209 protein-coding genes, 4 pseudogenes and 1 riboswitch are annotated in these 208,140 nt (G+C 29.1%); of the genes and pseudogenes, 90 read left to right on the forward strand and 123 right to left on the reverse strand.

Translation table 11 applies throughout. The features are described 5' to 3' along the window. Positions 1–148 precede the first annotated feature (148 nt). The 8 genes from L8X28_RS00005 (at position 149) to L8X28_RS08340 (ending at position 9,405) form a co-directional block, all read left to right on the forward strand. Positions 149–3,889: a hypothetical protein gene (locus tag L8X28_RS00005; protein ID WP_263665153.1), complete on the forward strand. Its 3,741-nt coding sequence runs from the start codon at positions 149–151 to the stop codon at positions 3,887–3,889. 56 nt (positions 3,890–3,945) lie between these two features. After that, on the forward strand, positions 3,946–4,239 hold the full coding sequence (locus tag L8X28_RS00010; RefSeq protein ID WP_263665154.1) for a hypothetical protein: 294 nt from the start codon (positions 3,946–3,948) through the stop codon (positions 4,237–4,239). Between the two features lie 28 nt (positions 4,240–4,267). Next, complete coding sequence (locus L8X28_RS00015) at positions 4,268–4,423, forward strand: hypothetical protein (RefSeq protein WP_263665155.1); 156 nt, start codon at positions 4,268–4,270, stop codon at positions 4,421–4,423. A gap of 109 nt (positions 4,424–4,532) precedes the next feature. Next, positions 4,533–4,874: a hypothetical protein gene (locus L8X28_RS00020; RefSeq protein ID WP_263665156.1), complete on the forward strand. Its 342-nt coding sequence runs from the start codon at positions 4,533–4,535 to the stop codon at positions 4,872–4,874. Next, a complete protein-coding gene (locus L8X28_RS00025) occupies positions 4,846–5,112 on the forward strand; it encodes a hypothetical protein (RefSeq protein WP_263665157.1) in 267 nt (88 codons plus the stop codon). The genes L8X28_RS00020 and L8X28_RS00025 overlap by 29 nt, the downstream gene beginning before the upstream one ends. Before the next feature lie 35 nt (positions 5,113–5,147). Beyond that, positions 5,148–5,372: a hypothetical protein gene (locus L8X28_RS00030; protein ID WP_263665158.1), complete on the forward strand. Its 225-nt coding sequence runs from the start codon at positions 5,148–5,150 to the stop codon at positions 5,370–5,372. An 87-nt stretch (positions 5,373–5,459) separates the two neighbouring features. Then, positions 5,460–6,485 carry a putative toxin gene (locus L8X28_RS00035; RefSeq protein WP_263665159.1) on the forward strand — a complete coding sequence of 342 codons (1,026 nt, stop codon included), beginning with the start codon at positions 5,460–5,462 and terminating at the stop codon, positions 6,483–6,485. Positions 6,486–6,495: 10 nt separating this feature from the next. Continuing rightward, positions 6,496–9,405, forward strand: a complete 2,910-nt coding sequence (locus tag L8X28_RS08340; RefSeq protein ID WP_318529618.1) for a BspA family leucine-rich repeat surface protein — start codon at positions 6,496–6,498, stop codon at positions 9,403–9,405. Between the two features lie 234 nt (positions 9,406–9,639). Here the strand turns inward: L8X28_RS08340 and dnaE are convergent, their stop codons facing one another. Next, positions 9,640–13,233: a DNA polymerase III subunit alpha gene (gene dnaE, locus L8X28_RS00050; protein ID WP_263665160.1), complete on the reverse strand. Its 3,594-nt coding sequence runs from the start codon at positions 13,231–13,233 to the stop codon at positions 9,640–9,642. A 103-nt stretch (positions 13,234–13,336) separates the two neighbouring features. Between dnaE and L8X28_RS00055 the strand changes: the two genes are divergently transcribed. Then, a complete protein-coding gene (locus L8X28_RS00055; RefSeq protein ID WP_257906301.1) occupies positions 13,337–13,576 on the forward strand; it encodes a SelT/SelW/SelH family (seleno)protein in 240 nt (79 codons plus the stop codon). A gap of 23 nt (positions 13,577–13,599) precedes the next feature. On the opposite strand, the gene L8X28_RS00060 is transcribed toward L8X28_RS00055, so the two are convergent. Genes L8X28_RS00060 through L8X28_RS00075 form a run of 4 tightly spaced genes read right to left on the reverse strand, consistent with a single transcriptional unit; the run spans position 13,600 to position 16,907 of the window. Then, on the reverse strand, positions 13,600–14,166 hold the full coding sequence (locus L8X28_RS00060; RefSeq protein WP_263665161.1) for a DJ-1 family glyoxalase III: 567 nt from the start codon (positions 14,164–14,166) through the stop codon (positions 13,600–13,602). An 11-nt stretch (positions 14,167–14,177) separates the two neighbouring features. Continuing rightward, a complete protein-coding gene (locus L8X28_RS00065) occupies positions 14,178–15,050 on the reverse strand; it encodes an N-carbamoylputrescine amidohydrolase (protein ID WP_263661777.1) in 873 nt (290 codons plus the stop codon). Then, positions 15,019–15,933, reverse strand: coding sequence for a cation diffusion facilitator family transporter (locus L8X28_RS00070; protein ID WP_263665163.1), 915 nt, complete (start codon positions 15,931–15,933; stop codon positions 15,019–15,021). Before L8X28_RS00070 ends, L8X28_RS00065 begins: the two co-directional genes overlap by 32 nt. Beyond that, on the reverse strand, positions 15,930–16,907 hold the full coding sequence (locus tag L8X28_RS00075) for an agmatine deiminase family protein (RefSeq protein ID WP_263665165.1): 978 nt from the start codon (positions 16,905–16,907) through the stop codon (positions 15,930–15,932). Before L8X28_RS00075 ends, L8X28_RS00070 begins: the two co-directional genes overlap by 4 nt. Positions 16,908–17,098: 191 nt before the next feature. On the opposite strand from L8X28_RS00075, the gene L8X28_RS00080 reads away from it, so the two are divergent. Beyond that, positions 17,099–18,094, forward strand: a complete 996-nt coding sequence (locus L8X28_RS00080; protein ID WP_263665166.1) for a c-type cytochrome — start codon at positions 17,099–17,101, stop codon at positions 18,092–18,094. A 23-nt stretch (positions 18,095–18,117) separates the two neighbouring features. On the opposite strand, the gene L8X28_RS00085 is transcribed toward L8X28_RS00080, so the two are convergent. Together L8X28_RS00085 and L8X28_RS00090 are read right to left on the reverse strand one after the other, a co-directional pair. After that, entirely contained in the window at positions 18,118–18,399 is a 282-nt protein-coding gene (locus L8X28_RS00085; protein ID WP_263664443.1) for a hypothetical protein, read from the reverse strand. Then, positions 18,399–18,998: an MBL fold metallo-hydrolase gene (locus tag L8X28_RS00090; protein ID WP_263665168.1), complete on the reverse strand. Its 600-nt coding sequence runs from the start codon at positions 18,996–18,998 to the stop codon at positions 18,399–18,401. Before L8X28_RS00090 ends, L8X28_RS00085 begins: the two co-directional genes overlap by 1 nt. Positions 18,999–19,059: 61 nt before the next feature. Here L8X28_RS00090 and L8X28_RS00095 point away from each other — a divergent pair, with 61 nt between their 5' ends. Genes L8X28_RS00095 through L8X28_RS00115 form a run of 5 tightly spaced genes read left to right on the forward strand, consistent with a single transcriptional unit; the run spans position 19,060 to position 23,592 of the window. Beyond that, positions 19,060–19,800: an NAD+ synthase gene (locus L8X28_RS00095; protein ID WP_263665169.1), complete on the forward strand. Its 741-nt coding sequence runs from the start codon at positions 19,060–19,062 to the stop codon at positions 19,798–19,800. Next, entirely contained in the window at positions 19,787–20,725 is a 939-nt protein-coding gene (locus L8X28_RS00100) for a tetraacyldisaccharide 4'-kinase (protein WP_263665170.1), read from the forward strand. The genes L8X28_RS00095 and L8X28_RS00100 overlap by 14 nt, the downstream gene beginning before the upstream one ends. Continuing rightward, positions 20,700–22,109, forward strand: a complete 1,410-nt coding sequence (gene thrC, locus L8X28_RS00105; protein WP_263665171.1) for a threonine synthase — start codon at positions 20,700–20,702, stop codon at positions 22,107–22,109. Before L8X28_RS00100 ends, thrC begins: the two co-directional genes overlap by 26 nt. Then, entirely contained in the window at positions 22,106–22,831 is a 726-nt protein-coding gene (kdsB, locus tag L8X28_RS00110; RefSeq protein WP_220567098.1) for a 3-deoxy-manno-octulosonate cytidylyltransferase, read from the forward strand. The genes thrC and kdsB overlap by 4 nt, the downstream gene beginning before the upstream one ends. Next, positions 22,828–23,592, forward strand: a complete 765-nt coding sequence (locus tag L8X28_RS00115; protein ID WP_263665174.1) for a transporter substrate-binding domain-containing protein — start codon at positions 22,828–22,830, stop codon at positions 23,590–23,592. The genes kdsB and L8X28_RS00115 overlap by 4 nt, the downstream gene beginning before the upstream one ends. On the opposite strand, the gene L8X28_RS00120 is transcribed toward L8X28_RS00115, so the two are convergent. After that, positions 23,589–24,371, reverse strand: a complete 783-nt coding sequence (locus L8X28_RS00120) for an amino acid ABC transporter permease (protein ID WP_263660060.1) — start codon at positions 24,369–24,371, stop codon at positions 23,589–23,591. The genes L8X28_RS00115 and L8X28_RS00120 overlap by 4 nt on opposite strands. Positions 24,372–24,380: 9 nt before the next feature. Further along, a complete protein-coding gene (gene ppk2, locus L8X28_RS00125) occupies positions 24,381–25,223 on the reverse strand; it encodes a polyphosphate kinase 2 (protein ID WP_220567128.1) in 843 nt (280 codons plus the stop codon). A gap of 77 nt (positions 25,224–25,300) precedes the next feature. Here ppk2 and dsbD point away from each other — a divergent pair, with 77 nt between their 5' ends. Next, on the forward strand, positions 25,301–26,992 hold the full coding sequence (gene dsbD, locus L8X28_RS00130; protein ID WP_263665176.1) for a protein-disulfide reductase DsbD: 1,692 nt from the start codon (positions 25,301–25,303) through the stop codon (positions 26,990–26,992). A gap of 22 nt (positions 26,993–27,014) precedes the next feature. Here dsbD and L8X28_RS00135 read toward each other — a convergent pair whose 3' ends face one another. Then, complete coding sequence (locus tag L8X28_RS00135) at positions 27,015–28,190, reverse strand: NAD(P)/FAD-dependent oxidoreductase (RefSeq protein ID WP_263665178.1); 1,176 nt, start codon at positions 28,188–28,190, stop codon at positions 27,015–27,017. Positions 28,191–28,292: 102 nt separating this feature from the next. On the opposite strand from L8X28_RS00135, the gene L8X28_RS00140 reads away from it, so the two are divergent. Beyond that, entirely contained in the window at positions 28,293–29,657 is a 1,365-nt protein-coding gene (locus L8X28_RS00140) for a sodium-dependent transporter (RefSeq protein WP_263665179.1), read from the forward strand. On the opposite strand, the gene L8X28_RS00145 is transcribed toward L8X28_RS00140, so the two are convergent. The 5 genes from L8X28_RS00145 to L8X28_RS00165 form a co-directional block, all read right to left on the reverse strand. Then, positions 29,628–30,512 (reverse strand): 1-aminocyclopropane-1-carboxylate deaminase/D-cysteine desulfhydrase, encoded by an 885-nt coding sequence (locus L8X28_RS00145; RefSeq protein ID WP_263665180.1) that lies wholly within the window; start codon positions 30,510–30,512, stop codon positions 29,628–29,630. The two genes, L8X28_RS00140 and L8X28_RS00145, sit on opposite strands and share 30 nt — an antisense overlap. Continuing rightward, positions 30,499–31,449 carry an OmpA family protein gene (locus L8X28_RS00150; protein WP_263665181.1) on the reverse strand — a complete coding sequence of 317 codons (951 nt, stop codon included), beginning with the start codon at positions 31,447–31,449 and terminating at the stop codon, positions 30,499–30,501. Before L8X28_RS00150 ends, L8X28_RS00145 begins: the two co-directional genes overlap by 14 nt. Continuing rightward, positions 31,436–32,767 (reverse strand): MotA/TolQ/ExbB proton channel family protein, encoded by a 1,332-nt coding sequence (locus L8X28_RS00155; protein ID WP_039626332.1) that lies wholly within the window; start codon positions 32,765–32,767, stop codon positions 31,436–31,438. The genes L8X28_RS00150 and L8X28_RS00155 overlap by 14 nt, the downstream gene beginning before the upstream one ends. Positions 32,768–32,842: 75 nt before the next feature. Continuing rightward, on the reverse strand, positions 32,843–33,907 hold the full coding sequence (fbaA, locus tag L8X28_RS00160) for a class II fructose-bisphosphate aldolase (protein WP_220567107.1): 1,065 nt from the start codon (positions 33,905–33,907) through the stop codon (positions 32,843–32,845). Beyond that, entirely contained in the window at positions 33,907–34,722 is an 816-nt protein-coding gene (locus L8X28_RS00165; protein ID WP_133318823.1) for a peptidylprolyl isomerase, read from the reverse strand. Before L8X28_RS00165 ends, fbaA begins: the two co-directional genes overlap by 1 nt. A gap of 78 nt (positions 34,723–34,800) precedes the next feature. Here L8X28_RS00165 and nth point away from each other — a divergent pair, with 78 nt between their 5' ends. Then, positions 34,801–35,424 carry an endonuclease III gene (gene nth, locus L8X28_RS00170; protein WP_133318822.1) on the forward strand — a complete coding sequence of 208 codons (624 nt, stop codon included), beginning with the start codon at positions 34,801–34,803 and terminating at the stop codon, positions 35,422–35,424. A 28-nt stretch (positions 35,425–35,452) separates the two neighbouring features. Here nth and gltS read toward each other — a convergent pair whose 3' ends face one another. From gltS to L8X28_RS00190, 4 genes are all read right to left on the reverse strand, one after another. Then, entirely contained in the window at positions 35,453–36,661 is a 1,209-nt protein-coding gene (gltS, locus tag L8X28_RS00175; RefSeq protein WP_133318821.1) for a sodium/glutamate symporter, read from the reverse strand. 114 nt (positions 36,662–36,775) lie between these two features. Beyond that, entirely contained in the window at positions 36,776–38,116 is a 1,341-nt protein-coding gene (locus L8X28_RS00180) for a TolC family protein (protein ID WP_263665182.1), read from the reverse strand. A 1-nt stretch (position 38,117) separates the two neighbouring features. Beyond that, a complete protein-coding gene (locus tag L8X28_RS00185) occupies positions 38,118–40,049 on the reverse strand; it encodes an ABC transporter permease (protein WP_263665183.1) in 1,932 nt (643 codons plus the stop codon). Next, positions 40,046–41,179: an efflux RND transporter periplasmic adaptor subunit gene (locus tag L8X28_RS00190; RefSeq protein ID WP_263665184.1), complete on the reverse strand. Its 1,134-nt coding sequence runs from the start codon at positions 41,177–41,179 to the stop codon at positions 40,046–40,048. The genes L8X28_RS00185 and L8X28_RS00190 overlap by 4 nt, the downstream gene beginning before the upstream one ends. A 133-nt stretch (positions 41,180–41,312) precedes the next feature. On the opposite strand from L8X28_RS00190, the gene L8X28_RS00195 reads away from it, so the two are divergent. Next, positions 41,313–41,921 carry an NAD(P)H-dependent oxidoreductase gene (locus L8X28_RS00195; RefSeq protein WP_263665185.1) on the forward strand — a complete coding sequence of 203 codons (609 nt, stop codon included), beginning with the start codon at positions 41,313–41,315 and terminating at the stop codon, positions 41,919–41,921. A 69-nt stretch (positions 41,922–41,990) separates the two neighbouring features. Beyond that, positions 41,991–45,503, forward strand: coding sequence for an acyl-[ACP]--phospholipid O-acyltransferase (locus L8X28_RS00200; protein ID WP_263665186.1), 3,513 nt, complete (start codon positions 41,991–41,993; stop codon positions 45,501–45,503). Between the two features lie 30 nt (positions 45,504–45,533). Here the strand turns inward: L8X28_RS00200 and L8X28_RS00205 are convergent, their stop codons facing one another. Next, a complete protein-coding gene (locus tag L8X28_RS00205) occupies positions 45,534–47,543 on the reverse strand; it encodes a CocE/NonD family hydrolase (RefSeq protein ID WP_263665187.1) in 2,010 nt (669 codons plus the stop codon). Beyond that, on the reverse strand, positions 47,540–48,790 hold the full coding sequence (locus tag L8X28_RS00210; RefSeq protein ID WP_220567114.1) for an MFS transporter: 1,251 nt from the start codon (positions 48,788–48,790) through the stop codon (positions 47,540–47,542). Before L8X28_RS00210 ends, L8X28_RS00205 begins: the two co-directional genes overlap by 4 nt. A 251-nt stretch (positions 48,791–49,041) precedes the next feature. Here L8X28_RS00210 and L8X28_RS00215 point away from each other — a divergent pair, with 251 nt between their 5' ends. The 7 genes from L8X28_RS00215 to mnmH are packed head-to-tail and all read left to right on the forward strand — an operon-like array spanning position 49,042 to position 54,295. Beyond that, entirely contained in the window at positions 49,042–49,986 is a 945-nt protein-coding gene (locus L8X28_RS00215) for an NAD(P)-binding domain-containing protein (RefSeq protein ID WP_263661794.1), read from the forward strand. Then, positions 49,980–50,672: a tRNA1(Val) (adenine(37)-N6)-methyltransferase gene (locus tag L8X28_RS00220; protein WP_263665188.1), complete on the forward strand. Its 693-nt coding sequence runs from the start codon at positions 49,980–49,982 to the stop codon at positions 50,670–50,672. Before L8X28_RS00215 ends, L8X28_RS00220 begins: the two co-directional genes overlap by 7 nt. After that, positions 50,662–51,033 (forward strand): YkgJ family cysteine cluster protein, encoded by a 372-nt coding sequence (locus L8X28_RS00225; protein ID WP_263665189.1) that lies wholly within the window; start codon positions 50,662–50,664, stop codon positions 51,031–51,033. The genes L8X28_RS00220 and L8X28_RS00225 overlap by 11 nt, the downstream gene beginning before the upstream one ends. Next, the gene (locus L8X28_RS00230; RefSeq protein ID WP_220567118.1) at positions 51,009–52,244 is read left to right on the forward strand and encodes a tetratricopeptide repeat protein; all 1,236 of its coding nucleotides are present in this window, start codon (positions 51,009–51,011) and stop codon (positions 52,242–52,244) included. Before L8X28_RS00225 ends, L8X28_RS00230 begins: the two co-directional genes overlap by 25 nt. Beyond that, positions 52,229–52,831, forward strand: a complete 603-nt coding sequence (locus L8X28_RS00235; RefSeq protein WP_133318809.1) for an indole-3-glycerol-phosphate synthase TrpC — start codon at positions 52,229–52,231, stop codon at positions 52,829–52,831. Before L8X28_RS00230 ends, L8X28_RS00235 begins: the two co-directional genes overlap by 16 nt. Further along, on the forward strand, positions 52,831–53,319 hold the full coding sequence (locus L8X28_RS00240; RefSeq protein WP_263661799.1) for an HIT family protein: 489 nt from the start codon (positions 52,831–52,833) through the stop codon (positions 53,317–53,319). The genes L8X28_RS00235 and L8X28_RS00240 overlap by 1 nt, the downstream gene beginning before the upstream one ends. Continuing rightward, positions 53,312–54,295, forward strand: coding sequence for a tRNA 2-selenouridine(34) synthase MnmH (gene mnmH, locus L8X28_RS00245; protein ID WP_263659103.1), 984 nt, complete (start codon positions 53,312–53,314; stop codon positions 54,293–54,295). The genes L8X28_RS00240 and mnmH overlap by 8 nt, the downstream gene beginning before the upstream one ends. Here the strand turns inward: mnmH and L8X28_RS00250 are convergent. Genes L8X28_RS00250 through L8X28_RS00260 form a run of 3 tightly spaced genes read right to left on the reverse strand, consistent with a single transcriptional unit; the run spans position 54,290 to position 57,718 of the window. Further along, positions 54,290–55,810: an inorganic phosphate transporter gene (locus tag L8X28_RS00250; RefSeq protein WP_263665190.1), complete on the reverse strand. Its 1,521-nt coding sequence runs from the start codon at positions 55,808–55,810 to the stop codon at positions 54,290–54,292. The two genes, mnmH and L8X28_RS00250, sit on opposite strands and share 6 nt — an antisense overlap. A gap of 43 nt (positions 55,811–55,853) precedes the next feature. Next, positions 55,854–56,954, reverse strand: a complete 1,101-nt coding sequence (pdxA, locus tag L8X28_RS00255) for a 4-hydroxythreonine-4-phosphate dehydrogenase (RefSeq protein ID WP_263665191.1) — start codon at positions 56,952–56,954, stop codon at positions 55,854–55,856. Next, complete coding sequence (locus L8X28_RS00260; RefSeq protein WP_263665192.1) at positions 56,951–57,718, reverse strand: pyridoxine 5'-phosphate synthase; 768 nt, start codon at positions 57,716–57,718, stop codon at positions 56,951–56,953. The genes pdxA and L8X28_RS00260 overlap by 4 nt, the downstream gene beginning before the upstream one ends. Positions 57,719–57,773: 55 nt before the next feature. Here L8X28_RS00260 and L8X28_RS00265 point away from each other — a divergent pair, with 55 nt between their 5' ends. From L8X28_RS00265 to L8X28_RS00275, 3 genes are read left to right on the forward strand one after another with little or no spacing between them, the layout of a single operon-like run. After that, complete coding sequence (locus tag L8X28_RS00265; protein ID WP_263665193.1) at positions 57,774–58,733, forward strand: Ppx/GppA family phosphatase; 960 nt, start codon at positions 57,774–57,776, stop codon at positions 58,731–58,733. 10 nt (positions 58,734–58,743) lie between these two features. Further along, positions 58,744–59,187 carry a GatB/YqeY domain-containing protein gene (locus L8X28_RS00270; RefSeq protein WP_263665194.1) on the forward strand — a complete coding sequence of 148 codons (444 nt, stop codon included), beginning with the start codon at positions 58,744–58,746 and terminating at the stop codon, positions 59,185–59,187. Continuing rightward, a complete protein-coding gene (locus tag L8X28_RS00275; RefSeq protein ID WP_258107532.1) occupies positions 59,184–59,837 on the forward strand; it encodes a DNA/RNA non-specific endonuclease in 654 nt (217 codons plus the stop codon). Before L8X28_RS00270 ends, L8X28_RS00275 begins: the two co-directional genes overlap by 4 nt. A gap of 31 nt (positions 59,838–59,868) precedes the next feature. Here the strand turns inward: L8X28_RS00275 and dnaK are convergent, their stop codons facing one another. The 3 genes from dnaK to L8X28_RS00290 are packed head-to-tail and all read right to left on the reverse strand — an operon-like array spanning position 59,869 to position 63,042. Then, a complete protein-coding gene (gene dnaK / locus L8X28_RS00280) occupies positions 59,869–61,731 on the reverse strand; it encodes a molecular chaperone DnaK (RefSeq protein WP_263659097.1) in 1,863 nt (620 codons plus the stop codon). Positions 61,732–61,753: 22 nt separating this feature from the next. Beyond that, positions 61,754–62,263: a nucleotide exchange factor GrpE gene (gene grpE, locus L8X28_RS00285; RefSeq protein WP_114640401.1), complete on the reverse strand. Its 510-nt coding sequence runs from the start codon at positions 62,261–62,263 to the stop codon at positions 61,754–61,756. Continuing rightward, positions 62,260–63,042, reverse strand: a complete 783-nt coding sequence (locus L8X28_RS00290; protein WP_133318800.1) for an HrcA family transcriptional regulator — start codon at positions 63,040–63,042, stop codon at positions 62,260–62,262. The genes grpE and L8X28_RS00290 overlap by 4 nt, the downstream gene beginning before the upstream one ends. 240 nt (positions 63,043–63,282) lie before the next feature. On the opposite strand from L8X28_RS00290, the gene L8X28_RS00295 reads away from it, so the two are divergent. Next, complete coding sequence (locus L8X28_RS00295; protein WP_256374638.1) at positions 63,283–63,414, forward strand: hypothetical protein; 132 nt, start codon at positions 63,283–63,285, stop codon at positions 63,412–63,414. Here L8X28_RS00295 and L8X28_RS00300 read toward each other — a convergent pair. The 5 genes from L8X28_RS00300 to L8X28_RS00320 are packed head-to-tail and all read right to left on the reverse strand — an operon-like array spanning position 63,403 to position 67,867. Beyond that, a complete protein-coding gene (locus L8X28_RS00300) occupies positions 63,403–64,032 on the reverse strand; it encodes a hypothetical protein (RefSeq protein WP_263665195.1) in 630 nt (209 codons plus the stop codon). The genes L8X28_RS00295 and L8X28_RS00300 overlap by 12 nt on opposite strands. After that, positions 64,029–64,265, reverse strand: a complete 237-nt coding sequence (locus L8X28_RS00305) for a hypothetical protein (protein ID WP_257942438.1) — start codon at positions 64,263–64,265, stop codon at positions 64,029–64,031. The genes L8X28_RS00300 and L8X28_RS00305 overlap by 4 nt, the downstream gene beginning before the upstream one ends. Next, on the reverse strand, positions 64,249–65,301 hold the full coding sequence (locus L8X28_RS00310) for a DHH family phosphoesterase (protein ID WP_263665196.1): 1,053 nt from the start codon (positions 65,299–65,301) through the stop codon (positions 64,249–64,251). Before L8X28_RS00310 ends, L8X28_RS00305 begins: the two co-directional genes overlap by 17 nt. Positions 65,302–65,310: 9 nt before the next feature. Then, positions 65,311–67,470: a flagellar biosynthesis protein FlhA gene (flhA, locus tag L8X28_RS00315; protein ID WP_133318796.1), complete on the reverse strand. Its 2,160-nt coding sequence runs from the start codon at positions 67,468–67,470 to the stop codon at positions 65,311–65,313. After that, complete coding sequence (locus L8X28_RS00320; protein WP_220567238.1) at positions 67,463–67,867, reverse strand: Rrf2 family transcriptional regulator; 405 nt, start codon at positions 67,865–67,867, stop codon at positions 67,463–67,465. Before L8X28_RS00320 ends, flhA begins: the two co-directional genes overlap by 8 nt. Before the next feature lie 184 nt (positions 67,868–68,051). On the opposite strand from L8X28_RS00320, the gene rpsO reads away from it, so the two are divergent. Then, entirely contained in the window at positions 68,052–68,324 is a 273-nt protein-coding gene (gene rpsO, locus L8X28_RS00325) for a 30S ribosomal protein S15 (RefSeq protein ID WP_012661650.1), read from the forward strand. 187 nt (positions 68,325–68,511) lie between these two features. Here the strand turns inward: rpsO and L8X28_RS00330 are convergent, their stop codons facing one another. The 5 genes from L8X28_RS00330 to ilvC are packed head-to-tail and all read right to left on the reverse strand — an operon-like array spanning position 68,512 to position 72,617. Continuing rightward, entirely contained in the window at positions 68,512–69,405 is an 894-nt protein-coding gene (locus tag L8X28_RS00330) for an RsmB/NOP family class I SAM-dependent RNA methyltransferase (RefSeq protein ID WP_263665197.1), read from the reverse strand. Continuing rightward, positions 69,392–69,778: a Holliday junction resolvase RuvX gene (gene ruvX / locus L8X28_RS00335; protein ID WP_220567240.1), complete on the reverse strand. Its 387-nt coding sequence runs from the start codon at positions 69,776–69,778 to the stop codon at positions 69,392–69,394. Before ruvX ends, L8X28_RS00330 begins: the two co-directional genes overlap by 14 nt. Then, on the reverse strand, positions 69,775–70,542 hold the full coding sequence (locus tag L8X28_RS00340; RefSeq protein WP_263665198.1) for a DNA-protecting protein DprA: 768 nt from the start codon (positions 70,540–70,542) through the stop codon (positions 69,775–69,777). Before L8X28_RS00340 ends, ruvX begins: the two co-directional genes overlap by 4 nt. After that, entirely contained in the window at positions 70,529–71,593 is a 1,065-nt protein-coding gene (locus L8X28_RS00345) for a divergent polysaccharide deacetylase family protein (RefSeq protein ID WP_263660086.1), read from the reverse strand. The genes L8X28_RS00340 and L8X28_RS00345 overlap by 14 nt, the downstream gene beginning before the upstream one ends. 1 nt (position 71,594) lies before the next feature. After that, a complete protein-coding gene (gene ilvC, locus L8X28_RS00350; RefSeq protein WP_263665199.1) occupies positions 71,595–72,617 on the reverse strand; it encodes a ketol-acid reductoisomerase in 1,023 nt (340 codons plus the stop codon). A 107-nt stretch (positions 72,618–72,724) separates the two neighbouring features. Here ilvC and L8X28_RS00355 point away from each other — a divergent pair, with 107 nt between their 5' ends. From L8X28_RS00355 to L8X28_RS00380, 6 genes are all read left to right on the forward strand, one after another. Further along, a complete protein-coding gene (locus L8X28_RS00355) occupies positions 72,725–74,665 on the forward strand; it encodes a VacB/RNase II family 3'-5' exoribonuclease (protein ID WP_263665200.1) in 1,941 nt (646 codons plus the stop codon). Further along, on the forward strand, positions 74,658–75,623 hold the full coding sequence (gene holA, locus L8X28_RS00360) for a DNA polymerase III subunit delta (RefSeq protein ID WP_263665202.1): 966 nt from the start codon (positions 74,658–74,660) through the stop codon (positions 75,621–75,623). Before L8X28_RS00355 ends, holA begins: the two co-directional genes overlap by 8 nt. 89 nt (positions 75,624–75,712) lie before the next feature. After that, positions 75,713–76,087: a 30S ribosomal protein S6 gene (gene rpsF / locus L8X28_RS00365; protein ID WP_133318789.1), complete on the forward strand. Its 375-nt coding sequence runs from the start codon at positions 75,713–75,715 to the stop codon at positions 76,085–76,087. Between the two features lie 3 nt (positions 76,088–76,090). Continuing rightward, positions 76,091–76,621 (forward strand): single-stranded DNA-binding protein, encoded by a 531-nt coding sequence (locus L8X28_RS00370; protein ID WP_133318788.1) that lies wholly within the window; start codon positions 76,091–76,093, stop codon positions 76,619–76,621. A gap of 10 nt (positions 76,622–76,631) precedes the next feature. After that, positions 76,632–76,892 (forward strand): 30S ribosomal protein S18, encoded by a 261-nt coding sequence (gene rpsR / locus L8X28_RS00375; protein WP_039618521.1) that lies wholly within the window; start codon positions 76,632–76,634, stop codon positions 76,890–76,892. Positions 76,893–76,944: 52 nt separating this feature from the next. Beyond that, positions 76,945–77,580, forward strand: coding sequence for a MarC family protein (locus L8X28_RS00380; RefSeq protein WP_263660959.1), 636 nt, complete (start codon positions 76,945–76,947; stop codon positions 77,578–77,580). Here the strand turns inward: L8X28_RS00380 and L8X28_RS00385 are convergent. The 4 genes from L8X28_RS00385 to fliW form a co-directional block, all read right to left on the reverse strand. Beyond that, the gene (locus L8X28_RS00385) at positions 77,573–77,887 is read right to left on the reverse strand and encodes a hypothetical protein (RefSeq protein WP_263665203.1); all 315 of its coding nucleotides are present in this window, start codon (positions 77,885–77,887) and stop codon (positions 77,573–77,575) included. The two genes, L8X28_RS00380 and L8X28_RS00385, sit on opposite strands and share 8 nt — an antisense overlap. A gap of 98 nt (positions 77,888–77,985) precedes the next feature. Further along, positions 77,986–78,714 carry a prepilin-type N-terminal cleavage/methylation domain-containing protein gene (locus L8X28_RS00390; RefSeq protein ID WP_263665204.1) on the reverse strand — a complete coding sequence of 243 codons (729 nt, stop codon included), beginning with the start codon at positions 78,712–78,714 and terminating at the stop codon, positions 77,986–77,988. Between the two features lie 280 nt (positions 78,715–78,994). Beyond that, complete coding sequence (locus L8X28_RS00395) at positions 78,995–79,723, reverse strand: pyrroline-5-carboxylate reductase (protein WP_263665205.1); 729 nt, start codon at positions 79,721–79,723, stop codon at positions 78,995–78,997. Further along, positions 79,723–80,118, reverse strand: coding sequence for a flagellar assembly protein FliW (gene fliW, locus L8X28_RS00400; RefSeq protein ID WP_012661666.1), 396 nt, complete (start codon positions 80,116–80,118; stop codon positions 79,723–79,725). Before fliW ends, L8X28_RS00395 begins: the two co-directional genes overlap by 1 nt. A gap of 175 nt (positions 80,119–80,293) precedes the next feature. Here fliW and bamD point away from each other — a divergent pair, with 175 nt between their 5' ends. Then, positions 80,294–80,950, forward strand: a complete 657-nt coding sequence (gene bamD / locus L8X28_RS00405) for an outer membrane protein assembly factor BamD (RefSeq protein WP_133318782.1) — start codon at positions 80,294–80,296, stop codon at positions 80,948–80,950. Beyond that, positions 80,950–83,328: an endopeptidase La gene (lon, locus tag L8X28_RS00410; RefSeq protein WP_263659079.1), complete on the forward strand. Its 2,379-nt coding sequence runs from the start codon at positions 80,950–80,952 to the stop codon at positions 83,326–83,328. Before bamD ends, lon begins: the two co-directional genes overlap by 1 nt. A gap of 10 nt (positions 83,329–83,338) precedes the next feature. Here the strand turns inward: lon and L8X28_RS08345 are convergent, their stop codons facing one another. The 11 genes from L8X28_RS08345 to L8X28_RS00465 all read right to left on the reverse strand — a co-directional run bounded on the left by L8X28_RS08345 (position 83,339) and on the right by L8X28_RS00465 (position 94,561). Further along, positions 83,339–84,712 carry a methyl-accepting chemotaxis protein gene (locus L8X28_RS08345; RefSeq protein WP_318529619.1) on the reverse strand — a complete coding sequence of 458 codons (1,374 nt, stop codon included), beginning with the start codon at positions 84,710–84,712 and terminating at the stop codon, positions 83,339–83,341. Between the two features lie 14 nt (positions 84,713–84,726). Further along, positions 84,727–85,218, reverse strand: a complete 492-nt coding sequence (locus L8X28_RS00420) for a PAS domain-containing protein (protein WP_263659078.1) — start codon at positions 85,216–85,218, stop codon at positions 84,727–84,729. 85 nt (positions 85,219–85,303) lie between these two features. Further along, positions 85,304–85,795 carry a PAS domain-containing protein gene (locus tag L8X28_RS00425; protein ID WP_263665206.1) on the reverse strand — a complete coding sequence of 164 codons (492 nt, stop codon included), beginning with the start codon at positions 85,793–85,795 and terminating at the stop codon, positions 85,304–85,306. A gap of 43 nt (positions 85,796–85,838) precedes the next feature. Further along, a complete protein-coding gene (gene ilvA / locus L8X28_RS00430) occupies positions 85,839–87,050 on the reverse strand; it encodes a threonine ammonia-lyase (protein ID WP_263665207.1) in 1,212 nt (403 codons plus the stop codon). Continuing rightward, on the reverse strand, positions 87,047–87,415 hold the full coding sequence (locus tag L8X28_RS00435) for a CoA-binding protein (protein WP_263665278.1): 369 nt from the start codon (positions 87,413–87,415) through the stop codon (positions 87,047–87,049). Before L8X28_RS00435 ends, ilvA begins: the two co-directional genes overlap by 4 nt. Before the next feature lie 74 nt (positions 87,416–87,489). Continuing rightward, positions 87,490–88,662 (reverse strand): MFS transporter, encoded by a 1,173-nt coding sequence (locus L8X28_RS00440; protein WP_263665208.1) that lies wholly within the window; start codon positions 88,660–88,662, stop codon positions 87,490–87,492. A gap of 13 nt (positions 88,663–88,675) precedes the next feature. Further along, positions 88,676–89,014, reverse strand: coding sequence for a MarR family winged helix-turn-helix transcriptional regulator (locus L8X28_RS00445; protein WP_263660970.1), 339 nt, complete (start codon positions 89,012–89,014; stop codon positions 88,676–88,678). A 789-nt stretch (positions 89,015–89,803) separates the two neighbouring features. Continuing rightward, a complete protein-coding gene (trmA, locus tag L8X28_RS00450; protein ID WP_263665209.1) occupies positions 89,804–90,841 on the reverse strand; it encodes a tRNA (uridine(54)-C5)-methyltransferase TrmA in 1,038 nt (345 codons plus the stop codon). Beyond that, positions 90,842–92,554 carry a Na+/H+ antiporter NhaC family protein gene (locus L8X28_RS00455; protein ID WP_263665210.1) on the reverse strand — a complete coding sequence of 571 codons (1,713 nt, stop codon included), beginning with the start codon at positions 92,552–92,554 and terminating at the stop codon, positions 90,842–90,844. It abuts the gene before it with no gap. 16 nt (positions 92,555–92,570) lie between these two features. Next, positions 92,571–93,317 (reverse strand): SDR family NAD(P)-dependent oxidoreductase, encoded by a 747-nt coding sequence (locus L8X28_RS00460; protein WP_133318770.1) that lies wholly within the window; start codon positions 93,315–93,317, stop codon positions 92,571–92,573. Further along, entirely contained in the window at positions 93,314–94,561 is a 1,248-nt protein-coding gene (locus tag L8X28_RS00465) for an ankyrin repeat domain-containing protein (protein WP_133318769.1), read from the reverse strand. The genes L8X28_RS00460 and L8X28_RS00465 overlap by 4 nt, the downstream gene beginning before the upstream one ends. Positions 94,562–94,669: 108 nt before the next feature. Here L8X28_RS00465 and L8X28_RS00470 point away from each other — a divergent pair, with 108 nt between their 5' ends. Both L8X28_RS00470 and L8X28_RS00475 read left to right on the forward strand, forming a co-directional pair. Continuing rightward, positions 94,670–95,122, forward strand: coding sequence for a methylated-DNA--[protein]-cysteine S-methyltransferase (locus tag L8X28_RS00470; RefSeq protein WP_133318768.1), 453 nt, complete (start codon positions 94,670–94,672; stop codon positions 95,120–95,122). A 1-nt stretch (position 95,123) separates the two neighbouring features. Then, positions 95,124–96,002 carry an EamA family transporter gene (locus L8X28_RS00475; protein WP_263660096.1) on the forward strand — a complete coding sequence of 293 codons (879 nt, stop codon included), beginning with the start codon at positions 95,124–95,126 and terminating at the stop codon, positions 96,000–96,002. Here the strand turns inward: L8X28_RS00475 and truA are convergent. Genes truA through glmU form a run of 7 tightly spaced genes read right to left on the reverse strand, consistent with a single transcriptional unit; the run spans position 95,956 to position 102,197 of the window. Beyond that, positions 95,956–96,690 carry a tRNA pseudouridine(38-40) synthase TruA gene (gene truA, locus L8X28_RS00480; protein WP_133318766.1) on the reverse strand — a complete coding sequence of 245 codons (735 nt, stop codon included), beginning with the start codon at positions 96,688–96,690 and terminating at the stop codon, positions 95,956–95,958. The genes L8X28_RS00475 and truA overlap by 47 nt on opposite strands. Next, a complete protein-coding gene (locus tag L8X28_RS00485) occupies positions 96,690–97,715 on the reverse strand; it encodes an LptF/LptG family permease (protein ID WP_263665211.1) in 1,026 nt (341 codons plus the stop codon). The genes truA and L8X28_RS00485 overlap by 1 nt, the downstream gene beginning before the upstream one ends. Next, positions 97,712–98,461, reverse strand: a complete 750-nt coding sequence (locus L8X28_RS00490; RefSeq protein ID WP_263665212.1) for a prepilin peptidase — start codon at positions 98,459–98,461, stop codon at positions 97,712–97,714. Before L8X28_RS00490 ends, L8X28_RS00485 begins: the two co-directional genes overlap by 4 nt. Next, complete coding sequence (uppS, locus tag L8X28_RS00495; RefSeq protein ID WP_263660975.1) at positions 98,458–99,126, reverse strand: polyprenyl diphosphate synthase; 669 nt, start codon at positions 99,124–99,126, stop codon at positions 98,458–98,460. The genes L8X28_RS00490 and uppS overlap by 4 nt, the downstream gene beginning before the upstream one ends. 1 nt (position 99,127) lies before the next feature. Then, positions 99,128–99,748 carry a hypothetical protein gene (locus L8X28_RS00500; protein WP_263660976.1) on the reverse strand — a complete coding sequence of 207 codons (621 nt, stop codon included), beginning with the start codon at positions 99,746–99,748 and terminating at the stop codon, positions 99,128–99,130. Next, the gene (gene coaBC, locus L8X28_RS00505) at positions 99,745–100,908 is read right to left on the reverse strand and encodes a bifunctional phosphopantothenoylcysteine decarboxylase/phosphopantothenate--cysteine ligase CoaBC (protein ID WP_263665214.1); all 1,164 of its coding nucleotides are present in this window, start codon (positions 100,906–100,908) and stop codon (positions 99,745–99,747) included. Before coaBC ends, L8X28_RS00500 begins: the two co-directional genes overlap by 4 nt. Next, entirely contained in the window at positions 100,905–102,197 is a 1,293-nt protein-coding gene (glmU, locus tag L8X28_RS00510) for a bifunctional UDP-N-acetylglucosamine diphosphorylase/glucosamine-1-phosphate N-acetyltransferase GlmU (protein ID WP_263665216.1), read from the reverse strand. Before glmU ends, coaBC begins: the two co-directional genes overlap by 4 nt. Positions 102,198–102,359: 162 nt before the next feature. Here glmU and L8X28_RS00515 point away from each other — a divergent pair, with 162 nt between their 5' ends. The 5 genes and pseudogenes from L8X28_RS00515 to L8X28_RS00535 all read left to right on the forward strand — a co-directional run bounded on the left by L8X28_RS00515 (position 102,360) and on the right by L8X28_RS00535 (position 110,303). Further along, on the forward strand, positions 102,360–104,714 hold the full coding sequence (locus L8X28_RS00515) for an autotransporter outer membrane beta-barrel domain-containing protein (RefSeq protein ID WP_263665217.1): 2,355 nt from the start codon (positions 102,360–102,362) through the stop codon (positions 104,712–104,714). 145 nt (positions 104,715–104,859) lie between these two features. Then, positions 104,860–105,594: a flagellar type III secretion system pore protein FliP gene (gene fliP / locus L8X28_RS00520; RefSeq protein WP_133318758.1), complete on the forward strand. Its 735-nt coding sequence runs from the start codon at positions 104,860–104,862 to the stop codon at positions 105,592–105,594. A 65-nt stretch (positions 105,595–105,659) separates the two neighbouring features. Next, positions 105,660–107,408, forward strand: a complete 1,749-nt coding sequence (locus tag L8X28_RS00525; RefSeq protein WP_263665218.1) for a bifunctional anthranilate synthase component I family protein/class IV aminotransferase — start codon at positions 105,660–105,662, stop codon at positions 107,406–107,408. Next, on the forward strand, positions 107,405–107,971 hold the full coding sequence (locus tag L8X28_RS00530) for an anthranilate synthase component II (protein ID WP_263665219.1): 567 nt from the start codon (positions 107,405–107,407) through the stop codon (positions 107,969–107,971). The genes L8X28_RS00525 and L8X28_RS00530 overlap by 4 nt, the downstream gene beginning before the upstream one ends. A gap of 93 nt (positions 107,972–108,064) precedes the next feature. Beyond that, positions 108,065–110,303: pseudogene (locus tag L8X28_RS00535) on the forward strand (autotransporter outer membrane beta-barrel domain-containing protein). A gap of 52 nt (positions 110,304–110,355) precedes the next feature. On the opposite strand, the gene L8X28_RS00545 reads toward L8X28_RS00535, so the two are convergent. From L8X28_RS00545 to L8X28_RS00630, 18 genes are all read right to left on the reverse strand, one after another. Beyond that, positions 110,356–110,685 (reverse strand): Spx/MgsR family RNA polymerase-binding regulatory protein, encoded by a 330-nt coding sequence (locus tag L8X28_RS00545; RefSeq protein WP_263665222.1) that lies wholly within the window; start codon positions 110,683–110,685, stop codon positions 110,356–110,358. Then, the gene (locus tag L8X28_RS00550; RefSeq protein ID WP_173776788.1) at positions 110,679–112,019 is read right to left on the reverse strand and encodes a class II 3-deoxy-7-phosphoheptulonate synthase; all 1,341 of its coding nucleotides are present in this window, start codon (positions 112,017–112,019) and stop codon (positions 110,679–110,681) included. The genes L8X28_RS00545 and L8X28_RS00550 overlap by 7 nt, the downstream gene beginning before the upstream one ends. A gap of 53 nt (positions 112,020–112,072) precedes the next feature. After that, positions 112,073–112,426 carry a cupin domain-containing protein gene (locus tag L8X28_RS00555; RefSeq protein WP_243705616.1) on the reverse strand — a complete coding sequence of 118 codons (354 nt, stop codon included), beginning with the start codon at positions 112,424–112,426 and terminating at the stop codon, positions 112,073–112,075. 1 nt (position 112,427) lies between these two features. Next, a complete protein-coding gene (gene rplS, locus L8X28_RS00560) occupies positions 112,428–112,784 on the reverse strand; it encodes a 50S ribosomal protein L19 (RefSeq protein ID WP_012661698.1) in 357 nt (118 codons plus the stop codon). 11 nt (positions 112,785–112,795) lie between these two features. Then, positions 112,796–113,500, reverse strand: coding sequence for a tRNA (guanosine(37)-N1)-methyltransferase TrmD (gene trmD / locus L8X28_RS00565; RefSeq protein WP_133318752.1), 705 nt, complete (start codon positions 113,498–113,500; stop codon positions 112,796–112,798). Then, a complete protein-coding gene (gene rimM, locus L8X28_RS00570; RefSeq protein ID WP_133318751.1) occupies positions 113,497–114,021 on the reverse strand; it encodes a ribosome maturation factor RimM in 525 nt (174 codons plus the stop codon). Before rimM ends, trmD begins: the two co-directional genes overlap by 4 nt. Next, positions 114,011–114,256, reverse strand: coding sequence for a KH domain-containing protein (locus L8X28_RS00575; RefSeq protein WP_043019956.1), 246 nt, complete (start codon positions 114,254–114,256; stop codon positions 114,011–114,013). The genes rimM and L8X28_RS00575 overlap by 11 nt, the downstream gene beginning before the upstream one ends. Before the next feature lie 2 nt (positions 114,257–114,258). Next, positions 114,259–114,486: a 30S ribosomal protein S16 gene (rpsP, locus tag L8X28_RS00580; protein WP_012661702.1), complete on the reverse strand. Its 228-nt coding sequence runs from the start codon at positions 114,484–114,486 to the stop codon at positions 114,259–114,261. A 71-nt stretch (positions 114,487–114,557) separates the two neighbouring features. Next, on the reverse strand, positions 114,558–115,895 hold the full coding sequence (ffh, locus tag L8X28_RS00585) for a signal recognition particle protein (RefSeq protein WP_220566836.1): 1,338 nt from the start codon (positions 115,893–115,895) through the stop codon (positions 114,558–114,560). A gap of 64 nt (positions 115,896–115,959) precedes the next feature. Continuing rightward, on the reverse strand, positions 115,960–116,715 hold the full coding sequence (locus tag L8X28_RS00590; RefSeq protein ID WP_263665225.1) for a pseudouridine synthase family protein: 756 nt from the start codon (positions 116,713–116,715) through the stop codon (positions 115,960–115,962). Beyond that, on the reverse strand, positions 116,696–117,880 hold the full coding sequence (gene waaA / locus L8X28_RS00595; protein ID WP_263665226.1) for a lipid IV(A) 3-deoxy-D-manno-octulosonic acid transferase: 1,185 nt from the start codon (positions 117,878–117,880) through the stop codon (positions 116,696–116,698). Before waaA ends, L8X28_RS00590 begins: the two co-directional genes overlap by 20 nt. Continuing rightward, entirely contained in the window at positions 117,877–118,596 is a 720-nt protein-coding gene (locus L8X28_RS00600) for a zinc ribbon domain-containing protein (RefSeq protein ID WP_133318747.1), read from the reverse strand. Before L8X28_RS00600 ends, waaA begins: the two co-directional genes overlap by 4 nt. An 11-nt stretch (positions 118,597–118,607) precedes the next feature. Continuing rightward, the gene (locus tag L8X28_RS00605; protein ID WP_133318746.1) at positions 118,608–119,333 is read right to left on the reverse strand and encodes a Nif3-like dinuclear metal center hexameric protein; all 726 of its coding nucleotides are present in this window, start codon (positions 119,331–119,333) and stop codon (positions 118,608–118,610) included. Next, entirely contained in the window at positions 119,323–120,183 is an 861-nt protein-coding gene (glyQ, locus tag L8X28_RS00610; RefSeq protein ID WP_263659059.1) for a glycine--tRNA ligase subunit alpha, read from the reverse strand. The genes L8X28_RS00605 and glyQ overlap by 11 nt, the downstream gene beginning before the upstream one ends. Continuing rightward, positions 120,180–120,686, reverse strand: coding sequence for a DUF3972 domain-containing protein (locus L8X28_RS00615; RefSeq protein WP_220566839.1), 507 nt, complete (start codon positions 120,684–120,686; stop codon positions 120,180–120,182). Before L8X28_RS00615 ends, glyQ begins: the two co-directional genes overlap by 4 nt. Before the next feature lie 9 nt (positions 120,687–120,695). After that, positions 120,696–121,190 carry a 5-(carboxyamino)imidazole ribonucleotide mutase gene (gene purE / locus L8X28_RS00620; RefSeq protein ID WP_133318743.1) on the reverse strand — a complete coding sequence of 165 codons (495 nt, stop codon included), beginning with the start codon at positions 121,188–121,190 and terminating at the stop codon, positions 120,696–120,698. Then, entirely contained in the window at positions 121,187–122,443 is a 1,257-nt protein-coding gene (locus tag L8X28_RS00625; RefSeq protein WP_263665227.1) for a peptidase U32 family protein, read from the reverse strand. The genes purE and L8X28_RS00625 overlap by 4 nt, the downstream gene beginning before the upstream one ends. After that, positions 122,440–123,147, reverse strand: coding sequence for a chemotaxis protein (locus tag L8X28_RS00630; protein ID WP_133318741.1), 708 nt, complete (start codon positions 123,145–123,147; stop codon positions 122,440–122,442). Before L8X28_RS00630 ends, L8X28_RS00625 begins: the two co-directional genes overlap by 4 nt. Positions 123,148–123,361: 214 nt before the next feature. On the opposite strand from L8X28_RS00630, the gene glnA reads away from it, so the two are divergent. Beyond that, positions 123,362–124,792 (forward strand): type I glutamate--ammonia ligase, encoded by a 1,431-nt coding sequence (glnA, locus tag L8X28_RS00635; RefSeq protein ID WP_133318740.1) that lies wholly within the window; start codon positions 123,362–123,364, stop codon positions 124,790–124,792. Positions 124,793–124,816: 24 nt separating this feature from the next. Here the strand turns inward: glnA and purU are convergent, their stop codons facing one another. The 14 genes from purU to L8X28_RS00705 all read right to left on the reverse strand — a co-directional run bounded on the left by purU (position 124,817) and on the right by L8X28_RS00705 (position 136,675). Continuing rightward, positions 124,817–125,644: a formyltetrahydrofolate deformylase gene (purU, locus tag L8X28_RS00640; RefSeq protein WP_133318739.1), complete on the reverse strand. Its 828-nt coding sequence runs from the start codon at positions 125,642–125,644 to the stop codon at positions 124,817–124,819. Between the two features lie 2 nt (positions 125,645–125,646). After that, positions 125,647–126,750, reverse strand: a complete 1,104-nt coding sequence (locus tag L8X28_RS00645) for a CCA tRNA nucleotidyltransferase (RefSeq protein WP_263665230.1) — start codon at positions 126,748–126,750, stop codon at positions 125,647–125,649. Then, positions 126,719–127,156 carry an effector protein CiaD gene (ciaD, locus tag L8X28_RS00650; protein ID WP_263665231.1) on the reverse strand — a complete coding sequence of 146 codons (438 nt, stop codon included), beginning with the start codon at positions 127,154–127,156 and terminating at the stop codon, positions 126,719–126,721. Before ciaD ends, L8X28_RS00645 begins: the two co-directional genes overlap by 32 nt. After that, complete coding sequence (locus L8X28_RS00655; RefSeq protein ID WP_087691144.1) at positions 127,153–127,401, reverse strand: hypothetical protein; 249 nt, start codon at positions 127,399–127,401, stop codon at positions 127,153–127,155. Before L8X28_RS00655 ends, ciaD begins: the two co-directional genes overlap by 4 nt. A 61-nt stretch (positions 127,402–127,462) precedes the next feature. Further along, positions 127,463–128,635: an MFS transporter gene (locus L8X28_RS00660; RefSeq protein ID WP_263665233.1), complete on the reverse strand. Its 1,173-nt coding sequence runs from the start codon at positions 128,633–128,635 to the stop codon at positions 127,463–127,465. A 2-nt stretch (positions 128,636–128,637) separates the two neighbouring features. Beyond that, entirely contained in the window at positions 128,638–128,805 is a 168-nt protein-coding gene (locus tag L8X28_RS00665) for a hypothetical protein (RefSeq protein WP_087699327.1), read from the reverse strand. A gap of 2 nt (positions 128,806–128,807) precedes the next feature. Continuing rightward, positions 128,808–129,143, reverse strand: a complete 336-nt coding sequence (locus tag L8X28_RS00670) for a chaperone NapD (protein WP_133318735.1) — start codon at positions 129,141–129,143, stop codon at positions 128,808–128,810. Further along, entirely contained in the window at positions 129,130–130,056 is a 927-nt protein-coding gene (locus L8X28_RS00675) for a WD40 repeat domain-containing protein (RefSeq protein WP_263665235.1), read from the reverse strand. Before L8X28_RS00675 ends, L8X28_RS00670 begins: the two co-directional genes overlap by 14 nt. 4 nt (positions 130,057–130,060) lie before the next feature. Continuing rightward, complete coding sequence (locus tag L8X28_RS00680) at positions 130,061–130,579, reverse strand: nitrate reductase cytochrome c-type subunit (protein WP_133318733.1); 519 nt, start codon at positions 130,577–130,579, stop codon at positions 130,061–130,063. Continuing rightward, positions 130,569–131,360, reverse strand: coding sequence for a quinol dehydrogenase ferredoxin subunit NapH (gene napH, locus L8X28_RS00685; protein WP_263665236.1), 792 nt, complete (start codon positions 131,358–131,360; stop codon positions 130,569–130,571). The genes L8X28_RS00680 and napH overlap by 11 nt, the downstream gene beginning before the upstream one ends. Further along, positions 131,357–132,106 carry a ferredoxin-type protein NapG gene (gene napG, locus L8X28_RS00690; RefSeq protein ID WP_133318731.1) on the reverse strand — a complete coding sequence of 250 codons (750 nt, stop codon included), beginning with the start codon at positions 132,104–132,106 and terminating at the stop codon, positions 131,357–131,359. The genes napH and napG overlap by 4 nt, the downstream gene beginning before the upstream one ends. Positions 132,107–132,108: 2 nt before the next feature. Continuing rightward, positions 132,109–134,883, reverse strand: coding sequence for a periplasmic nitrate reductase subunit alpha (gene napA, locus L8X28_RS00695; protein ID WP_263665237.1), 2,775 nt, complete (start codon positions 134,881–134,883; stop codon positions 132,109–132,111). Positions 134,884–135,051: 168 nt separating this feature from the next. After that, a complete protein-coding gene (flgG, locus tag L8X28_RS00700) occupies positions 135,052–135,846 on the reverse strand; it encodes a flagellar basal-body rod protein FlgG (RefSeq protein ID WP_133318729.1) in 795 nt (264 codons plus the stop codon). A gap of 16 nt (positions 135,847–135,862) precedes the next feature. Continuing rightward, complete coding sequence (locus tag L8X28_RS00705; RefSeq protein WP_263665238.1) at positions 135,863–136,675, reverse strand: flagellar hook-basal body protein; 813 nt, start codon at positions 136,673–136,675, stop codon at positions 135,863–135,865. Between the two features lie 134 nt (positions 136,676–136,809). Between L8X28_RS00705 and rpoD the strand changes: the two genes are divergently transcribed. Further along, positions 136,810–138,687, forward strand: coding sequence for an RNA polymerase sigma factor RpoD (gene rpoD, locus L8X28_RS00710; RefSeq protein WP_133318727.1), 1,878 nt, complete (start codon positions 136,810–136,812; stop codon positions 138,685–138,687). Positions 138,688–138,708: 21 nt separating this feature from the next. Here rpoD and L8X28_RS00715 read toward each other — a convergent pair whose 3' ends face one another. Next, the gene (locus L8X28_RS00715) at positions 138,709–140,802 is read right to left on the reverse strand and encodes an RNA degradosome polyphosphate kinase (RefSeq protein ID WP_263665239.1); all 2,094 of its coding nucleotides are present in this window, start codon (positions 140,800–140,802) and stop codon (positions 138,709–138,711) included. A 227-nt stretch (positions 140,803–141,029) separates the two neighbouring features. On the opposite strand from L8X28_RS00715, the gene nrfH reads away from it, so the two are divergent. Both nrfH and L8X28_RS00725 read left to right on the forward strand, forming a co-directional pair. Beyond that, the gene (gene nrfH / locus L8X28_RS00720) at positions 141,030–141,524 is read left to right on the forward strand and encodes a cytochrome c nitrite reductase small subunit (RefSeq protein WP_039618639.1); all 495 of its coding nucleotides are present in this window, start codon (positions 141,030–141,032) and stop codon (positions 141,522–141,524) included. A 16-nt stretch (positions 141,525–141,540) separates the two neighbouring features. After that, a complete protein-coding gene (locus tag L8X28_RS00725; RefSeq protein WP_263660119.1) occupies positions 141,541–143,358 on the forward strand; it encodes an ammonia-forming cytochrome c nitrite reductase subunit c552 in 1,818 nt (605 codons plus the stop codon). 27 nt (positions 143,359–143,385) lie between these two features. On the opposite strand, the gene thiC is transcribed toward L8X28_RS00725, so the two are convergent. The 3 genes from thiC to rpe all read right to left on the reverse strand — a co-directional run bounded on the left by thiC (position 143,386) and on the right by rpe (position 146,273). Then, a complete protein-coding gene (gene thiC, locus L8X28_RS00730) occupies positions 143,386–144,684 on the reverse strand; it encodes a phosphomethylpyrimidine synthase ThiC (protein WP_263665240.1) in 1,299 nt (432 codons plus the stop codon). Between the two features lie 43 nt (positions 144,685–144,727). After that, positions 144,728–144,832, reverse strand: a riboswitch (TPP riboswitch). 32 nt (positions 144,833–144,864) lie between these two features. Beyond that, complete coding sequence (locus L8X28_RS00735; protein WP_133318723.1) at positions 144,865–145,629, reverse strand: 3'-5' exonuclease; 765 nt, start codon at positions 145,627–145,629, stop codon at positions 144,865–144,867. Continuing rightward, positions 145,626–146,273 carry a ribulose-phosphate 3-epimerase gene (gene rpe, locus L8X28_RS00740; protein WP_220566854.1) on the reverse strand — a complete coding sequence of 216 codons (648 nt, stop codon included), beginning with the start codon at positions 146,271–146,273 and terminating at the stop codon, positions 145,626–145,628. The genes L8X28_RS00735 and rpe overlap by 4 nt, the downstream gene beginning before the upstream one ends. A gap of 142 nt (positions 146,274–146,415) precedes the next feature. Between rpe and rpmB the strand changes: the two genes are divergently transcribed. From rpmB to L8X28_RS08385, 5 genes and pseudogenes are all read left to right on the forward strand, one after another. Further along, entirely contained in the window at positions 146,416–146,610 is a 195-nt protein-coding gene (rpmB, locus tag L8X28_RS00745; protein ID WP_012661734.1) for a 50S ribosomal protein L28, read from the forward strand. A gap of 25 nt (positions 146,611–146,635) precedes the next feature. Next, entirely contained in the window at positions 146,636–147,763 is a 1,128-nt protein-coding gene (locus L8X28_RS00750) for a potassium channel family protein (protein ID WP_220566855.1), read from the forward strand. Positions 147,764–147,815: 52 nt separating this feature from the next. Continuing rightward, positions 147,816–148,031 (forward strand): YdcH family protein, encoded by a 216-nt coding sequence (locus L8X28_RS00755; protein WP_133318720.1) that lies wholly within the window; start codon positions 147,816–147,818, stop codon positions 148,029–148,031. Positions 148,032–148,462: 431 nt separating this feature from the next. After that, a pseudogene (locus L8X28_RS08380) lies at positions 148,463–148,747 on the forward strand (methyl-accepting chemotaxis protein); the annotation flags it as partial. A gap of 99 nt (positions 148,748–148,846) precedes the next feature. After that, positions 148,847–149,194, forward strand: coding sequence for a CZB domain-containing protein (locus L8X28_RS08385; protein ID WP_404842196.1), 348 nt, complete (start codon positions 148,847–148,849; stop codon positions 149,192–149,194). A 12-nt stretch (positions 149,195–149,206) separates the two neighbouring features. Here L8X28_RS08385 and L8X28_RS00765 read toward each other — a convergent pair whose 3' ends face one another. The 3 genes from L8X28_RS00765 to groES all read right to left on the reverse strand — a co-directional run bounded on the left by L8X28_RS00765 (position 149,207) and on the right by groES (position 151,807). Continuing rightward, positions 149,207–149,776: an NUDIX domain-containing protein gene (locus L8X28_RS00765; RefSeq protein WP_220566857.1), complete on the reverse strand. Its 570-nt coding sequence runs from the start codon at positions 149,774–149,776 to the stop codon at positions 149,207–149,209. A 119-nt stretch (positions 149,777–149,895) separates the two neighbouring features. Next, a complete protein-coding gene (groL, locus tag L8X28_RS00770; RefSeq protein ID WP_070256698.1) occupies positions 149,896–151,533 on the reverse strand; it encodes a chaperonin GroEL in 1,638 nt (545 codons plus the stop codon). Between the two features lie 13 nt (positions 151,534–151,546). After that, the gene (gene groES / locus L8X28_RS00775; protein WP_039626536.1) at positions 151,547–151,807 is read right to left on the reverse strand and encodes a co-chaperone GroES; all 261 of its coding nucleotides are present in this window, start codon (positions 151,805–151,807) and stop codon (positions 151,547–151,549) included. Between the two features lie 162 nt (positions 151,808–151,969). On the opposite strand from groES, the gene L8X28_RS00780 reads away from it, so the two are divergent. Continuing rightward, the gene (locus tag L8X28_RS00780) at positions 151,970–154,513 is read left to right on the forward strand and encodes a hypothetical protein (RefSeq protein ID WP_263665242.1); all 2,544 of its coding nucleotides are present in this window, start codon (positions 151,970–151,972) and stop codon (positions 154,511–154,513) included. Positions 154,514–154,544: 31 nt separating this feature from the next. Here L8X28_RS00780 and hpf read toward each other — a convergent pair whose 3' ends face one another. From hpf to yajC, 13 genes are all read right to left on the reverse strand, one after another. Further along, positions 154,545–155,063, reverse strand: a complete 519-nt coding sequence (hpf, locus tag L8X28_RS00785; protein WP_263665243.1) for a ribosome hibernation-promoting factor, HPF/YfiA family — start codon at positions 155,061–155,063, stop codon at positions 154,545–154,547. A 78-nt stretch (positions 155,064–155,141) separates the two neighbouring features. Continuing rightward, positions 155,142–155,822 (reverse strand): endonuclease III domain-containing protein, encoded by a 681-nt coding sequence (locus tag L8X28_RS00790; RefSeq protein ID WP_263665244.1) that lies wholly within the window; start codon positions 155,820–155,822, stop codon positions 155,142–155,144. Next, positions 155,819–158,758, reverse strand: a complete 2,940-nt coding sequence (locus tag L8X28_RS00795; RefSeq protein ID WP_263665245.1) for a DEAD/DEAH box helicase — start codon at positions 158,756–158,758, stop codon at positions 155,819–155,821. Before L8X28_RS00795 ends, L8X28_RS00790 begins: the two co-directional genes overlap by 4 nt. Continuing rightward, entirely contained in the window at positions 158,748–159,152 is a 405-nt protein-coding gene (locus L8X28_RS00800; RefSeq protein ID WP_263660127.1) for a bactofilin family protein, read from the reverse strand. The genes L8X28_RS00795 and L8X28_RS00800 overlap by 11 nt, the downstream gene beginning before the upstream one ends. Next, positions 159,080–159,991, reverse strand: a complete 912-nt coding sequence (locus tag L8X28_RS00805; protein ID WP_243705623.1) for a M23 family metallopeptidase — start codon at positions 159,989–159,991, stop codon at positions 159,080–159,082. Before L8X28_RS00805 ends, L8X28_RS00800 begins: the two co-directional genes overlap by 73 nt. Continuing rightward, the gene (locus tag L8X28_RS00810; RefSeq protein WP_263665246.1) at positions 159,978–161,147 is read right to left on the reverse strand and encodes a Mur ligase family protein; all 1,170 of its coding nucleotides are present in this window, start codon (positions 161,145–161,147) and stop codon (positions 159,978–159,980) included. The genes L8X28_RS00805 and L8X28_RS00810 overlap by 14 nt, the downstream gene beginning before the upstream one ends. 1 nt (position 161,148) lies before the next feature. Continuing rightward, complete coding sequence (locus L8X28_RS00815; RefSeq protein WP_263665247.1) at positions 161,149–162,516, reverse strand: hypothetical protein; 1,368 nt, start codon at positions 162,514–162,516, stop codon at positions 161,149–161,151. Next, positions 162,517–163,014, reverse strand: coding sequence for an LPS assembly lipoprotein LptE (gene lptE / locus L8X28_RS00820; RefSeq protein WP_263665249.1), 498 nt, complete (start codon positions 163,012–163,014; stop codon positions 162,517–162,519). Next, positions 163,011–165,440, reverse strand: coding sequence for a leucine--tRNA ligase (gene leuS / locus L8X28_RS00825; RefSeq protein WP_263665250.1), 2,430 nt, complete (start codon positions 165,438–165,440; stop codon positions 163,011–163,013). The genes lptE and leuS overlap by 4 nt, the downstream gene beginning before the upstream one ends. Positions 165,441–165,448: 8 nt before the next feature. Further along, positions 165,449–165,790, reverse strand: coding sequence for a DUF6394 family protein (locus tag L8X28_RS00830; protein ID WP_263665251.1), 342 nt, complete (start codon positions 165,788–165,790; stop codon positions 165,449–165,451). A 2-nt stretch (positions 165,791–165,792) separates the two neighbouring features. Next, complete coding sequence (gene secF, locus L8X28_RS00835; RefSeq protein ID WP_220566868.1) at positions 165,793–166,764, reverse strand: protein translocase subunit SecF; 972 nt, start codon at positions 166,762–166,764, stop codon at positions 165,793–165,795. Continuing rightward, positions 166,764–168,344, reverse strand: a complete 1,581-nt coding sequence (gene secD / locus L8X28_RS00840; RefSeq protein ID WP_263665252.1) for a protein translocase subunit SecD — start codon at positions 168,342–168,344, stop codon at positions 166,764–166,766. Before secD ends, secF begins: the two co-directional genes overlap by 1 nt. Next, complete coding sequence (gene yajC, locus L8X28_RS00845) at positions 168,337–168,612, reverse strand: preprotein translocase subunit YajC (RefSeq protein WP_039618686.1); 276 nt, start codon at positions 168,610–168,612, stop codon at positions 168,337–168,339. Before yajC ends, secD begins: the two co-directional genes overlap by 8 nt. On the opposite strand from yajC, the gene L8X28_RS00850 reads away from it, so the two are divergent. Further along, positions 168,582–169,904, forward strand: coding sequence for an apolipoprotein N-acyltransferase (locus tag L8X28_RS00850; protein ID WP_263665253.1), 1,323 nt, complete (start codon positions 168,582–168,584; stop codon positions 169,902–169,904). The two genes, yajC and L8X28_RS00850, sit on opposite strands and share 31 nt — an antisense overlap. Positions 169,905–169,914: 10 nt before the next feature. Here L8X28_RS00850 and metK read toward each other — a convergent pair whose 3' ends face one another. Beyond that, a complete protein-coding gene (metK, locus tag L8X28_RS00855; protein WP_263665254.1) occupies positions 169,915–171,108 on the reverse strand; it encodes a methionine adenosyltransferase in 1,194 nt (397 codons plus the stop codon). 147 nt (positions 171,109–171,255) lie between these two features. On the opposite strand from metK, the gene sstT reads away from it, so the two are divergent. The 21 genes and pseudogenes from sstT to L8X28_RS00960 all read left to right on the forward strand — a co-directional run bounded on the left by sstT (position 171,256) and on the right by L8X28_RS00960 (position 188,116). Further along, positions 171,256–172,482: a serine/threonine transporter SstT gene (sstT, locus tag L8X28_RS00860; protein WP_220566871.1), complete on the forward strand. Its 1,227-nt coding sequence runs from the start codon at positions 171,256–171,258 to the stop codon at positions 172,480–172,482. Positions 172,483–172,491: 9 nt separating this feature from the next. After that, entirely contained in the window at positions 172,492–173,370 is an 879-nt protein-coding gene (locus L8X28_RS00865) for an aspartate carbamoyltransferase catalytic subunit (protein WP_263665256.1), read from the forward strand. Positions 173,371–173,374: 4 nt separating this feature from the next. Continuing rightward, positions 173,375–175,096: a M3 family oligoendopeptidase gene (locus L8X28_RS00870; RefSeq protein WP_263665257.1), complete on the forward strand. Its 1,722-nt coding sequence runs from the start codon at positions 173,375–173,377 to the stop codon at positions 175,094–175,096. Next, entirely contained in the window at positions 175,089–175,535 is a 447-nt protein-coding gene (locus L8X28_RS00875; RefSeq protein WP_220566874.1) for a hypothetical protein, read from the forward strand. The genes L8X28_RS00870 and L8X28_RS00875 overlap by 8 nt, the downstream gene beginning before the upstream one ends. Beyond that, entirely contained in the window at positions 175,532–177,595 is a 2,064-nt protein-coding gene (locus L8X28_RS00880; RefSeq protein ID WP_263665258.1) for an ATP-dependent helicase, read from the forward strand. The genes L8X28_RS00875 and L8X28_RS00880 overlap by 4 nt, the downstream gene beginning before the upstream one ends. Further along, positions 177,592–178,410: a tRNA pseudouridine(55) synthase TruB gene (gene truB / locus L8X28_RS00885; RefSeq protein WP_263662493.1), complete on the forward strand. Its 819-nt coding sequence runs from the start codon at positions 177,592–177,594 to the stop codon at positions 178,408–178,410. The genes L8X28_RS00880 and truB overlap by 4 nt, the downstream gene beginning before the upstream one ends. Further along, positions 178,404–178,631 carry a carbon storage regulator CsrA gene (csrA, locus tag L8X28_RS00890; protein ID WP_012661763.1) on the forward strand — a complete coding sequence of 76 codons (228 nt, stop codon included), beginning with the start codon at positions 178,404–178,406 and terminating at the stop codon, positions 178,629–178,631. The genes truB and csrA overlap by 7 nt, the downstream gene beginning before the upstream one ends. Continuing rightward, the gene (locus L8X28_RS00895; protein WP_263665259.1) at positions 178,628–179,383 is read left to right on the forward strand and encodes a 4-(cytidine 5'-diphospho)-2-C-methyl-D-erythritol kinase; all 756 of its coding nucleotides are present in this window, start codon (positions 178,628–178,630) and stop codon (positions 179,381–179,383) included. Before csrA ends, L8X28_RS00895 begins: the two co-directional genes overlap by 4 nt. Further along, positions 179,383–179,838, forward strand: coding sequence for an SsrA-binding protein SmpB (gene smpB / locus L8X28_RS00900; RefSeq protein ID WP_039668585.1), 456 nt, complete (start codon positions 179,383–179,385; stop codon positions 179,836–179,838). The genes L8X28_RS00895 and smpB overlap by 1 nt, the downstream gene beginning before the upstream one ends. Before the next feature lie 12 nt (positions 179,839–179,850). Further along, positions 179,851–180,468, forward strand: coding sequence for a TlpA disulfide reductase family protein (locus tag L8X28_RS00905; RefSeq protein WP_263665260.1), 618 nt, complete (start codon positions 179,851–179,853; stop codon positions 180,466–180,468). After that, the gene (locus L8X28_RS00910; protein ID WP_220566880.1) at positions 180,452–180,745 is read left to right on the forward strand and encodes an ATP-dependent Clp protease adaptor ClpS; all 294 of its coding nucleotides are present in this window, start codon (positions 180,452–180,454) and stop codon (positions 180,743–180,745) included. The genes L8X28_RS00905 and L8X28_RS00910 overlap by 17 nt, the downstream gene beginning before the upstream one ends. After that, positions 180,742–182,871: an AAA family ATPase gene (locus L8X28_RS00915; RefSeq protein WP_263665261.1), complete on the forward strand. Its 2,130-nt coding sequence runs from the start codon at positions 180,742–180,744 to the stop codon at positions 182,869–182,871. The genes L8X28_RS00910 and L8X28_RS00915 overlap by 4 nt, the downstream gene beginning before the upstream one ends. Beyond that, complete coding sequence (gene aat / locus L8X28_RS00920; protein WP_263665262.1) at positions 182,846–183,487, forward strand: leucyl/phenylalanyl-tRNA--protein transferase; 642 nt, start codon at positions 182,846–182,848, stop codon at positions 183,485–183,487. Before L8X28_RS00915 ends, aat begins: the two co-directional genes overlap by 26 nt. Before the next feature lie 92 nt (positions 183,488–183,579). Beyond that, entirely contained in the window at positions 183,580–184,011 is a 432-nt protein-coding gene (flgB, locus tag L8X28_RS00925; RefSeq protein WP_133318692.1) for a flagellar basal body rod protein FlgB, read from the forward strand. A 10-nt stretch (positions 184,012–184,021) separates the two neighbouring features. Then, on the forward strand, positions 184,022–184,516 hold the full coding sequence (flgC, locus tag L8X28_RS00930) for a flagellar basal body rod protein FlgC (protein WP_263665263.1): 495 nt from the start codon (positions 184,022–184,024) through the stop codon (positions 184,514–184,516). A gap of 3 nt (positions 184,517–184,519) precedes the next feature. Further along, complete coding sequence (fliE, locus tag L8X28_RS00935) at positions 184,520–184,816, forward strand: flagellar hook-basal body complex protein FliE (RefSeq protein WP_133318690.1); 297 nt, start codon at positions 184,520–184,522, stop codon at positions 184,814–184,816. 3 nt (positions 184,817–184,819) lie between these two features. Next, positions 184,820–186,628, forward strand: coding sequence for a peptidoglycan D,D-transpeptidase FtsI family protein (locus L8X28_RS00940; RefSeq protein ID WP_263660141.1), 1,809 nt, complete (start codon positions 184,820–184,822; stop codon positions 186,626–186,628). A 167-nt stretch (positions 186,629–186,795) separates the two neighbouring features. Next, positions 186,796–186,981 carry a BspA family leucine-rich repeat surface protein gene (locus tag L8X28_RS00945; RefSeq protein ID WP_263665264.1) on the forward strand — a complete coding sequence of 62 codons (186 nt, stop codon included), beginning with the start codon at positions 186,796–186,798 and terminating at the stop codon, positions 186,979–186,981. 12 nt (positions 186,982–186,993) lie between these two features. Beyond that, positions 186,994–187,296: pseudogene (locus tag L8X28_RS00950) on the forward strand (BspA family leucine-rich repeat surface protein); the annotation flags it as partial. A 14-nt stretch (positions 187,297–187,310) separates the two neighbouring features. After that, positions 187,311–187,652 (forward strand): BspA family leucine-rich repeat surface protein, encoded by a 342-nt coding sequence (locus tag L8X28_RS00955; RefSeq protein WP_263665265.1) that lies wholly within the window; start codon positions 187,311–187,313, stop codon positions 187,650–187,652. 38 nt (positions 187,653–187,690) lie between these two features. Next, positions 187,691–188,116: a BspA family leucine-rich repeat surface protein gene (locus tag L8X28_RS00960; RefSeq protein ID WP_263665266.1), complete on the forward strand. Its 426-nt coding sequence runs from the start codon at positions 187,691–187,693 to the stop codon at positions 188,114–188,116. A 16-nt stretch (positions 188,117–188,132) separates the two neighbouring features. Here L8X28_RS00960 and hemH read toward each other — a convergent pair whose 3' ends face one another. The 3 genes from hemH to L8X28_RS00975 are packed head-to-tail and all read right to left on the reverse strand — an operon-like array spanning position 188,133 to position 190,971. After that, complete coding sequence (gene hemH, locus L8X28_RS00965) at positions 188,133–189,038, reverse strand: ferrochelatase (RefSeq protein WP_263665267.1); 906 nt, start codon at positions 189,036–189,038, stop codon at positions 188,133–188,135. A gap of 2 nt (positions 189,039–189,040) precedes the next feature. Further along, a complete protein-coding gene (locus tag L8X28_RS00970) occupies positions 189,041–189,898 on the reverse strand; it encodes a Gfo/Idh/MocA family protein (protein ID WP_263662492.1) in 858 nt (285 codons plus the stop codon). Further along, positions 189,895–190,971 (reverse strand): DegT/DnrJ/EryC1/StrS family aminotransferase, encoded by a 1,077-nt coding sequence (locus L8X28_RS00975; RefSeq protein ID WP_263665279.1) that lies wholly within the window; start codon positions 190,969–190,971, stop codon positions 189,895–189,897. Before L8X28_RS00975 ends, L8X28_RS00970 begins: the two co-directional genes overlap by 4 nt. 108 nt (positions 190,972–191,079) lie before the next feature. Between L8X28_RS00975 and alaS the strand changes: the two genes are divergently transcribed. From alaS to L8X28_RS01000, 5 genes are all read left to right on the forward strand, one after another. Then, on the forward strand, positions 191,080–193,617 hold the full coding sequence (gene alaS / locus L8X28_RS00980) for an alanine--tRNA ligase (RefSeq protein WP_263665268.1): 2,538 nt from the start codon (positions 191,080–191,082) through the stop codon (positions 193,615–193,617). Next, the gene (gene maf / locus L8X28_RS00985; protein ID WP_263665269.1) at positions 193,617–194,159 is read left to right on the forward strand and encodes a septum formation inhibitor Maf; all 543 of its coding nucleotides are present in this window, start codon (positions 193,617–193,619) and stop codon (positions 194,157–194,159) included. Before alaS ends, maf begins: the two co-directional genes overlap by 1 nt. Continuing rightward, positions 194,159–196,090, forward strand: coding sequence for a PBP1A family penicillin-binding protein (locus tag L8X28_RS00990; protein ID WP_263665280.1), 1,932 nt, complete (start codon positions 194,159–194,161; stop codon positions 196,088–196,090). The genes maf and L8X28_RS00990 overlap by 1 nt, the downstream gene beginning before the upstream one ends. A gap of 84 nt (positions 196,091–196,174) precedes the next feature. Next, positions 196,175–197,068 carry a protein-methionine-sulfoxide reductase catalytic subunit MsrP gene (msrP, locus tag L8X28_RS00995; protein ID WP_263665270.1) on the forward strand — a complete coding sequence of 298 codons (894 nt, stop codon included), beginning with the start codon at positions 196,175–196,177 and terminating at the stop codon, positions 197,066–197,068. After that, entirely contained in the window at positions 197,068–197,640 is a 573-nt protein-coding gene (locus tag L8X28_RS01000; RefSeq protein WP_133318682.1) for a sulfite oxidase heme-binding subunit YedZ, read from the forward strand. The genes msrP and L8X28_RS01000 overlap by 1 nt, the downstream gene beginning before the upstream one ends. 45 nt (positions 197,641–197,685) lie before the next feature. Here the strand turns inward: L8X28_RS01000 and L8X28_RS01005 are convergent, their stop codons facing one another. The 4 genes from L8X28_RS01005 to L8X28_RS01020 all read right to left on the reverse strand — a co-directional run bounded on the left by L8X28_RS01005 (position 197,686) and on the right by L8X28_RS01020 (position 201,124). Further along, positions 197,686–198,210: a DUF2165 family protein gene (locus L8X28_RS01005; protein WP_220566893.1), complete on the reverse strand. Its 525-nt coding sequence runs from the start codon at positions 198,208–198,210 to the stop codon at positions 197,686–197,688. Positions 198,211–198,276: 66 nt separating this feature from the next. Continuing rightward, on the reverse strand, positions 198,277–200,397 hold the full coding sequence (locus L8X28_RS01010) for a heavy metal translocating P-type ATPase (RefSeq protein WP_263665271.1): 2,121 nt from the start codon (positions 200,395–200,397) through the stop codon (positions 198,277–198,279). Further along, a complete protein-coding gene (locus L8X28_RS01015) occupies positions 200,387–200,578 on the reverse strand; it encodes a cation transporter (RefSeq protein WP_263659023.1) in 192 nt (63 codons plus the stop codon). Before L8X28_RS01015 ends, L8X28_RS01010 begins: the two co-directional genes overlap by 11 nt. Further along, positions 200,579–201,124 (reverse strand): GNAT family N-acetyltransferase, encoded by a 546-nt coding sequence (locus L8X28_RS01020; protein ID WP_263665272.1) that lies wholly within the window; start codon positions 201,122–201,124, stop codon positions 200,579–200,581. A gap of 80 nt (positions 201,125–201,204) precedes the next feature. Here L8X28_RS01020 and L8X28_RS01025 point away from each other — a divergent pair, with 80 nt between their 5' ends. The 6 genes from L8X28_RS01025 (at position 201,205) to L8X28_RS01050 (ending at position 204,957) form a co-directional block, all read left to right on the forward strand. Then, positions 201,205–201,912, forward strand: a complete 708-nt coding sequence (locus tag L8X28_RS01025; protein WP_039618745.1) for a YebC/PmpR family DNA-binding transcriptional regulator — start codon at positions 201,205–201,207, stop codon at positions 201,910–201,912. A gap of 11 nt (positions 201,913–201,923) precedes the next feature. Then, positions 201,924–202,406 carry a peptidylprolyl isomerase gene (locus L8X28_RS01030; protein WP_263665273.1) on the forward strand — a complete coding sequence of 161 codons (483 nt, stop codon included), beginning with the start codon at positions 201,924–201,926 and terminating at the stop codon, positions 202,404–202,406. Positions 202,407–202,454: 48 nt separating this feature from the next. Beyond that, on the forward strand, positions 202,455–202,883 hold the full coding sequence (locus L8X28_RS01035) for a trehalose-6-phosphate synthase (protein ID WP_220566898.1): 429 nt from the start codon (positions 202,455–202,457) through the stop codon (positions 202,881–202,883). Positions 202,884–202,933: 50 nt separating this feature from the next. Then, positions 202,934–203,539, forward strand: coding sequence for a DedA family protein (locus tag L8X28_RS01040; protein WP_263665274.1), 606 nt, complete (start codon positions 202,934–202,936; stop codon positions 203,537–203,539). A gap of 126 nt (positions 203,540–203,665) precedes the next feature. Further along, entirely contained in the window at positions 203,666–204,442 is a 777-nt protein-coding gene (locus L8X28_RS01045) for a threonine/serine ThrE exporter family protein (RefSeq protein ID WP_263665275.1), read from the forward strand. After that, a complete protein-coding gene (locus tag L8X28_RS01050; RefSeq protein ID WP_133318673.1) occupies positions 204,439–204,957 on the forward strand; it encodes a threonine/serine exporter family protein in 519 nt (172 codons plus the stop codon). The genes L8X28_RS01045 and L8X28_RS01050 overlap by 4 nt, the downstream gene beginning before the upstream one ends. On the opposite strand, the gene argS is transcribed toward L8X28_RS01050, so the two are convergent. The 4 genes and pseudogenes from argS to L8X28_RS01070 all read right to left on the reverse strand — a co-directional run. Further along, positions 204,954–206,549 carry an arginine--tRNA ligase gene (gene argS / locus L8X28_RS01055; protein WP_263665276.1) on the reverse strand — a complete coding sequence of 532 codons (1,596 nt, stop codon included), beginning with the start codon at positions 206,547–206,549 and terminating at the stop codon, positions 204,954–204,956. The genes L8X28_RS01050 and argS overlap by 4 nt on opposite strands. 9 nt (positions 206,550–206,558) lie before the next feature. Continuing rightward, on the reverse strand, positions 206,559–206,798 hold the full coding sequence (locus L8X28_RS01060; RefSeq protein WP_133318671.1) for a twin-arginine translocase TatA/TatE family subunit: 240 nt from the start codon (positions 206,796–206,798) through the stop codon (positions 206,559–206,561). A gap of 1 nt (position 206,799) precedes the next feature. Further along, positions 206,800–207,414, reverse strand: coding sequence for a guanylate kinase (gene gmk / locus L8X28_RS01065; protein WP_220566902.1), 615 nt, complete (start codon positions 207,412–207,414; stop codon positions 206,800–206,802). Then, positions 207,411–208,140, reverse strand: a pseudogene (locus L8X28_RS01070) (hypothetical protein); the annotation flags it as partial. The gene gmk and the pseudogene L8X28_RS01070, both read right to left, overlap by 4 nt.

Consider the following 208,140-nt stretch of genomic DNA (forward strand, 5'->3'; position numbering starts at 1 on the left):
TATGATAACAAAACGCATTAGGCTCAAAATCTGGTAAGGGCAACCTTGTGTCGGTTCGAGTCCGACCTCGGGCACCATTTGCTTTAGTTTTAAACTTATACTAGCTAAAATATACCATTTACAAAAAAACTTCTATAAAAGGTTTATGTTGAATTACACATTGACAAAAAAAGATAAAATATTTTATTATGAATTAAATTTGAAAAATCAAAACTTTTTTGATACTTTTTTAAAAATAATGGAAAATAGTATTTTTAAAGTAGAAAAAATTCAAGAAAATAATTTTATCGTAAGTGGAGGTAAATTTACTTGGATTTATGAAAATGGTAAAAATATCATAATAACAGAATCTGCCTTTGAGATAATTGCAAATTTTATTCTAGATGATTTTTTTAATCTTTACCGCCAAACTCAAACAGATAATGAAACAACAAATAAAACCAAAGACGTAACCGAAGAAAACTATACACCTAAAATGCAAGATTTCATGGATCAATTTAGTTGTTTTAATATTCCTCAAACTTTAGATGCAAAATCTTTAAAAATCAATGCACAAGATATGTTTGAATTTGCAAAACAAATAAATGCTATGAGAGATTATTATGAAGATGAATTTGAACAAAGTGGCAAAATGGATTCAGAGCAAAAAGCTTTAAAAAATTATCAAGAAAAAATTATACAAAAAGCCTTAAGAGATGTCTTAGATATCACTCAAGAAGAATTTGAAAAACTCTCTTTAAGTGATACAAAAAAAGCACAAGATTTTATCGATGATGCTTTGGAGATTGAGCTTTTAAAATATACTGATATATTTATCAATCATAAATTAGATGATGATATTTTCACATGTATAATTAAACCTTTACTTGAAGAAGAAACAAAAAATCAAATAGGTTTTATACAATCTAAATCTTTTAATAACGTCAATTCTAAAGAATATTTTTTCAATTTAATAAAAGCTGGTGCAAAAGTGACATTCAAGCAAGCTCAAAAAAGTATGATAATGCAAAATTTTTATTATTCTTTACAAGCACAGCTTTGCGAAATTTATAATCAAAATAATCAAAATTACAAATTAGAAGACGAAGAAATAAATAATTTTATAGAATCTTTACCTAACTATATAATTTTTAACAAAATAAACATAGCTTTGCAAATATCTCAAGTAACACAAGGAAAAGAGCGTATTAACCAACTTGATGATATTGAATGTTTATATGATGAGTGGCAAAAAGAAGAATGTATAGAACTTTTTATGTTAGATTATACCTATAGTCCTCCAAAACTTTTAGCTTATGAAAGAATTGATGCAAACTTAAATGATGAAGAGATAAAAAATAAAGACCAAGAACTCATAAGAGCGAAAAAATTTAATTTTAATGCCATAAAAGCTTACAAAATTAAAAAAAGAAATGATTTTTCTAAACAGATCTTAGAAGAGTTAGCTCCTTCACAAAAACACGAATATACTATAAATTTAAATTCTATTGAAGAAAAATACATAAAAGAAATTTTAAATTTAGGTGAAAATGTAAATATTACAAATTTTCACATAAATACTATCAATTCTTTATTTAATAAAATTATCCAAAAACTTTGTGGTAATTTTTTAGCATTAGATGATGTTTTAGAACAAAGCAAAATACACGATTTAATTCACAATGATTTTATCGAAATTTTAATGCAAAAAAGTGTTAGTAAAAAAACTTTGAAAAATATAAATATTTGTGTTTTTGAACCTATTTTTAGTACTAAAGAATACGATTTTTATTGTAATTTAGAAAATGAGCAAAAACAAAATTTTGCCTTAAAAATAGATCAAAATTTTTTCAAGACTTTATTAAAATGTGGAGTAAGTATCACTCAAAAACACCTAAAAAAGCTACAAACCTTGAAAGAATTTTATACCTTAATGCATAAATTAAATCTTGAAAATTTTAATCAAAATTTAAATTATTACGAAAATCAAATATACTACACAAAAGACCATATCAAAATTCAATTAAAAAATTTAAATAAAATCACAAATTTTCAAGAATTTTTAAATAAAAATACAAATTTTATAGCTTTAAATCAAATTTTAGATATTTTAAGTCAAATAAAAGATTTATCTTCGTATGAAAAAGAAGAATTTTTACAAAATTATGATTTTAAAGATTGGCAGCATACTGATGGTGAAATTTTTGTATATGATAGACAATACATTAATGAAAACTCCATAGGTTTTTTAAAAGCAAATAAAGAATTTCAAGAACCAAAAATACGCTTACTAGGTTTTACACAAATTAAACCAAACAATAGCATAGAAAGTCAAGCAGAAGAAATATTTGATTATTTAATGCTAGGAGAATCTCTTTTTGATTTAGATAATATATTAAATTTCTTAAATATCATTAAACACAAAGAATATTGCTATGCCTTAAAAGCTAATATAACCTATGGATTAACATACAGACGAATGATAAATTTAAAAGAATTAGCAAATTATCTAAAAACAGAAGAAATTAAAAATATTATATTTATCCAAAATGACGATGAGTGCTTTAACTCCTTAAGTAAAGCTTTGAAAATATTAAATTTAAAAGCAAATTTTGATTTTAAATTAGATTTAGATAATAATTTGCAAATTTTCATACTAGAAAATGAAGAGAATAAAAATTTAAAATCAGCTATTATGTTTGGAGATACCACAGAGGAAGAATATATTTTAGATTTTATAGAAAAAGAGCAGTTTAACCAAAACTCTCTTCCTTTACTTTTTGATTTAAATTTTAGACAAAATGGCAATGGAGGAATAGCTTTAAATTCTATTTTTTATCAAGGTTGTTGCTATTTGGAAGACAACTATACTAAAGTTGATAAATACATAGGTAGTTTTGATTTTTTTCAATGTAATTGTTTTTTAAAATATTTTAAAAATGATTTAAAAAAGATCATTATATCCTATATAGATAGAAGCGAAGAAGAGGATTTTAACATTGACGAAAATATAGAATTTAAATCTAATTTTGATAAAAAATTCTTTGACTATGTTTATTCTTATAAAAATTCTTACAATAATCTTTTTATATGTGAAAAAAATAATATACTTTATATTATGTTTTGTATAGATATGTATCAATCAAATTTAGAAGATAATTTTACATGCATGAGCTCTTTTATAAATAAACATTTTCCACTAAGTGTAAAGGAAGTTAAATTTTACTCACGAAGTCCTTATGAAAAATTTGGACTAGAAACATTTTATATACAAGAACAAATACAACTAGAAAAATTACAAAACATTAAACAAACAAATGAAAATTTTATTTCATTGCAAAGCATCAAAATGGCTAAAGAATTTTATGATACATTAAAACCTTTTGATGGTTTAAATGCTCTAAAAATTTATAATGAATTTAAAAAAATTTGCCTAACACCAGTGAATTTTTTAGAAAATACAGATAAAGATTGTGTAGATTTTTTTATAGATATTGATATTTCACACAATAGACCATTTATAGATGAATATTATATTTGTTTCAAATTTGAGAAAGATTTTTACACTTTTTTTAAAGATGAAAATCTAAGTAGATGGGTTTTAACGATAACTTTTAGTCTATCATATGATGAGTATCTTGAGCAAAACAAATCTTACTCAAGCAATGATAACAATGGAGAATTTATTAAATATGCAAATTTGAAAGAAGTAGATGATATGGAAAATCTAGAAATCAACTATGAAGAGCAACAAATAAGATGTGAAAAAATCTTTGACTTTATAGAAACAAATCCACTCTTTAAGAAATTTTTCAATAAAAACAATCCTAGGAATTTTAAATTACGATTTGCCACTTATGCTGAACAAATTGATGAAATAGTTTGGATTAATAACACTTGGATTAAATAAAGAAAGGAAAAAATAAAAACACTAAAAAATTGAAAACCAACAACACAGGAAAAATTATGGATTTTAATACCGATATTTTAGAAAGCTTAGATGATTTCAAAGCATTTTTAGATACAAAACCTAACAAAGAAGTTTTAAAGATCGTAAAAAATCATATTGATGATTTTATGGAGGGTGCGTATGATAATTTAGATCCAGAAAACTATGAAGTTGCTTTTGAAGAAGATACTGGTATACCTTATGATGAAGCAGATGAGGATGAATTTGAGGATTGGTTTATTAAAAATGTGCTTTATCATGATGATTTAAGTGAGATTTATAAAATACTAAAATCACTTGTTAAAGATTAAAACCCAATTTACAAAGAAAGGAAAAACAATGAAAACATTAGAAGAAATATTATCTTTAGAAGAAGATGTAGATAAATATGTAAAAAACTTATGTTTAGAATTTTATGATCTTGTAGAGGCTAACAAACTTGAAGAAGTTAAAGAATTTTTAAAAGATTATCCTGTGCCTGAAATATTTTTTTGAAAAATGCTATACACCTTATTGGGATAGTGAAAACAAAAGAGCTATTATAGATACTGCTATCACTTTAGCTTGTGCAGGACTTGCTTATGATAAAAGTAAAAGTTTTGAAATGATGGAGTATTTTGAAAATTTAGGACTTAAAGCCAATGAAGTGTGCTTTGGATACAATGTACTTAGTAGGTATATTGATAGAGATGGAAAAAATAAAGAAGTAATAGAGTATTTTTTTAAAAAAGGATGCACATTTGAAACTTATAATGAAGAAAGCGGCAGCACTCCTTTACATGAATGGATATTATGCGGCGAAGAAGTGAAGTATTTAGAAGAAGCTTTAAAACTAGGAGCAAATCCTAATATGAGAGCTATTAAAACAGAAAGTGAATTTAGCTTTACTAATACAGGAAAAACCTATAGGAGCTTGTGTGGAAGTGCTAATCAAATATGGAGCTGATGTAAATGCGGCTAATTGTTGTATAAGTGATATTGAAGATGGGAAAATTGAATATTATGATCCTGCTACTCCATTAGATAGAGCTAACACCTATGATATAAGCAAAAACATAAAAATCTTCAAAAAAGCAGGAGCTAAGACTTGGGAGGAATTGGTTGAAGAATACAATATCGATACAAGCTTAGAAGAACCAGAACAAATTAAAATGTATGAAGAAAGAAGAAAGGATAAAAAATAAGATTAATAAGGTAAAGAACAAAAAAGGATTTTTCATTGAAATTTAATGATGTGAAATTTAAAATCAAAGAATTTGAAAGTGTAGATATCATCAGTGATTATTCTCTTGCCTTTTATTTGCCTAAAGAAGAACATATGATGGGAGAAGAAAACAAGAATAAAAACCAAAAAACAAAAAAAGATGAATATCGCATCAATAAAAGTAATTCTTTAGAATATATACAAAAAATCAATGAAGAATTTGATAAATTAAAAGATTGATGCTTTACCTGCTAAAGAATATAAAAGAAAAAATTATGAATACGATGTATTTTATGATGTTTATACAAGTAAGGATAATATAAACAAGTGCATAAAAAAATCCCGATAGAAAATGGTGTGGCAATAGTAACAAAAGATTTTTTAGAGGAATTTTATGAAAATTCTGTTAAGGGTCAGTATAATTGTAAATGGTGTCTTATACCCAGACTAATCCGCAATGAAGGAGAATCTAGTTTTGATCCTGTGCCTATTTTAAATAGTAGCTTTGTCATTTCAGAATTAAGCAATATCAAACAAAAAACCCTTACTTTTCAAAGAAAAATAGCCAATGTGGAACATCCAAGTCATTTTGCTTTACAAAGCCCTAAGGAATTTAAAAGTATGCTTGAAAATGAGCAAAGCTTTGCTTCTTATGGTGGTAAAGAAAAACAAATAGAAGAGCTTTTAAAAAGCGCACAACATAAGCTTGAAACCATTAAAAAAGCAGATGGAATTTCTAAAAAAACTAAGGAAGATTTAGAGAAAAAGCAAAGAAAAGAAGTTGAAAAATGCAAAAAATTAAAAAATAGCAAGAAAAAAATTTCACCCAAACTCATAGGAGATACGGGAGAATATGTCACTTCTTTACTTTTTGGGAAAAGATCCACACGCTATTTAAGCAATCAAAGAAAACTAGATACTAATTTTAATACTAAAGGTTTTAATCGCACCATACCTGATTTTTTAGTAACGCTAAATGATTACCCTACTTTAGTAGAGGTTAAAAATGTTCAAGATCAAGCTTTAACAGAACAAATAAGCTTTGAGTTAAAACTTGCTAGAGAATATGAGCTTGATTATTTATTTTTATGCAATCATTACACAAAATTAATAGATAATATAACTAATCTAGAGATATTTAATAAAGACAATAAAAACCATAAAGGATCAAGAAGTGGTTTTATCTACCACAGACATGCTCACAGAAGCATAAAGACAATATTTAAAGAAATATATCTACACCATATCAAAGGAGCAGCACCTAATAAAATAGTAATAAAAAGATTAAATTTAAATGACCCTGTTCATATAGAAGAAGAATTAAACAAAAACAAACAAATACAAAAAAACTAAAGGAAAAACAATGAAAACATTAGAAGATATCAAAGCTATGAGTTTTGAAGAAAAAATGCAAATTCAAAAACAGTTATTTGATTTTATTAGTAATAATGACTTGGAAAATGTTAAAAATCTTTTAAAAGATTATCCCATAAAAGAAAGCTTTTATGAGGCGCATTTTACATACCATCATAATAATGAAGATTATGAGCTATCTTTATTTGATCCAGCAGCAAGCTTATTAAGGGCCGCATTTGCTTGTGAAGAAAATAATAATGATTTTTCTATTTTAGATTATTTATTTGATGAGTATGGTTTAAGTTTAAAAGATCCTAAATATAATTTTGCTTTTCCCGACATGAAACATATCAAAGAAGCTAATGAAAAATATATTTTAATGAAAAAAGTAGAAGGAAATAGCATTATTTATAAAAAAGCTCTAATCTACGCATATATACTAGGCACTAAAAACCCAAATTCTCAAATCATACAATATCTAGTCAATCGTGGAGCTAAATTTGAAGTGCATAAAGATGACTTTGGTTGGACTCCTATGCATTTTTGGGTTATGCAAAATAATTATGAATTATTAGAACTAGCTATTAAAGGAGGGGCTAATGTAGATATGCAAACCCGACTTATTCAAGAGAGTGAATACAATGAAACTCTTTTATTTGAAGCTGTAAGCGAACCTGAAACTTATAAGGTTACAAAGCTTTTAATCGAACTTGGAGCTAATGTGAATTTTGCTACCCCAAGAACTCCTTTAGATAATGCAAAAGGATCTAGAAATAAAAAGCTTTTAAAAGATGCAGGAGCAATGACTTCAGAGCAAATTAGAAAAAAATATAATTTACCAGCATATGATTCTTCTCATTGTGAAATTAATGGAAAAACTGATTTTGACTTATTAGGTAAATATCGTGATGAATGCTCCAAACTTTTAAACGATGCTATAAAAAAAGCCAAGGAGAATGGAGAAAAAAAAGATGTAAATAAAGTTTCAACACAAGAAACTACAATAATTTTAGGAAAAACTCCTAAAGAGCTTATAGATGCTGTGCAAAATTTTAAAGTTTTAAAAGCTTTAAATTTATTACAAAATGACGCTATTAAAAGCATCGACAAAGACATTTTAAAAATATGTGATGATGCTATAAATGAGTTAATCGATAAAGTTGTAGTAGATTCTAACAAAGGTAAAAATATAGGAGATGGTATTTATATAGAATTTAGTGAATTTATTTGCATTGATTATAATGATGATGGTTATAAAGATTATAGCGGGTGTGTAAGGAAAGAACTCAAAAAAAGTAGTCTTTATGAGCTAAAAAAGATTTTAGAAGATATTATAAAGGGTAAAAGCATAGAATCTGCTTTGCACAGTTGTGCTTTTTATGATAAAAAAGGTAAATTTAAACCAAAACATCCAAATCTTTGCTACATTCCATTTAATCTTTTTGAATTAAAAATATTAGTAGAGATGGAATTTATATCTTTAGGGCAAATTGATTTAAGTTACATAAAAGACCTAAATCAACTTTTTGCTAGTTATTCTATGGAAATCATTCATTTGCATACAAATAGGAAAGATTTTAGCGGGATAGAGTCTTGGGATGTGAGCCAAATCAAATACATGAATGGACTTTTTAAAGGATTAAAAGATTTTAATGCGGACTTAAGCAAGTGGAAAGTTACAAATGTAAAAGATTTTGAAGAGATGTTTTGTGATTGTGAGTCTTTTAAAAGTGATTTATCTAAATGGAAACCAAAAAAAGCTGAAAATATCAATTCTATGTTTCATGGAGCAAAATCTTTTGACTGCGATTTAAGCGAATGGAATCTACCAAGCGAATTAGTAGAACAATCAAACAATATATTTAGTGACTGCTCTTTACAAAATAATCCACCTTCATGGTATAAAGCAGTATTTGATATGGATAATCCAAGCTATGAATTATTATGTAAGCTTGTTAAGGCGCATGATTATAAGCAGGCTAAGATTATTTTAGAAAAAATAATTCCTTTGCAAAATGAACAATACAAACATATCACTCAGCTTTGTTTTTATGTACCAAAAGGAACGATAAGCAATGCAATGCCAGATGAGGATTTTTTTAGTACTCTTGTAAAAAATGCAAAATCTCAAGGCTTTCATATTCCTATTAGTGATGAAGTGATGCATACTTGTTTGCGTTTTGATAAACTAGAATATGCTAAATTTCTTAGAACATTAGGCTATAAAGTAGTAATTACTAAAGAAAACAAATTTGGTTTATCTGTTGCATTAGAACATAAGTTGAGCACAGAAAACAAAAATATTTTAGAGTTTATCTTGGATAATCTTGATAGTAAAATCAATACTACATTTTTTGAAAATATTAGACTTAATCAAACGCCTAATATAAGATTTTGCGATGCAGATGATGAAACACTTGATTTTTTCTTTCAAGAATTAATAAAGCGTTACCCTAAAGAGATGCTTGATGAAAAACTACTAGTTATGTTTGTGCATAGCGATCTTATTTATTTACTTTTTAAACATGGATTAAAAATAGATTTAAAAAATATACCATATGATCTAAATATAGTAGGAAGGTATTACTTAGCGCCGATTCAGAAAATGCTCGCTTATGAAGCAAAGGGAAGAGTATCAAGATTTTTACAGCTTTTAAGACATAATTTATTGCGTGCAGATTCTATTATAGAATATCATACTGGAGTAAAAGCCCCTGCGTTGCTTATTTTTTTAGATAATTTTAAGGATAGATTAGACCTTGATGGTAAAGAATACCCAATAAAAGACATTTTAATAGAATTTGCAAGTCATAATGTAGATATACAAAAGCTTGGAACTTTTTATGATAAAGATTTTTATGAAATTTTAAAATTAAGCGAATATAAACAAGAAATATTGAAAATTTTTAAAAAATAAATATATATTATATTTGACAAACAAAAATGGTTTTTTATATATATTTTAGTTATCTTAAAAATTCTGTCTTACTAAAAAATAATTAAATTTTTAACTAAAAAATATATAAAAACCTTTTTTGAGACATTTTATAGGATAACCTTGTGATTTTTTAAAATGGCATTGAATTTTATCAACTTAAATTTGCATATATAAAATCTCATATAAAATTCAAACCTATTTTTATTTAAATACTTAAGTTTTACATTTTTGAGCTATCACATCCATAGCTTCTTGCGAGAGAACAAAATTTGTATGATAAAGCAAGCAGCTACCCATATCAAGTACTTTTAACACAAGCTTTTTATTATTAGCATCTTTTGGATTATGTCTTGTATTAGCTAGATCATAAATTTCATACACCATATCTTTACTAAGCTTATTAATGTCAAGTTCTATGATATTTTCTTCAAATTTCATAGGATCTTGTGTAAATTCTTCTTTGTTTTCTTTTTTTACAAAGCTTTTTTTCTTACTAAAAGATTTTAGCTCATTTTCTTTTGCTTCTTCTAGAGTGTAAATTTCATTTAAACTAAAGCTTAAGTCATTGTCATTGTTTTTATATCTTAGTAAAAAGGCAAAGGCTTCATCTTTGCTTTCTTTAAAAAGTGTTTCAACTTTTTCTACTTGAGTTTCAAAAATAATCATATCAAAAGAAGAATAAAAATCTAAAACCACAGCCTTAGCATATCTTTTACCACTTTTACTCATCATTGATTTAAAATCTTCAATCTTTCCTACAACCAAAAGCTCACCCTCGCCTTTGAGTGTTTCAAAATCCATACTTTTAAAATATTCTATACCTTCTATTTGACTTGCAAATTTATCTAAAGGATGACCTGATACATAAATTCCTAAGATTTCTTTTTCATAGCCTAGTTTTTCTATTAACTCAAATTCTACTTTGCTATCGTGAAGCCCTACTTTGATATCTGCTGCTATTTCTTCTTCTCCAAAAAGAGAAGCAGTAGAATTTCTTTTAACTTCAGCTATTTTTCTACTTGTTTCTGAAATAAGCTCAAGATTATCCACCAAGCATTTTCTAGTATAGCCAAACTCATCAAAAGCACCTGATTTAGCTAAATTTTCTATAGTTTTTTTATTAATCTTAGTAGGATCAATAGAGCTTATAAAATCATCAAAATCACTAAAGCCCTCTTCCTTGCGAATAGTCATGATATTTTCTATCGCAGGAATTCCCACACTCTTAATCGCTCCAAGCCCATAAATAATAGCTTCAGAACCATCTTCGAGCTTAGTTGCACTAAATTCTCTTTGAGCTTTATTGATATTTGGCGGCAAAAGCTTGATATTCATTCTTTTCATCTCTTCAATGTATTTTGCGACCTTATCCACATTGCTTTCTTCACTTGTTAAAAGCGCAGCCATAAATTCACTTGGATAATAAGTTTTTAAATACGCTGTTTGAAAGGTTATAAGCGCATAGGCAGCCGAGTGAGATTTATTAAAACCATATTCAGCAAATTTCAAAATAAGCTCAAACAAATCATCAGCCTTTTTCTCATCATAGCCTTGTTTTTTAGCGCCTTCTAAATACTCTGCTTTAAGATTATCCAAAATTTCTCTTTTTTTCTTACCCATAGCACGGCGTACATTATCAGCTCCACCCAAAGAAAAACCACCAATTTTTTGTACTATTTGCATAACCTGCTCTTGATAAACTATAACCCCATAAGTGTTTTCAAGTATAGGTTTTAAATCTTCAAATGCATAAGTAGCAGCCTTTCTACCATGTTTGATATCGATAAAATCATCCACCATCCCACTATCAAGTGGTCCTGGTCTATATAAAGCCAAAACCGCGATTAAATCTTCAAATCTTTCAGGCTTTAACCTAGCATTCAAACTTTGCATACCGCCTGATTCTATTTGAAAAATACCCAAGGTATTACCACTTTGTATGGTTTTATAAACCTTAGGATCATTCATATCAATCTTTTCCCAAATTACATCTTTACCATAGCGCTTTTTTACTAGCTTAATCGCATTATCAATTACTGTAAGAGTTTTTAAACCCAAAAAGTCAAATTTGATTAAATCTACATCTTCAAGATATTCTTTAGAATACTGGGTTACCAAATGACGCTCATCATTTTTGCTTTGTCTAAAAAGCGGAGCTTTATTCCACAAAGCTTCATTAGATATCACAACTCCGGCCGCGTGCATACCTGCATTTCTATTTAAACCCTCTAGTGCCTTAGCAAAATCCCAAACTTGACGCCCCTTTGGATGAGAATTTACAAATTCAGCTATTTTTGGTTCTTGCTCATAAGCTTTTTCTAAAGTAATTTTTAGCTCTTCAGGAACTAATTTTGCCAAAGCATCTGCATCAGGTATGCTCATATCACAAACCCTAGCTACATCACGGATTACCCCCTTTGCTAAAAGCTTACCAAAGGTAATGACTTGTGCAACCTTTTCAGCTCCATATTTATCGATCACATAATCAATCACTTCCCCTCTTCTATCTTGACAAAAATCCACATCAATATCGGGCATTGATACACGCTCAGGATTTAAAAATCTCTCAAAAAGAAGATTATAAGGTATAGGATCTAAATCTGTAATTTTCAAACAATACGAAACTAAACTCCCCGCTGCACTCCCACGCCCTGGGCCAACTGGTATATCTTTTTCCTTAGCTGCGGCGATAAAATCATGAACGATTAACATATAACCTGAAAATTTCATATTTTTAATAATACTAATTTCTAAATCAAGCCTATCTTTATACTCTTGGTGCTTACTCTCATCGATAAATTGAAGTCTTTCTTCTAAGCCTTTTTTACAAAGATACTCAAAAACTATATCATCATTATCAAAGCTAAATTCTTGATCTTCTTGTGCTAGATTTAAACTATATTTTTTTGCATATTCACGGGTAAATTTAAAATTTGGTGGGGTTGGATCGCCTAGTTTTAATTCTAAATTGCATTTATTAGCTATTTCTTGAGTATTTTCAATGGCTTCAGGAATATCAGCAAAAAGCTCGCTCATTTGCTCTGGTGTTTTTACATAAAACTCATGCACCTCATGTCTTAAACGCCCTGGATCATCAAGCTTAACCCCCATGGCTATACACATAAATACTTCATGAGCAGCTGCTCTTTCTTTAAAAGTGTAATGCGTATCATTAGTTGCAATAATTTTTATATCAAGCTCTTTAGCAAGTTTGATGATAGAATCATCGATAAATTTTTGATCATCAATACCATGACGCATAATTTCAAGGTAAAAATCATCTCCAAAAACCTTTTTATACCATAAAGCTGCTTCTTTTGCACCCTCATAACCCTTTGCGCCAAATTTTATATTTCTTTCATTCTTGGTATTTAAATGCCAATTAACCTCACCTTGCAAACACGCAGAAGAGCAAATCAAACCCTCACTATGAGCCTCTAAAAGCTTTTTATTAATCCTTGGGTAATAATACAAGCCATGTATATAACTTTGCGAGCTCAAATACATCAAATTTTTATAACCAATTTCATTTTTAGCAAATAAACAAAGATGGAAACGCTGTCTTGAGCTTTTATCACTTAAATCATCGTGATTATGTAAATATGCTTCAAGCCCTATAATAGGCTTAATTCCTTCAGCTCTCATTGTTTTATAAAAATCAATAGCACCAAACATATTTCCATGATCAGTCATAGCAACACTTGTTGCACCTTGTGCTTTTAGCGTTTTAGCTAGCTCTTTGAGTTTATTTGCTCCATCAAGTAAAGAATATTCTGTATGTAAATGCAAATGTGTAAATTGGCTCATATTTTTCCTTGTATTTTTTTATTATTATAAAAAAAAACCTTAAATTTAAAACTTACAAGCATAAAAAATGTATAATAGCTTACTTTCAAAAAAGGAGTAAAAAATGGAAGTAAAAATTTATTATTGTAATCTTTGAAATTACAAACCACAAGCTGCAAGGGTTGCAGAAGAAATACAAAATGAATTCAAAGATGCGCAAATTTCTACCATAGAAAAAGGTGGTGGTCATTTTATAGTAGAAGTAGATGGTAAAATCATTTACTCTAAAAAAGACTTGTTTAATTGTGAAGTAGATAGATTTCCTCATGAGGGTGAAATTACCAAGCTTATGAAACAAATATAAGCTAAACCCTCATTAGCGAGGGTTTATTTTGTTAAAGGAATAAGCATACCTTCATAAAGTTTTTGATAAATTTCTTCTGAGCATAAATGTTTAGCAAGCTCTAAACCAAATAAAATAGCCGTAGCAGGCCCAGCTGCTGTGATGACATTTTCATTTACCACAACTGCTTTATTTACTCTTATACCTTCAATACCCGCTTCACAACCAGGATAGCAAGAAAACTCCCCGTTAATCACCCCTGCTTTTGCCAATACCATAGGTGAAGCACAAATAGCAGCTACGATTTTTTTCTTAGCATGTAAATCTTGTATGATTTTTATGATAAGTGAATTGTTTTTTAAATTCATCATACCTTCAAATCCACCTGCCAAAGCGATTGCATCTAAATTTTCTTGATCAACACTAGCCAAACTCACATCAGCCCTTATGCTAATTCCATTAGCTCCTTGCACTAAAAGCTCATCATCTAGTGAAGCAATAATAACTTCTAAATTTCCACTAGCCTCCCCTGCTCTTTTTAAAACATCAGCTATACCTATAAATTCAGCCTCTTCAAAACCTTTTGCCAAAGGCACTAAAACTTTTTTCATTTTTCCTCCTTTTAGTCAATAAATCTTTTATTTAATTCATGAAAATATTCTATGCGTCTATCGCGTAGAAATGGCCACCATCTACGCACATTTTCACATCTTTGCATATCAATTTCAACGATTTTACAAAGCTCTTGTTTATCATCAGCCCTAAAAAGCTCTTCACCTTGAGCCCCAAAAACAAAAGAATTCCCCCAAAATCTTATACCTTCTTCCACACCGCTTTCATCTTTTTCAAAACCCACTCTATTAATAGCTACTACAGGTAAGCCATTAGCTATAGCATGACCTCTTTGCACACCTATCCAAGCTTCAAGCTGTCTTTGTTTTTCTTCTTTTTCATCCTTATCAAACCAACCTATAGCGGTAGGATAAATTAAAATTTGAGCTCCCTTTAAAGCCATTAACCTAGCAGCTTCAGGATACCATTGATCCCAGCATATTAAAACACCAAGCTTTCCAACACTTGTTTGTATAGGCTCAAAACCCAAATCACCTGGAGTAAAATAAAATTTTTCATAAAAACAAGGATCATCAGGAATATGCATTTTGCGGTATTTGCCTGCTATGGAGCCATCTTTTTCAAATACCACACTAGTATTATGATAAAGCCCTGCACTTCTTTTTTCAAATAAAGAAGTTACCAAAACAACTTTATTTTCCCTAGCTATATTAGACCAAAATTTAACATCCTCTTCATAGTCATTTGCCAAATCAAAAAAGTTTGTATTTTCACTTTGACAAAAATACTGCGTTTGATGAAGCTCTTGCAAACACACAAGCTCAGCCTTTTCTTTTGCTGCTTGTTTAATAAGTTCGCATGTTTTTTCTATAGTTTTTTCTTTATTTTGTTTAAATTCTTGCTGAATGAGCGCTAATTTCATTTTTACTCCTTTCTTCTTCTGAATCATCATAAGGATCTAAATGTATATGGATATTCCAAAAATCATCTTTAAAATGTTCTCTTATACTATCTTCAATCTCATCACCAATCTCATGAGCTTTTAAAAGTGATATTGTAGGTTCAAAAACTAAATGCACACTAACATAAAGCATATCAGGACTTTTTCTAGTTTTTAAATGATGAAAACTTTTGACTTCTTTATTTGTACTTATGATTTGTTTAATCACTTCAACTTGTTCTTTATCAATAGCTACATCTAATAAAATTTTAGAACTTTCCTTAATGATTTTAAAAGCTGAAAAAATCGTATATAAACTTATAGCTATACCAAATAATCCATCAATAAAATGATAATTTGTAAAAGCTATAATCACAAGTGCTAAAAGCGTTAAAGCATTAGTCAAGAAATCTATTTTGTAGTGTAAGCTATCAGCTTTTATAATCAAGCTTTTTGTTTTTTTAGCAACATAATTTAAAAAAACCACCAAACACAAAGTCACAGCCATAGCAAAAGCCATGACAAAAATTCCAAGATCAAGTTTTTCTACACTTTCTTGATTGTGAATTTTCAAAACACTCTCATAAAAAATATAAACCCCAATCCCACTAATAACAAGACCTTCAAAAAGCCCCATTAATGCTTCAATTTTACTAAGGCCAAAATTATATTCCTTGCTAGAGCCTTGAGAACTTTTTTTCAAAGCTAAAAAATTTAAACCCGAAATCACACAATCAAGCAAAGAATCAATCGCACTAGAAAGTACTGCAACAGAACCTGAAGCTAATCCTACTGCAAATTTTATAATAGCTAAAAAAATAGCACATACACTTGCAATGATAGTTGCGCTTTTTTGTAAATTCATCTTTGACCTTCATAGCGGTTTTGACAAGAACAATGCAAAGAACCATTTTGTCTTAAAAACACCCTTGCATCAACCCCTACTACTTTTCTATCTTTGCATGCTTTTTGTAAATTTTCTAATACCAAAGCATCATTTTCATCATTATAAGTTGGCACTATCAAACCACCATTAACAAAAACAAAATTTGCATAAGTAGCACCAAGTCTTTTACCTTCAAAATACAAAGGCTTAGGTAAAGGAAGCTCTAATAAATCAAATCCTGTTTTTTTAAGTTCCTCTTCCATAGCCTTTAAAGGTTTATAATGCTCATCATTTTCATCTTTACACACACAATAAGCAATAGTTTTTTCATTTATAAATCTTGCTAGAGTATCTATATGATGATCAGTATCATCGCCTTTTATATAACCATGATTTAACCATATAATTTGTTTTAAGCCAAAAATTTCTTTTAACTTAGCTTCAATTTGCTCTTTATTTAAATGTGAATTTCTATTTTCATTTAACAAACAAGCACTCGTTGTAAGCATTACTCCTTGCCCGTTAAAATCAATGCTTCCACCTTCTAAAATAAAATCTATTTTTTCTAATTTTCCAGATAATTTTTGTGCAAAAAGTTTAGAATTTACAGCATTATCTAAAGAACTTTGAAATTTATCCCCCCAAGCATTAAAAGTAAAATCAAGCCCTATAATTTTATCATCTTCACGCGCATCAATTGCACCAAAATCTCTAATCCAAGTATCATTAGTATCACACTTAAAAAAATCTAGATTTTTTATATGTTTAAATCTTTGAAAATCTTTTTCACTTGGAGCAATAAGTAAAACTTTTTGAAAATTTGCCACAGCTTTAATAAATTCCTCATAGCTTTGCATAATTTCTTCTAAATAAGGACTCCAATCGCTATTTTTATGGGGTAATGAAAGTAAAAGTAGTTCCTGTTTTTCCCATTCTGCTATGCTTTGTCTCATTGATAATTTCCTTTGGATAAAATGTATAAAAAGGTAACATTAATTACATATTCTAAAAAATATTAATAATATCATTTTTATCTTTAAAAACGGCATAGTAGTATTTAAAGATACTTTTACATTAAAAATATTTAATATTTTTTTAAATTTCAAGTTATAAGATGAAAATAAGACAAGTTCAAGGAGGTAAAATGAAAAAAATTGTATATTCTGTCTTATCTTTATCTTTTTTAATGAGTTCTGCTTTTGCCATTGATCAAGCAAAACTTCAAGCAAAAAAGCAAACAGGTATCCATTTACAAAGTGCACAATGGAAAGTCCCAAATACTATAGAAAATGGTATTATCATTGAAGATAAACTTCCAAATTCACCTTATACTCAAGCAGTCATTTTGGGTAATAAAATTTTAAATTACACCACAAACTATATAGGACCTCAAGCAAAAAATCCTAAAAATCGTTATGCAGGTAATAATCTTTCTTGCTCAAGCTGTCATGCTAATGCTGGAACTATAAAAAATCAATCAGGTTTTGTAGGAATTTATGCACGCTTTCCACAATATAATGCAAGAGCGGATAAAATAATCACTCTAGAAGATAGAATTAATGGCTGTATGGAAAGATCCATGAATGGCAAAAGGCTTCCAAACAACTCTCCTCAAATGAAAGCCATACTTGCTTATATGCATTATATTTCTCAAGGTATAGAAGTAGGAGCAAAAACACAAGGACAAGGATTACCTAAAATATCCTTTTTAAAAAGAGCAGCAGATCCTAAAAAAGGTAAAGAAATTTATCAAAATAAGTGCGTAGCCTGCCATGGAGAAAATGGAGAGGGGATAAAAAGTAATGATCCTAGTATGAGTTATTACATATATCCTGCTTTATGGGGAAATGATAGTTACAACACAGGTGCTGGCATGTATAGACTTATCAAAGCTACAAGTTATATCAAAGCAAATATGCCAAAAGATGATGCAACCTTAACTCTAGAACAAGCTTATGATGTGGCAGCCTATATTAATTCTCAACCAAGACCTATTAAAAAGAATAGAAATAAAGACTTTCCAGATCGTGATGTAAAACCTGCAGATATGGATGTAAAACCTTATGCTAAACATGATAAATTTAGTATAGAGCAACATCATTATGGTCCTTTTGAACCTTTATATATTAATACAAAATAATTTTTAAGAATAGCTAATTCTAGCTATTCTTTTTTTAAAACCCAAGCAAAATACCATATCGCAAAAGATAAAAGCAAAATCATAAAAAGCTTTTTATCATACACTCCAAAACCAATATAAAGCACAGAATACATAAAACCAAAACTTCCTACATAAATGCAAATTCTACTCATTAAACCATTTTCTACTGCTCTAAAACATGGACATTTGTGAAAAAATTTCTTTTTTGTTTCTTTGGGTTTAAAAAAACTCAAAATCGCACTTAAAATCAGTAAAAAACTTAAAAAATATAAAACCTTATCCATTAATGAAAATACCTTAACCAAGCAGGAATTGCACTTTGCTCTTCTCTTAAAGAACTTTCTTCTCCATGCCCTGGAAAAAGCTTAAAATCTTTTTCATAAGCTAAAACTTTAAGCAAACTCTCTTTCATCTTAGTTGCATCTGAGTAAGGAAAATCCCACCTACCAATACTACGATAAAATAAAAAATCCCCACTAAAAAGCACATCTTCACCCACAAGTTCTATCATACAACACCCTGGAGTATGCCCTGGGAAATGATGAAATTTAAACTTAAACTCATCTATACTAAATTCATTTTCATTTTCTATCAATACATCAGCACTTGAATGCTCAAAACCATAATTAAAAGGATCTTCTAGCATAAAAGCATCATCTTTATGGATAAAAATTGGAATTTCATAAGCCATTTTAACTTTAGCATTATCATAAACATGATCATAATGACCATGGGTATTTAAAATAGCTAAAGGTTTGCTTGTATTTTCTTTGATAAACTTATAAGCATTTTCTCCTGGATCGATGATAATTTGCTTGTTATTATGATCTATAATATAACAATTTGTTTCATACATTCCACATGGTTGTTTCAAAATACGCATATAAACTTCCTTTTAACTAAATCAAATATAATTTTAAAAAATTAATATTTAAAGATTTTTTATGAATTATACAAAATTACAAGAATTATTGATCAATTTTATAAAAGAACAAGCAAGAGATAAAAATCTCATCTTAGGTTTAAGCGGTGGGATAGATTCAGCTTTAGTAGCTCATCTTTGCAAAAAAGCAGTAGGTGAAAAACTTTTTGTGCTTTTAATGCCTACAAAATATTCTAAAAAAGAAAATTTAGATGATGCGTTAATGCTATGTGATCATTTGCAAATTCATCACAAGATCATTTATATTGATGAAGTACTTTGTGCTTATGAAAAAATTTGTCAAGATTTAAGCCATTTACGTTTTGGGAATTTAGCTGCAAGAGTGCGTATGAGCTTGCTTTATGATTATTCAGCCTTGCATAATGCTTTAGTGGTAGGCACTTCTAATAAAAGTGAACTTATGCTTGGTTATGGAACTATTTATGGAGATTTAGCTTGCGCTTTTAATCCTTTAGCTACACTTTATAAAAGTGAAGTTTTTGAGCTTGCTAAATTTATAGGTGTACATGAAAATTTCATACAAAAAGCCCCTAGTGCTGATCTTTGGCCAAATCAAAGTGATGAAAAAGATCTTGGCTATAAATATGAAGTTTTAGATGAAGTTTTAAAAGCTTTAGAAAATAATCAAAGCTTAGAAAATTTTGATGAGAATTTAAAAAATTTAGTCTTAGAGCGTGTGCAAAATAATGCCTTTAAAAGAAAACCTCCAATAACATTAAAGAATACATATGACTTGGCTTGATCGGTATTTTTTTAAACCTAATTTTTTGCAAAAAATTCTAGCCTTTTTGCTTTTACCTTTTAGCTTTTTATATATGATTATAGCTATTTTAAATACTAAATTTAAAAAAGAACTTGATTTTGATTTACCCATTATAAGCATAGGTAATCTAACCCTAGGAGGCAATGGAAAAACTCCCATTTGTAAAGCCATAGCTGCTGAATTTGAAAATTGTTTTATCATCTTAAGAGGCTATAAAAGACAAAGTGAAGGCTTAATCATCGTTAAACACAAAGATAAAATTTTATGCAGCATTAAAGAAAGTGGCGATGAAGCTATGGAGTATGCACTTACAAAGCACATTAGTGGAGTGATAGTAAGTGAAGATAGAGTTAAAGGCATACAAAAAGCTATCGAACTTGGAGCAAAGATCATACTTTTAGACGATGCTTTTTCTAAATTTCATATTAAAAAACTTAGTATTTTATTACAAAGTAAAGATGAGCCTTTTTTTGATTTTACCCTACCTAGCGGGGCTTATCGTTTACCAAAATCTTTTGCTAAAAGGGCTGATTTTATAGCTAAAGAAAATGAAGATTTTGTGCGTTATTCTCATGTAAAAGAAAACCAAAAAGCTATTTTAATAAGCTCTATTGCAAAGCCTTTTAGATTATATGAGCATTTTATTAAAGCTAGGGCTTGTTATTTTTTTGCTGATCATTATACTTTCAAAAAAGAAGAATTAGAAAAACTTTTAAAAAAACACAATTGTGACACCTTAATGCTAACCTTTAAAGACTATGTCAAGGTAAAAGATTTTGGCTTTAAAACAGAATTAATTCATCTTGATATTATTTTAAAAGACGGCTTTAAGCAAATTTTGCAAGATTATATTGATAAATTTAACAATAAGGAAAAAAATGTTACTACACTCAACCCAAGATAAAAATCACCAAGTAAGCTTTTCAAAGGCCTTACTTAGCCCTAGTGCACCTAATAATGCTTTATATGCACCACTTAATCTACCAAAGCTTGATAATGAAGCTTTAAAAAATTTAAACTACAAAGAATTAGCTTTAAAAATTATCGCAGCTTTTGATTTTGATTTAGAGCCTGAAGTTTTTGAAAAAGCTTTGAAAACTTATGAGAGTTTTGATGATAAAACCTGCCCTATTAATTTAAGAAAAATTAATGATAAGCTTTATATTAATGAATTATTTCATGGGCCAACAAGAGCTTTTAAAGACATGGCATTGCAGCCTTTTGGCGTGCTTTTGGAATGCTTAAAAAAAGATGATGATTTTTTAATCATGTGTGCTACAAGTGGCGATACAGGGCCTGCTACGCTAAAAAGCTTTGAAAATAAAAAAGGCATAAAAGTAGTTTGCATTTACCCAAATGAAGGCACAAGTAAAACTCAAGCTTTACAAATGACACACTCAAATGCAAGCAATTTAAAATCCATAGCCATTGAAGGCAATTTTGATGATGCACAAAATGCCCTAAAAACACTTTTAAATGATGAAGATTTTAAAAACACCTTAAAAGAAGAAAAGTTAAGTCTAAGTGCTGCAAATTCAGTTAATTTCGGAAGAATACTTTTTCAAATCATCTATCATTACTATGCTAGCTTAAAAATTGATAAAACAATAGACATTATTGTGCCGAGTGGAAATTTTGGCGATGCTTTGGGAGCTTATTATGCTAAAAAAATGGGAGCAAATATAGGTAAAATTAAAATTGCTTCCAACTTAAACAATATCTTAAGTGAGTTTTTTAATACAGGTAAATACGATTTAAGAAATAAAAACTTACAAAAGACTATTTCCCCTGCTATGGATATACTCATATCATCAAATATAGAAAGATTGCTTTTTGATAAATTCAAAGATGAACGCACCAAAGAACTTATGCAAGCTTTAAAGAATGAAAAATATTATGAGCTTAGCCAAAAAGAACTAGAGCTTTTACAAGAAGACTTTGAAGCTGATTTTTGCAATGATAATGAGTGTATGCAATATATCAAACAATACAGCCACTTAGGACTTTTAGACCCTCACACTTGCACTTGTTTTAAAATGCTTGATTCTAACACCACAACACTCATCACTTCCACAGCACAATGGAGTAAATTTACCCCAAGTATGTATCAAGCAATTTATAACAAAGAATGTCAAGATGAACAAGCTTGTATGCAAGAACTTGCAAAAGAATTTAAGCAAGAAATTCATCCAAATATTGCAAGCTTATTTACAAGCACTCAAAAACAAAATCAAGTTTGCAAACTCAAAAATATAAAACAAACTATTATAGAATGGATAAAACAATGATAATCATACCAGCAAGATTAAAATCAAGTCGTTTTGAAAATAAAATTTTATGCGAAATTGACAATTTACCTATGTTTATTTATACAGCTAAAAAAATGCAAGAAGTTGATGAAGTGTGTGTGGCACTTGATGATGAAGAGGTTTTAAAAATAGCACAAAAACACAATATAAAAGCAGTTTTAACAAGCAAAAATCATGAAAGTGGCACTGATAGGATCAACGAAGCTTGTCAAATTTTAAAACTAAATGAAAATGAGTTAATCATTAATGTCCAAGCTGATGAACCTTTTATAGAAACACAAAATATTAAAGATTTTAAAGAATTTAGCCAAAAAGCTTTTGAAGATGAGCTTTGTTTTATGAGTAGTTGCTACAAAGAAGTAGATGCAAAAGCTTGCGATGATCCAAATTTGGTTAAAGTAGTTACTGATAGTAATGATTATGCTTTATATTTTTCAAGATCTAAAATTCCTTATGAAAGGGCAAATTATAAACAAAATTTTAAAGCCCACCTTGGAATTTATGCATATAGGGTTAAAAATTTACAAGAATTTTGTACTTTGAAAAACTCAGCTTTGGAAGAATGTGAAAAATTAGAACAATTAAGAGCCTTAGAAAATGGCAAAAAAATCAAAATGTTAAAAATACAAAGTCAAAGCATAGGTATAGATACAAAAGAAGATTACGAGAGGGCTTTGGCTAAATTTGGAGTTAAAAAATGAAAAAAATACTTTTTTTACTAAGCTTGTTTTTTACACTCCATGCAAAAGAATTAATCGTAGGCATGGAGTTAGCCTACCCTCCTTTTGAAATGAGTGATACTAAAGGCAATCCAAGTGGTATTAGTGTAGAGTTTTTACAAGCCTTTGCTAAGAAAAAAAACTATGATTTAAAAATTCAAAACATAGCTTGGGATGGACTTATACCTGCTTTAAGGACTCAAAAAATAGATCTCATCATGTCTTCTATGAGTATAAGCGAGCAAAGAAAAAAAGTAATAGATTTTACCTTGCCTTATGCTAAGGCAAATTTAGCGATATTAAGCGCTAAAAAATCAAATATTAATTCCATAGAAGATTTAAATCAAAAAGGAAAAATCCTTGCTTTAAAAAGAGGTTCAAGTGCACATTTATATGCTCAAAAAAATCTTAAAAACGCAAAAATCTTAGTATTTGATAAAGAAAATGCAGCCATTTTAGAAGTCATTCAAGCAAAAGCTGATGCTTTTATTTATGATCAAATGAGTATTTATAAAGCATGGAAAAAACATCCTGAGCAAACAAAAGCTATTTTTACCCCTTTTGAAAAAACACCTGAGCAATGGGCCATAGCTTTAAATAAAAACAATACCAAATTAAAAGAAGAGCTCAATGAGTTTATTTTAAAATCTAAAAAAAATGGTCTTTTTGATAAACTAAGTCAAAAATATCTCAAAGATATGCAAGAAGTTTTCAAAGAACAAAAGCTTGAGTTTTTCTTTTAAGAAAAACTCTTTTCAAGTTTTCTTGAAAACATAGAAATAGGTAAAGTTAAAACCAAATAACAAAGCGCTAAGGGAATATAAATTTCTAAAGTAGAAAAGGTAAAAGCATTAATTTCTTGAGCATTTTGAGTTAATTCTGAAATAGCTATAACGCTTAAAAGAGAGCTATCTTTGATCAAATTACTAAGTTGTCCACTTAGTGGTGCTAAGATATTTTTTAAAGCTTGAGGAAAAATCACACTTTTATAAATTTCAAACTCACTCAAACCCAAAGCCTTAGCACTTTCATATTGCATTTTATCAACACTTAAAATCCCTGCTCTAAATATTTCACAAATATAAGCACTAGCAAATAAAGCTAAAATCAAAACTCCACAAACATAGCGATTATCAAGCCCCAAATTATCTGCAAAAATATAATAAATCAATAAAATTTGCACTAGCAAAGGTGTGCCTCTAATAAGCTCTATAAAAACTCTTGCAAACATATTAAAAAGCACGATTTTACAAAGACTCATATAACACAAAATCAAAGCAAAAATCACACCTACAATCAAAGACAAAACACTAATAAAAAAACTCGTAAAAAAACCTTGTATCATTTTGTCTTTATACTCATAAATTGCCATAAAATCAAAATTATAACTAGCACTTAAAAAAGATAAATAAAAAAATAAAAACAATAAAAATGCTAGCAAAAAGGCATTAACTGCAAACACCTTTGGACTGATTTTTTTATGCTCATTAAATTTATTACGCACTATAAAAAGATGATTCAATTCTAGCCTTTATTTTTTATCAAATTTTTTAAGTTTTTCATCATTTAAACTAAGTTCCATCTTACGAATTTCTTCCTCACCGCTACGGACTAATTTTTTATCATATTTAAAATACTTATTTTTAATTTTATTTGGATACTCTAAAGAATTAAGTAGATATTTAAATAAATTTATCCTTGCTTTCTTTTTACTATCTGAATTAATGATCACCCAAGGACATTTTGGTGTATTAGAAGCTAAAAGCATAGAATATTTGGCTAGAGTGTATTTATCCCATAATTCTTGTGATTTTTCATCAACAACAGAAAGTTTGTATTGTTTTAGCGGATCTGTTCTCCTTTGCTCAAAACGCCTTTTTTGCTCTTGTTTGGAAACTGAAAAATAAAATTTAAAAAATAAAATTCCACTATCGAGTAGCATTTCTTCAAAAGAAGACACCTCACGCAAGAATTTTTTATGCTCATTTGGAGTACAAAAACCCATCACAGGTTCCACTCCCGCTCTATTATACCAAGATCTATCAAAAATCACTATCTCTCCTGCTGCAGGCAAATGTGTCACATAACGCTGAAAATACCACTGAGTTCTTTCCACATCACTTGGTTTTTCAAGTGCTACCACACGACAACCTCTAGGATTTAAATGTTCAATTAATCTTTTAATAGCACCACCTTTTCCTGCTGCATCACGCCCTTCAATTAAAATCAAAACTTTTAATCCTTTATCTTTGACATGATTTTGAAATTTTAAAAGCTCAATTTGTAATCTTCTAAGCTCGCTTTCATACTCAAGTGTTGATTTTTTCACTTTAATAAGAGTAAATTTATCCTTATCCACAACAAACTCCTTAATTTAGGATAATTATTAACTTAAATTTACCACAAATAAGTAAAATAAAACAAATTTAATTTTCAATTTCAAGGAGAAAAATGCGTTTTTTAGCGGTATTTTTTATTTTTTTCAATTTAGCTTTTGCTAATAATGGAGTATTATCACTCAATGAAGCTTTTAAACTCAATACCCATAGCAACAATCAAGGAATTTTTTTAAAAATCAATCTTGCAGATAGAATTTATCTTTACAAAGATCAAATCAAAGTAGAATTAGACTCTAATGATATTACTTCTTTATTAAATTTCCCACAAACTCAAACTAGAGAAAACAAAGAAGTAATCTTTAGCCAACTTGAACTTTTCATACCTCAATTATTATTAGATGATTTTATTAAAAATAACAAAGCAAAACTTTCCCTAGCTTATCAAGGTTGCTCAGAAGAAGGTTTATGCTATCGTCCTGTACATGTAAATTATGAACTTAATAAACAAAATGGAATTTATACTATAAAATCCACTAAAGATCAATTTAAAAAGCAAAATGAAGATGAACAAATTGCTAATGATTTAAGTACGCAAAATATATTTATCACACTTTTAACTTTTTTTGGTTATGGCTTATTATTAGCACTTACTCCTTGTATTTTACCAATGATACCTATTCTTTCATCATTAATTGCAATGAAGCTCAAAGATAAACCATCTAAAAAACATAGCTTTTATTTATCTTTTATCTATGTCTTTTTTATGTCTTTAGCTTATGCTATAGCAGGTGCTTTAGTGGGCCTTGCAGGAGCTAATGTGCAAGGTTTATTACAACAACCTTGGATTATCATTACTTTTGCAGGCATTTTTGTATTACTTTCACTTTCTATGTTTGGACTTTATGAATTACAATTACCGCTTAAATTTCAAAATTTTATCAATAAAAAAATAGAAGGTAAAAATGGAGTTTTTGGTATAGCTATCATGGGCTTTTTATCAGCTCTTATTGTAGGTCCTTGCGTGGCTGCACCTTTAGCAGGAGCTTTGCTTTATATTACTAATAGTGGTGATGTATTTTTGGGAGGACTTTCTTTATTTGTGATGAGTTTTGGTATGGGCATGCCTTTACTCTTAATAGGTCTTGGAGGAAGTTTTTTAAAAAGTGGGGCTTGGATGCTTAAGATAAAGATTTTCTTTGGTTTTATCATGCTCATTATGGCAGTTTGGATGCTAGAAAGAATACTTAGTGCAAATATCATTTTAATACTTTATGGAATTATAGGGGTATTTTTTGCTAGTTTTATGGGTTTATTTGATGAAGTAAAAACTAATTTTGATAAATTTAAAAAAGCAAGTATGATTTTAATTTTAGCTTACAGTTTAAGCCTAATTTTAGGTGGCTCAATGGGCTCAAAAAGCTTGCTAAAACCTCTTGAGTTTAACCTTGCCTCAAAAGAAAATAGCCCTAGTTTAAGTTTTAAAACCATTAAAAATTTAAAAGAACTTAAGCAAGAATTACAAAATTCTACCAAACCTATTATGCTTGAATTTACAGCCGCTTGGTGTGAAAACTGCAAGCTCTTAGAAGAATATACTTTTACAGATGCTAAAGTACAAAATTTACTTGCTAATTACACACTTTTGAAAGCAGATGTAACACATAATAGCCAAGAAGATTTAGCTCTTATGAAAGAATTTGGAGTTTTTGGGCCTCCTGTGATGATATTTTTTAACAAAAGCGAGGAAAAAGGACGCATTATAGGCTATGTAGATGCAAATGAATTTTTAAATAGAGTTCCTTAAAGGACTCTATTTAAAATTAATTTTATTTCAAAAAACCTTTCAATCCTTCAAGCTGATATTGCCATAGTTTTTCTATAAAAATTTTAAGTTTTATTGCCAAAAGACCACTAATTGGTTTATGTAAAACCGTGCCAACTGCATAATCTTTTCCGATTGAACAAACGGTATTTCCACTCACAAAAGAAAATTCTTGTTTAAATTCTTTCTCATCAATCATAGCCATTAAAGCTTTAGCCACATAAGCTCCTTCTCTTAATGCAAGCTGGGCTGTTGGAGGATATGGAGTGTTAGTTTTAGGGTTTTTAAATAAACTATTATCGCCTATAAAAAAGTATTTTGATGAATTTTCAACATTTAATGGATGCATGAAAGCATCTACTTCTATACGCGATCTTGTGCTTGGAAAATCTGAGCTATTTTCTATAACGCTATTGCCTCTAACTCCTGCAGTCCAAATGATAGTATTAGCTTTAATAAATTCTCCCCCATCAAGCCTTATACCATTTTTTTCACATTCTATAATTTTAGATTTTTCATATACTTTCACACCAAGCGCTTCTAGTCTTTGCTTTGCTTTTAGAGCTAAACTTTTATCAAACATAGGTAAAATTTGATCCATAGCTTCAATAATAGAAAGTTCTAATTTCTCATAAGAAATTTGCTCTTTTTGACAAAATATTTTAAGCTCTTTAGCTAAAGAAGCTACAAATTCAACCCCGCTTAAGCCCCCGCCACAAACTGCGATTTTTAAATCATCTTCATTTTGGGTGGTTTTATAATTTTTTATTTTCTCATATATTATTTCATTAATTTTTAAAGCATTTTCATAATTATCTATACTCAAAGCATATTCTTGCATGCCTTTAATACCAAAAGTTTCTTTGGCAAAACCAAGCCCACATACTAAAATATCAAAGTCAAATTCATTATTTTTAGTAAAAACTTTGTCTTTAGAAATTTTTAAAACTTCATCTTGGATAAAGTTGATTTTTGGATTTAATAAAGGCAAAAGATCATATTTTGAACTATAAATATCTTCATTAGAAGCTACTTTGTGTAGTAAAATAGTATGATAATGATAAGAATTATTATTAATCAAACTCACTTGTGCTTTTTCAAAAAACTCATCAGGTAAGGCTTTTATAGCCGATAAAGTAGCATATCCTGCACCTAAAAACAAAATTTTCTTTTTTTGCATGGATTTTCCTTTAATTTGATAAAAAAATAAATAAAAATTTGGCATAATGGTATTATTTTTTATCTTAAAATATTTTTTATTTAAATTTAGCAAGGAAAAAGCATGCAAAGACAAACTTGGAGTAATACGCTAACTTATATCCTTACAGTAGCAGGAGCGACTATTGGTTTTGGAGCCACTTGGCGTTTTCCATATTTAGTGGGTGAAAATGGAGGCGGTGCTTATGTTTTGGCCTTTTGTATAGCTATGATTTTTATAGGAATTCCTGTGATTTTGGTCGAAAATGTCATAGGAAGACGCAGAATGCTAAATTCAGTCGATGCTTTTGGCGGAAAAACAAACGATGGAGTTAAAATATCTAATTCTTGGCAAAGTGTTGGCTATATGGGACTTTTGGGAAGTTTTGGAATCATGGCTTATTATATGGTAATAGGCGGATGGGTTTTAGCTTATATTTTTAAAATTATCATAGGCGATTTTAATCTTTCAAGTCCCATTAACGCTCAATATACAAGCGAATTTTATAGCTCTACTATAGAAAATAATCCTTTATTAATAGGAATTTTTACTACTATATTTGTGATAATTAATTGGATTATCTTAAAAAAAGGTGTGATTGATGGCATAGAAAAGTCAGTAAAATACCTTATGCCATTTTTATTTATCTGTCTTTTGGTCGTTGTTGCACGCAATTTAACTCTTGAAGGAGCAAGCGAGGGTGTGAAATTTTACCTTACTCCTGATCTTTCTAAAATCACTCCCAAATTGTTTATAGATGTTTTAGGACAAGTATTTTTTGCCCTATCTTTAGGCTTTGGTGTAATGATAACCTTATCATCTCACCTTAAGAAAAATGAGAATTTAATCAAAACTTCTGTTTATACAGGAATTTTAAACACCCTCATAGCAGTGCTTGCTGGATTTATGATTTTCCCTGCTTTATTTAGCGTAGGTTTAACCCCTGATAGTGGGCCATCTTTGGTTTTTAAAACTTTACCTGTTGCATTTTCACATATACCTTTTGGAAGTATAATTTGTGTGTTTTTCTTTTTGCTTTTAATCATCGCTGCACTTACTACAAGCTTGCCAATTTATCAAGTAATCATTAGTGTTTTGGAGGAAAAATTTAAACTAGCTAAAAATACTGCTATCAATCTAACACTTGGAAGTATTTTTGTTTTGGGAAATTTACCATGTATACTTACCTATGGTCCTTTAAGAGATATTACTATCATCAAGGGAAAAAATATTTTTGATAGCTTTGATTTTATTAGTGGAAATATATTCTTTGTTTTAACCGCATTTTTTTGTTGTATTTATGTAGGTTGGGTGCTTAAAAAAGATGCTATTTATGAACTTTCCAATCAAAATACCCTAAAAGGAAGTATTTTTAAATTATGGTATTATTATGTTAAATTTATTATACCTTTGATTATCTTAGTGATTTTTTATTTTGGAATTTTTTAATTTATACTCATAACGCTTTAACATGCTTATATTTCCTTCAAGGCCTCCTTGATGGATATATAAGATTTTTCCACCAAATTGCTCTTTATGAGCTAATAAAGTTTTAAAACCCACCATATCATAAAGCAAATCAAACTCCACTCCACATTCTTTTTTTAAATCCTTATAAAGCTCATAAAATTCTAAATAAGGCTTAGCAAAATGATATTTTTTAGGTGAATTTAATATGGTTAAATTACCAAAATCATAATTTGGCTCTAAGCTTAAAATTTGCTCTTTTAAATATGCACTATCGCCCACACAAGCACATGTAAAAACTTTAAATTTACTATGTTTAGCCAAAAAAGCTGCAGAAGTTCCTGTGCCTGAAGGTAAAAAAATACTTACTTTTTCACTTAACTGCTCACTAAGCTCTAAGGCTAGTTGCTGGTATCCAAATTCAGCTTCTTTTATAGCCACACCCTCTTCTATAAAAATATCATCATCTTTTTTCAAGGCTAAAGCTTGCAGTCTTCTTGTGGGATAATTTATATTTTCTATCAACTTCACATTGTGTTTTAATGCAAATTCTAAATTTCCATGGGGATTTTCTTTTAAAAAAGAACTCATTTTTTCACAAACAAAAATGAGCAAAAAATCATTTTCGTAACAAAACTTAGCTAAAGCAACTAAAGCATTACTTTGAGAGGAGCCAAAAGAAATAAATCTTTGTCCTTTTTTAAATAAATGTTTATTTTTTTCAAAAAAGGCTAGTTTTCTAGCCTTATTTCCATTAATATAACCTAGTAAATCATCTCTTTTAAGTAAAAATTCAAAATCTTTGTATTTTAAAACATCAATTCTACTTGCTATCAAGGTATTTTTCAACCTTTTCTAAAGCATTATTTGTATTGATATTAAACTTAATCTCTATTCTACGACTTGCCTCTTTGTCTTCTTTACCATCTTTCATAATCACATCAGAATAAGATCTACCACTTGCCATTAAAAGTTTTTGCAATCTTGGATCTTTGTAAAATGAGTGTATAAAACTCATCACAGCATAAGCTCTTTTTTGTGATAAATCAAGATTATATATATAAGAGCCTGCACTATCTGTGTGACCTTCTATGACTATATTTTCTATACTATTTAAGATATTTTCATCTTTTAAGATATTGTCAAAATACTGTGTTAAAATTGCCTTTAAATTCTCTTTTGCTTGAGCTTTTAGAGTAAAAGAATTTGTATCAAAAAGCACTTCAGAAGGTAAAACTATCGCGCCTGTATTAGAATCTAAGGTAATATTAGTATCAAATTTTGCTTGAAGATTTTTGATAGTATTTTCTTTGATTAATCCTAGTTCTTTGATTTTGCTTTTCGCCTCATCAAAATTACGCTCCAATTCTTTGATTTCCTCATCTTTTTTATTTAATCTTTCAAGCAAAGCAAAAATTTGCTGATCTTTTTCATCTAAACTTGAATTTAAATCTTGATTAAGTTTAGTAATATTAGCTTCTAAAGCTTGTTTTTGTTTGTTGATATTATCAAGTGTACTTGAGGTATTACTTAATTTTTGGCTAAGACTTTTTAAAATATTTTCTTTTTGATTTAATTCTTCTTTATTCTCTCTTAAGCGTTCTTCTTGTTTTTGCAAATTTTCTTTTATGATTTGTAAATCACTTTGAGTTAAAACATACTTAACAACTATAGCTCCAATAAGCAAAATAAATATAAAAAGCAAGCCTGCCATTAAATCTGCATAAGCTATCCAAAAATTATTTTCTTCATTGCTAGAATTATTTTTTATCATCTATTTTTTCATCTTCTTTTTGATTTTCAAGCTTTGCAATAACTTGTGTGGTTTGCTCATCTAATTCTTTGCTTTCTTCTTTAAATTCTTGCATTAGTGAAATTTTTTCGTCAATATTTTTTTCATCTTCATAAGCTTCTTTAAAAGTATGCATACCCTCTATAATACTTGCCCTAAAGCCTTCAAAAAGCTTAGTTTGATTATCAAGCATAAGATTTTGATATTTTTCAATATTATTTGAAAAATTATTTACCTTTTCATCTAAAGCACTCACACTTTTATCTAAATGCACAATCTTATCTGAACTCACATCTAAGAGTCTATTATATTGCTCTGAAATTCTTAAGGTTAAATCTTTTATGTTTGAATTTAACATATTTACCGCATTTGCAATCTCGCTATAAGTTTTAACTATATCTTTTTGCTCTCTTTGGGTTTTAGATAAATCACTCATAGTTTGTTTTACATGCTCACTGCTTAATCTTACAGCTTTTTCTTCAGCATTTACAAGCTCTTGAAAAACTTTGAATTTTCTATCTATTGTATTATCTAGTTCTTTAAAAAATTCCTCATTGCTTACATGTTCAAAAATCGTGCCTATTTTTTCAAAATGTTGCAAACTTTCTTGAAGGTATTTTCTATCAATTTCTTCTTTAGACCAAAAAAAATCGCTTGTTGCGTTTTTTTGACGATTTAGAAGTTTTTGGAATTTACTACTACCGTATTTTTCAAAAAATATCCACCAAAGTGCTAAGAAAATTCCATAAATTGATACATAAAAGGCTGTTCCTACTCCATTTAATAAAACTGAAATCTCTTGTTCTAAGCCTGCTGTGTCGCTTGAATTAAAATTTGGCATAGACATGGCTATACTTATAAAAGTTCCTAAAATACCAAGCATAGGAAAAATAGCTGCACCCACAGAAGCAAAATTTTCATTTCTCAAATCTTTCACATAAGCATATGCAAAATCATCAAAGCTAGCATTTGACTTTGTTTCTTTACCTATAACTAAAAAATGCTTCATAATATAGCGTTTTAATATCAGCTTAAACTCATCTTTTTGTTGCTCAAAAATACTTGAAGCATAATCAGCACTATGTCTAGCAAAGATCAAAGCCACTAAAAAGATAATCCCTATCATTACAACACTATGTAATTCTACTTTAAAATCAATCTTTCCAAAATACCCTAAAAGCACTAAAATATACAATATAGCAGGGATAAAAATAATCTTTAAATAAGCAACAATTCCTGTGCTACCTTTTCCTTCAGGTAATACAAGATCAGAAAAATCATCAGTTGTTTTAACTTCCATTTTATAAACCTTTGTTAATTTTACTCTAAAAATTTAAAATCTTCACAGGAAAATCAACTAAGAGTTATAAAACTCTTAGTTTCTATCGATACAATTTAAATCGCTAAAAGCGCACTCTAAGCGTTTGATCATACTCTCTTCGCCCGCTCTAAGCCATACTCTTGGATCATAATATTTTTTATTTGGCTTATCTTCTCCATCTGGATTACCAATTTGGCCTTGCAAATAAGCTTTATTTTTAAGCTCATACTCTCTAACACCATCCCAAAAAGCCCATTGTGTATCTGTATCAATATTCATCTTAATTACACCATAGCTAAGTGCTGCTTTGATATCCTCTATATCGCTACCACTACCACCATGGAAAACAAAATTGATTGGTTTATCTTCACCAAGATTGAATTTTTCTTTTACATAATTTTGAGAGTTTTTAAGAATTTCAGGTCTTAAAATCACATTTCCTGGTTTATATACTCCATGTACATTACCAAAACTAGCTGCAATTGAAAATCTATCACTAATTTTAGAAAGTCTCTCATAAGCTAATGCTACATCTTCAGGCTGAGTGTATAATTTTGCATTATCAATATTAGTATTATCCACTCCATCTTCTTCACCACCCGTACATCCTAGCTCAAGCTCTAAAGAAATTCCAAGCTCAGACATTTGTTTTAAATAATTCTCACAAGTGCCTAGATTACTTTCTAAATCCTCTTCACTTAAATCAATCATATGAGAGCTAAACAAAGGCTTACCTGCTTCTTTTTTAAACTCAATATTTGCTTCAATCAAAGCATCAATCCAAGGAAGTAATTTTCTAGCAGCATGATCTGTGTGTAAAATTACTGGAACTCCATAAGCTTTTGCCATTAAATGTACATGTCTTGCACCACTTATAGCACCAAGCACATCAGCTTTTGGACAAGCTTTTCCTGCTACAAATTTAGCTCCACCATTTGAAAATTGAATAATCACAGGTGAATTAACTTTTTTAGCACTTTCTAAAACCGCATTAATAGAATTTGTCCCCACGACATTTACCGCAGGGATAGCAAATCCTTCTTTTTTTGCATAATTATATACGGTATTTAGATCATCGCCACTTAAAACACCTGGTTTGACAAGATCTAATACACCCATTATTTATATTCCACTTTTGCTTTTTGACGAAGCTCTTGAGCTTTTTTATTCATAAGTTCTTTAAATTCTTCCATTTTGATATTGCTTTCAATACCTGCTTTTACTTCATTATAACTCATAGTACTTTTCGCTCTAGCATCTTCTTTTAAAATAATATGATATCCAAAATCACTTTTTACTGGTGTTTTAGAAATAGTACCTTTTTTCATAGAAAAAGCTGCATCAGCAAATGGTTTTACCATAGTTGATTCAGCAAACCATCCAAGATCACCACCTTGAGCTGAAGAACCTTTGTCGATTGATTTTTCTTTTGCAAGTTGAGCAAATTTATCATTTAAAGCTTTTCCACTTAACTTACTAAGCTCGGCAATAATATCTTTAGCTTCTTTTTCACTAGTTACCAAAATATGCTTAGCTTTTACTTGAGCTGGTTTAGTAAATTTATCTTTATTTGCTTCATAGTATTTTTTAGCCTTAGCATCATCATTTTTGATAGAATCAAAAATTTTCTTTTGATAGATATTTACCATGATAGCTTCTTTAGCACGCTCTAATTCTTCTTTATATGAAGGATCATTTTCTATTTTTTGAGCTTTAGCGTCTTTTAATACAAGTTGTTGGATGATATATTGATCAATGATTGCTTTTTTTTGTTCAGCTGGTAAGTCAGTGATTTTAGCACCTCTTAACATAGGAGCAAAAAACTCATTTACTTCTGTATCGCTAATATTGTTTCCATCAAGGGTTGCAACCACTGCAGCATTTAAACTCAAACCTGTTAATAAAGCCGCAGCAACTAAAGAAATTTTTTTCATTGTTTTTCCTTTGAAATAGTTTTGTTGATTTTATTATATCTAAACTTTATTTAAAGCCGATTAACATACAATAAGTTTATGAAAAGAAATTTAGAAATTAAAGAATTATTTTTAAAACATTTTGGACAAGCAAAAACAGAATTAGTTTTTAGTAATGCTTATGAACTTATAGTTTGTGTTATGCTTTCAGCTCAATGTACTGATAAAAGGGTTAATCTCATCACACCTGCTTTATTTAAAGCCTACCCTAGCGTGCAAGATTTAGCTAAGGCAAATTTATCTTCTTTAAAACTTTTGATTAATTCTTGCTCATTTTATAATAATAAAGCACAAAATTTAATCAAAATGGCTCAAGCAGTTTGCGAGCAATTTAATGGTGAAATTCCAATGGACGAGCAAGATTTGAAAACTCTAGCAGGTGTAGGACAAAAAACTGCACATGTAGTGATGATAGAATGGTGCGGGGCTAATTGCATGGCTGTAGATACCCATGTATTTAGAGTTTCGCATAGACTTAATCTTAGCAAAGCCAAAACTCCTGAAGAAACCGAAAAAGACTTAACTAAAATTTTTAAAGATAATCTAAACTATCTTCATCAAGCTATGGTGCTTTTTGGGCGTTATACATGTAAAGCTAAAAATCCTTTATGCAAAGAGTGCTTTTTAAATCATTTATGCAAAAGTAAAGATAAGAAAATTTAATCTAGCACCAATTTAGTGCTAGATGATTTTAATGAAAGAATGGTAGATACAAGAAAGCATTGATGACTAAAGCATTTACTATATCTATGAAAAACGCACCCACTAAAGGTACAATAATAAATGCCATATGGCTCATACCATAGTGATTTGTTACAGTTTGCATATTTACCATAGCTGTTGGAGTAGCGCCCAAACCAAAACCACAATGCCCTGCTGCTAAAACTGCTGCGTCATAATCTTTTCCACATACCCTAAAAGTGATAAATATAGCATAAGCAGCCATCATAGCAACCTGAACAGCTAAAATTACCAACATCGGTAATGCAAGAGTTACTAAATCCCAAAGATTAATAGTCATTAGAGCTAAAGCTAAAAATAAAGACAAGCTTACATTACCTAAAACTGATACTTCTCTATCAAATACATGATGAATTTTTGTAGCTGATAAAACATTTCTTAAAACCACACCTACAAAAAGACAATACACAAAAGTTGGTAAAGTAAAACCTGTATTTGTTTTAATATAAGTAGACAAAGCACTACCTATTAATAAACATAAAGCAATTAATGCCAAAGATTCTATAAAAGAAGAAGGTGTGATTAGTCTTTCTTTTTCTGGAGACTGGAAATTTAAAATCGCATCTTTATCATCATTTTGCTTTGGAACTACTAACTTATATTTATTGACTAAATATCTTGCAACAGGCCCACCTATGATACCACCTGAAATAAGCCCAAAAGTAGCACAAGCAATAGCAACAGTAGTTGCACTAGAGTAAAAATAAGGTTCTTTAATAAATTCAGCTGCCCATGCTGCACCTGTTCCATGACCGCCACTCATTGTAACAGAACCTGCTATAAGTCCCATTAGTGGATTTTGCCCCATAGCACTTGCCACACCTATGCCAACTATATTTTGCGCAAAAAGCAAGCCAACAACAACAACTAAAAAAATTGCTAATTTTCTTCCACCCTTTTTTAAAGAAGCAAAATCAGCTAACAAACCAATACTTGAAAAAAATGCAAGCATTAAAGGATCTTTCATAGATTCATCAAATTTAATATCCAATGAGAAGAAACTATGTAAGATCAAAAGAATAATCGCAGCAATCCCACCACCAACAACTGGCTCAGGGATATTATAATCACGAAGAAATTTTACCCTTTTAATGACAAATACGCCTAAAAGCAATACTATAACCATAGTAACTAGCGTTGCATAAAAATCAAATTTCATAATTCTCCTTTGTTTGATTTATTTATCAATTGTATTCTAAATGACTTTAAAACAACGCAAATAAACAACACTCTTTTCTTATAATATTACAAAATGAAACACTTTTAGTCTTTTTCACTCTGAAATTAAAACAATATTATGATATAAATTAATATTTTTAAGCAAAGATAGCTTTGCTCTGCTAAGCTCTTGGAGTGAATTTATAAACAAAGCGTCCGCATCAAGATAATCTTTTAATTCACTGCGACCTAATTCATATTTTTCTAAATATAGCTGTGTAATTTTTTCTTGATTAACATTAATGTCTTTTACTAATTTTAACAAATCATTATAATACTTGTCATTTTCATAACAAAAATTAAATTCATGGATAGTTCTTTGTAATACATCTTTATATTCAACCAAACGAGCTTGGTATGTTAATTCAGAAATTTTTACATTTTGTTTTACTCTATAAAAATCCAAAAATGGTAAGTCAATGGCGACATTGCCTCCTAAAATTAAAAATTTAAAACTCTCATCAATATTCTTATCATTCCCATCTAAATTTCCCAATATTTTTATGCTAGGTAAAATACTTTTTTGCACACTTGTATAATCCTTGTAAGAAGCCATAAGTTGATTTAGTTTTGCTTGAACTTGTGGTCTATAAGCAAGCATTTTTAATTCTATATCAAAATTAATTTTTTGCAAAGAAAAATCTTCAAGAGTATAATTTAGCATTTTATTAATCAAATGCTCATCATCTTTACCCAGTAAGTCTTTTATATTTTTAAGAGTTAAGTCTTTATTTTGCAAATTTGTAATGATATTTTGTTTAGTGTTTAATAAAGATTTTTTAATATTTAAAAGATCTATATATTCAACTTTTCCATAATTAAGTTTAGTAGTATAAATTTCTAGCATTTGCTCTAGATTTTTTAAATGTTTGTTTAATAAATGATCTACATCATTGAAATAAATAAATTCAAAAATACTATTTATCGCTAAATTAATCGTATCAAGCTCTAAAGAGCGTAACTCATACTCACTTGCCTTTGCTAAAAATTCAGAACTAGCAACTTGATCTGAAATTTTGCCATATATATCAAGCTCATAATTTAACATAATGCCATTTGAAAAACTATGCGTTTTTGTGCCATTGTTTAAATTTTTTCTTATATTTGCACCAAAATTTCCACTCAAAGTAGGATAAAGATCTAAATTTAAAAGCTTATATCTAGCTAAAGTGCTTAAAAAATTAACCCTTGCTATATTTAAGTCTTTATTATTATCAATAATAGCTTTTAAGATATTATTTAAGTCTTGATTGTTATATTTTTCCCACCAAGCCTTGCTTGCGTTAAAATCTTCAAAATATTCTTTTTTTATTTGCTCTTGAGATACTTGTTCTAATTTTACACCTACGCAAGCATTTAAAAAAAAAGCTATAAAAAATAATAAAAATATTCTCATCTCATTCCTTTGATAAAGCACTAATAGGATTTAAATTTGCTGCATTTTTTGCTGGGAAAAATCCAAAAACCACTCCGATTAAAACCGAACTTAAAAGCCCTAAAAATACCGAATTTAATGAAAGTATCATCGTAAAACCAAAATTTAAAGAATTAAATACTTCAATGATAATAAAAGAAAGCATTACTCCAAAAATAGCCCCTAAAGAACAAATCAACACAGCTTCGATTAAAAACTGCATTAAAATATCTTCTTTTCTAGCTCCAATAGCCATTCTAACTCCAATTTCTCTTGTGCGCTCGCTTACTGAAACAAGCATGATATTCATCACACCAATACCACCTACTATCAAAGATACCACTGCAATAGAAGAAATAAGTAAAGTCAAAGTAGCAGTATTTTCCTCAATGGCATTTTTAATCGCGTCAGAATTTATAGTGAAAAAATCTTTTTTTCCACGTTTAATCTCTAAAATTTTTACCATAGCTTCTTCAGCCAAAGCAGGATTTACCTCATCTTTTACCTTAGTTACTATGGCTCTTATTTGTTTATCTCCTGTGATTTTATTCATCAAAGTAGAATAAGGAGTATAAATTTTAATGGTATTTTCATCAGCTCTAAAGCCTTTATTATCTCTTTCTTTTTTTAAAACACCAACTATGGTTAAAGGTTGCTTGTTAAAAATCACGCTTTTACCTAAAACATCTTTAACGCTGATATTATCAAATAAAATTCTCAAAGCATTTTCATCTATAATGCAAATATTAGTATTATCTTTTATATCTTCATTATTAATAAACCTACCATCTACCATCACAAAACCCCTAAGTCTTAGATGATTTGGTCCTACTCCATAAATTCTAGCTTGTAAAGAATTATTCTTATAAGTTACCACCCCTATTTTACCCACATCTGCTTCTACTGCTTCTAAATAAGGCAAAGAACTTAAGGTTTTTAAATCGCTTAAATTAAGCCTTGTTCTGCCTGATCGAATATCTCCCAAGCCACGCCCTGAAACAACTTCTATGGTATTAGTCCCAATAGAGCTAATAGAAGCAAGTATGTTTTGTTGGGCTCCAAGCCCTAAAGCAACCACGCAAACTACTGAAGCTATGCCTATGATAATACCAAGCATAGTAAGCAAAGAGCGTAGTTTGTGTGCTGCAATGGAAGCTATGGACATTTTTAAACTTTCAAAAAGCTGATTTTTAAGCAAATTAAAGCTTTTTTTCTCTTTTGGCATTAACTTAGTTTTTATTTCATCTGTTTTTTTTGCACCATTATCACTTATAATCTTACCATCTTTAATTTCTATAACTCTTTTTGCTCTAGCAGCTATTTCTCTATCATGAGTGACTAAAACTACGGTGTGTCCTTGCTCATTTAGTTTATTTAAAATTTCTAAAACTATCTTACCGCTTTTAGAATCAAGCGCACCCGTTGGCTCATCTGCTAAAATAAGCTCACCGCCATTCATCAAAGCTCTTGCTATGGAAACTCTTTGCTGTTGCCCACCACTTAGTTCATTTGGCTTAGAAAGTTCTTTATGATCAAGCTCTAAAAAAGAAAGTAATTCTTTAGCCTTTTGCGATCTTTCTTGTTTATTTTTTCCTGCATAAACAGCAGGTAAGGCTACATTATCTTTAGCATTTAAAAGACTAAGCAAATTATATCTTTGGAAAATAAAACCAATTTTTTCGCGTCTAATTCTTGCTTTTTCATCTTTGCTTAAATTAGTTACTTCATATGCATCTAAAAAGTATTTTCCACTACTTGGCTCATCAAGTGTGCCTATAATATTTAAAAGAGAGGTTTTACCACTTCCTGATTGTCCTATAATGGCTACAAATTCTCCCTTTTGAATATAAAGATTAATATTTTCTAAAATAGTTGTATTATTAATCTTTTTTTGTATATTTTCTAAGCGTATCATTTTTTATTTTTACCTATGATAACTAAATCACCCTCATTAATACCATCTAAAATTTGAGTATTTAAACTATCTTTGATACCTAATTTAACAGGTGTTTTTACACTTATATTATTGGCTTTTAAAATTTCTACATAATAACCACTTGTATCGCTTTTTATAGCTAAAGTTGGTATAACTAAAGTATTATTTTCCGTTTTAATAGCAATTTCATTTTCTGTACTCATACCTATGCGTAAAAAATTATTATCATTTTTTACAAAAACCCTTGCATAATAATACACAGCGCTAGTGCTAGTACTTGAGTTTGAGTTTAAATTTGTATTGCTTGTTGCATCACTTATGGTAGTATTTGCTGGATCTATACTTGAAATAGTTGCTTCATATTTTTTATCAGGCTCATTTAAAATGCTAAATTTTACCTTTTTTCCAACACTGATTTTATTAATATCAGCTTCAGCTATTTGCATACGAATTTCCATTTCACTTAAATCGGCCAAGCGCACTATACTTGGTGTATTTTGGTTTGCATTTACAGTTTGCCCCTCTTCAACTGCTACATTGATAATCTCACCCTTACTAGGTGCAGTTATAGTAGTATAAGCTAAATCTTTTTGAGCATTTTTTAAAGAAATTTCAAGTTGAGTAGTTTGAGCTTTTAAATCAGCCACATTTGCTCTTAAGGCATAAAAAGTATTTTTAAGATTTTCAAGATTTTCTAAAGAGGTAGCCTTTTTAGCATAAAGCTTTTGCTCTCTTTGGTATTGTTTAGTAGCTATATTAAGAGCAATTTTTTTACTTTCTAAATTTGCCTTTGCACTTTCAAGTCTAGCTTTGGTAATATCTAAATCATTTTGTTGTTTATCTTTATCAATTTGTGCGATTAAATCACCCTCATTAACACGATCGCCCAATTTTACATATAGTTTAGTAATTTGCCCACTAACTTGTGCACCAACATCAACTTGGGTTTTTGCATAAACTTCACCTATTGCTTCTATGCTTTGAGTAATGTCTTGTTTTTTAACCTCATAAGTTAGATAATTATATTCTTCCTTATTTGCAAAAAAGTAAAAATACACCCCTATAATAAGTATAATCAAAAATATACTCAAATAAATTATTTTTTTCATTTTAATCCTTTAAAAACCGCATAATAAAACATTTGTGTGAAGTAAAAATAAAATTGTAGCAATAAAATATAATTTTAACAATTTTAAAGCTTATAAGATATAAGATAAATTAAACTAAAAATAAGGAAATTATATGCAAGATTATTTAAATTTAATGCAAAATCGCTCTTCTATTAGAGCATATACTCAAGAAAAAATTTCTAGAGAGAACTTAGAATATATCTTAGAATGTGCTAGATTATCTCCTAGTTCTTTAGGGCTTGAACCTTGGAAATTCTTAGTTTTTCAAAAAGATGAACATAAAAAAGAAATTGCCAAAATAGCTAACAATCAAAATCATGTAGCAAATTGTGCTGCTATTATTGTTGTGATCTCAAGAGCTGATTTTAAAGATTATTTTGAAGAAAAACTAAAAAAGCGTGGTTTAAGCCAAGAAGAGTTAAATAAACGCTTGCAAACCTATAAGCCATTTTTAGACGCAATGGATTTAGAACAAAGTTTTATTTATGCAAAAGAACAAAGTCATCTTGCTATTGCAAATATTATCAATGCTGCTTATAGTTTAAATTTGGGTTCGTGTATTATCGGTGGTTTTGATAAAGATAAAATCAATCAATATTTAAATTTAGACACCGCTAAACAAAGAGTATCTATGCTCATTGCTCTAGGACATGCCCAAAAAAATTCTAGCACAGAAAAAGCTCGTTTTGCATTTAATGAAGTGGTAGAATTTAAAGATTAATCAAATATCAAAACTCCATTTAAATTTTATATAATAAAATAATATTTTTAAAATAAAATGGAGTTTTAAATGCAAGGAAATTTTTTAAAGATTTTTGGCGTATTGCCATTTTTAGCAGTAGCTTTTATTAATGCTTTTGTGGATTTAGGACACAAAATCATCATACAAAATACCATTTATAAATTTTATGAAGATAGCACCCAACTTTTTCTAACTGCTATTGTCAATGCTTTAATGCTTTTGCCTTTTATTCTTATGCTTTCACCATCTGGATTTTTAGCGGATAAATTTCCTAAAAATAAAATCATGAAAATATCTGCATTATTTTCAGTAATATTAACTTGTATTATTTGTTTGTGTTATTATCTTGGAGCATTTTGGCTTGCATTTACAATGACTTTTATCATGGGAGTGCAATCTGCTTTATACTCTCCTGCAAAATATGGCTTTATAAAAGAATTAGTAGGAAAAGAGCTTTTAGCTATGGGAAATGGAGCTGTCAATGCAGTAAGTATTGTGGCTATTTTAGCCGGTATGGCAGTATTTTCTCTAAGCTTTGAAATGCTTTTTGAGTCAAATTTTAACACTCCTTCGGATATTTTAACACAAATTGCACCTTTGGGTTTTGTATTAATAGCTTTTGCTTTATTAGAACTTTTTTTAGCTTATAAACTTCCTAGCTTAAAAGAAGAAGATAAAAATTTAAGTTTTGATAAAAAACAATATTTACAAGGAAAGCTTTTAACCTCTAATTTAAAAACAATATTTTCTCATAAAATTATTTGGCTTTGTATTATAGGAATTTCACTTTTTTGGGCCATATCACAACTTTATTTAGTGAGTTTTCCTGTATATGCAAAAAATGATCTTTTCATAGAAAATACCTTTTATGTACAATGCTCTTTAGCTTTTTCTGGTATAGGAGTGATTATAGGGTCGCTTATTAGTGGTAAGTTTTCTAAAAATTACATCGAATTAGGTCTTATACCACTAGGTGCTTTAGGGGTTTTTCTAATGAGCATTTTAATGCCATTTTTAGAAAACTTACTAAGTTATAGTGTGGTGTTTTTTATTTTTGGTTTAAGCGGAGCATTTTTTATCATACCTTTAAATTCTCTCATACAATTTCATGCAAAAGAAAATGAACTAGGAAAAGTCTTAGCAGGAAATAATTTCATACAAAATATTTTTATGTTAGGCTTTTTAGCACTAGCTACTTTTGCTGCTTATGCTAAAATTGAAGTGATAAATTTGTTTTATTTTATCATCGCTGTGGCATTTTTTGGAAGCATTTATGTGCTAAGCAAATTGCCTTTTTCTTTAGTGCGTTTATTAATGAGTATAGCGTTTTTTCAACGCTACCGTTTATTGGTAGAAGGTTTTGAGAATATTCCTGAAAAAGGTGGAGCGTTATTACTTGGCAATCATATATCTTTTATAGATTGGGCTATTGTGCAAATGGCTATACCAAGAAAAATTTATTTTGTTATGGAAAAAAGCATTTATTCTAAGTGGTATATTAGAATTTTTCTTGATAAATTTGGAGTTATTCCTGTTTCAAGTGCTTCTAGCAAATCAAGCTTAGAGCTTATTGCTATGCATATTAAAAATGGAAATTTAGTTTGCCTTTTCCCAGAAGGAGTGCTTTCACGCCATGGACAGCTTAATGAATTTAAAGGTGGGTTTGAGTTAGTTTGCTCAAAATTAGAAGAACAAGATGGAGTGATTTTACCTTTTTATATTAGAGGACTTTGGGGAAGTGCTTTTTCAAGAAGTGATGAAGAATTTTCAGCAAGAAACCGCAAAATAAGCAAAAGAAAAATCGCTATTGCTTTTGGAAAAAGCTTGCCAATACACACTAAAAAAGAAGTGGTTAAAGCAAAGGTTTTTGAACTTTCATTTATTGCTTGGAAATCTCAATGTGAAAGTATGCATACTATAGCTAGAGCTTGGATAGATAGCGCTAAAAGAAATTTAAGTCAAATAGCTATTGTTGATCCTTTAATAGGTGGTATTACTTATAGAAAAATGCTTGCTTTAAGTCTAGTTTTTAGCTCTTTTATAAAAAATAGATCACATGAGTTAAATATACAACCTACCCAAGGAAGCTATGCTCCAAAAGAAGAATGTATAGGAATTTTGCTCCCTGCTTCCATGGCTAGTTCTCTTTGTAATCTAGCTGTATTACTTGCAAATAAAATCGTGGTAAATTTAAATTTCACAGCAGGTGTAAAGGCGATTAATCATGCCATTCAAAGCTCTCAAATTCAACAAATTTATACTTCTAGAAAATTTATGGAAAAATTAGAAAATAAAGGTATAAAACTAGAATTTGAAGAGCATGTTAGAATCATTTTTATGGAAGATATTATCGCAAACTTTAAAAGACAAAAACTCAAAATCTTTTCTATGCTTGCTTTAGTAAGTATCTTACCTACTTGTTTATTAAAAGCATTATTTGCACCTAATAAACAAAACCTTGCCATAGCTGCTATATTATTTAGTAGTGGTAGCGAGGGAGCGCCTAAGGGGGTAATGCTAAATAATCGCAATATTTTAAGCAATATAGCTCAAATTTCAGATGTATTATGTGCAAAAAATGAAGATGTTGTCTTATCTTCTTTGCCACCTTTTCATGCTTTTGGATTAACTGTAACTACTTTTATGCCTTTATTAGAAGGGATTAAAAGCATAACACATGCTGATCCAACAGATGCGCTAGGTGTAGCAAAAGCTATAGTAAAAAATAATGTTAGCATTATGTGTGCTACTTCAACTTTTTTGGGTATTTATGCAAGAAATAAAAAACTTGATGCGATTATGTTTGAAAGCTTAAGGATTATTGTTTCAGGTGCTGAAAAACTCAAAAGCGAAGTAAGAACTGCCTTTGAAATGAAATTTAAAAAACCTATTTTTGAAGGTTATGGAGCCACTGAAACCACTCCGGTTGCAAGTGTGAATTTACCGAATAAATTTGATCCTGACTATTGGATTTTACACCGTGCAAATAAAGAAGGTAGTGTAGGTATGCCTTTACCAGGAAGTGCTATACGCATAGTAGATCCATCTACTTATGAAAGTTTAAATCATGGAGAAAATGGATTAATACTCATTGGTGGCCATCAGGTTATGGTGGGTTATTTAAACAATAAAGAAAAAACCGATGAAGTTATCAAAGAAATCGATGGCATACGCTGGTATAATACCGGCGATAAAGGCCATGTAGATGAGGATGGCTTTTTATATATAGTGGATCGTTATTCTCGTTTTGCAAAAATTGGTGGCGAGATGATATCTTTAGGAGCTTTAGAAGAAGAAATTGCTAAATTTATCAATACAGATATAGTAAAATTTTGCGCAGTTGCACTAGATGATGATAAAAAAGGTGAAATGGTATGCTTATTAGTAGAATGCCAAGAGCAAGATTTTGAAGGAATTTGTGAAGCAATTAAAAACTCTACTATGCCTGCTATTTTTAAACCAAGTAGATATTTTAAGGTAGAACAAATTCCACTTTTAGGCTCTGGCAAAGTGGATTTAAAAGGTGCTAAAGATTTAGCTAAAATCTTGCAAGAAAATTAATTCCCAAAGTAAATTTTACTTTGGGAAATTTTATAAACTATTTCTTTTAGTTTTACAATCATATTTTTTATCAAAAACAAGCTTATTATTTTCCTTAACTACTAATTTTCCCTTAATATAAAAATACTCCAAATCGCTAGTTTGTGTTAAGATTATATCCGCCTCCATCATACAACCCTCGCGTCCTATTTGCATTGTTTGAGTAATGGTATATTCTGCACTTAATGGGTTTTCATTTTGAAGTTTTAATTCTCTTTTTAAATTATGCTTTACTAAAACATCAACCTCATCAAATCTATAAACACCTTCTCCAAAAACTCCACCAACACCATCTGTAATACAAGTCCAAGTATCGTTTAAAATATCATAAGAAATGCTTCTATCTACCCTACCTTCTTCTAAAAGTGTTATTGGAGTTAAAGAAGCACTTTGTGCTTGCATATTGATTTTATCGCTATCTTGACCATTAAAACATGGTAAATTAAATTCACACTCATTTAAATCTAAAGTCGAGGTTGAAATTTTTGGCATAGGCCAAAACATAGGCCAAAAAGAATTTGCTAATGATAATCTTATCTTAGAACCCTTGGCAAATCTATATCCACAAGCATCAAGTTTGATTTGCTTTTGGATAAATTCATCTTTTTTTAAAGGTATAAATTGCTCTTTATTATCACTTAATGCAAGATTGATTACTCCATAACTTACTCTTTTTACAAAACCATCAGCTCTAACTTCACTAAGTTGAGCAAAAAGCATAGCTTTTTCTTGATCGCTTGCAATTTTTACATTTAACATAGGAAAGCCTAAGACATCTAAATCTTGTTCTAAAAAATCACTTTCAAAAACAACTGCCATCCCATCATCTAACCTTTGATCGCTAGGACTTTCTCCTAAAACACCAGCTCCCATCCACTCTCCTGATAAAAGCCCATGATTTAATGGAGTGTTAATTTTGATAAATTCACTTGATTTTTTACATGTTAATTTATGCGGATTTAAATAGTATCTTTTATAGCTAATATCATTTTTAAAATCATTTAAAGCAACAAAACGACCTTCTACTTTCTCTGTTTTTGAATTTGGCTTAGAGCTATTTTCAATATATGCTTGTATCATAGGAGCTTCAAGCACATCGTTTTCTTCATTTTTAAGCCATTTATCCCACCATTTAAGTGCTTCTTGTAAAAAACCCATTGCAGGCAAAGGTAAGCCATCATGAGGATAAACATGAGCCCAAGGACCAACGATAGCTTTTTTTGGAACTTTCAAACCATTCATTAGAGTAAAAACAGGATTAGTATAAGAATCAGCCCATCCATCTAATGCAAAAACAGGGACTTGTATATCATCATAATTTTCCCCAACAGATCCATGCTTCCAATAATCATCTTTTAAAGTATGCTCAAGCCATAATGTGGGCCATAAAGGCATATTCTCAAGCCTATTGAGCCATTTTTTTCTACCATTTGGATCAATTTTTGGATCAACAAAGCGTGATTGATATGCAAGCATGATATTACCCCACCAAAAATTATCATTAAGCAAACATCCGCCTTTATAATGAATATCCTCATTAAACCTATCATCAGTAAAACCTACTACTATAATTGCTTTTAAATTTTTAGGTCTTCTTGCTGCAACTTGTAAAGAATTAAAGCCACCCCAAGATTTACCCATCATACCAATATTCCCATCACACCATTCTTGCTTTGCAATCCACTCAATGACTTCTAAGGCATCATCTTGTTCTTGTTTTAAATATTCATCTTCTAATAAACCATCAGATTCCCCACTTCCTCTAATATCAACCCTAACAACCGCATAGCCATTACCACTAAAATATCCGTGCATAGGCTCATCTCTGCCCCTTGTTCCATCATTTTTTCTATAAGGAATGTATTCCAATATAGCAGGAACTTTTTCTTTTACTTGAGGAAGCCAAATTCGTGATGAAAGCTTAGTGCCATCTTTTAAAACTATCCATTCATTTTCTATTACTCTAACCTTGTTTTTAAAGTTAAAAACAATTTCCTTCATTTCATCTCCTTTTTATTGTATTTTTTAATCCAAATCAAACAAAACATTACACCCAAAATAGCCATAACTATCATGATGGTAAAATATATATGAAAACCTTTTACACCTGGGTATCTATCTAATAAATCTCCAGCAAGTAATGGTGCAAAAACTTCAGGCAAATACCCAAAAGTAGATACAATACCTATAGCCATACCCGCTAAATGTATAGGAATTTTTCCCTCACTAAGTAAAGAATAATAAATTCCAAAATTAGAATACATAGCTATATAAATTATGACACAAGCAGAAGTTAAAACACTCATTTGTAAAAATCCATTTAATTTTGAACTAAGCATTAAAAAAATAACACCAATTCCCATTAAAATAAAGCCTATCATCATTATTTTAGCTTTTCCATATCCATCTGCTATAAATCCACCCACTACAGAAGAAACCGGACGAATATATTGAGCCAATACCGTTAAAATAGCTGCAAAAACAGCAGAAGTTCCTATAACATTGCTTGCATAAGGAGTAAAATAATAAAAACTCATGTTAAAAAAATATGTACAAAAAGTAATAGCAACCACAAGCCAAAGAGCAGAATTTTTCAAAAGAAAAACCAAGTCTTTGATTTTAATCTTCTCACTTTGCTCATTAATATCATCTTTCAAAAGAAAAAACAATAAAATAGCACTTGCAATAGGAGCTATAGAATAAAACACAATAACCATTTCTATACCTTGTGCGGCCAAGGCTTTTGTTTGAAAATATCCAAAAATACTCGTAGCTATAGCCAAATGTGCAGCACCAACAACTCCTCTACCGCCTTCAAAAATTCCATAAGCCCTTGCTTGTTCTTTAGAATTTGCTAAACTCCTTACTATTTTCATCAAAGAAGGCCAAAAAGTTAATAATGAAGTAATCCCCCAAATTCCATAAATAATCAAAAGTGCATTTAAAGAAGTAAAATATAAATGCAATAAACCACCAAGTCCTGTAGCAATTAAAGAAAAAATCAATAATTTTTTTGGTGCAAAACGATCTGCTAAATAACCTCCTAAAGCATAAGAAAACAAACCAAGCAATCCATAAGCACTACCCAAAAGCCCCATTTCAAAATTATTTAAATGATAAAGACTCATATAATCATCATAATAATACTTTCTAAAATAAGGCAAACCATAAATAATAGATCCGCAAAAGGATAATAACAATAATGTTAAAAAATTATTTTTTAAACTTTGTCCTGTATTTTGTCCCATCAAAAACTCCTTTTGCATACTATATATAATTTTTATGTTTTTTTGCTTTTATATAAGTGATTTTATGCAAAAAATATTATAATAATATATTTTTTACACATTTTAATCTACTTTATTATAAAATTTTATTAATTTAATAATTTATAAGCATAAAAAATTTATTTACAAAATAAAAATAATTTCTGTTTTTTATTTTTTATTATTGTTTTTTTGATACATTTACATAAACTAAAAATTAAAAAAGGGAAATAATGAAAATTTTTGATATGGTAGTTATTGGTGCTGGCCCTGCAGGTATTGCAGCGGGAGTAGAAGCTAAAATAAAAAATAAAGAAGTTATTGTTTTAGAAAAAGCTGATGCGATTTGTCAAACCTTAGTAAAATTTTACAAAGAAGGCAAAAGAGTAGACAAAGCTTATAAAGGTTGTGATAGCACAAATCACGGGCATATAAATTTTGAAGATGGAACTAGAGAAAGCACAATAGAAACTTTCCAAAATGCCATTAAAGAGCATAATCTTGAAGTAAAGCTTTCTAGTGAAGTTGAAAGTGTTAAAAAAGATGGAGAAAATTTCATAGTTAGCACTGCAAATGAAAATTATATTTGTAAAAATGCAGTTATTGCCATAGGTAGAATGGGTAAGCCAAATAAACCAAACTATACTTTACCTATAACTTTAACTAAAATCATCAATTTTAATGCAAATTCAACAAGCCAAGATGAAAAAATCTTAGTTGTAGGCGGTGGAAATTCAGCAGCAGAATACGCTATAGATTTAGCTAAAAATAACGATGTTACACTTTGCTATAGAAGAGAAACTTTCTCAAGATTAAATGATATTAATCTTGAAGATATTCAAAAAGCTTTTGAGCAAGGCAGTGTAAAAGCAAAACTCGGCATAGATATAACTGGTATTGAAGATGAAAATGGTAAAGCTAAAGTAAATTTCACTAACAATACAAGTGAAATTTATGATCGCATTATTTATGCTATTGGTGGTTCAACCCCGCTTGATTTCTTACAAAAATGCTCTATAGAAGTTGATGAAAAAGGTGTGCCAAGCTTTGATGAAAATAAAGAAAGCAATGTAAAAGGATTATTTATCGCAGGTGATATAGCGAGTAAAAACGGAGCTTCTATTGTAGTGGGTTTAAATGATTCATTTAAAATCTGCGATCATCTTTATAAATGCTAAAACTCTTTCAATATTCAAAAGGCTATCGTTATAATAATGATAGCCTTTTACTTTTTGACTTTTTATCTAAAAATAACTTAAAAGGAAATATCCTTGATATAGGATGTGGATGTGGAATTTTAGGACTTTTAGTAAAGCAAAAATTTCCAAATTCAAAAGTTTATCTACTAGATATTCAAGAGCAAAATATCAAACTAAGTTATAAAAATGCTAAAGAAAATAAACTTAAAATTCAAAGCATTTGCGAAGACTTTTTAAACTATAAAAGTGATATAAAATTTGATTTTTTGATCTCTAATCCTCCATTTTATAAAAAAAATACACAAAAAAGCCAAGATTTGCATTTATGTATATCAAGATATCAAGAATTTATGCCGCTTGAGAAGATGTTTGCTAAAATAAATACTTTAATCAAGCCAAATGGTAGTTTTTTTATGTGCTATGAGGCAAGTTTTTTAGATGAAATTTGTGCTTCTTTAAAGCAATTTAAATTAAAGCTAGTTTCTCTTCAATGCATTCACACCAATACACAAACTAATGCAAGGCTTGTTTTAATGCATATTAAAAAAAATAGTAAAAGCTCTTGTGTGATAATGCCTACGCTTTTTATGTATGAAAATAATGTTTTAAATCCAAAAATTAGTGAAATTTATGAAAATACAGGAACTATAAGCTATGATATGTGAAAAAGACTTTGATTATTCTTTTGATGAAAATGCTTGTAAAATATGCGGTGGAAAATGCTGCACTGGAGAAAGTGGATATATCTATGCTAGCAAAGAAGAGCTAGAAGCTATTGCTGCTTTTTTAAATTTAAGCTTTGAAGCCTTTAAAGAACAATACCTTATCAAAGTTGGATTTAAATATAGTTTTAAAGAAGTAAAGCATGAAAATGGCTATCGTTGTATTTTTTTTGATACAATGTATAAAAAATGTTTAATTTACAAGCATAGACCAAAACAATGTAAAACTTTTCCATTTTGGGAGTATTTTAAAACACACAAAGAGGAGTTAAAAGAGGAATGTATAGGGGTTTGCTTTCACTAATTATCGTTTTTATCCTAACAAACCTTGCTTTGGCTAAAAGCGAAGATAAAATCTTACAAGCACTCATTTATGAAGAACATGGACAGTTTCAAAAAGCATGTGATATTTATACAAATTTATTTCATGAAAATAATGAAAGTATCTATTTACAAAAAGCATTGCTTTTAGCTTTGGGTGCTAACTTAAAACAAAAAGATGAACTTTTAAAAGCCTCTAAAGAATTTTTAAATCATACAGCTATTGCAAGATTAAATGCTTTGCATTTTTTTGAAATAGGAGATTATAAACAAGCCGAAACTATACTTTATAAACTCATTAAAGAAGAGCAAGATTATAGAAACTATGAAATACTAGGTGATATTTTTGCTAAAAAAGCTTTATACACCAAAGCTTTAGAGCAATACAATCTTGCTTATAAGCTTTTTGAACATGAAAATTTATTACTTAAAATAGTTGAAATTAATATAAAAAATAAAAATATCGATCAAGCTAAAAAAGCTTTAGAAGAATTTGTAAAAAATTCACAATGCACTCTTAAAACATGCACCCTACTTTTAAAAATTTATCAAGAGCAAAAAAACAATAAGGCAAGCATTCAAACCCTTGAAAAACTATATAAACTCAACAATGATATTAAATATATATATGCTATGATAGAATTACTAGTGCAAGAAAAAAATTATAAACAAGCTCTAAATTTAGTCCAACAATACAACATAGATCCTGATACTAAAATTTTCTTATATACACAAACAAAAAATTATAAAAAAGCTTACGAAATAGCTTTAAAACATTATGAACTTAGCAAAGATAAAAAATACCTTTCTATGGCAGGGGTTTTAGAATTTGAAATTTATATGGATTCTAAAAGTAAAAAAATCACGGATCCAAAAATTCTAGCTTCTATTATGAAAAAATTTGAACAAAGTGTAGATGTGCGTAGCGATGCTTTATATCAAAACTACTATGGCTATGCCTTAATCGAATATGATATTGATATTGCAAAAGGCATAGAATTAGTAGGCTGGGCACTTGAACAAGAACCACAAAATCTTTACTACCTAGACTCTTTAGCTTGGGGCTATTATAAACTTAAAAATTGCAAAAAAGCTTATGAAATTTTACAAAAAACATTCCACGATAAAGAATTTGCAAATTCCCAAGAAAGCAAAGATCACTTAAAGGCCATTGAAAAATGTTTAAAACAATAGATTTAAAAGATCATTTTTCAAAAACACAAAAAATTCTAGAAAATAAAAAAGAAATTTTTCCTTATGATATGCTAGGCAGAAGCCTAGCTTCTAATGCTTTTTATCCTAAAGATATTTACACACTTTTGCTTGAAAGAAAACTTTCGCATTTTTTATACTCCAAAGATTTAAATTTTAATCATGAAAATTTTGATGCTATCGTTTTACCAACAAGTCCTTTGCTTAATCAAGACATACAAAATTTAAGTCTTTTTAGACGCTATCATGAAAAACCCATTGTTCAATTTGACTTTATTTTTGATGAATATCAAATTTTAGAAAGCTTGGTATATGGAGCTGATGCGTTTATTGTATTTCCTAAAATGCTAAAAACTATGCAACTAAAAAAACTTTATAATTTTGCAATACATCTTGGCTTAGAGGCCATTTTTTATATTGAAAGCAAAAGCGATCTTAATAATGCTATTTTAGCAGGAGCTAGAATTTTTTTATTAGAAGATGAAAAGCTATTACCTTTGATACCAAAAAATAAAGCTCTTATAAGTAAAAATATCAAAAATCTGCATGCTTGCATAAAGGAGAGTTGATGGAGTATTTATACGCACCTTGGAGGGATGTTTATTTTAATAATAAAGATAAAAATTTTTGCCCTTTTTGTCATTGTAAGTATGAACTCAATGAAGATGAAAAACTTGGGGTAATTTTTAGAGCTAAAGAATGTTTTGGCATTATGAATAAATACCCTTATAGTCCGGGTCATTTCATGATTATCCCTTATGAGCATTTAGAAAATATAGAAGATTTAAATAATGATACATGGCTAGAAATTAGCCATTTTGTGCGTATTGGAGTTAAAATTTTAAAAGAAAACTTTCATGCTAAGGGTGTTAATATAGGTATGAATTTAGGTAGTGCAGCAGGAGCTGGCATAGCGCCGCATTGTCATTATCATTTAATCCCAAGATGGCAAGGGGATACAAATTTTATCACTACCATAGGACAAACTAGAGTTTGTGGGAGTGATTTGGAAAAAGTTTATACCACCTTATGCAAAGCTTTTAAAGACTATGTATAAAGAAGTTGATTTTGAAAATTTTTTAAAATTTAATTTTGATCTTTTAATTGATGTAAGAAGTCCCAAAGAATACAAACTTGCTCATATAAAATCTGCGCAAAATTACTATGCATTAAATGATAATGAATTTGAAGAAATAGGCACACTTTATAAGAAAAATAAAGGCTTAGCTAAAGCAAAAGGTGCAAGTTATATTTGTAAAAATATGAGTGAACATATTAATAAACTTTATCAAAATTATAAAATAGGTTCTTTGGTGGGAATTTATTGTGCAAGAGGTGGTAAAAGATCAAAAGCTATTGCTTTAATCTTGGCTGAACTTGGTTATAGAGTTGTAAGATTAGAAGGTGGATACAAGGCCTATAGAAGTTATGTGAGTGAGTTTTTTAGGAAAGATTTAAATATTGAGTTTTTATGTCTTTGTGGTAATACAGCAAGCGGTAAAAGTGATTTAATCGAAACTTTAAATAATGCTTTAAATTTAGAAAAACTAGCTAACCACCAAGGATCAAGTTTTGGTAAAATTTATGGAGAACAACCAAGCCAAAAAGCCTTTGAAGATAAGTTGTTTTATTTTTTAAAAGATTATACTCACAAAACTTGTTTTATAGAAGCTGAAAGCAGACAAATTGGAAATTTAACTATCCCACTAAATTTATACAATAGTATGCAAAAAGCTAAGAAAATTTGGTGCGAGTGTGATATAAATTTACGCATTCAAAGAGTTTTAAAAAACTATACTCCAATGGATAAAAAAGTATTTTATCAATGCGTTGAAAAAATATCACCTTATATCAGCAAGGATTTTAAATTAAGACTTTGTAAAAATTATGAAGAAAATAATTTAGAACTTTGTGTAAAAATGCTTTTTGAATATTATGATAAAGTATATAAAAAACCTGCAAAAATTGATTATTTTATAAATAGCTCTAATTTAAATGAAGCTAAAAAATATCTTATGAGTTTAAACTCATAAGATTATATTTACAAAAATTACAAAAATAATACTTGAAAGAATTCCAGCAACTGGTAAAGTAATAACCCAAGCTAAACCAATAGGTTTCATCATACCCCATTTAGCATCTTTATTAAACACCCCTATACCCAAAATAGCGCCGATTAAAATATGGGTTGAGCTAACTGGAATTCCAAGTTGAGTTGCTAAAAGTATAACAATACTTGCACCAAGTTCAGCACTAAAGCCTGTTGTTGGCTTAATTTCTGCTAGTTTTGAACCAACAGTTTGAATAACTTCTTTACCTAAAAACCAAAGTCCAATAACCAAAGCTATACCAAACATAAGCATTACAGCAAATGGCACTGGCGAACTTGGATTAATGGTATTATTTTTAAGCACATCTAAAATCGCAGCAAATGGTCCAAGAGCATTAGCTATATCATTAGCTCCATGCGAAAAAGCAAAACTAGAAGCAGTAAAAATTTGAAACCACGAAAAAATCTTTTCTATAGTTTTATTTACTTCAGTTTTTTTCATCAATCTTACAACAGCCAAAGTAACTATATAAGCAAAAATAGAAATAATAGAAACTATCCATAAATTCTGCACCATATCTAAAGTAGAAACTTTATTTAAACCTTTAAATAAAAACATTGACGCTATTATTAAAGCAGCTATCCCTGCAACCAAAGGAACATGAAATTTCATTTTAGAAAAAACATCTATATTTTTTTCTTTTTCTTTTAATTCTTTAATTTTTAACTTATATTCACTTCTTTTTTCATCATCATCTAAAACAATGGCACTTAATTCTTTAATTTGCTCTTCTTGACTTTTGTTTTTTAAATTGATAAAAAAATTTTCTTTAAACTCTTTTTTTTCTTTTTTAATTTCTTTTATTTGCATATTAATCAAAGCCGAAGGTTGAAGTATTTTTTTATAAATATAAGCATAAATTAAATACGCCACAAGTCCACCAAGTAAAGGAGAAATAACCCAACTCATAGCTATTTTATAAATACCATTCCAATTTACCATAGAAAAAGCTTGGTCTTGATCAAAAAATACAAACCCCATAGCTATACTTGAACCTACAATACCACCTATAATGCTATGAGTAGTAGAAACTGGAAGTCCTTTTTTTGTTGCTATAAATAACCAAATACCTGAACTTAGCAAAGCTGAAAGCATAACACATACAAACACCATAGGATCAATACTATCTGGTAAAACTACTATACCACTTCTTATAGTATTAGTTACTTCCCCACCTGCAAACACAGCTCCACTTAATTCAAATACTGCTGCAATAATTAAAGCTTGCTTAATAGTAACTGTCTTAGCTCCCACGCTAGTGCCAAATGAATTTGCAACATCATTACCGCCAACATTAAAGGCCATAAAAATTCCAAATACACTAGCAAGAATAAATAATATCATGGAATTATTAGGAATATAATTATAACCCCAAACAAAAAAACACAAAACGCTTACAATAAAAATAAAAAATGCAATGGTATTGTCTTTACTCAAGCATTCTCCTTAAGAAATTATTTTAAGAATATTTTAGTAACTTTTACTTATTTTTTTCTTTGATTTGTAAAAATTGTAAAGCAGATTTTACTGCTTGCATATAACTTTGTAAGTTTATTTTTTCATTTTTATAAGCCCTATCATAAGCTGTTCCATGATCAACACTAGTTCGAATTATGGGTAAATTTAAACTCGCATTAATACTTTTATCAAAATACAAAGCTTTTAAAGGTGCTAAAGCTAAATCATGATACATACTGACTAAATACTTGCATTTACTTAATGCAAAAGGAGTAAAAGCACTATCGGCCACTAAAGGCTCACTTAAAAAAATATTTTCCTTATAAGAAAACTCTTTTTCTTTTTGACTTAAAAAATATTCATTTTCTAAATTTTGTAAATTTAATGCATGATCTTTTAAAAATACATTTGCTATTCTTATAGCTTTTTTTATTTCCTGCTCTTCTTCTCCGCCTATTACGCCATTATCACTTGCATGAGGATTAAAACCCAAAACTCCAATTTTTTCAAATAAAGTGCATTGATAAAAATTAATTAAAAATTTCGCAAGTTCAAAAGCCTTAATTTCTTTATAAACATCTCTTAAAGGCATATGCTCAGTATATAAAGCCACAAAAAGCTCATCACACCCTAACATCATAATAGCATCTTGTTTGAAAAAATTTCTTAGTGCTTCAGTATGACCTTTATAGCTCACTCCTGCCATTTGCCAAGTTTTTTTATTAATCGGTAAAGTTACTAAAGCATCTAAAAATAAATGCGTGCAATAACTAGCTCCTTCAAAACTTAAAAAAGAATAAGCTCCACTTTTAGCGTCTAAATTTGCAGGATTTAACTCAAAATCAAAATCAATAATTTTACTAGCTTGATATGAAAACTCATAAATTAAAAAATTTTCTTTTTCTTCTTTAAAGGCAAAATGTGGTTTTGAAGCATTAGAAATTTCAACTAAATTGATTTTAGATTTAGGATTTATTTTCAAAAGCTTACTTGCTTTTTGAAATAATTCATAATGCACAAAATAATATGGCTCACAAATTTTTACTAGCTCATCATGACAAGATAATAAAATTTGCATACCTATACCATTTAAATCTCCTATGCTAATAGCAATTTTTTTCATCTTTTAATCAAAGCTTTCATTTGCAATATAGCTTTTTCTAAGCCTACAAAAACCGATCTTGCTACTATGCTTTGACCTATATTTAACTCTTCTATTTCTAAAATATCCACAATATTTTTTACATTTTTATAATTAAGCCCATGACCAGCTGCCACTCTTAATTTTAAACCCTTAGCCAAACTCGCACTTTGTTTTAATCTTTGGAGTTCATTTTCTAAAAGCTTTTTGAGTTCATTTTTACTTAAAATTAATTCAGGCAATGCATAGGAAGTTTGATTGATATTGGTATATAATGCATTATAAATATTAGCATACAATCCTGTATGAAGCTCTATAAAATCAGCATTTAAAGAAGATGATTTATTAATATCTTCTAAATTTGGATCAATAAATAAAGAAACTTCGATTTGCTCTTGTTTTAAAGCATTAATGGCTTCTTGTAATTTTTCATTGTCTAAATTTAAACCACCTTCTGTTGTAAGCTCTTGTCTTTTTTCAGGTACTAAAGTAACGCGCGAGGGTTTGTATTTTAAAGCATATTCTATCATATCAATAGAGCATTCTAAATTCACTACACACTTGCAGTATTTTAAGATATTTTCTAAATCAAACTCATTAGCATGACGACGATCTTCTCTTACATGGATAGTGATTTGATCAGCTAAATTTGCACTCAAAAACGCAGCTTCAAGCAAATCAGGATCATTTACTTTTCTAGCTTCTCTTAAAACTGCTATATGATCGATATTAACCCCTAAAAGCATAAGTTTTCCTTATAAGTTTTTTGCTATTATACTTTAAATTTTTTAAGGAGAGCTAGTGCTAGGTATTGATATGGGTTCAAATACATTAAGAGCTGTTTTGATGGATGAGAATTTTAATAAATTAAAAAGCGAAGAATTTATCATAGGAGCAGCTAAAAATATGCAAAATGACACCATTAGCGATGAAGCTATAGAAAGAATTTTTAGCGCTTTGAAAATCTTAGAAGAAAAAAATTATAACTTAAGTCAAGCTAAAGCGGTCGCCACAGCTGCTTTTAGAAAAGCAAAAAATACTAAGCTTATTTTTGAAAAAATTCAAAAAGAATTTAAACTTGATATAAAATTAATCGATGCAAAAACCGAAGCAAAACTAAGCGTTTTAGGTATGCAAGAGCGTCTTAAAGCTCTTAAACTTTTTAGAAAAGACTTAAGTTATTGTGATTTGGGCGGTGCTTCTTGTGAAATTTCAAATGATAAGTTTAGCAAAAGTTATGATTTTGGAATCATTAGTTTTTATGAAAGAATGCATTTTAAAGCCATAAAACCAAGTGTTTATGTAAGATTTTTTAAAAAATATCCACAAAATCTTGTGCGTATTAAAGATGAAAAATTAAAAATTCATCTAAGCCCCTACCCTGCGCATTTAAAGCAACTTGCCTTAAAAGCTTTTAATCTTAGTAAAGATATAAAATTAAAAGGAAATTTTTTCATACTAAATTCAGGAGTACCTACCACACTTTGTGCTTATAAACAAAACATAAAATACAAAGACTACCTAGAAGAAAGTGTAAATGGTAAAATACTCAAACGCAAAGATTTTTTTGATTTTGCATTAAAAATTTGGAATTTAGAACAAGAAAAAGCTAAAATTTATCTTGGAGAAAATAGAAAAAAATACCTCATAGCAGGCTCAATGATACTTTTTGCTTTATTTAATAAGCAAAAGCTCATTGTGATTGATGATGGTGTTAGAGAAGGTGTGTGTATAGCACATTTTAAAAATATCAAATTTTAAAGGAGAAAAAATGAGTTTAAAAGATCAAATTTTAGAAGACATTAAAGAAGCTATGCGTAATAAAGATGATTTTAAAAGAAATACTTTAAGAACGCTTAATGCTAGCTTTAAACAAATAGAAGTTGATGAGAGAATCACACTTAATGATGAAAGAATATACAAAATCATTGCGAGTGAGATTAAAAAACGAAATGAAGCTGCACTTGCTTTTAGCAAAGGTTCTAGAGAAGATTTAGCACAAAAGGAACTCCAAGAAGTAGCTATTTTAAGTGCTTATTTACCAAAACAACTTAACGATGAGGAATTAGAAAGTGAGCTAAAAAAACTTATAGAAAAACTACAAATTAGCTCTTTAAAAGAACAAAGTATTTTGATGAAAGAAGCTAAAGTAGCTTTTGGCGCGAGCGTTGATGGTAAAAGACTTAATGAAATGGTAAGAAAGTTTTTAGCATGAAAAAAGTTTTAACACTTTGCGCCTTAGCTTTAAGCTCTTTTGCTTATACTCAATATGAATTACATCCTAGCTTTAAAGCTTATTTTAAAGACTGCTCTTTATTAATGGATAAATATTATTATATTAATTGTTATGATTATAATTATAAAGGTACTAAAGCAATTGCTTATAAACTAGAAGCTAAAATTTTAAATCAAGGACACATCAAAAAACGCCCAAAATTTAAAGATGATACCAATATTCCTAAAAAGTATAGAACTTATTGGGAGGATTATCTAAGAAGTGGTTATACAAGAGGACATGTCGTGCCAAATCAATCCATGAATGCAACCCCACAAGCCCAACTTAGCACTTTTTTAATGAGCAATATCACTCCGCAAAAAAAAGATATTAATGCAGAAATTTGGAATGAAATCGAACAAAGAGAAAGATATTTAGCAAAGAAAAATAAAGAATTAGAAGTCTTAAATTTAGTACTTTATGATGATAAGCCAAAACGCATTAAAAACAACATAGCCATTCCTAGTTTTTATATCAAAATTCTTAAGGCTAAAAATTTCAGCGAATGTTATAAAGTGCCAAATAATGATAATTTTGCAAGATTTGATAGAAATTATTTTAAGGAAGATTGTAAAAAATATATTGATTAAACTAGAAGCAACAAGGCTTCTAGTTTAGTTTTTACTCAACTTCAGCATCGATTACATCATCGTCTTTTTTCTTTTGAGCGTTTGGTTCTTCTTTTTTATACATATTTTCTGCTAATTTATGAGAAACTTCACTTAAAGCTTTCATTTTACCTTCGATTTCTTCTTTAGAAGCATTAGCATTTTTCAATGTCTCTTTTAACTCATCTAAAGCTTTTTGAATATTTGCTTTATCATCATCGCTTACTTTATCTCCAAGCTCACTTAAAGATTTTTCTACTTGATGTACTAAGCTATCAGCAGCATTTCTAGCTTCCACTGCTTCTTTGCGTTTTCTATCTTCTTCTTTGTGAAGCTCTGCATCTTTTACCATATTATTGATTTCTTCTTCACTTAATCCACTTGAACCTGTGATTTTAATCTCTTGAGCCTTACCTGTAGCTTTATCTTTTGCACTAACTGTTAAAATACCATTTGCATCAATATCAAAAGTTACTTCAATTTGTGGCATACCACGAGGTGCTGGTGGAATTCCTTCAAGATTGAAATTTCCTAAAGATTTATTATCACGGCTAAATTCTCTCTCACCTTGTAAAACATTGATAGTAACTGCGCTTTGATTATCTTCAGCAGTTGAGAAAACTTGCTCTTTTTTAGTTGGTATAGTTGTACCTTTTTCGATGATTTTAGTCATCACACCACCTAAAGTTTCAATACCTAAAGAAAGCGGAGTAACATCAAGCAATAATACATCTTTAACATCACCTTTAATAACCGCACCTTGAATTGCCGCACCTATTGCAACAACTTCATCAGGATTTACTGATTTATTAAGCTCTTTTCCAAAGGCTTTTTTAACTTCTTCTTGTACTAGTGGAACACGAGTAGAACCACCCACCATAACAATTTCTTTTACTTCACTTTTATCAAGCCCTGCATCTTTTACTACTTCATTAATTTTGCTAATAGTTTCAGCAACTAAACCATCAATCATACTTTCAAATTTAGCTCTTGTTAGAGTCTTAGTTAAGTGTTTTGGGCCACTTGCATCAGCTGTGATAAATGGTAAATTAATATTAGTTTCATTAGCTGAACTTAATTCTTTTTTAGCATTTTCAGCTGCTTCTTTTAATCTTTGTAAAGCCATTACATCGTTTTTAAGATCAATACCTGTTTCATCTTTAAACTCATTTGCTAAAAAGTCGATTAATTTATTATCAAAATCATCACCGCCTAAAAATGCATTACCGCCTGTTGCTAAAACTTCTACAACATTATCACCTGTTTCAAGCACAGTAACATCAAATGTACCACCACCTAAATCATAAACTACAATTTTTTCACTTTCTTTTTTATCAAGTCCGTAAGCTAAAGCTGCTGCAGTTGGTTCGTTGATAATTCTTAATACATTCAACCCTGCAATTTGTCCTGCTTCTTTTGTAGCTTTTCTTTGTGCATCATTAAAATATGCAGGAACAGTAATAACTGCATCTTCTACTTTTTCACCCAAGAAAGCTTCTGCATCTTCTTTTAATTTCATTAAAACTTTTGCTGAAATTTCTTGTGGAGTATAAATTTTACCTGCTATTTCAATCGCACAAGCCCCATTTCTCTCTGTGATATGATAAGGTAAGCGATTTTTAGCTTCTTTTGCTGCTTCTTCATTGATCATCAAACCCATAATTCTTTTTATAGAATAAATAGTTTTTTCAGGATTAGTCACAGCTTGACGCTTAGCGCTATCTCCAACTAAAACTTCTCCCTTATCTGTAAAAGCAACTACTGAAGGAGTAGTGTTTTTACCTTCTTTATTTGGGATAACTTTACTCTCGCCTCTTTCATATACACTCACACAAGAATTTGTTGTACCTAAATCTATACCTATAACTTTTGCCATTTTTTATCCTTTTTATTAAATTTTATTTTGCAACACTAACTTTTGCTGATCTAATTACTCTATCATTCATCATATAGCCCTTTTGTAAAAGTTGGACAATATGATTACTTTCATGATCGGCGCTTTCAACATGAAACATCGCTTCATGTAAATTTGGATCAAACTCACCATTTGCTTCTATTGCTTTAACCATATGTTTTTCAAGTTTTTTCAAAAGCAAGTCTAAAGTGTTTTGAACCCCTTCTTTTATTTTCAAACTTAATTCATCATTAGCTTCTACATTAATAGCCGCCTCTAATGCATCAACTACATCAAGCAAATCTTTAGCAAAACTTTCATTTGCATAAATTGTTGCTGAAATTTTTTCTTTTTCCATTCTTTTTTTGATATTTTCAAATTCAGCATTTGCTCTTAAATAAGTATCTTTTAACTCATTATACTCTGCTTGAAGTTTTTCTAATTCATTGTTTTGATTTTCTGAATTTTCCACTGCTTCTTCTTGCATTTGCTCATTTTGCTTTTCTTCGCTCACGCAGCCTCCTTTATAATATTTAACATTGTTTTAAAATCAGAATACACACTACCAGCAAAAACCACATTAGATTCTTTGCCTAAAAATGTACTCTTAAGCTTTAATCCCATAAAACCCTCTTCAAATAAAGGATCAAATTGCAATTTATCGTTAAAATAAAATCCAATTTGAGGAGATAAAAGCTTAGCAAATTCATCATTTTGATAAATTTGATAAGCTTTACTCTCATTATATCTATAATAAACCATAGCTTCTTTTAGCATAGTTATTTTTTCCAATAACTCTTTAAACTCAACTCTAAAAGCTAAATTTTCAATACTTTTTAGATCAAGCCCTATAAGTCTTTGTAAGAAAACCAGACTATCTTGGCTAAATCTTAAAACCAACTCATTTTGTCCAAAATCAAGTATGATAAATTTATCATTAACCTTGGTAATATCTTGCAAAATAAGCTCATCGCCACCATAAACTAAGGTATAAATTTCAAACTTATCAAGCAAAAACTCCAACAATGCAAGATCGTTAATCACAATCTCATCTTCGCAAAGTTGCTCATACCAATAAGCCTTCATAGCACTAAAAGTTGGTATGCGACCACTGCTAATATGAAGTTGCGTTAATACACCTTCATCACTTAATTTTTTAAAATAAACTCTTATAGTAGAAGCAGGTATGCTAACTTTATGATTTAACTCATTAGAACCCACAGGGTTATTATCCTCTAGATAGGTTTCAATGATAGTTTTTAAAATTAAATCTTTTTTACTATAAGACTTCACTATAAAACCTTAAATTTTTTATTTTAGCACTCAATGTTTTTAAGTGACAAGATAATTATACAACTTTAGTATAATAATGTCAAGTTATTTTTAAATAAAAATATTTAAAATTATTTAGTCTATATAACTAAAGTTTGTTTAGCCATTTATATATAATATATAAAAACTTATTTTTCAGTTTTTTTAAAAGAAAAGATAATATAATTGCGTCTAGCAATATTTTTTAAAAGGTTTATAATAATGAAAAATCTTACTTTAAGAGAAAAGCAAGATCTTGAAGCTTATGTGTTTTCCAATATAGAAAGAAAAAAAATGGCTTTAAGTAGAATTTTAAAGTTATATTATTTAAGATTTTTTAGATTAGTTTTTTAATTTATATTTTCTCATACCCTCTTTTGTGAAAGATAAGTCTTTAAAATCAGGGGATGAGATTAACTCCATACAAGTTTTATCCAAATTTTCCATTCCACTTACTTGCATACTAGCTTGCAGATTTTCATCTAAATATAAATCAAAAATTACACAAGCTTGATTATTGACCTTGTAGAGAATTTTTCCACCTTTCTTCTCATCTAGTTCATACGCTTGTAATTTATCATTTTTACTCATTTTCTTAATTTCATTTGCAAAAGATTGATGTAAGGTATAATAAATCATAAAATCGCGCATAATATTTTTAATATCAGCAATTTCTTTTCTTAGTTTTGATAAATCTTTAGTGTATAAACTTATAAATTGCGTATTTAAGTATTCATTTAGATTTTTTTCGTTTAAATTTTCACACAGTGGATAAAATTTAACCACGAAAGCCTTATCTTTAGCAAGTACTATATCCACACAAGCTTGTTTGTTTTGTTTGTATTCTAAAAATAAAGCTTGACTAGAGCTTAAATTTAGCGTGTTTTGTTTATTATAAGCAAAATCACTTAAATCTTCATAGATATTTGCATAAGAAAAAATTCCTATAAAAAGCAATAATAAATTTTTCATTCAAATAAATCTTTATGATGAATTTTTAAGTACTCTACTACTTCTAAGATCTCATCAACTCCCTCTTTTTGGGTATTTTGACAAACTTCATCAATACAATCAATATAAACTCCAATTGCTTTTTCTAATTTTACTCTTTTTACCCCAGCAAACAAGAGCATTGCTTCTAAAACTATGCTTAATTCATATTGTAAATTTTCTATTTCTTCTTTAAAATCATGATTTGTTTTCATTATTTTCCTTTAATTCTTTGCTTTTAATTAAATCTACAAATTGTGCTTTTATGAAATCATAGTTAGAGCTATCTTTATACGCAGCAAACAATCCACCGCTAGCATTTTTATGCCCTCCCCCATTGACCAAACTTTTAGCCATCAAACTCACATCGATTTTATTATTTGCTCTAAAACTTAAGGTTTTTCTCGAACTAAGATCAACAAAAAAATCAAAATCAGGATTTTGCATTAAAAAATCATTTCCAATTACGGAAGTATTGCCTATATTTGAAGTTAATAAACCTTTACTTCCTTTATAAAATACACTAAATTTTTCTTTATTTACACTTAGTCTTTCTACCACAAATTTTGAAATTAAATTGCTTAAAGTATCATCATTTTCTTTTTTAAAAAAAGATTTTTTTAAGCCATGCAAATCATCATCTAAATTAATATGAGCATTTTTTTGATGAATGTATTTTCTACAAACATCAAAAAGATAAAAAAGATATTTGATATTTTCTTGTGCAAACATTACCCTATTGATTTCTTTTGCTCCAGAAACCATACCAAGTAGTACTTTTCCAAGTTCAAAATTCTCATCTTCACTCAACCAAATATCTACTGCATTTACAACATCCACAAATTCTGACAAAGCCTTATTTTCACCATAACATTTACTAAAAAAATCATAAACAATCTTAGTAGCACATCTTTTATCATCTAAAAAATACCAAGGATATTTTTGCATAAATTCTAAGCCACTTTGATGATGATCTAAAAGTAAAAGTTTGATTTTTTTGCCTTCTATGGCTTTTTGAAAATCTTCACATTGACTTAATGTTAAATTTAAATCCGTGATTAAAATCACAAATTCTTCATTAGGATTTTGCTTTAAATCTTCCTCTATATTTTTAAAAATCACATTAAAATTTTCATTAATCTCTTTACCATAATTAGAATTATAAAAATAACAATTCTTAAAATAAAAATCTAGCACATACTGACAAGCATAGCCATCTAAATCCGTATGTGAAAGATGATAAATTTTCATATTTTTCCTTTATAAATTATCAACTTTTATGATACCTTCTGTTTCAAACTTGGTATTTTCTGCAATCTCAGCAAAACTTAAGACCGTAATATTAATACCAAAATTAGAACAAATATCAGCAATGAATTTTCTAAGTTGCGGCTCAACACAAAGCAAGAAAGGCTTAATTCTTGTATTTGCCACACTTGCAAGTTCAGCTTTTAAAGCTTCTACTAAAGCACCAGTTTGAGCTACATTTATCATTAAATGATACGAACCATCTTTAAACTGCACATGCTCCATTAATTTTGCAGCTGCAGCAGCATCAAAAATATAAAAGCTAATTTGCCCTTTTTCATCCACATATAAATTTGTAATTGCTCTTGCTAAAGAAGCCCTTACATGCTCAATAATCATATCCAAACTCTTGCTTACTTCAGCTATATCACTAATTGATTCTAAAATTGTAAGCATATCTTTAATAGGAATATGCTCTTTAAGTAAAGCTTTTAAAACTTTTTGAATTAAACCTATGCTAGCAACCCTTAAACAATCATCTACCACGATAGGATAATCATTTTTGATTTTATCTAATAAATTTTGCACTTCTTGTTTAGTTAAAAGCTCTGAAGCATTAGCTTTTATAAGCTCACTCATATGGGTTGAAATCACACTTGCTGGATCAATTACAATATAACCATTCAGCGTTGCCTCATCTTTTAAGGATGATTCTATCCACAAAGCATCAGAATTAAAAGCAGGTTCTTTAGTAGCTATACCTTCGATAGGTTCAGTGATAAAACCACTATCCATAGCTAGATATTTATCGGGATAAATTTCAGCACTAGCTATACCTACACCTTTGAGTTTAAAAGTATATTCATTTGGTTTTAATTGCAAATTATCTCTAATTCTAATTTTTGGCATTAAAAAACCTAAACTTTGAGCTATATTGCGTCTTGTTGATCTAATACGCTCTGTTAATTCACTTTCTGCTAGTTTGATAAGTCCATAACCTAATTCTAATTCTAAAATTTCTAATTTTAAAATATCTGTGATTTTATTTTCTTCTTCTTTTAAGATTTCTTCTTCGCTGCGTTTTTGAGGTTTAGCTTGTTCTTCTTCATGGGTTTCTTGAGACTTTTTAGCTGAAATTGCATTGATTTGAATTTTACCCTCTTGCACTTGCTTTATCATATAACCAAGTCCTAAAAACACCAAAGCCATAAAGCCTAAAGAAAAATGCGGTAAACCGGGCACTAAAGCAAAAATAAATAAAACAAAACCTACAATTAATAAAGTTTTGTATTCCCCTAAAAGCTGATTGATAGAACCTTCAGCAAAATTATCTTCATCTTTACTAGCACGCGTGATGATAATTGCAGTTGCCGTTGAAGTTATAAGTCCAGGAATTTGAGAAACAAGCCCATCACCTATTGTTAATATAGTATAAGTTGAAGCACATTCTCCAAGCTCCATATCATGCTGAAAATAACCTATCATAAACCCACCGATTAAATTTACAATGGTGATAATAATCCCAGCAACAGCATCCCCTTTTATAAATTTAGAAGAACCATCCATTGCTCCATAAAAATTTGCTTCAGCTATGATTTCTTGGCGTCTTGCGCGTGCAGTTTTTTCATCAATCAAACCTGCATTTAAATCCGCATCAATAGCCATTTGCTTACCTGGCATTGCATCAAGAGTAAATCTTGCTTGAACTTCAGAAACCCTTGTGCTACCTTTAGTTACAACCATAAAATTGATTAAAACTAAAATACAAAAAACAACCATACCTATAACATAATTTCCACCAACAACAAATTCACCAAAACTTGCCACTATATCACTAACAGCAGCTGGACCTTGATGACCCTCGCTTAAAATCATACGCGTTGTAGCTATGTTAAGTGAAAGTCTAAAAAGCGTAATAATTAAAATCATAGTTGGAAAAGTTGTTAAATCTGTAGGTTTTGGTATATATAAAGAAATTAAAATAATTAAAACTGAAATTGCTATACTTAAAGCAAGAAAAAAATCTAAAACTATACTTGGTAAAGGTACTATAATAATAGCTAAAATTGCAATAATTACAGCTACTATAGTTAGACTCTTTGCCTTTAAAATAGGTGCAACAAGTGGAGCAATCCAAGGCAATACTAAGCTAAAAATATCCCTTTTAGCCATTATTTTGAATAATATCCTCTAGAGTAATAGAAACTAAAAAATCATCTATCTTATTTTGAAGCTTCACCAACACAGGCATAATTTTACAATTTTCTTCTTTTTGCGAAGGACAAATTCCATTACTGCACTCAAATACATTGATAGATTTTTTCTCTACACTATTAATAATTTCTTTTAAAGTGTATTCACTTGGCTTTTTAACAAGCATAAATCCACCTTTAGCACCCTTATAAGATTTCAAAAGTGCGTCTTTGGCAAGTGCTTGTAAAATTTTTGCTAAAAAACTTTTTGGTATATCTAAAACACTTGACATAGTATCTACATCTTGTGGTTCTTGGGATTTTGCTATATGAATTAAAGACAATAAAGCATATTCGCTAGCTTTGGTAAATAACACTTTTTTCCTTTCATTGAAATATTAATAAACGATATCTATTTTTAACTTTAAATAAAAATTTTAATTATATCAAAAATATGTGTTGTTAAATATTAAATTTCTTATTTTTTAAATTTCAGCATTTTTTTTGTTTTTTTAGTTATAATTGCACTTTTTATTTTAAATACCGCTCAGGAGGTCTATTATGGCTTTAGATTCGGCTAAAAAAGCAGAAATAGTTGCAAAATTTGCTAGAAAAGAAGGAGATACTGGTTCTCCAGAAGTTCAAATCGCACTTTTAAGCGCAAGAATTTCAGATTTAACAGAACATTTAAAAATCTACAAAAAAGATTTTTCTTCTCGTTTAGGTCTTTTAAAGCTTGTTGGTCAAAGAAAAAGACTTTTATCTTATCTAAAAAGAAAAGATTATCAAGCTTATTCTAAATTAATCAGCGAATTAAATTTAAGAGATAAATAAGCCTAGTGCTTATTTATCTTTAATATATTTTATTTTAGTTATTTACCACTTCTTTAATTTAAGTTTTCAAAATTTCAATATTTTATTCACAAGAGTTTCACGATGTGATTTTAGCTTCTAAGTATCTAAAAATAACACTTTAAGTTTTATGGGTAAAAATATTTTTCACATTTAATTTTATTGATTTTTAATGTTTTTTCACTTTTGCTATAAAAAACCCATCTGCATAGTCATCTGGTAAAACTCTTTTGGCGAATGACAAGTCAAAATCATCACTTTTCGCATTAATGAAATTAACATTTAATAAATCAAAATCTAGTAATTCTAATTTAAAATTTTCATTTCTTAACGCATTTTCTAAAACAGCTTCATTTTCTTCTCTTAAAAATGTACAAGTACTATACACCAATTCCCCACCATGTTTTAAGGCTAGTAATGCTGAATGCAAAAGTTTTTTTTGTAAATTTGCTATTTGCTTAATTTCTTTTGTGTTTTTTTGTATTTCAAAACCCATTTTTGCAAAAGTTGAACAAGGCGCATCAAGCAAAATTTTATCAAATTTCAAAGGACAAGCTTTACCTATAGTGCGTGCGTCTTTTAAGAAGCATTTTGCAATTTTAACTTGATAATTTTCCATAGTTGTTTTTAAGGTAAAAAAGCGTGTTTTAGATAATTCACAACTTGCTAAATAACCTTCATTTTGCATAAAATTGGCCAAATTTAAACTTTTTCCACCAGGAGCTGCACACATATCTAATACACTCTCACCAGCTTTAACGCCCAAGGTTTTAGCACATAAATACGAAGAATAATTTTGTATATAAAACTTACCCTCATTAAAAGCATTCATTGAGCTTAATTTGCTTTTAAAAATACTAGGTATTTTATAACAATACAAATCAATTTTTTTAAATTTTATATTTTTTTTATTTAGAATTTCTTCTAGTTTTTCATTGTCAATAAGCAAAGAATTTCTAAAAATATTGACATATTTTTCTTGATTAAAACTTTGAAGGATTTGTTCTTTTTGCTCTTTTGTATAAATTTCATCTAAAGCTGTATTTAAATCAAGCAAGGCCATAAAAATCCTTTAAAAATAAATATGCAGCTAAAGAATCAAGTTTGCCATCTTTTTTCTTTAAATTCACTACACCAAGCTCTTGTGCGTTTTTAGAGCTAAAACTCTCATCAACAAAAAAAACTTCTTTATCAAAATCAAGTAAAGATATGAAATGCTCTATTCTTTTTCGCATTTCATCTTCACTAGATCCGCCCAAAGGAATTCCTACCACCAAAGTATTTACATCATAGTCTTTAATGTATTTTTTTACCTCATTTGCTGCTTGATTGCGGTTTTTTCTAATGATAGCTTCAAGTGGCATGGCCATGCTTTTATTAATACACAAAGCAACACCAATACGCTTTAAACCTATATCTAACGCTAAAGTATTCATATGCAAGCTCTTATTTTCACTCCAGAAATTTCCACTAGACCCTCAAGTTCATATTCATAAACTCTATCACCAAATTTTTTCAAAACTTTTTCTAAATCATTTTCATGCTTTAAAAAGCTTAACAAATCATCCTCACTTTGCTCTTGATAAAGCTCTCCAAACATTTTTGCAAATTCCTCAAAATTATGAATTAAATTTGCTTTTTTTGTGACTAAAAGTAAATTTGTTCCTTCACTTTCATCTTTCCTATGAGGTAATACATATATAGGTTTATTCATACTCAAAGCAAGCCTTGCACTTTGCATAGAACCACTTTTTAAATCAGCTTGAGCTATTATAACAACCTCACTTAAAGCAATAATAAGCCTATTTCTTAATAAAAAATCATATGGCTTTGCTTTATATTTTGCTTCATTTTCACTTAAAGCTAATGCATTTTCATAAATATTTAAAATTTCATTTGTATTAGCTTTTGGATAAATCTCATCAAGTCCATTAGCAAATATGGCTATAGTTTGAGGATAAGCTATTTTAGCTGCTTGGATATCCACACCCAAAGCCCCACCACTTACTACACAAACCTTAGTTTTTTTTAACAAAGATACTAACTCAATGAGACAATTTTTAGTATAAACGCTCATTTTTCTAGAACCTATAATAGCTACTTTTCTAGCATTTAAAAGCTCTAAATTGCCTTTATAATAAATCTTTGAAGGTGGATTTAAAAGATTTTTAAAATCTTCAATATTCTCAATAAATTTCATTTAAATATACAAGTTCAACTGAATTTAACAAATCTTTACTTTGCACCAAAGCTTTAAAAGTCTTTTCTCTTGGATGACCAATAGCTATAGCAAAACCTTTCTTTCTTGCCTCTTCTACTGCTTGTTTGAGTTGATTTTTAATATATGCTATATCATCTTCATTATCCAAAAAAACATCTCTAGCTATATAAGGCTGATTAAATTGACTTACTAAATTTTTAGCTTTAGAATTTCCTATGGTTCTTGAATCTACAAAAATAAAATCATTTTGTTTAAAAGCATTAAATAATTTTTCCATAGCCTGCTTATTTGCAGTAAATAAACTTCCTGTATGGTTGTTAATAAATTTTACTTTTGGAAATTGTTCTTTTACAAAAGCTACGCGCTTGCTTATTTTTTCCATATCATCACTAGGGTGTAAAGTGTTTAATTCTGCCTTGTCATATTTTATAGCAGCAAGAGGCAAATGCACCATAAAAAAGTCAAAATCCTTTGCAAACTCAGCTGTATAAGGATGGCGTTTATCAGGTGGAAAAAAAGATGGGATTAATTTTAAATTTGTTTTTTTAAGCATATCTACATGAGTGTGACTTGCCATATCATCTATGATAATTGCTAGACGAGGCTTGGTATTTTTTTGTACTAGAATTTGAGTTTTATTATCCTCGCTTTTATCTGATATATTTTGCTCTTCATTTTTTGATTCTTTGCTTGTATTTTGATCTATTACTTCTAAAATTGAAGTTTGATTATCTTCTTTAGTTTGATTTAACTCTGTATTTACAGGGTTTAAATTTAAAATTTCACTAATATTTTTATCTAAAAATTCTAAATTTTCATTTTCTAAAGTCAAATTTATATCATTAAAACTAAAATTATTTTCTTGTTCTATTATAGGTAATGGTTCTTTTTTGTTTATTGTTTGATTGTAATCTAAACCTTTATTTTCTTCTTTTTTTAAAAACAAAGCTCCAAATGCAAAAAGAAAAATTCCAATTACAACAAGACAAAGTGCTAAAAGCACTTTGTATTTTTTATTTATAGTTTTCAAATTAGTTTTTATCTTTATCAACTAATTTTTTAGCACTAATCCAAGGCATCATAGCGCGAAGTTCGCGTCCTGTTTTTTCTATCAAAGAATCATTCATTAATTTACGCTCTGCATGCATTCTTGCAAAATTCGCTCTTCTTTCTAAGATAAAATCTTTAGCAAAACTTCCATTTTGTATATCTTTTAAAACACCTTTCATAGCCTCTTTAGTTTCTTTGGTAATAATCTTAGGTCCTGTGATATAATCTCCATATTCAGCAGTATTAGAAACAGAATATCTCATATCAGCAATACCACCTTGATAAATCAAATCTACAATTAATTTCATTTCATGTAAACACTCAAAATATGCCATTTCAGGTTCATATCCTGCTTCAACTAAGGTTTCAAAACCAGCTTGGATTAAAGCACTAAGTCCTCCACAAAGCACCGCTTGTTCGCCAAATAAATCTGTTTCAGTTTCAGCTTTAAAAGTCGTTTCTATAATACCTGTTCTACCACCACCTATAGCACTAGCATAACTTAAAGCTAAATTTTTAGCATTTTTACTTTCATCTTGGTGGATAGCAATTAAACAAGGAGTACCCCCGCCTATACTAAATTCATGTCTTACAGTATGACCTGGAGCTTTAGGAGCTATCATAATCACATCTATACCTTTTGGAGCAACAATTTGTCCATAATGGATATTAAATCCATGTGCAAATGCTAGAGTTTTACCTGCTTTTAATTCAGGTTTAATTTCTTCATTAAAAATTTCACTTTGAATTTCATCAGGAGCTAAAATCATAATCAAATCTGCTTCTTTAGTAGCTTCTTTTACACTTTTTACTATAAAATTTGCTTTTTGAGCTTTTGCCCAACTTTGCCCACCCTCTTTTAAGCCTATGATCACTTCTACACCACTATCTCTTAAATTCATAGCATGAGCATGACCTTGAGAGCCAAAACCCATAATAGCTACTTTTTTTGATTTTATTAAATTAATATCACAATCTTTATCATAATAAATTGACACAGCCATTATGCACTCCTAAAATTAAAATTAAAGCAAAGATTATAACTAAAAAATATAAATTTAATCCTTTTATGATAAAATTTAAGTTTTGAAAAATTACTATAAAGAGTATTATGAAAGAATTATTTAATCAACTAAGCTATGGTCTAAATGCTGATGAAATTACTAATAAAAGCAAGCAAATCATTAGAGAGTTGCTAACTTGTGATATCATTAAATTTTATAAAAACAAATACTATTTAAAAGATGGCTTTACTTTTGGTAAGATTGATATTTCAGCTAATGGAACGGGATTTTTAGAAAGTTTTGATCCTGTTTTTAAGCGTGATTTGCTCATAGAAAATAAAAATTTAAAAGGAGCAAATTATGCTGATATAGTTGTGGCAAAATTACTTCCTCTTAAAAAAAAGCGTCCAAGTGCTAAAGTTATCTTAATACTTAAAAGAGCCCATGAAACTTCTTTGGTTATAACTAAAAAATACGGCGAAGCAGTCCTTGGAGTAAATATTCAAACAGGACTCACATATGCCTTAAAAGCCTCTCAAAAATCCTTAAAAACTCTACCTTTAGGAACTATTTTAAAAATAGAAAATCATGATAATAATATCACTGAAGTGATAGGGCATATTGATGATGATTTTGTAGATGAAAAAATTTCCTTAGCACTTTTTAATAAAAATGCAGTTTTTGATAATTTATGTGAAAATGAGGCAAGAGCTTATGGAAATGAAGTTGATGCGAGTATGTATCCATCAAGAAAAGATCTTAGAAATTTAAATTTTTGTACCATTGATCCAATTGATGCAAAAGATTTTGATGATGCAATTTATTATGATAAAAATGAGCATGCTATTTATGTAGCCATAGCTGATGTAAGTGCTTATGTGCATGCTTATAGTGCCATTGATAAAGAAGCAAGATCAAGGGGTTTTTCGATTTATTTTCCTCATATTGCTATACCTATGTTACCAAGAGCTTTGAGTGAAAATATTTGCTCACTAAAACCTAATGAAGATAGGTTAGCATTTTGTTTTAAAATAAGCTTAGATCAAAACAATGAAGTGATTAAAGAAGAGCTTTTTGAGGCTATTATCAACTCAAAACGCCGTTTTAATTACGATGAAGTTGATGAGTATTTACAAAAGCAAGAAGATTTAGGCGCAATCAATTGGCTTTATGAGGTTTTCAAAATCACTCAAAATTTACGAAAAAAACGATTAAAAAATGCTTGTGAGTTTAAAACCCAAGAGCTAAGAATGACTTTAGATGAAAATAATAAACTCATAAAAACACGCCTTGAAAATGACACTGCCTCGCATAATTTAATCGAAGATTGCATGCTTTTAGCTAATAAAGCTGCAGCAAAACTCATTGATATAGGAGTTTTTAGAAATCATTTAAGTCCTGATTATAAAAAAATAGAGCAATTGCTAGCTGATCTTTCAACACTTAGTATAGATATTAATCCTAAAAATAATGTCATAGAATTATTTAAAGACATTCAAGTCTTAGCAAATGAGCTAAATATAAGAGAAGAGGTAGATAAGCTCATCATCAAAGCGCAAAAAAAGGCAGAATATTCTAGTGAAAATGCGGGACATTTTGGCTTAGGCTTTGATAAATATACCCATTTTACAAGCCCTATTAGAAGATATTCTGATCTTATTTTACACAGACTTTTAAAAGCTAAAATCAACAATGATGAAAAAATGTTTAATTATTTGCTTTTAAACATACAAAGTACTTGCGAGGAATTAAGTTTATTAGAAAGAGAAGCAGATAAAGTTGCTTGGCATTTCATGGATAGAAAATTTGCAAGATGGGCAAAAGAAAATATAGGAAAAAGATTTAAGGCTTTGGTGGTAGAAAATCAAAGTTCATTACAAGTAAAATTAAATGATGAAATTAAAGGAGCTTTGATTACCATCATAGGTTCAAGGGCAAATTTATTAGAAAATATAGAAGTGGAAATCACTGAAGTAGATATTATTAGTGCTAAAATTTTTGGCAAAATTACCAAGCATTTTAGTTTAGAAAGAAACCAAAATGTATAAAAATCAACTCCAAAGCTTACTTAATGGTAATAGTTTTCCCAATTATTTCTTGCTTTATGGAGCGGATAATTTCCAAATAGAACTTTATGCTAAATTTATTAAAGACAAATACTCTTTTGATGAGAGTTTAAGATTTTATTTTGAAGAATATGATTTTAAGCAAGCTTATGATTATTTATCTAGCGCTTCTTTATTTAGCGAGAGAAAACTGCTAGAAATCAAAACTCAAAAGAAAATCCCAAGTAAAGAACTCAAGCAACTTTTACAGCTTTGTCAAAATTCGCAAGATAATTATTTTTTACTTGAAATTTATGATGAAAGTTCCAAACAAAGTGAAGCAGAGAAAATTTTTGCTAATAATTTTTGTAGATTTTATAAAGTAAATTCAGCTAAGGAAGGCATGGAATTACTAGCTTTAAAAGCTAAAGAATTAAATATTAACATTACTCAAAATGCCCTTTATGCTCTTTTTTATAATTTTAATGAAAATTTATATTTAGCGGCTAATGAGTTAAATAAATTTAGTGGTCTAAATATCGATGAAAAAATCATCCAAGAGCATTGTTATAGTTTAAGTACTATTAGTTTTGAAAGTTTTTTTGATAAATTAATGCAAAAAAAAGATTTAAGGAATGAACTTGAAAATATTTTAGAAAATTACAATGAAATAGCATTGATTAATGCCTTATATGCAAATTTTTCTAGACTTTTTAAAATAGCTTTACATGTTAAAATTTATGGAAATTTAGACTTGAAAGAAATTTTAGGCTATGCCCCGCCTATTTCTGTGGCACAAAATCTTCAAAAACAAGCTCTTATGATCAAAATATCACAATATAAAAATATCTTTCTGACACTTTGTAATTGCGAATATGAATTAAAAAAGAATTCTAAAATAGAAAAAAAAGAATTTTTAATCGCAACACTTTTACAACTTAGCTCCATATTAAAAAGTTAAATTAAGAAAACTTATGGTAAAATGAAATTTGCATTTTATGCAAATCCTTGCCTAAAATTTTAGGCTTTATATCCATAAGGAGAAATTAAATGAGACATTATGAAGTTTTATTCATATTAAAACCAACACTTACAGAAGAAGAAGTAAGTGCTAAGTTGGAATTCGTAAAAGAAGTCCTTACAAAAAATGGCGCAGAAATTGAAAGCGTAGTTCCAATGGGAACAAGAAAACTTGCGTACAAAATTAAAAAATACGAAAGAGGAACTTATTTTGTGATTTATTTCAAAGCTCCTACAAATTTAATAGCAGAGCTTGAAAGGGTATTAAGAATCACTGAAGAAGTAATCAGATTTTTAATCGTAAAATATGAAAATAAAAAAGAAATTGCAGCTTGGGAAAGACTAAGCAAGGGTATCAAACAAAATAAAAAAGAAATTAAAGCTAGTGAAAGCACAGAAGGCTAATTAATGTTTAACAAAGTCGTTTTAGTAGGGAATCTTACAAGGGACATAGAAATGCGTTATGCTCCATCAGGTAGCGCAATAGGCTCTTCTGCTATAGCTGTAACAAGAAGATTTAGTACAAATACAGGAGAAAAAAGAGAGGAAACCTGCTTTATCGACATTAGCTTTTTTGGAAGAACTGCAGAAATTGCTAATCAATACCTTAATAAAGGTAGTAAAATTTTAATCGAAGGTCGCTTGAGATTTGAGCAATGGAGCGATCAAAATGGACAAAACAGATCAAAGCATAGTATTCAAGTTGAAAATTTAGAAATGCTAGGTTCAACTGTACAAAATAATCAACAAAGTAATTTTGAAAATCAAAATTATGGTTATAATCAAAATTTTAATCAACAACAAAGCTTTGATCCTTATGCTCAAGTACAAACTAGAACAAATTCATCTAATAATACCTATCAAAATCCTCAAAAGGAAGCCCCTATGAAGGAAATTGATATTGATAAATATGATGATGATACAGAATTACCATTTTAAAGGAAAAAACATGGCAGAAAAAAGAAAATACTCACGCAAATATTGTAAATATACTGAAGCTAAAGTTGATTTTATAGACTATAAAGATACAGCATTGCTAAAACATGCTTTATCAGAAAGATTTAAAATTATGCCACGCCGTTTAACAGGCACTAGCAAAAAACACCAAGAAATGGTTGAAGTTGCTATTAAGCGTGCAAGACATGTAGCACTTATCCCTTATATCGTAGATAGAAAAGAAGTTGTTACTAATCCTTTTGAAGGACTATAATTATTAAATCAAACCCAAGCTTTTTAAGCTTGGGAAAATAAAAGGTTGTTTTATGTTTTCAGATATAGAATCTGAAATTTATGTTATTTTACTTGCATCCGTTGCTATTATAGCAGTTTTAAATCCTTTTGGAAATCTTCCACAATTTATTGCAATGACTGAAGGTTTAGATGCTGATACAAGAAAAAAACTTTTTAGAAATATCATTTACACTGCATTTTGTATTGTTTTAGTTTTTTTACTTTCTGGACCATTTATCATGAAATATTTATTTAAAATAGATATTAATGATTTACGAGTTGCAGGTGGTTTGATTTTAATCATTATGAGTACAAAAAATCTACTTTTCACCCCATCAAGCACTCAATTTCAACACTATCAAGGATTAAGCCACAAAGAATTATTAAAAAAAAGTATAGTGCCAATGGCATTTCCTATGCTTGTAGGACCTGGAACACTTTCTACCATAGTAGTTATTTCAGAAGATCAAAATTTAGCTATAGCCATAGCTTCTGTATTACTTACTTTTGCTTTTATTTTTGCTTTATTTCACTTTTCAGCTACTATTGAAAAAGTTATCGGTAAGCTTGTGCTTTATGTTTTTTCGCGCATTGCTTTAGTTTTTATTATGGCTATGGGAGTAAAAATGATAGCTATTGGGGTTCAAACTTACATTCAATCTACCTAGGATAAATAAAAAAACTTTTTTGTAAAAACACTTCTTCATTTACTGCTTTATTAGTATTTAACAACACACTAATATTTACCGCTACAATACTTTTTGCATGAACATACTTTGCAATTAATTTATTATTTTTACATTCACCCAAAGGATAAGCATAATCAATTCGTATTTTTATATTATTATATTCAAAATTATATTCACTTAAGCATTCTTTACCCTCCAAATAGGCTTGATATAAAAAATATTTAGCAAACTCTTTAGCATCATGAAGTAAAATATTTCCTTGAGTATAAAGCGTTAAATCTTTCATAATTCTTGGTGGATATGAAGAAATTTTTATTATAAACGCCATAATAAAAGAAATAAATAAAATAAAAAATATTGTATATATCATTGCAAATGATTTTTTCACAAAAGCATCCATTTATCTAAACATCTATTTTGAGTATTACTGCAAATTGTAATTTTTAATAACTCACCATCATGCTTGAAAATAAGTTTTGAAATATTTTGAGCTAATAAAAATACTTGTTTGTTATGATTTAAATCATCAATTTGCATATAAATATTTTTATTTTTCAAATACACCTTAATATAAGCATATAAAATAGTATAAAATCCACTAAAACTCTCATCAAAAAAATTGATTTTTTCTCTATCATCAACTAATATTTTATAGATTTTTGAATTTTTTATATCATAAATATACATATAATCACTAGTGTATATTTTCAACTTCTTCATACTATGCATATCTTTATAATTGCTCAAAATTCCTTCAGAAATTCCATTTTCTATAAAATACAAATTACTTTTTGGGCTAAAAAAACTTTCATTATTTTCTAAAATAATACCACTGAAGTTTAATTTTTTTAATGACAAATCATAAAAAATATCATCATTTGCATTCATATAACACTCAAAAGAATTACTTGTAAATATTGCATTCAAGCAAGAATTATAAATTTTCTCCATGCTAAGTAAAGCTTGATTTAAATCAAAAAATATTTCACTAGATTTTTTAACATTAAAACTATAATTATAAATATACATAGCTGGATTAATTAAAATAGTAATCAAAATACCCAAAATAACAAGGCTTAACGCAAGTTCCAATAAACTAAAAGCCTTTTTCATCTATAAAAGCTTCTTTATAGGATAAATCTTTTATTTTTAAAGATTTGAGTTTAAATTTATCACTAGTGTATTCTAAAAAGTTGTAAGTATTTATATTTATCTCTTTTGCTTTATATGAAGGAATTTTCTTTAGCAATTCTTTTTCTTCATTAAAAAGGGTTTGATTTTGCCATATAACATTTAAAGATTTATTTGCAAATACAAGATAATAAGATCCAAAAATAAAAGATAAAATTACAATACAAAAAGCAAGAAGCTCTAGGAGACTAAAAAGCTTGCTTCATTTATTTAAACTTGCATTAAAAGCTTCAAAAAAGGCACCGCGTAAAGCTCTTTTTTCCAAAGCTTCAATTCCTTTTATAGTTACTCCTGCTGGAGAACAAATTTTTTCTTTAATAATAGCAGGATGAGCATAATTAAACAAAGCACTAAAGCTTTCAAAACTTGCGCGAGTAAGCTCATAACTAAGCTCATTTTTTAAACCATTTTTCACACCTGCATTAGCTAAACTTTCTGCTACCAAAGCCAAAAATGCAGGAGCACAACCACTCAAAACCATAGCTATATCAAATTCTTTTTCATTTTGCAAACTTATGGCTTTACCAAAAGTATTTAGCAAAGATAAAATTTCATCTTTAAATAAATCTTTTTCCATTAAATAAGCAGTTGTAGAAGCTTTAAATTCGGCTGCTGTATTTGGCATAATTTTCACATAATTTTGTGCATCAATACAATGAAGCCGCTCAAAAGTAGTGTTTGCTAAAACCGAAATAAGCCATCTTGCCTTGCCTTTTAATTTAACAGCTACTTCTTCTAACGCATAAGGTTTAAAAGCCAAAATAATATTTTTATTATCCATATCAAGCTCATCATATGATAATACTTTTAAATTTAAACCACTGGCTTTTTTTAAATCCCTAGCAACAATAACTACTTTATAAGTATCCTCTAAACCTTTAGCTATAGCACTTGCCATAGCACCATTTCCTAAAATATAAATTTCAGACATTATTTTGTTTGTTTAATAAAAGCTGAAATCTTTTCAGACTGAAAATAATTAGGATATTTGCTTGTATCTAAAATCACTTGCACTAAAGAGTTATTATCATAATTCATCACAACAGGTGCTAAAAAATTTACCGTAGATTCTTCTAATGGCTCATTAATAGCCACTATAACAAACACACCAAAATTAGTTTGCTCATTTAAAGCTAATAATTCTTGATAATAATCAGGCACTTCAAAATCATAATCAGGACGGATCATATAAGGATCAATCATCACAAAAGAAAAATCTTTACCATCAAGGCTTTTAAGTCTATAAAAAACCTCGTCTATTTTATAAAAATTCATATTTTTGGTATCTTCAAAACCTAAAATAGGACATTTAACTTCTAAGTTCATCTTGCCTCCTAAAATCTATTGACTAAGAAATTACAACTCATTAAGCAATTTTAGTTCCAATTTTAAAAATTACACTAATTAAGAGTTTTTGACTATAATTTTAGTTTTAAAAATTAACAATTTCATAAACATAAAAACATTATAATTACAATTATTAAATTTATAAGGTAACACAATGAAAAAACTTTTTATTTTTTCACTTATTATTGCAGGTTTATTTTTAGGAGCATGTAGCTCGAAAAAAGCTGAAGATTTATATAATCTAAGTTCTATGGAATGGTATCAACAAATTATAAAAGATTTACAAGAAAAAAATCTTGAAGCAGCTGATAAACACTATACTTCAATGGCAGGTGAGCATATTGCTGATCCATTATTAGAACAAACTTTACTTATATTAGCTCAAGCTCATATTAGTGAAGAAGAATATGAAATGGCAAATTTTTATCTTGATGAATATTTAAACAAATTTGGTGATTCTAAAAATGTAGCTTATATAAGATATTTAAAAATCAAAGCTAAATTTGACTCTTTTGCTGTTCCAAATCGTAACCAAGCCTTAATGCTAAAAACAATAGAAGAAATCAAAGAATACAATCAAAACTATCCTAATGTACAATATAATGATTTAATCGATACTATGCTAACTAAATTTAATCTTGCAGTTTTTTACCTTGATACAAGTATAGCAGAGTTATATCAGAAAAAAAACAGAGAGCAAAGCTATGAGATTTATAAGCAAAAAATCGAAAATTCCGATTTTAATAAAATCGATATGATTAAACCAGAACTTCCATGGTATAGAAAAATATTTGAAGAAGGTATAATGTAATGAAATTAGAAAATACTCAAAACTATCCAACAAAACTTCCCATTCTTGTAGAAGATGAGCTTTTTTTATACCCTTTTATGATAACACCTATTTTTTTAAATGATATGCAAAATATTAAAGCCTTAGATACCGCTTTACAAAATGAAAGTATGATTTTTGTGGCACCATCAAAAATTGAAGGTGGGCGTGGCTTTGATGATATATATGATTGTGGTGTCATTGGGAGTATTATGAGAAAAGTTCCACTGCCTGATGGTAGGATTAAAATTTTATTCCAAGGATATGCAAAAGCCAAGATTGTTGAGAGAATTTCGGATGATCCTTTATATGCTTTAGTTGATTTAATTCATCAAGAGCCAATTTGTAATACAAAAAAAGAAGCTATTATAGAAGTAGTTAGAGAAAAAGCCAAAGCTTTATCGACTGTGAGTCATTATTTTCCACCTGATCTTTTAAGAACTATAGAAGAAGATGTCGAGCCTAGCAGAATTTGTGATCTAATATTAAATTCTATTAAAATCAAAAAACAACAAGCTTATGAATTTTTTATCGAAACTAATTTAGAAACTAAGCTTTTAAATTTAATTGATTATTTAGCTAAAGAAATTGAAGCAAATAAAATCCAAAAAGAAATCAAAAATAAAGTTCACTCTAAAATTGACAAGGTTAATAAAGAATACTTTTTAAAAGAACAACTCAAACAAATTCAAAGAGAGCTTGGAAGCGATATACAAAAAGAAAGCGAAGTAGAGGAATATAATAAAAAATTAGAAAAGAAAAAAGCTTTTATGTATGAAGAGGCTTATAAAGAAATCAAAAAGCAAATTCAAAAATATGAAAGAATTCATCAAGATAATTCAGAAGCTTCTATGGTGCAAACTTACATAGAAACGGTTTTAGATATACCTTTTGAGCACTCCTCAAAGAAAAAACTAAATTTAAAAGATGTATCTTTACAACTCAATAGTGATCACTATGCCCTAGAAAAACCAAAAGAGCGTATTGAAGAATACTTTGCAGTTAAAGAACTTTTAGAAAAACGCAAGATTAAAGATAGAGATGGTGCAAAAGTCATCTTGTGCTTAGTTGGCCCTCCTGGTGTTGGCAAGACTTCTTTAGCAAATTCAGTCGCAAAGGCATTAAAAAGAGAGTTAGTGCGCATAGCTTTAGGTGGTTTAGAAGATGTTAATGAACTAAGAGGACATAGAAGAACCTATATAGGAGCTATGCCAGGACGCATTATACAAGGACTTATAGAAGCAAAACAAAGCAACCCAGTAGTTGTGCTTGATGAGATTGATAAACTAAGTCACAATCATAGAGGAGATCCAAGTGCAGTTTTACTTGAAATCTTAGATCCTGAACAAAATACTAAATTTAGAGATTATTATCTAAATTTCAACATCGATTTAAGCAAAATCATTTTCATAGCTACTGCAAATGATGCAAGTTTAATTCCACCTGCTCTAAAAGATAGAATGGAATTTATAGAACTTAGCTCTTACACCCCTCAAGAGAAATTCCAAATAGCCAAAAACTATCTCATACCTGATGAAATAAAAAAACATGGATTAAAAAAAGAAGAAATAAGCTTTAGTGATGATGCTATAGAATTAATAGTAAATGAATATACTAGAGAATCAGGTGTAAGAAATTTAAGAAGAAAAATTGCTGAAATTTGTAGAAAATGTGTTAAAAAACTTCTTTTAGAAAAAGATATTAAAAATATTGAAATTAATGATAAAAATTTAAAAGATTTTTTAAGCAAAAAAGTTTTTGAAATAGAAAAGCACGAAAAAGAAAATAAAATCGGACAGGTAAATGGACTTGCTTGGACTGCAGTAGGTGGAGATGTATTGAAAATCGAAGCCATTAAAATCAAAGGCAAGGGTGATCTAACTTTAACAGGGAGCTTAGGCGATGTAATGAAAGAATCAGCAAAAATTGCTCAAAGTCTTGTTAAGAATTTAATCGATGATGAACAAATTAAAGTCTCAAAGAAACTTTTCTACAAAGAAGATGAAAACATATACAATCAATACAATCTTCACATTCATGTACCAGATGGAGCCACTCCAAAAGACGGACCAAGTGCAGGCATAACTATTACCACAGCCATTGCTTCTATTTTTAGCGACAAGAAAGTAAAATCAAATGTTGCAATGACTGGAGAAATTGATCTAATGGGCAATGTTTTACCAATAGGTGGTTTAAAAGAAAAACTTATTGCTGCTTATAAAGCTGATATTAAAACAGCCATTATCCCACATAAAAACTATGAAAGAGATTTAAAAGATATTCCTGAAGAAGTAGTAAAAAATATGAAAATTATTGGGGTGAAAAATTTACAAGAAGTTTTAAAAATAGCTCTTATCTAAATTAGAAGCTTTAAGCTTCTAATTTATTCATAACTACTCTACTTTCATTTTCAAGTTCTCTTATATCATTAATAATAGAGTCATAATCTTCTTTTGATATATTGTCCTTTTTAGCTATTTTTATAGCTTTACTTGCCGCGCTTTGTATTTTCTCACTCTTAATCTCCATTTCATTTTGAGAAATTAAAGGACAGAAAATACTTTTTGCATCTTCATCTTTACATAAAGTTGAAATAGGATCTAGATTTTGAAGATTTTCTTGAGAACCATTTAGAGTTAAATAAACATCAGATTTATATAATATATGATCTATTTTCATTGCAGAAAGAGTTAAATCAGAAGCAAAATTAACAAATTCTTTTCCTAAATGAGAGCTTTTATCCTCTAATTCTTTAAATGCCTCACTAAAATCAGCAACTTTACTATCAGAAGAATTTGCAATATCAAATACTTTTTCGCTATTTTCTTGTATAGAAGCAATTTCTTGATTCATTACTTGAATTGCTAAAGTAATTTCACCTGTTGCTTTTTGTGTTTTTTCAGCAAGTTGTCTTACTTCATCTGCAACTACCGCAAAACCTCTACCATGCTCTCCCGCACGAGCTGCTTCAATAGCTGCATTTAATGCAAGTAGGTTAGTTTGATCTGCAATATCCCTAATTACCTCAACAATTGCATTGATACTCTGAGCATTAGATGCAAAAGTATTTACAGCATTTTTACTTTCATCAGCCACTTGCATCATTGATGAAATTGAATCCTGTAAATTACCTACTTCTAAACCATTTTTTTGTGCTGTATTTGAGATTATTCTAATATCACCAAAAACTTCTCTCATAAGTTTGATGATTTTATTTAATGCAGAAGACAAATCGTTTAAATTTTTATTTTGACTATTTAAACTCAAGTCCATAAGTTCTCTTGATAAAGCATTTTTAAAAACAGATTTTCCTGTTTTTTCTATATCATCTAAAGCTTTATTAATAAAGTTAATATTATGAACAAAAATACCTTTTAAACCTTCAGGGATAGCTCTTCTAAAATATTCACCTTTTTGAGAACAAGCAATTGAAGTATTTATCTCTCTTAAATAAGCCTCTAAACCATCTATTGTATTATTAAGATTATCAGCAATTTCTTTTAATTTTTTATTAGTACATTTAATATATACAATTCTTGAATCAAAATTACCATTTTTTAACTCTCTACTAAGATGTAAAATCTTATCACTAAATTGTTCTTCTTTTTTTAAAATAAACAATCCATATATAAATAAACAAAACAAAACTAAAAAGAAACCTAAAGAAATAAACTCTGCATAAAGCAAAGAATTCATACAGGCTACTATGCTTAAAACTATACCAAGAAACAAAATATTTTTCATAAGAAATCCTTTTTTTATTTTTGAATTTTCATCATTAGTTCATTATAGGTCACCCCATAAGATTTTACTATTGCTTTTAACTCCTCTATTCCAGATTTAATACCACCATCTTTTTCTTTCAACAAAAGAACTTTATAAATTTCTTCTATTGTTTTGATAGCTTCCATATTTGGTTTTCTTCTAACTGAATAATAATTTAAAATGTTTCCATTTTCATCACATGAAGCAGTTACATTAGCAAAAACCCAATAATAATCATTATATTTTGTTTTATTTTTTACAAAAGCAAAAACTTCTTTTTTAAGCTGAATGTTATCCCATAAATATTTAAAAACCGTTCTTGGCATATCAGGATGACGCATGATACTGTGAGGTTTGTATAAAATTTCCTCAATTTTATAATCAGAATATCTCAAAAAATCCTCATTTGCATAAATAATCTCACCTTTTAAATTAGTTTTTGATGTTATTAAAACATCCGAGGTTAGAATTTTTTCTGAAGACATAACACAATCTCCTTAGTTTAAAATTAAAATGGGAGTAATTATATCTCAATATAAAATAATAATTTATAAACAAAATTTATCAAATTCATCTTTGAAGCTCTAAAATTAATTGATTGTAACTCATACCATAAGAATTAACTATCTTAACAAGTTCATCCAGTCCGGCTTTTATACCATCTTTTTCTTCTATTTCTAAAAGAATTTTATAAACTTGCTCTATGGTTGATATTGCCTCTCTTTTAGGTTTTCTTCTAACTGAATAATAATTTATAATATTTCCTTGTTCATCAAAAGAAGCTGTAACATTAGTAAAAACCCAATAATAATCATTTTGTTTGGTTTTATTTTTAACAAAAGCAAAAATTTCTTTTCCATCTTGTATATAATCCCATAAACATTTAAAAACAGTTTTTGGCATATCAGGATGACGCACAATATTGTGAGGTTTATATAAAATTTCCTCCATTTTATAACCCGCATATTTTAAAAAATCATCATTAGCATAAATAATATCCCCTTTTAAATCTGTCTTAGAGGTTATTAATGTATCTGGTTCTAAAATTTTTTCTTGCGACATTTTTTTCCTTATAATTTATTTACAAAATATTATATTTCATTTATCATAAAATTTCATTGAAATTAAAACCTTTGTCATAAAGTATCTTTCTGACTAATTCTTGATGTTCTTTTCCTTTTGTTTCTAAAGTAATTGAAATCATCGCATCGCCATATTCTAGCTTAGTGGAAAATCTATCATAATCAATTTTAACTATATTAGCTTGAGCTTCTTTTATAGCATCACTCAAAGTACTCAAAGCTCCTGGTTTATCAACCAAAGTAACATTGATAAGCATTTTTCTAAAAGCTTTAAACAAACCTTTTTCTATGATAATATTTAACATTTGTACATCAATATTTCCACCGCTTAAAATCACGCCTATTTTTTTATGATTTTTTAAATCTATTTTTTTATGTAAAAGTGCAGCAACTGCTGATGCTCCAGCACCTTCAACTGTGATTTTATGTTTTTCAAGTAAATATAACACCGCATTAGCTATTTCTTCATCATCAACTTGAATAAAATCATCAACACATTCAAGAATAATATCAAAATTAATTTTATTTACATCACGCACCGCAATACCATCAGCTATGGTTCTCACAGCCTTTGAATTGATTATTTTTTTACTTTTAAAACTCTCATACATAGCAGGAGCTCCTTTAGCACTTACTCCAATAACTTTTATATTAGGATTAATCTGCTTAGCAGCACTCGCCACTCCACTAATCAAACCTCCACCACCAACTGGAGCTAAAATCATATCCAAATCACTTATTTCATCAAGCATTTCAAGCATTAAAGTACCCTGCCCTGCTATAATACTTTCATTTTCAAAAGGATGAATAAAATTTAAATGATGTTCTTTAGCATAATTTAACGCATAAGCATAAGCCTCATCAAAATTATCTCCTTTTAAAATCACTTTTGCACCTAAATTTTTAGTCGCACTTACTTTTAGCAAAGGTGTAGCTTCAGGCATAACAATCACAGCTTCTATCCCAAATTTTTTAGCACTAATTGCAACTCCTTGTGCATGATTTCCAGCGCTTGCAGCTATTACACCTGCTTGCTTTTGTTCTTTAGTTAAATTAGCTATTGTATTATAAGCACCTCTGATTTTATAAGCACCTGTTTTTTGTAAATTTTCACATTTTAGAAAAACATCAGTATCTAAAAACTCACTTAAAAAAGAAGAGTGCACCAAAGGGGTTTTTAATACAAAATCTGCAATTTTTTGCTTTGCTTGATAAATTTTATTTAACTCAATCATGATTTACCTTTTTTATCTAATTCTATTTTGATACAACGATCTTGAACACAATTTATACCAAATTTTTTACATTTTTGCATTATTTCATCGTTAATAATACCAAATTGCATCCAAAAATTTTTAACATTTTTAGCTAAAAGATCTTCAAAAATTTCATTTGCGTAACTTGCTTTTCTAAACATTACAACCGTGTCAATTTCAGAAGGAATTTCCCTTAAATTTCTATAAACTTTCTCGTTTAAAATAAAATCTTCTTTGGGATAGATAGGATAAATTGTATAAGATAAATCTTGTAAATATTTACTTATAAAATACGAAGGTTTTTCTTGATTAGGACTAAGTCCTATAATGGCGATATTTTTCATAGAACTTAGTATTTTATGAGTATCACACAATGCTTTTTCCTTATTTTAAAAAAAGCATTGTATCTAAAATAAAATTAACAAAAAGTTTTTTTAACTATTAATAAATAATATAAAACAAGAGCAAACAAAACAAGTACAGCGCAAAGTGCATAGACATTAGCAAAACCTATACTTGGTTCAACAATACCCAACAGATAAGGACTAACTCCTATGCCAAAATCCAAAGATAGAAAAAAAGTAGAATTAGCTAACCCCATTTTTTCTTTAGGAGCTAGTTTGATAGCCAAAGCTTGTGCACTTGAAGTAGCATTTGCATAACCTAGTGCACAAAATATACCGGCGATAATAATCATATAAAAATTTTTTGCAAACGCAAGTAAAAGTAAACACAATATAAAACTAAATAATGAAAAAATTATTACAATATTAGCTCCATGTTTATCAAATACCTTTCCAGCAAGAGGTCTAAAAACTATAGAAAATCCAGCATATATTACAAAAAACATAGATCCAGCAAAGCTTAAATTTAAACTTTGAGTATAAGCACTCATATAAGCTATAATAGCTCCAAAAGGACATGCGATCAAAAAAGTAATCAAAGCTAAATTTAAAACTGATTTTTCAAAATAATTATAAATACTAAATTTTCTTTTTACATGATAATGTTTTTTAAATCTTCTTACTTTCAAAAAAATTGATAAAACCAATGCAAAGATAATACTCACACTTGCAATTAAAAAGCTTAGCTGAAATAAGTTGATAGAGTCAAGTTTTATGGCCAAAAAAGGTCCTAAAGCTGAAGTTAAAACAACACTCGTAGCATAATACCCTATACCAATTCCTCTTTTATTACTAGGTATTATTCTAGCAATAGCTGCCCCACAAGCACAAGAACAAATTCCATAGCAAACTCCAGCTAAAAAGCGTATCAATACCAAAAAATACACATTATAAAATTTCAAATACATTAAATTAATAAAAAGATAAAATAAAAGTGAAAATATAATCACTTTTTTTATATTAATACCATCAATAATAGAACCAAAATAAAGTCTAGAAAGCAAAGCACCTATAACAAAAGCACCCATTATAAGTCCTGCGGTGCTAGTTTGAAGATTTAAAACACCCAAAACATAATCTGTACTAGAAATAGTACTCATATAAAAAACAAGACAAATAACAAAATTTATCCCAAAAATACAGAAAAAATTTACATTAAATAAATTATATTTCTTACTAAGACCCATGAAAAAACCTTTCTTAAATTTTTTCATTGATATAATCAAGTAATTTTAAAAGCACTTCTTGATCTTGTTCATCTAATATATCTAAGATTTCTTTTTCATATTTTCTTATACAAACATTTGCATCAAAAAAAATTTCTTTACCCTTGGCACTTAAAGTAATGATCTTTTCTCTTTTATCATCAGCTTTTAAAAACTCTATATATTCAAGTTTTGTTAGTTTAGAAACAACTCTAGAAAGTATAGCTTTATCCATTTGATAAAATTCACATATTGGAGCTAAAGTGCTATTTTGATGATGGCTTAAATAAACAAAAACTCTCCAATCACTTGATTTCAATCCAAATGGCTTCAAAATTTCATTGACCTTATAGAGTATTTTTCTATTTGTATAAGTAATTTTTTGAAAAAATATGAGAAATCCTTTGTAAAAATTAATTGATTAAATCAACTATTTTAATAGTAACAAAGATTACATAAATTCTAACTTATATAAGTTTTTTCCTTAAATACATTCTGCATTTAAGATAAAAAATATCAAAAAAATTAAAGCTTGTAACTTTGTTATAATATTTTAAATTTACAAATATTTGTAGTATTGACAAACTCAATTTAGCTTAGATTAAACTATGACATTAGAGACTTTATTTATACTAATAAAACTTGCATTATTATTTTATAATGCTTAATATAATTTAACATAAGTCAATAAATTTTACCACTGAGTATTGTAAAATATTAAAAATTATCGCAATAAAGGTTGTAATCATGATCGATATTTATCCTTATATACTAATAATACATTTATTTTGTGCTATATTTTTTATAGGATTTTTATTTACCGATGTATTCTTATTAAGAAAATTAAATTTGGATATAAAAAATACAATTAAAATAATGCCACCTATTGTATTGATTTTATTTCTTAGCGGTTTATATTTAGCTCATTTTCACTTAAATTCATTAAATTGGATATTTATTTGCAAAATATTCTTTGCTTTTTGTATTTTTATATTAATACTATTTTCTCTTTTTTATAAAATAATCTTAAAAAAACAAAATCCTTTTCATGCATATATTCATCCTATTGTATTTATTTTTACTATAATTATTGTAATATGTGCAAAATTAATGTTTTATATTGTTATTTGATTTTCAAATAAACACCACATTCAAGATGATTTGTGTTTGCAAATTGATCAAAAAATGCAAATTTGGATATTTTATGAGTTTTGCATAATTTCTCAAGGTTTTCTTTTAAAGTGATAGGATTGCACGATATATAAATGATATTTTCATAATTTTTAATAAGTTTAATCACGCTTAAATCAAGTCCTGCTCTTGGAGGATCAACTAAGACATGAGATATTTTAAAACCATCTAAATCTATGTCTTTTAAGCGATTAAATTCCCTTTCTTTTTTCAATGCTTGACTTAACTCTTCACTAGAAAGCCTTGTAAAAGTTATATTTTCAATAGAATTTAAAACGCAATTTTTTAAAGCAAACTCAATATTTTTCTTAGAAATTTCAGTTGCTAAAACTTTTTTAAAATTTCTTGCTAAAGCTATGGTAAAATTTCCATAACCACAATAAAGCTCTAATAAATCTTGCTTAAAATCACTCTCTACACAAGATACAACCCATTCGATCATCTTTTCATTAATAAAAGTATTGGGCTGGATAAAACAATCATTATTAAACTCATATAAAAATTCATTTGTATTGATGTTTAAAATTTGTCTTAAATTTTCTCCATTAAATACAAGTTTTTTACCCCTGCTTCTTGCTATGAGCTTAAGGTTTAATTTTTCTGCTAATTCTTGTAAATCTTGTGCAATTAGCTCTATATTTTTATGGAAAAGTAAAGTTATACTTAAATCTAATTTTGTAGCTAAAAACTCTACTCCAAAAAGCTTTTGTTTTAAATTTTCATTTAGATTATTTAATAAAATAGGCATATATTTTTGAATTTCTTCATCTGCTATATCAAATTTTTCAATAGGAATTTTTTTCTTATTTTCAAACATTGCATAAGAAATTTCCCCATTTTCATGATGATATATAGAAAATTCCGCCCTAGTTCTATAAGCTTTTAAAGGCGATTTAAAGCACTGAATTTCTCCATCATATAAAGAAGAAAACAATGCTTTGTTTAAAGCAATTTTTTCTTCAAAATGCATTTACGCATCTACCTTTTTGCCAACCACAAAAAGTAAAACTATCATAGCTAAGATTCCAAAAACAAGTCCTAGCCATACATTAAGTCCTAATGCTACCGGTAAATAACCACAAAGTATACTAATAGCACAAACACTCAAAGCATAAGGCATTTGTGTACTAACATGAGCTAAAAGATCACACTTACTTCCCATAGACGAAAGTATAGTTGTATCGGAAATTGGCGAGCAATGATCTCCAAAAATAGCTCCTGTTAAAACCCCTGAAATATTAATAATCATATATTGGTGCAACTCTACTCCGCTTAATTCATTATGAACCCCAACAGCCATAGCTAAAGGAATAGCCAAAGGCATTAAAATACCCATAGTTCCATAACTAGTTCCCGTTGAAAAAGAAATAATAGAAGCAAAAATAAAAATTGCTGTAGGAAGCAAATAAAGAGGTGTTTTATCTGAAAATAAGTCAATTAAATATTTAGAAGTTCCCAAATCTTTAATCACAGAAGCTAATGACCACGCACAAAGTAAAATAATCACAGTCATAATCATAGTTCTCCAGCCATGAGTCCAAACCGCAATAGCTTCTTTTAAAGTAAATATTTTTCTATACATTCCCAAAATAATAGCTACTATAGTAGCTAAAAGTGCTGCTTGAAACAATACAACTGAAGCATCAGCTGCGCCAAAAGTCTCTCTAAAAGCAAATAAACTAAACGGTGCTGCATCAATTTGTGCTTTAACACTCACATCATCTAAGGCATTATAACCACTAAAATAAAAACCTATAAATGAAAACACAATCAAAACAGCCAAAGGTATAATAGCATTAGAAGCTTGCAATTTTACATGCTCTTTTGGCTCTAAGACCTTATCTTCTATATTATCAATTTGTTCATGACCATGAGAAAATTTACCTGCTCTAGCTCTAAGTTCAGCTTTTAACATAGGTCCAAATTCCCTACCTGTATAAATAGTCAAAACAACAAAAATCAACATAAAAAGATTATAAAATCTATAAGGTAAGGTTTGTACAAAGATTTCAAAAGCGTTAATTTCTTCTTTTACTACACCTAAATGTGCAAAAGTTGCATTATCAATTAGATCATATCCACTGCGAATTAAAGAAATTTCAAGTCCTATCCAAGTAGAAATGATAGCAAGACCGGTAATTGGTGCTGCAGTTGCATCCATTATAAAAGCAAGCTTTTCACGGCTTACTCTAAATTTATCTGTTACCGGACGCATGATAGGACCTACGATTAATGAATTGGCATAATCATCAAAGAAAATAAAAATTCCCATACACCAAGTAGCAAATTGTGAGCTTTTTGCTTGTTTAGCTTTAGTAGAAAGCCAAAGAGCTACTGCTTTTGTCCCCCCTGTTTTGGTAATAAGAGCTACAACACCACCTATAGTTAAAACTTGCAATAAAATTCCTGCATTACCCGGACTTGCCATGGCATTTACCACTTTGGAAATAAAGCCTGTAAAAGAAGCAATGATAGCATGGTAAATACTATTTTCAATAAGTCCTAACATAAAAGTACCACTTAATGCACCAATAAATAACGAAAGTACTACATCTTTAGTAACAAAAGCTAAAATAATAGCTATCACCGGTGGTAAAAGCGTCCAAGCTCCAAAAAGTTCTGCATTTGCTTGTGCATCAGCAAATAACAACAAAGGAGCTAATAATAAATAAAAAATTTTCATAATTATCCTTAAGTTTTTATATTTTTTCGCTAAAAGTTCCTGCCCATGTTTGAGTCACAGGCATAAGCTCTATTTCGTTAATATTAATATGCTCAGGTAAGCTAACGATAAAAGTAATAATTTTTGCTATATCTTCAGCTTTGATATATTTAGTATTTTCATAAACCTCATCAGCTTTTTTAATATCACCTTTAAATCTCACTTCACTAAATTCAGTTTTACAAAGCCCTGGAGCGATATTTGTTACTTTTATATTACTTCCACGCAAATCCGTTCTTAAAGCTTTGGAAAATTGTGCCACAAAAGCCTTGGTTCCACAATAAACATTACCTCCATAATAAGGCACATTAGCTGCAATTGAGCCAAGATTAATTATGTGGGCATTTTTTGCTTTTCTAAGTAAAGGTAAAGCAGCTCTTGCTACATATAAAAAGCCTTTGATATTAGTATCTACCATGGCTTCAATATCTTCAATATCCAAAGAATCAAATTCATTTAAACCTAAAGCAAGACCTGCGTTGTTAATAAGCAAAGAAATATTGCCAAAATCTTGAGGTAAATTTTCAATTGATGCAAAAACTGCTTGTTTATCTCTGACATCAAGTTCTATGGGATAAATTTTATCCCCATAAAGCTCTTGTAGTTTTTCTAATCTATCTTTGCGTCTTGCTATAGCTATAACTTTATAATCAAGTTCTATTAAAGCTTTTAAACTCTCTAGTCCAAAACCTGAACTTACTCCAGTTATTAAAGCAGTTTTCATGGTTGTGTCTCTTCATATAGCATCAAATTCTCATTTTCCTTTAAACCAAGTTTTTTTAGATATTTAATATTTTGTTCTTTTTTTGCAATTATGGCAAAATCAAGAGCGTTAAATCCCAAATCATCAATTTCTTTATAATTTGCTTTGTAATCTATAAGTAACTTAAGCATTTTTACATCTGCATAGTTTGCTCCATGCATAAAAATATTTTTAGAAGTATGCTCAAGTGCACATAAAGTAATGAAATATGGCGTATTACTTCCCATACTAGCAATAGAAAGTTTTTCATTATCGTTAATGTATTTTTGATTTACATTAGCTCCATTTTCTAATAAAACTTTTGCAACCTTATAATTGTTGTATTCAACTGCATAAAACAAAGGTGTTTTTCCAAAAGAATTTCTATAATCAATAATAGCTCCATTTTCTAATAAAAGCTTGACATTATCTGCACTATCTAATGCAAAAAACAAAGCAGACTCATAACCTTCATTTATTTTTACACCTAATTTTATAAACTCACTTATAATTTGACTTTCTCTATTGTTTAACAAAGCAGATTTAAAACCATTATTTAATTCTAAATTGCTAATTTTTTTAGAATAAATATATTCTTTTATTTGTTCTAAAGAGTTGTTTTTATTAGCCACAAATTTTTCAAAGTCCGAAATATCTTTAAAGATTTTAGTCTCACCAACTGCCCAATTTAAAAATTCATTCAAAGCATTACTAGCAAAGTAAATAGCACTTGCTTTATCTAGATTAAATTCGTTTTGAAAATATTTTGTTAAAGGATTAATCGCATTATTATACTCTTTCCAAAATTCCTTAAAGAGCTTAAAATTTCCTATACTTTGATAAGCCCAAAATCTAAAATAAGCTTTTAATTTTGCAAATTTTTCTTCAAGTATTATAGGATCTTGTAAAGTTTTTTGATAAACTTGCGGATCAAGCGCAATTTCTAATAATTTAAAATCAAATTTTCTCAAATCGCTAAAATATTCCCCTCCCATACAGGCACTATTACTTCCTCTAATTTCATTAGCAAGCTCATATAATCTTTTTGTAATTTGATTATTTTTTAAAGAAAAATCGCAATTTAAATCTACTTGAGCAAAATCTTGAGAAACTTGTGGTTTAAACTCTTTAAAAAAATCCATCTTATTTTCTTTGACATACCCGCAAGTGTAATCTAAAGCTAATGCATTTAAACTTATAATCAAACTAAATAATAAAATCCTCAAATATTTTCCTTTGATATAAATTAAATCACTATTTTAACTAAATTTTTGCTTTAATAACAATTAATTAATTTAAAATTCATACAATGATTATTTTAAAATGAGGAAAAAATGTATCAAAGTTTTTACAAAGCTAGTTTTGCTTATATTCTTTTGCAGAGTAATGAAAATAAACTTATCAATGTTGATTTTATAACATATAAGCCCAATTTTAGCAAAGATAAACACACTATTTTAGAACAAGCCTTAGAAGAGCTAGACCTTTATTTTAATAAAAAACTTTTTTTCTTTAATACACCCCTAGCTCTTCAGGGGAGCGAATTTGAGCAAAAAGTATATAAAGCTTTAATTAAAATTCCCTATGGACAAACTAAAACTTATCAAGAAATTGCTTCTTTTGTCAATCATCCAAAAGCTTTTAGAGCGGTAGGTAATGCAAATTCTAAAAACAAACTTGCAATTTTTATACCTTGTCATAGAGTGGTAGCTAAAAATCACTTAGGCGGATACAATGGTGGTTTATTTATCAAAGAAGCTTTACTTAAATTAGAAGGTGTGCTTTAAAATGCCAAGTTTATTACTAGCAAGTTTTATTTGGGCTTTTTCTTTTCCATTAATTGGGCATTTTATAACCTTAGAAATGGATAGTTTTTTTGCTGCATTTGCAAAAGTTTTTTTGTCTTTATTAGTATTTTTACCTTTTTTAAATTTTAAGCTGAATTTGCATTTAAAACTAAAACTCATAAGCATTGGAGCTTTACAACTTGGTGTGATGAATTTATTTTATTATCATTCTTTTTTATATTTAAGTGTAAGCGAAGTGGCACTTTTTACGATTTTTACACCTTTTTATGTTGTACTTTTTTATGGGCTTTTTTCAAAAAATCTTAGATATTTATATTTTATAAGTATTTTTATATGTATTGTAGGTGCTTTTGTAGTTAAATTTGATAATATTAACTCTAATTTTTTATATGGTTTTTTACTTATTCAAGGAGCTAATTTAGTATTTGGCGCTGGACAAAGTTTTTATAAAATTTTATTAGAAAAAAATACAAACTTAAATCAAAAAGAAGCTTTCGCTTATTTTTATTTAGGCGCAACCAGTATAACCTTACCTGCTTTTTTATTTTTTGGAGATTATAATAATTTACCATCCAATTTAAGTTCTTGGATAGCTTTGATTTATCTTGGGACTATTGCTTCAGGATTTGGATATTTTTTATGGAACAAAGGCTCTACTGAAGTAGATAGCGGGGTTTTAGCTTTGATGAATAATGCCATTATACCTATAAGTATTTTTATCAATATGAGTATTTTTGGAGTAGATGTAGAGCTACTACCTTTTTGCATAGGGACCTTGATCATTCTTTTTTCATTTTTTATACATAAAAAAATCATGCATTATTATAATAAGAAATCTTACTCAAATACAAACCACTAGCAGGAGCTAAAAATCTACAATGAGCTTTTTTGGCATTGATTTGATCTAAAAGCTCATTTTTGCTCATTTTTCCTTCTAATACTTTTAAAATACTTGCCATCATCATTCTAATTTGAGATCTTAAAAAACCATTTGCTTCAAAATAAAACACAGTGTAATTTTTATAAGCATAAACTCTAGTTTTATACATTTTTCTTATACTTGTTTTATTATCAGAGCCTTCTTTTTGAAAGAGTTTAAAATTATGCTCTCCTTCAAATAAAAAAGCAATTTCCTTGGCTAATTTAATATTTATTTTTGGATAAAAATACACATATGAGGCTAAAAAGGGATTATATTTTCCATGACTTATAATATAGCGATATGCTCTTTTTTGCACATCAAAACGCACTTGGAAATTTTCTTGCATTCTTTGGATATGCTTTATATGTATAAATGGGTGTGCAAAATGATTGATTTTATTTTTTAAATATACAAAATCTTTAAAATGTTCTCCCGCTTTTACGCAAGCGACTGCATTAAATGCATGTACACCTTTATCAGTTCTTGAAGCAAATAAAGGCTTTTCATAAATGCCCAAATGCGACAAGGCCTGCGCTAAGGTATCTTGAACACTAAGCTTATGTGGCTGGGTGGCTGAACCTTGAAATTTAGAACCATCATAAGAAAAAGTTAATTTTAAAAGCATTAATACTTACTTGCAATTTTTGCTTTAAAATAAAACAAAGAAGTAATTAAAAAGCTTGAAAAAATCACAGCAATAGCTACAAAAGGAGGGTTATAAAAACTAATCAAAAGCGTAAAATAAGCAAAAATAATCACAAAAATTCCAAAATAAGCAAAACCTTTTTCATAACGATAAGTTACTATACCAAAAGAGAGTGCAAAAAGCACGCTAGCTAAAGGAAATAAAGCTATAAGAATATAAATAACAAATTCTTTTGCTTTTTCTTTATTGCTTGCTACATCAGACCAATACCCATAAAAACTTTGAGTATTTAATTCTTTAGAAGAAAGTTTGCTTTTAATTAATAAATTTTTAAAACTAGAAATATGCCAATCTTCTTCTTTAATCTCATAAGCTTTTCCTTCGTCTAGTTTAAAAGTAATAACACCATCATTTGTTTCTAACTTTCCTTCTTTGGCTAAAATCACTTGTTCTTTATCTTGTGGGTTTTTCTTTGGATGATACATTATGATATTTTTATAAGTTTCATCAGAATTTTTGGCATCGATAAAAACAAGCCATTCTCCATATCTTTGTCCAAATTCCCCTGTTTTTATACTTACTTTAGCACTAATTTTTTTATAATCTACAAAATTATCAAAAAGTTCAAAAGATATAGGTATAAAAACCAAAACCACCACAAGCATAAAAGCACTTACCAAAGCTGCAATTTTTGCAAAAAAACTTGCTATCATGCTTGGAGCTATACTCAAAGCAAATAACACTGTGCTTTCATTTTCCCTAGAAAGCCTATAAAAGGCCAAAGTCAAAGCTATGAAAAAAGATATGGGTAGAGTAAAAATTAATATCTTTGGTAAAAGAAAAATATATAATTTGATTAATTCAAAAAAAGTAATTTCAATATAAGCAGTAATTTTAGCAAGTTGTATAAAAAAAATAATCGAAACAATAATAAATAAAGTAAAAAATAAAGATAACATTGTACTTAAAAACTGATTAAGCAAATACTTATAAACTAGTTTCATAATATACTTTCTATACTTAGATTAATCAAAATTCCACAAAATAAAAAAGGAATCATAGGCATTTGATAATCTTTCTTGGCTATTTTTATAAACATCAAAAGACTTAAAAAACTTGCAATAAATAAAATCAAAAAGCCTTTTTCATAGCCAAAAATTCCAAAAATCAAAGCTATTATTATAACATCACCTTCCCCTAAACTTTCTAAAATTTCATCTCTTTTTTTAAAATTTTTAATAAAATTAATCACACTCTTTAGTATAAAAATTAACCCCGCTCCAAAACACACTCTAAATAAAAAGCTATCTTGAAAATCCTCTAAATTTAAACCATTTTGCAAAAAATCAAAACAAAAAGCTAAAATAAATAAAATCCAAAGCCAAAGCTCACTCACTGCTTTTAGATAATAATCCATCCAAGAAAGTGCTAATAATACAGCTATCATACAAGCAAAAATTAAAATTTGAAAAACATCTTCAATTAGATAAAAAGCAAAGACAAACAAACACGCACAAATAAATTCATTAAAAGGATAAATCAAAGAAATTCTTTCTTTACAAAAGGCACATTTGCCTTTTAAAAATACAAAAGATAACAAAGGAAAAAGATGATAAAATTTCAAAGTTTTAAAACACTTAGGGCATTTTGATCTTGGGCTTATTATGCTTTCTTTATTAATCGTTCTTAAAATCAAAACATTGACAAAAGAACCCACACAAAGCCCTAGTAATAAAAATAAAAATATCATTTACCAAAGGTTCTTTTGCGTTTTTTAAACTCAGTAATGATATTTGTGATTTCTTTTTTAGTAAGTGCAGGAAATAAGGTTTGACTAAAATAAATTTCTGCATAACTTGATTGCCATAATAAAAAATTTGAAATTCTTTTAGCGCTCCCTACCCTTAAAAACAAATCCACATCTTCACTTAAGTCAAGATTTGCTTGTATATTTGCTTCATTAATTTCAAGATTTTTTTCAATCACCTTTTTAACCGCTCTAACTATTTCATCCTTGCCTCCGTAAGAAATAGCTAAATTTACGCATAATTTTGTGTAATTTTTAGTTTGTTCTTGAAAATTTTGTATTTTTTTTAAGGTTAATTCATCTAAAAGACTTAAATTTCCTATGGCTTTAAAACGCACTTCATTAGCTATAAATTTATTTAAAGATTCATCAAGATATTTATTTAACAGCTTAAAAAGAAACTCCACTTCTTCTTTTGGTCTTTGCCAATTTTCTGTACTAAAAGCATAAAGGGTTAGATTTTGAATTTTTTCATCTATACATACTTCTATAATTTTTTCAACAACCTTAGCACCTTGACTATAGCCAATTTTTTCTAAAAGTCCATTTTTTCTAGCCCATCTTCTATTGCCATCCATTACTACAGCAAGATGCTTTAACTCATTCATTCTATCCCTTTATATCCATCAATCTTTTAAAAACAAACATAGGATTGAGCGTATTAACTACTTCAAATTTAAAATACTCGTTTAAAAAATGTGCTACTTTGGCAAAAGGTGTTTGTATGCGTATGATTTTACCATTATCAATTATAATTTTTAAAGCACCAAAAATTTCAAAATACAAATATACCTCTAAAATATTTCCATTTTTCTTAGCTTCAAATAAAGCTCTATTTCCCTCATAAACAAAAGGTATATGATAAATTCCTTCAAAAAACGCAAAAAACATTTCCTTATAAATTTCAAACTCATATGCGCTTTTGCTTTCCATAAGTCTTTGGATAATGAATTTTTTATACCAAGCTTTTTCATCACCTTCTTGTAAAAGCTTTTCTATAAGTTCAGTCCCTTCTTCAAAAAGTCTAATTTTAGGCTTTTTCAAAAGATTTTTAAAAGAAATCACGCCTTTATCTTCATAAACTTCAGCTAAATATTCCTCCCCTACTTCAAGCTCTATCAAACTTTTTGTTTCAAGCTTTTTAGTGTTTAAAAGCAATACATAGCGATTATATGCGCGTTTTTCTAAAATTTGCATTCTTACAGGTAAGGTTGAGTTGATGATATTCACCAAAGCTTCCTTAATTCTTGTGCTAAAATAAAACCAAGTTTTTCTTTGCTTTGTTTAGAACTTTGAGAGATGCTATCTTTAGTGATAAAACAAATGCTATTTTCATCACTTCCAAAGTTCATTTGCCCATTTAAGACATTTAAACACACCATATCTAAATTTTTACTAACTAAAGATTTTTTAGCATTTTCTAAAGCATTTTGCTCATCAAATTCCATTTTAAAGCCTATTTTTTTGCCTTTAAAATCTAAATTTTTTAAGATGTCTTCATTCAGCTTTAATTTTAAATCAAGTCCGTTTAAATGCTCATTTTTCTTAACCTTACCCTTGTAAGCCTCAAGAGTAAAATCACTCACAGCAGCAGCCATAATTAAAGCATCAAAATCTTTGTATTTTTGCAATTTTTCTTTTAGTTCTAAAGAAGATTCAAATTTTTCTAATTTATAAGGTGTTTTAAACTCTACTGAGCTAATTAGCACCACCTTAGCACCTAAAAAATATAAAGCATCAGCAACCGCCTTTGCCATTTTTCCACTTGAAAAATTACTAATACATCTTACATCATCAATTTTTTCTTTAGTGCCACCACCACTTACAATAAAACTTTTATCTTTAAAAAAATCTTCCTGCATTAGACTTCTTTTTAAAGCATTTATAATACTATCAAGCTCAGCCAAAGCTCCTAAGCCTTCATCTTTACAAGCTAGAGTTTTAACTATAGGATCAATGATAATATAGCCTTGCTCTTTTAAATTTTTTAAAGAATTTTGAGTGCTAAAATGTAAATACATGTTTGTATTTGCAGCGGGTGCGATTAAAAATGGTTTATTTTTATCTACTGCTATTAAAGTTTGAATAAATAAATTATCTGCTATACCATAGTTTAATTTATTAATAGAATTTATACTAGCAGGCGCAAAAAGCACACAATCGCAAGTCTTACTAAAAGCTATATGATTATTAGTATTTTGCCAACTTTCATTATCTTCACATAAAACTTCATCCGCTAAAGCTTCAAAGCTAAGCTTAGTGCCAAATTTTAAAACTCCCAAACTTAGTAAAACTTTAACCCTAAAACCTTCTTTTTTTAATAAAGAAATAAGCTCATAAGCTTTATAAAAGGCTATGCTTCCACTTACTGCTAGTAAGATTGTTTTCATTTTTTACCTAGTTTTTTATAGTAAAAATCTTCTATAATTTGCGTCTTTGCTCTATTAATATACAAAGAGCCTTTTTCTACATCCTTACACACGGTGCTTCCTGCTGCGATGATTACCTCATCTTTTATCTCAACCGGAGCGATAAATTGCGTATCTGAACCTACAAAAACATTTTTACCTATTTTGGTCTTATGTTTTTTAACCCCATCATAATTACAAGTGATAGTGCCACAACCTATGTTAGTTCCCTCATCTATCTCACAATCCCCTAAATAACTCAAATGCCCTGCTTTAACTCCATTTAATAAAGCATTTTTACATTCTACGAAATTTCCTATATGGGCATTTTTAAGCTGACATTTTGGACGCAAATGCGCTAAAGGCCCTACATCGCTATTTTCTACTATACTATCTTCAATCACACTTGAACTTTTGATGATAGAATTAATGATTTTTGATTTTCCTTCTATACGCACATTTTCATACACTTCACACTCACCTACAAACTCAACTTCATCTGAAATAAAAGTCGTCGCAGGCATGTGAAAAATCACTCCTTGCTTCATCCATTCTTTTTTAATCGCTTCTTGCATAAGATCTTGAGCTAGGCAAAGCTCAATTTTATCATTTACCCCCATAAAATCTTGCTCATTTACAAACACCGCATCGATTTCATAGCCCTTTTCTTTTGCTAAATAAACCGCATCGGTTAAATAATACTCTTTAGCTTTATTATCATTTTTTATCAAAGGCAATACTTCTTTTAAAATTTGTGCTTTTATAGCATAAACACCACTATTGCAAATGTTTATAGCAAGCTCTTCTTTGCTTGCATCTTTTGTTTCTACTATTTTTTGAATTTTATTTTCTTTTAAAACTATTCTTCCATAACTTTTTGGATCTTTTGCCTCAAAAACTGCCACATTAAAATCACTCTCATTTAAAGCTATTTTTTCTAAATCATCTGCTTTAACTAAAGGCATATCGCCACATAAAATCAACACTTTTTCATGCTTACTCTCATAACCCCTTAAAGCCCCTGCAGTACCTGGAAAATTTTGCAAGTCTTGTTCTAAAAAGCGTGTATTTGGAAAATACTCTAAAACAACTTGTTCAACCTTTTCTTTTTGATGAGAAAGCACCACACATACATCATCACTAATTTTATATGCTTGTTTTAAAATATGTAAAATCATTGCTTTTGAGCAAATTTTTTGAAGCACTTTTGGATTTTGTGATTTCATACGCGTGCCAAGTCCAGCAGCCAAAATAAGCACAGAAATTTTCATAATTTACCTTTGTTTTAAAAATTATTGCTTATTTTAACAAGCTAAAGTAAAAATTCTTACTAGTTGTTATTTGTTTTTTACAGATTTTCATTTACTTTAAACTTAAATTTATGGGGGGGGGTATAATGCTTTTTTCAATTTAAATTTACAAGGAGTAATCAAATGAAACTTTCTTATTACACAAGTAAAGTTTTAATGGGAGTTAGCATTAGTGCTTTATTAAGCAGTGCTGCTTTAGCTCAAGAGATAAATCATGGAAATTTTTCTGATTTTTTTAACTATAAAGATGGAATTTGGAGTTTAGATTCTAAAGAAAATATAGAATTAAAAATAAGTCCGAGTATACTCCAACTATATCCTATCCAAGAAGGTATAAATGGGGCTGGAAAGACAATAAAAGAAATTAATATCAAAACAAGTGGTATTTTAACCATAGGATCTGATTCAGATTGGGTAGATCTAGGTGAAACTTCAACTAATGAAGCACGATATGATTTATATAGTGTTAATTTAGAAGCAAAAGAAATTATTTTAAATAAAGATCAAACTTCTTTAAAAGCAAATAAAGCTTTTAATATAAAAGGAAATGTTACACTTAATGGTAGCTCGCCTATAACAAATGATAATATAAGCAACGAAGAACTTGATAGACCTAGTTTAGATGTATGGAATGGATATGGCGAAAAAGATGGCTATATGAGCATACAAGGAAATTTAAATGTAAACAATTCTTTTATTGGTATATTTGATGCAAATAAAAAAGGTGGCTTAATCTCTGTAGATGGAGATGTAAATATAAAAGATTCAGCTATAGGCATAAGCACAAATAGTGTTTCAAATTTAGGTATAAACAACTATGTAGCTATAAAAACAACAGGCAATTTTAACCAAGATATAGATAAAAACATAGTAACGGCACTATATACTAAAGATATAACGAGCATGCTTGAAACAAGTAATTTACTTCCAAAAAATGTATTTTTTGAAGATACTGATTTGGCTCAATTTACAGATTATAAACTTAGTGTTTCTAATGATGGCAAAAGTCTTTTAATTAGCGGTGGTGCTAATGAAAATGTAAGAGATTTATCAAAAATATTAAAATCTGAAATTGATATTAGAAAAGAAGCTTTAGATAGCTTTAATAATATAAAAGAAGATATTAAAAGAAATGAAAATTTAGAAAATTCTGGATTTGGAACCTACCAAAAACCAGGATATATTGGCGATGATGCTATGCTTGAGGCCATAGCACAAGCAGAAAAAGAACTGCAAGAACAAATTAAAAAATTAGAACAACAAATCCAAGATATACAAGATAATGGTGGAAAATTTGATGGTGGTGATTTAGTTGAAAATATGAAAGATATTAGCTTAGAAAATAAAAATTTAGCTGTAAATATGCTAAATAGTATTTTAGATTCTAAACTTAGCAATGATGCTATCGCAGCACTCACTCTAGATACCACAGGAAAAAATCTAAACACACTTACCACAAATACAAAAGCAAGTGCAAAAGCTATAGTAAATAATGCTCAAAATTCTTCTGTTAATTCATCTATAGGTGTAGCAAATGACCTAGCAATTGGAACAAGAATAGCAAAACTTTCAAATCCTTATCAAGATAAAGCTTTAGTAGAAAAATTTGCTACAACCCATATAGCAGCACTAGCAAGCGATGTTTATAATTATTATGGAAATTCTTCATTTAATAATAGCTTTTGGGGTAATGTTTTTGGTGGTGCAAATATCATAGATGGAGATAGTGGTGCTTTATATGGATTTACACTAGGTGCTGATAGAAAAATCAATGATAATGCTTTGCTTGGTTTTTACTTTACTTATGCTGATTCAACTATCAAAGATGGAGTTATGGAACAAAAATCAGATAACTATCAATTTGGTATTTATTCTTTAATTAATCCAAACGATCAATGGGAAATTAATCTAAGAGCTTACGGGCAAATTTCTCCAACAGATCAAAGTGTTGTAATGTTAAATGATTCTAATAAGGCTGATTTTGATAGTAAATTCTTTGGTTTAAGTGCTAATGCCGGTAGAATTTTTAATCCAAATTCATCATCATTATTCATCAAGCCTTTTGCTGGTATAAATTACTACTACGCACACACTCCAAGTTATAAAGAAAGTGGTATGTTTGCAAAAGATGTTCAAAGTATGACAAATAATTCCATATCTTTAGAACTCAGTGCTGAATTTAGAAAATATATGAGCGAAACATCATATTTATTTATCACTCCAAAAATAGAACAATATGTAATGAATAATGGAGATGATTATATAGCTGGATTTGTTGGATCAAATTCAAATTTTATCATCAAAGGTAATGATAAGAAAAAAACTTATGGACAAATCATCATAGGTGGAAATGTAGATATTAACGAGCAATTTAGCCTAAATGCAGGTATTGGAGCTAAACAAATACTAGCTGGTAAAACAGATGGTAAAAATGAAACTTATGTAAGTGGTCAAGTAGGTTTTAAATACAAATTCTAAAAAAAATATTTTTTGAGAAACTCCTAAATGCTAGAGTTTTTCACTCTAGCATTTTAAAAATAAACCATTAATTCAATCATATAAATTGCATTTTTAAGAGTAAAATTGCTAAAATAATGCTTTTAATTTTAACCAAGGAAATATTTTGAGGGTCTTACTAGTTTTATTTTTATCAAGCCTAGCTCTTTTTGGTGCTGAAGCAACTATACCAACTGTAAATTTAAGCCTTAGTGCCCCAAATAGCCCTCAACAGCTCGTAACAACTTTAAATATAATTATAGTTTTAACTATACTAGCACTTGCTCCAACTATCATCTTTGTAATGACTTCATTTTTAAGACTTATAGTAGTTTTTTCTTTTTTAAGAACTGCTCTTGGCACACAAACCATGCCTCCAAATACTATCTTAGCGACACTAGCTTTGATTTTAACTTTTTTTATTATGGAACCTGTTGCTACAAAATCATACAATGAAGGCATAAAACCCTATATTGCTGAACAAATAGGCTATGAAGAAGCCTTTGCTAAAGGCGTTAAACCTTTTAAAGATTTCATGTTAAAAAATACCAGAGAAAAAGACTTAGCACTTTTTTATAGGATCAGAAATTTAGAAAATCCAAAAACCATAGATGATGTTCCTTTAACGGTTTTAGTGCCTGCTTTTATGATAAGTGAACTCAAAACTGCTTTTGAAATAGGCTTTTTACTTTTCTTGCCATTTTTAGTTATTGATATGGTAGTAAGCTCAGTGCTAATGGCTATGGGTATGATGATGTTACCACCTGTTATGATTTCCATGCCTTTTAAATTGCTTATTTTTGTTTTGGTAGATGGATGGAATTTGCTTATACAAAATCTCGTCAAAAGCTTTTTAACTTAGCAATTTAGAGCAAAAATATGTGTATTATTAGCTTTATTTGTATTTTTCTAAATCAAAGATTTTAAATGGCATTTGCTATATTTGGAAAATACCTTTATGATGATCTTGCCTTCACTCTTAAAGCTCACACTCAAAAAGAAAGTAAAAAAGCTTTTAAAATCATAGAAAAATATAAAAATCAATATTATTTTTTAGGCTATATTCAATATGAATTCTATAAATATCTAGAAGATAAAAATTATAAAAGCAAAGAGCCTTTTTTATATTTTTTTGCTTTTAAATCAAAAAAAATCTTTACAAACGAAGAAAAAAAATTAGACTTTTATCCAAGTTTTTCATCCAATTTAAACCAAGAAAAGTATTTTGAAAACTTTGACAAAGTCAAAGAAGCCATAGCTAAAGGTCAAAGTTATCAAGTTAATCTTACTCAAGAACTACGTTTACAATCAAATCTTAATGTGTATGAGAGTTTTTTAAGCCTTTATCCTAAGCAAAATACCCCCTATAAAGCTTATATGAAAAATGAATTTTTAGAATTGGCTTCATTTTCACCTGAACTTTTTTTTAAAATCAAAAATAAAAAAATCATCACAAAACCCATGAAAGGCACAATCAAACGCTCAAATAATCCAAAAGAAGATGAAAGTCTAAAAAACTTTTTAAAATGCGATGAAAAAACTATTAGCGAAAATGTAATGATAGTTGATTTATTACGCAATGATATTTCAAAACTCATCAAAAAACATTCTTTAAAATGCGAACTTTTTAAGGTTAAAACCTACCCTACCTTACACCAACTCATTTCAAAAATAAGTGGGAAATTAAAGCCAAAAAATGATTATTTTAAAATTTTCAAAGCCCTTTTTCCATGTGGATCTATCACAGGTGCACCCAAAATAGAAACTATTAAACTCATAGAAAATTTAGAGCAAAGAAAACGCGGGATTTATTGTGGAGCGATAGGTTTAATCCATAAAGATAAAGCAAAATTTAGCGTAGCCATACGCACTTTAGAGAAAAAAAATAATGATGATTTTTTAAGATATGGTGTAGGAAGCGGACTTGTGTGGGACTCACAAAAACAAGATGAATTTGAAGAATTAAAACTAAAAAGTAAAATTTTAAAACCTAACTTTTATTTATTTGAAACAATGTATTATAAAAATCATTCTATTTTATTTTTCAAAGAACATTTGACAAGAATTTTAAACTCAGCTAATTTTTTTGGCTTTGATACTCAAAGATTAAAACATGATTTTAAAAATATACTAGAGAGTAAAGATAAAAAATTCCATTTTAAATCTTTACAAAATTTTAACAATTTTGTTTTCAATCATCATCATTTTTTTACAAAAAGTAATTTTACTCAAAAAGGCTCAAAGACTATTAAATTAAAACTTTTTGAAAATGGCCTCTATGAGTTTGATTTTAGCAATATACAAGAAATTTCAAGCAAAAAACTACTCATAAGTAAAGACATCATAAAAGTAAATCTTTTAACACACCATAAAACTTCTCTGCGTAGTTTATATGAGGCAAATTCTCATCTATGGAAAGAAAATATTTGCTATGACATAGTTTTTTTTGATGAAAAAGGCATACTTTGTGAGGGTTCAAGAAGTAACATTATTATAAATTTAAATGATGAGTATTTTACCCCTTATGCTAAAAACTGCCTAAATGGTATTTATAGACAAACACTCTTAAAACACAAGCTCATCAAAGAAAAAGATATCACTAAAGATGAGCTTTTAAATGCTAAAGAAATTTATGCTATTAATTCTTTAAGAGGCTTAAAAAAGGTATTTTTGTGAAAGTTTTGATTATAGATAATTATGATTCTTTTACCTACACCATAGCCTTTTATTTAAAAGAATTAAACATTACTTATAAAATTATTAAAAACGATAAATTCAAAAATCCAAAAAAGCTTAAAAAATATGATTTTACCCATCTTCTAATCTCCCCTGGACCAAATTCTCCAAAAGAATCAAAGTTAAGTTTAAAAGCTATAAAATATTTTAAAAAAGATAAAAAAATTCTTGGAATTTGTCTAGGACACCAATGTATAGCACATGTTTTTGGTGGTAAAATTTCTAAACTTCCAAACCCAACTCATGGTAAGGTAAAAACTATAAAATTCAAACCAAACCCACTTTTTAAAAATATTAAACAAAATTTTAAAATTTGTTTATATCACTCTCTTTATGTTAATCATATAGGTAAAAAATGTGAAATTTTAGCCCATAGTGAAGATAATATCATCATGGCTTTAAAACATAAAAAATACGATATTTATGGAGTTCAATTCCACCCTGAAGCCATACTGAGTCAAAATGGCAAAAAGCTACTTAAAAACTTTCTTACTTTGCAATAATCTAATATTTATATTTTTTTCATTTACTTTAAACTTAAATTTAGGGGAGGGGTATAATGCTTTTTTCAATTTAAATTTACAAGGAGTAATCAAATGAAACTTTCTTATTACACAAGTAAAGTTTTAATGGGAGTTAGCATTAGTGCTTTATTAAGCAGTGCCGCTTTAGCTCAAGAAATTACTATTGCTGATGGCGATGGTAGTATGGAACAACATTTTGAAACAAATGATGGGCAACATTTTACTTTAAAAAATGATTATACTAATGGCAATTTAACCATAAATATCAACAATACAGATCTACCTAACAGCATAGCAAAAGAAGGCTATGAAGATCTTGCGACAGTGAATATTAATTTAGGTTCTAACGATCTTACTATTAAAAATATTTCACATGGAGATATTTCTACCTATGTAACAAATTATACCATCAATGCTAAAAAAACTGAAGCTATAGATGTAATATTTCAAAGCACAAATGGAAAATCTATCGTTAATGGAGATTTTAGTATAAAAGGTTCATCTAGTCCTACAGAAGGTGTTTTAGATGATATAAAATCTTCAGCTATTTTAATCGGCGATGGACATGGCCTACAAGGCTCTCTTGAAGTAAATGGAAATTTTACAGCAGATCAATCTACTCTATTTACTATAGGTGGTAATAAAAGTCAAAATCATATACAAGTAAATGGTAAAGCAAATATCACAAATTCAAACTTTTCCATAGGAACAACAAGTTTTGGTGATTTAGCTTTAAATAATTATGTTTTTATGAGTGCAAGTGAAGGGTTTAATGAAGATATAACAAGCTCAAACAAAGCTAGTGCAAACATAAGTAAAAATTTTGAAAGCATTGTTGGTATGAGCAACAAAGACTTAGGACTTGATTATGAAGTTGTAAGAGCTATGGATGTAAAAGATTTTGTTGAATATGAACTTTCTACAAAAGATAATAAGCTTTTAATTAGTGGTGGTGCAAATGAAAATGTAAATAACAATAAGATGATTCTAGAAAGCGATAAAAAATATCTAGAATTAATTAAAACTGATTTAGAAGATGCCAAAGATGATGAAGGTGTTAATATAGAAAAAATTGATGAAGCTATTGCAAAAATTAATGAGCAAATAAAACAAATTCAAGATATGATTAGCAATGCTGGAAGTGGAATAATCTCTAATGATGATTACATTAAAAACGATTCTAGTGTTTCAGCTTCTAACAAAGACTTTGTTTCTAAAATTTTAGATGGACTTAAAATTGGCGGAAATTTAAATGCAATAGGTAGTATTAAATTTGATAAAGTCGGGGAACAAGTAGCAAATGATATAAAAGATTCAGCTAAATCTATCTCAAATGTAAATCAAGCCTCATCAGGTATAAACTCAACTATCAATGTATCAAATGATGTATCTATAGGTTCTCGTGTAGCTATGTTAAATAATCCTTATGGAAATTACGCTACAAAATTATCTCAAATAAGATTTGCTACTAATGATTATAGAGGAAATTATATTGATAATTATAATAACAGCATTTGGGGTAATGTAATAGGCGGTGCAAACATCATAGATGGAGATAGTGGCTTTATATGGAGCCACTATAGGTATGGATAGAAAAATTAACGATGATGTTATTATTGGTGCTTATTTTACTTATGCAAACGCTGAAATAAAAGATAATCTTTTAACCCAAAAATCAGATAATTTCCAATTTGGTGCTTATTCTAATATCCATATAAGTCCAAAGGCAGAAGTTAATGTTAAGGCTTATGCTCAAATTTCTCCAACAGATCAAGATATTGTAAATAGAGGATTTAACACTACAAATAGTGCTGACTTTAATAGAAAATTCCTTGGTTTGAGTGCTAATATGGGATATATTTTTGATTTTAGTAATAATACCTTATTTATCAAACCTTTTGCCGGAGCAAACTACTACTATGCACATACCCCAAGCTATAAAGAAAACGGAATTGCAGGAAAAGATGTCAATAGCGCTAGTAATAATTCTATTTCTTTAGAACTTGGTGCTGAATTTAGAAAATATATGAGCGAAACATCATATTTATTTATCACTCCAAAAATAGAACAATATGTAATGAATAATGGAGATGATTATGTGGCGAGTTTAAATGGAGTAGCGCTACCTAGCGTAAAAAGTGATGATAAGAAAAAAACTTATGGACAAATCATCATAGGTGGAAATGTAGATATTAACGAGCAATTTAGCCTAAATGCAGGTATTGGAGCTAAACAAATACTAGCTGGTAAAACAGATGGTAAAAATGAAACTTATGTAAGTGGTCAAGTAGGTTTTAAATACAAATTCTAAAAAAATATTTTTTGAGAAACTCCTAAATGCTAGAGTTTTTCACTCTAGCATTTTAAAAACTCTCATATTCTTTAGCTATAAAAACTTCATCATCTTTTACAATTAATGGGCGTTTTATAAGCGTTGGATTTTGCAAAATCATCACTTTAATTTCATCTTGGTTTAAATTTTGAAGTTTTTCTTTATTTAACCCTAATTTTCTAGCACTCATACCCGCTGCATTTACAAGCTCTAAAACACTCCTTTTACTAAGCCAAAAATTTAAAGTTTCTTCATCTAGCTTTTTAATATCTAAAAATTCAAATTCAATTTGCTTAGAATTTAAATAATCCATGGCCTTTTTAACACTATTACAATTTTTAATACCATAAAATTTTAACATTTTCTTGCCTTTTTAACTAAGTCTGCTATGATAAATGCTAATTCTAAAGCTTGGTCAGCATTTAATCTTGGATCACATTGTGTTTCATAGCGTTTAGAAAGTTCTTCTTGAGTGATATTTAAAGAGCCTCCTACACATTCTGTTACATTTTGCCCTGTCATTTCCAAATGTACCCCACCAGGATACACTCCTTCACTCATAGCTATCTCAAAAAACGCACGCACTTCTTGAATAATTTTATCAAATTCTCTTGTTTTAAAATTACCTGATTTAACCGTATTTGCATGCATAGGATCTATGCTATAAAGTATATTAAACCCTTCTTGTTTTAACTCTTTAAATAATTTTGGCAAGGCATTTTCTATCTTATCACATCCCATACGGATGATGAAATTTAATCTTCCTGCTTCATTATGCGGATTTAAAATACTTACTAGCTTTTTTATTTCATCTAAATCATAATTAGCACTAAGCTTAACACCGAGTGGATTTTTTACTCCACTTAAAAAATGCACATGTGCTTCATCTGCTTTTCTAGTACGCTCACCTATCCAAAGCATATGTGCTGAACAATCATAAATTTCCCCGCTTAAACTATCTACTCTAGTTAAAGCTTCTTCATAAGGCAAAAGCAAGGCTTCATGGGAAGTATAAAAGGCTGTTTGGGAAAGATTTGGGGTATCAGTGATACCACAAGCTTGCATAAAAGCTAAAGCTTGAGTGATTTTTTCACTAAGTTCATTATATTTTTTCCCAAGCTCTGCTTTTTTTAAAAAACCCAAATTCCACTTATGCACTACTCTTAAATCCGCTAAACCACCTCTTGAAAAAGCTCTTAATAAATTTAAAGTTGTAGCACTTTGATAATACGCTTCTAGCATTCTTTTAGGATCGGCTATTCTTGATTTTTCATTAAATTCAAAACCATTAATAATATCCCCACGATAACTTGGAAGTGTTACTCCATCTACTTCTTCAAAATCACTACTTCTTGGCTTTGCAAATTGTCCTGCAACACGCCCTACTTTAACAATAGGACAAGATCCTGCAAAAGTAAGTACTATGGCCATTTGAAGCATAACTTTAAACATATCTCTTATATTATCAGCACCAAAATTTACAAAACTCTCTGCGCAATCTCCTCCTTGGAGTAAAAATGCTTGAGAATTTACAACATTAGCAAGGGATTTTTTTAACTTATCTACCTCACCTGCAAAAACAAGTGGTGGTAATTTTTCTAATTTTTTAACAACATCTTGTAGTTCATTTTCATCAGGATATTGCGGCTGTTGCTGAATTTTATAATTTTTCCAAGAATCTTTAGTCCATTTCATAGCTTAACTTCCTAATTTTAAGTAAGCTAAAATTATACAAAATGAGACTTAAATTAAGATTTCAAAACACTCTCAACGCGTTCAAGGCTATCTTGTTTATATAGAGTTAAACGCACTATAGAATCTTCTAGTGCTAAAAGATTATGAATTTCATTAGCTTTTAAACTAATGCTATCTAAAGATTTAAGTAGAATTTGCTGATTTAAAACTCCAAAATCAATAGAGCCTTTTAATACTTGTATAGTAATATCAAAAGGTGCTTTATGATCTTTCATAAAGCTATCCTTTGACATATTTATGCATATTTCCTTAGCATAAGCATTTTCTATTTTTTTAGATATATTTATGCCATTTTCAATTTCTTGTTCCCAAGAAATTACTTCATGCATTTGAGTTCTAAATTTCATTTTATTTTTTAAGTTCTTTAATACGAGCAGCCTTACCTCTTCTATCTCTTAAATAGAATAATCTAGCACGGCGTACACGACCTCTTCTTAATACTGTAATACTTTCTAAACTTTCACTATAAATAGGGAAAATTCTTTCAACACCTACATTATTAGCGCCTATTTTACGCACAATGAAAGTTTCATCTACACCATTTCCTCTACGCGCTATACAAATACCTTCAAAATTTTGAATTCTTGTTTTATCGCCTTCTTTAATGCGAATAGCAAGTCTTAAAGTATCTCCAGCACGAAATTCTGGAACATTTTTACCTTCAATTTGTTTTTGCTCAAATTGCTCAATGTATTTATTTTTCATAACGATATTCCTTAAAATTTGCGTTCATGCTTTTGATACAAATCAGGACGAAAATATTTCGTTTTGCAAGACGCCAAAGTAGTTTTTAAAGCTGTAATTTTAGCGTGATTTCCCTTTAAAAACTCTGAAGGAACATAAAATTTTTTATTTTCCTTTTCAAAAACAAATGGCTTAGAAAATGATGGTGCTTCTAATAAATCATTTTCAAAACTTTCTTCACTTAAACTTTCACTATTTCCAAGAACATCTTGAATATTTCTACTAATAGCATCACACATCACCAAAGATGCTAACTCTCCACCTGTAAGTATAAAATCTCCTATAGAAAACACTTCATTAGCAAATTCTTCCACAATACGCTCATCTAAACCCTCATATCTACTACATACAAAACAAATATGCTCTTTGACGCTTAATCTTTTAGCATCTATTTGCTTAAAAGTTTTAGCACATGGTAAAAGAAAAATAAAATGCGTATTTTTATCTTGGCTTTTAATATGCGTTAAACAATCATATAAAGGCTGAGCTTGTAATAAAAGTCCCGCACCACCGCCTATCTTATAATCATCTACTTTTAGATGTTTATTTGTAGTAAAATTTCTAGGATTAACAAAATCAAATTCTAAAATTCCTTTTTCTTTTGCCCTTGCCAAAATAGAAGTTTTAAAATAAGGCTCAATAAGCTCTGGGAATAAACTTACAAAAGTATATTTCATGAATTTTCTAAAATATCTAAAGCAGATTGTGTGAATATTTTTTTATTTTCTATATCAACTTTTTGAATATATTTATCAACATAAGGAATATAAAAGTTTTTAACCTTTGTCTGTAGTTTTTCATCGCATTTTATACAGAATAAAAATCCAGCTCCATTTTCTAAAATATCTTCAACTATACCTAATTTTTGTTCATTTTCAAAAATTTCACAGCCTATAATATCAAAATAAAAATACTCATCTTTTTTTAACTTACAAGTTTCTTTTGTAGTTTTTATGCTTTGAAATAGTGTAATATTAGTTAGTTTTTTTGCAGATTCTAAATTCTCAAAATCTTCAAATAAAACCAAAGATCTTGTTTTATCGAAAGCTTTTATGGTGTAAATTTTTTGATTACCATCAAAAAATTTAGCACCTGCTTTAAACTGCTCATAAAAATCACTTAAATTATGTAATTTTACATAACCTTTCAAACCAACACTTTTCCCAAGTTTAGCAACTTGGACCAAATCATTCTTCAATAGCTTTTACCGTTATACGATATGAAGTTGCATCTTTAACTTTATAAGCCATAATAACTGTTTTTATTGCGTTGATTAATTTCCCATTTTTTCCGATCAACTTACCAGTGTCAGTTGGATCAACATAAATGATAATTTCAGCAAAATTGTTTTCTAAATTTTGTTTTTGTATATCAACTTTTTCAGGAAAATCAACAATTAATTTTGCGTATTCTCTTAAAAAATTTTCAACCATTTTTACTTGCTTGTAATAGCTGCTACTCTATCGCTTAATTTAGCACCTACGCTCTTCCAATAAGCTAAACGCTCAGCATCAAATTTTACTACTTCAGGTTCAACCATAGGATTATAATATCCAATGCTTTCTATCCAACTACCATCGCGTCTTTTTCTACTATCAGTTACAACTATACGATAAAATGGTCTTTTTTTGCGTCCCATTTTTGTAAGTCTGATTACTGTCATTTTAATACTCCTAAAAAAATTAAAATTTTGTTATAGATATTTTAACTCATATATCCATAAAAAAGCTTTAATTATTGCGGTCTTTTAGCTTGCTGCAACATATTCATAAAATTTTCCATTCCTTTTTTGTTTGAAAATTTCTTTGCCAACTTAGCCGCATTACTAAATTGTTTTAAAAAGCGATTTACTTCCATTTGAGATAAACCAGCACCCTCTGCAATACGACGCTTTCTTGCGTTGTTTAACAAATCAGGATTTTCTCTTTCTTTTGGCGTCATTGATGAAATCATTGCTTTAATATGAATAATTTCTTTAGAATTATCCAAATCAATATCTTTAATATTTGCTGCCATAGATGATAAACCAGGTATCATACCAATGATTGATTTCATACTACCAAGTTTTTTAACACTTTCCATTTGATTTAAAAAGTCATTGAAATTAAATTCACCTTTTTTGATTTTTTTATTAAGTTTTTTTGCTTCTTTTTCATCTATAATAGCGGCAGTTTTTTCAGCCAAAGTCGCCAAATCACCTTCACCCATGATACGATTAACAATCCTATCAGGGATAAATACTTCTAAATCAGCTACTTTCTCACCAACACCAATAAATCTTAAAGGCACACCAATTTGTTTAGCTATACCTAGCGCAACACCACCTTTAGTATCTGCATCAAATTTACTTAAAATAACCCCAGTGATTTCTAAAGCTTCATTAAAGCTACTTGCTGTTTTAACTCCATCTTGACCACTCATAGCATCAGCTACATAAAATACTTCATCAGGATTTAAAATAGCTTTTACTTCTTTAAGCTCATTCATCAAAGCTATATCAATTGCCAAACGGCCGGCAGTATCTACAAGCAAAACATCATACATAGAATTTTTTGCTTTTTCTAAAGCTTGTTTAGCTACATTTAAAGGATTACTTTCATTTTCTATGAAAAATAAATCAAGCTCATTAGCTTGAGTGAGTTGTCTTAATTGCTCTACCGCAGCTAATCTTTGCAAGTCACATGCAGCAATTAATACTTTTTTATTTCTTAGTTTTAAGTAATTAGCAATTTTTACCGTAGTAGTTGTTTTACCACCACCTTGCAAACCACACATCAAAACAACCGTAGGTGGCTTACTAGCAAATACAAAACCTTGATTTTTACCTTTAACACTAAGAATTTCTTCTAAATTTTTCTTAATTGAGTCTAAAAATTGCTTTTGGCCTATGCCATTAGTTTTTACATCATTTTCTACTAAAGTGAGTAATTCTTTCGTAACTTTATGATGTACATCTGCTTTTAAAAGGGCCTTTTTTAAAGTGTCAAGAGCATTTTTTAAAGCTTTTTCATCATCAACAAAACGAAGTTTATTAACCGCGGATTTAAATGACTCACTAACTATTTCAAACACTTTATTTTCCCTTTATTAAAATTTTAAAAAGCTAAATTATAAACCCTTTTAGCTTTAAACGCCTTTAAAAATTTAAATTTTTTATTTCAAAACCATAAGCATTAAAACTCTCATCAAGCAAAGCTTTAAATTGATAATCAAAAATATGCGTTTCATAAGAATGCAAATACATTCTAGAAGAGCTATTTTTTGCATATTTTTCATCGCCAATAATACCATGTTTTATATGATTTAAATGCACTCTGATTTGATGTGTTCTACCTGTTTTAATGACCGCTTTTATTAAAGTTTTTTTTGCATTTACCATTAAAGGTATAACCTGAGTATGAGCTTCTAAGCCAAAAAATTTATCGATTTTACTAAAAGCTCCGGATTTATTTTTTATAGTAGTTATTTTTTCACAAATTTCAAGTTCTTCAGCAATTACTCCATCGACAATAGCTAAATAGCTTTTATAAACATTTTGTTTTTTATACTCTTGAATGCATTTTAGTCTAAATTCCTCATCTTTACTTAAAAGCAAAACTCCACTTGTTTCTTTATCAAGCCTGTTAATTAATTTAGCATTATAAACACCTTCTAAATTCTCGCTAATTTCCCCATAAGGCTTATTTAAAGCTATGATTTTATCATCTTCAAAAAGTATTTTTGCTTTTTTTATTTTTTGCACGACAAATCTTGTTTTTGAGCTCATCAAAGCTCTAGCTATAACAACCTTTTTTCCCATAGCAAAAACACAACCTTTATCAATCAAATCCTTTGCTGCATTATTAGAAATTTTTTCTTGCATTGCAAGCAATTTATAAGCTTTTTCTTGCATCTAAACCTTCTTTTATACTTAATATAATTTCATTTAAATCATTTTGCTCTTTGACTCGTGCTTGTGATAATTTTTGCTTTAAAAAATCATTTATATCTTTTACACTCTCACAAATATACAAATCATCAACTTCTTGATATAAACTTTCTTGATTAAAATAATATTTCCCCGAGATAATAACATTATTCCATCTAGCCGCTTCTATAGGATTATGCCCACCTATATTTTTTACAAAAGAGCCACACAAAAAAACTACATCACTAATCTTATAAAAACTTTCTAGCTCACCCAAAGTATCTAGTAATAAACACTTGGTCTTAAAAAAATTTGCAAAATCATTTTCACTTAAAGTAAAGTCTGAAAATTTTTGCATATTATAATGATTTTTTTGGCAAAAATCTTTTAAAATCCCCTCAACCTCGCCAAAACGCTCCGGATGTCTTGGAGCGATAATTAATCTATCATTTTCTTCTAGTTTAATCTCATTAAGCAATAATAGTTCTTCATTTTCATGCGTACTAGCAAATATAACAACCCTAGCCTTAGGTTTTGAATAATTTTTCACTTGTTCTTGTTTTATATATGCTTTGATATTTTTATATGCTGCAACATTTTTAGCACCCAAACACTCTAACCTTTCTTTGTCTTTTTGACTTTGCGCAAACACAACATCAATATATTTAAAAATCAAACGATAAAAAAAGCTAAAACGCTTGTAGTTTTTTAAAGATCTATCACTAATCCTAGCATTTAATAAAATAACTTTTGCATTATAAAATTTAGCCATCAATACAAGCATAAGCCAAAGCTCTGCTTCAAAAATAATCAAAACTTTGCAAGGTTTCATCCAAAAAGGTATAAAAATTTCAAATGGTAAAAAATTTACTTTTTTAGAATGTCTTAAAGCTTCATTAAATCCGGTTTGCGTGATAGTTGAAATTTTACAAGTTGGAAAAAGTTTTATTAAGGGAACAATGCTTTTAATCTCCCCAAAGGAGCAAGCATGAAAATATATATCTCCTTGTTCTTGTTTTAAGTTTTTGTAAAGAAAAAATCTAGATTTTAAAGACGCTTTATATTTTTCTTTACAAAAACTTAAAATCAACAAAAAAGGAACTGCGATTACATATATAATCACAGCAAAAATGTAATAAAAAAAAATCAATTTTGATTTTCTTCTTTTTCTTTATATAAAATTCTTCCACAATGCGGACAAGTTACGATTTCATCACCTTTTAAAACTGCTAAATAAGTTTTATCATAAATTCTCATAAAACAGCCATAACAAGCATGTTTTTTCACAGGAACTACAGCACTATTTCCCGCCCATTTTCTAATTTTCTCATAAAAAGTTAAAACTTTTTGATTTATTTCGCCAACCAGCTTTACTTTTTTATCATAAATCTCTAATCTTTCTTTTTCAATATCAACTAATACAACTTTTGTTTGAGCATCTATTTGATCCACTTCATTTTCAAGTTCAGTTCTCTTAGTTTGCAATTCTTGTATAAATTTTTCTTTGTTTTCTAAAATTTTATCTAATCTTTCTATCTCTTCATTTGCTGCATCAAGTTGCTCTTTAGCTATATCTTCTTCGATTTTTAAAGCATTTGCTTCTTTTTCAGTTTTCACTGCAGCACTTTTTTTGGCTATTTCTTTAATTTTCACACCAAATTCTGCAATATGGTTATTGTTTTGTATTTTTTGATTTTCTATATCTTTAATATCTTTTTCAAAACCTGCAATTTCTTCTTCAGTTTTATCAAGCAAATTACGCTTTTCTTTTAAATCTTTTGTAGCATCTTCTACTTTATTTGCAAAACCATCTAACTCTTTATCAATTTGCGATAAAGCTATAAGTTGTTCTAAATATTTATTCATTGATTTTTTCCTTAAAAATATTGAAATGGATTTTTTGAAACTGATATTATAACTTCTAAATGAAATTTTTGCAAATCTTTTGCTAAAATTTCACCAAAGTATGACTCACTTTCATAGTGACCTATATCAATCAAATTGAGTTTATTATGATAACTTTCTAAGGCCTGATGATACTTAAAATCTCCACTTAAAAAACAATCTGCTTTTACACTAGAAATCAAATCTCCACCACTGCCTGTACATATTGCTAAAGTTTTTATTTTTTCTTGATGAGCATTAACAACCCTAATATGATTAAGTTTTAAACACTTTTTAACATGATCAACTAATGTATCTAATTGAAAATCTACATCACAATAGATCAAAAATTCATTTTGTTCTTTGATCTTAAAACCCAAAATTTCGCTAGTAAAATAAGTATTTAAATGACTTAAATCAAAATTTGTATGCATAGCAATCAAGGCTATATTTTTTTGTATCATTTTTGTAAGAAGATTTTGCGGATAAAGCACTCCACTTAAATTCTTCAAACCTTTAAAAATTAAAGGATGATGGACTATAAAAAGTGAATTTTCGCTTGCATTTTCAATTAAATGCATATCTACATCAAGCGCAAGATAAATCTTATTTACATCTTGATCGAAATTTCCAAGCAATAAACCACTATTGTCCCATGAACTTTGCGTATTAAATGGACTAATAGTATCTAAATAATCATAAATTTCTTTAATTTTCATCTAAACTTTCTTTATATACTAAAGCACAACTTTTAGATAATTCTCTAATTTTAAGCATAAAATCTTGTCTTTGAGTTACTGAAATAGCCCCTCTTGCATCAAGCAAGTTAAAAGTATGTGCTGCTAACATACAATAATCATATGCTGGTAAAGCAAGTTTTGCATCTAATGCATTTTTACACTCATTGTAAGCATTTTCAAATTGTACATTTAAAGTTTTTACATCACTTACTTCAAAATTATATTTACTAAATTCAAACTCGCCTTGCTTATGAACATCTTTATAGGTAATTTTTTCGCCGTTAAATTCATTCCAAACTATGTCATATACATTATCTACATCTTGTAAATACATTGCAAGTCTTTCCAAGCCATAAGTAATTTCAGCACTAACTAAATCTACGCTTATACCACCAACTTGTTGAAAATAAGTAAATTGTGTAACTTCCATACCATCAAGCCAAACTTCCCAGCCCAAACCCCAAGCACCTAAACTTGGACTTTCCCAATTATCTTCAACAAAACGAATATCATGTGATTTCAAATCAAAGCCTAAATTTTCTAAACTTTTTAAATATAATTCTTGGATATTATCAGGACTTGGTTTAATTAAAACTTGAAATTGATAATAAGCACCCAACCTATTAGGATTTTCACCATATCTTCCATCAGTTGGTCTTCTACTTGGTGCTACATAAGCAGCCGCCCAAGGTTTTTTACCTAAACTTCTTAAAAAAGTTGCCGGGTGAAAAGTCCCTGCACCTGCTGGAAAATCATAAGGTTGCATAATAGCACAACCTTGCTTTTGCCAAAATTCTTGTAAATTTAAAATCATTTGAGAAAAAGTCATTTTTCTTCCTTTAATTCTTCAGACTTCTCAGGCGAATTTGCATATAATTCCACTGTTTTATTCCACATCATTTTATATTTTCTTTTTAGAAATTCAACTTCATTGCGCGCATATTTAAGTTGCTCGTTAAGATTTTCTATAGTTTTTCTATCCTCATCATAAAGCTCTTGCATAGAATAAAGAGCATCTTTTAAAAATTTATTTTCACCCTTTAAAGCTTCTAAGGTTTCATCCTTAGCATCAAGAACTTTTTCATGTAAATTTAAAATAGTCCCTATAGTTTTTTCTACAAAACTTTCTCCTGCCAAGGTCATAGAATTTACCATAGCAGGTTGCTTTGAACTTGAAGGAACTACACTAAAAGTACCTTGATTAGCTTCTATATAAATTTTACCTTCTTCTTCTTTGAAATTTAAAGCACCATTTGCCATCATTCCTTTTACAACATCTTCGGATAAATGAACTAACTGACAAAATTCTTTTAATTCCAAGTAAGTTTGCATATACGCTCCTTAAAGAAAAACTTCGATTGTATTAGAATCTTGGATTAATTTTTCTTGTTGTTTTTGTCTATCTTCTAATAATTTTTGCGCTAAAGACTCATCTTCTATTGCTAAAATTTGCACTGCCAAATAAGCTGCATTAATAGCCCCTGCTTTACCTATAGCCACAGTTGCTACAGGAATTCCACTTGGCATTTGCACAGTAGAAAATAAAGAATCCATGCTAGCTAAATTACTTCCTGGCATAGGTATACCTAAAACAGGTTTTGTTGTATGTGCTGCAACAGCTCCTGCTAAATGAGCTGCCATACCCGCTGCAGCAATAAATACTTTTGCACCTTTTTCTTCAGCATTTTTGATGTATTCTTGGGTTCTTTGAGGACTTCTATGAGCTGAAGTGATCAAGACTTCATATTTTACATCAAATTTTTCCAAAATTCCTAAAGCTTCTTTTACTATATCATAATCACTCTTACTTCCCATCAATATGGAAACAAATTTCATTCAACACTCCTTCTTAAAAAGCTAAATTCTGGAAGTTTAAATGGCAAAGTAATTTCATTTTCATTACCACTATGAATTTCACTAAATTCTTTATTGTTTTTTGCTAATAATTGTTTAAACACTATGAAATTTTTTCCTTCATTTTCATATACTAAACCTAGTTTATTTTCCCCTAATTCTATATTAGAATCAACCGGAGCTAGAATTTCATATTCTTTGTTTAATTCTATCTTACCCTTACATTTAAAAAATTCACCATCTTCACTAATAGCATGCACTTGATGGGTTCCTTCTTCTATACTTGTATTATGATTTATTGAATCGGTTTTTTCATAAGCTCTTGAAACTAAATATCCATCTGTAAAACCTCTGTGTTTTAAAGTATGAATTTCTTTTTCATACTTAGCCGCATCAAAAGTATTTTGCAATACATCTTGCACTGCCATTTTATAAGTTCTTGTAGTCAAAGCTACATAATACTCGCTTTTCGTTCTTCCTTCTATTTTAAAAGCATGAATGCAACCTTCTTGCATAATTTTTTGAATATACGAGCTTAAATTTAAATCTTTAGAATTAAACACATGCGTGCCATTCTCATCTTCTTCAAGTCTAAAAAGTGTATTAGTTTCTGGGTTCTTTGCATAAAGTTCATAGTTAAATCTACAATCATTTGCACATGATCCACGATTACTCATGCGTCCACTTTGCACTGAGCTTATCAAACATCTGCCAGAATACGCAAAACACATAGAACCATGGACAAAACTTTCAAGTTCTATGTCACAATTATTTTTCAAATCTTTTGCATCTTTTAAACCAAGTTCCCTTGCTATAACAACACGCTTAGCTCCCATATCTTTATAAACTTGAGCGTCTAAGTAATTTAAAATATTAGCTTGGGTTGATACATGAAGATTGATTTCAGGTGCAAGCTCTTTAACCAAACGCATAGCACCTACAGAAGCTACTATAAAAGCATCGGGTTTCATTTCTTTTAATTTTAAAATATGCCTTTTCAAACCTTCAATTTGTGAGCTAAAATGAAATCCATTAATCGTTACATAAATTTTTTTTCCTTTTGCATGCGTGTACTCAATAGCTTCTTTAAAAGTTTCATAATTAAAATCTCTAGCAGTTCTTGCTCTTAATGAAAAATTACTCACACCTGCATAAACAGCATCAGCTCCATAAGCTAAAGCTATTTTTAATTTTGTAAAATTACCTGCAGGAGCTACTATTTCAGGAATAATCATTTTTTTCCTAAACTTGCGATTAATGCCTCAATATCATCATTACTTACAACATCTGCAGTTGTATCTCCTTCGATATGCACAGCAGATCCCACGCGTTTTTCATCATCAATTTTACCTTCAAACAAACTACTCATATATCTACTTAAAGCTCTCATAACATTAATAACACGCTCAATTTTTTGACGATGAATATCTTGATATTGCATAGCATCCATTGCCATCATAACTTCATCTTGTCCAGTTTGCAAACAACCTGTAATCTCATCTATGATATTTTTAGCATTGTTATTTATTTCAATAGCTTCTTTAAAGCTTACCACATTAGGAAATTTTGCATTTAATTTTTCAAAAATTTCTATATTTTTATTTAAAGCATCACTGATTACACAAAGATCACTCTCAGAATTTGCAAAAAAATCGTTAATAGCTTCTAATTTTTCCATCATCTCTGTGGCTTTTATTTCACTATCTCTTGTAACATCATCAAGTTGATGTACAACTTTATGTTCTTTACTAGGTGGTGGTGGTGGCCAAGCCATATCCGCTCTTGCTTTATAATCACCATTAATCATATCATTAACAATTTGCTTATTTTTTTCCTCATCTTCATAATCTGTATCTGGTTTTTCTTCTGCTTCTTCTACAGAATCAAGATCTAAGTCTTCAGTGCCATTCATTAAAGCATCTAATTCTTCTTGAGTCATTGTTACACCTTTTTTAATAAAAAAACTAATGCGAGATTATATTACAAAAAAATATAAATCAACATTAATTTTACCAATTAATTATTTTTTTACACAAAATAATCTTTTTTTTAATTTGATTATAAAAAAAATATTAATTTAAACTTAATTTAAAAAAAATATACTACAATCTATAAAATAAATTAAAAAACCCAAAAAATAAAAAGGAGAAAAAATGGGTAAATTTGTAAATAACATTGATGAGTTTTTTAGTTATTGTCAAGAACATGAAGTTTTATTTGTTGATTTTAGATTTACTGATATGATAGGCACTTGGCATCACATCACTTATAATATAAAAGCAATTGATGATAAAACCTTTGAAAACGGAATTCCTTTTGACGCAAGCTCTTTGCATGGTTGGCAGCCTATAGAAAAATCAGATATGATTTTAAAACCTGATGTGGAAAGTGCGTTTTTAGATCCTTTTACAGCTGATCCTACTATCATAGTAATTTGCGATGTATATGATATTTACAAAGATCAAATGTATGAAAAATGTCCAAGAAGTATTGCTAAAAAAGCAATGCAACACTTAAGCACAAGCAATATCGCTGATACTGCTTATTTTGGTCCTGAAAATGAATTTTTTATTTTTGATAATGTAAAAATAGTTGATTCTTCTCACTGTGCAAAATATGAAGTAGATACTGAAGAAGGTGAATGGAATGATAATAAAGATTTTACAGATAGTTACAATAGTGGACATCGCCCAAGAAATAAAGGTGGATATTTTCCTGTAAGTCCTATTGATTCTAGTGTGGATATTAGAGCTGAAATGGTACAAGTTTTAGAAAGAGTTGGTTTAAAAACTTTCGTACATCATCATGAAGTAGCACAAGGACAAGCTGAGATTGGTGTAGAATTTGGGAATTTAGTTGAAGCTGCTGATAATGTACAAATTTATAAATATGTAGTTAAAATGGTAGCACATTTAAATGGAAAAACAGCGACCTTTATGCCAAAACCACTCTATGGAGATAATGGAAGTGGTATGCATGTACATATGAGCCTTTGGAAAGATGGAGTAAATTTATTTTATGATAAAGAAGGATATGGAAAATTAAGTGAATATGCGATTAATTACATCGGTGGAATTTTAGCTAATGCAAGAAGTGTTGCCGCATTTACCAATCCTAGTTCAAATTCTTATAAAAGAATAGTTCCAGGTTTTGAAGCACCTTGCATACTAACTTATTCTTGCCAAAATCGCTCTGCAAGTTGTCGCGTGCCTTATGGTATTAATGAAAAAAGCGCAAGAGTTGAAATAAGATTTCCTGATAGCACTTCCAATCCTTACCTAGCTTTTACAAGCTTGCTTATGGCAGGACTTGATGGTATTAAAAATAAAACCATACCGGTAGGTCCTATGGATGAAAATTTATTTGCACTAACCCTAGATGAGATTAGAGAAAAAGGTATAGAGCAATTACCTCACACTTTAAGAGGATCTTTGGAAGCACTCATTAGAAAAAATGCCTTCTTAAAGCCTGTTATGAGTGATGTATTTATTGATGATTATCAACATATGAAATTTGAAACCCAAGTATGGCCTGTAGAAGCTAGACCAACTGCATATGAGTTTAAAACTTGCTATTCATGCTAATCTTGATGCTTTTTAGCATCAAGATTAAAATACTATTGTTTTATTATCATATATAAAAATCCTATCATCAAACACTAAATCCAAGGCCTTAGAAAAAACATTTTTTTCTACATTACGCCCTGCTTGTTGCATAGCTTGCCAAGAATATTCATGAGTAACTGGTATAACATCTTGGGTAATAATTGGCCCCTCATCTAAGTTATTATTTACAAAATGTGCTGTTGCGCCTATAATCTTTACCCCTCTTTCATAAGCTTGCTTATAAGGATTAGCTCCTATAAATGCAGGTAAAAAAGAATGATGGATATTAATAATCTTTCCCTCAAAATTCTCTACAAAAGATGGAGATAATATTCTCATATATTTTGCTAAAACAATATAATCAAACTCATATTGTTTTAAACACTCTAGTAGTTTTTTTTCATGCTCTTGTCTGCTTAAATCCTGTGCTAAAATAGTATGAAAAGGTATGTTAAATTTATCCACTAAAGGTTTTAATACATCATAATTTGCAATAACTGCCTTAATATTTGCATTAAATTCTCCACTAAATTGACGGATAAGTAACTCACCTAAACAATGAGTTTCTTTAGTAGCTAAAACAATAATATCTTTTTTTCTCTTTGAAGTAATTTCAATTTGTGCATTATCAGGAAGCATAGCTTCAAGCGTTCCTTTAAAAGCTTTTATATCAAGCTCACCTTCTAAATGCGCCCTAAAGAAAAAACGATTTTCTCCAACAAATTCATCATTTTTTATAATATTGATTCTATATTTAAAAATAACATCTGAAATTCTATAAATCAATCCTTTTTCATCGCTGCATGAAATTTTTAAAATATACTCATTCATTTTTACTCCTTTATATAGTTTTTTAATTCTTGTAATTTTCTTTTTTCAAGTTCAATTCCAAGTTCTTTCCCGCTAAATCCTTCCTTTAGTAAGTCATTGGCGCTAATTTTACTTTCAAAAGCATGATAGTATAAATTTATTTTTTTTGCTTGTGTTATACGCTCATTATTCCAAAGTCCAAGCCATTTGCAAAGTGGTATTTTTAAAGCAATTTTAGCTAAATTAAAATCATCAATTTTACCTAAAATAAATTCTTGTTCACATTTTTTTAAAAGCTCTTTTTTTAATTTTGTTTTTTTAAAAAATTCCTCTTTATTTATATGAAAAAAATTCAAATACAAATACAAAAACAAAGCCTCATCACAAATTAACTTTTGGCTATACTCTAAAAGTCTCTCAAATTCTTTATTACAACTTTGATAAAAAAAGATTTTTTCTTCTAAATTTAAAATTTTAAAATACTCATAAGCTTTATTCAGTCTTGAAGTTTTAAAAATTTTATAAAGTTCATTATTAATACGCTCTTTAGATAAATCGTTTATATCCATAGTTTGCATTAATTTTAAACTTTCTTTTGCAATTGTTAAATCAAACCTACATGCAAAAGAAATTCCACGAAGCACTCTTAAACTATCTTCAATAAAACTTTTATCATCAATATGTCTTATAATCTTTGCTTGCAAATCTTGCAAACCATTAAAAAAATCCAAAAATTCAAAATCAAAAATATTTACCATCAATGCATTAATGGTAAAATCTCTTCTTCTTGCTCCTTCTTGCTCATTATTACAAACTTTAACTTCAAAACCTCTATGGCCTGTAAAAATTTTATTTTCATAGCGTGCTAGAGCTAAATCAAATTTTTTATATTTATATACAAAAAAACTTTTTCCTACTCCATTTGCACCAAGTTTTTGCATAAGCTCATCAAAAAGCATAGGCTCAATATCATAAATTTCTATATCATAATCATCACTAGATAAATCTAAAAAAGAATTCCTTACACAACCGCCTACTAAATAAACCCTTTGTGTGTAAGGCTTAAGTATATTCTTAATTCTTAAAAAATCTTGGTCATTTTTTAAGTCTATCTTCAATCTTTGCAAGTAAAAACTCTAAAAAAGTAATGGTCATATCTAGTCTTTTTTCCATATGCTCATCTTTGGTATTTTTTAATCCTTCAAATAAAACCAAAATACGCTCTCTAAGATTTTTCAAGAAAAATTCTTCATTATTTATAATGCTTTCTTCTTTTTCTTCTAAAGCTTCAACCTTAATAGCGACATTTTGTTTATCATCTTTTACTTTTACTTCTAAATCATCTAGTTCTTGGATTAGCTCTTGTGCAACCTTACTAATTTCTTCTTTGATTTTTTTCTCTTGAGTATTAACATTTTTTTCTTGAGTAATTTCTTCTACCATAGGGGTAAATTCATCGTTTTTATTTTTTTTATTATCTAACTCTGAATTAACTTCACTAATAGCCATTTTTGCTAAATCTTCTATATTCATAGTTTTATCAACCACCTTTTAAATTCATTAATTTCTTCTTCACTTTTCATATTGACAAAAAAATCAAGCATATCATAATTTAAATCTTCATGATTAGAACGCAAGCCACTCAAACGCCTTATAGCATCAATGGCATTTTTATTTTGCGGATCTTGTTTTAATATATTTTTATAAATCTCCAAAGCCTCATCTTTTAAGCCTTGTGCTTCATAAATAGAAGCCTCTGTTACTGTATATCGCATTATTAACTCACAAAAATAAAATCCTAAAATTCTAACAAAAAAGGCTTTAATTTATTTTTAATTTTCACTTAATCACAGGAGCCTTATATGCCAAAAATACAAAAATGTTAAGTATTATAGCTACTATAATAAGCATAATAAAGCCTGAAGTGAAATTTCTAAAATTATCATGAAGCATGCCTATAATCCAAGGTGATTGAGCAGCTATTAAATACCCTATACCTTGTGACATAGCAGAAAGTTTAGCCGCTATGATAGAATTTGAGCTTTTGATAGCAATAAATAATAGCGAAATTGTAAAAACTCCACTAGAAGCAAAACCTAAAAAAATAGCCGCTAAAAACAAAATCGCTTTTACTTTAAAAAGAAAAATCATCATAAAACTTAAAAAATACAAAAACCCTAACATCACTATAGCAAAACTTTTAGCACGAGATCTAAGCTTTCCTAAAATGATAGGTAGTAAAAATGCCACGGGCATTCCTATGATTTGAGATAATAATAAAACATTAGAACCAAAGTCAATTCCAAAGCCCTTTTCACTAATCATCACACTAAGCCATGCAAAAAGACTATAAGATAAAAAACTTTGTAATCCCATTACAATAGTAACTTTCCAGGCTGTTAAGTTTAAAAAGATATTTACTTTATTAATATTTTTCTTTTTAGGGCGTAATAATCTTTTATTTTTCAAATGCGGAAAATAAAAAATCAAAGCAATTAAAGCCAATATAGCCCAAAAAAACATAGCTTGAGGTACATCAAAAAAATTAAGCAAAGGAAGCGATAAGGCCACGCCAGCAATTGAAGATAAGCCTATAATTGATCCATATAAACCCATTATCTTATAAGTATTTTTAGAAAATTTTTCTTTTACAAAAGAAGGTAATAAAACATTAGCTATTGCAATGCCTGCTCCTATCAAAAAAACCCCAGAAAATAAACCTATAGTTCCTCCATAACTTCTAATAACTTCTCCAAAGACAATCAAAATTAAGGCAAAAAACAAAGCTTTAATTTGTGAAAAATACGCTACAAAAAACGATATAAGACCAAAAGCTATTAAAGGTAAGGTTGTTAGCATACCTGCTAAAGTGGAATTGATATTGTAATATTCTTGAATATGTTCTACCATAGGACCTATGGAAGTTATAGGTGCTCTTAAATTTAAAGCAAGAGTAATCACAACTAAAATATTAATCCAAAAGAATTTTTTATATGAAATTTGTGTGTACATGATTATTTTTGATTTAATATATTTTCAAGATATCTTTGTTTATCAGAATCGGTATTTTTTTGCACTACTTGTTTTTTTTCTTTTACAACTTCATTCTCTTTGGAAAAATAAAAGTGATCAATGATAAAAATAGAAGAAATAATCACAATTAAAGGAATTAAAAAAATCATAATCAATACTTTCTAAAAACATTACCATAGTATTCTAAATTATCTTTTTTTAAATTTTCATCAAAAGTATTTGCCTCAAAATTTGCTTTTAAAATTTTTTCTCTTTCTTCATCCAAATCTTGATACGAAAATACCATATTAATACTTATCACCCCATCAAGCTGTTCTAATTGTTTATATGCTTTTAACTCATCATCTAAATTTTCACTTTCTATTACCACTATAATTTTTTCTTCTTGAGCTAATTCCACACTACAACATGGTGTTTGTTGAATTTGCTCTTTAAGTTTTTCTAATTTTTCCTCTTTAGTTAAAATCAATACACTAGAAAGATTCATCTATACTCCAAAATATAATTTTATCTTCATAACCAGCACTAATAAATTCATGCTTGTTTAAAAATATAAGATATTCTAGCAAAAAATCTTTATTTTGGAATTTTTTTATTGTTTTTAAATTTTTAGTATCTATAAGCTCTATAATATTTTTTTCATTATCTCCAAAAACCGCTATAGAACCACTTTTATTTAGACTACAAGCATATATTAAAAAGTCTCTTTCTATGCTTTTTTCTTGATCATTTCGCACTATGCCTAATTTTCTATCAGTGCTACAACTTGTAATAATTGCATTTTTAAAATCAAGTTGATAAATATTATCTTTATGAAGATTTTTATAACTTTTTATTTTTTGCCACTTTTTCACATCAAAAAGTACTATTTCACCACTTTCAAAACCTGCTACTAATTGAGTTTTTGCCTCATTTAAAACCACATCACTTAAACTTGAGTTAGAGAAAGTAAAATTTTTTATAATATTTTTTGTTTTTAAATCAAAAAGCTCTATATTAGAACCTAGCAAGGCTAATAAAATAGTATCATCATCTAAAAACAAAGCTTTTTTTACTCCATCACTTAAAAGCTTATAGTTGCAAAGTTGTTTATTTTTATAAATACTAAGCCTTTTACTACCAAAATCACCTTCACTTAAAATCAAAATAGCCCCATTTAAGTAATCAATACTATAAATTCTAGGGCTAAGATTTTCTTCGTAAAAATTTTTAATCTTATCAAGTTGAGTGATTTTTTGCATTTTTTTGTCTTTAATAAAGTACTGATTTAATTCTCCATTATCAAGTCCTATAAGCAAACTACTATCAACAAGTTTTAAGGCATTTAAATTTGAATCAAGTTTAAGCTCATAACTAAATACATATACACTCATTAGTAAGATTAAAAATATTTTTTTCATAGTTTTATTTTACGCCTTCATTTAAAACATCTAAAAGATTAGATTTTTTCTTTAGTTCCTCATTTTTAAATTTAGCTTCAAAACTATTTCCTACTAAAGGTTTTGCATCGCTTTGTGGCACATGGCATTGTGTACAATTAAACCTTGCATCACTTATCATATCTTTAGTAGATTTGTTTTTTCTTAAGTCAAAATAATGGCTACTTGGAAGCGGAGTGGCTCCAACATCTTTAGCTATAGCTTTATCATGACAGCTTAAACAAATATTATTATCCTTAGTAATTGGAAGCATATCCTCTAAAGTATGTGGAATTAATGGCGGAGCATTTTCAAATGATCTCTCAATTAAAACAGATTCTCCAGCCATTGCTTGAGAATACTTTGCATCCAATAACTCTACATTTTCACTTTCTAAACTTGTTTTTCTTAAACCTATATCTTTTGAATCAACACTTTTAACAGCAAGTCCGCAAGCACTTATTAAAACAGCTGCTGCTAAGGATAAAAAGATTTTATTTTTCATTTTCTCTCCTTAAATTTATTATACTAAAACCTAAAGCATCATCACCGCAAACATCAATACATTTTCCACATCTTATACACTCACCTGATTTTACATCTTGATTTTCTTTACCTATCATCCAAAGCACTTGCTTTTCAGGACATACTCCAAGGCATTTATAACACTTAGTGCATTTTTGTAAGTTATATCTTACTTTTAGTAATGAAAAATACGAACTTAAAGCCCAAAAAGCTCCTAAAGGACAAAAATGCGAGCAAGTAAATCTTGGACTAAAAAATGTATCTATACAAAAAACAATCAAAGCTACAAAAAGCCAAGAAACACCGCCGAAAATAATTCCTCTTTGGATTATTCCTATATAAGAAAATTCCTCAAAAACAGGAAAGGAAAAAAGAAAAGAAAAAATCAAAACAAAAGCCAAAACATAATAACGCAAATTTTTATTTACATTAAAAATCCTTGCTTGATTAAAACCTAATTTACTTCTAATAAAATAAGCAAAATCAGTAATGATATTTACAGGACAAACCCAAGCACAAAACGCTCTTCCAGCAAAAATAGCATAAAATAAAAATACTATCAAAGCACCACTTAAAGCCATTAAATCTACTTGCAAACTTGCTAACACAAGTTGAATAAATGCAAAAGGATCACTTAAGGGCACCGAAGAAAATAAAACTGAAGAGCTTAAATTTCCTTTTAATATAAAATTAAATACACCAAAAGAAAAAAAAGTTAAGATAGACAATTGCACTATTCTTCTTAAAATAAGATATTTCATAACAATTCTCCATCATTAAGATAATCTTTAGCCTTGTTTTTATTGAAATTTTTATCTGTGTTTACATCTTGCAAGCGTTTTTCATCTTTTTCATCCCAACCTTTGATGTAATTATCCCCAGCTTTTCCCAAGACAAATTCTCTAGGTAAAACTCTAATAGCAGCTTTTTGCGTTATACAGGCTTTCTCACAAATCCCACATCCCACGCATACTTCATGATCTACTACGGGTAATAAAAATGCGTGCTTTGCAGTTCTTTCATTGCGTTTTATTTCAAGCTTTAATGCCTTATCTATCAATGGACAGGCTCTATAACAAGCATCACATTGAATTCCCCAATAAGCAACACAACTTGCGCTATCAATTATAGCTATACCCATTTTTGTTTTATAAATTCCATCATTTTGCTCTAAATATTTATGATCTAGCGCATTTGTAGGACAATCTCTTATACAAGGTATATCCTCGCACAATCTACAAGGATTTTCTCTTGCTATAAAAAAAGGTGTGCCATTTTTAGCACTATTTTCTAAATTTGCTAGTTTTAAAACATCATAAGGACAAGCTTTTACACAAAGTCCACATCGTATACATTTTGATAAAAATTCTTTTTCATCATCTGCCCCAGGAGGTCTTAAAAAATACTCCTGATTTGAGCTAAATGCTAAACTTGCTAAAAATGCACTTCCGCTTCCTATACATAAAAGCTTAAAAGTAAAGGCTAAAAATTCTCTTCTATTTTTCATTTTTATGCTTTAGTAATTTTTACGGCACATTTTTTAAAATCTGTTTGATTAGACAATGGGCAAGTTGCATCTAATGTAACTTTGTTTATATATACATTTTCATCAAACCAAGGCACATACACAAGCCCTTTAGATGGTTTATTTCTACCACGAAAATCTACTCTAGCTTTTACTTTACCACGGCGTGATTGTACCCATACGATATCACCTTGATTAATTTTCATTGTCCTAGCATCATCTTCATTCATATAACAAAGTGCTTCAGGTACTGCACGGAAAAGCTCAGGAACTCTCATAGTCATAGTTCCACTATGCCAATGCTCTAAAACCCTACCAGTACATAACCAAAATGGATACTCTTCACTCGGTCTTTCAGGAGCTTTCATAAATGGTCTAAAGAAAATTTTCACTTTGTTTTTCAAGCTATATTTTTCTTTAGTCTGCGGAGCCAGTAAATCTCCTTTTGGCAGTTCTTTAGCGAATTCACCATAAAATGCAAAATCTGAATTTGGAGCTGCTTTTTTAGCATAATAATCAAATTTAGTATTAAATCTCCATTGTGTTTCTTTACCATTTACCACAGGCCATCTTAAACCTCTTACTTTATGATAAGTATCAAAATCCGCTAAATCATGCCCATGACCTAAACCAAATTTGCGGTATTCTTCCCAAAGGTATTTTTGCACAAAAAAGCCATAACCTTCAAATTCTTTACCATCACTACCTATAATTTTTCTTTCATCGCCATTAACATCACTATTATCAAATCCTTTTGCAATAGAATCGTTTGCTTTGAAAGATTTTGCTTCTTTGTTTGCAAATAATACATCATATAAAGTATCATCTTCACTATAACCCATAGCTTTAGCTTCTTCTAAAACACTTGGCAGAGTAAGTTTATCATTTACCTTAGTTTCACCCCAAACTTCTTTTAATTTAAAGCGTTTTGCAAATTCCATAATTTGCCAAGTATCACTCATAGCCTCACCTACAGGCAGCACTTGCTGTTTCCAGTGTTGAGTTCTTCTTTCAGCATTACCATAAGCACCCCATTTTTCATAAATCATAGCACTTGGTAAAATTAAATCTGCCACCTTAGCACTAATTCCTGGGTAGCAATCACTCACAACGATAAAATTATCCATTTCTCTAGCCGCTGCTATCCAGTGATTTGCATTAGCAGTGTTTTGCCAAGGATTATTTACTTGCACCCAAGCAAATTTGATATTTCCATCTTCTAAATCTCTCATGATTTTTAAGTATGGAGCACCTGGTTTAGGATTGATTGTTTTTGCCGGAACTTTCCAAATTTTTTCGCTAATTTCTCTGTGTTTAGGATTTGCAACGACCATATCAGCAGGTAAACGATGCGAAAAAGTCCCTACTTCTCTTGCGGTTCCACAAGCACTTGGTTGCCCTGTCAATGAAAACGCACCGCTACCTGGCTTAGCTTGTTTACCAAGTAAGAAATGCACCATATAAGCTTGTTCATTCACCCAAGTACCTCTTGTGTGTTGATTAAAGCCCATAGTCCAAAAACTTACAACTTTTCTATTTTTTTCTATATATAAATTTGCTAATTCTTGAAGTTTTTTCTTAAATTCTTCAATGCTTTCATCTTCATTACCTTTAGCAACTTTAGCAACATAATCAAGCGTATAAGGCTCTAATGCTTTTTTGAAATCTTCAAATGAAATTTCCCAATGTGCATCAGGAGCACTTTGGTGTTTCATTTCAAATTTATCACCTGCTTTTACTCCTAAATAAGCCAAAGATACCGCTTCTTCTTCATCTACAATAATAGCATTTTGTTTTGCTACTGTATCTTTCTCACTTGCTTTAAATTTAGGATGGTTTGGATTATTTCTCATTCCATAACCAATATCAGCATAGCCTGTTGTAAAGATACAATGTTTTTCAATAAATTCTTTATCCATAGCTTCAGGATGATTATAAACAATCTCTCTAGCGATATAATTCCAAATAGCTAAATCAGTATTTGGCTTGAAGATGATTTCAGTATCTGCTATATGAGAAGTTCTATTAGAAAAAGTAGATAAATTTACAATTTTGACTTTATCTAAATTACTTAATTTTCTATCACTTACCCTTGACCATAAAATCGGATGCATTTCTGCCATATTTGCACCCCAAGTAATAATAGTATCAGTAAGCTCTATATCATCATAACAGCCAGAAGGCTCATCAACTCCAAAAGTTTGCATAAAGCCAACAACTGCACTAGCCATACAATGGCGTGCATTTGGGTCTATATTGTTTGATCTAAAACCAGCTTTTACTAATTTTGCAGCAGCATATCCTTCTTGTATAGTATATTGACCGCTTGCAAAAATTCCAATTCCTTCAACACCTTTTTCTTTGTAAGCTTTTTTAAATTGTTTTTCCATTTCATCAAAGGCTCTTTGCCAAGAAACTTGTTGAAATTTTCCATTTTTATCAAACTCACCTTTTGCATTTACGCGAAGTAAAGGTGTTACTAAGCGATCTTCTCCATACATAATTTTTGCATTAAAATAACCTTTAATACAATTTAATCCACGATTTACAGGAGCTGCTGGATCTCCTTTTACAGCAACAATTTTACCATCTAAACTTGCAACTAAAATTCCACAGCCTGTACCACAAAATCTACAAACAGCCTTATCCCAACGCCATTTATTCTCAGTATTAGCAAGTACACTACTTGGAACACTAAGACCTGCAACACCACAAGCACTAGCAATAGCGGTGTTTTTAATGAAGTCTCTTCTGTTCATTATATCCCTCGTTATTGTTTATTCAATGTATTTTAATACATCTAAAAAATATTACTACATTAATGATAAAATTTAAATTATAAAAAAGAATATTTTATAAGTATTTATAAATAGGAGTTTTTTAGTATATTTTTAAATATTTTTACATATTATAAACGCTAGTTAATTCTAGCGTTTTAATTGATTTACAATTCCAAGCATATCATCACTTGTGGTGATTGCTTTTGAGCCTGCTTCGTAAGCTCTTTGTCCTGTAATAAGATCAGTCATTTCCTCTACAAGTTGAACATTACTAAGCTCCACAAAGCCGTGTTTGATGACAGAAAAACCGTTCTCGCCTGCTATACCTGCAATAGGCGCCCCACTTGCATCAGTTTCTACTAAAAGATTATCCCCTAAAGCATGTAAACCTGCAGGATTGATAAAATTTACAAGTTCAATTTGTCCTATTTGAGTTTCAGCTGTATTTCCTGGCTGCATTACTGAAACTGTCCCATCGCTTGCAACATTTATAGCAATAGCATCTTCAGGTATAGTCATTTCCGGTAAAAGTCTATAACCATCTGAATTTACTATGTTTCCTTCAGCATCTTTAGTAAATTGACCATTTCTAGTATAAGCTATAGTTCCATCAGGCATTTGAATTTGGAAAAAGCCATTATTACCAGCAATTGCCATATCAAGACCTGAAGTTGATGTTTGTTTTAAACTACCTTCACTAAAAATTTTACTTACAGCTGTTACTCTTGCTCCAAGCCCTACTTCAATGCCGCTTGGATGTTTTGTGGTGCTTGAGGTTGAAGTTCCTGCATATTTCATCGTTTGATACATCAAATCTGCAAATTCTGCACGCGATTTTTTATAACCTACTGTATTAACATTTGAAATATTATTTGAAGTCACATCAATTTGTGTTTGTTGCGATACCATCCCTGATGCTGCTGTGTATAATGATCTTAACATTTTTCTATCCTTAGTTTTATTTAGTACTTGCTAATTTATTAATAGCTTCTTGATTTAAATCATCCATATGAGATGTCATAACTTTTTGATACATCTCAACCATTCTATTTGCCTCAATTAATCCTACCATTTCTGTAACTGGATTAACATTTGATCCTTGAGTAAAACCTTGCTTAATGGCATTTGAATTTGATAAATCTCTAATCTTGTTTAAATTATCAATTTTATACATATTATCGCCATCTTTTTGCAAATCTCTTAAATCATCAACTTGTGCTACAAATAATCTTGCAATATTTTGATTAGCTGCACTGATAATTCCATTTTTATCCACATTAATAAAAGAAGTAGAATCTCCTATGCGGATGCCATCATTTTCGGGATTATTAAAATAATCACTGCTTAAAACTCTGTATCCTTGACGGTTTACCAAATAACCCTCATCATCAAGTTGGAAATTTCCATCTTGACTTAATCTTATTTCACCATTATTTGTTTTAATCAAGTAAAAAGTATCTTCGCGAGTAAGAGCTAAATCCAAAGGATTATGCGTCATTTTCATAGAACCTACGCTAAAATTTGTATAGACATGATTAACCTGCGGAACTCTATCTATAGTTGTATTAACAAATCTTGCAGCATCTCTTGTGTGATTTTGTATAGGTAACTCATCTTGAGTTTCTTTAAAAATCCTTTTAAAATCTGCAATAACAACATTATCTCTTTTATAGCCACTTGTATTTACATTTGCTAGATTGTTAGTTACAACATCTAAGCGATTAAATTGCGTAACCATAGCACCGGTGGCTTGATAATACCCATTTTGCATTATTTTTCCTAACTAAAATCTTAATTTTTCACTAACAAAGCAAAAGTCGTTCCAAAATATTTTTATTTGTTTTTAATTAATTTTTAGGCATAATATTTAGTTTTACACTCATTACTTAAATACAAGGGGTATCCATGGCTAATGAAACTAATGTTTTAGAAGAACTTTTCAAAGAAAATTCTAAAGATTATATCACATATGAAAAACTTGTCAAGTATTTTGCAAAGCTTCCAAACGCAACAAGTGCAAAAAAAATCCGTGATCTAATGGATAAATATAAAGTAGAATTAATCTCTTCAGCTGAAATTGCCAAAAAAAGAAATTTAGAAGAAGCAAAAAAGCTACAAGAGGAAAAACAAAAATTACAAGATACAAGTTTGGAAAATGAATTTGATTTAGCCAATGAAAATGATTTACTTGAGTGGAGCAGATCAGACTCTCCTGTAAGAATGTATTTAAGAGAAATGGGACAAATTGCTCTTTTAAATAAAGATGAAGAAATTGAAATTTCTAAAAAGATTGAGCTAGGCGAAGACATTATCATCGATGCTTTTTGTTCTGTGCCTTATTTGATTGATTTTATACTTGACTATAAAGAACCTTTAATTAATAGAGAAAGAAGAGTGAAAGAGCTTTTTAAAAGCTTTGAGGATGATGATAAAAGCGATGATGATAAAAGCGATGAAGAAATAGACTCTGAAGAAGAAAATGAAAATGAGGAAAATGAAAATTCTAATGAAAAAAAACCTAAAAAAACAAATAAAAAAGAAGATGAAAGAACTCTAAAAGTCATAGAAAGCTTTAAAGCATTAGAAAAAGCAAAAAAAGAATGGTTAAAAACTATATCTACTATTAATGCAGAAAAAAATGATGATGAACTATTAGATAAACTCATAATTGCTTTTAAGAAAAATATACTAAAAGAAAAACTAATGGATCTAGGTCCAACATCAAAACTTATTTCTGAAATAGTAAAATCTATGGAAACAGCATTAAAAAGTGATGAGGAATTTGATAAAGAATTAAAACGCTTGGAGTATCGCTTACCGATGTTTTCAGAAGAATTAAAACAAAGACACCAAGATATTTTAAAAGATATTACCAAACTTAGCAAAGAAGAAATAGCCGAGCGTGCTTTAGAAACTACCATGGTAAGCACTTATATGGAGATTAAAAAACTTATTCAAACTAAAGAAGCTAGTCAAAATTCTTTTGATTTAGAAAAAGATCAATTAAAAGAAATTCTAGAGCAAATCAAACGCGGTAAAAAAATATCTGATGAGGCTAAAACTAGAATGGCAAAATCAAATTTACGCTTAGTTGTAAGCATTGCCAAAAGATATACTAACCGCGGATTACCATTTTTAGATTTAATCCAAGAAGGCAACATAGGCTTAATGAAAGCGGTAGATAAATTTGAATACAAACGCGGTTATAAGTTTTCAACCTATGCAACTTGGTGGATTAGACAAGCTATTTCAAGAGCAATTGCCGATCAAGCAAGAACTATAAGAATTCCTATTCATATGATAGAAACTATCAATCAAATCAATAAAATCATTCGCGAGTATTTGCAAAAAGAAGGTAAAGAACCGGATGTAAGTATTATTGCAAAAGAAGTAGGACTTAGTATAGATAAAGTAAAACAAGTTATTAAAATTACTAAAGAACCAATTTCCCTAGAAGCACCTATTAGCAACGAGGATGATGGTAAATTTGGAGATTTTGTAGAAGATAGAACCTCAATTTCACCTATGGATCACATCTTAAAAGATGATTTAAAAGAACAAATTGATGAAGTTTTAGATCAGCTTAATGATAGAGAAAAGGCTGTTATTAGAATGCGTTTTGGCTTAATGGATGATGAAAGTGATAGAACTTTAGAAGAAATCGGTAAAGAATTAAATGTCACAAGAGAAAGAGTAAGACAAATAGAAAGCTCAGCTATAAAAAAACTTAAACACCCAAAAGTTGGTAGAAAACTTAAAAACTACATAGAAGGTTGGAAATAATCCTTGCTAAAAAAGCAAGGATTAGCTATCCCTAAAAAGCTTCGTTGCTAAGTGCGTCGCCCTACTGTGATCAGTATCTTTTTTCAAGGTATTAAAAATTCTACTAATATACTCTTCTAAAGTTTGTTGAGAATTGTTGATTTTTTCTGTCTCATTTAAAATAACCTTACGATATCTTCCCTCGCTGTCTAACTCATAAGCTGAATCATTGTCGCTTAATTGTAGTTTTAAAATTTGAGCCAATTTTGCACGAGAATGCTCATCAAAAATAGGAGTCATTAATTCTAGTCTTCTTTCTAAATTCCTTGGCATCCAATCAGCGCTTGAAATAAAATAATTTGGTGTTGTATGTTTAAAATATAAAATTCTAGCATGCTCTAAATATTTTCCCACTATACTTCTAACTCTTATATTTTCACTATATCCTTTTACTCCAGGTCTTAAACAACAAATTCCACGCACAATAAGATCTATTTTAACACCTTTATTTGAAGCTTCATACAAAGCTTTAATCACATCACCATCTACCAAAGCATTCATTTTGGCTATGATTACTCCATCTTTTCCATAGCTTGCTTCAGTGGCTATCATATCTAAAATTCTTTCTTTGATTTGCTTTGGACTCATTGATAAAGTCTTTAAACGACGACTTTTACTATATCCTGAAAGTATGTGAAAAAAAGTTGTAGTATCTTGAGAATATTCTTCTTTTGAAGTAAAATAACTCACATCAGTATAAATTTTAGCTGAACTTGCATTGTAATTACCCGTACTTAAATGATTATAAATTTTTAATTTATCCCCTTCTTTTCTAATCACTTGAGCTACTTTTGCATGCACTTTAAAACCAGTGATTCCATATACCACATGAGCCCCTGCATTTTCTAATGATTTTGCCCAATGCAAGTTATTTTCCTCATCAAAACGCGCTTTTAATTCTACCATTACAGTAACTTGTTTGCCATCGCTTGCTGCATCAATTAAAGCTTGAACTATATTTGAATTTTTTTCTACTCTATAAAGAGTCATTCTTATAGAAACAACCTTAGGATCTTTGCTTGCCTCTTTGATAAATTGATATACAGGCTCAAAACTCTCATAAGGCTGTATAGCCAAAATATCTTGTTTATCTATTGCACTAAATATAGATACATTATCCCCAAAAGGTGGTAAAATTTTTGGTGTATACATAGGATTTAGCAAATGTGTAAATTCTTTGTTGGAAATGATTTGCCATAATGAAGCTAAATTTAAAAGTATATTATACTCATAAATATCTTTATGAAAAATATTCATATGAGAACTTAAAAATTCAATCAACTGCTCATCTGCGCCTTTTTCTATTTGCAAGCGTATAAAAGCACCTTTTCTACGAAGTTTTAAACCCTGCTCTAAAATCAACATAAAATCATCAGCTTCTTCTTCTTCTATTTCCATATCTGCATTTCTAGTTACTCTAAAAGCAGCAGAAGATAAGAGCTTATAGCCAGGAAAAATATGCTCAGTATGATAGCGTACTATACTTTCTATAGGCACATAAATATTAGAACTTACTTGATAAAATCTTGGTAAAACCCTAGGTATGCGTATCATGCCAAATTTTAAAAGTTCAGGGTGCATAGGATCACAAAGTTTTACCGCTAAAGAAAATGAAAGGTTATTTAAATGCGGAAAAGGATGAGTTGCATCAACTGCAATAGGCACTATCACAGGAAAAATATTAGAAAAAAAATGCTCATTACATTGCTGTTTTAAATCCTCATCAAGTTCTTCGTATGAGCGAATAAATAAATTTTCTTTTTCTAAATCTTGGGTAATTTTAGTAAAATACTGCTCTACTACATATTTTTCTTCATGTAGATAATTTCTAATAGCTTTAAGTTGCGCAAGAGGAGTCATTTCATCATTGCTTGTTGTGCTTATTCCTGCCACAAAAAGTTGTTTTAATCCAGCCACTCTTATCATATAAAACTCATCTAAATTTGTACAGTATATAGCAATAAATTTAAGTTTTTCAAGCAAAGGAAGATCTTTAGAGCATTGATCTAAAACACGAGAATTAAACGCAAGCCAAGAAAGTTCTCTGTTAATATACATTGATGGTTGAATTTGCATGATATACCTACCTTTATTTCTAGATATTTATATTTTAGTATTTCTTTCATTAAAATTTATTTTATTTGTATAATAGTAAATATAATTATATAAAAAAATAATACTTTTTTTATCTTATTAAAAAAATAATAAATGATTAATAAATATATATTTACTTTTTTGCCTTTATGGTGTTATATAATTATACACAAGTTCTTGTAACTTAAACTTCATTCAAAGGAGAGACTTTGAAAAAAGCAAACTCAAAACTTTTTGCTGTTTTCCTCTTCTTACTTGTAATTTTAGCAGGAGTTGGAATGTATACTTTCCATAATGCTAAGGGCACTTCTTATTTTAGCGATGCTAGTGAAAGCTGTAATAATTGCCATATTATGAACGAGGTTTATAATGATTATTTAAAAGCTTCGCACTCTAAAGAAGTTGATGGTAAACCAAGAGCAACCTGTAATGATTGCCATTTGCCACATAGCTTTTTTGAAAAATGGATTGCTAAAGCTCAAAGTGGCTTAGGACATGCTTATGCATTTACTTTCAAACTAGATTCTTTACCTACACATTTGAGTGCAAATGCAAAAAGTAAAGAAATAGTCCAAAATAACTGTATAGAATGTCACAAAGAAATTGCGAGTAACACTATCAACCCTACCCTAGATCCACATAAAGATAATGCTTTAAGTTGTGTATCTTGCCACCAAGGTGTTGGTCATAAGAGAGGATTTTAAATGAAAGGAGTATTTAATGAATAACAAAGGCATTTTATATAGTGCTATAAGTGCTACTATAGTAGCTATTGCAGGTGTATTATGGCTTAATCAGGACATTACAGCTAAAACAAATGATTCAGTAGGTGGGATCATTTCACAAGAAATTGTAAAACTTGGTGATGAAAATCCTACTTTTGATTACTGGGGAAAGAACTTCCCTGATTATTTAGACATGCACACAGCAGTAGAAAAACAAACACCTAATGCAACAGAATTTGGTGGAAATTTAGCTTATTCAAAGCTTATTCGCTATCCACAACTAACTGTTCTTTGGGCAGGTTATCCATTTAGCATTGATGCAAATGAAGAAAGAGGACACTTTTGGGTTCAAGTAGATCAAATGGATACAGCTAGAAATAATAAAGATTTCTTAAATGCACATGGTTTTACAGGATTTGGCGGTCAACCAACAGCTTGTATGAACTGCCATAGCGGATGGACTCCATGGCTTTTAAACAACACTGCAAAAGGCGATTGGGTAGCATTTAACTCTGCAAAATATTGGACTATGGTTAAAACTATCCCAGCTGTAAATGGAGCTAAAGAAAACTCACCTGAACACAGCGGACCTCATGGTGGAAAAAGAATGGGTGTAACATGCGCAGATTGCCACAACCCAACAGATATGAGTTTAAGACTTACAAGACCAGCTTTAATTAAAGCATTAATTTCAAGAGGTTATGAAGCAGACGAAAAACAAGGCATTAAAGCTTCAAGAAGCGAAATGAGAACTTTAGTATGCTCTCAATGTCATGTTGAATACTACTTCAAACCAACAGGCACTAAAGTGAAAACTATAGGCGAAAGTATTGCTAATGATAGTTCTAAAAAATGGTGGAATGGCACTCAAAAAACTTACGATGAGTTTGATTCTTGGAGAGATGGTAACAAGCCAGTTGAAATCGAAGTTGATGGTATAGAGCTAGCATTTCCATGGAGTGAGTGGAAAAAAGGCGAGCCATTTAGAATAGAAATGATTGATGATTATTATGAAAAAAATAGAGAAAATTTTCCAAGTGATTGGGTTCATAAAATCACAAAAGCGCCAATGATTAAAATTCAACACCCAGAAAGCGAACTTTATAGTGGTGGAGTACATGCTGCAAATGGTGTAAGTTGTGCAGATTGTCATATGCCTTATATTAGAAAAGGTGCAAAAAAAGTTACTAACCACAATATTACTTCACCTTTAGTTGATATTAACTCAGCTTGTAAAACTTGTCACACTCAAAGCGAAAGCTATCTAGCTAAACAAGTAAAAGATATTCAAAATTCAGTAGCCCATGATTTAAGAACAGCTGAATATTCTTTAGTAAGCTTGATTAAAGATATAGAAACTATTCGTGCAGAACTTGGAAAAATGCCTAAATTTCAAACTGATGGCAAAGCAGATGATGCTAAAATTTCGACTGAATTAAAAGAAGTATTAGAACTACATAGAAAATCTCAAATTAGAGCAGACTTTGTAGGTGCTGAAAACTCAACAGGTTTCCACAATCCTAGAGAAGCTTCAAGAATGCTTTTACAATCAGTTGATATGTCAAGACAAGGACAAACTAAGCTAGCAGAAATTGCAGCCAAAAATGGCATTAAAGATTTCAAAACTTCAAATTTAGGTTTTGAAGATATTCAAAAATTAAATCCAGGTGAAATTCACTATAAAGTAGATCTAAATGGTAATAAAGCAGGTGATCGCTACTATAAACACCAAGAAGTAAATGGTAATCCACCAGCAAAACTTCTTGAAGATGATAAAAATCTAAAACCTTATAATTATAAAGTAATAGATTAATCAAAATAAACCCTCGCAATCGAGGGTTTATTCTTTTATCAAACTTACATCCTCACCTTTTAAAATTTTATTCATAGTGTTCATAGCACACATTTTTCCACACATTGAACAAGAATTAAGTTCTTCAGGCTTTCTTTCATTAAACATTTTCTTAGCCTTTTCTCCATCAATTGCTAATTTAAACATTTTTTCCCAATCAATATCTTGTCTTGCTTTACTCATTTCATCATCTATTTTTCTTTCTTTGGGAAGCTTGGCTATATCTCCTGCATGAGCTGCTATTTTAGTTGCTACTATACCATCTCTTACATCTTCTAAATTTGGAAGTCTTAAATGTTCAGCAGGAGTTACATAACAAAGTATATCAGCGCCAGCTGCTGCTGCAACTGCTCCACCAATTGCTCCACTTATATGATCATATCCTGCACCTATATCAGTAACTAATGGTCCTAAAACATAAAATGGAGCTCCATTGCAAATTCTTTTTTCAAGTTGCATATTAGCTTCTATTTCGTTAATAGCCATATGACCAGGCCCTTCTATCATTACTTGTACATCTTGAGCCCATGCTCTTTTAGTTAATAACGAAAGTTCGATAAGTTCAGCAATTTGAGCTCCATCACTTGCATCATGAGTACAACCAGGTCTTAGTGCATCACCCAAAGAAAGTGTCACATCAAATTCCTTACATATAGCAAGCAAATCATCATAATATTCATAGAATGGATTTTCAGCATCATTCATTTGCATCCAAGCATAAAGAACTGAACCTCCTCTTGAAACTATATTAGTAATCCTATCACACTCTTTAAAAACCCTAGCAGCACGAGAATTTATCCCTGCGTGAATTGTCATGAAATCCACTCCACTTTTAGCATGATGATATACTACATCTAAAAAATCTTTTGCTTTAATATCTTTTAAATCTTTTTCTAAAAAACCTACCGCATCATAAACAGGCACAGTACCTATCATAGCTTTTGAAGTAGCAATTAGCTCATCTCTAAAACGACTAGTTTTACCATAATTACTAAGATCCATAATAGCTTCTATATTAAATTTGTGAGCCAATTCTACCTTTTTCATCTCTTCACTATAATCTACACAATCATTTGAAACACCTAAATTTACATTTACCTTTGTTTTAAGTCCATAGCCAATACCATTTGGATCTAATGCTTTATGGTTGATATTTGCAGGAATGACGATTTTTCCACATGCTATATTTTCAAGTAAAAAACCTTCACTTACTTGTTCTTTTTGTGCAACAATTTGCATTTGCTTTGTGAAAATTCCTTCTTTTGCATAAGACATTTGAGTTTTCATTTGAATTTATCCTTGAAATAATTTTGGATAAATGAAGGGTATGTGAGTAGTTGATAAATTATCCCAACGCTAGTATTACCTAGTTCTGGTGCGGTCTAAGCTTTTAGCTTACTCTCAGCCTGTATCACAAGCTCCCGTCATTTATGCAAAAGAAGTATAGCAATAAATACAAAACAAAGTTTATTTTTTTGTTTGATTTTTAGCTTGCTTGCTAAAATGTAACAATTCTTCAGTAGTTTTAATGTAAAAAGGAATTTTTTTAAGACAGTATTTCAAAATTTCACTTGCGGCCAAAGCATCACTTAAAGCTCTATGATGCTTACTTTCAATACACAAAAACTCTTTTAGAGCATCAAGGCCGTATTTGGGACTTTCAATGCATTTTTTAGCTAAATCAATAGTACATAATCTTCTATTTAAAAGCACTCCAAAATCATTTTCATACATAGCTTTAGATATAAAATGATAATCAAAACGCACATTGTGTGCTACAAAAATGCTATCTTTTAAAAATAACTTAAAATCATTTAACACAGCTTTCAAAGAAGGAGCATTTTCTACCATATCTAAACTAATCCCAGTTAATTCTGTAATATTTTCAGGTATGCTTTCTACTTTTACAAAACTCTCAAATCTATCAATTTCTTTATAATTTTGAATTTTTACAGCACCTATTTCTAAAATTTGACCACTTTTTATCCCGCCAGTACTTTCAATATCTACAACACAAAATATCTCATCTTTTATTTTTGTATTTTTACTTTTTAAACACAAACAATTTTGTGCATTAAGCTCTACCCCTAGTCCTAAAAGCTCAAAAATATATAAATCAAAATCATAGTGGTTTAATTCTTCTATTTTTGCAAGTTCTTTTAAAACCCAAGGAAAAGGTTTGTTTTCTTTGCTTAGCTTGATGATTAAATCATCGATTTGTTGTTGGCTCAAAATTCAAGCTTTAAAGAATTAATTGCTGTTTTTTTATCTTGCGAAGAAAAAATATAACTACCCGCGACCAAAATATCAGCTCCTGCTTCATCCAAATCAGGTGCATTTAAGCCATTTACCCCACCATCAACCTCTATAAAAACTTTAAGATTTTTCCTATCTATCATTTCTCTCAACTGGCGAATTTTATTATACACCAAAGGTAAAAAACTTTGCCCGCCAAAGCCTGGATTAACACTCATTAAAAGCACCATATCTACAAATTCTAAAATATGTTCTATGCTTGAAACTGGAGTATGTGGATTTAATACAATAGCAGGATGAATGCCGTTTTTTCTTATATACTCACACACTCTAATAGGATGGTTTTCAGCTTCTAAATGAAAACTAATAAATTTTGGTTTTATAGGTATAAATAAATCTACAAAACTACTAACATTATGCACCATTAAATGCACATCTAAAGGTACTGAAGTAATTTTTGAAATATTTTCAATCACACAAGGACCAAAAGTAAGATTTGGCACAAAATGTCCATCCATCACATCAATGTGCAACAAATCAGCTCCCGCTTGAGATACTTCTTTAATCTCATTTTCTAAGTTTAAAAAATTTGCAGACAATAAACTTGGCGCTACATACATTATATATCTCCAATAAAATAAAAAATAATTTTATCATACTTATTATCAAATTTTCTTTATGTATTTTTAATAATATTTGATTTTTTTAAGCTTGCTTTAGATATAATGCTAAAAATTATTTTTATTTCATAAGGAAAAATTTATGTCAAGAATTTGCCAAATTACAGGAAAAGGACCTATGGTAGGTAACAATGTTAGCCATGCTAACAACAAAACTAAAAGACGCTTTTTGCCAAATTTAAGAACAGTTCGTATTACTTTAGAAGATGGAACTACTAGAAAAGTTAGAGTTGCTGCTTCAACTTTAAGAACACTTAAAAAACAGAGTAGCAAATAATCCTTAATATAAACGAGGAATTATTATGTCTTTTTTGAAAAAGCTACAAAAATTCCTCAATTGGTCCCCCTCTCCAAAACCTTCAATCAACCTCAATGACGAGCTTTACGAGCAGCTTAGATTTTTAAGAATCCCTCTTATTGCTGTCGTAATAATGACACTAATTGGAGCTTTTGGTTATATGCTTACAAGTAATTATAATCTCAATGATGCTATTTACCAAGCTGGTATGACATTTACCACTTTAGGCTACACTGAAGTCAATCCCATACCAACAGCGGGTAGAATTTTTACCGTTATATATGTATTATTAACTTTTACAATATTTACTTTTTGCATGGGTTTAGTGATAGAAATAGTAAAAAAAGGAATCTTGTCTAAAATAATCAAGGAGAGAAGAATGCTTCATAAAGTTGCAAGATTAAAAAATCATTTTGTAATATGCTATCACAATGATTTTACCATAGAACTAGCACAACAATTCAAAGAAAATCACATTCCTTTTGTTGTTGTTGATGAAATAGAAAATTTTAGCGAGATAGCTGAAAAATATAATTATCCTTATTATATAGAAAGTGCTCCACATACAAATATAGCCTTTTTAAAGACCAATCTTTCTAGCGCAAAAGGTGTAATTACTCTTAGCAATAACATAGCAGATAATATAGCCATCATTGCTTCAGTGAGATTGTTTGAAAAAGAATTACAAAGAATCAATCCTTATTTTATACTAGCTAGCTCAAGCAATGAAGACGAAACTGAAAAACTAAAAAAACTTGGAGCAAATTCCATAGTTTCTGCTACAAAATTGGTCGCACAAAGACTTAGTGCTATGTCAGCAAGACCTGATATGGAAAATTTATTAGAAAATTATCTTTACAAAAAAAATAGCCCTATTGATTTAGAAGAGGTTAAAATTCCTGACGAGTCATGGGTAAGATTTAAAAGACTAAAAGAAATCCATTTAAGAGATATGGCAAATGTTAGCATAGTAGGAATTTTGGAAAATAAAAAATTTACCCCTATGCCAAGAGGAGACACTTTAATAGGCACTGGTGCAAAATTGTTAATCGTTGGTACAGCAGATAGTATAAAAATAGCTAAAAAGATTATTAAAAATAAACAAAAACCTGACGAGTTAAAATACATTTAACTTATTTAAGCTATAATCAATAACAATAAAATTTCAAAAAAAGGAGGCTTACATGCTACATGAATTTAGGGATTTAATCACCGAGTTAAAAGGCAAGGATATGCATTTTGATAAGTTGTTTGAAGAGCACAACAAACTTGATCACAAAATCAAAGATGCAGAAGAAGGTAGAATTCATCTAGATAGCTTAGAAATAGCAAATCTAAAGAAAGAAAAGTTAAAATTAAAGGATGAATTAAATACTTATTTATCAAATTATAAAAAATAATTTCTACCGATTTTTTTAACTTTTAAGGATTAAATATGTTTGGAAAAAAAAGTCAATTATCACAAGACTTTGAAAATTTACAAAATAAAATCAAAGAACTAGAAGAAGAAAACAAAAGACTTCTTTCAGAAAAACAAGAATTAATTAAAAATTATGAAAAACAACTTCAAGGAAATTGCGGAAAAACTGAACTTGAAACAAATCTTTTGGAAATGCTATTAAATGGTGTTTTAAAAGGTATTGCAAATGTTCAAAGTGATATGCAGGAAAATGTTAATAAAGCGGAAATGATTTCTCAATATTCTGATTCCTCTTTAAAAGATATGCAAGAGTTAAATTCAATAACTCACTCTATCATATCTTCACTTCAAAGCATTATAGAATCAGCTAATCGCTCAAGAGATACAGCGGGAAATTTACACCGCAGCGTTGATGAGATCACTAATGTTATTAACTTAATCAAAGATGTATCCGATCAAACCAATCTTTTAGCACTAAATGCCGCAATCGAAGCTGCTAGAGCAGGAGAACACGGCAGAGGCTTTGCTGTTGTTGCTGATGAAGTAAGAAAACTTGCTGAAAAAACACAAAAAGCAACTTCTGAAGTAGAATTAAATATTAACCTATTAAAACAAAATGCTGATGAGATGTATGGACAAAGCGAACAAGTAGAAAAAGTATCATTAGAATCTAATGAGCATATAGTAAAATTCTCTAGTAATTTTGCTCAATTAATTTCTAATGCAAATTCAACTAGTTCTCACGCTAAAAGCATTACCTCTGAAATATTCATATCACTAGCAAAACTAGATCATATTGCATTTAAATTAAATGGATATAATGAAATTATTCATGCTTCAGGAAAAACTTTATCTGATCACTTAAGTTGCAGACTTGCAAAATGGATTGCTGGTATTGGCAAGGAAAGATTTTCTGGCGGAAGAGCTTTTGGTAAGTTAAATTTACCACATCAAAAAGTACATGAAAATATGAACCAAGCCGTTGCTTTAGCACATAATGAAGATACAAGTGATAAACTAGTACAAAATCAAATTTTAGATAAATGCTCTAATGCTGAAAAGGCTTCTGAAGATTTATTTGGAATCTTTAAAGAAATGCTTGATGAAAAAGATCTAAATATTGAAAATAAAGAGGAAAAATAAAAAGAGGTAAGATTAATTCTTACCCTTAAACCATAAATACACATACTCAAGTAAAGGAGTTTTTATAGGATTTTCTTTAGAAAACTTTTCAAAATCTTTTCTTTTTATCCATACTGCTTGGATATCCTCCCCCTCAATTCCACCACCATTACCAATTTTATCATCTTCATTAATTTCAGCAAAAAATAAAAATTGTCTACTAACACCTGAACCAAAACCTGTATAAAATTCCCCTATTTTTTCTACAACCTTAGGAGCATAACCTAGTTCTTCAATACATTCTTCTTTAGCTATTTCCTCTAAACTCAAATCTTTATCAACAAGACCTGAACAAAGCTCTATGCTAAATCCCATCTCGTTTAAATTTAAGTTATTGCGTTTTTGATAATCCCATAAAGGAATTCTAAATTGCTTTACAAAAACAAAAGAATCTTTTTGAGTATGATATAAAAAAACAGAAACACTATCTAATGCTTCTATAAAATCCCAAGTGTATTTTTTGTTATCTTTACCTATATAAGTATATCTTTTAGGTTTAATATATTTTGAGTTAGAAAATTGCTCTTCTTGTAAATTTTTCATGTAAAATCCTTATAATTTTACATCTATTATAACAAAATAAAACGAGTATGAAAAAATATGAAAGAATTTAAAAGAGTTGCTATAAAAAGCAACTCCAAAAAGAAGTAGAAAAGATGGTATTACATCATACCACCCATGCCTCCCATACCACCCATGCCACTCATATCAGGCATAGCAGGTTTGTCTTCTTTAATTTCGCTAATTGTAGCTTCAGTTGTTAAAAGCATGCTAGCTACCGATACCGCATTAAGTAAGGCTACTCTTTCTACTTTAACAGGATCGATAATACCGCTTTCAAGCATATTTACATATTCACCTTTTGCAGCATCAAAACCAGTATTTTCTTCTTTACTATTTTCTACTGTATTTACAACTACACCAGCATCAAATCCAGCATTTTCAGCAATTTGTCTTAAAGGTGCTCTTAATGCTCTTTCTACAATAGCTGCACCAATAGCTTCATCACCTTGCAAATTCAAGCTGATTTTTGATTTTGCTTTGATTAATGCAGCACCACCGCCTATTACTATACCTTCTTCAACAGCAGCTTTTGTAGCACTTAATGCATCATCAACTCTATCTTTTTTCTCTTTCATTTCAGTTTCAGTAGCCGCACCAACTTTAATCACCGCTACACCACCGCTTAATTTAGCTAATCTTTCTTGTAATTTTTCTCTATCATAATCTGAACTTGTTTCAGCAATTTGAGCTTTGATTTGGTTAATTCTTGCATCAATATTTGCTTTTTCACCTGCACCATTTACAATAGTTGTATTGTCTTTATCAATAATCACGCTTGAAGCTTGACCTAAATCTTGAATACTAGCACTTTCTAAAGTTCTTCCAAGCTCTTCAGAGATCACTTCACCACCTGTTAAAATAGCAATATCTTCAAGCATAGCTTTTCTTCTATCGCCAAAGCCAGGAGCTTTAACTGCTGAAATATTTAAAACACCTCTTAATTTATTTACAACTAAAGTTGCCAAAGCTTCGCCTTCAATGTCTTCAGCTATAATTAAAAGTGGTTTTCCTGTTTTTTGAATTTGTTCTAAAATTGGTAATAAATCTTTTAAGTTGGCAATTTTTTTATCAAATAACAAAATAAAAGGATTTTGCAATTCAGCTGTCATTTTTTCAGTATTTGTAATGAAATATGGGCTTAAATAACCTCTATCAAATTGCATACCTTCAACTACATTTAATTCATCATTGATTGATTTTGCTTCTTCAACAGTGATAACACCATCTTTTCCAACTTTTTCCATAGCATCAGCGATTAAATTTCCGATTTTCTCATCTGAATTCGCAGAAATTGTTGCAACTTGAGCTATTTCTTTTTTATCTTTAACTTCACGAGAAAGTTTTTTAAGTTCAGCTACTATAGCTTCGCAAGCTTTATCCATACCTCTTTTAACTTCGATAGGATTAGCACCTGCTGTAATATTTCTCAAACCTTCTTTAAAAATAGCATGCGCTAAAACTGTTGCTGTTGTTGTTCCATCGCCTGCTTGATCAGCTGTTTTACTAGCTACTTCTCTAACTAAAGAAGCACCCATATTTTCTAAAGAATCTTTTAATTCCACTTCTTTAGCTACACTCACACCATCTTTTGTGATAGTTGGAGCACCAAAACTTTTTTGGATTAATACATTACGACCGCGTGGCCCCATAGTGACTTTTACAGCATCATTAAGTTTTTTAACACCTTCATAAAGTTTATTTCTTGCTTCATCTGAAAAAAATATTTCTTTTGCCATTTTTTATCCTTTTTTATTTAATAATCCCTAAAACATCTTCAACATTAAGAACTAAATACTCTTCATTATCAAGTTTAATTTCAGTTCCACCGTATTTTGCAAACATTACTTTATCATTTACCTTAATATCTTCTATTTCTTTGCTTACTGCAACAACTTCACCATTTAATGGTTTTTCTTTAGCATTATCTGGTATAATAATCCCAGAAGCAGTAGTTTTCATTTCTTCTAAGCGTTTTACTAAAATACGCTTTCCTAGAGGTTGAAAATTCATTTTTTATCCTTTCTAAAATGTGCCATTTTTAGCACTCTTTGTTTTTGAGTGATAGAATTATACATTAAAGAAAGTTAATTGTCAATAAATTAAGTAAAATATATCATATAAGTTTAGTCTATATCACTAAATTTATATGATATATTATTATAAAGGTTTCTCATGAAAAAAATTCTTTACATTCTTTTAGGTGTAGTGTGTATAGCATTTCTAGCTATATATACATTATTATTTACAAGCATGGGTAATGCTTTTTTAAAGCCAAGAATCGAAACGATTATTGCTCAAAAAAGCGGTATGAATGTTAAATTTGAAAATTTTAAAATTAGTTTTTCACAACTTGACATTAAAGCAAATATTGATGATAAATTTTTTGCTAACATAGAAGGTGGTATATCACCTTTAAGACTAGGATTTGATTTAAACTATCTTTTAGGACTTAAACAAAACTATATTCAAAATCTTGGCTTAAAAAGTGATAAAGATTTTACATTTAAAGGTAGTGCTGTAGGTAAAAGTAGTGATTTTTTAGTAAAAGGTAATGGGTTTTTGTTTGATTCCAATCTTAGCTTAGATGCAAAAATTGTTGATTTTTCTCCTATAAATCTTGAATTTATTGGTAAAAATATAGATTTGGCTCAAATTTTAGATTTTGCTAATCTACCAAGATATGCTCAAGGAAAAATTAGTATTATAAGTGATATACAAGCTAAAGATTTAAAACCAAATGGTAATGCTTTGATTAATTTTTACACAAGTTCTATCAACAATACTCTAATTGAAAAAGATTTCAATCTAAGCCTACCAAAACAAAGCTATATAAAAGGTGAAATAAGATCTTTAATCCAAAACAATGAAGTTATTTCTAAAAGTGAAATTTTAAGCAACTTCTTCAAACTTTATACACAGAAAAGCATTTATGATATAGCAAAACAAAGCTTAACTAGTGATTTTGATATCAAAATAGATGATTTTAATCAATTTTCATCTCTAGCCAAAATGAAACTCCAAGGTAAAAGTCAAATTCAAGGTAATTTACTTTTTGCAAACAATCAATTGCAAAAATTAGATGCTGACTTACTTGGATTTGGTGGTAGCTTAAAAGCTGTTTTAGAAAATAATAATCTTAATATCAATACAACTAATATAGAAGTAGCAGAACTTTTAAAAACCATATCCATACCTGCTTTTATTAATTCTAAATTAGTTTTAGATTTAAAAGCACAAGGGCTTGATTTTAAAAATTTCAATCTAAACACTAGGTTAAACAATGCAAATATAAATGTTATGGAATTTAAAAAACTAAGCAATCTTGACTTTCCAAAAACAAATTTTAACTTACAAGCTAAAGCAAATGCGAAAAATTCTTTGATTGATTATGAAGCTTTACTTGATTCAAACATAGCAAAAATACCTCAACTAAAAGGTTCATATAACCTTACAAACAAAGATTTAAATGTACAAATTAGTGCTTTTATAGATAATCTTAACAAATTAAAACCTTTAACCAAACAAGATCTCAATGGACCTTTAAATTTAGATGCCAAAGTTGATCTTAAGTCAAATCAAATTCAAAATCTTGATGCAAATATTAAAATCATGCAAGGGCTTATCAATGCAAAATCCAATGGAAAAAGTTTACAAGCAAAGATTGATAATATAAAATTAGAACAACTTTTTCCTTTGATAGGACAAAAAGTTTTAGCATTTGGTGATGTAAATGCAGATATTGACTTAAAGTCACTTGATTTTAACAATATTAATGGTGATTTTAAAGCAATCATTAATTCTTCTTTTAATGAAGTAGAATTATCCAAGCTTTTAGAGAAAAAATTTCCAAAGAATACTTCAGCAAAAATCAATCTTGATGGAAAAATTTCTAAATCAATCATTGATTTTAACGCTAAAGTTCTAAGTTCATTTGCAAATATTAATTCATTAAAAGGTAAATTTGATCTTAATCAAATGGCTCTAGTAAGCACTTATAATATATCATTGCAAGATTTTTCTAAGCTAGGATTTTTAGTTGATAGAAACTTAAAAGGCAAGGCTGATTTTGAAGGAAAATTTGATTTTAAAAACGCTTTAATAGATGCAAGTATTAATAGTAAAAATATATTTAACGGCTCATTAAATGCCACTTTAAAAAATAATATTTTTAACGCTAAAATGCAAAATACCGATCTTTCAAATTTAACTCAAAGCTTAGATTTACCTGATTATTACCAAGCAAAATCAAATTTAAGCATTGATTATAATCTTTTAAAAGAAAGTGGTGTAGTGCTAATGAATTTAGCCGATGGGCAACTTAAGAAAAATCTTATCACAGGTGCTTTAATGTTACTTTTACAAAAAGATATCACTCAAGATGTATATCGCAACGGTGAAGCCAAAATAAACATCAACAAAAATCTTATAGATTTAAATTTAAACCTAGTGGCTGATAGAAGCAATATAAATATTAGCAAAGGTAAGGTTGATACAAAAAGTACCAAATTAAATATTCCTTTTAATATCGTCATTGATAGAGCAAACTTCAAAGGTACTATAAAAGGAACAACACAAGATCCTAAAGTAAGTCTTGATACAAAAAGTGTTGTAAATTCCATTGTTAATACAATAGGCGGAAATGCTAGTGATGGTGCTAAAAATACAGGTGAAAAAGTAGATCAAGCAATAGATAAAATTTTTAACAAACTCTTCTAATAAACCTAGCCTTTAAAAAAGGCTAGGTTTATTAAAATAAACCAAATTTACCATCTTTTTTCTTATATAACACCCTCATTTTTGCATCTATGTCATTAAAAACTAAAAATATATCTTTACTTGCTTTTAATTTTTCCAATGCTTCTTCAATTTCCAAAGGCTTATATAGCTCAAGTTCTGTTGGAACTATCTCATCTTCCTCAATCAAGCTCGGTAATACTAAATTTTCTTTTATCTCATCTTGATGTTTATGGGTAATATTTTTATCATGCAATCTTCTTAAAACCTTAGAAATTCTATCAGTAGCTAAATCTATAGCAGCATATAAGTCTTTATCTTTTTGCTTTACAACCACTGTATTAATACCGGCTAGATTAATGCTAAATTCAGCCCAAAATCCTTTCTTTCCATGCCTTTCATCAGCACTTATAACACAACGCGCAGAAATCACATCTAAGCCATATTTACTTAAAGCATCAAAGCTTTTTTCCACATACTCTTTTATAGACTCAGTTAGCTCAAATTGCTTTCCAACTATACTTATATTCATTACTTCTCCTTTTTATGAAGTTAAATACATTATAGCACTTTAATCGTAAAAAAATAACTTTTTAAATAAAAAATAAATTTAAAATTTTAAAGGATCTAGAATAAGCACACCATCCTCTGAAAGTTTTTTACCTTGAAAATGTGTTTTACAAAAAGAAACAATTAAAGCATGAAAAATTTGATAAAGCTCATATAATTTACATTCTTTTTTTAATAAAACACACAATTCTTGTTGATTTTTAGCTATGTCTTTTTTTAAAAAATCTGCCAACTCATCATAACTTTGACACTCATAGCCTAAATAATTAGCTATTTTTGCACTATAAGCATCAACTACTAAAACTTCTTTTTTGCATATATAATTTAAAATTCCATCAGCACTTTCTTGACCAAAACCCTTAATATCCAAAAGCCATTCTCTATCAACTTCTTCTTTAAAAAGCTCAAAAGAATTAAAATATTGAAAATATTTTTGAGTAAAATTTTTAATATATTTTGCCTTAGTATTATAAAATCCACTTGGCTTTATTAAAAACGCTAAATCTTGAGTATTTAAATTTGATAAATCTTCTATCTTAGTAATATTTGCTTGTTTTAAATTTATCAAAGCTTTCAATACATTTTTCCAATTTGTATTTTGAGTTAAAACTACAGAAATTAAAATTTCAAACTCACTTAAAGTATTATTTTCTAGCCATTCAAAATCTTTATAAACAATATTTGCATTAACTAAAGCTTTAAAAATTTCATGTCCACTCATGCTTTTTCACTCTTTCTTAAATGCATCAAAATAGCCTCAATTACATCATCATCGTCTTTACTTTTTGCCTTAATGACTTCCTTGCTCTCATCATCTTTTACAAAACAAATATTTTGTTCATAATTGCTCACTAATTTATAATGTTTGCTAGCTAAAATTTTTATGATGATTAAATCCAAAAACTGCTTTGTGAAGATATCAGGTCTTCCAAAACGATCATTCATCTCACTTTCTATCTCATAAACTTCATTAACACTCATACACTTACTAAGTCTTCTGTAAAGTTCTAATCTCAAACGATCTTCGCTAATATACTCACTATTTAAAAAAGCATTGATATTAAGCTTTAGATCTATTTTTTTCTCTTTAATTTCTTCTTTTTTACTTAGCTTATTAATTTCATCTTCTAACATTTTAAGATACAAACTATAACCAATTTGTTCTATATGTCCACTTTGATCTACGCCTAATAAATTTCCACCACCACGAATTTCTAAATCATGGTAAGCAAGCACGCTTCCTGAGCCTAAATAAGAATTACTCTCTAAACTCGTAAGTCTTTTTAAAGAATCTTTTGTGATTTTTTCCTTATCTTCAATCAAAAAATAACAATATCCTTGCTTAGCGCTACGCCCTACTCTTCCTCTAAGTTGGTGCAAATCAGCCATACCAAAGCGATCTGAATTTTCTACTATGATAGTGTTTGCATTTGCCAAATCAATACCACTTTCAACTATAGAAGTACAAAGCAATAAATCATATTCTTTATTTTCGAATTTAATCATTTCTTCTTCAGTAATTTTTGCATCAATTTTAGAATGTAAGATTAAAATTTTTAAATTTGGAAACAAATCTAAAAGATATTTTTTACACCCATCAATACTTGCTATATGATTGTGTATATAAAAAATCTGTCCTGCTCTTCTTAATTCTCTTGAAATAGCTTCTTTAATCAAAGCGTCATTACTTTCTCTAACAAAGGTACGCACATCCAAACGATCCTCAGGTGGAGTTTGTAAAACACTATATGATTTTAAAGAACTAAGAGCTTGATTTAAGCTTCTTGGTATGGGCGTTGCCGACATAGATAGAATATGTGAATTTTTACTTAGTTCCTTGAGTTTTTCTTTTTGTTTTACACCAAATTTATGCTCCTCATCTATCACGACTAAACCCAAATTTTCACACTCAACTCCTAAAAGAGAATGCGTTCCGACCACTACACAAGGCTTATTTTCTTTTAAAAATGCTAAAACTTGTTTTTTTTCTTTAGCACTAGTAAAACGATCTAGCTTAAAAACCTCTATATCAAAAGAATCAAATCTTCGTTTTAAGGTTTTAAAATGCTGAGCTGAAAGCAAAGTAGTTGGCACAAAAAATAAAGCCGTATAACCACTTTTTACACAAGTAAATATAGCGTTCATAGCAACTTCTGTTTTACCAAAACCCACATCGCCACTTAAAAGCCTATCCATCACCTGCATACTTTTTAAATCTTGAGTGATTTCTTGACAAACTTGACTTTGATCTTTAGTGTAAAAAAATCCTGCCTTATTGATAAATTCATCTTGTAATTCTTGAGAAATTTTTAATTCTTTTGCTTTTATCAAAGCTCTAGCCGCTGCTAAAGAAACTATATTTGAAGCAATGGCAAATAATTTTTCTTTTAATCTTTCCTTGATTTTTAAAAAACTTCCTTTTCCAAGCTTATCAAGTAAAGGCACGCCACCACTTGCACCGATATATTTATCAATCATATATAAATTTTCAACAGGCAATAAAAGCTTATCGTTATTTAAATACCCAAGAGCGACAAATTCTTTTTTTGCTCCTGCTATTGCAATAATCTCAAGACCTAAAAATTTAGCTACACCATAATCTTCATGCACAACAAAATCCCCAACCCTAAGCTCATCTATTACCAAACTTGCTTTTCTAACTCTTTTGTTTTTTTCTTTTTTATTTAAAGATATGATAAGCTCATCTTGAGTACTTAAATTAATTCTTTCTTGGGATATTTTTAATTTAATATTTGAAAATTCTTGTAAATTTAAAGCTTTAAACAAAGCTTCATTTTTTGCTAAAATAGTAATTTTTTTATCTTTGTGAAAAGTGAAAAAATCATAATTATAAGAACTTACCAAATCTTTATAAAATTTTGGTTCAGGTAAAATATTTTGATTGATTTTACTAATATCTTCTTCAAAATCATTTACATCAAATTTTCTTATGCTTACAAAATTTAAATCTAAATAATCACAAAAATCATCAACACACCAAAAACCTAAAGAATTAACATCATTTATAATGCTTTGACTTTGGAAATTTTGAATTTTTTCTTGTAAATTTTCATATTGCTCTTGACTAAAAGCACTCAAAAAAGGACAAATTTCTATATTGGAGAGTTCAGCAGGAATTGATTTTTGTGTATGTATATCAAAATATCTTATACTTTCTATCTCATCTGAAAAAAGTAAAATTCTAAAAGGTTGTTCTTCATTAATCGCAAAAATATCTATAATATCCCCGCGCATTGAAATTTCACCCTTATCTTGAACTATATCTACAAACTCATATCCACTATGTAAAATTTCTTCTTTAAATTTCTCTAAAGCAAGAAGTGAATTTCTTTTAAGAATAATGTTTTTTAGATGCTTTTTACCTGGTAATTTTTGCAAAATTGTTTTTATGGGAGATATTAAAATTTTATTTTCATTTTCTTTATGATAAGCATTTAATACTTTACAAATTTCAAAAAGTTCTTTAGAAAAAGAGCGCAAATCGCTACCAAATTCTGCTCTAAAATCAGGTAAAATAAAAGTTTTTAATTTTAAAAATAAGCAAACTTGAGCTAATTCATCTGCTTCTTTATCATTCTCACAAATTATTAACTCAGTTTTATTACTTAATAAATATTCATATAATTTAGCTTGCATTTTCTGAATTTTCTATACTCACATCAATAGTTGCAAGCTCTTCTTCTTTTTCAATTATTTTACTACTTCCGTTAAATTTCCCACCATTTTCAATACTTAATTGTTTAACTATGATATTACCATTAAGCACACCGCCGGATAAAATTTCTAAAGAATCAACTTGCATTTCTCCCTCAAAAACTCCATTGATTACTATTTTACTTGCCTTAACTTGTCCTTTTAAAACACCACTTTTACCTATCACTATCACATTAGAAGAATTAATTACTCCTGTGATTTCTCCATCTAAATGAAGCATAGAATCAAAATAAAATTTTCCTTCTATTTTTGCTCCGTTTGAAATGACTGTAGTTTCGGATACTGCAGCAATAGAGCCTTTATTAAAGATTGCCATGGCACTCTCCTTTCTTTTTCAAAAATTTGTTCATAGTTTTTTCGGTTTAAATCTATAAAAATCTTAGGATCTAAAAGTTTATTAATAAATCTAACCTCATAATGCAAATGCGGGCCCGTAGAAAGACCTGTATTTCCCGTATAACCCAACAAATCACCTTTTTTTACAAATTGCCCTGCTTTGACAACATCCTGACGCGTCATATGCGCATAAACCGTTTTAAAACCAAAATTATGGATCAAAATCACTGAGTAACCATAACCATTATTGCTATATGCAGCGTATTCAACCACTCCATTTGCAGGCGCATAAATAGGAGTTTTTAAAGCTGCTCTTAAATCAATACCTGGATGAAATTCTTTTTTATTTAATATAGGATGATGACGCCATCCGAAATTACCTGTGACTCCATTATCTTCTATCACATGACCATTTGGAATTTGTGTTAAAAATAAATAAGCTTGATCATTAGTAAGTTTGACTTTTTCTAATCTTTCTGGTATATCTAAACTTTCATCTTGTTTTAAGCCTAAATTATCCTCAATATCTGCAAGTTGGGTTTGGAGTTCATCATATAAGGCTGTTTTTTCTTCTAAACTTTTTTGCATACTCTCATTTTGAGAAAACAATTTAGTATTCTTTGAAGATAATATTTCTTGTTCTTTTAAAAGCTCTGAACGCTTATCTGCTAGATAATTAATATATAAAGCACCTAAAACTATAACAACAAAAACAAAAGTAGTAAAATAAATTATTACTTTTTTTATAATCTGACTTAATAAAAAATGTCTAGAACCATTTACATCTGTAATAGTTAGCGTAAATTTATCTTTCATTATAGCCTCTTAAAAATTTTTCTACCAATACAAAAGAACCAAAAACTAAATATAACTCATCTTTTTTTATTTGTTCAAATTTTTGATAAACAATATCTAATTTTTCTAAATTTTCTAGCAAAACAGAACCCGCCAAAGGTCTATCTTTACTTTCATAATCATAAATTTCAACTATTTTTATTATAGGTTTTAAAACCTTTAAAATTTTATAAGAATCTTTATCTAAAAAGCAATTATAAACTAAATGAACTTTTTTTTCCTTGAAAATTTCAACTAAAGCTAAAGCCGCCATTTCATTATGTCCTACATCAATAAAAATATTTTGACTTATTTGCTCGCACCTTCCTTTTAAATCAAGTTTTGGTAGATTTTTGATACTTTGAATTAATTCTTTTTCATTTTTAGCACAAATTTTAGAAAAAGCTTCTAAAGCTAAAAAAAGATTATCTTTTAAAAAAGTTGCAAAATTGTGCTTTTGAATATATTCTTGCACATAAGGATAAATAAAATTATTTTTTTCTAGCAAACTGATACTTAAACTAGCTCGTTTTAAATTTGCTATTTTTTGAGCCAAATTTAATACTTTTGCTTCTTGCTTATGATTAATTAAAGCTTTGGCACTCATGGCTTTTAATTTTGTTCTTGCTATTTCTTCTAAATTTTTACCTAATAAATCTTGATGATCAAATCCTATTTTAGTAAAAATACTAAAATTTATTTCAAAAACACTTGTCGCATCATACTCCCCACCTACTCCGGCCTCTAAAATCACATAATCGCAATCTTTAAAAATAAAAAAAGCTAAAAAAGTAGCGTATTCAAAATAACTAAGTTTTTTCACATCTTCCAAAAAAACACTTTCTAGTTTTTCATACGCTTTTTCTAAAAGTTCATTGCTTGCAATTTTGCCATTTAACCAAAATCTTTCATTAAATTCAAAAATATGTGGACTTGTATAATGACCTACTTTATATCCTTGCTCTAAAAGTAAAAGCGCTAAAAATCTACCCGTACTTCCTTTACCATTAGTGCCAATAATTTGGATATTTTTAGTTTTTGGAATAAATTTTTTATACTTCTCATACATGCTAAACATAAAAAATCTACTAATTTTTTGCACATACATAGTTTTTTGTGAAAGTGTTTGTTGAAATTTCATGCTAAGCTTTTTGGATTAATTCTTTTAAAATATCGCCATCTGGAAATTCTTTTTTTTCTATGTAAGAAGATGATAAAATAAGTTTAACTACTTCTTCTTTATAAATAAATTTATAATCATCTATAAGCTTTAAGGCTTTTTCTATAAAAATCTGAGCACTTTCTAAATTTTTACCTGGAAGTATAACCAAATAAGAACTTTCATCTAAAATCCAAATTTCACCCATATCTTTACATAAATCTTTAAGTATCTTTTTAAACTTTCCACTAATTGCCTTAAAACTATCAACACCATAGACATTAATAACATGCTCTATATTATTAATTTTAAAAAAACATAATGCATAATTAACAGCATAAAGCTTATAGTTTTCATCAAGTTTTTTAAGTTCTTGAGCAAGACTCCACTGCTCTCTTTGCTCATCATCACTTGTAGCTTGAATTTGAGTTTTAATTTGCGCTATTTGCTCGTTTGCATATAAAAGTTTATCTTTTAGTGTATCAAAATTAATTTGAACATTACCATTTTCATCTTTAGTTAAAGCATTAATAAATTTCACATCTTCTTGGCTGTTATCATACAGCTTTGATACCATTTCATTTAAGCTTTCTAAGTGCTGATTAAAAAAAGAAAGGTTTTTTTGTATATAATATTTATCTGTTGCTTCTTTTTTTTGCAACATTAAATAATACTCATGTGCAAATTCTTTCCTAGCAATTAATTTAGGATTTTCTTTTAAATTTTGTTTAAACTGCTCAAGCTCTTTACTTGCTCCAAACAAAGACTCCAAAGAAGCTAGTAAAAGTTCAGCCTGCCTCTCATAAGATCTCTCCTTTAACATAACAATGAGTTTTTCAACTAAAGTGTGAAAATCCAAAAACGCTCGAATATTAAATTCTTCTAATTTTTTTAAAAGCTCATAATCCTCATAAGATTTTTCAAGCTCTCTCCATTTAGCTCTTAAAAGATATATGGTTTCTAAATCCATAGCTTGAGATAATCTGTGTTGAGTAATTTTTGCTAGTTCTTTGATTTTTTTATCTTTGCTAATACTAAGCTGATGTACAATCAAATCAAGCAAAGCATAAACATCTTCATATTTTCTACTTACTTGCCTATTAAGCCTAGAAACTAAAAACATCAAAAACTCATCAATAGTTCGAATGCTTTTTCCTTTTAGCTCTTGCTTATAAATATCATCTAAAAGATTAGTATATTTTTCTATCCTTGCTTTATTAAAACTCATCACTCCCGCTTTTTTAGCACATTCTTCAAATACCTCACTATAATTTTCAGGAGTTGGATGCAACTTACGCTCTTTTAATTTTATCAATGCTTCTTTTGCAATCTCATTGATATGACTTGCCATTTATTTATAACCCCTAATAGCTATAATAGAAACAAATTCATCAAAAGCTTCACTTGATGCATTTTTAATTGCTTCAAATCTAGCTTGATCGCTAATAATAGAATTTGGATTAATATCAAAATTATAACTTCCCTTGGTATTTACAACTTCTTCTTTACCATTTTTATAACGCATAAGAAATTCCAAGTAAAGCTCTGCTTTATAATTAACCACATAACCATTTCTATCATACACTATAGGATGAAATTCTAACTTTTTCATCGTAACTATAATAGAACTATCTGCATTATGCTCATCTGTGACTTTTCTGCCAAGCTTATTAAGCATAGCTTCTCTTAAAATATCTGTTATATAAACACTATTTTCGGGATCTTGTTTACTAATATTGATTTTCAAAAATACATTTTCACCCAAAACCCTACTTGCCATTTGAGATGATGGGATATATCCACAAGATATAATAAAAAAAGCAAAAAAAGATATTAAATATTTTTTCATTTAACCACCAAATTTACCAATTTCTTATCAATATAAATTTCTTTTACAATGGTTTTTCCTTCTAGCCATTTTGCAACATTTTCTTTAGCCAAAGCTAAAATCTCATCTTCTTTAGCTTCTGAATTTATTTCAATCTGTGCTCTTTTTTTACCATTAACACTAATAGCTATATTAAAACTATCTTTTACAAAAACTTCTTCTTTTATTTTTAATACTTTAAAATTTTCACATTTAAACAAATGCTCGCTAAGCTCAAAACAAACATGAGGGATAATAGGCTCTAAAATATTTAAAATAATACAAAAAGCTTCTTTTAAAACTTCTTTATGATTTATAGCATTTAAGGCATTTAAAGCTTCCATACATGCAGCTATTAAGGTATTAAAGGCAAAACTTTCTTCATAAACTTCAAAAGATTTTTTCAAAGCTTCATATACTTTTAATCTAGCATATTTTTCTTCTTTATTTAAACTTTGATGATCAATTTCTTGTAATTTTCCACATTCTAAACTCATAGCCTTTTCATAAAGCCTATTGATAAATTTAAACGCACCCTCTAGCGCACTATCGTTCCATTCAAGTTCCTTAGCAGGTGGTGCAGCAAACAATATAAACAATCTTGCACTATCTGCTCCATATTTTTCTATAATATAATCAGGATCAACTACATTACCCTTAGATTTACTCATCTTAGCACCATCTTTAGTGACCATTCCTTGAGTTAAAAGTCTATTAAAAGGCTCATCATCTTTTAAATAACCCAAATCTCTAAGTGCTTTTTGGAAAAATCTAGCATAGAGTAAATGCAATATTGCATGTTCAATCCCGCCAATATATTCATCAACATTCATCCAATAATTAACACTTTTTTCATCTACCGCTTTTTCTTGCCATGTTTTATCATCACTTGCAAAACGCGCAAAATACCAAGAACTTTCAAAGAAAGTATCTAAAGTATCGCTTTCTTTTTGTGCTTTTTTACCACATTTTGGACAAATGCACTCTTTCCATATTTCATGCTTATCAAGTGGATTTCCCTCTCCATTTATAATCACATCTTCAGGCAAGGTAATAGGTAAATTTTCTATTTTTTGAGGAACTATACCACAAGAATTACACTTAATCATTGGTATAGGAGCACCCCAATATCTTTGTCTAGAAACACCCCAATCACGAATTTTAAAATTGGTAACCTTTTTACCAATACCCAAAGATTCAATTTTTAAACTAATTTTTTCTCTAGCATCATTACATTCTAATTGATCAAATTCGCCACTATTGGTTAAAACACCTTCTTTTAAAGTGTAACATTGTGCGTCATTTTCATTTTTATAAATTACTTTTTTTATAGCTAAATTATAAGTTTTTGCAAACTCATAATCTCTTTCATCATGAGCAGGCACACTCATAACAGCCCCGCTACCATAATCACTTAAAACAAAATTAGCTACCCATAAAGGAATTTTTTCTTTACTTAGTGGATGGATTACATGAAGATTTAAAAAATATCCTTCTTTTGGCGCAGCTTGTCTTTGGCGGGGTGTTTGATTTTGTATATTTTGAATTTTTATGATAGTATCTTGATCTAGTAATTTTTTATCAATTAATTCGTTTACTATTTCATGATCAGGTGCTAAAGCAATATAAGACACTCCATAAATAGTCTCAGCTCTTGTTGTAAAAACATTGATCTTTTTTGAACTGATTTTATTATTTTCTTCTATATCAAAATCAAAACTAAGCCCTGTGCTTTTACCTATCCAATTTTCTTGCATAGTCAAAACCTGACTTGGCCATTTTCCTTCTAATTTTTTAAGATCTTGCAATAATTCATCTGCATAAGCGGTAATTTTTACATAATATCCTGGCATTTTTTTTCTAATGACTTCATGTCCGCAACGCCAACATTTGCCATCTTCAACTTGCTCATTTGCCAAGACTGTTTTATCATTCTCACACCAATTAACTTCAGCTTCTTTAGTATAAACAAGTCCTTTTTCATACATTTTAATGAAAAATTCTTGCTCAAATTTAGTATATAAAGGATCAGAAGTAGCAAACATTCTTTTTTTAGAAAAGGAAAAGCCCAAAGAAGCAAGTTCATTTTGCATATAATCAATATTTTCATAAGTCCATTTCTTAGGATGAATACCGTGTTTTATCGCAGCATTTTCAGCAGGCATACCAAAACTATCAAAACCTATAGGATGTAAGACATTAAAACCTTTTTTTCTATAATATCTAGCCATAGCATCACCTATGCTATAGTTTCTCACATGCCCCATATGAATTCTACCACTTGGATATGGAAACATAGATAAAATGTATTTTTTTGGTAAAGAAAAATCATCTTTTGGCTCAAAATATTCTTTTTCTTGCCAAATTTTTTGCCATTTTTTTTCTATTTTACCTGCCTCATATGCCATTTTAACTCCTAATTTTCTTCTTGACTTTTTACTGAATCAACTATAACTAAAATCATTGAAAAGATATTAGCTATCAAAGCACCAATTGCTAAAGTATAAACCATAATATTAGCTTCTGGATTAATTTGTATTAAAGCAAAAGCTGGAATTAAATGCAAATCAGCCACTAAAGAACTAGCAAATAATTCAGCTGCTAAGAAATTTCTAACTCCAATTTTCAATAAAGTAGAAATTAAATTCACACAAGCTGCAATAAATAATGCAACTTCATTTTGATCATATAAAAATCCTGCGGTCGTAGTTAAGCTCATTAGAGCAAAAAAGATATAAATAACCTTACCCCAATTCATTTTTACACCGTTCCTTTTTCATACATCGCTCTTAATTTCTCTTTTTCTTGTTTTTTCTTTACTTTTTCTAATTCTTTTTGACGATACTGCGTAACACTAAATTTGAACCATAAAAGTGCTGGACTTGCTACAAATATAGAACTTGCAGTACCTGCCACAATACCCACTATCATAGTTAGAGCAAAACCTTCTATCATAGATCCACCAAAGAAATAAAGCACTACAACAGTGATTAAAGTTAAACCCGTTGTTAAAGTAGTTCTTGATAAAGTTGCAGAAACTGATTCATTAATAATTAAATCAAGTTTTGAATTTTTACTTGTTTTAACACCTTCTCTAATCCTATCAAAAATAATAATCGTATCATTTAAAGAATATCCAAGCACAGTTAAAACAGCCGCCAAAATATCTAAATTTACATCTATTTCAAATAATGCAATAGCACCTAAAGTAATGACTATATCATGAATTTCACACACAATAGAAGCCATAGCAAAACGCCATTCAAATCTCACTGCCAAATAAATCAAAATAGCAATCAAAGAAATTCCAACCGCCATAAGACCTTTATTACGCAGTTCATCTCCTACTTTTGGACCTACTACATCCACGCGGCGCACTTCAAATTTACCTGTATCTTTTAACAAATTTGCAATACTTACTCCAATATCACTTCCCAAGCTATCGCTACTTCCTGAAAAACGAATAATAACTTCATTAGCACTACCAAATTCGGTAACACTAGCTCCTTTTAAATTTTCATTTATAGATAAAGCTTTACGAATTTCAGCCAAGGGTGCTTTTTGCTCATATTGAAGTTGTACCAAAGTTCCACCGGTAAAATCAATACCAAAATTCAAACCCTTAGTAAAAAGGATAAAAATAGAACCAAAAAATAAAATAAAAGACAAAGAGATGGCTGCAAATCTCATTCTCATAAAATCATAAATATGTTTTTGACTAAAAAATTGCATTAAGGTCTCCTATATCCAAACCATAATCTTGTGTTATTGCTTTTTTCCATACGGTTCATAAACATTTCAAACATACCATGAGTTCCAACAATAGAAGTAATCATTGAAACTAAGATTCCAATGCTTAAAGTCACCGCAAAACCTTTTACCGCACCTGTTCCATAAGCATAAAGTACTACTGAAGTAATAAGCGAAGTAATGTTAGAATCTAAAATCGCACTCATTGCATGCTTATAGCCATTTTCAACACTTTGCCTTATGCTAGCACCATCTCGCAATAATTCCCTAATTCTTTCATTAATAATAACATTAGAATCTACTGCCATACCTACAGTAAGCACAAGTCCTGCCATACCAGGTAAAGTTAAGGTTGCACCAAACATAGCCATTACAGCAATAATCACTAAAATATTTGCCACTAAAGCAATATTAGCAAAAATTCCTGCTATACCATAATACATCACCATAAATGCAATAACTAATATAGAAGCACCTGCTAGGGCTATCATACTCATTTTAATACTATCAGCACCCAAAGATGGTCCAACACTTCTTTTTTCAAGCATTTTAACCGGTGCTAAAAGTGCCCCACTTCTTAAAGCAATGGCCACATCATGAGCTTCTTCAACAGTAAAGCTACCACTAATTTGACCACTACCTCCACCTATTCTTTCATTAATTCTTGGAGCTGAATATACTTTATTATCTAAAACTATAGCTAAGCGTTTGCCTACATTATTTCCTGTATAGTCTCCAAATTTTTTAGCACCTTCTGAATTTAAGGTAAAATTAATAACAGGAAGATTATTACTTTGCGCAAAACCTACTTTTGCATCTGTTAGCATAGAACCATCAAGAATAGGTATAGATTTTACTAGATATTTAATTTGAGGATTTTTTGCATCTTCAAAAATTAAATCTCCATATTCAGCAGCCTGAGCTAGAGTAAGATTATTTACCTGATCCATTCTAACATCATCTACTTCCATTAATTGCAAATGTGCAGCTTTTGCAATAAGTTCTCTAGCTCTAGCCTCATCTGCAGCAGTTTTAATACCTGGAAGTTCGACTAAAATTTTATCCTCACCTGATCTTGCTACATTTGGCTCTGCAAGACCAAATTGATCAAGTCTATTTCTAATTGTTTCTACAGCTTGCAAAATAGCTTGTTCATGAGTTAATTTAATTTCTTCTTGGGTTAAAGAAAGTGTGTAGTGTAAATTTTCGTGTGCAATAGCCAAGCCTTTAATGTCTTTTAACAACAAATCAACCTTAGCTACATCGTTTTCATCCAATAAACTAAATTCAATACTAGTATCATTTACTTTGATTTTATCAACAATAATATCTTCTTTATTGATAGAATAACTAAGAGAAGAGGCTATGGATTTAACCTTTGACTTAACCGCCTCTTCCACTTCTACACCTAATAACATATGCAAACCACCTTGCAAATCAAGTCCTAGGTTAATCTTAGCACCACTTTGGGTTTGCATAAAAGAAGGTATAGAAAAAACAAGCCCTATAAGAAAAACTACAAAGAAAATAATACTTCTATAAGTAATTTTTCCACTACGCATCAATTTTCTTTGCTATAAAATCTCTAGAAATTTTTACAACTACATTTTCATCATTAAGCTTAACTTTGATAAAATCCTCTTCTGGTTTTACCACCTCGCAAATTATCCCACCATTTGTGATGATTTTATCTCCTTTTTCTAAAGATGAAACCATCAATTTATGGTCTTTTGCTTGTTTTTGTTGTGGTCTAATAACCAAAAAATAAAAAATCGCAAAAAGCACAATGAGAGGCAACAATGAAGTCCAAATATTTCCGTTTTCTGCCATTTCTTCCCCTTTTTTTAAAGTTCATAAATTCTAATTCTACCACTTTTAAAATAATAAAAGCCTTTTTTTCTGCACTTTTATTGTCAAATTTTATTTATTTTTCTTTTTTTGAAAATTTACTTTTCGAATTTATCTCACCATTTTTAAGCATATATGGTTTAATTTTATTACTAAGAAACAAAAGTAAAGCAGGATATTTTTACACCGGTTTTTTTATAGGAATTTTATGGTTTTGGTGGATAGGTTTATCATCAATTTATTTTAATTTAGCTTATTTAATTCCTTTAGAAATTATCTTAATTGGATTAATTTATGGGTTTTTGTTTTTTATATGTTTTTTTCTTAAATATGATTTTTTAAGGCTTTGTGGAATTTTTTTACTTTGTTTTATTCATCCTTTTGGCTTTGATTGGCTAAATTGGGGTGTTTTAAGTGTATATGGAATCTTTGATGCAAGTTACCAAGGTATTATAGCTATGTTTTTGATTGCTTATTTTTATTATGAAAAATATATTTCAAGATATTATAAAATAGCAATTATTCTAATCCTTATTCTAATCGGAGCTCAATATAATCAAAAACAATCACAAACACTAAATTTAGACTATAAATTAATCCAAACTAATATCTCTCAAGATCAAAAATTCATACAAGAAAATTTACAAACTCATTCTAAAGATATATTTTATCAAATCAACAAGGCTATAAAAGAAGGTAAAGAAGCAATTATTTTTCCTGAAACTGCTTTTGCTTTTGCATTAAATAAAGCACCAAGTTATTTACAAGCCTTAAAAGATTTATCAAAACAAATCATCATCATTGCAGGTGCTATAAGCACTACACCTAATCATCTATACAATAGTACTTATGTATTTGACAATGGCAACATACAAGTTTTTAACAAACATTATCTTGTACCTTTTGGAGAAGAAATTCCTATATTTAAAAACTTTTTTAAAAAATATCTTTTAAATATTGATGAATTTTCAAAAGGAAAAGAATTAAATCAATACACTCTAAATAATCAGCTCATCACTAATGCTATCTGCTTTGAAGCTACAAAAGAAAAACTTTACAAACACTCAAAAATCATCATCGCTATTTCAAACAATGCTTGGTTTAATTTTTCAAGTGAGTATAAATTACAAAATTTTCTAATGCGTTTTTATGCAAATAATTATAATGTAAGTATATATCATGCAGTTAATGGAAAAGAAAATGCAGTAATTAAGCCAAAAGAAGTATTGATTTTAAAGATAAAAGAAAAACTTTTAAAGCAAAATGAAGCTTAAAAGCTTCATTTTATAATGCCTTAAATTCATCAAGTGCGTCTAATTTTTCCCAAGGATAATCAGCTTGACCCACTTGACCACGAGCAGCTACATCAGCATACATGAAAGTATCTTTACTTGGTTTATCAAGATTGAATTTATTTTTAATCCAATTTGGAGTTAATGGGAAAGTTTTCATCACAAAATCACTTAAAATATCATCATCTAATCTTGTATTTGTTCCCATGCAATCCACACTTACAGAAGTTGGTTTAGCCACACCTATAGCATAAGAAAGTTGTACTATACATTTTTTAGCAAGCCCTGCTGCTACAATATTTTTAGCAAGCCATCTTGCAGCATAAAGTCCACTTCTATCAACTTTAGTATAGTCTTTAGAAGATTGTGCACCACCTCCTATTGGAGCATAGCCACCAAAGCTATCTACTATAAGCTTTCTTCCTGTTAAACCACTATCATGTAATGAGCTGTGATTTACATATTTTCCCGTTGGGTTGATTAAAATTCTTGTTTTTTCTGGGCAAAAAAGCTCTTTTGGTAAATTTGAATCCAAAATCAAATCCATCACCAAAGCTCTTAAATCTTCTATTTTCATACTTTCAACACAAGGAGCTGAAACTACAATAGTATGGATACTTTGAGGTTTGCAATTTTCAAAATTTTCTTTATTTGCATAATCAATTGTAACTTGAGTTTTAATATCTACTCCAAGTTTATCAGGATTGTTTTTTGCAAACTCATATACTTTATCACAAAGCATTCTAGCATAAGAAATAGCTGCTGGCATATATTCTTTTGCTTCATTGCTTGCAAAACCAAACATTATACCTTGATCACCTGCTCCAATCTCTCCATCTTCTTGATCAACACCTTGATTGATATCAGGACTTTGCTCATTTAAAAATACCATTACATCTAAATCATCAGGGTGCAAACATTGTTTTTTGCTAAAATGCGGATTTCCATTGTAACCAATATCTGCTAGAGCTTTTTTTACAATATTTTCATAATCTTGTTTTTCTAGTTTATATTTTGATTTAATCTCACCACCAATTACTACTTTATTTCCTGCTACAAAAACCTCACTAGCAACCCTTGAGTCTTTATCATGAGTTAAAAAGGCATCAACTATAGAATCAGCTATAATATCAGCACATTTATCAGGATGTCCTGCACTAACAACTTCAGAAGTAAATAAATACATATTTTATATTCCTTGCATCATCTTTTTCGTTAAATTAAAAATTTTCTAAAATATAATAACATAAGCTAACTTAAAATTCAAAAAGCTTATTTAAGCTTTACTTTGCTAGAATAAATTTAAATTTATCACTACAAAAAAAGGTAAGAAATGAGTTTATTTTCTTATGCAATCAAACGCTATAAAGATGGAAATCTTATTTTACAAATTTGCATAGGTATTGTTTTAGGAATTTTAGTAGGTATTTTTTCTAAAGATTTAGCTATTTTTGCAAATATTTTTGGTGCTTTATTTACAGGTGCATTAAAAGCTATAGCGCCAATTTTAGTTTTTATTTTAATTTTAACAACCATTTGCACAAAAGAATTTAATCATGGAAGTGAGAAAATAAAACACATTATTTTCTTGTATATTTTTGGAACCTTTTTAGCTTCTTTAAGCGCAGTTAGTATAAGTTTTATCTTTCCTGTAGAATTAGTATTAACCGATATTGAAAAAGCTTCCACTACAAGCCCTGCGCATATAGGCGAAGTATTTAAAACCTTACTTTTTCAAGTAGTAGACAATCCGATCCATGCCTTATCTTCAGGAAATTATTTAAGCATATTAGCTTGGGCTATTGGTGGAGGTTTTGCTCTAAGACATTGCTCTAATGATGCAAAACAACTTTTTACTGATATAAACGAGGGTGTATTAAAAATTGTTAAATTTATAGTCAAGCTTGCTCCTTTTGGAATTTTTGGACTTGTGGCTAATTCAGTTGCTCAAACAGGAGCAGCAGGACTTTTTAGTTATATTAAATTATTAATAATTTTAGTTTTGACTATGTTTTTTGTAGCTTTTGTGATTAATGCTTTAATTGTCTTTGCTTATACAAAGAAAAATCCTTATCCTTTGATTTTTATTTGTTTAAAACATAGTGCTGTTTTTGCATTTTTTACAAGAAGTTCTGCAGCAAATATTCCTGTAAATATGGCACTTTGCTCCAAATTAAATATCAATAATAACCTATATAGCATTTCTATTCCACTAGGTGCTACGATTAATATGGCAGGAGCAGCTGTAACTATAGCTATACTAAGTCTTGCAGCAGCTCACACAGTAGGTATTGAAATAAATTTTTTACAAGCTATGCTTTTGAGTGTTTTAGCCGCATTTGCAGCTTGTGGAGCTAGTGGGGTTGCTGGGGGTTCACTCTTACTTATACCACTTGCTTGCTCTTTGTTTAATATTGATTATGACATAGCTATGCAAGTAGTTGCGGTTGGTTTTATCATAGGGGTTATCCAAGATAGTGTTGAAACTGCATTAAATAGCTCAACAGATGTTTTATTTAGTGCTATTTGTTCAGATAATGAGCTTAATTTAAAAATTTAAGGAGGGCTTATGAGGCATTTAATTACTACAAAAGATTTTAACAATGATGAAATCTTGGCTTTATTTAAAGAAGCAAAAGAATTTTTGGATGAAAAACCGCGTACATTTTTAAAAGGAAAAAGTGTTACAACAATTTTCTTTGAAAATTCAACACGCACTCAATCAAGCTTTGAAACAGCCGCAAGAAGACTAGGTGCTAAAGTTTTAAAATTAGATGTTTCAAGAAGTAGTTCAAGCAAAGGTGAAACACTTTTTGATACTGCTGCGAATTTAGATGCAATGACACCAAGTGCTATTGTAGTTAGACACAAAAACTCAGGTGTGCCTCATACTTTAGCAAATTATACTCATTGTCCTATAGTTAATGGGGGTGATGGCAAGCATGCTCATCCTACCCAAGCTTTACTTGATCTTTTTACTATAATGGAGCATTTTGATTATAATGTCAAAGGTAAAAAAATAGCCATAGTAGGAGATATTAAAAACTCACGCGTTGCTGCTTCAAATTTAGAATTATTACCTCGTTTTGGTATTGATATCACCCTAGTAGCCCCACCTCATTTTATGCCAAATTATCCTATCAAAAAAACAAATAAACTAAAAGAAGTTATTGATGATGTTGATATTATCATGAGTCTTAGAACGCAAACTGAAAGACACAATATTCCAACCTATGCATCACTTAAAGATTATGCAAATGATTTTTGTATTAGCAAAGATTTAATAAAAGATAAAAATCTCATTATCTTACATCCTGGTCCTGTACATAGAAATATCGATATTAGCGATGAAGTAATGGCTGATAAAAGATGTAAGGTTTTAACTCAAGTTAAAAATGGTGTTGCCATTAGAATGGCTGTATTAAAAAAACTCATTTTAGAAAGCTAAAATCATGCAAAATTGGAACTTAAGTACATTATTTAAAGATGAGCAAGAATTAAATCTTTTTTTACAAAAAACCCAAGATGAAGCTTGTGAATTTAAAAAACAATATGAAAATAATCTTCATAGTTTAAGCAATGAGCAATTCTTGCAAGCTTTAAAAAACTATGAAGAATTAATCTTAAAACTTTCTCACATACTAACCTATGTGTATTTAAATTTTGCTCAAGATACTACCAAAGGTGCTTTTTATGCAAAATATGAAAATTTAAGTAAAAAAATAGAAGAAAATCTTTTATTTTTTGAACTTGAATTTTGCGAGTTAAAAGAAGAAAAAAGTAAAACTTTCATCACATTTTGTAAAGATTATGAGTTTTATTTAAATAATCTTATCAAACACAAAAAACACAATCTTTCTAAAAAAGAAGAAAGAGTTATCCTAACTCTATCAAGTACAGGTTCAAATGCATTTGCAAGATTATTTGATGAAACCTTTAGTGCTTTAAAATTTAATTTTGAAGGACAAAAATTAAGTGAGGAAGAAATTCTAAGCAAGCTTTATGATAAAGATAGAAGCATTAGAAAAAAAGCTTCAAAATGCTTTAGCAAAACTTTAAAAAAACAAAACAAGCTTTTAGTATATATTTTTAATATGATTAAAAGTGAACTTGCTAATATTTGTGAGTTAAGATCTTATGAAAGTCCAGAAACCCCAAGACATATAAGAAATCAAATTTCTAAAAAAAGTGTTGATGCGCTTATTAGTGCTAGCGAGAATAGCTTTGATATTGTTTCTAAATTTTATAATGCAAAGAAAAAAATTCTAGGGTATAAAAAGTTAAAAGATTATGATCGTTATGCACCTATTGGAAAAGAAATGCAAGTTGATTTTGATCAAGGAAAGGATATAGTTTTAAAAGCCTTTGAAAAATTTTCTAAAGATTTTTATATGATAGCAAAAGAAGCTTTTGAGAATAATTGGATTGATATCTATCCTAAAGAATTTAAACAAAGTGGAGCATTTTCTCACTCAAGCACGCCGCTAAGCCATCCTTTCATACTTTTAAACTATACCAAGCAAAGACGTGATCTTTTCACTCTAGCACATGAGCTAGGCCACACTATACATCAAAAACTTTCTTATAAAGTAAGTTTTTTAAATCAAGATACACCTCTAACTACAGCAGAAACTGCTTCAGTGTTTGCGGAAATGTTGATTTTTGATTATATTAAAGAAATTTTAGACAAAGAAGAACTTTTATCTTTATATGCAGCAAAAATTGAAGATATTTTTGCTACTCTTTATAGACAAATTAATTTTACTACTTTTGAACGCAGATTTCATGCTAAAAAAGAAGAGCTAAGTGCTCAAGAACTAAGTGAAATTTGGCTTGAAGAATCAAGAAAAATGTTTCAAGATAGCGTAGTTTTAACCAAAAACTATGCTCTTTGGTATTCTTATATACCACATTTTATACACTCTCCATTTTACTGCTATGCTTATGCTTATGCACAACTTTTAGTTTTAGCACTCTATGGTCTATATAAAAGTGGTAAATGCTCTAATTTTACTTCAATTTATATCAAATTTTTAAGTAGCGGGGGAAGTAAAAGCCCAAAAGAACTTGTAGCTATGTTTGGCTTTGATATAGAAAGTGATGAATTTTGGAATATAGGCTTAGAGCAAGTTAGGATACTAGTAGATGAATTTTTAAGGCTAAGTAATGATTGATAAAATTTTAAATAATAAAAATTTTATAACTTTAATGCAAAAAAGCATTTATGAATGTTTGCAAATTTTAATCCAAGAAGATATTGAGTTTAATATCATTGTAAATACTAAATTTGTTACACTCGAACCTCCTTTACCACCAGAATTAGATGTAGTGAGTAAAAATCCTTATTGTCTTTTTGCACTTGGTGGTTATACTTTTAAATCCATAGTTTTAACAAATGAGCATATAGAATTTCATGCAGGTTTTGGGCCTGATGATTTTGCAACCTTTGTGAAAGTGGATTTAGGGGCAATTACTCAAATTCAAGTTGAAGATAATATCATTTTTGTCAATTTTTCAAACTATTTTAAAAAGCAAAATGATCAAAAGTTAAAAGAAAAATCCATGAATGCTTTTTTAAACAATCCCAGCAATAAAGATTTATTTAAAAAATGAGTTTTTTTGAAGGTTTAAATGATAGCCAAAAAGAAGCTATCATGCATATTGATGGAGCTATGCTGATACTAGCAGGTGCAGGTAGTGGAAAGACTAAAACCATTACCACTAGACTTGCCTATTTAATCGATCATGTAGGTATTCCTGCGCAAAATACCCTCACGCTAACCTTTACAAATAAAGCTGCTAATGTAATGAAAACAAGAGCCTTAGCACTTTTACAAGATCAAAATTTACATAATCCCCTTTTATGTACTTTTCATAAATTTGGTTTGTTATTTTTAAGACTTTATAGCGAAAGAATTAATAGAGCAAATAATTTTGTCGTTATCGATACAGATGATAAAAAGAAAATACTAAAAGATTTAGCTAGCGAAAATTTACAAAGCTCTTTAGCAAGCATAGGTGCTTATATTTCAAATTTTAAAAATCAAAGCAAAAGCGCTCAAGAAATACGCAAAGAATTAGAATTTTTAAAAGATGAAAAAAACAAAAATTACGAAGAAATCATTCATTTATATGAGCAATATGAGCATTTTTTAATCCAAAATAATTTCATGGATTTTGATGATTTACTCATGCTAACTAATAAAATTTTAGAAGATGAACAATTTGCACAAGAGCAAAGTCAAAAATATACCTATATAACAGTAGATGAGTATCAAGATACCAATGCCTTGCAATATCAAATTCTAAAAAAACTTTGCGTATCTCATGAAAATATTTGCGTGGTGGGTGATGATGATCAAAGTATTTATGGTTGGCGTGGAGCTAAAATAGAAAATATCTTAAATTTCAAAGAACAATTTAACAATGTAAAATTAGTAAAACTAGAGCAAAATTATCGCTCAACTAGCGCTATTTTGCAAGCTGCAAATGAGCTTATAGAGCATAATAGAAAAAGACTAGGAAAAACTTTGATTTGCACCAAAGATGAGGGCGAAGAAATTACAATTTTACAAAATGATGATGAAAAAATTGAAAGTTTTAAAGTCGCAAGAGAAGTTTCAAAACTTTTAAACTCGGGGATTAATCCTAGTGAAATAGCCATACTTTATAGAGTAAATGCCCTATCTCGTGCTCTTGAAGAAGCTTTTAGCAAAGAAAAAATTCCTTTTAAATTGCTAAGTGGAATTCGTTTTTATGAAAGAGCTGAAATTAAAGATATTATTTCTTATTTAAGATTGCTTTCAAATTTAAATGATGATTATTCTTTTAAACGCATTATCAACCGCCCTAAAAGAAACTTTGGTAATGCAAGTTTAGAAAAGCTAGAAAATTATGCCAAAGAAAATCATTTGTCTTTATTTGAAAGCCTATGTGCTTTGCAAGGAAGTGGTTTTTTTAGTAAAAAAACGGACAAAGAATTAGAAAAATTCATACTAAGCATACACAAAATCAAAGAAAAAGATGATTTGCTTGCAATGATTTTAGCCTTAGAAGAAGAATTTAAAATCAAAGAATTTTGCAAAGATAATCCAGAGGGCGAAGATAAACTTTTAAATATAGATGAACTTTATGCTAATTTAAAAGATAAAATTACTCATGGAAATTATAATGGCTTAGATGATATTTTAAATGAAATTTCTTTACTTAATGAGCAAGATGGACTTGATAAAGAAAGTATTTGTATTATGAGTATTCATGCAAGCAAAGGACTTGAGTTTGATTATGTTTTTATCATAGGTTTAGAAGAAGGATTTTTCCCACTCACTAGCGAATCAAGTAATATAGAAGAAGAAAGAAGACTTGCCTATGTAGCAATCACTAGAGCCAAGAAAAAACTTTATTTAAGTTATGCTAATTCTAGATTTTATAAAGGAAGTCGCACAAGATTAGAAAAAAGTAGATTTTTTGGCGAGAGTAATGTAATCAAAAAAGAATTAACACTAGATCATCAAAAAAATTGCTACAAAAAAGGCGATTTAATCAAACATAAAATTTTTGGCATAGGCAGAGTCACTGGGGTAAGTAAAATAGGCGCTGAAGAAAAACTCACGATTAATTTTGGAGGCATAGAAAGAATGATAATGTCAAGTTTTGTGGAAAAAGTGATATGAATAAACTTTTTGTAGCTTATAAACCAAGCGGTATGAGTTCTAATGCTTTTTTAGGCAAACTCAAGAAAAAATATAAAAATAAAAAAGCAGGTTTTTCAGGAACACTTGATCCTTTTGCAAAAGGTGTTTTACTCATAGCCTTTGATCAATACACAAAACTTTTTCGTTTTTTTGATAAAAATCCAAAAGTTTATAAAGCAACACTTTGGTTAGGCGCGCATTCACTAAGCCTTGATAATCAAAATATCAAAGAAATCAATCTTATAAATGCTTTTGAAGAAAAAGTTTTAGAACAAATTAAAAATGAACTTTTAGGTAAAATCACCTACACCCCACCCGCATTTTGTGCAAAAAAAATAGATGGGGTGCGCTCTTATGAGCTTGCAAAAAGAGGTTTTGAAGTCAATTTAAAGCCTTGTGTTATGGAAATTTTTTATACTAAAATTCTACATTACAACCATCCCTTTTTAACCATAGAAATAGCAGTTAGTGAGGGTTCTTATATACGCTCTTATTGTGAATTATTTGCTAGAAAACTTGGTATTAAAGCCACACTAAGCTCATTAGAGCGTTTAAGCGAAGGAGGGTTTTTTTATGAGAATGAAAAGGAGTTAAATCCTTTAGCTTATTTAAATCTTAGAAAAAATACGATAAAATATCCCCAAAAATTACACAATGGACAAAAAATATTTTTGGACGATTTGGAAATTCAAGAAGAAGGTAGCTATATTTTAGAAGAAAAAGATTTTTTTTCTATCATTTCTATCCAAGATAATCAAGTGCAATATTATTTAAATAAGGTATTAAAATGTTAATTTTATCAAGAAAAGAAAATGAAAGTATAAAAATCGGAGATGATATAGAAATCAAAGTAGTTCAAACAGGCAAAGGCTATGCTAAAATAGGCATCGAAGCTCCAAAGTCTTTAATGATACTACGCAAAGAGCTTATCGAGCAAGTAAAAAGTGAAAATTTACATGCAATTAGCGATGAAACGATAAAACTTGACGATCTAAGTAAAAAGCTTAAAAAATGAAAGCTTACGCAAAAGCTAATATTTTTTTAAAAATCATAGGAATTGACTCAAGATCTTATCATTTATTACAATCACGCTTTGTTTTATTAAAAGATATTTTTGATGAGCTAAGCTTTAGTGATGAAAAAACTAAAGAAGGATTTGAAATTATTGGAAATTTTACTCAAGATACTATCATACACAAAGCTTATAAAGAATTAGAAAATTTAGGTTTTTCTAATGAATTAAATGAATTTTTTAAAGACAAAAGTTTAAAGCTTATCAAAAACATTCCCATAGGTGGAGGCCTTGGTGGAAGCAGTACCGATGCGGTTGTATTTTTATTAATGATCAACGAAACTTTAAATTTAAAACTCAATCAACAACAACTTAAACAAATCTGCCAAAACCTTGGCTCTGATTTAATCTTTTTTTTAAGCGGATATAATAGTGCAAATGTTAGCGGGTGTGGCGAGATTGTAGAATATTTTGAAGATGATTTTAGCCAACTTGATTTTACTTTTCCTGCTATTGAATGTTCAAGCGCAAAAGTATATAAAGCTTTTGATGAAAGTTCATATGATTTAACAGCGAATTTAAATTTAGCCAAAACACTTAAAACACTCAAAACAAGTGAAATTTTAGAGTATAAAAATACTGATTTAAACGACTTATTTGCTCCTTGTGTAAAAATTTATCCTAAAATGCAAACTTTTCTTAATGAGGCTTATTTTTTAAGTGGAAGTGGAAGTGGAGTTTTTAAGGCTAAATGATGAAAAAAACTATAGTAAAAAACAAAAAAGCTTTTTTTGATTATGAAATTTTGGAAAAATTTGAAGCAGGTATTGTTTTAAAAGGTTCTGAAGTAGTGGCATTAAGAGCTAGTAGAGCAAATTTGAAAGATTCTTTTGTGCGTATTATCAAAGGTGAAATTTTCTTACTTAATGCTCATATTTCTCATCTTAGCACTACACATTCTTTTTATAAGCATGATGAAAAAGGTGCGCGAAAACTTTTAATGCATAAAAAGCAAATCGATAGGCTTTTTGGTAAAATTAGCACCCAAGGCTTTACTATAGTGCCATTAGAACTTTATTTTAATGAAAAAAATAAAGCAAAAGTCTTAATAGCCTTAGCCAAAGGAAAAAACTTACACGATAAAAGAGAAAGCTTAAAGAAAAAACAAGCAGATCTTGAAGCAAGAGCTGCTATGAAAAATCATTATTAAAAAAGGATTTTGATGAAAAAAATTACTTATTTATTTTTTACATTTGCTTTTGCATTTTTAATAAATGCTTGCTCAAGTGAAGAAAAAATCGAAAATGAATTTGCATTTGCTGAGTATAAAATGGGTGATGAAATTCTTTTAAAAAGTGTCAATGGTGGCGAGAAAACCCTAGTAAGAACACAAAATGGTTTTGTAGTAAAAGGTGAAGAGGGTAAAATTTTAATGTTTGATTTTTTTGGAACCTTTTGCACACCTTGTCAAGAAGAAGCCGCTCATCTAACAAGTTTGTGGCAAAAAAATGCTGACAATTTTATCATCATAGGACTAAGTCATTTTGAAAATGTTAGCGATCAAGCTGTAAAAGATTTTGCCATTAAATATGGGGCGTATTATTTCTTAAGCAATTCTAAAGAAAATGATAGAATTGTTGCACAAGCATTAAAAGATATCAACTATCAAAGCATGGAACAACTTCCTTTTAAAGTAGTTTTAAAAGATGGGAATTATCAAGATCTAACAGATTTTTGGAATAAAGACTCAAAAAGTTATGTGAAATATTATCTTGGAAAAGTTTCTACTGAGATTATGCAAGAAGATATTACTAGGATATTAAATGAGTCTAAAAAATGAAATTTTAGAACAACAAAAACTAGCAGAACCTAAAATGTTTAAGGTTTTGCTTTTAAATGATGATATTACCACCATGGATTTTGTAATTGAAATTTTAATGAATATTTTTCATCATGATTTTGAAAAAGCAAGTGCAATTATGCTTGAAATCCATCATCAAGGAAGCGGAGTTTGTGGCATATACACAGAAGAAATTGCACTTAGCAAAAAACAGCAAGTTGACATGGCAGCGAAAAATAATGATTTTCCACTCCAAACAAGGATAGAAGAACAATGAAATATAAAGAATTGATTGACTCATTTATACCAAATGCAAGACATTTAAGCTTTATCAATCATCATGAATTTATCACTTGTGAGCATTTACTTTTTGCTTTAGTTAAGCTTAGCAATGATTTTAAAAATCTACTTGAAGAAATCGGAGATGGTGATTTACAAGGCTTTGAAAATGAATTAAAAAATTATCTAGCTAAAAATAATGAAATTTTAAAAAAAGAAATAGAACCTATTTTTTCTGTGATCTTGGAAAATATATTACACAAGCTAAATGCAAAAAATCAAACAAGTGTGATTGATTTTATCATTGCACTTTGCAAAGAAGAAAAAGCTTATTCTTATAATATCTTAAAAAAACACCTAATAGAAGAAGAAAAAATAAAAGAATTGTTACAAAATGCTGAATTTGAAAATTTAAAAACCCATACCATAGAGCTAGTTGAGCTTGCAAAAAAAGGCAAAATAGATCCTGTTATAGGTAGGAAATTTGAACTTGAAAGAATGATGCAAATTCTAAGCCGTCGTAAGAAAAATAATCCTATTTTAGTTGGTGAACCAGGTGTTGGTAAAAGTGCCATTATAGATGGGCTAGCACTAGCTATAGCTGAAGAAAAAGTGCCAAAACATTTAAAAAACTCAAAAATTTATAGCCTTGATATGACAAGCTTACTTTCGGGGACAAAATATAGGGGTGATTTTGAAAAAAGGTTAAAAGATATCATTAAAGAATTAGAAAATATCCCTAATGCTATTTTATTTATAGATGAAATTCACACCATAGTAGGAACCGGCGCAAGCAATGAAAGTCATGCAGATATGTCAAATTTATTAAAACCTGCATTAAGTAATGGCAATATCAAATGCATAGGTGCAACTACTTTCATAGAATACAAAAATACCTTTGATAAAAACAAAGCTCTAAGTAGAAGATTTGCAAAAATTGATATAGATGAGCCAAGTGAAGAAGAATGTTTTTTGATCTTGCAAGGCTTAAAAAGCAAATATGAAAATTTTCACAAAATCAAAATCAGTGATGAAATTTTACAAACAAGTATAAAACTAGCAAAACAATTTTTACATGATAAATTTTTACCCGATAGTGCAATTGATTTAATTGATGAACTTGGTGCAAGCTTTGCTTTAGAAGATAAAAAAAGTAAAAAAATAGTAAAAATAAAAGATTTAGAAAATACTTTAGCAAGAATGACACATTCTCATAAAATTTATGAAAGTGATCAAGGTAAAATCTTAAAAAATTTAGAGCAAAACTTAAAGCAAAATATTTTTGGACAAGATGAAGCCATTAAAGCTTTGTGTTCTATTTTAAAACAAAGCTATGCGGGGTTAAAAGGCAAAAATATCCCAAAAGGCGTGTTTTTATTTACCGGTTCAAGTGGAGTTGGTAAAACCGAACTTGCAAAAAATTTAGCACAAATTTTAAACCTTAATCTTGAAAGGTTTGACATGAGTGAATACTCGCAAAAACATGATGTGAGCAAACTCATAGGAACTTCAGCAGGTTATGTGGGCTATGAAGATGGTGGCTTGCTTAGTAATAGTATTAGAAAAAATCCTTTTAGCGTGGTCTTATTTGATGAGATAGAAAAAGCTCATCCTGATTTAACTAATACCTTTTTACAAATTTTTGATAATGCAAGTTTAACAGATAATAGTGGATTAAAAGCTGATTTTAAAAATACTATTATCATTATGACTTCAAATTTAGGTCTCAAAGAAAGTAATGAGCTCGGTTTTTTAAGCAGTGATAAAGAAAAAAGTAATAAAGCTATAAAAGATTTCTTCGCACCTGAATTTATCAACCGTATAGATAAAATCATTCATTTTAATGACTTAAGCCAAGAAATTTTAGAACAAATCGTTCAAAAAGAACTAGATTTAATGGCAAAAAATTTAAACAACATCACCATGGAAGCTGATAAAAAAGTAAAAGAATTTCTTGCTAAAAAAACTAATAATAAAGAATTTGGAGTAAGATTATTAAAACGCATTATTGCCGAAGAATTAGGCGAGAGATTAAGTGATGAAATTTTATTTGGAAAATTAAAAAATGGCGGTAAATTAAAACTCAAACTTTCCAAAAATGAAAAAATTGAATTTGTATTCTAAACTTTTAAAAAGCCCTGATGATGCGCCTGTTTTTATTAGTGAAAAACTAGAAGTAGATTTTATACCTCATGCTTATAGCTTAGGGCTTTTTCCATGGACTAGCAATCCTGTTACTTGGTGGTGCCCTTCTCCTAGAATGGTGCTTTTACCTGATGAAGTGCGCATACAAAAAAGCATAAAAAAAGCTTTAAAAACTTATGAAATAAGACTTAATTTTGATTTTAACTCGCTTATAAATCATTGTGCAAAAAGAAAAAAAACTTGGATAAGTCAAGAATTTATACAAGTTTATACAAAGCTTTTTGAGCAAAATTTAGCTCATAGTGTTGAAGTTTATGAAAATGATGTTTTAATCGGCGGTTTATACGGACTTATAATAGGTAAAATATTTTTTGGTGAAAGTATGATAAGTCTTAAAAAAGATGCCTCAAAAGTAGCTCTAATAAGACTTTGTGAGCTTTTAAAACCATATGATTTTTTAATAGATTGTCAAGTGCCTAATGAGCATTTAAAATTTATGGGTGCTAAAGAAATGACAAAAAAAGATTTTTTGAAAACACTAGAAAAAAAAGTTTCACTTGAAAGTGGCTTTAAAAATTTCAAAAATTTACTATAAAAAGATATACTTATACATAAATAAAATTGCATAAATATTTTGGAATGATTTTTGCTTTTAGTCTATAAAAGCTTTATTTTAAAGGAAAAATTATGATAAGCCCTTTTAAGTCAAAAGAACTTATTGTTGATGCTTTAGCAGGAAGAAACCTAAGAAGTCAAATGATTAATTCTAACCTTGCAAATGTTGATACTCCTTTTTATAAAGCAAGAGATATAGAATTTGAAACTGCTTTAGTTAATAGAGCAAATGAAATTTTCAAAAAAAAAGATACTAAAGAGCTTGAATTAGCAAGCACAAATACAAATCATCAAAAGCCTTGGAAATTTCCAGATCCTAATAAATCAACTATTTATTTAAGAGATGGACATTTAGCAAGAAATGACGCAAATACAGTAGATCTTGATGTAGAAACTACTGAAATGAGCAAAAATACTATGATGATTTCTGCTTTAGATGGTGTTTTAAGAAGACAAAGTAATATTTTTTCAACCATCATAGAAACAAGCTCTAAATTAGGCTAGGAGAAAAATAATGGCTTATTTAAGTGATTTTGATATTAGTGGATATGGACTTAGTGCTCAACGCTTTAGAATGAATGTAATTAGCTCAAATATAGCTAATGCTAATACTACTAGAACAACAGAAGGTGGTCCATATAGAAGAAGAGAAGTGATTTTTAAAGCAACTGATTTTAACGAATTGCTAAACAAGCAAATAGCTAAAGATAATAATTTTTTAAAATATGAAAATCCTTTAAACGATCCTGCTTCACAAAAAGATGCAAAACCTGCTATAATGAGCGTAGTAGTTGATAAAGTTGTAAGAGATGATAAAGATTTTCGTATGAAATTTGACCCATCTCATCCAGATGCGAATGAACAAGGTTATGTTGCTTATCCAAATATAAATCCTGTTATTGAAATGGCCGATTTAATAGAAGCAACAAGAGCTTATCAAGCTAATGTAAGTGCCTTTACTAGCACCAAAACTATAGCACAAAGTGCAATAGATTTACTAAGAGGTTAATAAATGAACACTATTAATGGTATAAATCAATTTAACAATGTTAATAACAAAAACAATAATAACAACACAAGCAACATAGGAGATGAGTTTTCGAGTTTATTAAAAAATTCCATCAACGATCTTAATAAAACTCAAGAAACCGCCGAAGCTGCTATGGTAGACATTGCAACAGGTGAAGTCAAAGACTTACATCAAGCTGCAATTGCGATTAGCAAAGCTGAATCAAGTATGAAATTTATGCTTGAAGTTAGAAATAAGGCTATAAACGCATATAAAGAAATTTCAAGAACTCAAATTTAATATATGCTTTCAAACACCATTAGAAATAGGGTTTCAAAAGTAGCTTTTGCTTTTTGTATGGCTCTGTTTTTTATGGCCTTATTTTTACTTTCTACTTTTTTTCTAACCTCAAAACGCCATATACCAAACACTCAAAAAGAACAATATTTTTCCGCTCTTAGAGGTAATATCATCACAAGCGATAATTTTACCGTAACTTCTAGTAGGCAAATTTATAGAGCTGAAATTGATCTAAGGAGCTTAAATCCCGATAAAAAGGATTTGTTTTTAACTCTTTTTCAAATTTATAGTGGCGCAAGTGATGAACAAATGCAAGATATAAAAAAAAGAATGCTTGCAAAGAAAAAAAGAAGTTATAATTTTATTTTACTCCAAGATATTAACTCAAAAGACGCAAGTTATTTAAAAGAACTAGCTAAAAAACTTTATACTCAAGGTTTTTTTAAATCCTTCACAAATAATAATGGCAGAGTGGAGACAAGAGGGCTTGATATTATAGAACACAAAGAAGATCGTGTATATATGCCAAAAGATTCACTTACTCCAATCATAGGCTACACAAGAACCTATATGGATGAGCAAAGTGAAATTTTTAAAAATGTCGGCATAAAAGGTTTGGAAAAATACTATAATGAATGTTTAAATCCTTTGCAAAATGCTAAAATTCAAGGTTTAAGAGATATAGGTGGTAATATCATCTTGAATTTGCATTCTTATGAACAACGCAAAATAGATGGTTGTAATTTATACTTAAATATTTCCTTAAAACTTCAAAAAGGTTTAGAAAAAGCTATCGATAAAAGAAATGAAGATCTAAAAGCCAATGAAATTATAGTTGCCATCATGGAAAGTAAAAGCGGAAAAATTCTAGCACTTGCTAGCTCAAGAAGATATGATCCGCAAAATCGCGGAAAAGATCTATCTGTACTCAATGCAAGTGCCATAGAATATGGCTATGAAGCAGGATCTGTTATAAAACCTTTTATATTTACCACTGCATTAATGCTTGATAAAATCAAAGTTGATGAAATCATTGATACTCAAGGTGGACAATACAAACTTGGTCGTTTTACTATACGCGATGATCACAAAAAAAACAAAATGAGCATGGAAGAAGTTATTACTTACTCTTCAAATGTCGGTATGATTAAAATTGCCCAAAGATTAAGTAATCTTGAAATCATCTCAGGACTTAGAATTTTTCGTTTTGGAGAAAAAAGCGGTATTGATCTTCCTTATGAGCAAAAAGGAGAAATACCAAATCCAAAAAGATTAAGAGAAGTTGAAAAATCTGTATTAAGTTATGGTTATGGCTTGAAAACAACTTTTATACAACTTTTAGCTGCTTATAATGTATTTAACAATGATGGAATTTACATCACCCCACAAATTGCAAATAAAATTTATCAAGATGGGCGTTTAATAAAACTTGATGATGAAGTTAAGAAAGAAAAAATTCTTTCAAGCAAAGCTGCCAAAGAAATGCAGCAAATTTTAATTAATGTTATAGAAAAAGGAACCGGTAAAAAAGCACGAACTCAAGGTATCATTATAGGTGGAAAAACGGGTACAGCTAGGATTGCTGAAAGAAAAGGCTATACTTCAAATCGCTATAATGCCTCGTTTTTTGGCTTTGCAAATGATGAGAAAAATACCTATACCATTGGAGTTTTAGTAAGACATCCTACCAAAGCTTATAGTTATTATGCCGCACAAAGTGCTTTACCTATGTTTAAAGATACAGTAAATCTTTTGATTAAAGAAAGTTATTTAAAACCCATAGAAAGCAAAAACAATGACATTAAAAAATAAAATTACAATAATAATCTTTTTTTATATTGATTTTTTGTTTCGCTTATTTAAAGTATTGGGTTTTATTATTTATAACTTTACTTGTGTTTTTAGTTATATTGTATTTACTCAAACTACAATCAAAAAAGATAATCCACAAACCAAAAACAAAAGAAACTCTTAAATATTTGATACTATCAGATATTCCGCTTAAAAATATAGATACAAGTTTAATTCAAGATATGAGCTATTTATTTAGTAGTATTAGTGAAGAAAAATTTATAGGTATAGAAACTTGGGATACAAGTAATGTTGACAACATGGAAGGGATGTTTTTAGGATGTAAAAATTTTAATTCCTATATCAACAACTGAGATGTAAGCAAAGTAAAAAACATGGCTAAAATGTTTCAAGGGTGTGAAAATTTTAATCAAGCTCTAGATAAATGGAATACATCTAATCTTGTTAATACACATAAAATGTTTCAAGGATGTAAAAAATTTAATCAAAATATTAATTCTTGGAATACATCTAATCTAAGAATAACTTCTAAAATGTTTTATAATTGCATAAGTTTTAATCAATCTCTAGATAAATGGAATACACTTAAAATTACACATTCAAAATCTATGTTTGAAAATTGTAAAAATTTCATGCATTCACTTGATAATTGGGACATAAAAATATAACTATCAAAAATAATATGTTTAGTGACTGTTGCAAATCCATATTTTCTTTGGCAAATTTTAAACAATATGAGAAATTATTCAAAGACCACAAAAACAATACAACACAATCTTTTCTTTTTGGTAAAAAAGAATATGCTCATATGTATAATCCAAAAACCAAAAGCGAACTAAAAGCCTTAGTTGATGATTTAAATACAAGCCTTAAAGATATCAATGTAAGCAATATACAAGAAATGGATTGTTTATTTAAAAATAGCAAAAGAAAAGATTTTAGTGGTATAGAAGAATGGGATGTATCAAATGTAACAAGCATGAATGAAATGTTTTATGGATGTAAAAATTCAATCAAAATCTAAATAATTGGGACACAAAAAGTTTAAAGTCCATTGCTGGGATGTTTTACAATTGCAAAACATTTAACCAGCCACTAGATAAATGGAATACTAGCAAAATCATTAGCATGCACGCGGCTTTTGCTGGTTGTGAAAATTTCAATCAAAATCTAAATAATTGGGATACAACTAAAGTTATAAATATTAGTTATATGTTTTCAAATTGCTTTAGTTTTAATCAAGCTTTGGATAAATGGAATGTTTCAAATGTATTATGGATGGAATATGCATTTTTTTGTGAATCTATTTTCAAAATTCCTTTTTCAAAAACTCCAAAATTTAATCAAGATTTAAACAATTGGAATATTGATAGTGTTATAAGCACACAAAGTATGTTTAGTGGATGTATAAATTTCAATCAAAAACTATCAAACTGGAATTTAGAAAATATCCCGAGAAAAAATATATGTTTTTTAATACCGCTATAAAACATTAATATAAAAACTATATTTTTACTTGATTTAAAATAAACTCTATAAACTCATCACTATCATTAGGACATTTAATAAGCTCATAATCGCTTTTTGCTAAGTGCCTATATTCAACTCCAAGCTCGAAAATCGTTTCAGAGCAATCTATACAAAAAGATACAGGATAAATCAAAGCTTTTTGATCTAAATTTTCTAAAATATCACTTGTGTTAGGCTCAAGCCATTTAACTGGGCCTAGTTTTGATTGATATGATAAAATGATTTGGTCAAATTTATTTTTAAGTTTTTCTTTTAAAATATCCACATGCTCTTGCACATGTTTTTCATACAAATCACCTTTTTTAATCACTGAAAGTGGTAAAGAATGCGCAGAAAAAATCAAAGTTTTATAATCGTATTCTCTCTTTTTTTCTAAAATATGTTTTATAATCATTTCATTATAAAGTTCATCTTTATAAAAAACATCAATGATTTTTACATTAGCTTGGTTTTGGATATTTCTTAGCTCATTTTCCACTACTTCTAAAGAACTAGTTACAGTGGTTTTAGAATGATGGGGATACAGAGGAAATAAAATAATTTCATCATTTTTTTGAAAATCATATTTTGAAAAAACCTCATTTGCAAAAGGTGGTACATAAAGACTAATAAAATCGAATTTATATTCTCTAGTTTTAGAATTTAATTTATCACATAAACTTTGTGTGATTTGAGTAAGTGGGGATTTTCCACCCATTTTTTCATAGTTTTGTTTCATAGCTTTTAATCTTGATTTTCTTATCATAAAGGCTACAAATTTTCTTAAAAAAACATTTTTTATCCCTAAAATATAAGGATCATTAAACATATTTTTTAAAAAAACTTCACATTCATCAAGTTTATTAACCCCGCCCATATTTAAAAAAAATACATATTTCACTATCAAACACCTTCTAAAATTTCTTGCACTCTCAAAGCATCTTCAATGCTAGCTAAATTTTCACAAACCCCATTTTGTAAAAACTCAAAAAAAGCCTCATGCTCAGCATATAAAGGAGAATTTTTATATAAATTTGGAATTTTTTGCATATTAATAAAAAGTTCAAAATTTTTAAGATCAAGTTCATAAGTACGTTTTTTACCTAAAAGTGTGATCTTTCTTATAATACATTGTCCATTCCAACTATCATGGATATTTGCTAAAATATTTTCCAATTTTAAACCTATCATTACCTCATCTTCAAATTTATCATGATGAAAGCTTTTATAAATATTTACTTTTAAAATTTGTTCTTGACTTAAAAATCTAACTAAGTCAATATCATGCACACTAAGATCACTTAAAACACCCACATCATTTATTCTTTGTGGATAAGGAGAAATTCTTTGTATATTAATACTTATAATCTCATCTTCTAAAAGTTTTTCTTTTAAAGCTAAAATAACCGGATTAAATCTCTCGCAAAAGCCCACCCCTACTCTGACTTTATTTTCTCTAGCTTTTTGCTCTAAAATTAAAATTTCATCTACATTTAATGCCAAAGGCTTTTCTATTAAAACATTTTTTATTTTAGGAAAAACCTTTAAAGCTATATCTAAATGCGTATGAGTAGGCGTGGCAATGATAACACCATCAAGATTTTGCGCTAAAAAATCATCAAAATTTTTATGAAAAAAGTGTTTAAATTTATCTTTACAGAAAGGATCATAAAGATGAATTTCTTTTACTTTTAAATTACGCTCGAGTTCTCTTAAATGGTTTTTACCCATTTTACCAAGGCCTATAAGCCCTATTTTCATTTAAAAGCCTCAATCACTCTAATTTGGTGTTCTTCTTTTAAAAACGCACTCATAGGTAAGGATAAAATTTCATCACTTAATAGCTCTGTATTTGGCAAATCACCTTTTTTATGAGCAAGATAATCGAAAGCTTCTTGCAAATGAAGCCCCAAAGGATAATGCACCGCAGTAGGTATACCTTGCTCTTGTAATTTTTGCATGAATTTTTCTCTATTCTTTACACGCACGCTATATTGAGCCCAAGCACTCACAAAATCATCTTTTCTTGGCGGTAAAATACAATTTTTTAAATTTTCATCATAAACTTTTGCTATTACTTCTCTTTTTTTAATCTCTTCATCTAAGTATTTTAATTTCACATTTAAAACAGCCGCTTGGATGGTATCAAGCCTTCCATTAATACCGATGTATTTATGCTTATATCTTTGCACTTGTCCATGATTTAAATAAATTTTTATTTTTTGCGCTAATTCATCATCTTGGGTAAAAATCGCCCCGCCATCTCCATAAGCACCTAAAGGCTTAGACGGAAAAAAACTCGTGCAAGATATATCAGCTATAGCACATGATTTTATACCCTTTTGACTAGCTCCAAAACTTTGCGCACTATCTTCTATCAAAGCAATATTTTGACTTTTACAAAGTTCTTTTAAAGCAAATATATCAGGCATAAGCCCAAAAATACTCACAGCAATTACAGCTTTAGTTTTAGGCGTGATAGCGCTTTGAACTTTTTCTAAACTAAGATTATAATCTTTAAAATCAATATCTACAAAAACAGGCTTAGCACCGATTAGAGCAACCATTTCAGCCGTAGCTATAAAGGTAAAACTTGGCACTATTACCTCATCATCCCTACCCACACCCAAAGCCATCAAGGCTAAAAATAACGCGCTTGTACCACTTGAACAGCCTATTGCATATTTAACACCTACATATTTAGCCAAATTATTTTCAAATTCTTCTAATTTTGCACCACCTATAAAAGAGGTGCTTTGTAAAACTTCACCAATAGCCTCATCGATTTCATTTTTATAAGCATTATATTGAGCATTTAAGTCTATAAAAGGAATTTTCATTATATTAACCTTATAAATTTAAAATCATGATTATAAGATAGTTTTACTTAATTTAAAGTATTTTTGGTATTATTTTAAGCAAAAAACTAGCTAGGAAAATCTATGGATATAAGAAAAGAATATTTAGAATTTTTTAAATCAAAAGGACATGAAATCACTCCTTCAAGCCCTTTGGTGCCTGATGATGCAACTTTACTTTTTACTAATGCAGGTATGGTACCTTTTAAAAGCATATTTACCGGAGAAGTGCCACGCCCCAATCCTCCGCGCAAAACAAGCTGTCAAACTTGTATAAGAGCCGGTGGAAAACATAATGACTTAGACAATGTAGGCTATACAGCAAGACATCATACTTTCTTTGAAATGCTTGGGAATTTTAGTTTTGGAGATTATTTTAAAGAACAAGCCATTGCTTATGCTTGGGAATTTGTAACTGAAGTTTTAAAATTACCTAAAGAAAAATTATATGTAACCGTTCATGAAAGTGATGATGAAGCATATGAGCTTTGGCAAAAGCATATAGAAAAAGAAAGAATTTATAAATTTGGCGATAAAGATAATTTCTGGCAAATGGGCGATACTGGACCATGTGGGCCTTGTAGTGAAATTTTTTATGATCAAGGCGCTGAATATTTTAATTCTAGTGAAGATTATATGGGTGGAGATGGAGATAGGTTCTTAGAAATTTGGAACCTAGTTTTTATGCAGTATGAAAGAAGTGCAGATGGAACGCTTACTCCATTACCAAAACCAAGTATTGATACAGGCATGGGGCTTGAAAGAGTTAGTGCTATAAAAGAAGGAAAATTTAGTAATTTTGATAGTTCTTTGTTTATGCCTATTATTGAGAGTATTGCAAAACTTTGCGGTAAAACTTATACCTATGAAAGCGGAGCTAGTTATAGAGTAATTGCTGATCATATAAGATCAAGTGTATTTTTACTTGCTCAAGGAGTTGGCTTTGATAAAGAAGGCAGGGGCTATGTTTTAAGAAGAATTATGCGTCGTGCCTTAAGACATGGATATTTGTTAGGTCTTAAAAGAGCTTTTATGTATGAGCTTGTAGATGTAGTTTGTGAGTTAATGGGTGGGCATTATACTTACTTAAATGAAAAAAAAGAATTTATTAAAGAACAAATCAAACTAGAAGAAGAAAGATTTTTAAGCACTATTGAAAATGGTATAGAAATTTTTAATGAAGAACTTAAAAAAACTAAAGATATTTTTAGCGGTGAAGTAGCTTTTAAACTTTATGATACTTATGGTTTTCCGCTTGATTTAACCCAAGATATGCTAAGAGAAAAAAATCTTAGTATAGATGAGGCTAAATTTAATGAGCTTATGCAAGAACAAAAAGATAGAGCTAAGGCTTCTTGGAAAGGAAGCGGGGATAAAGCAGTTAGCGGGGACTTTAAAGTTTTATTAGAAAAATTTGGCAAAAATGCTTTTAGTGGCTATGAAAATTATGAAGAAAAAACTAAAATCATGGCTATTTTGGATGAAAATTTTAAAATCACAGCCGAAGCTAAGGCAGGAGATATAGCGTGGTTAATGCTTGAAAAAACTCCATTTTACGCAACAAGTGGAGGGCAAAGCGCTGATATAGGTTTTATCAATGAAAATGAGGTTTTAGATACGCAAAAATTCTTTGATATTAATCTTAGTCAAGTGAAATTAAAACAAGATCTTAAAACAAACGATGAAGTGTTAGCTTGCATAGATACTAAAAAAAGAGAGCAAATCGCAAGACATCATAGTGCGACACATTTATTACACCATGCTTTAAGAGAAATTCTTGGCTCACACATTAGCCAAGCAGGTTCTTTGGTAGAACACAATAAATTAAGATTTGACTTTACTCATCCAAAAGCCCTAAATAAAGAAGAATTAAAGCAAATAGAAGCTTTAGTAAACACTTACATCATACAAGCAAATGAAGCCAAAATTGAAATTTTAGCTTTAGATGAAGCTAAAAAAAGTGGTGCAATAGCTTTATTTAGTGAAAAATATCAAGAAAAAGTAAGAGTTTTAACCCTGGGAGCTAGCAAAGAGCTTTGCGGTGGTACTCATGTGAAAAATAGCTCTGAAATAGGAAGTTTTTACATCATCAAAGAAAGTGGTGTTAGTGCTGGGGTTAGAAGGATAGAAGCGGTGGTGAGCAAAGCTGCGCTTGATTATGTTAGTGAAAATTTGAAAGAGCTTAATCAAGCCAAAGAAGAGTTAAAAACTCAAGATATTTTAGGCTATGTAGCAAAATTAAAAAATGAAATAGCTAGTTTAAAAAATGAATTAAAAAATTCAAACAAAGCAGAATTAAGCTCTAAAGAACTAAATGGTATTCAATATTGTGTGCAAAAAATAGATAGTGGTGATATAAAAACCATGATAGATGAGTTTAAAAACAAATTTAACAAAGCTGTAATTTTACTTTTACAAGAAAAAGAAGGCAAAATCATCATCGCAGCAGGCGTTAAAGACACTTCGTTAAAAGCTGGTGTTTTGGTGAAAGAAATTGCACAAATGCTTGGTGGAAACGGTGGCGGTAGAGATGATTTTGCAACAGCTGGCGGTAAAGATACAAGTAAAATAGAACAAGCACTTGATCATGCTAGAAAAATTATAGAAGAAAGTCTTGCTTAATGCTTTATTTAGCTTCAAGTTCGCCTTCACGCGTTGCTTTATTAAAAGAAGCAAATATCGCTTTTGAGCAAATTATTATCGATTATGATGAGAGTTTAATAAAAAAAGATAATCCAAGCTCTTATGTGCAAAAAATTGTTTTAGAAAAAGAAAGACAATTTTTTACAAAATATCCTGACTTAAAAAATGTTTTATTTGCTGATAGCATAGTTTGTGCTCAAAATATCATTCTAACTAAAGCTAAAAGCGACAATGAAGCTTTTAATATGCTCAATTTACAAAGTGGTAAAAGCATTAGCATTTTAAGTGCAATGATTTTAGTTTTAGAAGATAAAAAGATTTTTAATCTTAGCAAGTGTGATTTGATCTTAGATAAATTTGATTTAAAAGATATGCAAGAATACATTGAGTCAAAACTTTATCAAGGTAAAGCCGGAGCTGTGATGTGTGAGGGATTTCATAAAAAATACATTAAAAAAATCATAGGTCATCAAAGTACAGCGCTAGGGCTTAATATAGAACTTTTGAAAGCATTTTTATGATAAAAATTTTAAAAATATTTCTTTATTTTTGTATAATGTGTGCGGTTGGAGTTTTTATATTTATTGCATATTTATTTTCTGATTCTGATTTAAATCAATACACTTTTAAAGATTATAAACCACCTCTTACAACACAAATTTTTGATAAAAATGGAAAATTAGTTGCAAATGTTTTCGAGCAACACCGCTTTTATGCTCCTTATGAAGAACTTCCACCAAGACTTATAGAAGCTTTGGTAGCCATTGAAGATACTAGCTTTTTTGAACATGGCGGGGTTAATATAGATGCAATTTTTAGAGCAGCTATTAAAATCATAAGAAGCGGTGGAAAAACTATGGAAGGAGCTTCCACTCTTACTCAACAATTCATAAAAAATACAGAATTAACTCCTGAGCGTACTTTGAGCAGAAAGCTAAAAGAAGCTTTGCTTGCATATAAGATAGAAAGTACTTTAACTAAAGAGCAAATTTTAGAAAGATATTTAAATTTCATCTTCTTTGGACATGGATATTATGGAGTAAAAACTGCTGCGCTTGGGTATTTTAGAAAAAATTTAGATGAGCTTAGCTTAAAAGAAATTGCCATTTTGGTAGGTATGCCAAAGGCTCCAAGTACTTATGATCCTACTAGACATTTAGATCTTTCTTTAGCTAGAGCAAATAGCGTAGTACAAAGGATGTATAATCTTGGTTGGATTTCTAAAGAAGAGTATGAAAACGCCTTAAAAGAAATTCCAAAAGTATATGATGATACTTTAACACAAAATGCAGCCCCTTATGTTACTCAAGAAGTTTTAAAACAACTAAGCGGGATTAAAGACTTAAAAAGTGGTGGCTATAAAATAGAGCTTGCCATTGATCTTGATGTACAAAATATTGCAAGAGAGGCCTTAAAATTTGGCTATGATGAAATAGTTAAAAGAGATAAAGATGCAAATTTAAGCACACTCAATGGAGCTATGATAGTAGCAAATCATCAAAATGGAGACATTTTAGCCTTAGTTGGCGGGGTAAATTATGCAAAAAGTAATTTCAACCGCGCCACTCAAAGCTTAAGACAACCGGGGAGTTCTTTTAAGCCTTTCTTATATCAAATTGCCATTGACATGGGCTATTCTCCTATGAGTAAGGTTGCTGATATTTCAAGAATTTTTGAAAGTGCTAAAAAAGATGAGAAAGATTGGAAACCTAAAAATTATGGTGGAAAATTTCTAGGACTCATAAGTTTAAAAGAAGCGCTAACTGGCTCAAGAAACCTAGCTACCATAAATTTAGCTCTTGCCCTAGGACTTGATGTAATCCACGATAAGCTTCAATTTATGGGCTTTGAAAACATACCAGTTGATTTATCTATAGTTTTGGGTAGCTTTGGAATTTCCATTTATGATTATGCTAAACTTTACACGGTATTTGGAAACTATGGTGTGCAAAAAGACTTATTACTCATTAAAAGAGTAATCGATAAAAATGATAAAATAGTAGTAGAATTTAATTCCGGAGAAAGAAAAATCAGCGAACCTGAACAAGCCTTTTTAGTCAATGATATGATGCAAAATGTTGTAAAAAAAGGCACTGGGCGTAATGCTAGAGTAGAAGGGATTGAAATAGCTGGAAAAACAGGCACTTCAAATAAAAGCATTGATGCGTGGTTTTGTGGCTTAACTCCTGAAATAGAAGCTATCATTTGGTATGGAAATGATGATAATAAGCCTATGAAACAAATAGAAGGTGGGGCAAGAACTGCTGCGCCGGTTTTTAAAGAATTTTTAACAAAATACTTAGAACTTTATCCTGATAGCGCTAGAAAATTTATCATCCCAAAAGGGGTTTATCAAGGAATTTATGAAAAACAAAGAGAGTACTACACCAATACTTCTCCATTTCCAAAAAACAACCCTGCTCTATCTGAAAATAATGAGGTAATTTTTTAAAAATATTTTTTATAAAATAATAAAAATTATCCTTCTATTTTCCTTTATATGTTTTAATATCACAAAATATATAAAGGATGCTTCATGAATATCACAAACGAACAATTATATAACAAAAGACGCCATTTTTTAAAACTAGGTGCTGGAGCTTTAGTTAGTTCAGCTTTAGTTCAATCTGAATTAATGGCATTAAATTTCTTTCCTGATCCTAACAATGAAAAATTAAATTTAAGTGAAGAAAAAATTGCAACTAATTATGTTAATTTTTATGAATTTTCTACTGATAAAAAAAGAGCTGTTGAGCTTGCAAAAAATTTCAACACAAATAATTGGAAAATAGAAGTTAGCGGGGAAGTTGAAGAACCTTTGACTTTAACCATGCAAGATTTATTGGCTTTTCCATTAGAAGAGAGAATTTATAGATTTCGCTGTGTTGAAACTTGGTCCATGGTGGTGCCTTGGGTTGGTTTTGAATTGCGTGCTTTAATAGAAAAATGTAAAGTTAAAAGTGAGGCTAAATTTATAAAATTTACCACTCTTTTTGATAAAAATCAATTTGCTGATCAAGCCTCATTTTTTCCAACTCTTGATTATCCTTATGTAGAGGGCTTAAGATTAGATGAGGCTATGCACCCACTAACACTTATGGCTGTGGGCATGTATAAAAAGCCTTTATTAGGACAAAATGGAGCACCGATTCGCCTTGTAGTTCCATGGAAGTATGGCTTTAAAAGTATAAAATCTATTGTAAAAATAGAATTTACCAAAGAACAACCTAAAAGCACATGGGAGTTAGCAAACCCTAGAGAATATGGATTTTATGCTAATGTTAATCCAAATGTCTCTCACCCAAGATGGTCTCAAGCAAACGAGCGTCCTTTGGGAGATTTTTTCACTAAGCCTACGCAAATGTTTAATGGCTATGAAAAAGAAGTAGCGCATTTGTATAAAGATATGGATTTAAAGGTTAATTTTTAATGAGCAAAAAAGTTTATAATATCAGTGGATTTTTAGCTTTTGTTTTAAGTATTGTTTTTAGTGTTTATCAAATCATGCAAGAATTTGATATTGTAAAATCTGTATATTTTTATAGTGGTGTATTTGGCTTAATCTTTTTTGGATTAAGCCTATTTTTTTCACTTTTAAAGTATAAACACACAAAAGATTACCCTAAATTTTTAGGTTTTTATGCATTTTTTTGGGTTTTGATTCACTTTTTTAATTACTTTGCTTTTAGTAAAAATTTAGATTTAATGCTTTTTTTCAAAGATACTTTTAGTAAAAATTTAGAATTTAGTGGTTTTATAAGCTTTTTTATACTCACACTTATGTTTATAAGCTCATTTAAGCTTTTTAAAAAATTAAGTAAGATAAGAAAACTTGGCTATTTTTGCTTTTTACTAGTATCTTGGCATTATTTTTTATCTGCAAAAATACCGCAAATTCCACATTTTTTAGCACTGAGCCTAGCTTTAATTTTCTTGTTTTTTAAATTATGGAATAATTACAAAAAAAGAAGAAGTAAATATTTACAAGCTCAATCATTATAAAAACATTTTATATTTTCCACAAACCCTCAACAGAGAGTTTGTGATTTAATCATCGTTTTTAATACTAATATAAACTAACGCTAAAAGCATATAGGTTACTAATCTAGTAGCATCAGGCAAACCATTCCAAGTTTTACTCATCCACATGCCAAACCACTCTGCAGCCACCACTTGAAAACCAAAAAACCATAACAAACAACAACAAGTTAAAGCAATGATTCCAAATTTTTTAGCTTCATGGAAAGTTTTTGCATCTAAATTTCTTGCTTTAAACATATCTAAAGCACCTTTTAAAGCAGTCAGCATAATAAAAGCTTCAAAACAAATAATAAAGATATAAGCAATATGATGGATCGTAGAATTTGTAATAGCCCTATAAATAATAGCATTACCTAAATAATCAGGCTTAGTATCCATACTCATAACATGTTTTACAAACTGAAAGTTTGAATTATAATCAGTTATATTACCAAAAACAACAATAGCAGCCAAAGAGGCAACGGTAAGCAAGATAATCATTTTAGAATATCTTATTACACTCATCATAGAAAAACTACAATTGCAATTCATTAAATACTCCTTTTTGTTAAAGTTATATTAATATAATACAACAAATATTAAATAAAACTGAAATATCTAACGCAATCTCAAAGAATTGACTACAACCGTTACCGAACTAAAACACATTGCTAAAGCTGCCAAATGCGGACTAAGACTTATAAATGGCACAAGACCTGCCGCAATGGGAATACATAAAGCATTGTAAACAAAAGCCCAAAAAAGATTAAGTTTGATGATATTTTTAGTTCTTTGAGAAAGCTCGAAACAATAAGCTATTAAAGATAAATCATCTTTTATCAAAATCAAATCTCCGCTTTTTTTAGCAAGCTCACTTGCTTTAGAAAAACTTATGCTTGCACTAGCTAAATTTAAAGCAGGAGCATCATTGATACCATCTCCTATAAAAAGAACTTTTTCTTTTTTGATTTTTTCTTTTATGAAATCAAGTTTTTGCTCAGGTTTTAAATCAGAATAATATTCATCAACATTAAGCTCATTTGCTATTTTAGTAACACTTTTTTTATTATCACCACTTAAAATAATACTTTTTATACCTTTTTGTTTTAAATTTGCTATCAAATTTTTAGCTTCATTTTTAAGTTCATTTTTTAAACAAACCCCGCCAAGACAAATATTATTTTTTGCAAAATACAAACATATAGGTGCTTGATCTTCAAATTCTTGCAAAAATTGCTTGCTTTTTTGTATATCAACACTATTTTCAAGCATTAATTTTTCATTGCCTATTAAATATTTATCATTATTTTCCTCATAAAGCAAACCACTACCCACTAAAACACTTAATTTTCCTTGTAAATTTAAATTTACATTCAATTCTTTAGTAAAAGCCTTTGCAATAGGATGTGAGCTTAAATTTTCAATTTGCGTGAGTTTTTGAAAATTTTCTTGAGTTAGATCATACCTATAAACACTTAAATCATCTTGACTTAAAGTGCCTGTTTTATCAAAAATAGCAAGTTTTATACTAGCTAAATTCTCTAATACCGCTGGATTTTTTACTAAGATAAAATTTCTTGCACCATTTGCTAAAGCACTAACTATGGCTATAGGGGTTGCTAAGCCCAAAGCGCAAGGACAAGAGATTAAAAGAGTGGCACAAGCATGTAAAAATGCTGCGTTGACTCCTTCTTTAAAATACCAAAAAACAAACACAAAAAGTGATAAAACAATAATACAAGCTACGAAATAAGCTGAAATTTTATTAGCTAAATTTGCTAAAGGTGTTTTGATATTGCCTGCTTTAAAAACAAGATCTTTAATTTGTTCTAATGAGCTTTCAATCGCCTTTTTACTAGCTTTAATCTTTAAGCTTCCATTAATCAACACACTTCCTGCTAGAATTTCATCATTTTGTTTTTTCAAAAGTGGTAAAAATTCTCCTGTTAAAAAACTCACATCAATCTCAGCCTCGCCTGCTATAATTACCCCATCAGCAACAACGCTTTCACCCTCTTTCACTAAAATCACATCATTTTCTTTTACAAAAGCACTAGGTATGCTTTTTATACTTGCATCTTCTAAGATTATATTAGCTTTTTTAATATCTATATTTTTTAATTTATTTTGATATTCTAAGGATTTAAATTTAGCCTTTTCTTCTAAGTATTTACCTAATAAAACAAAGCTTACAATCATCGCTCCGCCACTAAAATACAAATAACCATCTTTACTAAATACCTCAAAATACACAAAAAAAGAATATATAAAAGAAGTAAAAGCTCCTAAAGATATCAAGGTATTCATATCTAAATTTTTATGTTTTAATCCTTTAAGAGCGTGGATAAAAAAACCTTTTCCGCAATAAAAAATCGCTATCATAGATAAAAACATTTGAATTAAAGCAGAAACATTTCCTTGAACAAACATTTCAAAATACATCACAATAGAGCTTAAAATTATACTCATAATAAGCTTTGTTTTCATATTTTTAAGCTCTTTGAGTTTAAATTCGTATAAATTTTGTTCTTCGTGCAATATCTCAAAACCCAAAGCCTTAATTTTTTCTTTGATCTTTGCTTCTAAAGATAAATCTTTAAGCAAAAACACTCCACTAGAATTGACATAAGAAACACTTACATCTTCTACCCCATCAATTTTTGCACAAACTTTTTCTATAGCATTAGAGCAATTAACACAAGTCATATTGCCTATTTTTAACTTTAACTCATGCTTCATCTGTCTCAAAACCTAAATCTTGCAATTGTTTTTTAAACTCTTCAACTTGCTCTGCTTTTAAATCAATCTCTATGCTTTTATTTTCAACACTTATTTGCATAGCACCAAATTCATCTTCCAATGAAGCTTTGATTAAATTTACACAACTTTGACAATTAATATTTTTAGTTTTTATAATCATTTATTCTCCTTTTTCTCTGTATTCATATTTATGAGCGTGAAAAATTTTATTTTTTATAAATTTAAAACCCATTTTTTCATAAAGCATTTTTGCATTTATATTTTCATCTTCTACGATTAATGAAAGTTTTTTATCATTTTTCAAAGCTTCATCGAAGGCATATTCAATCAATTTCTTAGCAATACCTTTCCCTCTTGCCTTTTCATCCACGCAAATACTATCTAAATAAAACTCATTATCACATTCTTTTAAAACTTTTTCATTAATTCCTAAAAATTCTAAATGCTCATTTAAAGGCTTATCTAGCTCATCTGCCAAAGCCCCATCATAAAAACAAATCACACCTAAAATTTCATTATCTTCTTCATAAACATATATATTTTCATAGCTTAAACGATTATTTTCTTGAGTGAAGAAATTTTCTAAAACCTCTATGGCTTTTTGATGATCATTATAGCCACTAAGTTTATATATAAAATGATCCATTGCCAAAGCAAGCAATTGTATGCATTTTTTAACATCATCTTTCCTAGCTTTTCTGATCACTCTTTTGCTCCTTTAAAATCAAATTTAGACTTCTTAGTTTATACTTTTAACTTTAAAACAATATAAGAAAGAGAGAATTTATGGGAAGAGCGTTTGAATATCGCAGAGCCTCTAAAGAAGCAAGATGGGATAAAATGAGCAAACTTTTTCCAAAACTTGCAAAGGCTATACAAGTAGCAGCAAAAGAAGGCGGAGCTGATCCTGATATGAATCCAAAGCTTCGTAGTGCCATAGCTACTGCAAAAGCTAATAATATGCCAAAAGACAATATCGATGCAGCTATTAAAAGAGCAAGTGGAAAAGATAGTGCTGATATTAAAAATATCCACTATGAGGGAAAAGCAGCACATGGAGCTTTAATCATTGTTGAGTGTATGAGTGATAATCCTACACGCACAGTGGCTAATGTAAAAGCAATTTTTAGCAAAAATGGTGGAGAAATTTTACAAAATGGCTCTTTGACTTTTATGTTTTCACATAAAGCTGTTTTTCATCTTGAAAAATATGATGGAGATTTAGAAGAACTTGAACTTGAACTCATTGATGCAGGACTTGAAGAACTTGAGCAAAATGAAGAAGAATTACTAATTATAGGTGATTACACTGCTTTTGGTGAGCTTAGTAATGCCATAGAAAAAAAAGGCTTAGTGCTTAAAAAAGCAGGACTTGAATATCTTGCTAATAACCCTGTAAGCTTTAGCGAAGAGCAACTTCTTGATATTGAAAAATTGCTTGATAAATTAGAAGATGATGATGATGTACAAGCAGTTTATACCAACATAGAATAGGAGCAAAAAAAATGCTTAAAAAAATCGACACAAAAGATGCAAAAAAATACAATTTTGCTATCATTAGCACCGAAAAAGGTGATATGAAATTAGAATTATTTCCCGATGAAGCACCACAAACTGTATGCAATTTTGCCAACTTAGCCAATGAAGGTTTTTATGATGAGCTTGTTTTTCACCGCGTGATTCCAAATTTTGTAATACAAGGTGGTTGTCCTTATGGTATAGGTTCAGGTGGTCCTGGCTATGAGATAGAATGTGAATGTGACGATCAAAAACACAAACATTTAAGAGGTAGTTTATCTATGGCTCATGCTGGTAGAGATACAGGTGGTTCACAATTTTTTATTTGTCACAGCCCACAACCTCATTTAGATGGAGTGCATACTATCTTTGGACAAATCAATCCTGAAGACAAAGAAAGTTTAGAAGTACTAGATAGCATTAGAGCAGGAGATAAAATCAAAACTATCCAAATTTTAGAAAAACTTTAATTTTACATCTCCTTAAAATTGTGCTATGATTTTTTAAGGAGATTAGTTATGCATTTTATTTTTATTTGTATTCATCTTATCTGTGCTATATTTTTTATAGCCTATGTATTTTTTGATGTTTGTGTTTATTGCTTTGCTTATAAACACGAAAGCAAAGAAGATTGCGATAAAATTAAAAAAGCCTATACCAAGTCAAGTATTTTTATTTTTGCTAGTATTTTTATCTTACTTTTATTGAGTGGTTTTTATCTTTTAAGTTTTTATGAATTTAATTCTTTTTGGGATTTTTTTGCAAGCAATTTTGGAGTATTTTTATTTATCAAGCTTTTGCTACTAATAACAATGTTAGCTTTAACTTGTTATTCTTTGTTTTTTATAAAAATTTTAAAAAGAAAAGATCCTTTAAAATCTCACTTGATTGCATTGATTTTATGCATTTTAATAGTCATTTGTGCAAAAGCCATGCTATATTTTTAAAACATTAAAACTAAATTTATATCATTAGTTTAAAAAATTAAAGGGTGTTTATGCTTGGTGATATTATAGATTTTTTACTTACTCTTGCAAAAGATTGGGGTTATTGGGGGATTATCTTTCTTATGTTTATAGAAAGCTCCTTTTTTCCTTTTCCTAGTGAAGTAGTGATGATACCTGCTGGATATTTAGCCCATCAAAACGAACTTAACTTTTGGCTATGTCTACTTTGTGGGACTTTTGGAGCTCTTTTGGGTGCTTTATTAAATTATTACTTATGTTATTTTTTAGGGCGTAATGTTGTTTTAAAAATATGTAAATATTTTGGAGTTAATGAAACAAAATTTGCTCAGTTTGAAACCTTTTTCAATAAACATGGTGAAATATCAACATTTAGTGGTAGATTAATCCCTGGATTGCGTCAATACATTTCTTTACCTGCTGGACTTGCAAGAATGAATTTGAAAAAATTTATATTTTATACTAGTTTGGGAGCTGGAATTTGGTGTTTGATTTTACTTATATTAGGTTATATTTTAGGTAAAAATGAAGACTTACTTAAAGAATATCTACATTTTGTTATTATTGCTTGTATTATTTTTATAAGTATGCTTTTAGCAATTTATATTTATATACAAAAAAAGAAAAATCGCACTTAATTTTTTTAACTTCCTTAAATTACCTAGTGCATATATTTTTAATATTTTTACAAAAATATTTTAAATTTATAAGATTTTATATTTTAATTTTGATAAAATCTTTAAAAACTATTTTAAAGAATATTTATGCAAAAACCATCAATTCAAAATTTAACTAATTTTTTAATCGAATATATTAGCGTTTTTCTAAGTGCAGGAACTTACACAGCAAGAGTAGCAAAATGCGTTGGAAGGATAGCTAATGCGTATGGTTATGAAATTAATATGAATTTTTTCTTTCATCATACTACGCTAAATATTTTTGATAAAGATGATAACTCTATACAAAGAACCTACATCATACCTAACAAACACAATCATATTAATTTTAAACTTATTTTAGAACTTAGTGCATTAAGTTGGCAAATTCATGATCATAAATATAACCTAGAAGAAGCCAAAATTTCTCTTTTAAAACTCAAACAAACCAAAAGAAATCCTTTTTTAGCTAATTTATTTTTAGTTTCAGCAGCAAATTCGGCCTTTTGTAAGCTATTTGGGGGAGATTTTTATGGATGTTTATTTGTATTTTTAGCTACTTTGGTGGGTTTTAGTTTGAGAGTTTTACTCACTAGAATAAAAATTGATTTAAGAATTCAATATATTTTTTGCTCTTTTTTATCTTCTTTTATTGTGTTTTTTGGAGTGGATTTAAAGCTTATACAAGAAGCAAATATTGCTTTGGGTTCTAGTATCTTGTATTTAATACCTGGAGTTTATTTTATAAACTCAATTATAGATATTTTAAAAGATCACATACTTATGGGTTTTAGTCGTATTATTAGTGTGGCGATATTGGTATGCTGTATTGCTATTGGAATTTATACCACTCTTAGCATTAGTGACTTTAGAATTTTAAGATGATTGATTATTCTTCTATACTTTGGGATATGTTTTTTGCAGCTTTAACAGGATTTGGTTTTGCTTATGTGTGTAATCCGCCCTTTAAAACACTCATACTCTCAGCCATATTAGCCGCCATAGCACATGGTATGCGTTTTACTCTAATGGGGTATTTTGGCTTTCAAACTTTAGCTATTGCGACCTTTATAGCTTCTTTTAGCATAGGTTGTCTTGGTTTGTTTTTGGCTAAGATTTTTAAAACACCTGCTGAAATTATAGCTTTTCCTGCTCTTATCCCTATGATACCCGGAATTTACGCATACAAAGCTATATTGTATTTGATTTCTTTTATACGCTCAGAGGATATTGGCGAAAAAACTAATTTTTTGATTCATTTTTTTGATTATTTCTTTACAACACTTTCGGTAACATTAGCTCTAGCAGTAGGAGTAAGCATAACCTTGCTTTTATTTTTTGAACAAAGCTTTATGATGACAAGAAGTATTAAAAAAAGCAAAAATCACGATCAAAATTAATCGTGATTCATTTTATTCTTTGCCTCTATTCCCATGAGTGCAAAAGCTGTTTTAATACTCAAGGCACATATGGCAAAAAGTTTTAAAAGCTCATCTTCATTGCTTGAGCCAACAACTTTATTTTCATTATAAAATTTATGAAATAAAGAGGCTAAATTTTTTAAATAATCAGGAATTTTTTGCAAGGCTCTTGATTCGAATGCATCATTAAGTACTGCTTTTAAATTTAAGCTTTCAAACAAAAGATTCATACCATCTTCATTTAAACTCTCAAATTTAGCATATATAACATCATTTACACTCTTACCTGCTTTGGCAAATACTTGATGAATTCTCGCATGAGCATAATTAATATAATACACAGGATTAGAGCTATCTTCTTTTTTAAACTCATCTACATCAAATTCCAAATGCGTATCACATTTTTTACTGATAAAAATATATCTTAGCACATCACTACCAAGTTCTTCTAAAACATCGCCCATTAAAATGAAATTTCCTGCTCTTTTGCTCATCTTATAAGGCTCGCCATTTTTTAAGAGTGAAACCATTTGTGCTAAGATAATTTCAAGATTTTGACTATCATGACCTAAAAATTCCATAGCAGCTTTCATTCTAGCTATATAGCCGTGATGATCAGCTCCCCATATATTGATACACTTATCATAACCACGACTCATTTTATCTTTATGATAAACTATATCAGCAGCTAAATAAGTTCCTTTTCCATCATCTTTAATAATCACACGATCTTTTTCATCACCTTTAGCACTTGATGCAAGCCATATTTTACCATCTTGCTCATAAGTACCACCATGCTCTTTTAAGGCTTTTAAAGTATTTTCTAATTCACTATAATAGCTTGTTTCACTCACATAAGTATCAATAAATATCTTAGCATCGGCTAAATTTTGCTTAATAATTTTTAGCATTTTATCCTTAGCCCAAAGCGCTAATTGTGGAATATTTCCTTCTATAAAAAAATCTTTTTCAAATTCAGCAAAAGCCTCTTTTGCCACATCTATGATATATTCACCTTTATAATACTCATCAGGATATCGAACTTGCTCTTTTAAACAATGCTCTTTTACTGCAAGCAATATAGAAAGACCTAAAAGATAAATTTGATTACCCGCATCATTAACATAATATTCTGTATCAAATTTATATCCTAAATGTCTAGCAACCCTAGTTAAAGTATCACCAAAAATAGCCCCTCTAGCATGCCCTATGTGTAAAGGTCCTGTTGGATTTGCACTAACATATTCAAGTAAAAAACTCTGCTCTTTTTTTTCATCTTTTGCAAATTTTTCACTATCACTCAAAGCTTGCGTAGCCAAAGAATTTAAAAAAGCCTTTGAAAGCTTAAAATTTACATAACCATTTAAAGCCTCTACACTTTCAAAACAATCACAATCTTTTAACTTAGCAACAATATCATTAGCAATTATTACAGGGTTTTGCCTTAATTTTTTAGCTAAAGAAAAAGCCAAAGGTGTAGCAAAATGGGCTAGATTTTTATTTTTAGGATTTTCTAAGATAAAATCTCTTCCTAGTTTCTCTTTAATTTCTTTATAAACTAAAGTTTTCAACGTATCGCCTTAAGCTTTTTTTGTTTCTTCATTATTTTCTTTTACCAGCACATCTTTCTCGTTGATTTTTTCAATTTTTTGTGCATCTTCTTGAACGATTTTTTTATCATCATCAGTATTCATTTCATCTTTAAAAGTTTTAATACCTTTTCCTAAACCTTTAGCAAGCTCTGGAATTTTTTTAGCACCAAAAAGTAATACTACAATAAGTAATATGATTAACCATTGGGTTCCACTTGGCATATGCATTTTATTCTCCTTTATTCCATTGAATTTGAATTTGTTTTAAATCATGTTTTGTACTTTTTAATTTTGAAGCTTCAAAAACTGCTTCTAACTCCCTATAACTTTTTTCAAGATCATCATTGATGATTAAAAAATCATATCGATCCAAATAAGCCATTTCATCACTAGCATTTTCTAATCTTTTGCTAATATCTTCTATTTTATCAGTATTTCGCTTAAGCAATCTTTTTTCAAGTTCTTTTTTATCTTTAGTTGTGATAAATACAGAAGTAATATAATTAGGCATTTTTTCTTTAGCTATGCAAAAGCCTTGCACATCTATATCAAAAATGACACTTTTACCCTCTTGCAATGCTTTTTTTACAGGAATTAACGATGTACCATAGTAATTTTTATGCACTAAAGCCCATTCTAAAAAATCACCTTTTTCTATACCTTGTTTAAATTCTTCTTCACTGATAAAAAAATAATCTACTCCATTTTTTTCATTTTCTCTAGGAGCTCTTGTTGTACTAGAAATAGAAAAATAAATATTATCTTTTTCTTTAAAAAGTTTTTGAAGCAAGGTACTCTTACCTGCTCCACTTGGCCCTGAAATAATTAAAATTTGACCGCTCAATGTTTATCCTCATCAAAGCTTATATTGATGTTTATATTCATCTTCATACCTTTCAAGGCTGCCTTTAAAGTATCATCAGTAATACTTGAAGTAATGGTTTGAGCTATACTCTTACTAAGCTCATTTATCATTTCATCTTCTTGTAAATTTTCTATTTTTTCTTGAGTGCTTAATCTATTTTCTTCTTTCTTTTCTACAATAGCTGGAGCAAGCTCTTCGCCTAAAGCCAACATAATATCATTTTCATTTAAATTTGCAAACTCATCTTGTGTATCGTCTAAAATTTCGCTCATATTTTCCTCTATATTTTCCTCTAAATCAAAAGCTTGCGTATTTTCATTGTTATCTGTTTCTTGAGTGTCAAAATTTTGCATTAACTCCCCATCAAGACCATTAAATTCTTCATCAAGCTCATCAATAGCAGCCAATTCTTCTTTTATCTTATCTTGAGTACTTAGCTCTTCTTCTTCTAGTTGAAAATCATCTATACTTTCATTTTCAAATATTTCTTCAACCATAGGCTCATTTTCTTCTAAAGCCATTTTTTCTTCTTTTTCCTCACCAATAAATTGAGCATCCTCAGGCAAATCATCAAAGCTCATTTCTTTTTCACCTATCTCTTCAACCATAGGTAGTGTATCAAAAGAATCAAATTCAGCGAGGGTTTCTTCTATATTTTCTTCTATATTTTCTTCTATATTTTCTTCTATATTTTCTTCTATATTT

The organism is Campylobacter sp. CNRCH_2016_0050h (assembly GCF_025772605.1).
In the GTDB taxonomy this organism is placed as follows: domain Bacteria; phylum Campylobacterota; class Campylobacteria; order Campylobacterales; family Campylobacteraceae; genus Campylobacter_D; species Campylobacter_D lari_D.

Excerpts from the sequence above, each read along its gene's own strand:
- L8X28_RS00010 (WP_263665154.1), top strand. The coding sequence starts at position 3,946 with ATGGATTTTAATACCGATATTTTAGAAAGCTTAGATGATTTCAAAGCA.
- L8X28_RS00015 (WP_263665155.1), top strand. The coding sequence starts at position 4,268 with ATGAAAACATTAGAAGAAATATTATCTTTAGAAGAAGATGTAGATAAA.
- L8X28_RS00020 (WP_263665156.1), top strand. The coding sequence starts at position 4,533 with ATGATGGAGTATTTTGAAAATTTAGGACTTAAAGCCAATGAAGTGTGC.
- L8X28_RS08340 (WP_318529618.1), top strand. The coding sequence starts at position 6,496 with ATGAAAACATTAGAAGATATCAAAGCTATGAGTTTTGAAGAAAAAATG.
- dnaE (WP_263665160.1), bottom strand. The coding sequence starts at position 13,233 with ATGAGCCAATTTACACATTTGCATTTACATACAGAATATTCTTTACTT.
- L8X28_RS00060 (WP_263665161.1), bottom strand. The coding sequence starts at position 14,166 with ATGAAAAAAGTTTTAGTGCCTTTGGCAAAAGGTTTTGAAGAGGCTGAA.
- L8X28_RS00065 (WP_263661777.1), bottom strand. The coding sequence starts at position 15,050 with ATGAAATTAGCGCTCATTCAGCAAGAATTTAAACAAAATAAAGAAAAA.
- L8X28_RS00070 (WP_263665163.1), bottom strand. The coding sequence starts at position 15,933 with ATGAATTTACAAAAAAGCGCAACTATCATTGCAAGTGTATGTGCTATT.
- L8X28_RS00075 (WP_263665165.1), bottom strand. The coding sequence starts at position 16,907 with ATGAGACAAAGCATAGCAGAATGGGAAAAACAGGAACTACTTTTACTT.
- L8X28_RS00080 (WP_263665166.1), top strand. The coding sequence starts at position 17,099 with ATGAAAAAAATTGTATATTCTGTCTTATCTTTATCTTTTTTAATGAGT.
- L8X28_RS00085 (WP_263664443.1), bottom strand. The coding sequence starts at position 18,399 with ATGGATAAGGTTTTATATTTTTTAAGTTTTTTACTGATTTTAAGTGCG.
- L8X28_RS00090 (WP_263665168.1), bottom strand. The coding sequence starts at position 18,998 with ATGCGTATTTTGAAACAACCATGTGGAATGTATGAAACAAATTGTTAT.
- L8X28_RS00095 (WP_263665169.1), top strand. The coding sequence starts at position 19,060 with ATGAATTATACAAAATTACAAGAATTATTGATCAATTTTATAAAAGAA.
- L8X28_RS00100 (WP_263665170.1), top strand. The coding sequence starts at position 19,787 with ATGACTTGGCTTGATCGGTATTTTTTTAAACCTAATTTTTTGCAAAAA.
- thrC (WP_263665171.1), top strand. The coding sequence starts at position 20,700 with ATGTTACTACACTCAACCCAAGATAAAAATCACCAAGTAAGCTTTTCA.
- kdsB (WP_220567098.1), top strand. The coding sequence starts at position 22,106 with ATGATAATCATACCAGCAAGATTAAAATCAAGTCGTTTTGAAAATAAA.
- L8X28_RS00115 (WP_263665174.1), top strand. The coding sequence starts at position 22,828 with ATGAAAAAAATACTTTTTTTACTAAGCTTGTTTTTTACACTCCATGCA.
- dsbD (WP_263665176.1), top strand. The coding sequence starts at position 25,301 with ATGCGTTTTTTAGCGGTATTTTTTATTTTTTTCAATTTAGCTTTTGCT.
- L8X28_RS00135 (WP_263665178.1), bottom strand. The coding sequence starts at position 28,190 with ATGCAAAAAAAGAAAATTTTGTTTTTAGGTGCAGGATATGCTACTTTA.
- L8X28_RS00140 (WP_263665179.1), top strand. The coding sequence starts at position 28,293 with ATGCAAAGACAAACTTGGAGTAATACGCTAACTTATATCCTTACAGTA.
- L8X28_RS00150 (WP_263665181.1), bottom strand. The coding sequence starts at position 31,449 with ATGATAAAAAATAATTCTAGCAATGAAGAAAATAATTTTTGGATAGCT.
- L8X28_RS00155 (WP_039626332.1), bottom strand. The coding sequence starts at position 32,767 with ATGGAAGTTAAAACAACTGATGATTTTTCTGATCTTGTATTACCTGAA.
- fbaA (WP_220567107.1), bottom strand. The coding sequence starts at position 33,907 with ATGGGTGTATTAGATCTTGTCAAACCAGGTGTTTTAAGTGGCGATGAT.
- L8X28_RS00165 (WP_133318823.1), bottom strand. The coding sequence starts at position 34,722 with ATGAAAAAAATTTCTTTAGTTGCTGCGGCTTTATTAACAGGTTTGAGT.
- nth (WP_133318822.1), top strand. The coding sequence starts at position 34,801 with ATGAAAAGAAATTTAGAAATTAAAGAATTATTTTTAAAACATTTTGGA.
- gltS (WP_133318821.1), bottom strand. The coding sequence starts at position 36,661 with ATGAAATTTGATTTTTATGCAACGCTAGTTACTATGGTTATAGTATTG.
- L8X28_RS00180 (WP_263665182.1), bottom strand. The coding sequence starts at position 38,116 with ATGAGAATATTTTTATTATTTTTTATAGCTTTTTTTTTAAATGCTTGC.
- L8X28_RS00185 (WP_263665183.1), bottom strand. The coding sequence starts at position 40,049 with ATGATACGCTTAGAAAATATACAAAAAAAGATTAATAATACAACTATT.
- L8X28_RS00190 (WP_263665184.1), bottom strand. The coding sequence starts at position 41,179 with ATGAAAAAAATAATTTATTTGAGTATATTTTTGATTATACTTATTATA.
- L8X28_RS00195 (WP_263665185.1), top strand. The coding sequence starts at position 41,313 with ATGCAAGATTATTTAAATTTAATGCAAAATCGCTCTTCTATTAGAGCA.
- L8X28_RS00200 (WP_263665186.1), top strand. The coding sequence starts at position 41,991 with ATGCAAGGAAATTTTTTAAAGATTTTTGGCGTATTGCCATTTTTAGCA.
- L8X28_RS00205 (WP_263665187.1), bottom strand. The coding sequence starts at position 47,543 with ATGAAGGAAATTGTTTTTAACTTTAAAAACAAGGTTAGAGTAATAGAA.
- L8X28_RS00210 (WP_220567114.1), bottom strand. The coding sequence starts at position 48,790 with ATGGGACAAAATACAGGACAAAGTTTAAAAAATAATTTTTTAACATTA.
- L8X28_RS00215 (WP_263661794.1), top strand. The coding sequence starts at position 49,042 with ATGAAAATTTTTGATATGGTAGTTATTGGTGCTGGCCCTGCAGGTATT.
- L8X28_RS00220 (WP_263665188.1), top strand. The coding sequence starts at position 49,980 with ATGCTAAAACTCTTTCAATATTCAAAAGGCTATCGTTATAATAATGAT.
- L8X28_RS00225 (WP_263665189.1), top strand. The coding sequence starts at position 50,662 with ATGATATGTGAAAAAGACTTTGATTATTCTTTTGATGAAAATGCTTGT.
- L8X28_RS00230 (WP_220567118.1), top strand. The coding sequence starts at position 51,009 with ATGTATAGGGGTTTGCTTTCACTAATTATCGTTTTTATCCTAACAAAC.
- L8X28_RS00235 (WP_133318809.1), top strand. The coding sequence starts at position 52,229 with ATGTTTAAAACAATAGATTTAAAAGATCATTTTTCAAAAACACAAAAA.
- L8X28_RS00240 (WP_263661799.1), top strand. The coding sequence starts at position 52,831 with ATGGAGTATTTATACGCACCTTGGAGGGATGTTTATTTTAATAATAAA.
- mnmH (WP_263659103.1), top strand. The coding sequence starts at position 53,312 with ATGTATAAAGAAGTTGATTTTGAAAATTTTTTAAAATTTAATTTTGAT.
- pdxA (WP_263665191.1), bottom strand. The coding sequence starts at position 56,954 with ATGAAAAAAATTGCTATTAGCATAGGAGATTTAAATGGTATAGGTATG.
- L8X28_RS00260 (WP_263665192.1), bottom strand. The coding sequence starts at position 57,718 with ATGCTTTTAGGGGTTAATATCGATCATATAGCAGTTTTAAGAGAAGCT.
- L8X28_RS00270 (WP_263665194.1), top strand. The coding sequence starts at position 58,744 with ATGAGTTTAAAAGATCAAATTTTAGAAGACATTAAAGAAGCTATGCGT.
- L8X28_RS00275 (WP_258107532.1), top strand. The coding sequence starts at position 59,184 with ATGAAAAAAGTTTTAACACTTTGCGCCTTAGCTTTAAGCTCTTTTGCT.
- dnaK (WP_263659097.1), bottom strand. The coding sequence starts at position 61,731 with ATGGCAAAAGTTATAGGTATAGATTTAGGTACAACAAATTCTTGTGTG.
- L8X28_RS00295 (WP_256374638.1), top strand. The coding sequence starts at position 63,283 with ATGAAAAATCTTACTTTAAGAGAAAAGCAAGATCTTGAAGCTTATGTG.
- L8X28_RS00300 (WP_263665195.1), bottom strand. The coding sequence starts at position 64,032 with ATGAAAAATTTATTATTGCTTTTTATAGGAATTTTTTCTTATGCAAAT.
- L8X28_RS00305 (WP_257942438.1), bottom strand. The coding sequence starts at position 64,265 with ATGAAAACAAATCATGATTTTAAAGAAGAAATAGAAAATTTACAATAT.
- L8X28_RS00310 (WP_263665196.1), bottom strand. The coding sequence starts at position 65,301 with ATGAAAATTTATCATCTTTCACATACGGATTTAGATGGCTATGCTTGT.
- flhA (WP_133318796.1), bottom strand. The coding sequence starts at position 67,470 with ATGGCTAAAAGGGATATTTTTAGCTTAGTATTGCCTTGGATTGCTCCA.
- rpsO (WP_012661650.1), top strand. The coding sequence starts at position 68,052 with ATGGCTTTAGATTCGGCTAAAAAAGCAGAAATAGTTGCAAAATTTGCT.
- L8X28_RS00330 (WP_263665197.1), bottom strand. The coding sequence starts at position 69,405 with ATGGCCTTGCTTGATTTAAATACAGCTTTAGATGAAATTTATACAAAA.
- ruvX (WP_220567240.1), bottom strand. The coding sequence starts at position 69,778 with ATGAATACTTTAGCGTTAGATATAGGTTTAAAGCGTATTGGTGTTGCT.
- L8X28_RS00340 (WP_263665198.1), bottom strand. The coding sequence starts at position 70,542 with ATGAAATTTATTGAGAATATTGAAGATTTTAAAAATCTTTTAAATCCA.
- ilvC (WP_263665199.1), bottom strand. The coding sequence starts at position 72,617 with ATGGCTGTGTCAATTTATTATGATAAAGATTGTGATATTAATTTAATA.
- L8X28_RS00355 (WP_263665200.1), top strand. The coding sequence starts at position 72,725 with ATGAAAGAATTATTTAATCAACTAAGCTATGGTCTAAATGCTGATGAA.
- holA (WP_263665202.1), top strand. The coding sequence starts at position 74,658 with ATGTATAAAAATCAACTCCAAAGCTTACTTAATGGTAATAGTTTTCCC.
- rpsF (WP_133318789.1), top strand. The coding sequence starts at position 75,713 with ATGAGACATTATGAAGTTTTATTCATATTAAAACCAACACTTACAGAA.
- L8X28_RS00370 (WP_133318788.1), top strand. The coding sequence starts at position 76,091 with ATGTTTAACAAAGTCGTTTTAGTAGGGAATCTTACAAGGGACATAGAA.
- rpsR (WP_039618521.1), top strand. The coding sequence starts at position 76,632 with ATGGCAGAAAAAAGAAAATACTCACGCAAATATTGTAAATATACTGAA.
- L8X28_RS00380 (WP_263660959.1), top strand. The coding sequence starts at position 76,945 with ATGTTTTCAGATATAGAATCTGAAATTTATGTTATTTTACTTGCATCC.
- L8X28_RS00385 (WP_263665203.1), bottom strand. The coding sequence starts at position 77,887 with ATGAAAGATTTAACGCTTTATACTCAAGGAAATATTTTACTTCATGAT.
- L8X28_RS00390 (WP_263665204.1), bottom strand. The coding sequence starts at position 78,714 with ATGAAAAAGGCTTTTAGTTTATTGGAACTTGCGTTAAGCCTTGTTATT.
- L8X28_RS00395 (WP_263665205.1), bottom strand. The coding sequence starts at position 79,723 with ATGTCTGAAATTTATATTTTAGGAAATGGTGCTATGGCAAGTGCTATA.
- fliW (WP_012661666.1), bottom strand. The coding sequence starts at position 80,118 with ATGAACTTAGAAGTTAAATGTCCTATTTTAGGTTTTGAAGATACCAAA.
- bamD (WP_133318782.1), top strand. The coding sequence starts at position 80,294 with ATGAAAAAACTTTTTATTTTTTCACTTATTATTGCAGGTTTATTTTTA.
- lon (WP_263659079.1), top strand. The coding sequence starts at position 80,950 with ATGAAATTAGAAAATACTCAAAACTATCCAACAAAACTTCCCATTCTT.
- L8X28_RS08345 (WP_318529619.1), bottom strand. The coding sequence starts at position 84,712 with ATGAAAAATATTTTGTTTCTTGGTATAGTTTTAAGCATAGTAGCCTGT.
- L8X28_RS00420 (WP_263659078.1), bottom strand. The coding sequence starts at position 85,218 with ATGTCTTCAGAAAAAATTCTAACCTCGGATGTTTTAATAACATCAAAA.
- L8X28_RS00425 (WP_263665206.1), bottom strand. The coding sequence starts at position 85,795 with ATGTCGCAAGAAAAAATTTTAGAACCAGATACATTAATAACCTCTAAG.
- ilvA (WP_263665207.1), bottom strand. The coding sequence starts at position 87,050 with ATGATTGAGTTAAATAAAATTTATCAAGCAAAGCAAAAAATTGCAGAT.
- L8X28_RS00435 (WP_263665278.1), bottom strand. The coding sequence starts at position 87,415 with ATGAAAAATATCGCCATTATAGGACTTAGTCCTAATCAAGAAAAACCT.
- L8X28_RS00440 (WP_263665208.1), bottom strand. The coding sequence starts at position 88,662 with ATGGGTCTTAGTAAGAAATATAATTTATTTAATGTAAATTTTTTCTGT.
- trmA (WP_263665209.1), bottom strand. The coding sequence starts at position 90,841 with ATGCATTTTGAAGAAAAAATTGCTTTAAACAAAGCATTGTTTTCTTCT.
- L8X28_RS00455 (WP_263665210.1), bottom strand. The coding sequence starts at position 92,554 with ATGAAAATTTTTTATTTATTATTAGCTCCTTTGTTGTTATTTGCTGAT.
- L8X28_RS00460 (WP_133318770.1), bottom strand. The coding sequence starts at position 93,317 with ATGAAAACTGCTTTAATAACTGGAGTAAGTTCAGGTTTTGGACTAGAG.
- L8X28_RS00470 (WP_133318768.1), top strand. The coding sequence starts at position 94,670 with ATGTATCAAAGTTTTTACAAAGCTAGTTTTGCTTATATTCTTTTGCAG.
- L8X28_RS00475 (WP_263660096.1), top strand. The coding sequence starts at position 95,124 with ATGCCAAGTTTATTACTAGCAAGTTTTATTTGGGCTTTTTCTTTTCCA.
- truA (WP_133318766.1), bottom strand. The coding sequence starts at position 96,690 with ATGCTTTTAAAATTAACTTTTTCTTATGATGGTTCTAAATTTCAAGGT.
- L8X28_RS00485 (WP_263665211.1), bottom strand. The coding sequence starts at position 97,715 with ATGAAACTAGTTTATAAGTATTTGCTTAATCAGTTTTTAAGTACAATG.
- L8X28_RS00490 (WP_263665212.1), bottom strand. The coding sequence starts at position 98,461 with ATGATATTTTTATTTTTATTACTAGGGCTTTGTGTGGGTTCTTTTGTC.
- uppS (WP_263660975.1), bottom strand. The coding sequence starts at position 99,126 with ATGAATGAGTTAAAGCATCTTGCTGTAGTAATGGATGGCAATAGAAGA.
- coaBC (WP_263665214.1), bottom strand. The coding sequence starts at position 100,908 with ATGAAAACAATCTTACTAGCAGTAAGTGGAAGCATAGCCTTTTATAAA.
- glmU (WP_263665216.1), bottom strand. The coding sequence starts at position 102,197 with ATGAAAATTTCTGTGCTTATTTTGGCTGCTGGACTTGGCACGCGTATG.
- L8X28_RS00515 (WP_263665217.1), top strand. The coding sequence starts at position 102,360 with ATGAAACTTTCTTATTACACAAGTAAAGTTTTAATGGGAGTTAGCATT.
- L8X28_RS00525 (WP_263665218.1), top strand. The coding sequence starts at position 105,660 with ATGGCATTTGCTATATTTGGAAAATACCTTTATGATGATCTTGCCTTC.
- L8X28_RS00545 (WP_263665222.1), bottom strand. The coding sequence starts at position 110,685 with ATGTTAAAATTTTATGGTATTAAAAATTGTAATAGTGTTAAAAAGGCC.
- L8X28_RS00550 (WP_173776788.1), bottom strand. The coding sequence starts at position 112,019 with ATGAAATGGACTAAAGATTCTTGGAAAAATTATAAAATTCAGCAACAG.
- L8X28_RS00555 (WP_243705616.1), bottom strand. The coding sequence starts at position 112,426 with ATGAAATTTAGAACTCAAATGCATGAAGTAATTTCTTGGGAACAAGAA.
- rplS (WP_012661698.1), bottom strand. The coding sequence starts at position 112,784 with ATGAAAAATAAATACATTGAGCAATTTGAGCAAAAACAAATTGAAGGT.
- trmD (WP_133318752.1), bottom strand. The coding sequence starts at position 113,500 with ATGAAATATACTTTTGTAAGTTTATTCCCAGAGCTTATTGAGCCTTAT.
- L8X28_RS00575 (WP_043019956.1), bottom strand. The coding sequence starts at position 114,256 with ATGGTTGAAAATTTTTTAAGAGAATACGCAAAATTAATTGTTGATTTT.
- rpsP (WP_012661702.1), bottom strand. The coding sequence starts at position 114,486 with ATGACAGTAATCAGACTTACAAAAATGGGACGCAAAAAAAGACCATTT.
- L8X28_RS00590 (WP_263665225.1), bottom strand. The coding sequence starts at position 116,715 with ATGCAAGAAAAAGCTTATAAATTGCTTGCAATGCAAGAAAAAATTTCT.
- L8X28_RS00600 (WP_133318747.1), bottom strand. The coding sequence starts at position 118,596 with ATGAATAAATATTTAGAACAACTTATAGCTTTATCGCAAATTGATAAA.
- L8X28_RS00605 (WP_133318746.1), bottom strand. The coding sequence starts at position 119,333 with ATGAAAATTAAAGAAATTTATGATTATTTAGATACTATTAGTCCATTT.
- glyQ (WP_263659059.1), bottom strand. The coding sequence starts at position 120,183 with ATGACTTTTTCTCAAATGATTTTAAATTTACAAGAATTTTGGCAAAAG.
- L8X28_RS00615 (WP_220566839.1), bottom strand. The coding sequence starts at position 120,686 with ATGCAAACTTACTTGGAATTAAAAGAATTTTGTCAGTTAGTTCATTTA.
- purE (WP_133318743.1), bottom strand. The coding sequence starts at position 121,190 with ATGAAATTTGTTTCCATATTGATGGGAAGTAAGAGTGATTATGATATA.
- L8X28_RS00625 (WP_263665227.1), bottom strand. The coding sequence starts at position 122,443 with ATGATTATTCCTGAAATAGTAGCTCCTGCAGGTAATTTTACAAAATTA.
- L8X28_RS00630 (WP_133318741.1), bottom strand. The coding sequence starts at position 123,147 with ATGACTCAAGAAGAATTAGATGCTTTAATGAATGGCACTGAAGACTTA.
- glnA (WP_133318740.1), top strand. The coding sequence starts at position 123,362 with ATGGGTAAATTTGTAAATAACATTGATGAGTTTTTTAGTTATTGTCAA.
- purU (WP_133318739.1), bottom strand. The coding sequence starts at position 125,644 with ATGAATGAGTATATTTTAAAAATTTCATGCAGCGATGAAAAAGGATTG.
- ciaD (WP_263665231.1), bottom strand. The coding sequence starts at position 127,156 with ATGAATATAGAAGATTTAGCAAAAATGGCTATTAGTGAAGTTAATTCA.
- L8X28_RS00660 (WP_263665233.1), bottom strand. The coding sequence starts at position 128,635 with ATGTACACACAAATTTCATATAAAAAATTCTTTTGGATTAATATTTTA.
- L8X28_RS00665 (WP_087699327.1), bottom strand. The coding sequence starts at position 128,805 with ATGATTTTTTTAATTCCTTTAATTGTGATTATTTCTTCTATTTTTATC.
- L8X28_RS00670 (WP_133318735.1), bottom strand. The coding sequence starts at position 129,143 with ATGAATCTTTCTAGTGTATTGATTTTAACTAAAGAGGAAAAATTAGAA.
- L8X28_RS00675 (WP_263665235.1), bottom strand. The coding sequence starts at position 130,056 with ATGAAAAAAATATTTTTAATCTTACTAATGAGTGTATATGTATTTAGT.
- L8X28_RS00680 (WP_133318733.1), bottom strand. The coding sequence starts at position 130,579 with ATGAAAAATAAAATCTTTTTATCCTTAGCAGCAGCTGTTTTAATAAGT.
- napH (WP_263665236.1), bottom strand. The coding sequence starts at position 131,360 with ATGAAATATCTTATTTTAAGAAGAATAGTGCAATTGTCTATCTTAACT.
- napG (WP_133318731.1), bottom strand. The coding sequence starts at position 132,106 with ATGAAAAATAGAAGAGAATTTTTAGCCTTTACTTTTAAGCTTTTATGT.
- napA (WP_263665237.1), bottom strand. The coding sequence starts at position 134,883 with ATGAACAGAAGAGACTTCATTAAAAACACCGCTATTGCTAGTGCTTGT.
- flgG (WP_133318729.1), bottom strand. The coding sequence starts at position 135,846 with ATGTTAAGATCATTATACACAGCAGCATCAGGGATGGTATCGCAACAA.
- L8X28_RS00705 (WP_263665238.1), bottom strand. The coding sequence starts at position 136,675 with ATGCAAAATGGGTATTATCAAGCCACCGGTGCTATGGTTACGCAATTT.
- rpoD (WP_133318727.1), top strand. The coding sequence starts at position 136,810 with ATGGCTAATGAAACTAATGTTTTAGAAGAACTTTTCAAAGAAAATTCT.
- L8X28_RS00715 (WP_263665239.1), bottom strand. The coding sequence starts at position 140,802 with ATGCAAATTCAACCATCAATGTATATTAACAGAGAACTTTCTTGGCTT.
- L8X28_RS00725 (WP_263660119.1), top strand. The coding sequence starts at position 141,541 with ATGAATAACAAAGGCATTTTATATAGTGCTATAAGTGCTACTATAGTA.
- thiC (WP_263665240.1), bottom strand. The coding sequence starts at position 144,684 with ATGAAAACTCAAATGTCTTATGCAAAAGAAGGAATTTTCACAAAGCAA.
- rpe (WP_220566854.1), bottom strand. The coding sequence starts at position 146,273 with ATGTATGTAGCGCCAAGTTTATTGTCTGCAAATTTTTTAAACTTAGAA.
- rpmB (WP_012661734.1), top strand. The coding sequence starts at position 146,416 with ATGTCAAGAATTTGCCAAATTACAGGAAAAGGACCTATGGTAGGTAAC.
- L8X28_RS00750 (WP_220566855.1), top strand. The coding sequence starts at position 146,636 with ATGTCTTTTTTGAAAAAGCTACAAAAATTCCTCAATTGGTCCCCCTCT.
- L8X28_RS00755 (WP_133318720.1), top strand. The coding sequence starts at position 147,816 with ATGCTACATGAATTTAGGGATTTAATCACCGAGTTAAAAGGCAAGGAT.
- L8X28_RS00765 (WP_220566857.1), bottom strand. The coding sequence starts at position 149,776 with ATGAAAAATTTACAAGAAGAGCAATTTTCTAACTCAAAATATATTAAA.
- groL (WP_070256698.1), bottom strand. The coding sequence starts at position 151,533 with ATGGCAAAAGAAATATTTTTTTCAGATGAAGCAAGAAATAAACTTTAT.
- groES (WP_039626536.1), bottom strand. The coding sequence starts at position 151,807 with ATGAATTTTCAACCTCTAGGAAAGCGTATTTTAGTAAAACGCTTAGAA.
- L8X28_RS00780 (WP_263665242.1), top strand. The coding sequence starts at position 151,970 with ATGAAAAAAATTCTTTACATTCTTTTAGGTGTAGTGTGTATAGCATTT.
- hpf (WP_263665243.1), bottom strand. The coding sequence starts at position 155,063 with ATGAATATAAGTATAGTTGGAAAGCAATTTGAGCTAACTGAGTCTATA.
- L8X28_RS00790 (WP_263665244.1), bottom strand. The coding sequence starts at position 155,822 with ATGAGTGGACATGAAATTTTTAAAGCTTTAGTTAATGCAAATATTGTT.
- L8X28_RS00795 (WP_263665245.1), bottom strand. The coding sequence starts at position 158,758 with ATGCAAGCTAAATTATATGAATATTTATTAAGTAATAAAACTGAGTTA.
- L8X28_RS00800 (WP_263660127.1), bottom strand. The coding sequence starts at position 159,152 with ATGGCAATCTTTAATAAAGGCTCTATTGCTGCAGTATCCGAAACTACA.
- L8X28_RS00810 (WP_263665246.1), bottom strand. The coding sequence starts at position 161,147 with ATGAAATTTCAACAAACACTTTCACAAAAAACTATGTATGTGCAAAAA.
- L8X28_RS00815 (WP_263665247.1), bottom strand. The coding sequence starts at position 162,516 with ATGGCAAGTCATATCAATGAGATTGCAAAAGAAGCATTGATAAAATTA.
- lptE (WP_263665249.1), bottom strand. The coding sequence starts at position 163,014 with ATGAAAAAATATTTAATATCTTTTTTTGCTTTTTTTATTATATCTTGT.
- leuS (WP_263665250.1), bottom strand. The coding sequence starts at position 165,440 with ATGGCATATGAGGCAGGTAAAATAGAAAAAAAATGGCAAAAAATTTGG.
- L8X28_RS00830 (WP_263665251.1), bottom strand. The coding sequence starts at position 165,790 with ATGAATTGGGGTAAGGTTATTTATATCTTTTTTGCTCTAATGAGCTTA.
- secF (WP_220566868.1), bottom strand. The coding sequence starts at position 166,764 with ATGCAATTTTTTAGTCAAAAACATATTTATGATTTTATGAGAATGAGA.
- secD (WP_263665252.1), bottom strand. The coding sequence starts at position 168,344 with ATGCGTAGTGGAAAAATTACTTATAGAAGTATTATTTTCTTTGTAGTT.
- L8X28_RS00850 (WP_263665253.1), top strand. The coding sequence starts at position 168,582 with ATGAAGTCCAAATATTTCCGTTTTCTGCCATTTCTTCCCCTTTTTTTA.
- yajC (WP_039618686.1), bottom strand. The coding sequence starts at position 168,612 with ATGGCAGAAAACGGAAATATTTGGACTTCATTGTTGCCTCTCATTGTG.
- metK (WP_263665254.1), bottom strand. The coding sequence starts at position 171,108 with ATGTATTTATTTACTTCTGAAGTTGTTAGTGCAGGACATCCTGATAAA.
- sstT (WP_220566871.1), top strand. The coding sequence starts at position 171,256 with ATGAGTTTATTTTCTTATGCAATCAAACGCTATAAAGATGGAAATCTT.
- L8X28_RS00865 (WP_263665256.1), top strand. The coding sequence starts at position 172,492 with ATGAGGCATTTAATTACTACAAAAGATTTTAACAATGATGAAATCTTG.
- L8X28_RS00870 (WP_263665257.1), top strand. The coding sequence starts at position 173,375 with ATGCAAAATTGGAACTTAAGTACATTATTTAAAGATGAGCAAGAATTA.
- L8X28_RS00875 (WP_220566874.1), top strand. The coding sequence starts at position 175,089 with ATGATTGATAAAATTTTAAATAATAAAAATTTTATAACTTTAATGCAA.
- L8X28_RS00880 (WP_263665258.1), top strand. The coding sequence starts at position 175,532 with ATGAGTTTTTTTGAAGGTTTAAATGATAGCCAAAAAGAAGCTATCATG.
- truB (WP_263662493.1), top strand. The coding sequence starts at position 177,592 with ATGAATAAACTTTTTGTAGCTTATAAACCAAGCGGTATGAGTTCTAAT.
- csrA (WP_012661763.1), top strand. The coding sequence starts at position 178,404 with ATGTTAATTTTATCAAGAAAAGAAAATGAAAGTATAAAAATCGGAGAT.
- L8X28_RS00895 (WP_263665259.1), top strand. The coding sequence starts at position 178,628 with ATGAAAGCTTACGCAAAAGCTAATATTTTTTTAAAAATCATAGGAATT.
- smpB (WP_039668585.1), top strand. The coding sequence starts at position 179,383 with ATGAAAAAAACTATAGTAAAAAACAAAAAAGCTTTTTTTGATTATGAA.
- L8X28_RS00905 (WP_263665260.1), top strand. The coding sequence starts at position 179,851 with ATGAAAAAAATTACTTATTTATTTTTTACATTTGCTTTTGCATTTTTA.
- L8X28_RS00910 (WP_220566880.1), top strand. The coding sequence starts at position 180,452 with ATGAGTCTAAAAAATGAAATTTTAGAACAACAAAAACTAGCAGAACCT.
- L8X28_RS00915 (WP_263665261.1), top strand. The coding sequence starts at position 180,742 with ATGAAATATAAAGAATTGATTGACTCATTTATACCAAATGCAAGACAT.
- aat (WP_263665262.1), top strand. The coding sequence starts at position 182,846 with ATGAAAAAATTGAATTTGTATTCTAAACTTTTAAAAAGCCCTGATGAT.
- flgB (WP_133318692.1), top strand. The coding sequence starts at position 183,580 with ATGATAAGCCCTTTTAAGTCAAAAGAACTTATTGTTGATGCTTTAGCA.
- flgC (WP_263665263.1), top strand. The coding sequence starts at position 184,022 with ATGGCTTATTTAAGTGATTTTGATATTAGTGGATATGGACTTAGTGCT.
- fliE (WP_133318690.1), top strand. The coding sequence starts at position 184,520 with ATGAACACTATTAATGGTATAAATCAATTTAACAATGTTAATAACAAA.
- L8X28_RS00940 (WP_263660141.1), top strand. The coding sequence starts at position 184,820 with ATGCTTTCAAACACCATTAGAAATAGGGTTTCAAAAGTAGCTTTTGCT.
- L8X28_RS00955 (WP_263665265.1), top strand. The coding sequence starts at position 187,311 with ATGTTTAGTGACTGTTGCAAATCCATATTTTCTTTGGCAAATTTTAAA.
- L8X28_RS00960 (WP_263665266.1), top strand. The coding sequence starts at position 187,691 with ATGTTTTACAATTGCAAAACATTTAACCAGCCACTAGATAAATGGAAT.
- L8X28_RS00970 (WP_263662492.1), bottom strand. The coding sequence starts at position 189,898 with ATGAAAATAGGGCTTATAGGCCTTGGTAAAATGGGTAAAAACCATTTA.
- alaS (WP_263665268.1), top strand. The coding sequence starts at position 191,080 with ATGGATATAAGAAAAGAATATTTAGAATTTTTTAAATCAAAAGGACAT.
- maf (WP_263665269.1), top strand. The coding sequence starts at position 193,617 with ATGCTTTATTTAGCTTCAAGTTCGCCTTCACGCGTTGCTTTATTAAAA.
- msrP (WP_263665270.1), top strand. The coding sequence starts at position 196,175 with ATGAATATCACAAACGAACAATTATATAACAAAAGACGCCATTTTTTA.
- L8X28_RS01000 (WP_133318682.1), top strand. The coding sequence starts at position 197,068 with ATGAGCAAAAAAGTTTATAATATCAGTGGATTTTTAGCTTTTGTTTTA.
- L8X28_RS01005 (WP_220566893.1), bottom strand. The coding sequence starts at position 198,210 with ATGAATTGCAATTGTAGTTTTTCTATGATGAGTGTAATAAGATATTCT.
- L8X28_RS01010 (WP_263665271.1), bottom strand. The coding sequence starts at position 200,397 with ATGAAGCATGAGTTAAAGTTAAAAATAGGCAATATGACTTGTGTTAAT.
- L8X28_RS01015 (WP_263659023.1), bottom strand. The coding sequence starts at position 200,578 with ATGATTATAAAAACTAAAAATATTAATTGTCAAAGTTGTGTAAATTTA.
- L8X28_RS01025 (WP_039618745.1), top strand. The coding sequence starts at position 201,205 with ATGGGAAGAGCGTTTGAATATCGCAGAGCCTCTAAAGAAGCAAGATGG.
- L8X28_RS01030 (WP_263665273.1), top strand. The coding sequence starts at position 201,924 with ATGCTTAAAAAAATCGACACAAAAGATGCAAAAAAATACAATTTTGCT.
- L8X28_RS01035 (WP_220566898.1), top strand. The coding sequence starts at position 202,455 with ATGCATTTTATTTTTATTTGTATTCATCTTATCTGTGCTATATTTTTT.
- L8X28_RS01040 (WP_263665274.1), top strand. The coding sequence starts at position 202,934 with ATGCTTGGTGATATTATAGATTTTTTACTTACTCTTGCAAAAGATTGG.
- L8X28_RS01045 (WP_263665275.1), top strand. The coding sequence starts at position 203,666 with ATGCAAAAACCATCAATTCAAAATTTAACTAATTTTTTAATCGAATAT.
- L8X28_RS01050 (WP_133318673.1), top strand. The coding sequence starts at position 204,439 with ATGATTGATTATTCTTCTATACTTTGGGATATGTTTTTTGCAGCTTTA.
- L8X28_RS01060 (WP_133318671.1), bottom strand. The coding sequence starts at position 206,798 with ATGCATATGCCAAGTGGAACCCAATGGTTAATCATATTACTTATTGTA.